General features: G+C 49.8%; 186 protein-coding genes and 6 tRNA genes (2 of these 192 only partly in view). 115 read left to right on the top strand and 77 right to left on the bottom strand.

Translation table 11 applies throughout. The features are described 5' to 3' along the window. The 3 genes from LMG33818_RS02535 to LMG33818_RS02525 form a co-directional block, all read left to right on the top strand. A protein-coding gene (locus LMG33818_RS02535; protein WP_442321779.1) for an amino acid permease crosses the window boundary here: on the top strand, window positions 1-746 show its 3' portion. It extends 628 nt beyond the left edge of the window; only the last 746 of its 1,374 coding nucleotides appear in the window; the start codon falls outside the window, past its left edge; its stop codon occupies window positions 744-746. 252 nt (window positions 747-998) lie between these two features. Further along, a complete protein-coding gene (locus LMG33818_RS02530; RefSeq protein WP_442321778.1) occupies window positions 999-1,472 on the top strand; it encodes an NfeD family protein in 474 nt (157 codons plus the stop codon). A 56-nt stretch (window positions 1,473-1,528) separates the two neighbouring features. Further along, the gene (locus tag LMG33818_RS02525; protein ID WP_442321777.1) at window positions 1,529-2,455 is read left to right on the top strand and encodes an SPFH domain-containing protein; all 927 of its coding nucleotides are present in this window, start codon (window positions 1,529-1,531) and stop codon (window positions 2,453-2,455) included. A gap of 97 nt (window positions 2,456-2,552) precedes the next feature. On the opposite strand, the gene LMG33818_RS02520 is transcribed toward LMG33818_RS02525, so the two are convergent. After that, window positions 2,553-3,536: an aliphatic sulfonate ABC transporter substrate-binding protein gene (locus LMG33818_RS02520; protein WP_442321776.1), complete on the bottom strand. Its 984-nt coding sequence runs from the start codon at window positions 3,534-3,536 to the stop codon at window positions 2,553-2,555. A gap of 256 nt (window positions 3,537-3,792) precedes the next feature. Between LMG33818_RS02520 and LMG33818_RS02515 the strand changes: the two genes are divergently transcribed. Then, a complete protein-coding gene (locus tag LMG33818_RS02515; RefSeq protein ID WP_442321775.1) occupies window positions 3,793-3,972 on the top strand; it encodes a hypothetical protein in 180 nt (59 codons plus the stop codon). On the opposite strand, the gene LMG33818_RS02510 is transcribed toward LMG33818_RS02515, so the two are convergent. Continuing rightward, a complete protein-coding gene (locus LMG33818_RS02510) occupies window positions 3,962-5,200 on the bottom strand; it encodes an SMP-30/gluconolactonase/LRE family protein (protein WP_442321774.1) in 1,239 nt (412 codons plus the stop codon). The two genes, LMG33818_RS02515 and LMG33818_RS02510, sit on opposite strands and share 11 nt — an antisense overlap. A 508-nt stretch (window positions 5,201-5,708) precedes the next feature. Between LMG33818_RS02510 and LMG33818_RS02505 the strand changes: the two genes are divergently transcribed. Continuing rightward, the gene (locus tag LMG33818_RS02505; protein WP_442321773.1) at window positions 5,709-7,088 is read left to right on the top strand and encodes a class II fumarate hydratase; all 1,380 of its coding nucleotides are present in this window, start codon (window positions 5,709-5,711) and stop codon (window positions 7,086-7,088) included. A 119-nt stretch (window positions 7,089-7,207) separates the two neighbouring features. On the opposite strand, the gene glpD is transcribed toward LMG33818_RS02505, so the two are convergent. Continuing rightward, complete coding sequence (gene glpD, locus LMG33818_RS02500) at window positions 7,208-8,776, bottom strand: glycerol-3-phosphate dehydrogenase (protein ID WP_442321772.1); 1,569 nt, start codon at window positions 8,774-8,776, stop codon at window positions 7,208-7,210. Window positions 8,777-8,962: 186 nt separating this feature from the next. After that, the gene (locus tag LMG33818_RS02495; protein WP_442321771.1) at window positions 8,963-9,745 is read right to left on the bottom strand and encodes a DeoR/GlpR family transcriptional regulator; all 783 of its coding nucleotides are present in this window, start codon (window positions 9,743-9,745) and stop codon (window positions 8,963-8,965) included. Between the two features lie 682 nt (window positions 9,746-10,427). Between LMG33818_RS02495 and LMG33818_RS02490 the strand changes: the two genes are divergently transcribed. The 4 genes from LMG33818_RS02490 to LMG33818_RS02475 all read left to right on the top strand — a co-directional run bounded on the left by LMG33818_RS02490 (window position 10,428) and on the right by LMG33818_RS02475 (window position 13,469). Continuing rightward, the gene (locus tag LMG33818_RS02490) at window positions 10,428-11,315 is read left to right on the top strand and encodes an MIP/aquaporin family protein (protein WP_442321770.1); all 888 of its coding nucleotides are present in this window, start codon (window positions 10,428-10,430) and stop codon (window positions 11,313-11,315) included. Further along, entirely contained in the window at window positions 11,312-12,847 is a 1,536-nt protein-coding gene (glpK, locus tag LMG33818_RS02485) for a glycerol kinase GlpK (RefSeq protein ID WP_442321769.1), read from the top strand. The genes LMG33818_RS02490 and glpK overlap by 4 nt, the downstream gene beginning before the upstream one ends. Window positions 12,848-13,125: 278 nt before the next feature. Next, a tRNA-Val gene (locus LMG33818_RS02480) sits at window positions 13,126-13,202 on the top strand. Window positions 13,203-13,392: 190 nt separating this feature from the next. Further along, a tRNA-Val gene (locus LMG33818_RS02475) sits at window positions 13,393-13,469 on the top strand. 258 nt (window positions 13,470-13,727) lie between these two features. On the opposite strand, the gene msrC is transcribed toward LMG33818_RS02475, so the two are convergent. From msrC to LMG33818_RS02455, 4 genes are all read right to left on the bottom strand, one after another. Then, on the bottom strand, window positions 13,728-14,180 hold the full coding sequence (gene msrC, locus LMG33818_RS02470; RefSeq protein ID WP_442321768.1) for a free L-methionine (R)-S-oxide reductase MsrC: 453 nt from the start codon (window positions 14,178-14,180) through the stop codon (window positions 13,728-13,730). Between the two features lie 134 nt (window positions 14,181-14,314). Then, window positions 14,315-15,127, bottom strand: a complete 813-nt coding sequence (locus tag LMG33818_RS02465) for a MetQ/NlpA family ABC transporter substrate-binding protein (protein ID WP_442321767.1) — start codon at window positions 15,125-15,127, stop codon at window positions 14,315-14,317. A gap of 72 nt (window positions 15,128-15,199) precedes the next feature. After that, on the bottom strand, window positions 15,200-15,862 hold the full coding sequence (locus LMG33818_RS02460) for a methionine ABC transporter permease (RefSeq protein WP_442321766.1): 663 nt from the start codon (window positions 15,860-15,862) through the stop codon (window positions 15,200-15,202). Then, on the bottom strand, window positions 15,852-16,916 hold the full coding sequence (locus LMG33818_RS02455; RefSeq protein WP_442321765.1) for a methionine ABC transporter ATP-binding protein: 1,065 nt from the start codon (window positions 16,914-16,916) through the stop codon (window positions 15,852-15,854). The genes LMG33818_RS02460 and LMG33818_RS02455 overlap by 11 nt, the downstream gene beginning before the upstream one ends. A gap of 956 nt (window positions 16,917-17,872) precedes the next feature. On the opposite strand from LMG33818_RS02455, the gene LMG33818_RS02450 reads away from it, so the two are divergent. The 11 genes from LMG33818_RS02450 to moaA all read left to right on the top strand — a co-directional run bounded on the left by LMG33818_RS02450 (window position 17,873) and on the right by moaA (window position 26,715). Beyond that, window positions 17,873-18,481 carry a riboflavin synthase subunit alpha gene (locus LMG33818_RS02450; protein WP_442321764.1) on the top strand — a complete coding sequence of 203 codons (609 nt, stop codon included), beginning with the start codon at window positions 17,873-17,875 and terminating at the stop codon, window positions 18,479-18,481. Between the two features lie 136 nt (window positions 18,482-18,617). Next, window positions 18,618-19,175 (top strand): adenine phosphoribosyltransferase, encoded by a 558-nt coding sequence (locus LMG33818_RS02445; protein ID WP_442321763.1) that lies wholly within the window; start codon window positions 18,618-18,620, stop codon window positions 19,173-19,175. A 6-nt stretch (window positions 19,176-19,181) separates the two neighbouring features. After that, a complete protein-coding gene (gene gpt, locus LMG33818_RS02440) occupies window positions 19,182-19,679 on the top strand; it encodes a xanthine phosphoribosyltransferase (protein ID WP_442321762.1) in 498 nt (165 codons plus the stop codon). A 137-nt stretch (window positions 19,680-19,816) separates the two neighbouring features. Further along, a complete protein-coding gene (gene ung / locus LMG33818_RS02435) occupies window positions 19,817-20,512 on the top strand; it encodes a uracil-DNA glycosylase (RefSeq protein ID WP_442321761.1) in 696 nt (231 codons plus the stop codon). Between the two features lie 102 nt (window positions 20,513-20,614). After that, window positions 20,615-21,244: a uracil phosphoribosyltransferase gene (gene upp / locus LMG33818_RS02430; RefSeq protein WP_442321760.1), complete on the top strand. Its 630-nt coding sequence runs from the start codon at window positions 20,615-20,617 to the stop codon at window positions 21,242-21,244. Then, window positions 21,219-21,989 (top strand): molybdenum cofactor guanylyltransferase, encoded by a 771-nt coding sequence (mobA, locus tag LMG33818_RS02425; RefSeq protein WP_442321759.1) that lies wholly within the window; start codon window positions 21,219-21,221, stop codon window positions 21,987-21,989. The genes upp and mobA overlap by 26 nt, the downstream gene beginning before the upstream one ends. 242 nt (window positions 21,990-22,231) lie before the next feature. Further along, a complete protein-coding gene (gene mobB / locus LMG33818_RS02420; protein ID WP_442321758.1) occupies window positions 22,232-22,990 on the top strand; it encodes a molybdopterin-guanine dinucleotide biosynthesis protein B in 759 nt (252 codons plus the stop codon). Further along, window positions 22,987-24,327, top strand: a complete 1,341-nt coding sequence (locus LMG33818_RS02415; protein ID WP_442321757.1) for a molybdopterin molybdotransferase MoeA — start codon at window positions 22,987-22,989, stop codon at window positions 24,325-24,327. The genes mobB and LMG33818_RS02415 overlap by 4 nt, the downstream gene beginning before the upstream one ends. Before the next feature lie 4 nt (window positions 24,328-24,331). Continuing rightward, window positions 24,332-25,210, top strand: a complete 879-nt coding sequence (gene moaC / locus LMG33818_RS02410; protein WP_442321756.1) for a cyclic pyranopterin monophosphate synthase MoaC — start codon at window positions 24,332-24,334, stop codon at window positions 25,208-25,210. Then, window positions 25,207-25,662 carry a molybdenum cofactor biosynthesis protein MoaE gene (locus tag LMG33818_RS02405; protein ID WP_442321755.1) on the top strand — a complete coding sequence of 152 codons (456 nt, stop codon included), beginning with the start codon at window positions 25,207-25,209 and terminating at the stop codon, window positions 25,660-25,662. Before moaC ends, LMG33818_RS02405 begins: the two co-directional genes overlap by 4 nt. Window positions 25,663-25,701: 39 nt before the next feature. Further along, a complete protein-coding gene (moaA, locus tag LMG33818_RS02400; protein WP_442321754.1) occupies window positions 25,702-26,715 on the top strand; it encodes a GTP 3',8-cyclase MoaA in 1,014 nt (337 codons plus the stop codon). Between the two features lie 195 nt (window positions 26,716-26,910). On the opposite strand, the gene LMG33818_RS02395 is transcribed toward moaA, so the two are convergent. Continuing rightward, window positions 26,911-28,539 (bottom strand): ribonuclease J, encoded by a 1,629-nt coding sequence (locus LMG33818_RS02395; RefSeq protein WP_442321753.1) that lies wholly within the window; start codon window positions 28,537-28,539, stop codon window positions 26,911-26,913. A 147-nt stretch (window positions 28,540-28,686) separates the two neighbouring features. Continuing rightward, window positions 28,687-29,754, bottom strand: coding sequence for a DNA polymerase IV (dinB, locus tag LMG33818_RS02390; RefSeq protein WP_442321752.1), 1,068 nt, complete (start codon window positions 29,752-29,754; stop codon window positions 28,687-28,689). 461 nt (window positions 29,755-30,215) lie between these two features. On the opposite strand from dinB, the gene LMG33818_RS02385 reads away from it, so the two are divergent. Further along, complete coding sequence (locus tag LMG33818_RS02385; RefSeq protein ID WP_442321751.1) at window positions 30,216-30,599, top strand: histone-like nucleoid-structuring protein, MvaT/MvaU family; 384 nt, start codon at window positions 30,216-30,218, stop codon at window positions 30,597-30,599. A gap of 58 nt (window positions 30,600-30,657) precedes the next feature. Then, entirely contained in the window at window positions 30,658-31,542 is an 885-nt protein-coding gene (gene cysQ / locus LMG33818_RS02380) for a 3'(2'),5'-bisphosphate nucleotidase CysQ (RefSeq protein WP_442321750.1), read from the top strand. Window positions 31,543-31,698: 156 nt separating this feature from the next. On the opposite strand, the gene LMG33818_RS02375 is transcribed toward cysQ, so the two are convergent. The 3 genes from LMG33818_RS02375 to LMG33818_RS02365 all read right to left on the bottom strand — a co-directional run bounded on the left by LMG33818_RS02375 (window position 31,699) and on the right by LMG33818_RS02365 (window position 34,301). Continuing rightward, on the bottom strand, window positions 31,699-32,247 hold the full coding sequence (locus LMG33818_RS02375) for a FlhC family transcriptional regulator (protein WP_442321749.1): 549 nt from the start codon (window positions 32,245-32,247) through the stop codon (window positions 31,699-31,701). Beyond that, the gene (locus LMG33818_RS02370; protein ID WP_442321748.1) at window positions 32,244-32,597 is read right to left on the bottom strand and encodes a flagellar transcriptional regulator FlhD; all 354 of its coding nucleotides are present in this window, start codon (window positions 32,595-32,597) and stop codon (window positions 32,244-32,246) included. Before LMG33818_RS02370 ends, LMG33818_RS02375 begins: the two co-directional genes overlap by 4 nt. A gap of 408 nt (window positions 32,598-33,005) precedes the next feature. Further along, on the bottom strand, window positions 33,006-34,301 hold the full coding sequence (locus LMG33818_RS02365) for an MFS transporter (RefSeq protein ID WP_442321747.1): 1,296 nt from the start codon (window positions 34,299-34,301) through the stop codon (window positions 33,006-33,008). 195 nt (window positions 34,302-34,496) lie between these two features. Between LMG33818_RS02365 and LMG33818_RS02360 the strand changes: the two genes are divergently transcribed. Both LMG33818_RS02360 and LMG33818_RS02355 read left to right on the top strand, forming a co-directional pair. Beyond that, window positions 34,497-35,237: a histidine phosphatase family protein gene (locus tag LMG33818_RS02360; RefSeq protein ID WP_442321746.1), complete on the top strand. Its 741-nt coding sequence runs from the start codon at window positions 34,497-34,499 to the stop codon at window positions 35,235-35,237. A 288-nt stretch (window positions 35,238-35,525) separates the two neighbouring features. Continuing rightward, the gene (locus LMG33818_RS02355) at window positions 35,526-35,954 is read left to right on the top strand and encodes an OsmC family protein (protein WP_442321745.1); all 429 of its coding nucleotides are present in this window, start codon (window positions 35,526-35,528) and stop codon (window positions 35,952-35,954) included. A gap of 204 nt (window positions 35,955-36,158) precedes the next feature. Here the strand turns inward: LMG33818_RS02355 and argE are convergent, their stop codons facing one another. Beyond that, entirely contained in the window at window positions 36,159-37,367 is a 1,209-nt protein-coding gene (argE, locus tag LMG33818_RS02350; RefSeq protein WP_442321744.1) for an acetylornithine deacetylase, read from the bottom strand. A gap of 290 nt (window positions 37,368-37,657) precedes the next feature. On the opposite strand from argE, the gene recC reads away from it, so the two are divergent. The 7 genes from recC to LMG33818_RS02315 all read left to right on the top strand — a co-directional run bounded on the left by recC (window position 37,658) and on the right by LMG33818_RS02315 (window position 50,704). Further along, window positions 37,658-41,227, top strand: coding sequence for an exodeoxyribonuclease V subunit gamma (gene recC / locus LMG33818_RS02345; RefSeq protein ID WP_442321743.1), 3,570 nt, complete (start codon window positions 37,658-37,660; stop codon window positions 41,225-41,227). Between the two features lie 45 nt (window positions 41,228-41,272). After that, window positions 41,273-41,890: a UbiX family flavin prenyltransferase gene (locus LMG33818_RS02340; protein ID WP_442321742.1), complete on the top strand. Its 618-nt coding sequence runs from the start codon at window positions 41,273-41,275 to the stop codon at window positions 41,888-41,890. A 57-nt stretch (window positions 41,891-41,947) separates the two neighbouring features. Then, window positions 41,948-45,820: an exodeoxyribonuclease V subunit beta gene (gene recB, locus LMG33818_RS02335; protein WP_442321741.1), complete on the top strand. Its 3,873-nt coding sequence runs from the start codon at window positions 41,948-41,950 to the stop codon at window positions 45,818-45,820. Further along, entirely contained in the window at window positions 45,820-47,880 is a 2,061-nt protein-coding gene (gene recD / locus LMG33818_RS02330) for an exodeoxyribonuclease V subunit alpha (protein ID WP_442321740.1), read from the top strand. Before recB ends, recD begins: the two co-directional genes overlap by 1 nt. 472 nt (window positions 47,881-48,352) lie before the next feature. Then, the gene (dusA, locus tag LMG33818_RS02325; protein ID WP_442321739.1) at window positions 48,353-49,333 is read left to right on the top strand and encodes a tRNA dihydrouridine(20/20a) synthase DusA; all 981 of its coding nucleotides are present in this window, start codon (window positions 48,353-48,355) and stop codon (window positions 49,331-49,333) included. A gap of 196 nt (window positions 49,334-49,529) precedes the next feature. Continuing rightward, window positions 49,530-49,742, top strand: coding sequence for a hypothetical protein (locus tag LMG33818_RS02320; RefSeq protein ID WP_442321738.1), 213 nt, complete (start codon window positions 49,530-49,532; stop codon window positions 49,740-49,742). Window positions 49,743-49,984: 242 nt separating this feature from the next. Further along, window positions 49,985-50,704, top strand: coding sequence for a class I SAM-dependent methyltransferase (locus LMG33818_RS02315; RefSeq protein ID WP_442321737.1), 720 nt, complete (start codon window positions 49,985-49,987; stop codon window positions 50,702-50,704). Between the two features lie 377 nt (window positions 50,705-51,081). On the opposite strand, the gene LMG33818_RS02310 is transcribed toward LMG33818_RS02315, so the two are convergent. The 4 genes from LMG33818_RS02310 to acnB form a co-directional block, all read right to left on the bottom strand. Continuing rightward, entirely contained in the window at window positions 51,082-52,287 is a 1,206-nt protein-coding gene (locus LMG33818_RS02310; protein WP_442321736.1) for a NupC/NupG family nucleoside CNT transporter, read from the bottom strand. 95 nt (window positions 52,288-52,382) lie between these two features. After that, on the bottom strand, window positions 52,383-52,805 hold the full coding sequence (locus tag LMG33818_RS02305) for a cytidine deaminase (RefSeq protein WP_442321735.1): 423 nt from the start codon (window positions 52,803-52,805) through the stop codon (window positions 52,383-52,385). Between the two features lie 517 nt (window positions 52,806-53,322). Next, the gene (locus LMG33818_RS02300) at window positions 53,323-53,841 is read right to left on the bottom strand and encodes an outer membrane beta-barrel protein (protein WP_442321734.1); all 519 of its coding nucleotides are present in this window, start codon (window positions 53,839-53,841) and stop codon (window positions 53,323-53,325) included. 317 nt (window positions 53,842-54,158) lie between these two features. Continuing rightward, complete coding sequence (acnB, locus tag LMG33818_RS02295; RefSeq protein ID WP_442321733.1) at window positions 54,159-56,756, bottom strand: bifunctional aconitate hydratase 2/2-methylisocitrate dehydratase; 2,598 nt, start codon at window positions 56,754-56,756, stop codon at window positions 54,159-54,161. Window positions 56,757-57,007: 251 nt separating this feature from the next. On the opposite strand from acnB, the gene LMG33818_RS02290 reads away from it, so the two are divergent. Then, window positions 57,008-57,619 carry a MiaE family protein gene (locus LMG33818_RS02290; RefSeq protein WP_442322170.1) on the top strand — a complete coding sequence of 204 codons (612 nt, stop codon included), beginning with the start codon at window positions 57,008-57,010 and terminating at the stop codon, window positions 57,617-57,619. Between the two features lie 259 nt (window positions 57,620-57,878). Beyond that, the gene (locus LMG33818_RS02285) at window positions 57,879-58,262 is read left to right on the top strand and encodes a hypothetical protein (RefSeq protein WP_442321732.1); all 384 of its coding nucleotides are present in this window, start codon (window positions 57,879-57,881) and stop codon (window positions 58,260-58,262) included. 117 nt (window positions 58,263-58,379) lie between these two features. Here the strand turns inward: LMG33818_RS02285 and LMG33818_RS02280 are convergent, their stop codons facing one another. Together LMG33818_RS02280 and LMG33818_RS02275 are read right to left on the bottom strand one after the other, a co-directional pair. Then, window positions 58,380-59,141: a UDP-2,3-diacylglucosamine diphosphatase gene (locus LMG33818_RS02280; RefSeq protein ID WP_442321731.1), complete on the bottom strand. Its 762-nt coding sequence runs from the start codon at window positions 59,139-59,141 to the stop codon at window positions 58,380-58,382. Between the two features lie 99 nt (window positions 59,142-59,240). Then, complete coding sequence (locus tag LMG33818_RS02275; protein ID WP_442321730.1) at window positions 59,241-59,744, bottom strand: peptidylprolyl isomerase; 504 nt, start codon at window positions 59,742-59,744, stop codon at window positions 59,241-59,243. A gap of 534 nt (window positions 59,745-60,278) precedes the next feature. Between LMG33818_RS02275 and LMG33818_RS02270 the strand changes: the two genes are divergently transcribed. The 4 genes from LMG33818_RS02270 to LMG33818_RS02255 all read left to right on the top strand — a co-directional run bounded on the left by LMG33818_RS02270 (window position 60,279) and on the right by LMG33818_RS02255 (window position 65,122). Continuing rightward, on the top strand, window positions 60,279-61,952 hold the full coding sequence (locus tag LMG33818_RS02270) for a glutamine--tRNA ligase/YqeY domain fusion protein (protein ID WP_442321729.1): 1,674 nt from the start codon (window positions 60,279-60,281) through the stop codon (window positions 61,950-61,952). Between the two features lie 10 nt (window positions 61,953-61,962). Then, window positions 61,963-63,351 (top strand): cysteine--tRNA ligase, encoded by a 1,389-nt coding sequence (gene cysS, locus LMG33818_RS02265; protein ID WP_442322169.1) that lies wholly within the window; start codon window positions 61,963-61,965, stop codon window positions 63,349-63,351. A 225-nt stretch (window positions 63,352-63,576) separates the two neighbouring features. Then, window positions 63,577-63,942 carry a copper resistance CopC family protein gene (locus tag LMG33818_RS02260; RefSeq protein WP_442321728.1) on the top strand — a complete coding sequence of 122 codons (366 nt, stop codon included), beginning with the start codon at window positions 63,577-63,579 and terminating at the stop codon, window positions 63,940-63,942. A 253-nt stretch (window positions 63,943-64,195) separates the two neighbouring features. Beyond that, on the top strand, window positions 64,196-65,122 hold the full coding sequence (locus LMG33818_RS02255; RefSeq protein ID WP_442321727.1) for a CopD family protein: 927 nt from the start codon (window positions 64,196-64,198) through the stop codon (window positions 65,120-65,122). A gap of 250 nt (window positions 65,123-65,372) precedes the next feature. Here the strand turns inward: LMG33818_RS02255 and LMG33818_RS02250 are convergent, their stop codons facing one another. The 3 genes from LMG33818_RS02250 to folD form a co-directional block, all read right to left on the bottom strand. Next, complete coding sequence (locus tag LMG33818_RS02250) at window positions 65,373-66,089, bottom strand: 5'-methylthioadenosine/adenosylhomocysteine nucleosidase (protein WP_442321726.1); 717 nt, start codon at window positions 66,087-66,089, stop codon at window positions 65,373-65,375. Beyond that, entirely contained in the window at window positions 66,089-66,562 is a 474-nt protein-coding gene (locus LMG33818_RS02245; protein ID WP_442321725.1) for an S-ribosylhomocysteine lyase, read from the bottom strand. The genes LMG33818_RS02250 and LMG33818_RS02245 overlap by 1 nt, the downstream gene beginning before the upstream one ends. A 286-nt stretch (window positions 66,563-66,848) precedes the next feature. Then, a complete protein-coding gene (gene folD, locus LMG33818_RS02240; protein WP_442321724.1) occupies window positions 66,849-67,712 on the bottom strand; it encodes a bifunctional methylenetetrahydrofolate dehydrogenase/methenyltetrahydrofolate cyclohydrolase FolD in 864 nt (287 codons plus the stop codon). A gap of 336 nt (window positions 67,713-68,048) precedes the next feature. Here folD and LMG33818_RS02235 point away from each other — a divergent pair. The 12 genes from LMG33818_RS02235 (at window position 68,049) to LMG33818_RS02180 (ending at window position 79,792) form a co-directional block, all read left to right on the top strand. Continuing rightward, window positions 68,049-68,125 (top strand) — tRNA-Pro (locus LMG33818_RS02235). Between the two features lie 66 nt (window positions 68,126-68,191). Further along, window positions 68,192-68,268 (top strand) — tRNA-Arg (locus tag LMG33818_RS02230). 38 nt (window positions 68,269-68,306) lie between these two features. After that, window positions 68,307-68,381: transfer RNA gene (locus LMG33818_RS02225), tRNA-His, on the top strand. Between the two features lie 738 nt (window positions 68,382-69,119). Then, window positions 69,120-70,487: a trigger factor gene (tig, locus tag LMG33818_RS02220; protein WP_442321723.1), complete on the top strand. Its 1,368-nt coding sequence runs from the start codon at window positions 69,120-69,122 to the stop codon at window positions 70,485-70,487. Between the two features lie 8 nt (window positions 70,488-70,495). Continuing rightward, complete coding sequence (locus LMG33818_RS02215; RefSeq protein ID WP_442321722.1) at window positions 70,496-70,636, top strand: hypothetical protein; 141 nt, start codon at window positions 70,496-70,498, stop codon at window positions 70,634-70,636. Window positions 70,637-70,812: 176 nt separating this feature from the next. Next, window positions 70,813-71,433, top strand: coding sequence for an ATP-dependent Clp endopeptidase proteolytic subunit ClpP (gene clpP / locus LMG33818_RS02210; protein WP_442321721.1), 621 nt, complete (start codon window positions 70,813-70,815; stop codon window positions 71,431-71,433). Between the two features lie 90 nt (window positions 71,434-71,523). Continuing rightward, on the top strand, window positions 71,524-72,810 hold the full coding sequence (gene clpX / locus LMG33818_RS02205; protein WP_442321720.1) for an ATP-dependent Clp protease ATP-binding subunit ClpX: 1,287 nt from the start codon (window positions 71,524-71,526) through the stop codon (window positions 72,808-72,810). 314 nt (window positions 72,811-73,124) lie between these two features. Further along, complete coding sequence (gene lon, locus LMG33818_RS02200) at window positions 73,125-75,545, top strand: endopeptidase La (RefSeq protein ID WP_442321719.1); 2,421 nt, start codon at window positions 73,125-73,127, stop codon at window positions 75,543-75,545. 176 nt (window positions 75,546-75,721) lie between these two features. Further along, complete coding sequence (hupB, locus tag LMG33818_RS02195; protein WP_442321718.1) at window positions 75,722-75,994, top strand: nucleoid-associated protein HU-beta; 273 nt, start codon at window positions 75,722-75,724, stop codon at window positions 75,992-75,994. A gap of 408 nt (window positions 75,995-76,402) precedes the next feature. Then, complete coding sequence (locus LMG33818_RS02190) at window positions 76,403-78,223, top strand: SurA N-terminal domain-containing protein (protein ID WP_442321717.1); 1,821 nt, start codon at window positions 76,403-76,405, stop codon at window positions 78,221-78,223. 105 nt (window positions 78,224-78,328) lie between these two features. After that, entirely contained in the window at window positions 78,329-79,171 is an 843-nt protein-coding gene (locus tag LMG33818_RS02185) for a PhzF family phenazine biosynthesis protein (RefSeq protein ID WP_442321716.1), read from the top strand. A gap of 126 nt (window positions 79,172-79,297) precedes the next feature. Continuing rightward, window positions 79,298-79,792, top strand: coding sequence for a GNAT family N-acetyltransferase (locus tag LMG33818_RS02180; RefSeq protein WP_442321715.1), 495 nt, complete (start codon window positions 79,298-79,300; stop codon window positions 79,790-79,792). Between the two features lie 116 nt (window positions 79,793-79,908). On the opposite strand, the gene LMG33818_RS02175 is transcribed toward LMG33818_RS02180, so the two are convergent. The 4 genes from LMG33818_RS02175 to queC are packed head-to-tail and all read right to left on the bottom strand — an operon-like array spanning window position 79,909 to window position 82,500. After that, window positions 79,909-80,220, bottom strand: coding sequence for a YkgJ family cysteine cluster protein (locus tag LMG33818_RS02175; RefSeq protein WP_442321714.1), 312 nt, complete (start codon window positions 80,218-80,220; stop codon window positions 79,909-79,911). Between the two features lie 5 nt (window positions 80,221-80,225). Then, window positions 80,226-81,065, bottom strand: coding sequence for a 6-pyruvoyl trahydropterin synthase family protein (locus LMG33818_RS02170; protein WP_442321713.1), 840 nt, complete (start codon window positions 81,063-81,065; stop codon window positions 80,226-80,228). Then, window positions 81,065-81,709 (bottom strand): 7-carboxy-7-deazaguanine synthase, encoded by a 645-nt coding sequence (queE, locus tag LMG33818_RS02165; RefSeq protein ID WP_442321712.1) that lies wholly within the window; start codon window positions 81,707-81,709, stop codon window positions 81,065-81,067. Before queE ends, LMG33818_RS02170 begins: the two co-directional genes overlap by 1 nt. Further along, window positions 81,709-82,500: a 7-cyano-7-deazaguanine synthase QueC gene (gene queC, locus LMG33818_RS02160; protein WP_442321711.1), complete on the bottom strand. Its 792-nt coding sequence runs from the start codon at window positions 82,498-82,500 to the stop codon at window positions 81,709-81,711. Before queC ends, queE begins: the two co-directional genes overlap by 1 nt. A gap of 753 nt (window positions 82,501-83,253) precedes the next feature. On the opposite strand from queC, the gene LMG33818_RS02155 reads away from it, so the two are divergent. From LMG33818_RS02155 to LMG33818_RS02140, 4 genes are all read left to right on the top strand, one after another. Further along, window positions 83,254-85,788: a GcvT family protein gene (locus tag LMG33818_RS02155; RefSeq protein ID WP_442321710.1), complete on the top strand. Its 2,535-nt coding sequence runs from the start codon at window positions 83,254-83,256 to the stop codon at window positions 85,786-85,788. A 218-nt stretch (window positions 85,789-86,006) separates the two neighbouring features. Further along, the gene (gene solA / locus LMG33818_RS02150) at window positions 86,007-87,185 is read left to right on the top strand and encodes an N-methyl-L-tryptophan oxidase (RefSeq protein ID WP_442321709.1); all 1,179 of its coding nucleotides are present in this window, start codon (window positions 86,007-86,009) and stop codon (window positions 87,183-87,185) included. A gap of 433 nt (window positions 87,186-87,618) precedes the next feature. Further along, window positions 87,619-88,137, top strand: coding sequence for a lactoylglutathione lyase (gene gloA / locus LMG33818_RS02145; RefSeq protein WP_442321708.1), 519 nt, complete (start codon window positions 87,619-87,621; stop codon window positions 88,135-88,137). Window positions 88,138-88,160: 23 nt separating this feature from the next. Beyond that, complete coding sequence (locus tag LMG33818_RS02140) at window positions 88,161-88,964, top strand: YaaW family protein (RefSeq protein WP_442321707.1); 804 nt, start codon at window positions 88,161-88,163, stop codon at window positions 88,962-88,964. 51 nt (window positions 88,965-89,015) lie between these two features. Here LMG33818_RS02140 and LMG33818_RS02135 read toward each other — a convergent pair whose 3' ends face one another. After that, on the bottom strand, window positions 89,016-89,549 hold the full coding sequence (locus LMG33818_RS02135) for a GrpB family protein (protein ID WP_442321706.1): 534 nt from the start codon (window positions 89,547-89,549) through the stop codon (window positions 89,016-89,018). 131 nt (window positions 89,550-89,680) lie between these two features. Further along, entirely contained in the window at window positions 89,681-90,181 is a 501-nt protein-coding gene (locus LMG33818_RS02130) for a GNAT family N-acetyltransferase (protein ID WP_442321705.1), read from the bottom strand. Window positions 90,182-90,405: 224 nt separating this feature from the next. Here LMG33818_RS02130 and LMG33818_RS02125 point away from each other — a divergent pair, with 224 nt between their 5' ends. Continuing rightward, window positions 90,406-91,206 (top strand): sulfite exporter TauE/SafE family protein, encoded by an 801-nt coding sequence (locus tag LMG33818_RS02125; RefSeq protein ID WP_442321704.1) that lies wholly within the window; start codon window positions 90,406-90,408, stop codon window positions 91,204-91,206. Window positions 91,207-91,310: 104 nt separating this feature from the next. Here the strand turns inward: LMG33818_RS02125 and LMG33818_RS02120 are convergent, their stop codons facing one another. From LMG33818_RS02120 to bioB, 8 genes are all read right to left on the bottom strand, one after another. Further along, on the bottom strand, window positions 91,311-93,053 hold the full coding sequence (locus tag LMG33818_RS02120; RefSeq protein ID WP_442321703.1) for an NADPH-dependent assimilatory sulfite reductase hemoprotein subunit: 1,743 nt from the start codon (window positions 93,051-93,053) through the stop codon (window positions 91,311-91,313). Continuing rightward, window positions 93,053-94,888 (bottom strand): assimilatory sulfite reductase (NADPH) flavoprotein subunit, encoded by a 1,836-nt coding sequence (locus LMG33818_RS02115; protein WP_442321702.1) that lies wholly within the window; start codon window positions 94,886-94,888, stop codon window positions 93,053-93,055. Before LMG33818_RS02115 ends, LMG33818_RS02120 begins: the two co-directional genes overlap by 1 nt. 369 nt (window positions 94,889-95,257) lie before the next feature. Further along, window positions 95,258-96,739 carry an adenosylmethionine--8-amino-7-oxononanoate transaminase gene (locus LMG33818_RS02110; RefSeq protein WP_442321701.1) on the bottom strand — a complete coding sequence of 494 codons (1,482 nt, stop codon included), beginning with the start codon at window positions 96,737-96,739 and terminating at the stop codon, window positions 95,258-95,260. Window positions 96,740-96,945: 206 nt separating this feature from the next. Next, on the bottom strand, window positions 96,946-97,740 hold the full coding sequence (gene bioD / locus LMG33818_RS02105; RefSeq protein WP_442321700.1) for a dethiobiotin synthase: 795 nt from the start codon (window positions 97,738-97,740) through the stop codon (window positions 96,946-96,948). Beyond that, complete coding sequence (locus LMG33818_RS02100) at window positions 97,740-98,681, bottom strand: methyltransferase domain-containing protein (RefSeq protein WP_442321699.1); 942 nt, start codon at window positions 98,679-98,681, stop codon at window positions 97,740-97,742. Before LMG33818_RS02100 ends, bioD begins: the two co-directional genes overlap by 1 nt. A gap of 12 nt (window positions 98,682-98,693) precedes the next feature. Further along, window positions 98,694-100,013, bottom strand: coding sequence for an alpha/beta fold hydrolase (locus LMG33818_RS02095; RefSeq protein WP_442321698.1), 1,320 nt, complete (start codon window positions 100,011-100,013; stop codon window positions 98,694-98,696). Between the two features lie 67 nt (window positions 100,014-100,080). Next, window positions 100,081-101,265, bottom strand: a complete 1,185-nt coding sequence (gene bioF / locus LMG33818_RS02090; protein WP_442321697.1) for an 8-amino-7-oxononanoate synthase — start codon at window positions 101,263-101,265, stop codon at window positions 100,081-100,083. 83 nt (window positions 101,266-101,348) lie between these two features. Beyond that, complete coding sequence (gene bioB, locus LMG33818_RS02085) at window positions 101,349-102,401, bottom strand: biotin synthase BioB (protein ID WP_442321696.1); 1,053 nt, start codon at window positions 102,399-102,401, stop codon at window positions 101,349-101,351. Window positions 102,402-102,741: 340 nt separating this feature from the next. On the opposite strand from bioB, the gene yegS reads away from it, so the two are divergent. From yegS to LMG33818_RS02065, 4 genes are all read left to right on the top strand, one after another. Then, window positions 102,742-103,698, top strand: coding sequence for a lipid kinase YegS (gene yegS / locus LMG33818_RS02080; protein WP_442321695.1), 957 nt, complete (start codon window positions 102,742-102,744; stop codon window positions 103,696-103,698). A gap of 345 nt (window positions 103,699-104,043) precedes the next feature. Next, a complete protein-coding gene (locus LMG33818_RS02075) occupies window positions 104,044-104,574 on the top strand; it encodes a hypothetical protein (protein ID WP_442321694.1) in 531 nt (176 codons plus the stop codon). 341 nt (window positions 104,575-104,915) lie between these two features. Then, window positions 104,916-105,407 carry a GNAT family N-acetyltransferase gene (locus LMG33818_RS02070; protein ID WP_442321693.1) on the top strand — a complete coding sequence of 164 codons (492 nt, stop codon included), beginning with the start codon at window positions 104,916-104,918 and terminating at the stop codon, window positions 105,405-105,407. Between the two features lie 421 nt (window positions 105,408-105,828). Beyond that, entirely contained in the window at window positions 105,829-106,251 is a 423-nt protein-coding gene (locus LMG33818_RS02065) for an NINE protein (protein WP_442321692.1), read from the top strand. Window positions 106,252-106,492: 241 nt separating this feature from the next. Here LMG33818_RS02065 and LMG33818_RS02060 read toward each other — a convergent pair whose 3' ends face one another. Beyond that, window positions 106,493-108,487 (bottom strand): transglycosylase SLT domain-containing protein, encoded by a 1,995-nt coding sequence (locus tag LMG33818_RS02060; protein ID WP_442321691.1) that lies wholly within the window; start codon window positions 108,485-108,487, stop codon window positions 106,493-106,495. Between the two features lie 688 nt (window positions 108,488-109,175). On the opposite strand from LMG33818_RS02060, the gene htpG reads away from it, so the two are divergent. Further along, on the top strand, window positions 109,176-111,137 hold the full coding sequence (htpG, locus tag LMG33818_RS02055) for a molecular chaperone HtpG (protein ID WP_442321690.1): 1,962 nt from the start codon (window positions 109,176-109,178) through the stop codon (window positions 111,135-111,137). A gap of 212 nt (window positions 111,138-111,349) precedes the next feature. Here the strand turns inward: htpG and LMG33818_RS02050 are convergent, their stop codons facing one another. Both LMG33818_RS02050 and LMG33818_RS02045 read right to left on the bottom strand, forming a co-directional pair. Beyond that, window positions 111,350-112,801 (bottom strand): ATP-binding protein, encoded by a 1,452-nt coding sequence (locus LMG33818_RS02050; RefSeq protein WP_442321689.1) that lies wholly within the window; start codon window positions 112,799-112,801, stop codon window positions 111,350-111,352. Between the two features lie 300 nt (window positions 112,802-113,101). Then, a complete protein-coding gene (locus LMG33818_RS02045; protein ID WP_442321688.1) occupies window positions 113,102-113,764 on the bottom strand; it encodes a response regulator in 663 nt (220 codons plus the stop codon). A gap of 833 nt (window positions 113,765-114,597) precedes the next feature. Here LMG33818_RS02045 and LMG33818_RS02040 point away from each other — a divergent pair. The 4 genes from LMG33818_RS02040 to LMG33818_RS02025 all read left to right on the top strand — a co-directional run bounded on the left by LMG33818_RS02040 (window position 114,598) and on the right by LMG33818_RS02025 (window position 118,777). After that, complete coding sequence (locus tag LMG33818_RS02040) at window positions 114,598-116,070, top strand: protein adenylyltransferase SelO (RefSeq protein WP_442321687.1); 1,473 nt, start codon at window positions 114,598-114,600, stop codon at window positions 116,068-116,070. 163 nt (window positions 116,071-116,233) lie between these two features. Further along, window positions 116,234-116,602, top strand: a complete 369-nt coding sequence (locus LMG33818_RS02035; RefSeq protein ID WP_442321686.1) for a histone-like nucleoid-structuring protein, MvaT/MvaU family — start codon at window positions 116,234-116,236, stop codon at window positions 116,600-116,602. Window positions 116,603-117,132: 530 nt separating this feature from the next. Then, window positions 117,133-118,188, top strand: coding sequence for an NAD(P)H-dependent glycerol-3-phosphate dehydrogenase (locus LMG33818_RS02030; protein ID WP_442321685.1), 1,056 nt, complete (start codon window positions 117,133-117,135; stop codon window positions 118,186-118,188). 94 nt (window positions 118,189-118,282) lie between these two features. Continuing rightward, a complete protein-coding gene (locus LMG33818_RS02025) occupies window positions 118,283-118,777 on the top strand; it encodes a SixA phosphatase family protein (protein ID WP_442321684.1) in 495 nt (164 codons plus the stop codon). Between the two features lie 84 nt (window positions 118,778-118,861). Here LMG33818_RS02025 and LMG33818_RS02020 read toward each other — a convergent pair whose 3' ends face one another. Further along, window positions 118,862-119,806, bottom strand: coding sequence for an AEC family transporter (locus LMG33818_RS02020; RefSeq protein ID WP_442321683.1), 945 nt, complete (start codon window positions 119,804-119,806; stop codon window positions 118,862-118,864). Window positions 119,807-119,874: 68 nt separating this feature from the next. Next, window positions 119,875-120,486 (bottom strand): Smr/MutS family protein, encoded by a 612-nt coding sequence (locus LMG33818_RS02015; protein ID WP_442321682.1) that lies wholly within the window; start codon window positions 120,484-120,486, stop codon window positions 119,875-119,877. Window positions 120,487-121,123: 637 nt separating this feature from the next. Here LMG33818_RS02015 and prmB point away from each other — a divergent pair. Further along, window positions 121,124-122,122: a 50S ribosomal protein L3 N(5)-glutamine methyltransferase gene (prmB, locus tag LMG33818_RS02010; RefSeq protein WP_442321681.1), complete on the top strand. Its 999-nt coding sequence runs from the start codon at window positions 121,124-121,126 to the stop codon at window positions 122,120-122,122. 13 nt (window positions 122,123-122,135) lie between these two features. Then, on the top strand, window positions 122,136-123,221 hold the full coding sequence (gene aroC, locus LMG33818_RS02005; RefSeq protein ID WP_442321680.1) for a chorismate synthase: 1,086 nt from the start codon (window positions 122,136-122,138) through the stop codon (window positions 123,219-123,221). A 170-nt stretch (window positions 123,222-123,391) separates the two neighbouring features. On the opposite strand, the gene LMG33818_RS02000 is transcribed toward aroC, so the two are convergent. Further along, window positions 123,392-124,297: a LysR family transcriptional regulator gene (locus LMG33818_RS02000; RefSeq protein ID WP_442321679.1), complete on the bottom strand. Its 906-nt coding sequence runs from the start codon at window positions 124,295-124,297 to the stop codon at window positions 123,392-123,394. Window positions 124,298-124,711: 414 nt separating this feature from the next. On the opposite strand from LMG33818_RS02000, the gene leuC reads away from it, so the two are divergent. The 12 genes from leuC to LMG33818_RS01940 all read left to right on the top strand — a co-directional run bounded on the left by leuC (window position 124,712) and on the right by LMG33818_RS01940 (window position 138,575). Beyond that, window positions 124,712-126,163 (top strand): 3-isopropylmalate dehydratase large subunit, encoded by a 1,452-nt coding sequence (gene leuC / locus LMG33818_RS01995; RefSeq protein WP_442321678.1) that lies wholly within the window; start codon window positions 124,712-124,714, stop codon window positions 126,161-126,163. 74 nt (window positions 126,164-126,237) lie between these two features. After that, entirely contained in the window at window positions 126,238-126,882 is a 645-nt protein-coding gene (gene leuD / locus LMG33818_RS01990) for a 3-isopropylmalate dehydratase small subunit (RefSeq protein ID WP_442321677.1), read from the top strand. A gap of 142 nt (window positions 126,883-127,024) precedes the next feature. Next, window positions 127,025-128,116 (top strand): 3-isopropylmalate dehydrogenase, encoded by a 1,092-nt coding sequence (leuB, locus tag LMG33818_RS01985; RefSeq protein ID WP_442321676.1) that lies wholly within the window; start codon window positions 127,025-127,027, stop codon window positions 128,114-128,116. A 172-nt stretch (window positions 128,117-128,288) separates the two neighbouring features. Then, window positions 128,289-129,413, top strand: coding sequence for an aspartate-semialdehyde dehydrogenase (asd, locus tag LMG33818_RS01980; protein WP_442321675.1), 1,125 nt, complete (start codon window positions 128,289-128,291; stop codon window positions 129,411-129,413). A 231-nt stretch (window positions 129,414-129,644) separates the two neighbouring features. Beyond that, the gene (truA, locus tag LMG33818_RS01975) at window positions 129,645-130,568 is read left to right on the top strand and encodes a tRNA pseudouridine(38-40) synthase TruA (RefSeq protein ID WP_442321674.1); all 924 of its coding nucleotides are present in this window, start codon (window positions 129,645-129,647) and stop codon (window positions 130,566-130,568) included. Window positions 130,569-130,774: 206 nt separating this feature from the next. Next, window positions 130,775-131,476, top strand: coding sequence for a phosphoribosylanthranilate isomerase (locus LMG33818_RS01970; protein ID WP_442321673.1), 702 nt, complete (start codon window positions 130,775-130,777; stop codon window positions 131,474-131,476). A gap of 223 nt (window positions 131,477-131,699) precedes the next feature. Then, the gene (gene accD, locus LMG33818_RS01965; protein ID WP_442321672.1) at window positions 131,700-132,689 is read left to right on the top strand and encodes an acetyl-CoA carboxylase, carboxyltransferase subunit beta; all 990 of its coding nucleotides are present in this window, start codon (window positions 131,700-131,702) and stop codon (window positions 132,687-132,689) included. A gap of 6 nt (window positions 132,690-132,695) precedes the next feature. Then, window positions 132,696-134,033, top strand: coding sequence for a bifunctional tetrahydrofolate synthase/dihydrofolate synthase (folC, locus tag LMG33818_RS01960; protein ID WP_442321671.1), 1,338 nt, complete (start codon window positions 132,696-132,698; stop codon window positions 134,031-134,033). 17 nt (window positions 134,034-134,050) lie between these two features. After that, window positions 134,051-135,046: an SPOR domain-containing protein gene (locus LMG33818_RS01955; RefSeq protein WP_442321670.1), complete on the top strand. Its 996-nt coding sequence runs from the start codon at window positions 134,051-134,053 to the stop codon at window positions 135,044-135,046. After that, on the top strand, window positions 135,043-135,699 hold the full coding sequence (locus LMG33818_RS01950; protein WP_442321669.1) for a CvpA family protein: 657 nt from the start codon (window positions 135,043-135,045) through the stop codon (window positions 135,697-135,699). The genes LMG33818_RS01955 and LMG33818_RS01950 overlap by 4 nt, the downstream gene beginning before the upstream one ends. Window positions 135,700-135,711: 12 nt before the next feature. Next, entirely contained in the window at window positions 135,712-137,223 is a 1,512-nt protein-coding gene (gene purF / locus LMG33818_RS01945; protein WP_442321668.1) for an amidophosphoribosyltransferase, read from the top strand. 155 nt (window positions 137,224-137,378) lie between these two features. Next, entirely contained in the window at window positions 137,379-138,575 is a 1,197-nt protein-coding gene (locus LMG33818_RS01940; RefSeq protein WP_442321667.1) for an O-succinylhomoserine sulfhydrylase, read from the top strand. Window positions 138,576-139,059: 484 nt separating this feature from the next. Here the strand turns inward: LMG33818_RS01940 and LMG33818_RS01935 are convergent, their stop codons facing one another. From LMG33818_RS01935 to cfa, 3 genes are all read right to left on the bottom strand, one after another. Next, entirely contained in the window at window positions 139,060-140,070 is a 1,011-nt protein-coding gene (locus LMG33818_RS01935; protein WP_442321666.1) for a LysR family transcriptional regulator, read from the bottom strand. Window positions 140,071-140,108: 38 nt separating this feature from the next. Continuing rightward, a complete protein-coding gene (locus LMG33818_RS01930; RefSeq protein WP_442322168.1) occupies window positions 140,109-141,302 on the bottom strand; it encodes an amino acid aminotransferase in 1,194 nt (397 codons plus the stop codon). A 788-nt stretch (window positions 141,303-142,090) separates the two neighbouring features. Further along, window positions 142,091-143,242 (bottom strand): cyclopropane fatty acyl phospholipid synthase, encoded by a 1,152-nt coding sequence (gene cfa, locus LMG33818_RS01925; RefSeq protein ID WP_442321665.1) that lies wholly within the window; start codon window positions 143,240-143,242, stop codon window positions 142,091-142,093. Between the two features lie 555 nt (window positions 143,243-143,797). Here cfa and LMG33818_RS01920 point away from each other — a divergent pair. Continuing rightward, window positions 143,798-144,109: an MTH1187 family thiamine-binding protein gene (locus LMG33818_RS01920; RefSeq protein WP_442321664.1), complete on the top strand. Its 312-nt coding sequence runs from the start codon at window positions 143,798-143,800 to the stop codon at window positions 144,107-144,109. Between the two features lie 185 nt (window positions 144,110-144,294). Here the strand turns inward: LMG33818_RS01920 and cobO are convergent, their stop codons facing one another. Then, on the bottom strand, window positions 144,295-144,897 hold the full coding sequence (gene cobO, locus LMG33818_RS01915; protein WP_442321663.1) for a cob(I)yrinic acid a,c-diamide adenosyltransferase: 603 nt from the start codon (window positions 144,895-144,897) through the stop codon (window positions 144,295-144,297). 632 nt (window positions 144,898-145,529) lie between these two features. Between cobO and serS the strand changes: the two genes are divergently transcribed. Then, on the top strand, window positions 145,530-146,813 hold the full coding sequence (serS, locus tag LMG33818_RS01910) for a serine--tRNA ligase (RefSeq protein WP_442321662.1): 1,284 nt from the start codon (window positions 145,530-145,532) through the stop codon (window positions 146,811-146,813). Between the two features lie 27 nt (window positions 146,814-146,840). Further along, the gene (cobA, locus tag LMG33818_RS01905; RefSeq protein WP_442321661.1) at window positions 146,841-147,998 is read left to right on the top strand and encodes a uroporphyrinogen-III C-methyltransferase; all 1,158 of its coding nucleotides are present in this window, start codon (window positions 146,841-146,843) and stop codon (window positions 147,996-147,998) included. Window positions 147,999-148,420: 422 nt separating this feature from the next. On the opposite strand, the gene LMG33818_RS01900 is transcribed toward cobA, so the two are convergent. From LMG33818_RS01900 to tauA, 5 genes are all read right to left on the bottom strand, one after another. Then, window positions 148,421-149,107, bottom strand: a complete 687-nt coding sequence (locus LMG33818_RS01900) for a metallophosphoesterase (RefSeq protein ID WP_442321660.1) — start codon at window positions 149,105-149,107, stop codon at window positions 148,421-148,423. Window positions 149,108-149,169: 62 nt separating this feature from the next. Next, window positions 149,170-150,450 carry an alpha/beta fold hydrolase gene (locus LMG33818_RS01895; protein ID WP_442321659.1) on the bottom strand — a complete coding sequence of 427 codons (1,281 nt, stop codon included), beginning with the start codon at window positions 150,448-150,450 and terminating at the stop codon, window positions 149,170-149,172. Between the two features lie 451 nt (window positions 150,451-150,901). Beyond that, a complete protein-coding gene (locus LMG33818_RS01890; RefSeq protein WP_442321658.1) occupies window positions 150,902-151,723 on the bottom strand; it encodes an ABC transporter permease subunit in 822 nt (273 codons plus the stop codon). Next, complete coding sequence (locus LMG33818_RS01885; RefSeq protein ID WP_442321657.1) at window positions 151,710-152,624, bottom strand: taurine ABC transporter ATP-binding protein; 915 nt, start codon at window positions 152,622-152,624, stop codon at window positions 151,710-151,712. Before LMG33818_RS01885 ends, LMG33818_RS01890 begins: the two co-directional genes overlap by 14 nt. Further along, window positions 152,621-153,799, bottom strand: a complete 1,179-nt coding sequence (tauA, locus tag LMG33818_RS01880; RefSeq protein ID WP_442321656.1) for a taurine ABC transporter substrate-binding protein — start codon at window positions 153,797-153,799, stop codon at window positions 152,621-152,623. Before tauA ends, LMG33818_RS01885 begins: the two co-directional genes overlap by 4 nt. Window positions 153,800-154,150: 351 nt before the next feature. Between tauA and LMG33818_RS01875 the strand changes: the two genes are divergently transcribed. Next, the gene (locus LMG33818_RS01875; protein WP_442321655.1) at window positions 154,151-155,470 is read left to right on the top strand and encodes an MFS transporter; all 1,320 of its coding nucleotides are present in this window, start codon (window positions 154,151-154,153) and stop codon (window positions 155,468-155,470) included. A 248-nt stretch (window positions 155,471-155,718) separates the two neighbouring features. Here LMG33818_RS01875 and LMG33818_RS01870 read toward each other — a convergent pair whose 3' ends face one another. The 8 genes from LMG33818_RS01870 to LMG33818_RS01835 form a co-directional block, all read right to left on the bottom strand. Next, a complete protein-coding gene (locus tag LMG33818_RS01870) occupies window positions 155,719-156,990 on the bottom strand; it encodes a D-mannose isomerase (protein WP_442321654.1) in 1,272 nt (423 codons plus the stop codon). A gap of 107 nt (window positions 156,991-157,097) precedes the next feature. Beyond that, a complete protein-coding gene (locus tag LMG33818_RS01865; protein WP_442321653.1) occupies window positions 157,098-157,961 on the bottom strand; it encodes an SDR family oxidoreductase in 864 nt (287 codons plus the stop codon). A gap of 101 nt (window positions 157,962-158,062) precedes the next feature. Then, complete coding sequence (locus LMG33818_RS01860) at window positions 158,063-159,982, bottom strand: ABC transporter ATP-binding protein (RefSeq protein ID WP_442321652.1); 1,920 nt, start codon at window positions 159,980-159,982, stop codon at window positions 158,063-158,065. Beyond that, window positions 159,979-160,950 (bottom strand): ABC transporter permease, encoded by a 972-nt coding sequence (locus tag LMG33818_RS01855; RefSeq protein WP_442321651.1) that lies wholly within the window; start codon window positions 160,948-160,950, stop codon window positions 159,979-159,981. The genes LMG33818_RS01860 and LMG33818_RS01855 overlap by 4 nt, the downstream gene beginning before the upstream one ends. Further along, the gene (locus LMG33818_RS01850; RefSeq protein ID WP_442321650.1) at window positions 160,950-161,993 is read right to left on the bottom strand and encodes an ABC transporter permease; all 1,044 of its coding nucleotides are present in this window, start codon (window positions 161,991-161,993) and stop codon (window positions 160,950-160,952) included. The genes LMG33818_RS01855 and LMG33818_RS01850 overlap by 1 nt, the downstream gene beginning before the upstream one ends. A 4-nt stretch (window positions 161,994-161,997) precedes the next feature. After that, window positions 161,998-163,725 carry an ABC transporter substrate-binding protein gene (locus LMG33818_RS01845; RefSeq protein WP_442322167.1) on the bottom strand — a complete coding sequence of 576 codons (1,728 nt, stop codon included), beginning with the start codon at window positions 163,723-163,725 and terminating at the stop codon, window positions 161,998-162,000. A 359-nt stretch (window positions 163,726-164,084) separates the two neighbouring features. Beyond that, window positions 164,085-165,446, bottom strand: coding sequence for an MFS transporter (locus tag LMG33818_RS01840; RefSeq protein WP_442321649.1), 1,362 nt, complete (start codon window positions 165,444-165,446; stop codon window positions 164,085-164,087). A gap of 26 nt (window positions 165,447-165,472) precedes the next feature. Then, window positions 165,473-167,752: a glycoside hydrolase family 3 C-terminal domain-containing protein gene (locus LMG33818_RS01835; RefSeq protein ID WP_442321648.1), complete on the bottom strand. Its 2,280-nt coding sequence runs from the start codon at window positions 167,750-167,752 to the stop codon at window positions 165,473-165,475. Between the two features lie 1,357 nt (window positions 167,753-169,109). On the opposite strand from LMG33818_RS01835, the gene LMG33818_RS01830 reads away from it, so the two are divergent. Further along, a complete protein-coding gene (locus tag LMG33818_RS01830; RefSeq protein ID WP_442321647.1) occupies window positions 169,110-170,513 on the top strand; it encodes an APC family permease in 1,404 nt (467 codons plus the stop codon). A gap of 1 nt (window position 170,514) precedes the next feature. Next, window positions 170,515-171,474, top strand: a complete 960-nt coding sequence (locus tag LMG33818_RS01825) for an ROK family protein (RefSeq protein WP_442321646.1) — start codon at window positions 170,515-170,517, stop codon at window positions 171,472-171,474. A 159-nt stretch (window positions 171,475-171,633) separates the two neighbouring features. On the opposite strand, the gene LMG33818_RS01820 is transcribed toward LMG33818_RS01825, so the two are convergent. After that, window positions 171,634-171,718, bottom strand: a tRNA-Leu gene (locus LMG33818_RS01820). A gap of 429 nt (window positions 171,719-172,147) precedes the next feature. Between LMG33818_RS01820 and LMG33818_RS01815 the strand changes: the two genes are divergently transcribed. Further along, window positions 172,148-172,666, top strand: coding sequence for a ComF family protein (locus LMG33818_RS01815; RefSeq protein WP_442321645.1), 519 nt, complete (start codon window positions 172,148-172,150; stop codon window positions 172,664-172,666). Here LMG33818_RS01815 and LMG33818_RS01810 read toward each other — a convergent pair. After that, window positions 172,663-172,863, bottom strand: coding sequence for a hypothetical protein (locus LMG33818_RS01810; RefSeq protein WP_442321644.1), 201 nt, complete (start codon window positions 172,861-172,863; stop codon window positions 172,663-172,665). The genes LMG33818_RS01815 and LMG33818_RS01810 overlap by 4 nt on opposite strands. A gap of 305 nt (window positions 172,864-173,168) precedes the next feature. Here LMG33818_RS01810 and LMG33818_RS01805 point away from each other — a divergent pair, with 305 nt between their 5' ends. From LMG33818_RS01805 to folE, 3 genes are all read left to right on the top strand, one after another. Continuing rightward, a complete protein-coding gene (locus LMG33818_RS01805) occupies window positions 173,169-173,426 on the top strand; it encodes a hypothetical protein (protein ID WP_442321643.1) in 258 nt (85 codons plus the stop codon). 237 nt (window positions 173,427-173,663) lie between these two features. Further along, the gene (locus tag LMG33818_RS01800) at window positions 173,664-174,668 is read left to right on the top strand and encodes a serine/threonine protein kinase (RefSeq protein WP_442321642.1); all 1,005 of its coding nucleotides are present in this window, start codon (window positions 173,664-173,666) and stop codon (window positions 174,666-174,668) included. A 216-nt stretch (window positions 174,669-174,884) separates the two neighbouring features. Beyond that, entirely contained in the window at window positions 174,885-175,442 is a 558-nt protein-coding gene (gene folE, locus LMG33818_RS01795) for a GTP cyclohydrolase I FolE (protein ID WP_442321641.1), read from the top strand. 145 nt (window positions 175,443-175,587) lie between these two features. On the opposite strand, the gene purH is transcribed toward folE, so the two are convergent. The 4 genes from purH to prmA all read right to left on the bottom strand — a co-directional run bounded on the left by purH (window position 175,588) and on the right by prmA (window position 179,637). Continuing rightward, the gene (purH, locus tag LMG33818_RS01790; protein ID WP_442321640.1) at window positions 175,588-177,168 is read right to left on the bottom strand and encodes a bifunctional phosphoribosylaminoimidazolecarboxamide formyltransferase/IMP cyclohydrolase; all 1,581 of its coding nucleotides are present in this window, start codon (window positions 177,166-177,168) and stop codon (window positions 175,588-175,590) included. 53 nt (window positions 177,169-177,221) lie between these two features. Then, complete coding sequence (gene fis / locus LMG33818_RS01785) at window positions 177,222-177,536, bottom strand: DNA-binding transcriptional regulator Fis (RefSeq protein WP_442321639.1); 315 nt, start codon at window positions 177,534-177,536, stop codon at window positions 177,222-177,224. Then, window positions 177,536-178,555, bottom strand: coding sequence for a tRNA dihydrouridine synthase DusB (gene dusB / locus LMG33818_RS01780; RefSeq protein ID WP_442321638.1), 1,020 nt, complete (start codon window positions 178,553-178,555; stop codon window positions 177,536-177,538). The genes fis and dusB overlap by 1 nt, the downstream gene beginning before the upstream one ends. A gap of 164 nt (window positions 178,556-178,719) precedes the next feature. Next, window positions 178,720-179,637 (bottom strand): 50S ribosomal protein L11 methyltransferase, encoded by a 918-nt coding sequence (prmA, locus tag LMG33818_RS01775; protein ID WP_442321637.1) that lies wholly within the window; start codon window positions 179,635-179,637, stop codon window positions 178,720-178,722. Between the two features lie 45 nt (window positions 179,638-179,682). Between prmA and LMG33818_RS01770 the strand changes: the two genes are divergently transcribed. Next, window positions 179,683-179,907, top strand: coding sequence for a hypothetical protein (locus LMG33818_RS01770; protein WP_442321636.1), 225 nt, complete (start codon window positions 179,683-179,685; stop codon window positions 179,905-179,907). Between the two features lie 17 nt (window positions 179,908-179,924). Here LMG33818_RS01770 and accC read toward each other — a convergent pair whose 3' ends face one another. From accC to ppa, 4 genes are all read right to left on the bottom strand, one after another. Further along, a complete protein-coding gene (gene accC, locus LMG33818_RS01765) occupies window positions 179,925-181,268 on the bottom strand; it encodes an acetyl-CoA carboxylase biotin carboxylase subunit (RefSeq protein ID WP_442321635.1) in 1,344 nt (447 codons plus the stop codon). 32 nt (window positions 181,269-181,300) lie between these two features. Then, window positions 181,301-181,768, bottom strand: a complete 468-nt coding sequence (gene accB, locus LMG33818_RS01760) for an acetyl-CoA carboxylase biotin carboxyl carrier protein (protein WP_442321634.1) — start codon at window positions 181,766-181,768, stop codon at window positions 181,301-181,303. 332 nt (window positions 181,769-182,100) lie between these two features. Beyond that, window positions 182,101-184,092 (bottom strand): protein-disulfide reductase DsbD, encoded by a 1,992-nt coding sequence (dsbD, locus tag LMG33818_RS01755; protein WP_442321633.1) that lies wholly within the window; start codon window positions 184,090-184,092, stop codon window positions 182,101-182,103. A 371-nt stretch (window positions 184,093-184,463) separates the two neighbouring features. Continuing rightward, window positions 184,464-185,003, bottom strand: a complete 540-nt coding sequence (gene ppa, locus LMG33818_RS01750; RefSeq protein WP_442321632.1) for an inorganic diphosphatase — start codon at window positions 185,001-185,003, stop codon at window positions 184,464-184,466. 264 nt (window positions 185,004-185,267) lie between these two features. Between ppa and mpl the strand changes: the two genes are divergently transcribed. Then, window positions 185,268-186,641 carry a UDP-N-acetylmuramate:L-alanyl-gamma-D-glutamyl-meso-diaminopimelate ligase gene (mpl, locus tag LMG33818_RS01745; RefSeq protein ID WP_442321631.1) on the top strand — a complete coding sequence of 458 codons (1,374 nt, stop codon included), beginning with the start codon at window positions 185,268-185,270 and terminating at the stop codon, window positions 186,639-186,641. Between the two features lie 263 nt (window positions 186,642-186,904). On the opposite strand, the gene LMG33818_RS01740 is transcribed toward mpl, so the two are convergent. Further along, complete coding sequence (locus LMG33818_RS01740) at window positions 186,905-188,317, bottom strand: bifunctional DedA family/phosphatase PAP2 family protein (RefSeq protein WP_442321630.1); 1,413 nt, start codon at window positions 188,315-188,317, stop codon at window positions 186,905-186,907. A 753-nt stretch (window positions 188,318-189,070) separates the two neighbouring features. Between LMG33818_RS01740 and LMG33818_RS01735 the strand changes: the two genes are divergently transcribed. The 12 genes from LMG33818_RS01735 (at window position 189,071) to lipA (ending at window position 202,813) form a co-directional block, all read left to right on the top strand. Continuing rightward, on the top strand, window positions 189,071-190,312 hold the full coding sequence (locus LMG33818_RS01735; RefSeq protein ID WP_442322166.1) for a glutamate-5-semialdehyde dehydrogenase: 1,242 nt from the start codon (window positions 189,071-189,073) through the stop codon (window positions 190,310-190,312). Window positions 190,313-190,362: 50 nt separating this feature from the next. Then, window positions 190,363-191,052, top strand: a complete 690-nt coding sequence (gene nadD, locus LMG33818_RS01730) for a nicotinate-nucleotide adenylyltransferase (RefSeq protein WP_442321629.1) — start codon at window positions 190,363-190,365, stop codon at window positions 191,050-191,052. 430 nt (window positions 191,053-191,482) lie between these two features. Continuing rightward, window positions 191,483-191,833, top strand: coding sequence for a ribosome silencing factor (gene rsfS / locus LMG33818_RS01725; protein ID WP_442321628.1), 351 nt, complete (start codon window positions 191,483-191,485; stop codon window positions 191,831-191,833). After that, on the top strand, window positions 191,830-192,297 hold the full coding sequence (gene rlmH / locus LMG33818_RS01720) for a 23S rRNA (pseudouridine(1915)-N(3))-methyltransferase RlmH (RefSeq protein WP_442321627.1): 468 nt from the start codon (window positions 191,830-191,832) through the stop codon (window positions 192,295-192,297). Before rsfS ends, rlmH begins: the two co-directional genes overlap by 4 nt. Window positions 192,298-192,435: 138 nt before the next feature. After that, complete coding sequence (gene mrdA, locus LMG33818_RS01715) at window positions 192,436-194,394, top strand: penicillin-binding protein 2 (RefSeq protein ID WP_442321626.1); 1,959 nt, start codon at window positions 192,436-192,438, stop codon at window positions 194,392-194,394. A gap of 6 nt (window positions 194,395-194,400) precedes the next feature. Continuing rightward, window positions 194,401-195,537, top strand: coding sequence for a rod shape-determining protein RodA (rodA, locus tag LMG33818_RS01710; protein WP_442321625.1), 1,137 nt, complete (start codon window positions 194,401-194,403; stop codon window positions 195,535-195,537). Between the two features lie 93 nt (window positions 195,538-195,630). Beyond that, entirely contained in the window at window positions 195,631-196,758 is a 1,128-nt protein-coding gene (gene mltB / locus LMG33818_RS01705; RefSeq protein ID WP_442321624.1) for a lytic murein transglycosylase B, read from the top strand. Next, the gene (locus LMG33818_RS01700; RefSeq protein ID WP_442321623.1) at window positions 196,758-198,002 is read left to right on the top strand and encodes a septal ring lytic transglycosylase RlpA family protein; all 1,245 of its coding nucleotides are present in this window, start codon (window positions 196,758-196,760) and stop codon (window positions 198,000-198,002) included. Before mltB ends, LMG33818_RS01700 begins: the two co-directional genes overlap by 1 nt. Window positions 198,003-198,589: 587 nt before the next feature. After that, entirely contained in the window at window positions 198,590-199,783 is a 1,194-nt protein-coding gene (locus tag LMG33818_RS01695; RefSeq protein ID WP_442321622.1) for a D-alanyl-D-alanine carboxypeptidase family protein, read from the top strand. Between the two features lie 525 nt (window positions 199,784-200,308). After that, complete coding sequence (locus LMG33818_RS01690) at window positions 200,309-200,641, top strand: HP0495 family protein (protein WP_442321621.1); 333 nt, start codon at window positions 200,309-200,311, stop codon at window positions 200,639-200,641. Between the two features lie 63 nt (window positions 200,642-200,704). Further along, window positions 200,705-201,454 carry a lipoyl(octanoyl) transferase LipB gene (lipB, locus tag LMG33818_RS01685; protein ID WP_442322165.1) on the top strand — a complete coding sequence of 250 codons (750 nt, stop codon included), beginning with the start codon at window positions 200,705-200,707 and terminating at the stop codon, window positions 201,452-201,454. Between the two features lie 369 nt (window positions 201,455-201,823). Further along, window positions 201,824-202,813 carry a lipoyl synthase gene (gene lipA / locus LMG33818_RS01680; protein WP_442321620.1) on the top strand — a complete coding sequence of 330 codons (990 nt, stop codon included), beginning with the start codon at window positions 201,824-201,826 and terminating at the stop codon, window positions 202,811-202,813. Between the two features lie 308 nt (window positions 202,814-203,121). Here lipA and LMG33818_RS01675 read toward each other — a convergent pair whose 3' ends face one another. Then, entirely contained in the window at window positions 203,122-203,493 is a 372-nt protein-coding gene (locus tag LMG33818_RS01675) for a HopJ type III effector protein (RefSeq protein ID WP_442321619.1), read from the bottom strand. Window positions 203,494-203,635: 142 nt separating this feature from the next. Next, a complete protein-coding gene (locus LMG33818_RS01670) occupies window positions 203,636-204,715 on the bottom strand; it encodes a zinc-binding alcohol dehydrogenase family protein (protein WP_442321618.1) in 1,080 nt (359 codons plus the stop codon). Window positions 204,716-205,036: 321 nt separating this feature from the next. Between LMG33818_RS01670 and LMG33818_RS01665 the strand changes: the two genes are divergently transcribed. Then, the gene (locus tag LMG33818_RS01665) at window positions 205,037-205,678 is read left to right on the top strand and encodes an NUDIX hydrolase (protein ID WP_442321617.1); all 642 of its coding nucleotides are present in this window, start codon (window positions 205,037-205,039) and stop codon (window positions 205,676-205,678) included. A 320-nt stretch (window positions 205,679-205,998) separates the two neighbouring features. Beyond that, complete coding sequence (locus LMG33818_RS01660; protein WP_442321616.1) at window positions 205,999-206,580, top strand: DUF4232 domain-containing protein; 582 nt, start codon at window positions 205,999-206,001, stop codon at window positions 206,578-206,580. Window positions 206,581-206,951: 371 nt separating this feature from the next. On the opposite strand, the gene pyk is transcribed toward LMG33818_RS01660, so the two are convergent. Beyond that, on the bottom strand, window positions 206,952-208,421 hold the full coding sequence (pyk, locus tag LMG33818_RS01655) for a pyruvate kinase (protein WP_442321615.1): 1,470 nt from the start codon (window positions 208,419-208,421) through the stop codon (window positions 206,952-206,954). A gap of 1,138 nt (window positions 208,422-209,559) precedes the next feature. On the opposite strand from pyk, the gene topA reads away from it, so the two are divergent. The 3 genes from topA to LMG33818_RS01640 all read left to right on the top strand — a co-directional run bounded on the left by topA (window position 209,560) and on the right by LMG33818_RS01640 (window position 213,348). After that, window positions 209,560-212,190 carry a type I DNA topoisomerase gene (gene topA, locus LMG33818_RS01650; protein ID WP_442321614.1) on the top strand — a complete coding sequence of 877 codons (2,631 nt, stop codon included), beginning with the start codon at window positions 209,560-209,562 and terminating at the stop codon, window positions 212,188-212,190. 210 nt (window positions 212,191-212,400) lie between these two features. Beyond that, window positions 212,401-212,850, top strand: a complete 450-nt coding sequence (locus LMG33818_RS01645; protein ID WP_442321613.1) for a DUF6586 family protein — start codon at window positions 212,401-212,403, stop codon at window positions 212,848-212,850. A gap of 255 nt (window positions 212,851-213,105) precedes the next feature. Then, window positions 213,106-213,348: a hypothetical protein gene (locus tag LMG33818_RS01640; protein ID WP_442321612.1), complete on the top strand. Its 243-nt coding sequence runs from the start codon at window positions 213,106-213,108 to the stop codon at window positions 213,346-213,348. A 587-nt stretch (window positions 213,349-213,935) separates the two neighbouring features. Here LMG33818_RS01640 and lexA read toward each other — a convergent pair. Continuing rightward, window positions 213,936-214,694 (bottom strand): transcriptional repressor LexA, encoded by a 759-nt coding sequence (gene lexA / locus LMG33818_RS01635; RefSeq protein ID WP_442321611.1) that lies wholly within the window; start codon window positions 214,692-214,694, stop codon window positions 213,936-213,938. Window positions 214,695-215,031: 337 nt separating this feature from the next. Between lexA and nagZ the strand changes: the two genes are divergently transcribed. The 3 genes from nagZ to LMG33818_RS01620 all read left to right on the top strand — a co-directional run bounded on the left by nagZ (window position 215,032) and on the right by LMG33818_RS01620 (window position 219,427). Continuing rightward, entirely contained in the window at window positions 215,032-216,072 is a 1,041-nt protein-coding gene (gene nagZ / locus LMG33818_RS01630; RefSeq protein ID WP_442321610.1) for a beta-N-acetylhexosaminidase, read from the top strand. A gap of 165 nt (window positions 216,073-216,237) precedes the next feature. Then, the gene (locus tag LMG33818_RS01625) at window positions 216,238-216,774 is read left to right on the top strand and encodes a hypoxanthine-guanine phosphoribosyltransferase (protein WP_442322164.1); all 537 of its coding nucleotides are present in this window, start codon (window positions 216,238-216,240) and stop codon (window positions 216,772-216,774) included. 76 nt (window positions 216,775-216,850) lie between these two features. Then, window positions 216,851-219,427, top strand: a complete 2,577-nt coding sequence (locus LMG33818_RS01620) for a phosphatidylglycerol lysyltransferase domain-containing protein (RefSeq protein ID WP_442321609.1) — start codon at window positions 216,851-216,853, stop codon at window positions 219,425-219,427. Window positions 219,428-219,648: 221 nt separating this feature from the next. On the opposite strand, the gene mfd is transcribed toward LMG33818_RS01620, so the two are convergent. After that, window positions 219,649-223,134 (bottom strand): transcription-repair coupling factor, encoded by a 3,486-nt coding sequence (mfd, locus tag LMG33818_RS01615; RefSeq protein WP_442321608.1) that lies wholly within the window; start codon window positions 223,132-223,134, stop codon window positions 219,649-219,651. Window positions 223,135-223,405: 271 nt separating this feature from the next. Between mfd and LMG33818_RS01610 the strand changes: the two genes are divergently transcribed. After that, window positions 223,406-223,588, top strand: coding sequence for a hypothetical protein (locus tag LMG33818_RS01610; protein WP_442321607.1), 183 nt, complete (start codon window positions 223,406-223,408; stop codon window positions 223,586-223,588). 411 nt (window positions 223,589-223,999) lie between these two features. Next, entirely contained in the window at window positions 224,000-224,923 is a 924-nt protein-coding gene (locus LMG33818_RS01605; RefSeq protein ID WP_442321606.1) for an FAD:protein FMN transferase, read from the top strand. A gap of 219 nt (window positions 224,924-225,142) precedes the next feature. On the opposite strand, the gene LMG33818_RS01600 is transcribed toward LMG33818_RS01605, so the two are convergent. Next, complete coding sequence (locus LMG33818_RS01600) at window positions 225,143-226,045, bottom strand: DNA replication terminus site-binding protein (protein WP_442321605.1); 903 nt, start codon at window positions 226,043-226,045, stop codon at window positions 225,143-225,145. Window positions 226,046-226,591: 546 nt separating this feature from the next. Between LMG33818_RS01600 and LMG33818_RS01595 the strand changes: the two genes are divergently transcribed. The 4 genes from LMG33818_RS01595 to LMG33818_RS01580 form a co-directional block, all read left to right on the top strand. Beyond that, window positions 226,592-227,566, top strand: a complete 975-nt coding sequence (locus LMG33818_RS01595; RefSeq protein ID WP_442321604.1) for a putative oxygenase MesX — start codon at window positions 226,592-226,594, stop codon at window positions 227,564-227,566. 78 nt (window positions 227,567-227,644) lie between these two features. Further along, window positions 227,645-228,682 carry a methionine synthase gene (locus tag LMG33818_RS01590; RefSeq protein ID WP_442321603.1) on the top strand — a complete coding sequence of 346 codons (1,038 nt, stop codon included), beginning with the start codon at window positions 227,645-227,647 and terminating at the stop codon, window positions 228,680-228,682. A gap of 323 nt (window positions 228,683-229,005) precedes the next feature. Further along, a complete protein-coding gene (locus LMG33818_RS01585; RefSeq protein WP_442321602.1) occupies window positions 229,006-230,250 on the top strand; it encodes a lipoprotein-releasing ABC transporter permease subunit in 1,245 nt (414 codons plus the stop codon). Next, window positions 230,243-230,686 carry the 5' portion of an ABC transporter ATP-binding protein gene (locus LMG33818_RS01580; protein ID WP_442321601.1) on the top strand. It continues 237 nt past the right edge of the window, so the window shows 444 of its 681 coding nt (coding positions 1-444); it begins with the start codon at window positions 230,243-230,245; its stop codon lies off the right edge, out of view. Before LMG33818_RS01585 ends, LMG33818_RS01580 begins: the two co-directional genes overlap by 8 nt.

Below are 230,686 nucleotides of genomic sequence, written 5' to 3'. Positions count from 1 at the left end.
CCATCATCATGTTTTCCTTTGGCGGCATGGAGCTGGTAGGCATCGCAGCGGCTGAAACGGATAACCCCAGCCATACCATACCTCGCGCAACGAATCAGGTCGTCTTGCGCATACTGATCTTCTACATTGGCTCGCAAGCAATTCTGTTATCACTCTACCCGTGGAGCAAGGTGGTGCAGGGGGGGAGTCCTTTTGTTCTGATCTTTGCTGCGCTGCATTCTCCCTGGGTCGCAACAGCACTCAATGCCGTGGTGTTGATTGCAGCGTTGTCCGTGTATAACAGTGCCACCTATTCCACGAGTCGTATGCTCATGGGGCTGGCTTTACAAGGGAATGCCCCTCGGCGTTTTTCGCGCCTGAATATGCGGGGCGTCCCCGTCAATGCACAGGCTCTCTCTGCGTTGGTGACGGCCGTATGTGTGTTGCTGAATTACCTGATGCCACAGCAGGCTTTCACACTGCTGATGCTATTAGTGGTGGCCGCGTTGGTCCTCAACTGGATCATGATTACGCTGACGCACCTTCATTTCAGACGTTATCAGATCTCACATCGGCATTGTTCCCGCTTTCCCAGCCCTTTGCAGCCTTTCACCGATTGGCTGTGTTTGGCCTTTTTACTGGGTATTCTGCTTATTATGTTGCTAACGCCGGGGATGAGAGGAGCCGTTATAATTCTTCCCATATGGCTGGTCGCCATTGTGGGGTGTTATCGATTGAAGCGTTCTGGGGAAAGTGCGGCGGCTTGATGAGTAGCCATGGTTTCGCCTTTGTATTGGTGGTTGGTCGCCGTCAGAGGAAGAGGCAAATATACCTTTGATATGAGAGGCTTATATAAGGAGCGCATAAGAGAGGATTACATGAAAACCTCATATGAAAGATGTATTGCGCGAAGTTGTCGGCTATGTCATTTTTGATAAGCGTATGGTTTTATTCATAGTGGTAATGCGCGATTAAAATACCTCCTGCTGAAATAACGATACCGATAAAAGAGAGGTGCCATGGAATATATGAATTTTGCCTGGGTAGGGTGGCTCATTATTACAGGTATTGCCGTTCTCATTGAGCTTTTCACGCTTACTTATTTTTTCGGCTTTATTGCGATTACCAGTGCATTGGTCACAGTTCTGGCCTTATGTTTTCCATCCTCTGCTATCGTCATTCAGATACTGGTCTGGATTATTGCAAGCGTTTGTTCGGTGTTTGTGTGGAAACGACTTTTTCCGCCGGAATCCAATCAATGGCAGGAAGATCCCATTGGTCAGGAAGGGTTTGTGGTGGCCGTCAATGGGCGACAGATCAAGGCCATTTTCCAAAAGCCTATCCATGGAGAGACAGACTGGTGGGTACATGCAACAGAACAGAGTCCAGTATTGTCACTGGAAGACCGTGTCAAAATTGTTCGCGTTACCCATACAAATACAAAAAACTCCCCTGAGCTATGGGTCGAAAAAATGGCTCGACGCGAGTATTAAGCCATTACGCATTATCTTGAATAAATAATAAAAACATCTTTTTAAAAGGGGCTCTTATGGAATTTCTGTATGGCGTAGTTATTCTGGCCGTCATTATCGGTTTTGTTTTATTTAAAACAATTCGTATTGTGCCTCAGTCGGAAATATGGATTGTCGAGCGTTTGGGAAAATTCAAGGCAGAGATTCGTTCTGGTTTGCATATTCTTCTTCCCTTTATTGATGTCGTGCGTTATCGGTTCAACAGTAAAGATCAATTAATCAATATTCCTGTACAGGAAGTTATTACCCGCGATAACGCGATTTGCAAGGTCAGTGCCCTTATTTATGTGAAAGTGACAGATGCCTCCAAAGCAGCTTATGGTGTCGATAATTACGTACGCGGTGTAGTAGGAACAGCAGGCCCTTTACTTAGAAATATTATTGGTGAAATGGATCTGAATGAGTGCTTGTCCTCCCGTGAGCTCATCAAGGGTAAATTCAAGGAGAGTCTTGAAACACAAATGGGGGATTGGGGCGTCAATATTCGTTCGGTAGAAATTCAGGATATTTTACCGAGTGAGAGCATGGCCCGTGCGATGGAAGAACAGGCAGCGGCTTCACGCAGTCGTGTCGCGATGGAAACTCGCGCTGAAGGGGAGAAAACCGCGGCTATTCGCAAGGCAGAAGGGGTGAAACAAAGTCAGGTGTTACAGGCAGAAGCACGTAGGGACAGCGCGGTGCTGGATGCCGAAGCGTTGATCACCTCCGCCAACGCTACCCGGGATGCCACCCAAACGATTGCCAATGGCGCCAGCCACGAAGGTGGTTTGCAGGCACTGGGCTATCAGCTCGGGAGTCAGTATATCGAGTCGCTGACCAAACTGTCAGCCAGTGATAATGCCAAGTTCGTCATGTTGCCGGCCGATGTCGCTAAGTCTGTGGCTCCTTTCATGATGGCCGGGCAATCTTTTGGTTTTACCGATAAAGAGGCGAAACATAATTAACCCTATCTATCTCTGAACCCAAAACCGGCGCTATAGAAACAGAGAGGGAATCTCTGATAGCGCCGGTTTAGCAGGTATTACCTTTGTCAGCTGTTCGTCAGTGCTGGCTCAAGGCTTGTTTATCGGCAGCCCACACGGCGCTGCGCACATTCACTTTCACCGGAATCAACCTGGCTTGGGTGAAGGTGTCGGCAAGGGACTGCTGGGCATTGTAGATCTGGTTGGTCATACGTTCTGCGCCAAATGGCATGCGTTTTAACGCGATAGACCAGATATCCTGACTCAACCCTGTTGCCTGAGAGAGCAGCTGCGCGGTTTGTTGCTGATGCGTATTGCTCCACTTGCTGGTCGCTTCCAGTTGTTGGATAACTTCTTCAGCCACTTTCGGGTATTTATCGGCAAACTGACGTGTCGCCAGATAGAAAGTGTAGTGAGGCACCAACCCCTGTGCTGTCGTAATTTCACGCGCATGTTCCTGACTCTGCGCAAAGGCGAGGTAAGGGTCCCAAATTGCCCAGGCATCAATATCACCACTACGGAAAGCGGCCAGTGCATCATCTGGAGTCAGATACTCTGGCTGTATGTCATTATAGGAAAGTCCATTTTTCTGCAACGCTTTGACCAGCAGATAATTAACGTCCGAGCCTTTGTTCAAGGCTACTCGTTTCCCTTTCAGGTCGGCAACAGTCTTGATGGGCGAGTTGGCGGGTACAATGATCGCTTCAGTTTGTGGATTGGCGGGGGAATGACCAAGGTAAACCAGATTTGCCTGTGCTGCCTGAGCAAAGGCCGGTGGGGCATCCCCTGTCGCCGCCAGATCAATACTGCCGACATTCAGACCTTCAAGCATCTGAGGCCCTGCCGGGAATTGAATCCAGTTGACATGAATGCCTTCTTTTTCCAACGCTTTATCCAACGTTCCTCTGGCTTTGAGCAGTGAAAAGATATTGGCTTTCTGATACCCCACATTCAACTGATGAAGGCTATCTGCATAAGCCTGGGACAGCGTACTGCCAACCAAGAGGGCACCCAGAGCCCAATAACGCGTATATTTGATGAGCCGTGATGTTATTGTATTCATTTCATTCTCCTTGGGTCATTTCCTCTTGAGTGACAAAGTGCCTTTTTAATGCAGCCATATGACAAGACCGTCACTCTACATGCACACGCATTTTGCGAGGATCCGTGTTTTGTGAGAACCACCGCACATGGAAAACCGTGGTTCACTGGAAACCGCAACTTTCAGAAAACCATGCCTTTGCAACACCTGGCTTTTGAAGACATGGCGCTTGGAAAATCTGGCTCCAGATAAATGGTGACTTCTGGAAAATGACGGTTTGTCGAAAGTCATAGCTTGGCGAGAACAGCGCAAGACAGGAAATATCAAAACGGCGCTACGTTATTCCGTATGGTTGTATAAAGGGGTGTCTCCGGAAGTGGGTGTGTCCGGAGATAAAGCACCCCGCAGCATTTCGCCATCCGCTTTGATGCTAGTCACGGACGCGATCAAGCAATAGCGGTCCCTAACGGAATATTCTTCAATTGCGTCGGCAATTTCATTTTGAAGGTATAGAAGGGGAGGTGAAAACCGGTTTTCCCGTGATTCATGCCGGCGGTGTATTGTACTTGTCCGCAGGGTATGTAGAGATTGCGTTGAGGATCGATAAAAAGTGCATCCGGGGAGATCAGTCGAGGATCAGTCACCAGTGTTTCCCGTTGTCCGTGAGGATCAATAACAATCACACTGTTGCTTACCGCATCGCTGACAAACAGATTTCCCCTTGAATCCATCGCCGTCCCATTGGTGCTCGGAATCGGGAAGGTAAGTATTACCCGTTTTGCCAGTGCGTCATCATCCAAACGCGTATCCAGTAGATCCCTTACTCGTACTTTGCGCAAAGGCCCCACCAGCGGGGTGAAATAGAGCCAGGTGCCACTGGGATCTACCTCGATCTGATTACTGTGGGAAATGGGCAGTTCGCCCTTGGCATTGCGAAGAAGGTGTCCGCCACTGCCGCGTAGAGGGTGTTGGTGATCATTGCTCATGATCGGTTGTTGCGAGAGCCGGCGGATGGCTGTACCTGTCTGTTGATCATGGATCACAATTCCCCCGAGTCCGCTGTCAGTGAAAAAGATATAGCGGCCATGAATTCGCAAGTCGTTCAATTGGGCGCCCTTGGGTAATATTTCAGATGAAAAACGCAGTACCTGAAGCACTTTTCCTGTGCGACTGTCCAGTTGTACCACCTTTTGTGCACCGGGAGCCGGTATCTTACCTCCCACTGAGCCCTGATCGACCACCCATAAGGTGTCATCGCCGAAAATGTGGATCGCATTTACCGCAACGAAAGAGTGTCGCGGATCACTCCCCGCACCGCGGCGATTCCATTCGTTATCCGGAAATGGGGTGACCTTGCCGTGCTTGTCGAGTCGGGCAACCGAGTATTCAGCCTGTTGCCCTCCGAAGCGTGGAAAGGCCAGAAATACATTCTTTCCATCGGCAGTGACAGCAACGCCATTACAATCAATGTTCGAAGAATAAAGCGTCTTTAACAGTGGGGAATAGTCTGTCGGCGTGCCGGCGACACGCGGGGAAAAGGCTGTTCCCCCATGGCCTGTTACTTGACCTTGAGGCGTGGCTGCCAGAGCTTCAGGTAGTTGACTGGCGATCAGCGCGGCCCCAGAGAGTTTCAAAAGTGTGCGACGATTGGCAATAAACTGAGGTGTTCTGTCCATCTTTTTCATTGAATGAAGCTCCCTGCAGATAGGTTGATGGCGATAGCGACTTCCTGCCCAATAGTATTGCTGCTTCATCATGAAACAGGTAAATACAAAAATGAATCCTCCATAAGGACAGTGATTCTGTCTTTAACGGGTGAAATAAAGCGAGCAGACGCGGGAAAACCATTTATTAAAGGTGTAAGATAATGGCGAGTGGAAGCCCGCCATTCGCCTTGAATATATGCTTGCGAGCCATGAGTAAAGTCACTTCCATCATTGGCGTAAACATTGATGTACGCGTATTGCCCATGATCATGAAGCTCGGTTGGCTATAAGGGCTTGATAGCGAATAGAGGCGATGGCCGGGTCCGCTAGTATGCATCCTGATAATGCAAGACCACATAATACCTGTCGTGCCTTTTTGTCATGTGGACCGTAATGATGAGATTGTTCGGCTCCCTTTTACAAAAGGGTATGCGTGCCAGATCAGGGTGTGAAAAAGACAACCCGTTCCGTTGTGGAGATTATCCAAATGAGTGGTACTCGCATTGAGCGTGATAGTATGGGGGAACTGGAAGTTCCTGAATCGGCCTTGTATGGTGCGCAAACTCAACGTGCCATCGAGAACTTCCCGATTAGCGGTGAATCATTGCCGGCGCCTTTCATTCATGCAGTTGCTCGTATCAAATGGGCAGCGGCGGTCGTCAATCATGATTTGAATCTCCTCGACAAGGAACGCGCTGACAGTATCGTCAAGGCTGCCAAGACTCTGGTTGACGGTGCCCATGCGGATCAGTTTCCCATTGATGTTTTCCAGACCGGTTCCGGCACATCGACCAATATGAATGTCAATGAGGTCATTGCTCACCTTGCGTCTACGACATCCCTGACTGTTCAACCCAATGACCACGTTAATATGGGCCAGAGCAGTAACGATACTATCCCCAGTGCCATTCATATTTCCGCAGCGCTCGAAATTCAGAATAAACTCCTTCCAGCACTCGAACATCTGCATGAGGCATTGATCAAAAAAGCCCGCAGTGTAAGTGATGTGGTGAAAACCGGACGCACGCACCTGATGGATGCGATGCCAGTACGTCTTGAACAGGAAATCGAGGGATGGGCCGATCAGATTGCGCAGGCGATTGCGCGTATCAAGGATGGTCAGCGTCGCCTGTTACGTCTGGCGCAAGGGGGCACGGCGGTGGGTACCGGTATCAATGCTCACCCTGAGTTTGCCGAGCGTTTTGCGAAAGAGATGAAAGCCCAAACGGGGCTGGATTTTGTGCCCAGCGACAGCTTTTTCTCTGCGTTATCTTCCCAGGACGCTTCGGTCGAGATGTCCGGGCATCTGAAAGCGCTTGCGTGTGCTGTTCTCAAAATATCCAACGACCTTCGCTGGATGAACTCTGGCCCCTTGGCCGGATTGGGAGAAATCGAATTGAAAGCCTTGCAACCCGGCAGCTCTATTATGCCCGGCAAGGTCAATCCTGTGATTCCCGAGGCTGCCGCACAGGTGGCAGCACAGGTCATCGGCAACGATGCTGCTATTACCATTGGTGGGCAATCCGGTAATTTCCAATTGAATGTGATGTTGCCCATGATCGCCTACAACCTGTTGTCATCGATCAAATTGCTGTCCAATGCTCTGGTGCTATTGGCCGATCAGGCGATCGCATCTTTTAATGTGCGTCGTGAACACATTGAAGAACCATTGGCGAAAAACCCCATTTTGGTGACAGCTCTGAATCCGGTCATTGGTTATCTGAAAGCAGCAGAAATTGCCAAGAAAGCATATAAAGAAGGGCGGCCGATCCTCGATGTGGCGAAAGAAAATACCGATCTCTCTGAAGAGGAACTAAAACGGTATCTGGACCCTACCAAGCTGACACAGGGTGGTATTCAAGAGTAATTTATTGACTTCTTGTCACGCCTTCCCGAATGTGTGGTCAAGCGTAGAAAGGGCGCCCGTGTGAAAATACAGGCGCCCTTTTGGATGATCGTTGCAGCACAAGCATGTTACAGCGGCGGTTATTTTGCATGCGCCAGATCGCGTTCTCCTTCATGAAGTGATTCAGGACGATTCGCTGTCCGTTTACCCACATAATCCGCGATACGTGCCTGTTGCTGATCTGTCAGGTGCAATTTCATTTTTGTTCGACGCCAAATGACGTCCTCCTTCTCCCGCGCCCATTCGTGATCGATCAGATAATCGATTTCAGCAGCCGTCATTCCAGCGCCAAAGGCTTCGCCCATCTCTTCCCGGGTGGGTTTGAGGAATTTTTCACACAGTCGGCCATAGCTGGTGGCAAAGCGCGTGGCAGTAATGTCATCCAACCATGGCGCGCGTTGCTTGAGCTGACGTATATAGGTGTCACGATCAGGAATATCTCCCCCAGGCATCACGGCTTCAGCTGTCCAGGCCGGACCCATGTGCGGGAAGAAGGGGGCCAGTTTGCTCATGGCAGACTCAGCCAATTTACGGAAAGTAGTGATCTTGCCCCCATACACAGCCAGTAGAGGTGGATGAGTGGTGTCACCATCCAGATCCAACGTGTAATCGCGCGTCATGGCTGAAGGGTCCGCAGATTCATCATCGCAAAGTGGGCGTACGCCAGAGTAAGTGGTAATGATCTGGTCTTTACTGAATGTTTGCTTGAAGTGCTCATTCAGTACATTGATCAGGTAATCAACTTCTTCGTCATTGATGGTCAGAACTGAAGGATCCCCTTTATAGGCGAGGTCAGTCGTGCCCACAATGCTGTATTCACGTTGATAGGGAAGTACGAAGACAATGCGTTTGTCACTGTTTTGCAGGATGTAGGCACGGTCATCCGTGTTGATACGAGGCATGATCAAGTGACTTCCCTTGATCATTTTGATGCCTAGACGCGGAGTGCGTGAAGAGTGCTGGCGGATAAAGGTTTCTACCCACGCACCCGCCGCGTTGGCAATCGCCTTTGCACGGCGCTCGAAGCGCTCTCCCGTAATGGTATCTTCCAGATAGAGGTGCCATTGACCGTCTTCTTCCTGTGCATCAAGACAACGGGTACGGGCCAGAATTTCCGCCCCTTTTTCCTGAGCTTGCAAAACGTTCAAGACCACCATGCGGGCGTCATCTACCCAGCAGTCCGAGTACTCAAATCCCTTGGTAATACTCGGCACCAGAGGATTATGTTTGCCATGATCAAATTCATTCTTGAAATGCAGGGTTTTACTGGCAGGAAGGGTAGCGCGTGAGCTCAAGTGATCATAGAGGAACAAGCCGGCACGCAACATCCAGGCGGGACGCAAGTGCGCCTGATGCGGAAGAATAAAGCGCATCGGCCATACAATATGGGGGGCTTTCCTGAGCAATACTTCCCGTTCATGCAGTGCTTCTTTTACTAATCTGAATTCTTTGTACTCCAGATAGCGAAGCCCGCCATGAATCAGCTTGCTTGAGGCTGAGGAGGTGTGTGCAGCGAAGTCATCCTGTTCACACAAGGCCACCTTGAGGCCTCGGCCAGCAGCATCATTGGCAATACCTGCGCCGTTGATCCCGCCACCGATGACAAATAGATCCAGCAAGGGAGCCTCTGAAGTAGCTGAATGCGACATGATTCACCTCCATTGAACGACTGAACCGGAAAGCTCAAGCCCGTAATGTTCGATTGCGATTAATTCACTGTTCGAAAACGAACATACCCCATATTGAATTTCTCGGCAAGGGAGGGCAACTAAAGTTTTAAACCGCAAGAAAGGTCATGAAAGGGCTGCTTCTATAGAAAACAAGTGGGGGGCTAATCAGGTAATGACATGAAGTGTGACATCGTGGCTTTCCATCAGATCAACAAGTGTCTGATTGGGCCGTTGATTGGTATAAATTGCATCCAGTTGTGTAATATTACCTTGCCGGACCAGCGCACGACGGCCGAATTTAGAGCTGTCTGCCACTAATAGCCGCCTACGGGAATTATGAATAATGGCCTGGGCAACCCTGACTTCCTGATAGTCATACTCAAGAAGAGCACCATCCTCATTATCAATTCCGCTAATCCCGATGATGCCGTAATCGACCTTGAATTGATTGATAAAATCGATCGTCGCTTCACCAATGATACCGCCGTCATGGCTACGCACAGTGCCTCCTGCCACGATGACGGTAAAATCCTCTTTGGGTTGGAGAATAGCGGCAACATTGAGGTTGTTGGTGATTATTTCCAGTCCTGTATGATTCATGAGCGCGCGTGCAACCATTTCGGTACTGGTGCCAATATTGATAAACAATGAACAGTCATTCGGGATGTTAGCCGCCACTTGTCGGGCGATACGCTGTTTGGCCTCTGCATTGTGTGCCTGTCGAGAGGAATACGGCTGGTTGGTTGTACTCGATTCCACCCGCCCTGCGCCCCCGTGTACCCGACGAAGTAATTGCTGGTCGCTCAGATGATTAAGATCGCGTCTTAATGTTTGCGGAGTGACGGCAAAATGTTCACTCAACTCCTCAATGGTGACGTATCCCTGCTCGTTCACCAGTTCAATAATATTCTGGTGGCGAGGTGATAGGTGCGTCTCACGCTTCGACATGATCTCTTTACCTTTCGTGGTTACCAATTCACTGGGGTGTTAACGCCGCGTTGTGCTTAATAGTGGTGACACTTTTTCTGATGGCAAAGCATTGGACGTAAATGGACCTGCGCCCTTCTTGCACTCACTACTCACTGCTCACTACTCACTACTCACTACTTTCACTCATACCCCTTATTCAAGTCTATCGGTTATCGAAGTATGACGTATAGGCGATCGTTGTTTTCTGTTCAATTGGCGACGTGTGTCGTGCTCACTTATCTAAACATGGCGCATTTTTACCCTACTAAAGGCCAATATTTTGGTGCGTAGAGGTGAGACTTTAGCCTATTTGTAGACCAAAGTAGCTCCAAAATACCTTGTTTGCACATTGTATCAGTCCTGTGAGTGATATAGGTTTCGATAACGAACATTTTGGTGTTTGAGTGTTGCCAGACGAAAATCCGTATGACTGAGTCGCTTGAATATTTCAGTTGAACTCTTACCTTTTTTACTGCTGAAAAGTGGTGCCTGTAAGAACATACGTCATTCAACATCATCATTTACAGATACGACTGGCAGGAAGGGCGGACAGGCAGTGGTAGAAAATGACATTCAATATGAGTGTCATCTTCCGGAGCTGCTTCTCCATGACGAAAACCGTTAAACGGTGCACGCTTTCAACAGTGGTTGAGGTGTTCTAATGAAAAAGCATTTTTTGGGTGAATTGATTTCGGAAGCCATTGCGGTGTTTATCATTATCGCTTTCGGCGACTCTGTCGCTGCCATGTTGATCCTCTATGATCCAAGCCCATACCTGAACTCCTATTGGGGAGTGGCGATGTGTTGGGGGTTGGGAGTCACGATGGCGATTTATGCCACTGGTTCCGTGACGGGTACGCATGCCAATCCTGCGGTAACACTAGCCTTGGCGCTCTTCCGACATTTTTCATGGAAGAAAGTGGTACCCTATTGGGTTGCTCAGGTTATTGGTGGTGCGATAGGGGCTTTGGTGGTTTATTTACTGTTTCAACCTGTCATCGATCATTTTAATGAAGTACATAATTTGACGCGTGATGCGGGTGGTGCGGCTGGTGTATTTTTCACATCTCCCGGGTTATCCATCACCCCCATGCATGCGTTTATGGATGAAATCATTTTAACGGCGCTATTGGTTTCCGGTATCTTCGCCATTACCGAGCATTTCAATGAAGTGGCGCCCTCCGCCAATATGGGCGCACTCATGATCGGCCTGTTGGTCGCCTTGATTGGTGCATCCATGGGGTATCTGGAAGGGTGGGCGATCAACCCGGCGCGTGATCTTGGTCCACGTATTTTTGCCTTCCTCGGGGGGTGGGGAAGTGCTGCATTCCCTGGTGTTGACAACTACTGGTGGGTCCCCATAGCGGGTCCGTTGCTAGGGGGTGTTGTAGGGTCTGCTGTTTATCAATGGTTGGTATTCCCGTTTTTGCCTGCCCGTGAGCGTGAATTGAAAAAAACATTACAAAAGAAAGCCAGTGAAACGTCTGTCAATCAGTTGGATGACATTCAGAACATTGCAAAGGCTGATGAACTGGGAGCCATAAAATGAATAATGAAAATGCCGAGCCACTCAAAGAGAGCTGCAAATATATCCTGGCCATTGATCAGGGAACGACAAGTTCCAGGGCAATGCTCTTTGATCACTCGGGTCAGGTGGTGGGTTCTGCTCAGCGTGAGTTTACTCAGATTTTTCCGCGTCCCGGCTGGGTGGAGCATAACCCGCGCGAGATCATGACGAGTGTGTATACCACAATCACCGAAGTCCTCAACAATGCTGAAGTCAGACGAGGAGATCTGGCAGCCATCGGTATAACCAATCAGCGCGAAACGACAGTAGTGTGGGAAAAATCGACAGGGCAACCGATCTATAACGCGATCGTCTGGCAATCTCGCCAAACAAGTGACATCTGTGAAGAGCTGAAATCCCAGGGGTACGAGGAGACAGTTCGCGCAAAAACCGGCTTGTTAATCGATCCTTATTTTGCCGGTACCAAAATCAAGTGGATTCTCGATCATGTCGATGGTGCTCGTGAAAAAGCCGAGAACGGTGAGTTGCTGTTCGGCACTATCGATAGTTGGCTGGTATGGAATTTGACCAATGGTAAATCCCACGTCACCGATTATTCGAATGCCAGCCGTACATTGCTTTACAACATTCATGAGCTTGATTGGGATGAAGAGCTGCTGGAGATACTGCAGGTTCCCCGTTCCATGTTGCCGGAAGTTCACAATTCCAGCGAAGTACTGGGGCGTACCCAGGGCAAGTATTTCTATGGGGAAGAATTACCCATTGCAGGGATTGCCGGGGATCAGCATGCGGCCCTGTTTGGTCAAGCATGCTATTCACCCGGTATGGCCAAGAATACGTACGGCACAGGCTGTTTCATGATGATGAATACGGGTGATACACCAGTGGCGTCAAAAAATGGCCTGCTCACTACCATTGCCTGGGGATTGAACGGCAAGGTTGAATATGTACTGGAAGGGTCGATTTTTGTGGCCGGCTCGGTAGTGCAGTGGATGCGTGATGGAATGCGTATGCTGGGGCGTGCCAGTGATAGCGAAGAGTATGCGATCCGGGCACAAACCAATGACGGCGTTTATATGGTGCCGGCATTTGTTGGATTGGGCGCACCTCATTGGCGCAGCGATGTGCGTGGCGCCATCTTTGGCTTAACACGTGGGACCTCCAAGGAGCAATTCATACGTGCCGGGCTGGAATCCATGGCGTATCAGACCCGCGACGTACTGGATGCCATGTTGAGTGACTCAGCCTTATCCCTGAAAGAGTTGCGTGTGGACGGTGGGGCGATCAATAACAACTTCCTCGGTCAGTTTCAAAGTGACATTCTCGATGTGGATGTTATTCGCCCCAAAATTTCGGAAACAACAGCATTGGGCGCAGCTTATTTGGCAGGGCTCGCGGTTGGATTCTGGAAGGATCAGGCTGAAATCCAGCGCCTATGGGTTGAAGACAAAGTATTCAAACCTGAAATGGATGGAAAAACCCGTGATGCGCTTTATGGCGGGTGGAAACGCGCGGTGGAGGCAACCAAGGCTTTTACGGTTGAACCGTCATGAGGCTTATGCAAGTTAGCAGCATGACAACGACACCCCTTGAAGCAGATATTCGCATGATAAAAAGTAGCGTAGCGTACTACGCAAGGTAGCTTGTAGAGACAAGTGTGCAGGATGATTCAGGCTGGCCGTCAGGTCAGCCTCTTTTATTTACCGCATTTTTAATGCTACAAGTCATTGCATTTGAAGAAAAAATGGGTAAAATACTGCACCACTTGAGAAGGCGGCATTAGTTCGCTACTCAATATTTGCTATTTCAGAAATTCGCTATTCCGTAAAGCAGGACCATAGCTCAGTTGGTTAGAGCGCCACGTTGACATCGTGGAGGTCAGCGGTTCAAATCCGCTTGGTCCTACCAGTTTCACGATTTTTGGAAGCAGCACTGCTGGCCGTTTTTATTTATCGGTTCATCTCATGCAGCTTGCCGTTATGCTATTTGGGTTTTGAGCAACTAGCTCTCATTGGCTGGTTAAGCAGTAGTAGATAATACTAGTAGCAGTAGATATAAGTAGTAGCTAACACTAGTAATAGCAGATAACAGAAATTACAGGACCATAGCTCAGTTGGTTAGAGCGCCACGTTGACATCGTGGAGGTCAGCGGTTCAAATCCGCTTGGTCCTACCATATTTCAAGGGTACGAGCTTACACGCTTGGCCTCTAAAAAAGCCTCGCCGCCCAAGGGTGCGAGGCTTTTTTCATATAAGGTTTTTTCATATAAGGTATGTGGCCAGAACATATGTTCATGCCTTGCTTAAGAGCCTCTTTCAGAGCGTCCTCCGTGAATAGGGGGATGGGCCCGCTGATTGGGTGCGTATCAAGGTTGCACTTCTGAGCTTCACCTTTCCCTTTGCCCCCATATTCATTACATTCCTGCCGTTCGATTTAATCGAATTCACTGGCCTCAATAAAAATCTGGCACAGTTGCTCGATGGTGGACTGATCTTCCTTGCTAAATCTGTTTGGAACAGGACTATCAATATCCAATACCCCCCAAACGTCACCTTCGATGATTATGGGGATAACCAATTCAGAACGTGAGGCCGCATCACAGGCGATATGGCCGGGGAAGGCATGTACATCGTCTACACGTTGTGTCTGACGGGAAGTAGCTGCTGCACCACATACTCCCTTTTCAAAGGAAATCGGGTTACATGCAGGCTTACCCTGGAAGGGCCCCAGCGTAAGCCAACTGGGGGATGTTTGTAGATAAAATCCCACCCAATTCAGTTGCTCCACACTTTGCTGAATAAAAGCGACTGTTTGTGCCGCATTGGTTAGCCAATCCGTAGTATCAAGCAAGGACTTCAATTGCTGTTGAAGCATGTCATTGGACATAGGGTTCTCTCTTTGCAGGGGCCTCTTTTCAGGAGCCTCTCGTTTAAAGGAGGCTCGACGCATATAGTCATGCGTGCAAGCCTCTTGTCTCTTGTTTCCAACTTCTTTTGTGACAGGCTTCCAGCTCCAGGTGGTTATTTCCAGCCCGGGATAGCGCCACCATGGAATAATTGCTGGGCACGTTCTGCTACAGCATCGGTTTGGAAAGCTTCAACCAAATGATGGATTTTCTCTTCGTTCTGATCGCCCTGACGTACTACAAACAAATTGACATAAGGTGAATCTGCGCCTTCACGAATCAGGGCATCGTCAAGAGTAAGCCCTGCCGGCTGGGCATAGGTATTGGTGATAAAGGCAAGATCAACATCACTCAGCGCGCGTGGAAGTTGGGCAGCATCCAGTTCATCAAAATGGAAGTTGTGCGGGTTATCCGTAATATCACTCAGTGAGGCGGTTGGGCTGTCAGGATCACTGAGCTTGATCAGGCCAGCTTTTGCTAGAATCAGCAACGAGCGGGCTTCGTTGGAGGGATCATTTGGAACCCCGATGGTAGCGCCATCCGGCAGTTGGCTCATGGATTTATAGCGACTGGAAAATCCACCGATGGGGTAAATAAAGGTTTTACCTACGGGGACAAAATGATAGCCGCGTGATTGCTCCATGGCCTTCAGATAGGGCAGGTGTTGATAGGCGTTGCTATCGATACTGCCGTCGGCCAGTGCAGAGTTGGGTGACACATAATCATTGAACTGAATGATTTTTACATTCAGGTGATAACGCTGCATGGCGACCTGCTTTGCGACTTCCATGAGCTGTTCTTCAGGGCCGGCCATCACGCCCACGCTAACCGTGTTGGGGTCTTCCCTGTGACTGCTGCAAGCACTCAGCAGGCTTCCTGCCACTAGCATACCTGCGCCCAGCAAGAGTGCCTTTTTTCTATTTTTCATGTGCGATTCCCTGTTCCAAAAATGTGCGTGTTACCACAATCATCCCATCTCTCTTTACATGAAGAAGAGATATTAGTGACGTGTTCTTTTCACCAGATAATCACCCAATGATTGAATGATCTGCACCAATACCACCGTAATCACGACGGTGATAACCATAATCGTCGTATCATACCGATTGTAGCCGTAGTTGATACCAATTGCGCCGAGTCCACCTGCGCCTACAGCGCCCGCCATTGCGGAATAGCTGATAAGTGTGATCAGGGTAATGGTGGTCGAGGTAATAATGCCACTTTTGGCTTCCGGCAGAAGTACCTTTCCAATAATCTGCATGGGGGTGGCGCCCATGGATTGCGCTGTCTCTATCAATCCGGGGGAAACCTCATTCAGAGCACCCTCAATCAGGCGGGCGACGAACGGAATGGCTGCCACTGTTAAGGGGACAATAGCCGCCCCTAAACCGATGGATGTTCCCATGATCAGTCGGGTGAAGGGGACAATAGCCAGCATTAAAATGATGAACGGGATGGATCGGCCAATGTTGACGATTAATCCCAGTACACGATGAAGAATGGGTTTGGCAAGAAAACGGTCTGGATGCGTTACGTAGAGGGCGACGCCCAGCAAAATGCCTACCCCAATGGAAATGATGCCGCTCAAGGCCACCATGATGATGGTGTCCAGGGTGGCTTGCCATAGGTTCTGGATCATCCAGCTATTCAGTTCAGAGAACATGACCAAGAACCTCCACATGCATGTTACGTTCTTTCAATTGAGTAATCACCTTATCGGTTTTGGATGAATCACCCATCAGCTCTGCAATCATCAGGCCCAGCGTGTGGGTCTGAATTGATTCGACGCGCGCTTCAATGATGCTGATATCCAGATCGTGTTCACGTGCCAATTGTGATATCAGTGGTGCAGTGACGTTGTCACTCGAGAACGTCAGACGAACGACCGGGTGAGCTGCCCTTGTGGAGGCCGTGTGATCAGAGGCAGACAGCTGATCGGACGGGAGCAGGCGTGCGGATAAAGAGGCTGGAATAGCGAGCTCAAGTTGATCCGAAATAAAATGCCGCCCGGCCGGGGTTTCCGGATGGGTAAAAAATGCGCCAATGGGTGCTGTTTCAACCAATTCTCCACCCTCGATCAGGGACACCTGGTCACAAATGGCCTTCACGACGTCCATCTCGTGGGTGATTAGTAGGATAGTCAGGCCCAGCTGTTGGTTGATCTCTTTCAGCAGCTCCAGAATGGAGCGTGTCGTATGAGGGTCAAGCGCAGAGGTCGCTTCATCACACAGCAGCACTTTTGGCTCACTGGCCAGTGCGCGCGCAATGGCTACACGTTGCTTTTGCCCGCCCGAGAGTTGGCTGGGGTAACGTTCACCCATTCCGCTCAATCCTGTAAGTGTCAACAGAGCATCTACGCGGTTTCGTATACTGTTTTTGTCACGCTTCATCAGCTCCAGTGGCAGCGCAATATTGGCCGCAACGGTACGGGATTCAAGCAGATTGAAGTGTTGAAAAATCATTCCAATACCGTGGCGCGCCTTACGCAGTCCTGATGCATCCAATTGCGTGAGGTCTGTTCCATCTATTGTTACCTTGCCCGAGGTTGGGCGTTCAAGCAGATTGACGCAGCGGATGAGTGTGCTTTTACCTGCACCGGAAAGCCCAATAACGCCGCTGATGCTGCCTTTGGCGACATGCAAATTGACATCCTTCAGTGCTTCTACGCTGGAGGCGCCTTGACCATAAACTTTGGTGATGTGTTCTAGGGTAATCATTGATAAGCAAACATTTGGTTGTCTCGTGCCAATTTGGCTTGATGGCTAACGTTTTGTCGCCAATATCGTGACAAGTGTGGGGCAGTATATTTTGCCAGGTTGGAAAGACGCCGATCGGATATCGAGCAAATTACGTCACTCATCACGATGGAAGTTACCATGCTTTGAACTCTATAAAATTTCTATAGGGCAGGTTCAGATAATCATGGTCGACGAAAGAGCACGGGCAGGAGAAAAAACGGGGAAGTCCTTTGATCGAAAGAGGCAGTCTACAACGAATGATGTGTTGAGACATATTCTATTTAGCCGTGTTTTTTATGGCGCCCGCAAGCTGAATCAAATCAGCGCCTTCAGCAATTTGAAGAGATTCTAAGAGTCCCTCTGATAAGCGTCAATTAACTCAGGCTAAATTTTTTCTATTGACCTTATAACCATAACGTCTATAGAGGATAGGGTAAGACAGTAGCATTTTATGTCGAAGGGGGGCCTTGCAAGAGAGTTTTCTGTTTTTAATATTCGAAAAATGGGGGATAGGTGCCCGGCCAGCGGAGATTGTTTACTGTCTTTTTCTTAGTGCCAGGCATCCATGCCAAGCAATGCCCGGATTGGAAATTCCGCAATGACGTGCAGCTTTGTTAGTATGTCCTTTTTCCAGCCCCTTGCCATACACCTTCACGGACATGACACATCCATTGTCATGGATCGTTTATTTTCCGACTACCTCTTGTCGGTGGTCTGAGTATCATCCACCAATAGCATGAGATAACAGGGAACAGGGGCGATAGAGGGTGCAGGGCTTTAGAAAGCCAGTCTATAGGTAGTCAGCAGGGGCTATAGATAGGCAGTAGAGCCTGCAGATAGTACGAGTTTATGATGACACAAGGTTACAGGTCATAAGAGACTATCGACAATAGAATCTATGCAGCATTAGGCGAACCAATCGTCAGGAGCACACCATGTTTACAGGTATTGTTCAGGGCACTGCAGAAGTCATTGCCATTAATCACGATGTACAGTTTTCACACTTGACCGTGCTGTTGCCCGAAGGGTTGGAAGCAGGTCTTGAAACAGGTGCTTCCGTAGCACATAACGGTTGCTGCCTCACGGTGACCGCGTTCAACGGGCGACAGGCCGAGTTCGACATCATTGCGCAAACCCTGGCGATGACCAATCTCGGTGCTCTGGTCGTAGGGGATCATGTCAATATCGAGCGAGCTGCCCGTTTTGGTGATGAAATTGGTGGTCATCTGATGTCTGGGCATATTTCCGGGCAAGCGGTCATTGAAGAGATCAACGATGCTGAAAACAATCGACGCTTATGGTTCAGGTTACCGCCCGAGCTGGTTCCTTTTGTGATGGATAAGGGGTTTATCGGCGTTGAAGGGGCTAGCCTGACGGTCAGTGGTTTGCGCGAAGGTGGTTTTAGTGTTGACCTGATCCCCGAGACATTGTCACGAACAATCATCGGAAAACGACGGATTGGTGACAGCGTCAATATTGAAATTGACCCTCAAACTCAGGCGATCGTAACTACGGTCGAACGAATTTTGGCGAGTAAAGGTTAAGTCGCGGAATAATTTGGATTAAAATAGGAAAATTATCCGTTCAACCCTTTTTTCAAACATCACGCACACGCATGCTTCGTTCATTCGAGGCATAACAACTCCACCAATGATGGGTGGGTGGTAGCAGGAGACTCCGTTGGAAAACTCAAAAAGCGTCTATGGCGATTATATAAAATCGGTCATTCGTACTGTTCGTGACTGGCCGGAGCCAGGCGTTAACTTCCGTGACATTACCCCGGTACTGCAAAACAGTTCGGCATTTCGCAAACTGATCGATAGTTTTGTTCACCGCTATCAGGATCTTCAAATCGACGCCATCGCAGCGATAGATGCGCGCGGTTTTATTATTGGTGCGCCACTGGCCTATGAGCTGGGATGCAGCTTTGTACCGGTGCGTAAAAAAGGCAAGCTGCCCTTCAAGACCATCAGTGAGACCTATAGCCTTGAATATGGGAAATCGACGGTGGAGCTGCATTCTGACGCCTTCAAGCCGGATGATCGCATTTTGCTGATGGATGACCTGATTGCAACCGGCGGTACCATGTTGGCTGCTGCCAAACTGATCGAGCGTACTGGAGGTGTGGTGGTTGAAACGGCCGGTATTATTGATCTGCCCGAACTGGGGGGCTCCAAGCGTATCCGTGAGGAGGGCCTGAGCGTCTTCACCGTATGTAGTTTCACCGAGTCGGAGTAAAAGTCCATGGCTTCCAGTAACCGCTACCATCGTTATTTTACCGTCTCGTGGGACCGTCTACATCGCGATGTCCGTGAGCTTTGCGAGCCTCTGCTTGATCACGATTTCAAGGGGATCATTGCTGTCACTCGTGGGGGACTCATACCTGCAGGGCTATTCGCCCGTGAGCTGGACATTCGTTTGGTCGATACCATTTCAGTAAAAAGCTACGATAAAATGGAACAGCAGGAAGGTGTACAAGTGCTCAAGGGTATTGACCACGACGGCGAAGGCTGGTTGTTGGTAGATGACCTTGTGGACACCGGTAAAACTGCCAAGGCCGTTCGCGAGATGCTACCCAAAGCCTTGTTCGTAACGGTTTATGCCAAGCCGGAAGGGCGCTCTCTGGTTGATCGTTTTCACTCGGAAGTAGAGCAGGATACCTGGATTCAGTTTCCATGGGATACCGCCATGGCCTATATCGAACCGCTGGCTGAGCGATACAGGGATGATGAACGCGGTTAGCAATACTGCTGTGATAGGTGAGATCAGAAGCCATTCAAGGGGTGGGGTAGAAGCCTTCGGGAAAAAAGCGGCGGCTGTTTGCGCGTTAGAGGCTATTGCCTTGCCAGTGATCACGTTACTTTCGTCAGGAGAACTCCATGGCCCTTGAGCATGCCGGTGATTGGCAACCTGTGCTGGGTGGTGAATTCAATGCCCCTTATATGCAGGCCCTTAAAGGCTTCCTCCAGCAACGCAAGGCGGCACACAAGGTCATTTATCCACATTCCCATGACTGGTTTCGAGCCTTCGAACTGACGCCGCTTAGCCAGGTCAAGGTAGTAATGCTCGGGCAGGACCCTTACCACGGTCCCGGGCAAGCGCACGGGCTTTGCTTCTCTGTGCGTCCCGAGGTGGCTATCCCACCTTCACTTGGTAATATCTACAAAGAGTTACTGGCTGATGAGGTGGGGTTCGAACGGGTAAATCACGGCTTTCTTGAAAGCTGGGCCAGGCAGGGTGTCATGATGCTGAACAGCGTTCTTACGGTTGAGCAGGGGAACGCAGGCTCACATCGTAACAAGGGGTGGGAAACATTCACCGATAAAGCTGTCGAGTTGATCAATACCCATTGTGAACATGTTGTTTTCCTGTTGTGGGGAAGCTACGCGCAGAAAAAGGCCGATTTTGTTGATCGTGAGCGGCATCTGGTTTTGCATTCACCGCATCCTTCGCCTCTGTCGGCGCACCGGGGTTTTTTTGGTAATCACCATTTTTCCCGCGCGAACGCTTTCCTTGAACAACACGGTATTACACCCATCGATTGGCGCCTTCCCGCCAATGTGAATGAAGAATAACGCACGTCAAAAAATACATGCATAAAGATTGCTGGCGCTCATAAGCCACGGCCTCGGGGCGCTGGCATACCCTAAAGTAAAGAATTATTTTGGAACATTACCATGAACGTACATGAGATCCAGCACCCTCTGGTTAAACACAAACTCGGTTTGATGCGCGCTGAAGGTATCAGCACCAAGCAGTTTCGTGAACTTGCCAGTGAGGTTGCCGAATTGCTGACCTATGAGGCGACCCAATATATGGAGCTGGAGCCTCGCATGATTAAGGGATGGTCAGGCGAGTCATTCGAAGTCGAGAAGATCAAGGGAAAAAAGGTAACCATCGTGCCTATCCTGCGTGCTGGACTCGGCATGATGGATGGTGTGACCAATCTTATCCCCAGTGCCCGTATCAGTGTCGTGGGCCTTTATCGCAACGAAGATACCCTGGAACCCGTTCCCTATTTTGAGAAATTTGTTTCCGACCTGAACGAACGTACCGCCCTCGTAATTGATCCCATGCTGGCTACAGGGGGATCGATGGTTGCAACCCTTGATATGCTAAAGGCGCGGCATTGCCAATCCATTAAAGTGATTGTACTGGTGGCCGCACCGGAAGGCATCAAGCGAGTGCAGGAAGCACACCCTGATGTCGAGATCTATACTGCTTCCGTTGACGAAAAGCTGGATGAAAACGGTTATATCGTCCCGGGGCTGGGAGATGCGGGTGATAAAATCTTTGGTACCCGTTAATCCCCCCCACCCTCAGGTTGCCGCTCTTGTTCTCTGCGGGGGGGAAGGGCGGCGAATGGGAGCGGGTGAAAAAGGCTTGCAGCCGTTGGGTAGCAAGCCTTTAGTGACCCATGTTATCAATCGGTTGGCACCGCAGGTGGCGGTGCTTTCACTTTGCTGTAACCGGGCTATCGAGCAGTACCGTAGTGTGTTTGAGGGGCCTATTATAGGTGATGCACCTGCCCTTGAAGGGACTGGCCCCCTGGCTGGCATGATCGCCGGATTGGCTTTTTATCGGGCGTTTGATCAAGTGAAATTCGGTAACGGAGCGCACGCTTTAGCTATCGGTACTCAGCCCTGCGGTTTTCGCGTTCATCACTTACCATCGTCGTTGACAATGCCTTCCAAGGTGCAGGTGAGCGCAGGCACCTCATCTATCGAGTGGTTAATGGTGGTACCCTGTGATACCCCATTGATTCCACATGATCTCGTCAGTCGAATGCTCCAGGCGGCAACACCGGAAAATGATATCGTAGTCGCTGCTGATGCTGAGCACATACACTACACCCATGTATTGCTGCGTATACATGTGTTACCGCGTTTCCTTGAATACCGGCAGTCACATCAGTACTCGAAACAACAGCGTTTGAAACATCTTTATGAAATGTTCAGTGTGGGTACCGTTCGGTTTGAACATTCAACTGAATTTGCCAATATCAATACACACGAAGCGTTGAATGCGCTGGAAGCACGCTACTTCACATGATAGGACGCACATGGACCGCCCATTCCCGGTATTATAATTAAAAACGCATGTGTCGCCCTTAACGTATAACAATTAATATTAGTGGGGTTATTGACCTCTCTTTGGGCGTTCAGGCGAAGCTCAAATACTCTTGACACGCCTATATCAAGATCGCACGTTGTGTGGTGGGGCATTCATTAATACGCTTTGCTGAATGAGACAAGGGGACTTCTTTTCATTCAGCAGTCAGCAGTGTGGTCAACATGCGTGCTGATTCAACCCAAATGGTCACTATGTCGCCTATCGGTTATATCAGCCGCTGCGCCAGTCATTACATCAGTAAAGGGAACCGTATGTCATCGGAGATAAGCCGCACCACAGATGCTGCAGGTATCAGGGCTACGGGCGCTATAGGGATGAATAATTTGCCACGAGTATTGGGTGTTGTGGGTTGGAGTGGTGCGGGTAAAACCACCTTGATCGAGGCCTTGTTGCCCCTTTTACAGGCTCGCGGTATTCAGTGCGCTGTCATCAAGCATGCCCACCATGCAGTTGATATCGATTCGCCAGGAAAAGACAGTTATCGCTTTAGAGAGGCGGGCGCCGTGCCTGTACTTCTGGCATCGTCCAAACGTTGGGCAATGATGGTCGAAACACCACAACAACAAGAGCCTGAGCTAAAGACGCTATTAGCCCAGGTCGCTACATTGCAACCGGATCTGGTGCTGGTAGAAGGCTTTAAACATGAGTCCATGCCCAAGTTGGAAGTATATCGTTACAAGAACGGTAAGCCTTTGCTTGCTCCCCATGATGCATCTGTGCATGCGATTGCGACGCCCCAGGCTGAGTTACCTGAATCGGCGTTAATGGAACACACTCGCCTCAAGGACGTTACGCTTCTGGATTTATCAGAGCCTGAAAATGTCGCAGGTTGGATTGAGGACGTTTATCAGCATCCTGAAGGAGAATGGCCGGAACGATGTGTGAACCGACATTCACCCGATGCGAGTGATGAACCATGATGGTGACACGGCTCTCTGTAGAAGAGGCCCAAACTGTATGGCTACGTTGGCTGGCGTCGCGTATCAAGCCCTTTTCTGCTTCTTGTGTCCCCCTTTCAGGTGCGGTGGGAAAAAGACTGGCGGAGGACTTGTGCTCGCCGGGAGATCTTCCTCCACGAAGTGTCTCGGCCATGGATGGTTATGCTTTTGATAGCCGTTCTGTTGTTTCCTCATCACCTCCGTTACAACTTGCCTGCATAGGGCACAGCATGGCAGGGGAGCCGTTCAAGGGGACAGTGGAAATAGGGGAGTGTGTTCAGATTGCTACAGGCGCCGATATCCCGGCGGGATGCGATACGGTGGTAGTAATCGAACGTTGTCGAGTAGAAGGCGATGGTCAGTCGGCTGCCGTTTTCCCCTATATTACTGATTCGAAACAGACAAATGAAAACGCTAGGCACCCGCCGTTTCCCTCTCGCAATGAGGTGGTGGGCGCCAATATTCGCCAACAGGGAGAAGTCATCAAAACAGGTGACCTTTTGTTGAAAGCAGGGCAACGGCTGGATTTTCGCCATGTTGCATTATTGGCGGCATTGGGGGTTGAAGCTGTCTGTGTGAAGCGGCTACCTCGTGTTGCAGTGTTTTCTACCGGCGATGAATTACAAGAGGAGGCGAAAAGTACGCTTCATGATTCGAACCGTCCGATGCTCATTGCCCTGTTAACGGCCTATGGTGCTGAAGTTCACGATGGAGGGACGTTACCGGATGATCAAAAGGCAATTGCTCAGGCTCTTTCCAAAGTATGCGGCGATGTGGACCTGATCATGACCAGTGGTGGTGTCTCTATGGGGCCGCGTGATCATCTGCGTCATGTTTTGGAAGAGCAGCATGGCGTCGCATTATGGAAAATGGCCGTTCGTCCGGGAAAATCGGTGCTCTGTGGTGAGTGGAAGGGTACGCCGTTGCTGGGATTACCCGGTAATCCACTCGCGGCCTTTGCCATGTATTCCCTTTTGGGGATACCCGCGCTGGAGAGCCTGCAGGGGGCTACACAGCGTTATGGTTCTGTCAGGGCAACGCTCACCGAACATGTAAAAGGCCAACGTGGGCGCGTAGACTTGTTGTTGGGGGTGCATAAGTGGAATAATGAAGGAAACCTTAAGGGTGGCTTTGAGGTCAGTCCACTGCCATCCCAACAATCCCATCGGATTGATATGTTGAGCTGCGCTACCTGCTTTATTCTTCTCGATACTGAGCAGGCCGTAGTGGACGCGCACCAGTGGGTTCGCATTGTGATGTTTGATGACCTTTTGGGCTATTCCCTTATGGGCACAACCGCCTTGTATCAGCAGGAATGACGGCATGAATCAACGTTTATCGCATTTGAATGCGCGCGGTGAAGCACACATGGTCGATGTCGGTGACAAATCTGTTACGCATCGGGAAGCTACCGCCAGTGGTGCCATTAGAATGGCTCCGTCCACACTCCGATTGTTGGTAGAGGGCCAGCTCCCCAAAGGGGATGTATTGGCAACGGCGCGTATTGCCGGCATACAGGCAGCCAAAAAAACTTCTGATCTGATCCCGCTTTGTCACCCATTATCGTTGTCATCGGTGAAAATTGACTTTCAGGTTGATGAAACCTTGCCGGGGATCCTGATCAGCGCGACATGCCGTGTCTCCGGTAAAACCGGCGTTGAAATGGAGGCGTTGACAGCTGTTTCTGTTGCCGGGCTAACACTCTACGACATGTGCAAGGCCGTGGATAAATACATGTTGATAGGAGCGATCCAGGTTGAATCAAAGACGGGAGGGAAGTCGGGCGATTGGGTGCGTCCCTCGAATGCCGATGAACTTTACGACGCTTCATTGAATGATACGGCTGAAAATTTCGTGTCTGATGAAGAAAGGCAGGCGACCTATGCTCCGACGTTTTCATCAAGTGATTCAGTAACGACAGCTTCTGACGCTGCAACTGCCGTTTCCACACCGACGGTCACGTTACTGTTCTTCGCGGCACTGCGTGAAAAACTGGGTATTGATCGCCTGATGTTACCGCTGGATACGTCTGTTCGAACTATCAATGACATCAAGCAGGTACTGATGAAGCAGGATGAGCGCTTTCGTTTGTTACAGGAAGATAAAGTACTGTGCGCTGTTAATCAGAAGATGACGCAAATGGATCAGGTATTGTCGAATGGCGATGAAATCGGTTTCTTTCCTCCGGTGACAGGCGGATGAATATCGTCGGTATCCAGTCAGAGCCATTTGACCTTGCTGAATTACGTAGCCAATACGCTGATAATTTTGGTATTGGTGCGGAAGTTCTCTTTGTTGGCAGAGTCCGGGAGTTCAGTGAACGCAGTGGTGTGACGGCATTAACGCTCGAACATTATCCGGGAATGACGGAAAGCGTGCTCGAGACGCTCGCTGAGGAGGCCTGTACCCGCTGGACGCTTGAAGGAGTGGTCATTATCCATCGTGTCGGCTACTTGCAGGCGGGTGATGATATTGTGTTGGTCATGGCTTTTTCGACGCACAGAGCCGTTGCCTTCGAGGCGTGCCAATACCTGATGGATCGGCTCAAAACGGATGTCCCCTTGTGGAAAAAAGAGCACTTCGAGGAAGGGCAGCGCTGGGTAGACGAGCGTCTATCGGATCAGTTGGCCAGTGCACAGTGGAACGAGGGGTAATGTGTTGCTTCCGACGCTCATGATGAAGCAGGAGACTCTATGACAATACAGCATTCACCCGCTCAGCTGGTCGATAACTATGGCCGGCAAATTCGGTACCTTCGTATTTCAGTGACTGATCGATGCGATTTTCGCTGTGTCTACTGCATGAGCGAAGAGATGACATTCCTTCCGCGGACACAGATTCTCTCTCTGGAAGAGTTGGCGTTGTTGGCTGACCGCTTTGTTGCGTTAGGGGTCGAAAAAATACGTATCACTGGGGGAGAACCGTTAGTCCGTCAGGGTATTGATAAGCTGATGCAGGCCCTTGGGGCTCTTAAGCAAAAAGGGCTGAAAGAACTCACTATGACAACCAATGGTTCTCAGCTTCACCGCTATGCGCCGATGCTTAAAGCATGTGGTATGGATCGGCTGAATATTAGTCTGGACTCACTGGATGCCCAGCGCTTCAAGCGCTTGACGCGCACGGGAGATTTAGGCCGTGTACTCCAGGGAATTCAGGCAGCCAAGGCCGCCGGTATCCATGATATCAAGCTGAATGCTGTCATTCTAAAAGGTCGTAACGAAGACGAAGTGTTGGCGTTGGTCGATTTTGCGCGCCGCGAACAATTGGATCTTACCTTTATTGAAGAGATGCCCTTGGGAGATGTATCCGATCATGGTCGTGAAGAGACGTTCTACTCCAGTGATGAAGTGATTGAACAGATTGAATCTGTCTATCCACTGACGGCCAGTAATGCCTCAAGTCTTGGACCTGCGCGTTATTTCAACATGGCAGACTCATCCACGCGGATCGGGTTGATCTCTCCCCATTCCCATAACTTCTGCAGTACATGCAACCGAGTACGTGTTACCGCGGAAGGGCGATTACTACTCTGTTTGGGGAATGAACATTCGGTAGATTTACGCGCTATTATGCGAGAAAGTCCGAATGATGTAGAACGGTTGGATAATGCGTTGATTGACGCCATGCAGATAAAACCGTATCGCCACCATTTTACTACGGACGGCGATGTACAGATTGTCCGTATGATGAACATGACCGGCGGTTAATTCAACGCAGCCATTCAACGCCACCCGCGCGTAGTCCTGTGCAGCATCCTGAGCATTCAGTATACGGATGGCGCATTTAAACGGCGCGCTCACTTACCGCAACGTCATCGCTGAATGTCTTCTTATCAAATCATTATTTGAAACCGTGGACTATTCATAATGAACCGTCATGAATAACAGGGCGTCATGAGTGACTTAAGCTGACATGTCGACCAGATCCAGATAAAGCTGGCTACCTCTGATGCCTTGTGCCTGTAGTTGACGCTTGATTTCATTCAGTAGTGGGGTATGCAGCGCCTTGATGCTATCAGCCTGCAAGGTAGGTAGTGTTTCATCCAACCAGTCTGCAAAGGATGTTTCATCAATGGCAATACCCGGGGGTGGATCGATAATCAGCCGAGAGACACGTGTCCAGCCTTCGGCATCCCCTACCACGGGCACGACCACACGTAACCCCGGGCGATTGGCTTTACGGGGCTCGCGTTGCTGGTCGATCAAACGAGGAGTGAGCGTGAGTGTTTTATGCGCGAGCAGGGCTTCCCCGTTCCACTTGAGCCAATCGCCATCCTTGGGCAGTACTTCTCCGGCTATGCCGAGAGCATGAGCTAGCCCAAGGTGTGCTGTCTGATGTACGGGTGTGCCATGTACGGGCACAAGATAGCCCGGCTTGACCCAGTGATACAGGGTCTTCAATTCTTCTTGTGCGGGGTGGCCTGAGGTGTGCAGTTTTGGATGATCATGTTCATCCATGACAGTGATATTTCTTTGCCTGAATGCTCGGACCAGCCCGGCAATGGGGGCTTCGTTCCCGGGAATGACGCGGGATGAGAAAATAACAGTGTCACCTGCTTCCAATTCCATATCATGCATACGACCATTGGCAATACGCGACAACGCTGCACCAGGCTCGCCCTGACTGCCTGTGGCAATCAGCAGGACTTCTTCCCGGGGTAGATAACCGGCATCACGCAGGGGAACAACGGGGGGCAAGTCTTTCAGGTAGCCACAGCTTTTGGCAATGTGCACCATACGTTCCATGGCACGCCCCGCCAGAATCAGCCGGCGCCCGGTTTTTTTGGCGACGATACCCGCCGCCTTGATACGTGCCACATTACTGGCAAAACAACTGATCACAACGCGGTGGGGGCATTGGCTAACGGCTTCCTGTAGATGTTCCAGTACATTGGCCTCGCTCTCGGAGTGGCCCGGTACCGGCGCATTTGTTGAGTCACCGAGTAATAGATCAATCTTGCCCAACGATCTGAAACGTGGTTCGTTGAAGCCCTCACCAATAAGCGGTGCCGGATCTATTTTCCAGTCACCGGTATGCAGCACGCGGTGCTTCCCAACAGTGATCAGCAGCGCACAGCTCTCCGGAATGGAGTGAGTCACGGGGAGTGTTCGGATGCCAAATGGGCCTTGCTCAAAGGCTTCATCCGGCTGAAAGACGTTGATCTGCTGGGTATCCAGGCCGTGTTGGGCAAACCGGTGCTGAAGCATGGCTGCCACCAGCGGAGAAGCCCAGATAGGACACCCCCAGCGCGGCCACAGCCACACGATAGCACCAATATGGTCTTCATGGCCGTGGGTCACCACCAATGCCGATGGACGAATACTTTCTCGTGCCAGGGCCTCTGCATCAGGAATCTGTATCGGCGAACCGGGCAGTTGTTGGCGGATGCTCATGCCACAGTCGACGGCAATCCAGTCATCCTCGAACCCATACAAAGTCAGGTTCATTCCTATTTCACCACAACCTCCCAAAAAGATGAGGTCCAGAGGGGTTCTGGGGCGAGGGCGAATGGATACCTGATGTCGGCTCATGGCTTGCCTTCTTAACGTCAATAACTGAATCGGTTTTTAGTTACTATACGCAACAACGCTTCCCAGCAACAGGGTGATGATTGATAAAGGTCGCTTGCAGATATGGGTGAGGGACTCTCGTGTCTTCGGAATTGTACAGTATGGCTCTTATGCTGAAGTGGAAAGATCGTCATCGAAGAGGATCAATTGACGGTTATCCTCTGGCGCCATAAGGCGAATCCCTACGCCCATCAGACGCATGGGGCGGGAATGCCGTAACCAGGCCTGATCAAACAGCATTGAATAGTTTTCCATGGTGGGTGCCATTCCGCTGCATTCGAGAGTCGTACTGGTGAAGTCATCAAAGCGGATCTTGACGAAAATCTTGTTGGAAAGCGGGTTGCCATGGCGCTGAATACGTTCATCCAGTTTGAGTACAAGCTCTTCCAAAGGGCCTTGTCTTGCCTGTTCGAGCGTAATGTCATGGTCAAAGGTGTTTTCAACACTGATGGATTTTCGTTCCCGCTCCACTTTTACTTCACGGGTATCTATACCTCTGGCTAACTGGTACAAACGGTGGCCAAACTTGCCGAATCGTTCGATGAGGTCAGGTAATTCACAGGCTTTTAATGCCTCGCCATTGTGTACGTTCATCTGTTTCAGGCGTTGGGCGGTAGCAGGTCCTACGCCCGGCAGTTTTTCGATCTTGAGTTCGGCGATGAAAGATTCGGCATCCTGGGGGGGGATAACAAACAGGCCATCCGGCTTTTCCCAGTCACTGGCGATCTTTGCCAGAAATTTGTTGGGGGCAACGCCTACAGAAATGGTAATGCCTGTCTGCCGATAGACTTCCTCTTTCAGCCATTGCGCCATCCAGGTACCACTTCCCTGAAAATGCGTGGCTTCTGTGATATCCAGATAGGCTTCGTCCAGTGAAAGTGGCTCGATCAATGGAGTGAGCTGTTGGAAGATGCGCATGATATCAGCCGATACACTACGATAACGCTCGAAATCGGGGCGTATCAGATGCAGGTGGGGACATAGTCGTAGCGCATGCGCACTGGACATTGCCGAGTGTATACCGAACTTTCTGGCCGGGTAGTTGCACGTGGCTATAACGCCCCGTTGTTCAGGGCGCCCACCTACTGCGATAGGAATATGCCTCAGTGAAGGCTGATCTCGCATTTCTACCGCAGCGTAAAAACAGTCACAGTCAGCGTGCATGATTTTTTGCATGACATTATCATGCCTTTTTGGTGGATGCATGTCCAGTATATGGTGTGTATTATTACCCCGTACTAATGCCAGAAAAGTGGGAAAGATCAAATGCTCTGAGGTGTTGAGAGCGTGCTTTTATTCGATAATGCTTGAAATGCATGAATAAACGAGCGCATTCCCATCGCTGCCTGTGACGAAATTAGGTATTCTTGGGCCTGAATAACGTATCCGGTATTACCATGATCAGGTTCTATCCGAAATGACAGTCCGTAAGTAAGACAGGTACTTTGGTGGACTGTATGCTCGCTTGTTATGAACGTGCGGCTGTTATGAACGTAAGGTAATTGCGAACGTGTGACGGCAGTATTCACAAGGTTTCCGAATGCCACACAGGCCATCGACTGGCCGTTAAAGGTGGGCTGGGCGGTGAATGTCAGGATACGTTATAAGTAGAGAGATTGAACGAGGAAAGGCAGTCAATGTCAGGTTTGAAGGAATATAAACAGCTGGAAATTCGTGCTCGTGAGTTAGAAGAGACGATAGCACAACTTTCACAGGATGAACGCCTCAAGAAAGAAATGGCGTTCTCTTCTCATTTGCGAGCGCTAATGGAAGAGTTTGATAAGTCTACCGACGACGTTTTGGCATTATTCGAGGTGCCCGATACGGTTGCAACTGAGACCTCAGCAGCCACTTCCGATGAGGAAAAAAGCACCTCCAGACAACGCAAGAAGCGTAAGCTCAAAACCTACAAAAATCCCCATACGGGTGAAGTTATTGAAACGCGTGGCGGTAATCACACGGTGTTGAAGGCGTGGAAAAAAGAGTATGGCAACGAGACGGTTGAAACATGGTTGCAGTAATGACTGACAGCTATCCTGCGCGTTGAACTCTCTCTGCCCCCTGTTTTCTGGAGGAGTAATGAATATATCTGCTGTCTCATCAGGTAAGGTCTCATTGACGCCACTCCAGCAGGGGGTGATTGCGATTGCCCATCAGGCCAGTCGAGCGATCATGGCTGTCTATGAAGAGTCTGATACCCCTTTGGAGGTCATGAGCAAAGCCGATGATTCACCACTCACACGTGCGGATATTGCCGCACACAAGGTGATCACCGAAGGATTGGCACAATTGACACCTGCATGGCCAGTGTTGTCGGAAGAAAGCTCAAAAGCATCCATTTTACACCGTCGCGAGTGGGAAACCTTCTGGTTGGTTGACCCCCTGGATGGCACACGTGATTTCATCCGCCATAATGGTGAATTCAGCGTTAATATCGCGCTTGTGGAGCAGGGCGTTGTTACGTTGGCGGTGATTGAAGCGCCTGCCCGAAACGAAGGCTATGTGGCTGGCAAGGGTGGGGCTGCCTATGCCTACCGAATGTCAGAGCATCCTCCCTTTTATCAGGATTTACATATTATTCAGGTGTCTGATTGGCAACCTGATGAGGCACTGGTTCTTTTCGGAAGCCGTTCACATGGCAGAAACCGCCCCGCTGACTGGTATGCGTCGCTTCCGCCCCATGAACAGCGCCTGATGGGAAGCTCTCTCAAGTTTTGTGAGATTGCCAAAGGGCAGGCACATCTTTATGTCCGACAAGGCGCCACCAGTGAATGGGATACAGCGGCAGGCCAGTTGGTGCTCGAATGTGCCGGTGGTGTCGTGGTATCGCTGACTGCGCAGGGAGTGGGGCAACCCCTCCGTTATAATCAGCGGGATACCTTGATCAACCCCGGCTTTTTGGCATGTGCGCGCAGTGTACTTCCCACGGTTCAAGAGGCCATGGTCCAACATGCCTTGGTTTAATATGTCATGGTTTAACATGCCTGAAAAAACGCTGCGCTCCAGAGTGTCTATCGGGTTTATCGCCTTCGCATTTGCCTATTGACTTGCTCACGCTTTTTGCCTTTCTTATAACAGGCTGTCTATCTTGCAGCCGGAAAGGCTTTTCCGCCACATTGGTCACTGTTCTACAGCATCCATTTTTTGACTCCCAGCCCTTGAGGGTGGCATGCATAGCCCGCAGACATAGTTATGCTGTGGTGAATTGGCATGATCGATGAATAGCTGCCCACACTTTTTGCAACTTGATGTTTGCAGTAGTTGCCCCTCCAGGTAGCGCAATAGTATCCATGCCCGTGTGATGGAGAGCAGAGGATGCTTGTGGTTTACCCCCTGTTTTCTAAACCCCTGTTGCCAGTCCAGATAGAAGCGATAGCTTTTGATCAGCAAAACCGCGGGTTTGAGTGAAAGCTCTGCTTCCAGTTTGCGGTAGATGGCATGAAACAGAGACGAGTGAATATTGGGACGCCACCGCAGGAACCAATCCTCGGCATAGGGGATGGCTCCCTTGGGTAATGATTCACCGGTCTTCTCCCGATATAACCGCGCAAGGCGCCCGTAGGGGATATCCAGACTATGTTGCATAACAACAGGGCGAGCACCCAATTCGATCATTTCCATGGCGAGAGAGTGCTGGTACATCTGTTGTATTAACGGTGATGACTTCATTTCTTTGTATGACGTGATGATCGCTTGCTCTTTGGACGAACCGGGTTAATCAGGTGTAGGGCGCGTTGTGCCTTGATAATGTCATCAAACGGGGCAGGCCGTTGGTGCCATTCCAGTAGCTCGCTCCTGTTCAATGCAAAGGTACATAAAAGCTGGCTGACGTGAGAGAGTTCGATAATGTGAGGAATGGGCATCTCCAGTAGAAGCTGTGCAATCTCCTTTTCAATACCCAGTTGTAAAATCCCAAGGGTGAAATCGTGCCGCAATAGCTCCCTGGCCAGCATCAGGTAGGCCATATTGTGGTCATGAATATGTTCTTTCAAAGAAGTATTTAGTGTTGAGGTTGGCATGATGTCATCGATAAGTCAGAAACCGTGAGCAAGGATCAAGTATTTGGTAACTAACATAATCGGATAATACGGCGGGAATTGAAGTTTTCAGTAAGATTCGGTTAAGCCTGATTTAAATTCTTTTCTGCAAGTCAGTGAGTGAAATCCCCCTGTAGTGCCCGTGGCTGAACGCTACAGCCCTGTTTGCGGCCTCTGTTGAAACAGGTTTTATGTTCTTCAAAAACATATCCAATCAATGTGTTTTTGTTTGCTCAGGTTAAGCCTTCAATTGGGAAAATATGCTTGATGATCTTCTATCCCGCATACTCTGGTTGAGTACACTACCCCGTCCCTGATTTCAATGTCTTCTTTTGATACTTCCCTTCAGGATAGAAATACCGTCATGCAGAAGCGATGCTTGCGCGGGTTTTAAGCGTCATGATCGGTGTTGGCCATGAGTATTTCACTCTTGGCCAGACGTTTATGAAGCCCGTATACGAGGACACCTCCCAATACGAGAAGGCAGGCTGAACATACTAGCGCTATTCGGTATTTGTTGTCGGTGGCCGTGGGTATCCAGTGATTGATCTGAGCCAGAAGCGCACTGGAGAAGAACAGGTAGAAGGTGCTGATGATGGCGTTCGCCTGACTGAATATCGGTGAGATTTTTCCCATATGTTGATTGGGGATCGTGTTTTGAAGTTCTGGCCCCAGTGATGTCAGCACCAAAGTAAACACTGCACCCATGAGCATCATGTAGAGATACACATCGACGGCATTGGAGAGTGCGAACGCCAGTTTGATACCTCCCAACACGATCAATGAGCCGACAAAAACGCGTAAACTTCCCCAACGATGCAGTATTCGCGTATTTACCAGCATTATGAGCACACCGCCCAATGGAAAACAGAAGGAGAGTTCTCCGTAGGCTTCTGGTGACAGGTGCAATGTGGTGAGGGGAAATTGTGAAATCAAGGGGCTATCTACCCCCTGTGAGATTGCGTAGCAAAGAGAGCCCAGGAAAATAACGCGTAGGGAGGGATGGTGAAAAATAAAAAGTAGGGCGAATTCCATTTCTTTCCACATGGACTGCCGCTTATCGCTTGCCTTGTGTTCCACTGTCAGTTGACCGGTGTTGGCAATACACAAAAACGACAGTACAAAGCTGATCATGTTCACCATGACGGCATAACGGATACCGAACAGCCCATACATGACAGGCCCCAGAAACGAGGTGATCAACGCGACGCCTTGACTGGAAAAGGTTGAAAGGCTAGCGGCTTGTATGCGCTTTTCCCTTGGTGTGACTTGCTGCATGACGATGGCGCGTGCGGGCGTAAAGAAAAGGGAAAAAAGCTCGCCGATTGTCATCAGGGTGATGACTACGCAAAGGCTTGTCCATGGAGATGCCCACTTTTCGCCCAGAGCAAAAAACAGTAGCAGATAAAGACATGCTCGAGCGCCGTCTGCACCCAGCATACATTTCTTTGGGGAATGATGGTCAACCCAGGTGCCAATAGAGGTCGATAAAAGAATGGATGGAATTCTGGGGATACCGAGGATCAAGCCCACCGCCAGAGGTAAATCGGGCGAACCGTGAAACAACGTGACAGTGACCCACACCGAGATAGCCGAGATCATCGAAAACTCACCCAATGTGGAGAGTACTTGTCCAATCCATAACCAGGTGAATGGTTTATTGATATACAGTGCCGAAAGCGCCATGGAACCTGCCCTGTTTTTGCATGCTTATTATTATCGAATTGAGTATAACCGGTACCCGCACGGCTGTCTGATCTGAGGTTTATTCAATGGCTGCTTTAACCGCGAGGTTTCTTCGACAGGACGCCGCCGCTTTTTCAAGGGTGGATGAGCAGCGTGCGAAAGAGAGAGGGAGGATAACCAGAGATATGGAGTGGCATGCCTGCCATTCAAAAAAGCGACCATTTTCGTATGGCTAACAGAACATCGTCGCGGTATGGTGGAGAATTATTATTTGCTGTTCGAGAGGCTCTTTTCTTGTCATTGAGTAAGAATACAACCACGTCGGATGCCTGTGCGTCGGATACTTCATTTGTAACGGCGGAATCACCTGTTTCCTCGCACCCCGCGCTGGTGCCGAAACCGTTTCTCTTTGTCCGACATGGTGAAACCTTTCACAACCGTGCCCGTATTATCGCAGGTAGTCAGGATGTTGTTTTAACGTCGAAGGGGAAGCAGCAAGCCATCGATGCGGGAACGTTACTGCGCAATTGGCAAGGGGATATTGTTGTATCAAGCAGTCAGCTTAGAGCACGCCAAACGGCAACGCTGGCGCTCCCCGATCATCGAGTGATGCCGTTGAACGGATTGCGTGAACGTTGTTGGGGCGCTTTGGAACAAGGGCCCATTATTCATCCCATGCCGTATCTGAATCCCCCGAATGATGCTGAACCGTGGGATGAGTTCGTGGCCCGCATAGTTGAAACTCTGAATAGTGTGTTGATGCGATATGATAATCCTGTGGTGTTTGCCCATTCGGGCGTGTTCCGGGCTATTCGCTATTTGACCCTGGGAACACATGAAGGGCCCAGTGCGGTAAACGCACAGCCCATGCAGGTGATTCCACCAGACGATGAGTATTCCCTATGGCAATTGGTGCCATTGGCTCAGTCCGAATAAAGCAATGATATCGGATTAAATACACGATATGCCTTGAAGTTGATGGGGATCATCCCTACATAATGAACAGGACAACGGAAATTTCAGCTCGGGACTGAATATTTTGTTATTGGAATCTCTGAAATTTCCTTGAAGGCGACTGTTTACGCGGTTGCCATACAACAGCCATATTTGGAATAACTCAGGTGTTTTCACCATTAACGTTGTTTTCGCACGTTCGCGAAGCACGTATGAGTGTTCGCAATGTTGGCTTTTTTGCACGATTACCCTGTCATACTGGAGGGCAACATGAGCATCAAGAAATCAGGTTCTGCACACTGGACTGGTACGATCAAGGAAGGCAAAGGAACCGTTTCTACTGAAAGCGGTGCATTGAAACAGAATCCCTATGGTTTCAATACTCGTTTCGAAGGCGCGCCCGGTACCAACCCCGAAGAACTTCTGGGGGCGGCGCATGCGTCATGTTTTTCCATGGCACTTTCACTGATTCTTGGCAACAATGGTTTCACGGCTGACAGTATTGATACCAAGGCCACGGTATCTCTGGATCAGGATGGCGACGGTTTCTCTGTCTCTTCCGTGCATCTGGACACTACGGTTGCTGTTCCCGGGCTGGAACAAGGCAAGTTCGACGAGCTGGTGAATGAAGCCAAGACAGGGTGTCCGGTATCCAAACTGTTCGATACCAACATTACACTGGATGCCAAACTGGCCTGATACTGTGCGCGTAATGTTTTGCCGGCTGCGGTGTTCAGGTAAAACCGAGCCTTGCAGAAGCTGATTTCGTTATTCTCCGCTTATCTGCTGGGTTGAATGCTTCGCCGGCGCAAAATAAAGAGTGTGGTGAATTGTTCACCACACTCTTTTTTATTGTGGGGGATACTGAATAATCGGCTCATATAGGGTGCATTTACCCATGCGTTAGACTGATTCAGGACGTGTCAGTTGTTCACCGATTTTGCTCATCAATACATCTACTTTGTTTAATTGTTCAATACTGACGAACTCATCGGCCTTATGTGCCTGTGCTATATCACCGGGGCCACAGATAACGGCTGCATAACCTCCCTGCTGGAATTGCCCAGCCTCCGTCGCGAAAGCGACAGCCCCCGAGTGTTGGTCTTCCAGTAGAGGTTTGAGAAAACGCACTGCTGGATCGTCTTCCGTCGCATTAAGCCCCGGTACAGAATCGACAGCCAAGTGTGTGGTGATAGAGGCCATCGGAGAAGTTTGCTTTATCTCCTGTTCCAGCGCCTTGGCGTAACGTTCGTATTTCTCGTAGATCGCATGAAAACCGATTTCAGGTAGATCCCTGATCTCCCAATGAAATGTACATTCGCCTGCCATGATATTAACGGCGGTGCCCCCCTGAATGGTGCCCACGTGCAGCGTCGAGTAGGGGACGTTATAGGCAGCATTACAGCAATCCGCTTGCTGCTTCATTTCAAGCATGATGTTTTCAATATGATTGACCAAACGAGCTGCCACATGAATGGCAGATACACCATCGGGTATTTGACTGGAATGGGCTTCCACCCCGCGGACAGTGGTATACAGGTCCGAGATCCCTTTCTGCTGTGTAATCGGTTTCATCATGGTGGGTTCACCAATAATGACGAGCTCAGGATGGATGGCACTGGCATTCATGTGCTCAATCAGGTGGGGGGCGCCTACGCAGCCGACCTCTTCATCATAGGAAAGCGCAACATAGAGAGGGCGTTTGAGATCCAGTGTTCGCCATTCGGGGATATGTGAGAGCGCGGCAGCAATAAAGCCTTTCATGTCACAACTGCCTCGACCATAAAGCTTCCCTTCGCGTTCTTCGAGTGTGAACGGATCGCTATGCCAGGGTTGCCCATCCACGGGCACTACATCGGTATGACCGGAAAGTGCGACACCTCCTTCAACGGCCGGCCCAATGCGAATCAGCAGATTACTTTTATCGCCGGCTGCGTTTTCAATGCGTTCTGCACGAACAGGCTGGCCTTCAGTATCCGAGAGCAGGGCCAATTGTGATTCGATGTACTCGATCAATGAGAGATTACTGTTGCGAGACACAGTATCAAAACTGATCAACTGCGACAGCCACGTGCGGGTTGAGGTTGCGTATTCCTGTTCGCTAAAACTCATGGCATTTCCTGCTAAAGTATGGAATGGATTGGCCGATATAACAGAAGCATTTTCAGGTTGGCGATATAGATAGTGTTTATCAGTACTGTATTTACCAGGACCGTGTTTATCAGGACTGTGTTTATTAGAATAGTGTAGTCAGCAGAGTATAGGTGGGGTCAAGTCCGTGTCATGCCTGCCAGCGACATTTTCAATAAGAAGGTGTCGATATTCTGATTGCCAGGCATATTGTCCAGAGTATTGCTCAGGTAAAATGTCATCTTTCAAATCAAACGGGTAGCGCTGCTTTCATGTTTAACGTTGTTCATGCCAACCATATTGAAGACTTGCGCGACCTCGCGCTGGGTTTGATGGCTCGGTATCCCTTGGCGCCGCTGGAAAAAGAAACTTTTCTGGTGCAGTCCTCCGGAATGGGGCAGTGGTTACAGCTCGCAATTGCTGAACAACAGGGTATTGCAGCATCGCTGGAATTTACTTTGCCGGCGGCCTTTGTTTGGCAGGCATTTCGTTCGGTACTCGGGGATAGCGTACCGGTCGAGTCTCCCTTTGATCGTCGGGCATTGGCATGGCGATTAATGGCGATCCTGCCCGATGTGTTGGATGAACCCGCTTATGTCCCCCTGCGTGATTACCTCTACCGTGAAGTAGACCAGGATGGTGAGCCCTCTGCATACCATTGCTTCCAGTTGGCTGACCGGCTGGCGGCTCTGTATGACCAGTATCTGGTTTACCGGCCTGACTGGATTGATGCCTGGGGTGAAGGCCGTGAACCGGAGGATCTCAAACTAACGGCGGACCAACAATGGCAGCCGCGGTTGTGGCGTGAGATACTGGCGCGCACCGCACCTGAACAACGCCATTTGCACCGCGCGTATCTTCAGCGGGAATTTTTGGATCGCTTGAATGACATGGATGCATTGCCTACTGGGTTTCCACGTCGCCTTTTTGTTTTTGGTATTTCCTCGCTACCCCTCGCATTGATTGAGGCACTCCATGCGCTTAGCCGGCATATGGACGTCATCCTGTTGGTGAATAACCCCTCACGCTTCTATTGGGGCGATATTGTGAGCGAGCGTGAGGCCTTGTGGCGCATTGAGCGGCCCCGCCCACCGTTACCGCAGAAGCAGGCACTGCATGGGCTTGATCCGGTGTCATTACATTTGAGTACTAACCCGTTATTGTCTTCGTGGGGCGCGCAAGGCAGAGATTTCATTCAGGCGCTTTATGGGTTTGAACAGTCACTTCCGTTTGATACCGAAGCCGATATCTTTATCGACCCCGCGAAGAATGAATCAGCAACACTATTGCAGCAGCTTCAACAAGAGGTGCTTGATCTTGTCCATCCTGCGGAGCGCGTGAAAGAGGAGGGGCACAAACGTATTTTGGCAGCTGGTGACGACTCTTTGCGCCTGATTGCGTGTCACTCGGCATTACGTGAAGTTGAAGTGCTGTATGACACCCTGCTGGATGCTTTTGAACGAACACCCGACCTCAAGCCACGCGACATCATTGTTCAGGTGCCGGATATTGACCGCTATACGCCCTTTATAGAGGCCGTGTTTGCGCGTTATGAACCTGCCGATCCGCGCTATATTCCGTTTTCGATTGCGGATCAGAAAGCGAGTCAGGCAAGCCCACTGCTGGCCACTGCGCTCGAATTGCTTGCTGCTCCCGAGCAACGGTTAACGGTCAGTGAAGTGATTGACTGGCTGGATATACCGGCATTTCGGCGACGCTTTGGTCTTTCCGAAAATGATATGACATTGCTGACCCAATGGATCGAACAAAGTGGAATCCGTTGGGGAATTTCAGGCGAACAGCGTGCGCGTTTGGACTTGCCTGCGCTGGAGCTCAACACCTGGCGTTTTGGTCTAAAGCGAATGATGCTTGGCTATGCGATGGGAGACATGCTGCCTTCACCGGATACGAGACTGAGCGATATTGAGCCATTTGACGAAGTTCAGGGGCTGGATGCCGCCCTGATAGGGCATCTGATTGACATGATCGATCAGTTGACAGTTTGGTGCGATACACTGGCGGAACCTTGTGATCCGGCAGCGTGGGAACTACGTATCAATCAACTGTTGGAAGATTTTTTTGATCCACAGGAGGTTGATGAATTCGACGTGCTGACGCGTTTGTCGAATGCTGTTGCAACTTGGCTGGCTTCCTGCGAAAGCGCTGAATTTTCACGCCCACTGCCTTTGGATGTGGTGCGTACAGCGGTGACGGATTATCTGGATGAAGGGGGGCTCTCTCCACGCTTTCTGGCAGGTCGCGTCAATTTCGCCACGCTGATGCCGATGCGTGCGATTCCGTTCCGCCACGTCTACCTGTTGGGGATGAATGATGGCGAATATCCACGTGCCCGTATGGCGCAGGATTTCGACCTGATGGCAGAGCATCCCCGAAGTGGAGACCGTTCTCGTCGTGATGATGATCGTTATTTGATGCTTGAAGCACTGCTGGCGGCCCGTGAACAATTAACCATTAGCTGGATTGGATTTGAGCAACGAAGTAATCAGCCACGCCCTTATTCGATACTGGTCAGTGAATTGCTGGATGCGGTAGCCAAGGGATGGCAGGTGCCGGTGAAACCCGATCGAGCGCCGATGAGCGATCAGCAAAGCAGTACAAAAGGAAGTGATGAAAGTGATGAAAAAGAAGGTGACAAAGTAGAAAATAGTGAAGAAGAAAATCGGAGACGGCTGGATCAGCGGTTGATCCAGTATCACCCTTTACAGCCTTTTTCACGACGCTATTTTTCTGCGGCAGGCGTTTCTTCGGATGGTGAGAGGACACAGGTTTACTCGTGGCCGGCTCTCTATAGCTACGATGAACAGTGGCGGGTCCAGCGAACACTGGCACTTCCTGAGCCCGTACAGGAAACGTTACCAACGACGATTGCGCTGCAATCGCTGGTGACACTCTTACGGCAGCCTGCGGATGTTTGCCTGCAAACACATTTTGGCATTTTCTACACTCAACCGGATGAAGTACTGGAAGAGACCGAGCCCTTTGCGCTAAAAGGAATTGACCGGTATCAGCTAAAACGTGAATTATTGGATGGACTGCTGGCGGGAATTTCCCTCGATGAGAGCAGGCAACATCTGGTCCGTGCGGGAAGGCTTCCTGCCCTTGGTTTTGGCGATGCTGTTATGGATGAACAGCTTAATATCCTAACGACACAATGGGAGCTCTGGGATAACGCCGTACGGTGGCTAACTCCTCTGCCAGAGCGAACGCTGCAATGGCAGTCTGAAGGGCTTCTGGTGGAGGAGCGCCTGGGTGGTAGTTATCAAACCGCTGAAGGGTTGGCGCTTTGGCGGCTGGAAGCAGGTGCCTATGGTGATATCAAATGCGACAAGAGTGGGCGATTGATCAAACCCGGGAAACCACACCGCCTTTTGCGATTGTATTGTGAGCAGTTGTTATGGGCTTCTGCCCAGAATGAGCCTGTGACTGCCCATGCGGTTTTCGAAGACCGCATTTTGCATTTCCCTTTGGTGACACCCGAGGACGCACAATCGCTCATGAATCATTACCTCCGCTTGTGGAAGACAGCATGGCAGGCTCCGTATCCCGCTATCCTTGCCCTGTCGTTAGCGTATGCAGGTATGGTTGGCGCTGAAGAGGAGCAGGCGGATGCAGAACGCTCCGATGTTCGCCCGGCCTTGCGGGCTGCTTATGAAGAAGGTGACTTCTTCAATCCGGCCCTGCGTGATGCCCAACCTGTATTACGCGATTTATGGCCCGATTATACGGCATTGGAAGAAGCAGGCTTCGTTACTGCCAGTGATATTCTCTATGGCGCTTTCTATCAAACGCTACAAGGTATTGCTCAGGGGAAGGTTAGGTAGTTTCTACTGGTTTTATATTTCTACATCATTGTGAAGGATTTTCTTTTGACTCATTCCAAGAGCACCCCGACCTTACCCCAGCGTTTGATTATCGGTATTTCAGGGGCTTCAGGCGTTATTTATGGGGTACGCCTGCTTGAATTACTAAAACCGACAGATATAGAAACGCATGTGGTGATTTCATCATCAGCCAGGTTGACACTCTCGCTTGAGACGGACTACACCCTGAATGATGTCCATGAGTTGGCCGATTACGTTTATCCAAGCAAGGATATCGGTGCCGCGATCTCAAGTGGTTCCTTCAGGACGATGGGAATGATTGTGGCTCCTTGCTCGATTCGCTCCATGTCGGAAATTGCGTCTGGTATGACGACCTCCCTGTTAACACGTGCGGCTGATGTTGTACTGAAAGAACGACGCCGACTGGTGTTGATGTTACGGGAAACCCCCCTGCATTTGGGCCATTTGAAGCACATGACTGAAGTCACCGAAGCGGGGGCCGTTATTGCTCCCCCCGTGCCTGCCTTTTATGCACGACCGACGTCATTGGATGACATGATCAATCATTCATTGGGCCGTGTGCTAGACCTGTTTGATATTGAAGTGAATGCAGTCCGCCGTTGGCGTGAAGCATCCCAGCAGAATGATCGCCCTGAAGATTAAATATCTTCAGTGCTTCACCGTTTTTAGTCTCACGTTATTGGTTATTGAGTACCCTCTATGGATCAGCGACTAGATATTCTTACCTTGCCTCTTCATGGTCGCAGGCTGATTGAAGCCAGTGCCGGTACGGGTAAGACATTCACGATTGCCGCGCTTTATGTCCGATTGATCCTTGGACTGGGTGACGATGCCGCTTTCAATCGGCCCTTGATGCCTAATGAAATACTGGTCGTAACCTTTACCAATGCCGCTACTGAAGAGCTGCGCGAACGTATCCGCATTCGTTTGCGGGAAGCGCGTGATGTCTTATTGGGTTTGTCTTCTCCCGATACGACATTGGCTGACCTATTGGCAGTGCTCCCCTCTGAAAATCATGCAGCCTGTGCCCAGCAGCTCGATAATGCCATCCGAATGATGGACGATGCGGCAATCTTCACTATTCATGGTTTTTGTCAGCGCATGTTGAAACGACATGCGTTTGATAGTGGGGCACGTTTTGATGTAGAGCTGACCAGTGACGGTTCAATGATCTTCGATCAGGCCGTGGAAGACTATTGGCGGCGACATTACTATCCGCTCAAGCCTACCTTGCAGCATTTTGTGGCCGGCCTTTTCCATGATCCGGATGCGCTCGCTGACGCTATTCGTATTCCCTTGCTGGCCGATGTAGAGCAGCGCTTATTAAAGGACGATAGGCTCATTCAGGCGCCGGCGACGGTTGCGGACATTCTTTCACCTTATGAACGCCATCTTGAAGCGATGGCCGTGCTCGCTACCTACATTCGTCAGCAATTGGACATCGACCGGATGCGGGACGCACTGGAAGACCTGCTCCGGCAGGGGGCTTTCAAAGCCAACATGATCAAGGCAGAGAATCTGCAAAGCCGTTTGGAGGACCTGGCGCAATGGCAGGCAGCAGACACTCCGCTCCTCCCACCTGCGCTGGTTGATCTTGACAAGGAAATTTGCCGCTTGGGGAGTGCCTATCTCAAGAAAGCCATGAAGAAGGGGTATGATGGGCCTGAAGGCACGCTCTACGATGCGTTGGATCAGCTGACAGAACAACAGGCAGCATTGCCCGATCCTTCTCCTGAATTGATGGCGCATGCCCTGAAGGTAGTGGAAACGAATATCGAGGCGGTAAAAAAACGTCAGGGTATTCTGGATTTCAATGATCTGCTGATGGTATTGGATGAAGCACTTGAAGGCCCCATGGGGGCGCGTTTAGCGGCGAGCATCCGGCGGGAATTACCGGTGGCCCTGATAGACGAGTTTCAGGATACAGATGCACGGCAATATCGTATTTTCGACCATATCTACCCTAGTGTGTCGCCAGACGCTACTACCGATAGTCGTACTCATGCATCTCCCCACGAATACGCATTATTATTGATTGGTGACCCGAAACAGGCGATTTACGCGTTCCGTAATGCGGATCTTTTCACCTATCTTCTAGCCCGTGGTAGTGTTGAAGGACGCTATAGCCTGAGTAAAAATTTCCGCTCTACACAGGCTGTGGTAAGTGCGGTAAATGCCTTGTTCAGTACTCAGGATAACGCTTTCATTGAAGATGGGCTGAACTTCGTAAAAAATGAGGCCAATGGGCGTGATGATGCGTTACTAATGAACGATACGCCTGCGCCTGCGATCACTTGGTGGTTGCCTGAATCGCCTGAAAGCATGGGAAGTGATGACTATATCCATGTGATGAGTGAGGCGACGCGTGCCGATATTCAGTATCTTCTTGAAGGCGCACGGGCGGGCAACATTGGGTTTGGTCAACATGGGCAAGCTATTACGCCATTGCGAGCCTCTGATATTGCCATTCTGGTACGAACGGGGGCTGAAGCTGTCGCCGTACGTGAAGCGCTGGAGCGGGGAGGCATCAAGAGTGTGTATCTCAGCCAGAAAGCCTCTGTTTTTAATGCCCATGAGGCCTTTTGGATATTGCAGTTGTTAGAAGCCGTGGCTCAACCGCGACAGGATCGCCTGCTGCGCGCGGCACTGTCAACACGACTGTTGAGTGATAGCCTGGATGCCGTGGCTGCACTGGTGAGTAATGAACGCTACTGGGAAACACTGGTCGAGCGATTTGAAGGATATCACCGTGATTGGCAGTATCGGGGAGTCCTTGCCATGTTGCGTCGGGTGATGCAGGACTTCAATGTAGCCTCACGCCTGCTTGCACGTGAAAATGGTGAGCGCAGCCTGACAGATTTACTGCATTTGGGGGAACTTCTACAGTCTGCCAGTCAGGTGCTGGAAGGTGAACAAGCTCTGTTACGCTGGCTGCATCGGGCGATGCAAGGCAGCTTTGATCGTTGGGTTGATCCTGAAAGCCTGATACAGCGGCTTGAAAATGATGAGTCGTTGGTGCGAGTCGTCACCATTCATGGTTCCAAGGGGCTTGAATATCCGGTCGTTTATTTGCCCTTTATCTGTAACTATCGTGAAGTACGCCCAACGACATCTCCCATGGTGATTCGTCATCCTGAGCATGGGCGTGTGGCCTCCTTATCACCCGATAAAGAGCAGCTTGCGATGGCAGATAAAGCTCGACTGGCGGAAGATATCAGGCTTCTTTACGTTGCGTTTACGCGCGCCCGGTATGCGTGTCGAGCCGGCGTAGTCCCCCTTTATAAAGGGCGGAGAAACAGTAAAACACCTGATGATGCAACGACGCTTCACCTTTCAGCGCTCGGATATTTACTGGCGGGAGGGGAGCCCATCAGTGGACATGCCCTTCGTGGATTATTGGCGTCCCTGGATTCACAGCATCAGTTATCGTTCCGTGAAGAGAGCGGTACTGGTGCGGAGCAGATTCAAGTTATCCAAACGCCGCCTGTAAGGGGAGAGACTCCCTACAGCGAGCAGGGCAATGTGGAAAGTGAACGTGTGCCACGATGCTTTACAGGGGCGATTGATCGCAGTTGGTGGATTGCTTCGTACACTACTCTCACTGAAAATGCGCGTCGTCGTGTCAGTGATACCATCGCAGAGCCGTTGGCATCGACGCAAATGGACATGGAGGTGGTGCAGGAAAATACGCCCATACCGCCCCCACCTCCGGGAGATATCAATAATTTTCCACGTGGACCCCATGCCGGTACCTTTTTGCATGGATTGCTTGAGATGGTCGATTTTGGTCGCGTGCAAGAGTCTGCCTATCATGCAGAGCTCTTCCGTTTGATTGAACGGCGACTGACGCGGAGCCGTTTTGATATCCACTGGCTGGATACCCTCTATCGTTGGCTGTTGGATTTTTTGCAGGCCCGGTTCACTGTTCAAGGGCATTCTGCTCATCATGGTGCGGAAGGTCACTCTTCTTCCAACCTATCCATTTCACTGGAAAAGCTGGATCATTGGCGTACTGAGCTGGAATTCTGGCTCTCTATTGCCCCTGCCTATGCTCAGCAGATTGATCAGCTGATTCGTCAATATGAGCCTTTGGGCGTACCGGCTGAGTATCCCGCATTAGCCCCCCGTCACCTCAATGGCATGTTACGTGGGTTCATTGACATGGTGGCGGAAGTGGATGGCCGTTGGTATCTGCTAGACTGGAAATCCAACTATCTGGGCGATGAGCCCCATGCCTATGATCAAGCGCATATGGCACAGGCCATGGTGGCACACCGTTATGATGTCCAGTACGTCATTTATACGCTGGCGCTCCATCGTCTCCTAAGGTTGCGTTTGCCTGATTACGATTATGACCGCGATATGGGCGGTGTTTTCTATATCTTTTTACGCGGTGTTGGTCCCGGGCGTGAAGGGCAAGGCATTTTTCATCGGTTGCCTGAGCGTGAACTCATTGAGTCGCTGGATGCCTTGTTTACGTTGGACACACAGTTGACATTGGGTACAACCTCTACGTCGAATACCTATTCGTCGCTGGCAGCCGGCACTGATACGCCGGAGGGTAATTCCTGATGAGCCGATCAAATTCACGCAATGATATTCAACCGGGGCTTTTCGACGATCTGCCTGTTGAAGATGACCAGCAGGCTGCTTCAGACAGCATCAATAGCGCAACGAATGCAGCACAGTTCACCGACGAAAGCGGCCCGTTCTCTTTCAATGATTGGCTGAAACGCTGGGTAGCGTTGGGCTGGTTGCGCCCGCTGGACTATCACTTTTCGAGCTTTATCGAGTCCGACGATGAGGCGGTGCGTTTAGCCGCGGCCTTGACCAGCCATCAGCTGGGGCGTGGGCATATCTGTCTGGATATCAAACGGTTGCTGGATGAAGGTGCCGTGGTTCTTTCGCTACCTCCTCAGGAGGGGCCTCAACCGGAAGATACCCTTAATGCTCAGCAACTTTTGGCCTCTACGGGGGTCGTTGATGCTGACCAATGGATTGAACGGCTTGCGGCATCGCCTTTCGTTGCTGTGGTTGATCCGACTGATGAAGCGGACACCCAATCGGCGCCACTGGTACTGGATGGCACTCGCCTTTATTTGTACCGATTATGGCGTGCCGAAGGGCAGGTAGCGAACATCCTGCAGCGATGGATTCACACGCCACTGCGCCACGATGCTGAGTTGGCCGAACAGCTCAGGATACTTTTCCCAGAGGCACCGTCGATGCCTCCCGATTGGCAAAAAATTGCATGTGCGTTGGCTGCCCTGCAACGTTTGGCCATTATCTCCGGAGGCCCGGGGACAGGTAAAACCACGACAGTCGTCAAGGTACTGGCCGCCTTGCAGCATCAGGCCCTGTCACGTACAGGTAAACCACTGACCATTCGCCTTGCGGCACCTACCGGAAAGGCGGCTGCACGTTTGGCAGAATCGATCAGTGGGGCCATTGATAAAGCCATTCCGTCTGCGGCGGATAGAGCCTTGATTACACGTGAGTCCTCCACATTGCATCGTTTGCTGGGTTCACGTCCGAATACGCGGCATTTCGTGCATGATGAACACAATCCGCTGCCACTTGATGTACTGGTGATCGACGAAGCTTCCATGATCGATCTTGAGCTGATGCATGCCACCTTATCTGCCTTGCCGCCCTCGGCGCGTCTTATCCTGTTGGGAGACAGGGACCAGCTTGCTTCTGTAGAGGCCGGTGCTGTGTTGGGAGAGTTATGCAGTCACTCGGATGGTTTTACTCTACCGGTCGAAAAGGCACTACATGTGTTGACCACAGAGTCTCTGCCAAATGAAGTGCCGCAATCGCCATTGGCCGATAACGTCGTGACACTTCGCCATAGCTATCGCTTCAATAGTAATAGTGGCATTGGCGCACTGGCGCGTGCTGTTAACGCCGGTGACGCTGGGGCTCTGCGAGCCTGTTGGACACATGGATACAAGGATATTGAGCGTCTGATTCTTCGTAATGAAGAAGATCCAGCGATGATTGATGCTGCCGTAAAGGGATATCAACATTACCTTACGACGTTGTCACAGTGTTCGCCACAAGAGGCCTTGCAACGACTTGGCCATTTTCAGCTGCTATGTGCATTAAGAAAAGGACCCTGGGGTGTTGAAGGGTTGAATAACGCGGTTCAGCGGGCGCTGGCACGCAAGCAACTGATTGATCCAACCTCAGAATGGTATGAAGGGCGCCCTGTGATGGTCAATCGTAATGACCATCAGCTTGGGCTTTACAACGGTGATGTTGGGTTAACAATGAAAGATCCCGACGATCCAACACGCCTGAAAGTCTTCTTTGCTCAGCAATCTGGTGTACGTGGCGTTAGCCCCGGCCGGCTGAGCGCTGTCGAAACGGCATTTGCCATGACCGTGCATAAATCTCAGGGGTCTGAATTCCGCCAGGTCTTGTTGGTCTTGCCGGATGCTCCTGGGCCTATATTAACGCGCGAGCTCCTCTATACTGGGATCACTCGTGCTCGTGAAGCCTGTATCGTGGCAACGGCTTCCCCCGGGTTATTGGAGTATGCCTGTCAGCACCGTATCTGGCGTGATGCGAATTTACGTGAGCGCATTCAACGTCCAACGGCTGAAGTTCAATCGAATACCAGTTTCTAGCGTTTATTCTCTATCGCGGAAAATATAAAAACCTGCTATTTGCTTTGCTCCTGTGAATACTATAGGGCATAAGAGGCAGCACGGTCCCTTTTTTGCTGGGTTATTCAGGTATATCAACGTATGGCACTCTTACGGATAGTATGTAGGGAGTAGGTGGCGAGTGTGCAGGCCAGCACATTACTCGCATCGTAAGTGGTGCCTGCCTGGATAATTCTGGGGTGGATAGATATCAGGGGTGATGGGTACTGGAGGCGGTAATGGACAGTATCAGGGATATATTGATAGAACGGGTATTGTGAGGGGGTAGGGTATCCGGGCGAATATTGTTAACGCGAATGTGGGTAGGGGAGCATTCGCAGAGTCTGGTATCATAAGATCATCGTATCGATCAGGTACATGTGTTGTGTAAAGCACATATACCGCGTACACCGCTCAAACAGACATCCTAACGTACACAGCAAGCAGTGACAGAATGACAATCGAACTGGATAGACGCTTTTCCGTGGCGCCGATGATGGAATGGACGACACGTGATTACCGCGTTTTCGCACGTTGCCTCACCAAACGCGCGCTTCTTTACACCGAAATGGTGACCACAGGGGCATTACTTTATGGCAGCCCCCGTGAACGATTTATCGGTCATGATGAGGTAGAGATGCCGCTGGCCTTGCAGTTGGGTGGGAGTGATCCGGCAGCATTGGCCGAATGCGCGCAAATCGCGGAGGCGTGGGGCTTCAACGAAGTCAACCTGAACGTGGGTTGCCCGAGCGATCGTGTCCAGAACAATCGTATTGGCGCCTGCCTGATGGCTGACCCTGCATTGGTTGCACAGTGCGTTGATCAGATGCAGCAAGCGGTCCATATTCCCATTACTGTGAAATGTCGTATCGGTATTGATGATCAGGACGCAGAGCGTGATCTGGACACCTTTATTGACCGTGTCGCCGATGAAAGCGGGTGTCGAATCTTTATCGTACACGCCAGGAAAGCCTGGTTACAGGGGCTTTCGCCCAAGGAGAACCGGGATGTGCCCCCATTGGACTATGATCGCGTACATCGCCTCAAGCAGCGCCGACCAGAACTGAATATCTCGATCAATGGCGGTATCGTGGATATGGACACTACACGTCAGCAATTAACGCAGGTGGATGGCGTGATGGTCGGGCGCCAAGCCTATCATCATCCTTACATGTTGGCAGAGGTTGATCAGCAGATTTATGGTGAAGATTCACCCATAGTGACTCGACACGAAGCGCTTCAGGCTTTCCGGCCTTATGTAGAACGTCGTTTGGAAGAGGGAGTACGGCTTAACCATCTCACACGTCATATTCTTGGGCTCTTTGCAGGTGAACGGGGTGGTCGTGCTTTTCGTCGTTTTCTCTCGGAAAATGCGCATCGCCCCGGTGCCTCACTAGACATCTTTGATCAGGCAGTGCGTTGCGTTACTGAATAATGGGCTTGAAAAATTCAGCTTGTCTGAGTGGAAAATACGGAGCCTGTCTTGCAAGCTTCCATTCGATTGGCATCAGGTGATACGCGTTGTCGATTTCCAACGATTGAAGCCAAGAGATACTTGCCTGTAGTGATGCAGCACTTTTTTGTAATATTCAGACGACCTACTTAACCTCCAATACAGAAAGGAGCAATGCATGATTTTGCTGATTCCCCTGATTATTGTGATCGGACTCTATTTCGGAGTACATGAACTTCAGGAGCATATTCATGCGGATGCGGCACGCCAACATAACGAACAATCGCTCGAACCCTCGGATGGGGCATCGAAAAAAGCGACAGAAACCGATAGCGACGAAGGGCAGGGGGCTAATGCCTCGACATCTTCTACTGAAAATAATAACGAGTAATGGCTTTATAATCAGCGTTGTTACTCGATCAGCGTTAGGTTACTGGTTTTCCATGATTGAGAGAGGGGATAAACAGAGAAGTAACCTCCAGCCATTATATGCGGTTAATTACTCAATGCTCTCAACGTAGATACTCTGCGACATTAATGTATTTATAACGTTAAGCCGATATCAACCGTTGATTAATGAGTTGGTTTTCTTCCCAATCCACACATTAGCGTAATTAAGTTAATTGGATAAAAATGGCCGATTTACATTATGAGCACGCTCAGTTGGCTCTCCTTTATGATCTTGAAAACAGATGGGGGGTCAGTGATGACTTTTATTTGGCTTTAGCTGAAAAATGTAAGGGATACATCCTTGATATGGGGTGTGGAACAGGTCTTTTGAGCAATGCTATGGCTGCATTAGGATGTAAGGTCACTGCAGTCGACCCGGCTTTGGCAATGATCGAAATCGGTAAGGCGAGGGAGTTTGCTCCCGTTATTGAATGGGTTTCTGCCAGCGTAGATTCTTTCCAAAGTGACAAGCGATATGCGCTTACCATTATGGCAGGCAATGTATTTCAAGTATTTGTAAATGATATTGAACGCCTTTCAGCCCTGCGTAATTTACATAAATATATGGTCTTCGAAGGGATCATTGCATTTGAATGCCGTAACCCTGATGTGGATTGGGCTACTCGCTGGGAAACTTCAGCAGTTCCCATTGCTCAGAATATAAGTAGATCTCGACACATACTTGCTGCATCGGATTCCCAAATCACATTTGAAACGCATTATTACATTGATGATAAAGAGTTGATTTCAACCAGTACTCTCGGGTTCGTTACTCGACAACAACTTGAAAAACTGATGGTTCAATCTTCCTTTCGAATAAAAACAGTTTTTGGAAATTGGGATGGCTCACCCTTTGAGCCGGAACATTCAGACGTCATGATAGTCATTGCTGAAGCAATATGAAATTACATATAACAACATGCCCATGTAACAATTTAATTGTCTTCGATTTTTATGTACATAGGATGATAGTGAATGTTTCTTACGGCTCCATCCTGTCTCTCCCCAATATTAATTCTGAACTATCTGCTCATGAGGTATTCGTTCTCACCCCATATTCTTTAGCAATAAATTCTGCGGTGCAAAAACGAGCTCATAATTAAAGAACCATTCTGAACCAGGGTTGATAATATAATTTTATTAATCATATTAACCTGTCAAGTTGATCCACATTGGAGCTCGTTTCCGCAAATTACAATCAGCTCTTGCGCCAAACAGACATATTTTCATCCAGGTGAAGCATATAAAGCCAATTCGTTTATCTCGGCTTCATTAATTAACTAGTGAATAAACAGCCCGGCTATTGTCCCTGATAACAGACTCACGAGCGTAGCACCGTATAAAAGCCTGAGTCCCAAACGGGCAGCTACACGCCCTTGTTCAGCATTCAGTGCATTAATGGCACCCGTCACAATACCAATGGATGAGAAGTTCGCAAAAGACACCAAAAAGACCGAAAGAATACCGATGGAACGTTCGCTCATCCCCTTATAGTGCGGGAGTTCAGTCATGGCAACGAATTCATTACTAAATAGCTTTGTAGCCATCAGACTGCCTACATGGATGGAGTCTCCAGGTGCAACGCCCATCAGGATGGCAAAAGGTGCAAAGAAGTAACCGGCCAACGTCTGAAAATCAACAGTGAAGGCGCCGTGGAAGGCAAACCCGGTCAGCTTGAGGAAGATAGCGTTCACCAGTGCGATCAGCGCAATGTAGCCAATCAGCATGGCGCCCACAATGATCGCTACCTTGAAACCATCCAGAATATATTCGCCCAACATTTCGAAGAAGTTTTGACGACGGGGGTTCTCCAATACCAGCAGGTCGTTTTCGGGGTCTACCTTATAGGGGTTGATGATTGACGAAATCATGAATCCCCCGAACAGGTTGAGTACCAACGCCGTTACGACATAGCGGGGTTGCAATAGGTGCATATAGGAGCCGACGATCGACATTGACACCGTGGACATCGACGATGCACAGAGGGTGTAAAGCCGTGGTGGAGTGAGTTGCCCCAATTGCTTTTTAAGGGAAATAAAGACTTCGGATTGCCCGAAAATCAGTGTAGCCAATCCATTGTAGGATTCGAGACGTCCCATACCGCTTACTTTACTAAGCACCCATCCCACACCTCGAATGATCAGCCCCAGAATACCGATATATTCCAGTATGCCGATAATCGCCGATACGAAGACAATGGGCATCAATACATCAAAGAAGAATACAAATGAGCCTTTCTGTACCAGATTGCCGAATACGAAGGTGGTACCGATACTGGCGAAATCCAATAATTGCGCAAAGGTGTTGGCAAATCCTCCAATCAACGTACTACCCACACTTGTATTAAGAAAAATGAAGGCAAATACGATCTGAATAAGCAACATGCTTATGAGCCATTTGTGCTGGATATTACGTTTGTTATTGGAGACTACAAAAGCCAGAAGATAGATGACTATCAGGCTGAGCAGGAGAATGAGATACTTCATGAACGTTTCCTGTCGGTCGTCTTCGACGACACTCGGTTACATTGGGCTGATGGCCTCCAGCAAGAGGCCACTGTGCGTGGTTTCTTTTTATCGTTTTAGCCGTGAGTGGAATCGTAGCTCATGTCATCTGCAGCGAAAGCACCGGGGAGCAACTGATCGATAGTGCAGCGCTGTACATTCCCTTTCAGGTTAGTCAGGTAAATGATCGTCTCTTTTGTGCAGAACTCAGCCAACACTTGTCGGCATGCACCACAAGGGGAGATTGGCTCTTCCGTATCGGCGACTACAGCGACGGCTGAAAAATGATTTTGCTGTTCTGAAACGGCCTTGAAGATAGCAGTACGTTCAGCACAATTGGTGAGTCCAAACGAGGCATTTTCAATATTACAACCTGAGTAAATATCGCCATTCGCTGTCAAAATGGCTGCGCCTACAGGAAATGCCGAGTACGGAACATAAGCATTCTTTCTGGCGTTTTTTGCATGTTCAATCAGGTGCTTTACCTGCTGTTCATCCATTTATTTGAGTCCTTGTCGAATGATGTGTGCGTATAAGGTGATGCCGGCGTCAGTCATCGGCCATGAATCCCTTGCATATTGGATGCCATCCTGCCAGAAAAAGTGAATAGACTGAATACTGTGATGAAATGTAACTGACATGATAGCTGTATATTTTGGAATAGGCAGGAAAAATTAAAATGCAGCCTCATGAACTTTAAGTGTTGTGGCGTGTCTCTATTAGTAAGACAACGCAATTTTTCAAAGTAAATAATCCGGTCTTTGGTGAAAAAGGGGCAGGGTGTAATGGCCTAATATTGTTGGCAATACTTTGGCCTTCTCCGAGCAAGCCTTGAACTGTGATCGAACACCGTGGAGCCACGCGCAGGCAAAATGTGCGCCTGATTCTGTATATTTTTGGCTAGAAGAGCATGTTGTTAAATATGACATGAATGTACTGCAGAATTCAGGCATAAAAAAACGCGAGGCCGAAGCCCCGCGTCATTATCAGAATTCACTTCAAGAGTGAACGCTAATCTTAGAACTGAACGCCAACAGAAAGTTTGGTGCTGTCCAGTTTGAAGTGATGGTTCACGAATACGCGATCATACTCTACACGTGCGAAGACAGGCACGGTAGTGGAAGGCTGGTAGCTGATACCAGCGCCGGCAACCGGAGCCCAATGACGCAGGTGCAGGTCGCTCTGAACGTAGTCATAACCACCACGAGCGAAGACAGAAACACCACCACCCAGAGGCAGCTGAGGAATCAGGCTCAGGCCGTAGGTTTTGGTACGAGTGTAGTGTTTGTTCGGATAACGGAAGTGACCGTAATCGTCATAAGTCAGCTCGGTAGCGAACCAGGGAGCATATTTGTAACCAACAAATGCACCAACACCGGTTTTGCGGTGATTGCTTGCACCGGACTTGTGAACGATGTTGTTTGAAACGTTAACACCGCTGTACAGGCCAGAGTTTTCGTCTGCGTTTGCAGTGCCGATTGCCAGCATGGAAGAGGCAACGATAACCGGTACTGCCATGAAAGTTGCTAATTTCATCGTCTTGCTCCTTATCAAAGGGTAGACACGACATTTAACGTGTCATTTCAATCAGGTTGTTCGATTCATTGCCGAACAGTGTTTTTTAATATGCTTCAGACGCAAAACAAAATCAAGATATTTTTTGATCTCTGTGTTTCTTTTGCGTTAAGCATCTACGCTCTTAACGTAAACTGAACATACCCATTATACATGATTTGAAAACGGTGTTCGCAAGTAAAAAGTAGCCTAACGCGAAAAAATTTTCCTGACATTGCGACCAAGGTCGTATAAAAAGGCCCAAAATCCACTGATTAAAGTGGTTTGGGCCTACTGCATTATACTTCGGCAACAGGAATAGAGGCAGCTGCCTTTTGGTACTCGGCTATTTCGTTGAAGCTCATGTAGCGATAGATTTCGCTCGCCATCGCATTAAATTCACCCATATAGGTGTGATATTCCTCGACACTGGGCAGGCGCCCCAATACCGCCGCGATGGAGGCCAGTTCGGCCGAGGCCAGATATACATTGGCACCATCCCCGAGGCGGTTGGGGAAGTTGCGTGTTGAGGTGGAAACTACCGTTGCCTTGTCCGCAACACGTGCCTGGTTACCCATACAGAGTGAGCATCCCGGCATTTCGAGACGTGCACCGGCTGTCTCGTAGATGGTGTAGTAGCCTTCCTGCGTCAACTGGTGTTTGTCCATCTTGGTGGGTGGTGCCAACCAGAGATGGGTTTTCAGCGAGTGGGGTGGTTGTTTCTCCAATAGCTTGCCGGCCGCACGGAAGTGCCCAATGTTGGTCATGCAGGAACCGATGAATACTTCATCGATTTTCTCCCCGGCGACATCCGAAAGCAGGCGGGCATCGTCAGGATCATTCGGGGCACAGAGGATCGGTTGATCAATTTCACCCATGTCGATTTCGATGACTTCAGCATACTGCGCATCCGGATCTGCGCGGAGCAGTGATGGATTCTCCAGCCACTCTTCCATTCCTTTGATGCGGCGTTCAATCGTGCGACGTTCGCCATAGCCATTGCTGATCATCCACTTCAGCAGGGTAATATTGGATTGGAGGTACTCTTTAACACTGTTTTCAGACAGCGTAATGGTACAACCGGCCGCACTGCGTTCCGCTGAAGCATCGGAGAGCTCGAACGCCTGCTCAACAGTAAGATCTTCCAGTCCTTCTATTTCAAGGATACGTCCGGAGAATGCATTTTTCTTGCCGGATTTTTCAACCGTCAGCAGGCCGTTCTTGATGCCGTAATAAGGAATGGCATGTACCAGATCCCTTAACGTTACGCCGGGGCGGCGTTTTCCTTTGAAACGCACCAGAATGGATTCAGGCATATCGAGGGGCATTACACCGGTGGCTGCTGCGAAAGCCACCAGCCCTGAGCCCGCCGGGAAGGAGATCCCCATCGGGAAACGGGTGTGTGAATCGCCACCGGTGCCTACCGTATCGGGCAATAGCATACGGTTGAGCCAGGAGTGGATAATACCGTCACCCGGGCGGAGGGATACACCGCCACGATTCATGATGAAATCGGGCAATGTGTGTTGCATTTCGATATCCACCGGTTTTGGATAGGCGGCCGTGTGGCAGAACGACTGCATTACCAGATCCGACTGGAAACCAAGGCAAGCGAGGTCTTTGAGCTCATCACGTGTCATCGGGCCGGTCGTATCCTGTGAACCCACTGTTGTCATGCGGGGTTCGCAATACATGCCCGGGCGCACACCTTCCAGATTGCAGGCACGTCCAACCATTTTCTGTGCCAGTGTATAGCCGTAATCGACGCCTTTCGGCGCTTCAGGTGTGGCAAACACGTCGCTTGGAGGTAGCCCAAGAAATTCGCGCGCACGATGCGTCAGGCCACGACCAATGATCAGCGGAATACGACCACCTGCACGTACTTCATCCAACAGGACACGGGTTTTCAGTGAAAAGGTGGAGATCACCTCATCGGATTGATAACGCGTCACTTTGCCTTCATAGGGGTAGACGTCAATAATGTCACCCATATTCATGGCAGAAACATCCATTTCGATGGGGAGGGCGCCTGCATCTTCCATGGTATTAAAGAAGATGGGGGCTATTTTTCCACCAAAACAGAAGCCGCCACTGCGTTTGTTGGGGACGTACGGGATATCGTGGCCGAAGAACCACAATACTGAATTCGTGGCCGATTTACGCGACGAGCCGGTACCGACGACATCGCCCACATAAACGACGGGGAACCCCTGGTTACGTACTTCTTCTATTTGTGCCAGTGGGCCTACTTTACCCGGTACTACGGGCTCGATACCCTCACGTGGATTTTTCAGCATGGCATTGGCATGCAAGGGAATATCGGGACGTGACCACGCATCCGGAGCAGGGGAGAGATCATCCGTATTGGTTTCTCCCGGAACCTTGAACACGCTCAGGGTGATTTTTTCGGCCAGTTTGGGTTTGCGCTTGAACCACTCGGCTTCGGCCCACGACTCAATGAGTTCCCGTGCATATTTGTTACCCGCATTGGCGCGGTCAGCTACATCATGGAACGAGTCAAACATCAGCAGCGTATGTTTTAGCTGCCTCATGGCTTCTTCTGCCAGCTCATCGTGATCAAGAAGCTCAACCAGCGTGGTGATATTATAGCCACCCTGCATGGTGCCCAGTAACTTTACGGCATGGACTTTATCTACCAGTGGGCTGCTGATTTCGCCACGCGTAATAGCGGAGAGGAACCCCGCCTTAACATAGGCCGCCTCATCCACACCGGGAGGGACCCGGTCAGTCAGCAGTTTGAGCAGAAATTCTTCTTCACCCTTCGGTGGATTCTTCAGCAATTCAACCAGCTGAGCGGTCATTTCTGCATTGAGAGCCTTGGGTGGAATACCTTCTTCGGCTCGGCTTGCCACTTCTTTTCTATAATCATCAAGCACGGGACTTTCCTCATCGAGTGAAAGGATAACTAAATGTTAACGTTGAATGTCGACAATGTTAAGTCCTTGCTCTTATCTAATAGTCGTGTTTGGTTGAACGTTATTCCTCATGACTCGATCAGGTGTTTACTTAATTCCCCCTTTCCGGCACATCGTAAGGCGCTTTTCGTGGTACATTCACGTGTTTTTAGTCAATCAATAGGGAGAAAGTCAGCGTGCCAACTCATCTTGAAGAAGAAAGCTACACGCATATGCTGCCGCAGGAGCTATTGGATTTCCTTCCGTGTCTAACGCCGGATGAATGGGTAAATGCTGCGTTGGGGAATGAGCGCCTGTTGATGATTGACCACGCGCAGTGTGAAAAGAAAGCAGCCTCGACAGCGATGAATCTTATGTTTCGTTACGTAGATCGTCCTGAATTGTTGACAAAAATGTCCCAATTGGCGAGGGAAGAGCTTCTTCACTTCGAGCAGGTCGTCACTTTAATGCAGGAACGTGGCATCGAATATGAACATATTACCGCTTCACGTTATGCGGAGGGCTTGCGGGCGCATGTGCGTACCAGTGAACCGGGGCGCCTCATTGATATTCTGATTGTGGGCGGTTTGATTGAGGCACGTTCCTGTGAACGGTTTGCAGCGCTGATTCCTCATCTGGATGACACCTTGGCGAAGTTCTATCGTGCGTTGGTTCGTTCCGAAGGGCGTCATTTTGAAGACTACATTGAGCTGGCTGAACAGTATGCGGCTGAGTATGGCATGAAGGATATCCAGGCGCGCATCGATTTCTTTCGTCATGAAGAACAAAAACTGATTGAAAGCCCTGATCCTGAATTCCGCTTTCATAGCGGTATACCGGCCTGAGCTCTGGGGAGCAACATGTCGTACTTGTCAGCAGCCTGAACCAACGGAGGGTCTGCTATCAGGGCGGTGTTATTTACATAACCGTAGACAACCGCTGAGACATATTGGATAAAGGAAGGGAGAAAGGCTTTTTCATGAAATGATCCTGCAGTTTGTATGAAGGATCATTGTTCTAGCTTACTTTCAGGAGATCCAGATGGACAGGCAGCGATGCAGGGCGTTGGGTTTAAAGAAGCTGAGTATGGGAGCTTTTGCATTTATGACCGCCATGACATTGGCGGGGTGCGCGGCATCTCCTCCTGAAACAGGCCCCGATGCGGTGTGCGCGAATGTCTTTTCTCTGGGGAAATGGCTAGTGGCGCAGCGTCCACAAAGCAGTCCATGGAGCCAACAGAAGTTACTTTCACAATTGAAAAACGTGCGGGGTAGTCAAGCGCTCAGGCAAATGGTGAATGGTGCCTATGATGTAACGCTTGATGACGATGATCCTGTATCATGGCGTCAACTTCAGACGACGACCTTTGCCCAACAATGGCAGTCCCAATGCCTGAAATCACGTGGTGAAGGTTTCCAGCCGCAAGTCTGGCCGGCATTATGGCGTAAAAGTTTCATCGACAATAAAGTGACTATGCCATTCTATTGATGCTTGGCTCCGGTATGTTCTCGCATCTTCGTTAAATCCGCCTTGTGGGTTCCGATAGCATAAAAAAAGCAGACGCCGCTGAAGCAGGTCTGCTTTTTTACCTTTTATTCACGCCGATTATTCGTATGCCAGTTCGCTCAAATGGAACTCTTCCAAAGTGAGGGCAAGGCCATCATGGCGAACCTCCCATCCACTATCGATGTCATGTTCATGGTCGATACGCCAATCACCCAACACGTAACGTCTCATCGTGCCGTCGGCAACATCGAACTCATGCACATCCGGGCGATGGGTATGCCCTTGAATCATGGTACGTACCTGATATTTCTGCATCAATTTCACGACCGCATCATGATTGACGTCCATGATCTCTCTAGGCTTGTCAATATTGGATGCCTGTGATTTTTCACGCATCTGCTGGGCCACTTTTTTGCGTTGTGAAAGCGGCATCGCCAACGCCATCTTTTGCCATAGGGGGTTGCGAACCATCTTTCTGAACTTCATGTACTTTTTATCATCAGTACACAGCATATCGCCGTGCGTAATCAGGACGGGGATATCGCCCAGCATGATGAGTGAAGGATCATCCAGAATCGTCAGGTGAGCGCGCTGGGCAAAGTGGTTTCCCATCAGGAAATCACGATTGCCATGCATGAGGAAAACTTCCTTTCCCTTTGCGGCATACTCGGCAATCTTGTCGGCCACGCTGTTTTCAAAATCACCCATGGCATCATCGCCGATCCAGGCATCAAAGAGATCACCGAGTATATACAGAGTGTCCGCCTCGATTGCACGATAATCCAGGTAGTTGAAAAAAGCTTCAGTAAGCTCCGTCCTTTCCTCGGAAAGGTGTATGTCAGCAATAAAAAGGGTAGTCATGATATCTCTTCAATGTGTGCTCTACCTACAGCATACCTGCTATGAACAGGCATGCAACAGCGATTGCCGGGTAACCCTGCCTTCACGCGGTAAAAAAGCTCACGCCTGGTCTTCAATCACTTCCGCGTGTTCGATAACAACATCGTCGACCGGCACATCAGCATGCATACCGCGGCGACCGGTTTTAACGCCCTCGATCGCTTCCACAATATCCATGCCTTCTACCACTTCACCGAAAACGCAATATCCCCAACCCTGGGGTGTAGGCGCGGTATGGTTCAGGAAGGTATTATCGGCCACATTAATGAAAAATTGAGCGCTGGCCGAATGCGGATCAGGCGTACGAGCCATGGCAAGTGTGCCCCGTTTGTTGCTCAAGCCATTGTCTGCTTCATTTTTGATGGTGGCGCCGGTCTCTTTCTGACTGAAGGTTTTATCGAAACCGCCGGCCTGCACCATAAAACCGGGGATGACACGGTGGAAAAGGGTGCCATCATAGAAACCATCCCTGACGTACTCTTCAAAATTTTTGGCAGTAATCGGGGCTTTATCGTAAAACAGGCGCAGTTTGATTGGGCCCTTGGAAGTGCTTAATTGAATCATGTCGTATCCTCAAGGATAAATGTAATGTGCCGATATAATACCGGCTATTACCGAAATCAGGAACCCGCAACGTTCATCAGCAAGCCGTGCGACCATTTTTTCCTCTGTTGCGGTCGGGTTATGTGTGAGTCATGAGATGTTTGTGTTGTCTTGAGTATTATGCCGATGCATGGGGGTGTTTATACTCAAGTGGTTGTTTAGTAGTATTAACGTTTTAGAGATACACCGCGTTCCTCCGTCCCCTTGTGGCACTAAAACAATGGCGCCCAGGTGATTTTTCTATTGATAGAACGCTTTTTATAAGAACACATGGTTTTTATGAGAACATGCAGGTTCTACAAGAAGATCCAGCTTTTTTAGAAGCTTGTGAAAGATCATTCAAAGGGGGAAGCTGGAAATTTCAGCATGCCGGATTGTCTCCAGTCCGTTACACATTCATATGTGTTGCGGGCGGATAACTAACGTATTATTTCCTTTCATTCCAGGTTGGGACGCGCCCGTTCGCGCCAATCATTAACGAGGTTTAGCCGCGCCATGAGTGTTGAGAGCACCAATGCCCCGAATTTCCTAGCCAATCAGATTCGTGAAGAGCTCGATAGCGGCCAAACATCCTCTATTGTGACTCGCTTTCCACCGGAGCCCAATGGTTATCTGCATATTGGTCATGCCAAATCGATATGGGTCAATTTCGGATTGGCTGAGCAATTCAACGGGCGCTGTAACCTGCGCTTCGATGATACCAACCCGGCAAAAGAGGAAGCCGAGTTTGTTCGTTCCATTGAGGAAGATATCCGGTGGCTTGGATACCAATGGAGTGGCGATATCCATTATGCGTCCCAGTATTTCGAACAGCTTTACAAATGGGCCGTTATTCTGGTGGAGAAAGGGCTGGCGTATGTCGATGACCTTTCTGCTGAAGAGATGCGTGAATATCGCGGTACATTGACTGAGCCGGGTAAGCCGAGCCCACACCGTGATCGTTCTGTTGAGGAAAATCTGGATTTGCTCGAACGCATGCGTAAAGGCGAATTTGATGAAGGGGCGCATGTTTTGCGTGCCAAAATAGATATGGCTTCGCCCAATATCAATATGCGAGATCCAGTGCTGTATCGAATCCGCAACAGTACTCACCACCAGACGGGGGACAGCTGGAAAATCTACCCCTCCTACGACTTCGCCCACGGCCAGTCGGATGCGATTGAAGGGGTAACACACTCGCTGTGTTCCCTCGAATTTGAAGATCACCGCCCGTTATACAATTGGCTGCTTGAGCATCTTCCCGTGCCGTCCCATCCGCGTCAGATCGAGTTCGCGCGAATGAACGTCAGTTATACGGTGACCTCCAAGCGCAAGCTCAAGCTGTTGGTGGATGAAGGGATCGTGAACGGCTGGGATGATCCTCGCATGCCGACGGTGGCAGGGTTGCGCCGTCGAGGGTACACCCCGGCGTCCTTGCGTAAGTTTTGTGACATGACCGGTATTTCACGTTCAGCCAATGTGGTTGATATTGCGATGCTGTATCACGCAATTCGTTCAGATCTGGAAGAGAACGCGCGTCGTGCCATGTGTGTGCTCAAGCCATTGAAGGTCGTATTGACCAATCTGGAAAAAGAGCAAGTGATCGAGGTGCCCGGACATCCTGCCCGTGATGATATGGGGACCCGGCAATTGCCATTGACACGTGAATTGTACATTGATGCCGACGATTTCATGGAAGAACCGCCGAAGAAGTTCTTCCGTCTTGCACCGGGCAAGGAAGTGCGTTTGCGTAATGCCTATGTCATTCGTTGTGATGAAGTGATCAAGGATGATGCCGGTAATGTGGTTGAGCTGCGTTGCAGTGTAGACCACGCTACTCTGGGTGCTAACCCGGAAGGGCGTAAAGTGAAAGGGGTTATCCATTGGGTGAGTGTTGAGCACGGTGTGCCGGTTGAAGTCCGTAACTATGACAACCTGTTTAACGTTGAGGCACCGGATCAATTCAAGGACGGCGAGTTCCTTGAGAACCTGAATCCTGACTCCTTGACGATTGTGCAGGGTGTGGCCGAGCCTTCACTGGCAGAAGCGCAACCTGAAGATCACTTCCAGTTCGAGCGTGTAGGCTATTTCTGTGCTGACCTCATGGACCATGGCAAGGATGGCAAACTGGTATTTAACCGAACGGTCAGCTTGAAGGATGGCTGGGCCAAAGCGCAGAAAAAAGGATAACCGGATGAGTGTGCAGATTCACAATACCATGACGCGGCGCAAGGCGCCGTTTGAGCCTATTGTCCCGGGGCAGGTACGTATGTACGTGTGTGGTATTACCGTATACGACTATTGCCACCTGGGGCATGGGCGCGTCATGGTGGCTTTTGATGTGATTACGCGTTATCTGCGCCAACAAGGCTACGATGTCCGGCTCGTCCGCAATATCACCGATGTAGACGATAAAATCATTGCACGTGCCCATAACAATAATGAGCCTATCTCCTCGCTGACCGCCCGCATGATTGATGCCATGCATGAAGATGAGCACTCGTTGGGCATTCGTCCTCCTGATGAAGAACCTCGCGCCACGGCTTATATTGGTGAAATTCTGGCCATGGTCGAGCGTTTGGTCGAGCAGGGGCATGCCTACCCCGCGGCTAATGGAGACGTTTACTATCGTGTTCGCAGCTTCGCCGATTATGGCAAATTAAGTAATCGAAAGCCCGATGATATGCGCGCTGGGGCGCGTATTGAAGTAGATGAGGCCAAGGAAGATCCGCTCGATTTCGTTTTGTGGAAAGCGGCCAAACCTGGCGAACAGAGTTGGCCATCTCCATGGGGACCCGGGCGTCCGGGGTGGCATATTGAATGTTCGGCCATGTCCAAATGCTGCCTGGGGGATAATTTCGATATTCATGGGGGGGGGCCGGATCTCATCTTTCCTCATCATGAAAACGAAATTGCACAGAGTGAAGCGGCTAATGAAGAGCCCTTTGCCAATGTCTGGATGCATGTAGGTGCCCTGCGTTTGGGTAGTGAAAAGATGTCCAAGTCATTGGGCAACTTCTTTTATTTGCGTGACATACTGAAAGACAATGACCCGGAAGTAGTGCGCTATTACTTGCTTTCCAGTCATTATCGTAGCCCATTGCAGTACGTTGATGATTCGCTGGAAGAGGCACGCCGCTCGCTCATTCGCTTCTATACAGCGTTGGATGGAGTAGTGGCGTCAGAAGGCGATGTCTCTGGCGAATACGCCGAGCGCTTCTTTGATGCGATGGATGATGATTTTAATACGCCGGTTGCGCTGGCTGCCTTGTTTGATCTGGCCCGTGAACTTAATCGGGCCAAGAGCGACCAGCCTGAGTTAGCACCGGCATTGGCCTATGAATTGCGTCGTCTTGCGGGCATTCTGGGGCTGCTTCAGCGTGATTCGAATGATTTCCTGCAGGCAAGGGGCGAATCCAACTTGCCTCTTCCTGCTGATGAAATCGAAGCGCGGATTGCAGCTCGTGCCGAGGCGAAAAGGAGTAAGGATTTCGCCCAGGCAGATGCCATTCGTGCGGAATTGGAATCATTGGGCATTGTGCTGAAGGATAGTCGTGAAGGCACAAGCTGGGTGTTCGATAAACGTTAATGGTGTAATGCCGCATTCATTCCCATAGCCTGAAATGGGCTCCCCGGTTAACTGCAGGTTTCGATTACATATGAACCGTGTTGCCGAGGGGGCCTTTTTTCATATTTATTTCTCCCCTTTAAATGTCTGGCACACGCGCTAAAACTTTTCTCAATCTTAAGTGATATGGTTGTAATAATGTTTAGGGAGTAGAGTAGGGCAACTCCTGTCTATAGGTATCTCATCATGTTGAAATTCTTTGTTGTCCTGGTTGGCCTGGTATTCTCCCCTTTGGCTCTGGCTCATGCCCACCTTGTGGCCAGTACTCCCGCCAATAATGCGACTTTTTCGCAGGCGCCTACATCCCTTGAGCTGACCTTCAGCGAAGGTGTCGAAGTAGCATTGAGTCAGCTGACGCTTGTCGACTCGCACGGGCATTCCATTGCGCTGGGTCAGTTAAAGGCGAATTCTGCCGTTAAAGAGGCCGGCGACCACCGCAGTTATACGGTGGGATTACCCGCGTTGAAGACAGGAGAGTACAGCGTTCAGATGAATATCACTTCTATTGATACTCATCGTGTTACCGATACACTCAAGTTCAGTATCAAATGATTCAATATCATTCCGTGTCAAATAAAGTATAAAGGCCTGAAAGATAGTACGCTCGTTACCGCTTGTTTTTTGTTTGATTAGTGTTCAAGCCTGTGAATGTCAGAACGCTTGGTGATTATTACTTCAGGCCGTGAATGCTTTCATCCTTGATTGGTCCTTTGGGATGTAACGGGTCTCATGATAGTGAAGTCGCAATAGCTCCTCGGTCATATTCTTCACAACCAGTGCCTTAAATCAGGCTATTTATTGTTCTATGGTGGCTATGACGGCTCTACTTCCTGATATCCCTTCAGTCTGGGTTCTTGATGTGCTATTGCCTTTGACTCATACGCTGTTCATTGGCGGATTGGCATGGGTAGTAGGGTGTGCTGTGCTGACAAAATGGTGCATGCCTGTATCTTCGGATGGAATTTTTGTCCGAAGAATATTGGGACGATGGAGGGCGGCTGGTTTGATCTTTTCGCTCTTTTTCGGACTGCTATGGTGGCCCTTCATAAGTGTAGAAATGACAGGTGCCCCATCCTTCCAGCATGCCATCCCCATGATGAATATCGTCTTATGGCACACTCATTTTGGTAGCGAGCTAAGGCATTGTCTTGTGCTTCTTCTGCTTGCCCTGGGATGCGAGTCGCTTCTTGGAGTTCATCGGTTTTCCTGTATACATAATGGCTTGCGCAATTTTCAGATTGTGTTGCTTGCGCTAGTCCTCATCCTGCAACCGCTTATAGGCCATGGTACGCTGGTTTCGATCGGTGTGTTGTTGTTACTTGAGTTACATGTCATGGCCGCATGTGTGTGGCTAGGTTGTCTCCCCGGGCTGTTTTTGATCTGCTACCGTTTTCCCTTATTGGCTCAGGTGTCGCTGGGACGATTCTCACGATTGGGTGTGGGGTGTGTTCTTATCGTTGCTGTAACAGGTGTTGTGCAGTCGTTGAGTATGGTGGGAAGTTGGAATGGAATATATCTGACCCGTTATGGTCAGTACGTATTGCTTAAATGCCTGTTGTTTGCCCTGATGTTGTTATTGGCAGCTTTAAATCGATTTCACTGGACACCCAAAGCCAAACAACAGCCGACCGGTATTTTTATTACATTAGGTATTGAAACCGGTGTAGGGGGATTTTTACTCTTCATTGCTGCCCTCTTGAGTAGTCAAGCTCCACCCGGTTTGATGAGTTGAAACAGGCGTTATCTGTAGTTTGTGCTAATGAAGGTTTATGCCATTGAAGATAGTTTGTGCCATTGAAGTGCTCAACATGCGGGCTTGTCTCGTGACAATCATGCCGTTTTGCCAAGATATAAAAAATGGCTCACCGAAGTGAGCCATCCTGTTCCCGAAGTTATTATTGATTATATACAGGGTGAATATCATAAAGGTGCCTGATACTCATCATGTTATCAATTATCAGGCAAATACCTGATGCGTTTCATTAGTGATATGCTTCGAGTATTTTAACGACCATTTCTGCAGAGTTTTCAGCTGCCTTGGGCAGGAACGTTTCAAAATCAACGTTGTTACCCTCTTTTTCGGGAAGATCCGAAATGGCGCGAGTCACCACGAATGGGCAGTGGAAACGTTCACAGGTTTGAGCAATGGCTGCAGCTTCCATTTCGGCCGCAATCAAGGTCGGGAACCGTTTGCGTAGGCTGGCTACGGCGTCCTTACCTGCGACGAAGACATCCCCCGAACCAATCGCGCCTTCATGGGCACTGATGCCTGAAAGGGACTCAATGGCCTTGCGAGTCAGGTCCACCAATTGAGTATCGGCCTTGTAATTGGCTGGCATACCCGGAATCTGCCCCGGTTCATAGCCAAAGGCAGTCACATCCACGTCGTGATGGAACACATGTGAGGATACGACAACATCACCGATATTAAGGCCTTCTCCCAGGCCACCGGCAGAACCGATATTGATAACGGCCTTGGGCGAAAATCGCTCAAAGGTGATGGTGGTTGCTACAGCAGCATTCACCTTGCCAATACCGGATTCCAGTAAGACGACATGCTTGCCGCACAAAGTGCCTCGATGAAAAATCGAACCACCATGCTCGCTACGCTCTGCTGTTCCCTCGAAACGCTGGAGGAGAGCATCTACCTCCTGAGCCATGGCACCAATCAAGGCAATATCGACTGAATCAGAAGCCATTAGGCGAATACCTGTGTCCATTCATCACGTTTGGCCAGTAGGCCGCGTGCCAGTTCCTGCGCACCTTCGAGGCTGTGGCTTGCAGCCCAACCGCATTGAACAGCGTTACATGCAGGGACTTCCTTGGCTTCAAGAACATCTTTCAAAGTCTGTTCGATGATATTCAATACGTCTTCGTAGTCATCGTGATTGATCAGGGCTACGTAGAAACCGGTCTGGCACCCCATGGGGCTGATATCAACGATTTTGTCACTGTGGTTACGTGACAGTTCAGCCATCAGGTGCTCCAGAGAGTGCAGCGCAGGCATCTCCATATGCTCCTTGTTGGGCTGGCTGATACGCAGGTCATACTTGTGAATACGATCCCCATTGACGCCTTCCTTGATACCGGCCAGACGGACGTAGGGTGCTTTAACCTTGGTATGATCCAGGTTGAAGCTTTCGACATTCATTTTTTTCTGCTCTTCGCTCATCGTGCATTCCTCCATGGGAGAGAGTGTTTCGTGTTGCTATCTACGTTAACTCTGTCAATCTGACTGTTGTCATGTATCTGGCGGTATATCGGTGGAACTGTAAACCTGGCTTCTCGCCAGGTTATTTACGCTGTAGCCAAATGCTACTCTTCATGCAGGCAGATTTTGGCACGGCATAGCCCAATAGATACTTTAACAGTGTAAAACCTGCGCTGTATTCTACAGCATTTGCCAGAGATTGCGCCCATTCCGATAAAACGCTTCCGTACAGTGCGTGCATCACACACTACTGATCATTTTGATCGTGTATCTTGGCAGCCTGAAGCGTATTTTCAAGTAATGATGCGACTGTCATCGGGCCTACGCCGCCGGGCACCGGGGTAATCCAGCTGGCACGTTCGGCAGCTGGGGCAAATTCTATATCACCCGTCAGTTTTCCGTCGGCCTGCCGATTAATGCCCACGTCGATTACGATAGCCCCTTCCTTGATCCATTCCCCTTTGACCAAACCGGGCTTGCCTACAGCGACAACGAGTAGATCTGCCTGACGTACTTTCTGCTCAAGATTACGTGTAAAGCGATGGCATACGGTGGTTGTCGCGCCCGCCAACAGAAGTTCGAGAGACATGGGGCGTCCAACAATATTGCTGGCACCGACAATGGTAGCATCCAGCCCTCGGACGGGAAGGTTGTAATACTCCAGCAGCGTCATGACACCCTTGGGGGTGCAGGGGCGAAGGGTAGGGAGGCGCTGCGCCAATCGACCCAGATTGTAGGGATGAAATCCATCGACATCCTTGTTTGGAAGAATACGCTCAAGTATCGGGCGCTCATCCAGATGTCGCGGAAGAGGAAGCTGTACCAGAATGCCATCGACCTGAGGGTCGGCATTCAGGGTATCCACTAACGCTTCGAGCGTTTGCTGATCAGTATCATTCGGCAAGCGATGCATGAAGGAGCGGATTCCCGCCTCCTTGCAGGCGCGTTCCTTGCTACCTACGTACACCTCCGAGGCTGGATCATCGCCTACCAGTACGACGGCGAGTCCTGGTGTGCGTAATCCATCGCGATGACGTTGGGCGACGGCTTCAGCAACATGGGCACGAACAGTTTGTGCGACCAATTTGCCATCGATTAATTGCGCGGCCATCGTTCGGGTATCCTTTATTTACATGATGTTAAATGAGGCAAACCTTCAAGGAAGATATAACCTTCAAGGCAGATAAAATCTTTGAGGCAGACAGTATAACAGGCCTTGGGCATGCTGTAGCTATTCTCTTTCATGTATTCGCATGATTGTCTTCATCAATAATCGTGCTCTTTTTAAAAGAAAAAAATTTTTCATCACATAAGTAAAGACGCGGCCTGGCGGGGCGTTTTTCATGTATTCTCAGTGACTTGGGGATCATGGATGTGAAATTCATGCTTGACCCAGAAAATAAATTCAGTAGAATGCGCACCGCATCGACGAGATCGGCGCCTGTATCGGGATATAGCGCAGTCTGGTAGCGCGCCTGCTTTGGGAGCAGGATGTCGGGGGTTCGAATCCCTCTATCCCGACCAACTCATTGTTTTTGAAAAGATTTTTCAAAAATGTGAATTGACAAGTAAGGCTCTCTCGACTACCATGCGCCTATAGCTCAACCGGATAGAGCAACGGCCTTCTAAGCCGTAGGTTGCAGGTTCGAGTCCTGCTGGGCGTGCCAATATGGCATTTCTGGTTGATGATTAAAATTCGGTTATGGTGGATGTAGCTCAGTGGTAGAGCCCCGGATTGTGGCTCCGGTGGTCGTGGGTTCGATCCCCATCATCCACCCCATTCCGAATACCTTCCTTTCGATTGCTTCCTTATTATCCCCTCCCTCTTTTTTTAGTTTTCTCATTCATCCTGTTTGTCGTTTTTGTAGTGTTACCTGCCTTGTTTATTATTTCATGCTATGTCTTAAGCTAACTGTAAGAAGCGCGGTGAATCCGTCGTCAGGCTAAACCAATCGTAAGTCTAAACAGTGTGTGTAGCGTTTGAAAAACGTTTACACATGGTGTCACTGCCTGCATGAAAGCGTTAAAGCACACGGTTCCCAGTGCAATTGGGATATTTTTTGCATCGAATGTGTCGAATCCCTGACTTGTAGGAACTTTAGGTGTATTAAATCTCTTGATTTATCGGAGTTCCAGGCATGTTGGAACGAAACATGCGTTCCATAACGTTTTTCGTGTTACTGTCTGACGTCTCTTTGTAATGTCGTTGTCTGGTATAGGGGCAAAGGCAAAAGAGAGAGGTGGGGTGTGGATGAGCTTGTTATAAGCCGCCTTTTTCTGTCTTTTATCTGATTCTGACCAGAATTCGTGACTTTTTTGGCTCTTCCTCTTGAATAATATGCTAAAAGTCTCCACCTATCGCTATATGCCACTTGCCAGCAGGTGGTAGGGTTTTTAGAATTACCGCCCTTGAGAATATTTAAATTAACCATGGTTCCCGTGGTGTCGATTCTGTTGGATCGTTCTTTTCACGTGAACCCAATACGTAATTCCCCGTTTGACGGGTAGAGGACCATTCATGCAAGTGTCTGTCGAAACGACTTCCCCGATCGGGCGCCGCCTGACCATCAAGGTACCTGCCGAGCAGGTTGATCAGGCCGCTGATGCACGTCTGCAGCAAACCGCCAGAAACGTAAAACTCAATGGCTTCCGTCCTGGCAAGGTTCCGTTCAAGGTGGTTCGTAGCCGTTTCGGCGCGGACGCTCGTAATGAGGCCGTAGGCGAAATCATCCGTGAAAACTATGTAACGGCGTTGACTGAGGAATCACTGAACCCTGCCGGTTATCCCGAAATTGAAACGGTTGTTAACGAGCCGGGCAAGGATCTGGAATTCGTTGCCAACATTGAGGTATACCCTCAGATCGAGCTGAATGATATCGCAGGCAAGGAGATTGATCGTCCCAAAGCCGAGATCACTGATGCTGACGTTGATAATGCTATTGAAGAACTGCGTAAGCAGGGTGCTGACTGGGCGGTCGTCGAACGCGCTGCTGAAGATGGTGACCAGGTCAAGATCGACTTTGAAGGTTTCCTCGGCGACGAACCCTTCGAAGGTGGCAAGGCCGAAGGATATGATCTCGTACTGGGTTCCAATAGTCTGATTCCTGGCTTCGAAGAGCAGTTGATCGGCGCCAAGGCTGGGGATGAGCCGGTAGTAACCGTCACCTTCCCGGAAGACTATCAGGCAGAAAACCTGAAAGGTCAGGAAGCTACATTTAAAACCCGTGTTCATGAAGTCAAGGCACAGACGCTGCCTGAAATCGACGCTGAGTTTACCTCACGCTTTGGGGTTGAGAGCGGTAATGTTGACGAACTCAAGACTGAAGTTCGTAAAAACATGGAAAACCAGCTCGAAACTTCGGTTGAAAACGCTGTGAAGCAGCAGGTTATCGAAGCGCTGAAATCTGCTAACCCCATCGAAGTACCTCGTGCGCTTGTCCAGCAGGAAATTGATACCCTCAAGCAACAGGCTGCCCAGCAATTTGGTCTGGGAGAAGATTTCGATTTGAGCCAGCTGCCCAGCGAGCTTTTTGAAGAACAGGGCCGTTCTCGCGTGCAGGTAGGTCTGTTGTTGGCAGAAGTTATCAGCCATAACAAGCTGGAAGCGTCCGACGACGAAATGCGTGCATTCGCAAAAGACGTTGCAGAGCAGTACCAGCAGCCTGAAGAAGTGGTTGAGCAGTACATGAGCAACGACCAGATGAAAACTCAGCTGCGTTCAGCTGTTCTGGAAAACAAGGCGGTTGAAAAACTGCTTGAGAGCGCCAATGTTGTTGATAAGGACATGTCCTATCAGCAGGCACTCGAGTTTGCACAACAAGCCGGTCAGGCTCAGGAAGATACCGATACCGCTGAAACCGAGCAGGAAGAAAAACCGGAATCCTGAGCAGGCAAGTGACCATTACGCATGCGTGGCATCAAGAGCGTGAATGGCTAGTGAGTGTGAATGGTGAATGGATATTAAGTGCCATAGCCAATGTAAGTGAGGTAGTACATGGCCCGGCTTCGGTCGGGTTGTGTGCGTTATGGGGTTAACTGACTTTTTTCATCCTTGCCTGCCACTTGTGCATGACGCGCGCTCGGGTTTATGGTTTGATTACATATAGAGTTCATTGTTTGACTGTTGAGGGTAGGCCTTGAGATTTTGCTGATGAGGCCATATTGATATCCTCTTCATGACTATTTTCTACATGACTAAGGGTTAGGTCACTATGCGCAGCGAGTTTGAAATCAGTAATGCCGGCGGACTGGTACCCATGGTCGTGGAGCAAAGTGCTCGCGGCGAGCGTTCTTACGACATTTACTCCCGTCTTCTTAAGGAAAGGGTTATCTTTCTGGTAGGGCCGGTTGAGGATTACATGGCTAATCTTGTCGTCGCTCAGTTGTTGTTCCTGGAGTCTGAAAATCCGGACAAGGATATTCATCTCTACATCAACTCTCCGGGTGGTTCTGTCACGGCAGGCATGTCCATTTACGACACCATGCAATTTATCAAGCCGGATGTGTCCACTTTGTGCATTGGACAGGCTGCCAGTATGGGTGCCTTGTTATTGACAGGTGGGGCCAAGGGAAAACGTTTTGCCTTGCCGCACTCGCGCATGATGATTCACCAGCCACTGGGTGGTTTTCAGGGGCCGGCTTCGGATATCGAGATTCATACTCAGGAAATTCTCACTATCCGTCAGGAACTTAACCGTATCATGCAGAAACATACGGGACAGGACCTTGAGACCATCGAACGCGATACGGATCGTGATAACTTCATGAATAGTCATCGTGCTGCTGAATATGGTCTGATTGATGCCGTGCTGGATAAACGGCCAGGCGCTTGATCCCTGATCTCTGCTCCCTGCATGGGGCGCATGAGTAGAATCCGCAAGAGTAGTGGCCTTTGTGCCACTACGTAAAGATGAGGTACATGCATGGCCGACGAAAAAGATAGGGATGATAACGGTAAGCTTCTGTACTGTTCATTCTGTGGTAAAAACCAGAATGAAGTACGAAAGCTGATTGCCGGCCCTTCCGTCTATATTTGTGACGAGTGCGTTGATCTCTGTAATGACATCATTCGTGAAGAAGTGCTTGAATCGGCATCGGAAGATGACGATCAGGAGCGTTTACCAACGCCTCATGAAATCAGTCACACGCTGGACGAATATGTTATCGGACAGGAACGTGCCAAAACGGTGCTTTCCGTAGCGGTCTATAACCACTACAAACGTCTCAAGGTAGGCAACAAGGACGACGTTGAGCTCGGCAAAAGTAATATTTTGCTGATCGGTCCTACAGGTAGTGGGAAAACGCTGCTGGCCCAAACCATGGCCCGTTTGTTGAATGTTCCCTTTACCATTGCTGATGCGACTACGCTGACCGAAGCCGGGTATGTGGGCGAGGATGTTGAAAATATCATCCAGAAGCTTCTGCAAGCCTGTGATTACGATGTCGAGAAAGCTCAGCGCGGTATTGTTTACATTGACGAGATCGACAAGATTTCACGCAAGTCCGAAAATCCTTCCATCACTCGTGATGTATCCGGAGAAGGCGTTCAACAGGCCTTGTTGAAATTGATTGAAGGGACGACTGCCTCCGTTCCCCCTCAAGGGGGGCGTAAACATCCGCAGCAGGAGTTTTTGCAGGTAGATACCAGCAACATCCTGTTTATCGTGGGTGGGGCATTTGCTGGCCTGGACAAGGTCATCCGTGATCGTGAAGAGAAAGGCGGTATCGGTTTCAACGCGAGTGTCAAAAGCAAGGAAAGCACCCGAGGTGTTGGGGATATTCTGGCTGATGTTGAGCCGGATGATTTGGTCAAGTTTGGCCTGATCCCTGAGTTTGTCGGACGTCTTCCTGTTGTAGCCACATTGCACGAACTGGATGAAGCCGCACTGGTACGTATCCTGACTGAGCCGAAGAATTCTTTGGTTCGTCAGTACGAACGACTCTTCGAAATGGAAAATGTCGAACTCGACTTCCGTGAAGAAGCGCTTAAGGCTGTCGCCAACAAGGCCATGGAACGCGGCACAGGTGCTCGTGGCTTGCGCTCGATTCTGGAAGGTGTCCTGTTGGATACCATGTACGATATCCCCTCCGAGAGTAACGTCTCCAAGGTGGTGGTGGATGCCAACGTGATCAACGGTGTCAGTGAACCGCTTAAAATCTACTCACAGGATGAGGAAGATTCCAAGCGAACGGCCAATCACGACGCCTAAGCCATTGATGTACTGATGGGTAAACGCACTCTTTATGCGTGAACCCGCTTATGCTTGAATCGACGAGGGAGTCCCTTCTACAGGGCTCCCTTGTTTTTTTGAGCGTAATCCCATTGATCAGGTTATTACGAATGACTTGCAATCCCTCCCAGTTGCCCCCATAACTAGAGTCATTCCGGTAGAGGCCGAGTCTGCTTATCGCTCGATGTATTGGTCATCAGCGGTACATTGGATGCAGGCCTTTGATGTTGCGCCTATCACGAATTATGCTGCCGCTATCAGCCTCTACCCTCATTTTATAAGGAAAGTCTGCGATGGCGAACACTCCCGAACAGACGCAAACACTCCCGCTGCTTCCCTTGCGTGATGTTGTTGTCTACCCACACATGGTCATTCCTCTTTTCGTTGGGCGTGAGCGCTCCATCAACGCGCTTGAAACCGCGATGCAAGAGAACAAGCAGATACTGCTTGTTGCCCAGCGTGAAGCGGGGCAGGATCAGCCTGATATCGAGGATCTCTTTTCGGTAGGAACAGTCGCCGAAATCATGCAGCTCCTCAAGTTGCCCGACGGTACGGTCAAAGTGCTGATTGAAGGGCGTGAAAGGGTTGAAGTGACAGCCGTTGAGGAGGGTGAGGCCTTCTCCACAGCACAGTATGTAGCGCGTGAAAGTCAGCCACTGAACGAACGAGAGCAGGAAGCCCTGGTTCGTGTCCTGATGGATCAATTCGAGCAATACGTCAAAAAATCCAAGAAAGTACCTGGTGAGGCCCTGACAGCACTCCAAAGTATTGATGATCCGGCGCGTCTGGTAGATACCATCACTACTCATATGGCTCTGGGCGTTGAAGACAAGCAATCCCTGCTCGAAATGGACAGGGTCCGTGATCGAATTGAGCACTTGTTGTCTCTGATCGAGTCAGAACTGGATCTTCTTCAGATCGAAAAACGCATTCGCTCCCGTGTGAAAGAGCAAATGGAGAAATCCCAGCGTGAGTATTATCTGAACGAGCAAATGAAAGCCATCCAGAAAGAGATGGGTGAGCTTGAAAATGCGCCTAATGAAATCGAGCAGTATGAGCAGCGTATTGCCGAAAGCGGTATGACGCAGGAAGCACGTGACAAAGCCTTGCAAGAGCTCAACAAGCTGAAGCTCATGGCACAGAACTCTGCTGAAGCCACCGTGGTTCGTACCTATCTTGACTGGCTGCTGGCCGTGCCGTGGAAAAAGCGTACACGCGTCAAACACGATATAGCGCGTGCTGCTGCCATTCTTGATGAAGACCATTATGGTCTTGATGAAGTGAAGGAACGTATTCTTGAATATCTTGCCGTTCAAAAACGCGTTAAAAAGCTGAAGGGGTCAGTACTTTGCCTTGTTGGACCGCCCGGAGTCGGTAAAACCTCGCTGGGCCAGTCCATTGCGCGTGCGACCAATCGCAAGTTTGCACGGCTTTCACTGGGCGGTGTGCGTGATGAATCCGAGATACGCGGGCATCGTCGTACCTACATTGGTTCGATGCCGGGTAAACTTTTGCAGAGAATGGCGCGTGCCGAGGTGAAGAATCCGCTTTTCCTGCTGGATGAAATCGATAAGCTTGGCAGTGACCATCGTGGCGATCCTGCTTCTGCGTTACTGGAAGTACTGGATCCTGAACAGAATGACAAGTTCAATGACCACTATTTTGAGCTGGATTACGACTTGTCGGATGTCATGTTCATCTGCACAGCGAACTCCATGAACATTCCTGAACCGTTGCTGGATCGTATGGAAATCATTCGTATCCCCGGTTACACGGAAGACGAGAAACTGGCCATTGCCCGTCGTTATCTGGTGCCCAAGCAACTCAAGGCCAATGGTCTGAAAGCGGATGAACTTGCCTTTGATGATGCAGCGCTACTGGAATTGATCCGTTATTACACCCGTGAAGCGGGTGTGCGTGAACTTGAGCGTCAAATTGCCAAAGTCGCGCGTAAAGTGGTGCTACAGCATGTAGAACAGGAAAATGGCAAGAAAGGGCAGAAAAAGGCCGACCCTGAAACCCGTATTCTAGGGCAGGACGAAATCGAAGCCTATGCCGGTGTGCGCCGTTATAGCTATGGTATTGCTGATCAGGATGATCAGGTTGGGCGTGTGACTGGCCTGGCGTGGACCTCTGTCGGCGGTGAGTTGCTCTCGATTGAATCGGTGATCACTCCCGGCAAGGGCAAACTGGAGAAAACCGGTTCTCTTGGCGATGTCATGAAAGAGTCCGTCAGCGCGGCATTGACTGTTGTCAGAGCACGCGCAACAGCACTGGGTATTGATAAAGCGCAATTCGAGGAAAATGATCTCCATATTCACGTTCCCGAAGGGGCTACTCCCAAGGATGGCCCCAGTGCGGGTGCAGCAATGGTTACGGCTATTGTGTCTGCCTACACCAATCGTGTCGTGCATGCCGATGTTGCCATGACGGGTGAAATCAACCTGCGTGGTGAAGTAATGCCCATTGGCGGTTTGAAGGAGAAACTGCTGGCGGCCCGTAGGGGAGGCATCAAACACGTTTTGATCCCTGAAGAAAACCGCCGTGACCTTAAGGAAGTATCTGATTCCATTAAGGAAGCGTTGGATATCATTCCTGTCAAATGGATTGATCAGGTACTCGAAGTTGCTTTGGGTGATGAAATTACAGTTGAAAAGGACAAGGCAATAGGTGATAAAATGAGCGTTGAACGGTCTGCGATCAATACCCATTGACTGTACTAAAACGTTATACTTTTGCCTAAAGTGCTGTCTGGCGCGGCTTGTTGGGTGTTTAATGCTTGACCCCCACTATAGCCGTTGCTATACAATATTGGTCGATGCATAACAATTCTTCGCATTGATCGACGCGCATTAGCCAAGTAATTATTTTTGATCCCAAGGGGTAAATAGTGAATAAATCTGAACTGATCGAAGCCATTGCTGCTTCTGCGGACATCTCAAAAGCGGCAGCTTCCCGTGCACTTGACGCGATGATCGATTCGGTCACTGATAGCCTCAAGAAAGGCGATTCTGTTGCACTGGTTGGATTTGGAACATTCAGCGTCAAGGAACGCGCTGCACGTACTGGCCGTAATCCTCAGACGGGCAAGCCCATCAAGATTGCTGCAGCCAAGGTTCCTGGTTTCAAGGCAGGTAAAGCTCTTAAGGATTCAGTTAACTAAACTGTATGCGGCACTTTACAGTGCTACATGTGCTGCTTGGCATATCCGATTCCATTGGTTGAGTTGTCGGAGTGACGGTTTTCACGATTCATCCCATGAGCTACATATAAATAAAGCGCATCCATTTGGGTGCGCTTTTTTTATGATACATAAACGGATATTCAAGATTTTTACGAAGACTACGCTTGCGAATCATGATAATTGGAATCTTCTCCCCCTGTTGATGCGTGATGAAACGATTTGTTCCGTCAAACCACATGGTCAGATTGTGGCGCACATGCGTATAATGGTGGAACCTATCAAGCAGATGTCCTCTATGGGTGTGAGTCATATATCAGTAGTGCCACTGAGGATGATCAACAATACAACTGTGCTACCTGAGAATGTCAGTGATGAATCGAGGTTCGAATGCTGCAACAAATTAGAGACCGTTCTTCCGGTTGGGTGACCAAGGTCATCGTGGGGGTTGTCGTCGTCATCTTTGCCCTGTTCGGTCTTGAGCGTTTGGGAGACATGTTTGGAAGCTCTTCCAGTGATGACGCTGCGACCGTTAACGGTGAAGGAATTTCCACTCAAAGCCTCAACCAGCAGGTGCTCCGTATGATTCAGTCTGGTCAGATCCAGCCGGATCAACAGCAGAGCGCACGGGGCCAACTTCTGGAGCAAATGATCCAACAGGCATTGTTGATTCAATATGCACACAAAGGGCATATGACATTCAGCAATGACCAGATTGACCAGATTATTCTCAGCCTTCCTGACTTCCATGATAATCAGGGGCGCTTTTCATCACAGATTTTTGTGCAAAAACTGAGTCAGGTGGGGTATACCCCTGAGTCATTCCGCGCCTATCTGGCTCGGCAGATGACGCTGCACCAGTTGCAGGACGGCCTCAATCTGGGCACCTTTGTGACGCCTGCAGAGCAGGACAAACTGACAGCGTTGACCAACCAGACGCGTACTTTCCGTTATGCAACCCTGACACCCTCGGATTTGACATCCTCTATTCAGGTTTCTGATAGTGAATTGCAGTCCTGGTATCAGCAACACAAATCCGACTATGTTCGTCCGGCACAGGTCAAGCTGGACTACATTGTGTTGGATAAAAGCAAGCTTGCCAGCACTATTCATATCAGTAACGACGAACTTCAGAAGGAATATCAGAATCGCGCGTCCTCGGCGGATAAGCAGGTTTCCGATATCATTCTGAATATCAACGCCAATCAAACGTTGCAGGATGCTCAAAAGCAGATGAGCCATATTCAGGACTTGCTGAAGCAGGGGCACAGCTTTGCCTCATTGGCGCGTCAGTATTCCAATGACAAGGCATCGGCCAGCAATGGTGGCAGTCTGGGGAATGTCACCACTGGTATTTTTGGCGAGCCCTTCGATTCAGTGGTCAAGAGCCTGCAACCGGGGCAGGATTCCAAGCCTTTCCAATTTGATGGTGCCCTTCATCTGGTACGTGTTACGGGGATTGCCTTACCGTCCTTTGATCAGCTGAAAGGGCAGATGACTCAGCAATTGCAGATGCAGAAGGTCGATTCGGCTTACACCAATCTTTCACAGGAACTAAATGACAAAAGCTTCTCCGCCAGTGATCTGAAAAGTGTGGCCGATGCGACGAAACTGCCTTTACAGCATAGTGATTGGCTTTCTCGTAACGCTTCTGGTGATATTTTCGGCCACTCTGGGGTTATGTCGGCCGCATTCTCTGATCAGGTGCTGAATCAGGGCTATAACAGTGATGTCATTGATCTTGGGAACAATCGTCAGATCGTCCTTCGGGTTGATAGCCATCGTCCCGAGCAGCAATTGACTTTCGATCAGATCAAGGATCAGGTCAAGCAGACGGTTCTGGCAAACAAGACTCGTCAGGCACTTGCTGCACTTGCCGGTACGGATATTGCCAATCTGCAAAAAGGTCAAAATATTCCACTGCAATGGCATCAGGTTTCGAATGTTCAGCGTGATACCCATTCAGTGGATTCTGCCATTGTCGAAGGTGCTTTTGGTATTGCGCGTCCTCAGACAGGTCAATCAGGTTATGGTCGTGTGACATTGTCCAATGGCAATGAAGCCGTGATTGAGCTTCAATCCGTGGGGCAGACCGACGATCAGGGTACCTCGGGTCAGGTTGCCAACAAGCTTCAGACGCAAATGACAGAGACGGCCGCGCAGGGCTTGATTGATGAGTTGACGGCGAAAGCGAAAATCGTACGTCACTGATCATGAATTAATGTGGAAAAATATTTTCACGTTGAAATGAAGACGCCCCGAACCTGTGTTCGGGGCTTTTTTTTATAATTCATTCGAATTTGGTCAGGGAGCGTCATGTCTTATCCCATTCAGTATGTTGATGTATTTGGCAGTGAAAGTTTCTCGGGTAATCCGCTGGCGGTCATCACGGCAGATGACACACTGACTACTCAGCAAATGCAGCGCATCAGCCATTGGCTCAACCTGTCTGAAACGACGTTCTTGTTGCCCGCTACACAGCCGGAAGCTGATTATCGGGTGCGTATATTCACGCCGGAACAGGAACTGCCTTTTGCAGGGCATCCTACATTGGGCAGTTGCCATGCCTGGCTTGCAGCAGGGCATACGTCTAAACAAAACGGCGTTGTGGTTCAGGAGAGTGCGATAGGGTGCGTCTCTATCCGTCGGTATTCAGACATGCTGTCGTTTTCAGCACCGCCCCTGTTACGTTCAGGCCCATTAAGTGAAGATGAGCTTGAATCGGTATCTGCATTCCTGAAGATAAACCCGGAAGAAATAGTAGATGCCGCGTGGATTGATAATGGTCCGGGGTGGATGGGTGTCAGGCTGGCCAGTGCTGAACAGGTATTGGCCATTCAACCTGATGTTGGCTGGTCGACTTCTTTAAGCGTTGGAGTTGTTGGGTCACACGATACAGCCGCAGATGCTCAATTTGAGGTGAGGGCCTTCTATAAAGCAGAGAAAGGTGCTTTGATTGAAGATCCTGTCACAGGGAGTCTCAATGCTTCGCTAGGGCAGTGGCTCTATAACGCAGGCATCGTCGAAGGTGATTATATCGCAGCACAGGGGACGGCTATCGGACGTAAAGGTCGAGTTTTCGTGCATCAGGATGAAACCGGTCAGGTGTGGGTCGGTGGGCAGACTCATACTCGAATTCATGGGGTGCTGGCGTTATAGGCATTGTTCCTGAAAAAGGTATTGTTCCTGAAAAGGATTGAACGTGTAAATTCCAGGGCCTGCTGATCGTTACTTGATCGGCTAGAGCATATTTTTCGTCTTTCTTTTGAACTGGTAACTCTATTAGTGGACGACATTCTCATAAGAGCCGGTGAACCAAAGGACGCAGCGGATTTACGTGATATATACGCTGCACCTGAAAATTATTCGGCGACCTTACAGTTGCCTTATCCTGATTTGACGACGTGGGAAAAGCGCACGGATTTATCGAATCCACCTACGTTGCGTTTGGTGGCTGAAGTAGAGCATAAAGTGGTGGGTGATATATGCCTAATGCAGCTGCAGACAGTCAGAATGGCACATGTTGCTCGCCTTGGTATGGCTGTACATGTGGAGTTCCAGCATCGTGGAATCGGTCAGCGATTACTGAAGGAAGCCATCGACTATGCTTTTCTGTGGCTTAATATCGAGCGCATAGAGCTGGAGGTCTATCCTGATAATACGGCGGCTATCGCGCTTTATAAAAAGATGGGATTCGAGCAGGAGGGTGTTAAGCGGCGGGCAGTATTTAGGGCAGGGCGATACGTCGATGTCAACATCATGGCATTATTGCGTGAATGAGTTGTTGTGATCATGAATTGTTGCAATCAAACCCGGTTGTAACCACACATGGTTGGAAACGTGAAATGATGTTGTTCCAATGAGTACACATTCACATAGGTGCACGTTATTGATAATTAACCTGTTATCTGCTCCAACCATGTAATGGTATCGATTGCCTGCTGACGCGTGCTTCCACAAATATCATGATCATAATCAAATTTCAGACATACCTGTGGGCGCTCAGGCTTGCCAAACAATTGGCATAGATTGTGTTCATCCAGTTGAACGCAGCGGACACCTGCCGGTTTACCCATCGGCATACCGGGAATGGGTGAGGTAATGGACGGCGCAATACAACAGGCACCGCACCCAGCCCGGCAGCCGGTGGGTGCGTTATTCACGTGGAGAGTATCTGTTTGTATGAGGCCGCTGCGTGCATCTTCCATGGTCGTTATGCTTCGACTTCTGCCGTCGCACCCTTGCCAATGCCTTCGAAGGCCTGAACGCGGATACGACCGCCCTGAACCAGGCTGATTTCTGTCGCCAACCAATGCGCAATGTGCTCTACCGTGGTCGAGGTAGGCATTACAATAACGCGTTCACGGGGTAGCTGAATGCGAAAATGCCCTTGTTTGGCCTGATAGGCAAAACGGAGGGTATCGTCCTCTTCATTTCCGACGAGATCCTCTTCATCTGCCAGATAGATATTGGCAAGACGTTGACACCAGTACCGGATCAGGGCTTCATCCAGCTCACCATCTTTCCAGATACCCAGGCGTGAACGGTGTCCATGTGCAATGCGCTGGCAGTTGCCGGCATGCTTTTTCAATCCATGTGAATACCCATAGCCATATCCCTCGGCGATATTCTCCTGCCGCAATGTGATCCGGATATCCGTGATATTGTGTGGTGGACGCTTCATCAGTTGCTCAGCGATATACTGGCCCAGACGCTCAGGATCAATGTCTGTCCAAGGTAAAAGTGTGAAAGCCTGTCGTGGTGCACGAACTTCCATGGGGTAGGGCAACTGCGTACGGATACACAGCCCTTCGACACACTCCTGTACCGAGACGCCCGGCATTTGGGTCGGCACCAGTAATGTGTGATCCAGCGTGTTGTCAATGTGTTCCTTGATCCACGGTTTTACTTCACCGAAATCGAACAGCATGCCGTCTTCGCCCAGCTCGCCATCCAGTTCGATATCGACCTGCCAGCTGGCGCCAACCAAACCCTGTTCAGCGCTCCAGTAGGAAGCATCCAACGCGGTGAGTGAATGAACAAACAAACTCATTAGTCGATACCTGCAATTTTGTGCATTTGAATGGATAACTGCCAGCGTGGGTGCTCAAGGCAATAGGCGAGAGCATCCTGCAAGGTATTACCTTTGCCACCGCTGGGCTCAAGATCCATCCCCTGCAAATAGAAATGATCGAAGTCCAGATGCTCAAACGTGTCGGGCAATGCATGCACCTGGGGGTACACCAGTTTTATTTCGTTACCGCCACTGACCGCCAATGCATTACTACCCTTGGGGCTGACGCATACCCAGTCGATGCCGTCCGGCGGCATGATTGTACCATTGGTTTCAACCGCTATTTCGAACTGACGTGCATGCATGGCCTCAATCAACGCTGTATCGAGCTGAAGCAGAGGCTCCCCCCCGGTGAAGACAACATAGGGGGTGATGCCTTCTCCCCGTTCCGGCCACAAGGCATCCAGATGTTCGGCAAGGTCGTCTGCCGTTTTGAACTTTCCGCCGTTCTGCCCATCCGTACCGATAAAGTCCGTATCGCAGAACTGGCAAAGCGCACGACTCCGGTCTTTCTCACGACCTGACCATAGATTGCAGCCAGTAAAACGACAGAAAACAGCGGCACGGCCACTGCGAGCACCTTCTCCCTGCAAGGTGTAGAAGGCTTCCTTGACTGAATACATTAGCGTACACCTTTCACGTAGGGAATCGGATCTTCAAGCCCCTGGTTGGCAAAGGCTTCGAGCCGCTCGCGACAGCTACCACATTCACCGCAGGCTTTTTCCTGCCCCAGGTAACAGGTCCAGGTATCACTGTAGTCAAGCCCCATTGCCAACCCATCCGCTAAAATATCGGTTTTGTCCTTGTGCAGGTAAGGTACGCACAATTCGACTGGCTGGTAGTTGGCAATGGCAGCTACATCGTTCATGCGTGCTACAAACTCCGGGCGGCAGTCGGGGTAGATCGCATGGTCACCACCGTGTGCGCCATAGAAGCAGTAGGGGGCTTCGATATTGACGGCATAACCAATGGCGAGTGAAAGCAGAATCATGTTGCGGTTGGGTACGACAGTGCTTTTCATGTTATCGCTGTCGTAGTTGCCTGTGGGCATTTCCTGCGACGTATCGGTGAGGGCAGAGTTGCCGATCAAACCATGGATGGCCGTGATGTCCACAATCTTGTGTTCGATCCCCAGTTGGGTGGTGACACGTTTGGCTGCATCCAGCTCGCGCCGATGGCGTTGCCCGTAATCGAAGGAGAGGGCGGCCACTTCGTATCCCTCGCGAATAGCGCGGTGAAGTACGGTAAAGGAGTCCATTCCACCGGAGTAGATCACCACAGCGCGTTTGCGCGATGGGGTATCAGATGCGGTAGTTTCTGATGCGATAGTTTCTGATGTGGTGTTATCAGTAACATTGGACGAAATGTTGGCCGATGCTTTCTCAGCATCTGACCTGGAGGATAAGTCAGACATGACGGAGAATTTTCCCGTATAGCGGGCCCGGGGTCCGGTCCGGGGCATGAATGGAAAGGCTACAATGGCCCGTTTGATTAACCGACCATTATACCTTTTTCCTGTCACAAGAACCACTCTTTATCACTGATAAACGGCTTGTTAGTGAAGGGTGATCTTTAACTAGAAGGTGGCTGATGTTGCTCACTCCCAGTGTGTACCGTCAGCGTTGCTCTTCCGCTTTAGTTCATTGGCTGGATTAACTATCTGAGCAAGGGTTGCCAGAACCGACGCCCTCATTTTCCCGTGCTTTGCTTGTGACACCTTCGGTATTTTTCTCGCCACTCGGCTGATCACTCTCCTCACGGCATCCTAATCATCTTCTTGTCTTTTTGTGAATACTGCATTTGATAGTGTTGCCCTTCCTCGGAGGGAGGTGATCCCTACACGCGCAGCCCAACCTCTTCATCCAGCCACTCTTTTTGATCTAGCAAACCTTCTTGCTATAGAGGCTGCCATTTTGCATTCAGAGCTTCCACGCGGCATTCACATGTGAATACACGACCTCCCGTGCTGTCGGTGATTGATGTCCTGAGCCAGCCGCCGTAATTTTCACTTTATAGCGTTATCAAGACCTGATGTGGGTCATTCAAGCTCGCATCAGTGGATATGGCACAGCGAGTGTTTCTTATACAAATGTTGCATTTGTACGAGTGTTGAAGATTGAGCATGAACACTGAATACAGCACACCACCGGCACGAAGGAGATCAACAATGACAATGGAAAAGGCAAGGGCAAGTGCACACAAGGATCAGCCGCGCATTGTTATTATTGGCCTGGGAGTCGTCGGGGCAGCCCTGGCGGATGAGCTGACGCAGAGGGGGATGCAGCATGTTAGCGTGTTTGAGCAGGGGCCTTTGTATGAAACCGGTGGCTCTTCTTCACACGCACCGGGGTTTGTCTTTCAAACGACCGCCAACAAGACCATGACGGAGTTGGCGACTCGTACCCTCGATAAGTTGGATGGAAAATCCCTTGATGGCAAGTTTCTTGCCAAACGCATTGGTGGGCTGGAATTGGCGACTACGCCGGCCCGCTGGGCAGAACTGAAACGCCGCCATGGCCTGGCCACCGCCTGGGGCGTGCCTTCACGTTTGATTACGGCGGAGGAGTGTGCCGAGCTGTGGCCCGGTCTCAATACAGAGGTCGTATTGGGTGGATTTCTCACGCCGAATGATGCCATCGTCAAAGGTGTACGAGCGGTTGAATGGCAGGCACGTCGGGCAGAAGAGCATGGGGCTGTTATTCAAGGGCACACAGAAATCGTCGATATTCTCCGCAACGAAACAGGCAAGGTGACAGGGGTGAAAATTCGCCCTACGCCGACAGGGCCTGATGATGCGGTGAGTGAAGAAGTCACCACGGTGGATGCCGATATCGTTATCGCTTGTGCCGGACTATGGGGGCCCGGTGTTGCCAAGCGTTTTCTCGGCTTCGAATTGCCCATGTTGCCGATCGAGCACTGTTTTGGCTACAGCCATCAGGTTCCTTCACTTGAAGGCGTTAATGATGAGATTGATGAGGCCAAGCGGCCCATGCTACGCCATCAGGATTTCGCCATGTACCTGCGTGAATTCAATGATGTGATCGGTATTGGCGCCTATGAGCACCGTTCGATCGGGCTGGAACAGGATCAGATCAGTAGCCCTGAAGAATTCGCCAAATCCGGGGTGCATCCCGCCATGCATACGCTTACCTGGCCGGATTTCGAGCCGACATGGAAAGAAGCCCAGAAACTATTGCCCGAATTGACGGACGTCGGCTTTGATCACGGCTTCAACGGTATTTTCTCCTTCACGCCGGATGGCGGCCCGTTGATGGGCCCTGTCGAAGGGTCGGAAGGGCTATGGATGGCGCAGGCGGTCTGGGTTACCCAATCGGCAGGTGTCGCACAGGTGATGGCGGACTGGATTGTGACCGGCGACCCTGGCATTGATACCCATGGATTGGACTATACGCGTTTCGATCCCCATATCGTGACTCATGCTTATACCGTTGGGCGCGGTGAAGAAGCCTACGACGAAGTTTACGACATTCGCCACCCGCACCAATCGACCCAAATTTTGCGCGGTAGCCGAACCTCTCCTTTTTATTTACGTCACGAAGCTCTGGGCGCTGTTTTCGGTGAAGCCAATGGCTGGGAGCGTCCATTATGGTTTGAATCCAACCGTGCGCTTCTGGATAGCCTTGATAACTTGCCAGAACGCGATGACTGGGCCGCGACCGATTGGTCACCCATTGCGGCAGCAGAAGCCAAGGCAACGCGTGAAGGGGTCGCCCTGTATGACATGAGTTCACTCATGCGATTGGAAGTGGAAGGGCCGGGTGTAGTTGAGTTCTTGCAGGGGCTCATGTCAAACAAGATGGACAAATCCATCGGATCGGTCACCTATTCCCTGATGCTGGATGAAGCAGGCGGTATTCTGTCGGATGTGACAGTCACACGCATGTCAGAAGAGTGCTATCAGCTCGGTGTTAACGGGCACATGGATGAAGCGTATCTGAAAGCACGTCTGCCCAAGGACTCTTCCATCCGTATTCGTGACCTTACCCCCGGTACTTGTGGGATTGGCTTATGGGGGCCCCATGCACGTGATGTATTGGGCAAGCTCACCCGTGATGATATCTCACACACAGGCCTGAAATATTTTCGTGCCGCTGAAATCGAGGTCGCGGGCGTCAAGGTACTGGCGCTGCGCGTCAGCTATGTCGGCGAGCTGGGGTGGGAGCTCTACTGTACCGCTGATAATGGCTTGTACTTGTGGGATCAACTCTGGGCCGCGGGCCAACCCTTCAACATCATTGCTGCAGGGCGCCGAGCCTTTAACAGCTTGCGGTTGGAAAAAGGGTATCGTTCCTTTGGCACGGACATGACGAGAGAGCATTCGCCTGAAGAAGCGGGTATTGGCTTTGCCGTGCGTTTTGACAGCGGTGATTTCGTCGGGCGTGAAGCACTGGAAAAACGCGAGGTTGTTCGGCGCCTGAGCTGCCTGACATTGGACGACGCAACCGCGGTGGTTTTGGGCAATGAGCCGGTATTCGATGTTGGAGGTACTGAAGCCATCGGTTATGTCACCAGCGCGGATCAAAGTTATACCCTGGGCGTGACAATTGCCTACGCATGGTTGCCTGCTGACCGCGCTGTGCCTGATGAAAAAGTCGAGATCGAGTATTTTGGCGATCGTTACGTGGCAACTGTGCGTAGCGAGCCGCTGTTCGACCCTGACATGACACATATCCGACGCTAGCGGCTGTTTTTTCTCATAGGGCGTTTCATATCCGCATGGCGACTCATGGGGCAAGGTCTTGAGAAGAAAGGCCCTTGTCTGAGAAATGAAACGCTCTACTGTCCCGCGAGACATTGCTCAAAAGAGAGGGGGCAGGGGGACAGTGTTCAAGAAAGGACGGCGCTCACGCGAATAGAGACACGTACTGAATATCGCAGCATTATGATGAGGGGGCAATCATGGCAGAGCATTATGAAGTCATCATTATCGGCGCTGGGTCAATGGGCGGGGCTGCCGCCAATGTACTGGCAGAGCGCGGTGTCAAGGTCCTGGCCCTGGAGACTTTTTGGCCCGGTCACGATCAGGGTTCAGCACATGGTGGTACCCGCATCATCCGACAGGCCTACTTCGAAAGCCCTGACTATGTTCCCTTGTTGAAACGTGCCTATGAAGGTTGGCGAAAGCTCGAAAAAGAGTCCGGCCGCGATATCCTTAAACTGTGCGGCAATATCAACATTGGTCACCCCGAAAGCCTGACGTTCAAAGGAAGTCTGGAAGCTGCACAGGAACATGGATTGGAGTATGAGATCCTCACGGCTGAAGAGATTCGCGAACGTTTTCCCACCATGAATCCCAAGGACCACGCGTTGGGCCTGTACGAGCCCAATGCAGGCTATGTTCGTCCTGAAGAGACGACCATGGCCAATGCGGAAGTCGCTCAACGTAAAGGGGCGGATATTCACTTTGGCGAGCCCGTCACTCATTGGTCCACCTTACCCGATGGTCAGGTTCAGGTGGTCACCAGTAAAGGGATGTATACAGGAGATAAACTGATAGTGACGCCGGGTGCCTGGGCACCACAATTACTGCCCGAGCTGAATTTTCCGATTAGCGTTGAACGCATGGTATTCCACTGGTTCACCCCTGATTATTCGAAGGTGCCTTATGAAAAATATGCGGATGATCAGCACCCCGTCTATGTCGAACAGACGGATGACAATGATCAGATTTATGGTTTTCCGATGACCGATGGCCCGGACGGTGGGCTTAAATTCGGCTTTTTCCGTGTCGGGTCACCGACGACACCGCAAACCATTGATCGAAATGTGTATCCGGAAGAGATCGCGACAATGCATAAAAGAGGGTTGGAGTTGTTCCCTCATTTGACGCCAAATGTGGTGCAGGCTAAAACGTGCCTGTATTCGGTAACTCCGGATGAGCACTTTATCGTTGGCCTCCACCCCGAGAAACCGCAGGTGGTGATAGGGTGTGGTTTTTCCGGTCATGGTTTCAAATTCGTACCCGTCATTGGCGAAATACTGGCAGATTTAGCCATGTATGGAAAAACCGAAATGAATATTGCCCTGTTTGATCCGCAGCGTGAGGCGTTACGTCAGCCTCTACCTACGGCGGTATGACTGACCCCGGGCACGCGTTATCCCAAACATTGAATTGTCAGTAGGGAGCAAGCGTTGCGTTGTGAAGCAATTCCGCATACAGCGCGCGCTTGGTTGGATCTTGATCCATGCAGCTCGACATTGCCGCTGTATCGCTCGGCATCGTGTTTTTTTCCACCTGCTTTCTTCTCCTTATTTTTGTTCTCCTATTGAATAATGCCGATATCGGCCCGATCTCTTGAGTATGAGATGCTCGGAGAAGGGGTGTAGTAGTGTTTTTTATCCGTAGGATAAATCACTAACGGTTCTTCTTTTTAACTCGTCGTTTGCTTGGGGGGCGGCGTTTGTTGGTGTAATCAATGGAGAATTTTCGCCGCCTCAGGCCTGTTTCCGAGCGATTATTGAAATTTTCATTCAACTATTCATTTCAACTTCAGGATGAACGGAGCGAACCATGTCATTATCAGATATCCGCCAACAGCATAGCGAACTCAAACAACCCACGAGCGAGACTCACGGTTTTGTGTTCAACCACACCATGTTGCGCGTTAAAGATATCGAAAAGTCTCTGGCATTCTATAATAAGGTACTGGGGTTTTCTTTGGTTGATCAGCGCGATTTTCCTGAAAACGAATTCAGCCTGTATTTCCTGGCGTATGTAAACGAGAGCGCTCAGGTACCCGAGGAAGATGAAGAACGTCGCTTGTGGTTGGCTGGTCAACCAGGAGTACTCGAATTGACGCATAATTATGGCACCGAGAAAGAAGCAGGGCAGGTGTACCATAATGGCAATGATGATCCACAGGGATTCGGCCATATTTGCGTTTCCGTCCCGGATATAGAAGCTGCTTGCGCTCGTTTTGAAGAATTGGGTGTTGATTTCAAAAAACGTTTGACCGATGGCCGGATGAAGAACATTGCCTTCATCCGTGATCCTGATGGCTATTGGATCGAAATTATTGCCAACCATTGATCAGTTGATGTGAGAAGGGTGATATGAGCGCGATAACACATGTATTGAAAGAAGACATGCCATTGGTCGATTTGCTGGAAAGAGCCAGTGATGATGATCTGGTCACATTGGTCAATTACTTGACCAATTTTGGTCGCGTGCGAGTCACCATGGCAGCAGACGCGAAAAGGCAATTGCTGGCCGCGCGTGATAATCATTCCTTCTCGCGTGATGACCTTCTGGTACTGGTCCACGAACTCGAACACTATGGTGGTAATAGTGTTATCAACCGGTTGAGGCGGCAAGGTGTGCCTTATCGCACGATAGTCCATGACGTCGCGGCCTATCTTGAGGTTGATTCAAAACAGCTGAACCAGCCCACTGAGGTGTTGGAAAAGCTGATTCTGGAAAAGATGCTTGAAGAACACTGGAAGCGTTTGCCGGATGGTGAAAAGTCGCGCTTCGGTGAATTGTTAGCGGGAGTTACGGCTGGGCGGGTGTATGATCCGCGTAAACTTCGCGAGGCTGTTTCCTTCGATAAACTCAATTGGAGTCGTTTGGGCGGCCTGGTGTCGGATTATATCGTGCCAGGAATTCGCAAGAACGGCTTTAGTTATTTTCGATCCATTCGCTCAATTGGTAGTAAGGTATTGGGTGCACGTGCACTCGGCTCCAAGGCAATGGCAAGTCGTTTGCTGCCGGTGTCATTACCCGTGGCGGTAGCAGGGGGCGCTGCCTACGGTGCCTATCGACTATCACGTGAAAGTTACCGGATTACCGTTCCCTGTGTGGTACAGATTGCGACTATCCGCCAGAAAGCAATGAGCTTGCCGGGGAGTGCGAGTTGATCATGTGCTTTATTGATAAGGCAGGGCACGGCATGATCGCATTGGGTGCTCTCAAAGGCGCTCTGATGCACTCGGATTGGTGGATTCCTTTAGCGCCAACGTGGTGTGATACTGAATGAAATCATGCTTGGCTGCGGAGTATTGTGCAGAGTCGTTATGACATGCACGAGCAATCTGCTGTTTCAATGCCGCGTATCTGGTAGCAATATCTGCATGTTTTCTCAGATAATCCCGGAATGCCAAATGTTTATGAATTTCCGGATGGCCCCGTTCGAATACGTGCAGATGATGGGTACGTATACCATTCCCTTTTTGAAAATAACGGCGACCGAATATCCCGTTTTCCCCTCTCGCTTTATATCCAGCGCCTTTCATTTTGTCATTTAGATTATCCACCCGAAGAATATCCATTACCTCCAGAAGAATATCAATGACGGGTTTGGCCATAAGCCCAGGTACACTAGTGCTCCCAATATGATGAATATTGGCCAGCATCGGCGAGAAGATGGACGCAAGTAGTTCTGCTTCAACCCGATATTGTTTGGGCCAATTCGAATCATACTCAAGAAGACTAATTTGACGCATTGAAACCTTCTATCCTAAAAGCAGAGTCATTATTGAAAACAGGAATAAATGTGTCAGGCTTCAACTACCCTGTTTTACAGTAGTGTGATTGTCAATTAGTACACAAACGATCAAGCAGAAGATGTGTGTAGTTATGTCAACGCTAACCCCCAAAACTCTGTCGTAGCGTGTTTGGGGTTAGGGCTTAAATAATACCAGCCTTTCTTCTTGTAAAAACGCATGGCCCGTTCATTCATTGTGCTTACGGAAAGCACAACTCGCTTGCAGCCCTCTCTTGTAAGGGTCGTTGTTATGAGATCATGTACTTCATTAACTACACCACTTCCCCTGTATTCAGGCGCTATATAAATCAGGTATAGATAGCCGGTTTTCTCTTTTTTCCATCCCAGCGAATGCATTAGATCGCCTTCCCAGCAGGAACGAAATTCAAGTTGGCCTATAATCCGACCTTTATCCCACACATGGTAATAATAAAAACGTGAATCGTTCAGGCGTGCTTCCACTCTTTCCCGATAACCAGAGAGGATTTTTTCTACGCCAGACAACGTGCCAAAACTGCAAAGGTAGGCATCCTTTCGGGCGGAGATACACTGATTAAAATCCCGCACCAGATCGATTTTACGTACTATCATAGTCGATCTTTCCCTTTTTATATTTCTAATTGAAAATCAGGTTGTCCTCATTAATAGATTAAATCTTGCTTACATTAAAATTAAAACGTTGTTTTTAAGCTAATATATGGATCAGTTCTGACATTTTTAATGGCGTGATGGGTAATGGGAATATAAGTTCATCGTGGTTTTTAATTCCTGATATTATCGCTTATACGATAATAACTTATTTAAGGGGATGGAGTGTGCTGATTTGTGCGGCCATTGTATTGGCATTTTTGGGCAGTATACTGGCAGGGCTTTTTGGTGGAGGTGCGGGGTTGATTGTCACACCATCCATTTATATGTTGCTTAATTATAGCAATGCACAGGCCACGGGTCTGATGCAAACCAGTATCACTACCATGATCGGCTCACTGATGTTGGCGGGTGCCATTGGTATCTATAAACATGCCACATATGATCATATCGAGTGGTCAGTCGTGAAAAAGTCAGCGCCGTGGGTAATGGTGGGTGCTGCCTTGGGTTGCCTTGCCATGTCACACATTTCAAATCGAGCCATGGTGCTGATTTTCGCAATAGCAACGCTCGTATTGGCTATACGCTCCACGCTACAATTGCTGGGAAAGAATTCTTCTCCGAATGTGGGGATGTCACATTCTTCATATAGCCCCGGTTTAATGTACGGTGGGGGCCTTTTGTTGGGTATTGTGTCCACCTTATCGGGAGCCGCTTCCTTTGCTGTCCCTTACTATGAATATTTAGGGTTAACCATCAAAAAAGCGATTGGTACCACTACCGTTATCGTTTGGCTGTATTCGATCGTCGTCTTGATCTTTATGGTGTCGTCTGGTTGGCATGTTCATCATCTACCTGCTCATAATATGGGTTATCTCAATTATTACTACCTCATACTGTTCCTGCTACCGACCATTCCGGGAACATTATTGGGTGCCCGTTGGGCACGCGTCCTTCCGACCTATTATTTGAAACTCTTTTTTACGCTGTTGTTATATGTGATCGGTATCAGCATGCTGGTCTTTTAATGATCAATCAGTGTTATAAATATCATGTAAGCACAATAAAAACGGCATCCTCTTATTCACGTTGAGGATGCCGTTTTCATTGATATTAACGTGTCTATCACTCTTTACTGGTCGTGAAAATCCAGGCCGTTCCCGGTTGCCTTGATCACACCCGCACGAATCACGAAATCACCGAAGCATTCACCGTTGTGGCGCTCCTGTGCATAACGGTAGAGCAGGGGAGTGAGTTCCTTGAGAATTTCAGCTTCGTCGATATTTTCACGATACATTTTATTCAGGCGAGTACCGATAAAGTTACCGCCCAAATAAAGGTTATAACGACCGATCGCTTTACCCACCAGTCCGATTTCCGCCATGAAAGGTCGGCCACAGCCATTGGGGCAGCCCGTCATGCGAATAATAATCGGATCATTGGCAAGGCCTGCATCGCGCATGATGTTGTCAAGCTTATCCAGCAATGTGGGCAAATAGCGCTCACTCTCGGCCATTGCCAACCCGCAGGTGGGAAGTGCCACACATGCGATGGAGTGCTGACGCAAGGGGGTTGCGCTCTTCAACATGTGATACTGATTCAGCAGGTCATCAATGACCGTTTTGTGTGTTTCCGGTACATTGCTGATGATGATGTTCTGATTACAGCTCATGACAATATCACCATCGAAGGATTCGGCGATGGCACGCAACCCACTTTTTAGTAGCATCCCTGCATGGATCGGGGCATCGGTCGGATAATCCTTGATACGACCATTTTCGATGAATAGCCCGTAGTGCCATAAGCCATCTTCACCTTGATACCAGCCAAGGATATCGCCGGTCGTCTCAAAGTGATACTCACGGGCCGCTTCCAGGTCATAGCCGAGATACTTCTGCAACTCGCTCTTGAAACCCTCGACGCCCATGGTATCGACCGTATACTTCAGGCGCGCGTGCTTACGATTCTTGCGGTCTCCATTGTCACGCTGTACCAGCATGACCTTTTCGGCCACATCAATTAGCTTGTCGTAGGGGGCATAGCCAATTACGGTCGAGATACGGGGATAGGTCTCCGGTTCACCGTGAGTAGAGCCCATACCACCCCCCACAGCAATATTGGCGCCGACAATTTCACCATTTTCAACAATCGCGATAAAGCCAAGATCATTGGTATGAATATCGATTTCATTGTCAGGTGGCAGCGCTAACCCAATCTTGAATTTACGCGGCAGGTAATACTGGGTATAAAGCGGTTCCACCACTTCATCTGGCCCACCAAAAACACGTTCCTCACCCAGGAATATCTCGTGGTATGCACGGGTATGCGGCAGCAGGTGGTCACTGATTTGAGCGCCGAGTTCGTAGAGGCGATAGTGCAGTTTTGAACGGCTCGGGTTGGCGGTTGAGGTCACGTTACGGTTAACATCGCCACAGGCGGCAATGGTATCCACCATCACGTTATTGATCTCTTTCAGATGCGCACGCAGGTTCCGCTTGTAAATCCCGTGATACTGAAGTGTCTGGCGGGTCGTAATACGTAGCGTATTATTGGCGTAATGCGTGGCAACGTCATCGATCGTACGCCATTGCTCAGCACTCAACCGGCCGCCGGGAATGCGGCAACGCACCATGAAGGCGTAAAGTGGTTCGAGCTTTTGCTGGCGGCGCTCACTGCGCAGGTCACGGTCATCCTGCAGGTAAAAACCGTGGAATTTGGTCAGCTGTAGATCAGCATCCGAGACAGCACCGGTGGCGATGTCTGCCATATCAGCTTCCAGCTGCCCGCGCAGATAGTCGCTTTCGACTTTGAGGCGCTCGTTGGCGGAGTATTCGGAAAGGTCTGCGTCACGGAGTTTGGCAATAATATCGGTCATTAGTATACGTCCCGCTGGTAGCGTTTGGCCTGCTGAAGCTCGCGGAGCCAAGCGGTGGCTGACTCTTCGTCCAGTCCACCCTGTTGCTGGATAATGTCGATCAGGGTCGCATGTACATCACTCGCCATGCGGTCGCCATCACCACAGACATAGAAATGCGCGCCATTCTCAAGCCATTCGAACACTTCCTTACCGTGTTCACGCAGGCGGTCCTGAACGTAGACTTTCTCTTCCTGATCACGTGAAAAGGCGACATCCAGATGAGTGAGTAGCCCATCCGCACGCATTTTCAGCCACTCTGCCTGATAAAGGAAGTCGGTTTCGAAGTGCTGATCCCCGAAGAACAGCCAGTTCTTGCCGTGGGCTCCTTCTTCTTCACGCTGTTGAAGAAACGCACGGAAAGGCGCTATGCCAGTACCGGGGCCCACCATGATCATCGGTGTCGTCGGATCATCAGGCAGCTTGAAGTTTTTGTTGTGATCGATGTAGATCGGAACGGTGTCGCCCGGCTTTACACGATCAGCCAGCCACGTACTTGTAACCCCATTACGTGCACGACCATGGGCTTCGTAGCGTACAATCCCGACCGTCAGGTGCACTTCGTCCGGATTGGCTTCCAGTGAAGACGCAATAGAGTACAAGCGTGGCGGTAGCTTACGCAGGGCGCTCACGAAATCCTGTGGGCTAAGCCCCTTGACCGGGTAGTCACGTAGCATATCGATGATCTGGCGGCCATAAAGCCATTCTCGCAGCTCTTCACGATTATCTTCATGCAGTAGGCGTTTCAGTTCATCGGAATCACTGATTTCAGCCCAGTGTTTGACCAGCGGGCGCGTAAGCGTCGTCACTTCCAGCTCGCTTAGCAGGGCATCACGTAGCAGGCGCCCATCGCCCAGATCATGATCTGCTTCAGCTTCCAAAAGCTGCATGACTTCATCGACATAATCGGGATCATTCTGGGGAACGATACCCACAGCATCCCCTGGTTTGTACTCAAGCCCTGAGCCTTCCAGTGAAAGTTCGATATGATGCGTGTTTTTAGCAGAACCACGACCATTCAATTGAATGGAATCAAGGACCTCTGCCTGAAACGGATTTTTGCGCGAATAGGTGGGCTTGTTGGCAGTACTTGTTGCTGTAGTGGCAGCCTCCGTACTGGTATTCGCTTCAGCGGCGCCACCCTGACGTGCTTTGTACGCAGCCAGTGCCTGTTCTGTCCACTGCTCTGCGGTCTCTTCGTAATCGACGTCGGCATCGGCACGCTCGTAAATACGTTCGGCACCCAATTCAGCAAAACGCTTGTCGGTGCGTTTACCCATTTCACAGAAGTATTCGTAACTGGAATCACCCAGTCCCAATACCGTGAATGTTGACCCTTCGAGTTTGGGTGCCTTGCGGCCATCAAGCAGCTCGTAAAAACCTTCCGCGGTATCCGGTGGCTCGCCTTCACCCTGTGTGCTGACAACGATCAGGAAATGGCCGGGATCCTTGAAATCCTTCTTGCTGGCATTTGCCATATCCAGCAATTTGACCGTAAAACCTTGTGCCTTTGCTTTTGCGGCGACTTCTTCGGCCACATGTTCAGCGTTACCCGTCTGCGAGCCGAATAGCACGGTGAGCGGTAATGAGACCGCTGATGCGCCTGACGCTGTACCTGCCGCTATATTTTCGGCCGCGCCGGCAGTGGCGCCATTGGCATTGAAGGCCAGCGCTGACACGTAGCCCGAAAGCCAGGTCAGCTGGTGAGAATTCAGCCCTTCAAGTGCCTGATTCAGACGCGCAGCCTGTTCCGCATTGAGTGGACTGTTGGTATCAAAGAGTGGGCCATTCGACATGCACTTTCCCCATTATTGTCAGCATAATGCGCACAGCATGCTAGCGAGACTAACGTAGAAATAAAAAGTATTAAAAGAAATCTGCTTAGACTCGATAAGTATAAAAGAATGGATGATGGTGCTGGGTCTTTATAGAGAGACAACATGTCTTCTCTTTATTAGTAGGGTTCCGTCACGGGTCATTCGTTCGAGTCATTATTTATTTATGATAGCGCTATACATCTTCAGTAAATATTAAAGGCTTTTTATTAAAACATTAAATATTATTTAGTGTTTTCGAGAATATTCAGTGATTGGATTGGGAGGTACTTTCAGGAAAAGTGCTGAACGCTGAAAGTACCCCCTCGGGAGCTGACTGGAGTCACAGGTTTATCGCGTTGCTACTTCGACACACTCTGCGGTGACTTCCCCCAACCATGCGATTTCGTCTTCATTGATCACATAAGGGGGCATCCAGTAGATGACATTGCCCAATGGGCGCAATAAGACACCACGTGAATAGGCATGTTGGTACACCTGTGTATTACGGCGTTCCTGCCAAGGGTAGGGGGTGAGCGTTTCCTTGTCCTTGACCAGCTCAATTGCAACGACCATACCGGTCTGCCGGACATCGCCGACGTGGGGGTGATCCCGTAGCGGAGCGGCTGCCTTTGCCATGGCTGCGCTTTTGGCTTTATTGGTCTCGATGATATTGTCGCGCTCGATGATATCCAGTGTCGCCAGCGCTGCAGTACAGGCAAGAGGGTTACCGGTGTAGCTGTGTGAGTGCAAAAAACCTCTAAGAGATTCGTAATCATCATAGAAGGCGGCGTAGATATCATCGGTGGTCAGTACCACTGAAAGCGGTAGATATCCCCCTGTCAGCGCTTTGGAGAGGCAGAGGTAGTCCGGGCTGACATCGGCCTGTTCAGCAGCGAAGAGGGTGCCTGTTCTGCCAAAGCCTACGGCTATTTCGTCAAAGATCAGCTGTACATTGTAGCGGTCACAGGCTTCACGCAGCCGTTTGAGATAGGAGGGCGGGTACATGCGCATTCCCCCCGCGCACTGGATCAACGGTTCGAGAATCACCGCTGCCAGCTCGTGGGCATGACGTTCCAGAGTGGCTTCCATCTGTTTGAACATGGCACTGGCGTGGGCATCCCATTCATCCCTTGGTAGCCCAAAGCAATCCGGTGAGGGTACTTTGATGACGTCCAGCATCAGGGCATTGTAGGTAGCGGTGTAGAGGCCTACGTCACTGACGGAAAGTGCACCAAGGGTTTCCCCGTGATAGCCATTGGTGATGGACAGGAAGCGTCGTTTTTCAGGATGACCGCTGTTTTTCCAGTAATGGAAGCTCATTTTGAGCGCAATTTCGATCGCGGCTGATCCACTATCAGCGTAAAAGCAGTGGCCCAGCCCTTCCGGGGTGAGGCGTGTCAGGCGTTCGGAGAGCTCAATCACCGGCTGATGCGTGAAGCCCGCCAGAATAATGTGTTCCAGCTCATCCATCTGCTCTTTGATACGCGCGTTTATCTCGGGATTCGCATGCCCCAGTGCATTGACCCACCATGAACTGACCACATCCAGATAACGCTTACCTTCAAAATCTTCTACCCACGCGCCTTTCCCCCGTTTGATTGGGATCATGGGGAGTGTTTCGTGATCCTTCATCTGTGTACAAGGGTGCCATACGGAGGCCAGATCCCGTTCTTTCCACTGTGTGTTTAGTGATGTTTCCCCCTGTCCATTGGCCTGATGCGTTTGTGCTGCATGAGGTGTTGATGAGGTCGTGGACGAGGAATGTGACGGAGAAGTTGAGGCTGAAGAAACGGATGCAGAAGAAGACTGATGTGATGAATCGGTGGCCATAATGGTCTCGTGTTTCCTGTGAATAAGCACGCATCCATGAGGATGTCGTCGCTGAAAAGTGGGGTGAGCACATGTTGATTGTGGTGACTTTTTATGCCTGACCGTATGTACGTTTTGCTGTACGTGTGACTACTTGGCTTTATGACAGCGAAAAGGCCAATGGGCCCGTGTATACCCCCAACTGCTGGTGTTTGATGTCTCGGTTTTTAATGACTGGTCAGCAGCAGGTCGATATCCAGATAGGATGAAACGGCTTCTGGTGTGGCATCTTCCAGATGGGGAACGATGCCAAGACACGGCGCTGGTAACATGGCCGACAGGGTAGCCAGATTTTCATCCAGACGGCTTGCATGTGGGTGTTCTGCCATCTCTTTATCAGAAAGATTAGCGACCCAACCGGCCACTTCCAGGCCATCATGACGTATGGCATCGAGTGTCAGACAAGCGTGATTGATGGCGCCCAGTTTTATGCCAACAACCACAATCACCGGCAATGCCAATGCTTTGGCGAGGTCGGCCAGTGTTTCATGATGGTTGATCGGAACACGCCATCCACCCGCGCCTTCGATCAATGTAAAGTCGGCGTTATAGGCTAACAATGCCTGCATGGGCGTGCTTAATACCTGCAGAGTAAGCTCCACGCCGGCTTCCGCGGCCGCAATATGGGGCGCAATGGCCGGTTCGAAAACAAAGGGATTGACGGTTGAATATTCCAGCGGTGGTTGGCACTCCCTTTGCAGAGCCAACGCATCACTGTTACGCCAGGCAATATCGCTCTGACGAGAAGAATCGCAAGCCTGAGTAGCTGGGGCGTGTTCATATGTCGAATGCGGGGGCTGTGTCACGTCACCCGTGTTGACTGCTTCTGCACCCGAAGCAACCGGTTTCCCTGCAGCGGTTGTGAGCCCTTTGTCGCGGGCAAGGTATAGCAATGCCGTTGTTATCGTCGTTTTACCGACTTCGGTATCAGTACCAGTGACGAAAAATGCGGCCGGTTTCATTATTTGCCATCCTTGTAGGAAATGAGTGTGTTATCAGGTTTTTGAAGGACGACAAGATAAGTGTCGTAGCGCGCAGGAATCCCTTCGGGATACAGCGCCTTTGATTGCGCACGCAGTTGCTGCCATTTTTTTCGACCACTCAAGCCGGATTGTTGCGCTTGGCGGCAATGGTGGGCGCCCAACTGTTTAAGCGCACGCGAAAGGGTGACGGCATCATCGTAAAAATACAGGTAAGGTTGGCGTACTGATAACAACGTAGTGAAGGGTGCTCGCTTTATACTGTTCGCCAATTGTTGCGGAAGTAACGTGGGGTTGACGGTATTTTTCAATCCTGCCCTCTCACGTACCCGAGTGAGTTCTTTCAAGGTGTCTGGTCCGAGGGTTGAGAAAGCCAATATCCCCCCTGGGGTCATAACGCGATAGGCTTCTGACAGGAAAATATCCAGTGAATCAAGCCATTGCACTGCCAGATTCGACGTTATCAGCGGGAAATGATCATGGCCGAACGGTAATGCCTCTATGTCGCCCTGAATCCAGCGAGCCTGTGGGCGAAGGTGACTGGCGGCTTGCAACATGCCAGCGGAAAGGTCCAATCCATACTCTTCTTCAATATCAATATGCTGACACTTGGCCTGACGAAAAACGTAGCCCGTGCCGCATCCGACATCCAAAGCCCGATTAAATGTGTGGGAAGCGCTGAGCTCGGCCACTTTCTGGAGGAGATCCACAGCAATCCACTGTTGTAGAAACGAGGCTGCATCATAGGTGACTGATGCATGCCCAAAGTTACGGGCAATCTCATGCTTAAGCGGGGCGGAATTCATTGGCATTGACTGTTTCCCATCAAGGCATGGGCGTAATTGCCTCTCCAGTTCAGGTGCGCGCGAGATGCAAAAACCAGCCCTTTTGGGCATGCCGTAATCGCTGCGAGTGATGACCATGACGACTCCCATTCACTGTGCACAGAGGCTTTTAAGGTGAATGTTGTGGTGTTGATTGGAGTGATGTTGAGTGCAAAACTGCTGAATGGAGCGATGCCGGATGAAATGGAGAACCACTGAAGCTGACTCTTCGGCAGTATTCATCGGAAAACTGTGTGCTCCCTGCACCACAGCACATTCTGCGTAATGGTTGAGACGTATCAGGGCCTTGATATCCTCTGCCGCTGATACGGGAACCAACATATCTCCCCCTGCAAACAGATGGAACTGGGGGCATTTCATACCCACAAGCGCGTCGCGATTGTCCAACTGACCGAGAAGATCAAGCCCTTTCAACAGCGCGGAGTGAGTCGATGATGTATCAAGCGACGCCAGCATACTTTCCTCCAATAATCGTGCTGATTCCTGCGGCGTCTGCCCTGGTTTTATTGAGACTTCTAGTGAGGATAAGGACTCAGGCTGCTTTGCTGACGTTGATGTGTCCTGATCCACGACCCTATCCTGCGGTTTAGACTCGCCATCGGATTGAGTTGATCCCATGCCGATATCGTTACTGTCATTGTTATGGTTGTTGTTATTTTTAGCGGCATGGTCATGGTTAACGCGTGGTTCGGTGTTCAATGATGTACAGAGAAATGCAAAGCGTTTCAGCGTACGTTGCGGTGAACGCTGAAAACGTTGGTAAAACTGCTCGAAGGTGGCTCGGGGCATGGCATTGGGCCAATCTATCTGAGTAGAAAAGCAGGCATTGGCGCCCAATGTGACCACACCCGTTACCATCGCTGGATAACGGTGGGCCAAAGCGACGGCCAACATACCGCCCAGTGACCAACCAACCAGCCAACGCTCTTTTGGCCCGTCTGATCCAGTGATTTTGTCGCCTTGGTTGCTTTCGGTTAATCCAAGTACTGCAGCTGCGTACTCCAGGATTTGTTCAACCCCGGTGCATGTATTACATGTCAGGCTATTGGTTATTTCAGACGAGTTCTCTTTTCGAGGCTCATGGGTCAGTGAGATGGCCGATGCTATCAACGTTTGTATATCCCATTCTTCTACTCTAAATTCGCCCTTATTGAATTGTTCACCGCATTGACGAAGCGTCTGCGCGAAGGGCGCCAAGATACGGGTGGGCATCGCCCATCCTGAAAGCACCTTTATGTCAACACTCGCTACGGATTCATTCGCACGATCATTCACGGCCATACCCCCGGGCGTGGTGAGCAGTTGACCACTTTGCGTATCCTGATTGTCATTGTGCGTTTCATGAATATGTCGGGCTTCTTCATTCTGAATATGAGCAGGATTGAGTGTTTCATTCGATATGGGTATCACTGTTTATATCCATGGCAGTCATTTGGCGCTGACAACCGAGTGTGTAAGAGCAGAGCCACGCGGGTAGTTAATGCTCTTGAATTTCTTTCGCCAGGCTATCGACAAGCCTGTCTATCTGTTGCCGGGTATGCGTGGCATTGAGGGTAATGCGCAGGCGAGATTTCCCGATAGGCACCGTTGGCGGACGTATCGCACCTACATACAATTGCTGTGCTTTCAGAGATTCTGCAATGGCGAGCGTGCGTGTTTCATCCCCTGTCACTATGGCTTGAATGGGGGTACGACTCGGTAATAGAGGAAGGCTCTCAGCTTCTGCCGCGGCACGAAAATAATGGATGACATCATGCAGCTGGTGGCGACGCTCAGGTTCATCGCGGCAAAGGTGAACGGCGGCTTCCGCTGCGCAGGCTTGTGCAGGCGCTAGCCCTGTTGAAAAAACATAAGGGCGCGCAAGTTGAACCAATGTATCAATCAATGCCTGGCTGCCTGCCACGAATGCCCCTTGCCCGCCCAATGCTTTACTCAGCGTGCCAATCATAATGGGGACGTCTTCATGCGAAAGGGAAGCCTCTACGCAGGCACCGCCGCCATCCTTTCCCAATACCCCTACGCCATGGGCATCATCGATGACTAACCAGGCGGCATGCTGCCGGGCAACGGCGGCCAGTTCTGGAAGGGGAGCTATATCACCTTCCATACTGAATACAGCATCGCTGATTACCACTTTCTGCAGCACACTCTGACGTGCAGATACAGCCGTCATCCGCTTGTCCAGATGAATCATGTCCAAATGATGATAACGCTCGCTTTTGGCACCACTCAGGCGTGTGCCATCCAATAACGAGGCATGGTTGAGGCGGTCATGAAAACAGTGGCTGGCGCGGTGTGTCAGTGCATCCAGCACCCCTAGATTGGCCTGAAAACCAGTGGGAAAGAGGAGTGCTGCCGGGCGCTGAGTCCATTCGGCAAGCAGGGCTTCCAGGCGTTGATGGACGTCAAAATATCCGCCGACCAGTGGTGATGCCGTGGCACTGGCGCCATAGCGTTTGGCACCTTCTGACAGTGCTTCACACACTTGAGGTGCCTTGCTCAGCCCCAGATAATCATTGCCGGAAAAATCCACCGCTGATCCTTCATGCCAAGCGGGTTCAGCGGGTGATGGAAATGAATTCAGCCACCGTGTTCGATACCGGTGCTGGGCTTTTCGTGTGTCCAGCTGTGCCGATAGCCACTGATCAAGCAAATGTGTCATGACAATGTGATGTAAGTATCCTGGCCATTAAAGCTGGCCATTAAAGAGAGTTGTGGGTGACCGATTACGACTGAACCATTGGTTCAGTGGGTGGAAGATGCCATGGCATCCACGGCCAGTTCTGACGCTCGATTGGCCTGAAGGCTGGCATCCAGTGCCTGCGTGAGCGTGCTGTCATCGAACTCTTCGCGACGCTCCGTTTTCAGCCCCAGCCGTTGGAACAGTTGATGGTCGTGATCCTCTTCAGGATTGGGCGTGGTAAGCAATCGTTTTCCGTAGAAGATAGAATTGGCACCGGCCATAAAGGTGAGTGCTTGTAGTTCGTCACTCATCTGTTCGCGCCCCGCAGCTAAGCGGACACGTGAATGGGGCATTAGAATACGGGCAACAGCGACGGTTCGAACGAACTCGAAAGGGTCCAGATCCTCGGCGTTTGCCAGTGGTGTCCCTTCAACACGGACCAGCATGTTGATGGGGACGCTTTCGGGATGAACAGGCAGGTTGGCCAGCTGTTGTAATAGGCCGGCGCGATCCCTGACCGATTCGCCCATACCGACAATGCCGCCTGCACAGATTTTCATCCCGGCGTCTCTTACGTGACTCAGTGTTTCGAGCCGTTCACTATAGGTACGCGTTGTGATGATGTTGGCGTAGAATTCAGGCGAGGTATCCAGATTGTGGTTGTAATAATCGAGCCCCGCATCAGCCAAAGCTTCTGCCTGTGATTGACTGAGTCGTCCTAACGTCATACAGGTTTCCATACCCAACGCCCGTACCCCTTTAACCATTTCCAGCACATAGGGCATGTCTTTCACGCTCGGGTGTTTCCATGCGGCTCCCATACAAAAACGGGTCGCCCCGATCTCTTTGGCTGCTTGCGCTTCCTGTAATACGCGTTCGACCTGCATGAGTTTTTCTTTCTCCAATGAGGTGTTGTAGTGCCCGGATTGGGGGCAATACTTGCAGTCTTCCGGGCATGCACCTGTTTTGATGGAGAGCAGCGTCGACACCTGAATGGCGGTGGGGTCGAAATGTTGGCGATGTGTCTGTTGTGCGCGAAATAGAAGCTCTGTAAAAGGGAGTGTTAATAATGTTTCGATTTCACTGCGTTGCCAGTCATGTCGTAAAGCGGTCATTGGTTATCTTTACCTGAATATCAAGAGCTAATGGTTGTTGGCCTGATTGCAAGAGCGTAAGTGGTCTGAATGGTGGTGCGATACGTGCCGCGCCTTCTGATACCCAGTTGAAAAGCCGTAGCGTTCATCCCTTCAGGGACGGCTTGTTACCACGTCACTCGAAGATGCTGTAAGGAATAGTGTCCGGATTTTATGATGCATATGTCAACCTAATTGTATTATAAGGTTTACAGTGATGAAATTTTTGCAATTTTTTGTCTATGCACTATTGATTGAACGAGAAAACCGCTACTCTCTCATGTAATAGCTTTATTTCAGTGTTGGTCCTTAAGGAGCTCCCTTGAGCAGCATACGATTGATTCTTAATGGCAAGTCTTCGGATCAGCCCAAGTTACGCAAGATGGTAAACCGACTGCGCAAGCAGGGAATCGGTGTAGACGTACGTGTAACGTGGGAAGGGAGTGATATAGAAGATTTTATCCATCAGGCAAGTGCCAACGGGGTTGAGCGCGTGATTGTGGGAGGTGGGGACGGAACTCTGCATGGCGCAGCCAATGCTCTGATGAAACTACCTGAAGAATACCGCCCTTCGCTGGGCATTATTCCATTGGGGACTGCCAATGACTTTGCGCGTGCGGCTGGCATACCTCTTAATCCGCCGGAAGCATTTGCCTTCGCCGTCAGGGAGGATGCCCAGCCGATTGACCTTGGTAAAGTCGCTGACACTTATTTCATCAATGTTGTCTCGGGTGGCTTCGGTGCTTCCGTTACCGCCAGTACCCCGGTCATGTTGAAACGTATGCTTGGTGGTGGGGCCTATTCACTGGTAGGTGCCGTACGTATCCTCAGTTTTTCTCCCTATCAGGGGAAATTACGTATGCCTGGCTTCGAAAGTGATGCCTCCATGGTCGTAGTTGCAGTGGGCAATGGGCGTCAGGCAGGTGGAGCGCAGGAGCTCACCACCAAGGCTTTTGTCGACGATGGGCTGTTGGATGTACTGGTGATCGAAGGCTTTGGTTTGCGCAAGGTGCCGAAGTTACTGAGAGAGCTTGAACATCTTTCCCCTGAGGGTGATTTGGTCCGTTATTTTCGCGTTCCCTGGGTTGAAATCGAAAGTGACAAGCCCATCCCGATGACCCTCGACGGCGAGATGCAGGAATATACACACGCCCGTTTTGAGGTTGTCTCCCAGGCCATTGAGGTTGTCATTCCTGAAAATAGCAAGTTGCTGGAACGCAATAAGCATCGTCCTCGCAAAAGCACAGCAGGGTATGATGATGCAGACGACGATGATTGACGTCTGGTAGTATTTGCCGGCGCCGTAACAGCGACATGGTCAATATAAATCACTCATTTCAGTCGTGGATGGAAATAGCCGATAGGGGTGGCAGGAAAAGGCGTTCCAGGGCGGAATCCGGTTTACTGACCAGCCTGAGTATGCGGCGTCTTTTTCCGTTTGTTGCAAGGGTTAGCCGAAGTGCTTTCAGGTGAATGATAGTGGTTTTTCAATACCAACCGTTGATAACGGGAGTCGTGGTTGTTTCTTCGAACATCTATGCAATCACGATCAAGATGGTAATGAACTCTCATCTTTTTATAATGTCTTAATGAAGTATACAGTTTCAGGTAGGGAGCATCGGTTGTGAGTAAGAAATTAGCCATTTTTAGTGGGTTGGCACTATTGACAGCGTTAGGGCTGGCCGGGTGTGATCATCCCGAGCAGGACAAGGCCGCTTCACATCCTGCGAATAATCTGGCTCCCCAAAATAATAGTGCTTCAGCACCCGATCAGCAGTCGGGCGATACATCCGATCAGGATCAGGATGATACGGATGCCAATTCGGATAACCAGAACAACATGCTGGATTCTGACAGTGACGATAGCGGGAGCGATGACAACAACGCCACTACTGGAGATAATTCAGGGCAGTCCAGTAATGCAGGTAATGCCTCTGATGGCGGCTCAGGCAATGATGTTCCCAGCAACCCCCAATCGGGTACACTGGAAGGTGGGGCCCCTGAAGGAGCCTCAGGTCCCAATAATTCAGGTGATTCGGGCAACAGTAACGATGGCAACGCGCTGAATAGTAGCAACGCTGCCAATGCCAACAGTACTTCGTCAAGTAATAGTGCTCAGGATACTCATACGGGCTCTGTCAGAGGCAACGGCTAATAGGTGGCTATGACTAATAGGTGACTTTGACTAACAGATGACTTTGGCCAAGAGGTGTCAATAGCCGCCAATTGCCAGTAGCCAATGACCAATACCAATAGCCATTGATCAATAATAGTAGGCAATGCATGTTGAGCTGTTAATGGTGGTCTATTTAGCTGTTCTTTCCAGTATTGTAATTTGAGCTGTTTTGGTTTGCCTTGTTATACATTATCTGTTTTCTCTAATACATAGGGGAACAGAACAGGGCGGTATGCTGGCATTCATGTAAAGTATTTCTCCGTATCCTCGCCATGGTTTTTCCAGGGTGAACAACTTTTCAGGGTAGAGGTTTTCACTGAATGACTGAGTCAACCGAAAAGGTCCTCAATCAGTGCTCTTATCCCGGTTTCCCGCCCGAGTGGCGGGATGCTGTCGGTCCCAGTCATGCTCGATTTGCCTGCGCGCTAGTCGCCTATACTATGCTTCCCTATTGGCACCGTCGTCATATGCGGTTCAGTCATGAGATGTTCATGAGCCAGTGGTATGATTTCGATGCGCTATTGCGTTTCGATAACGGGAAACCGACCGGGGTGATTGCCTGGAGTATTCTGGATGAAGAACATTGCCATCTGCGTGAATTGCACCTGGATGATGGCCTTCGAGGGCAGGGGAAAGGCAGTGAAGTGTTAAATGCCTGGGTTGAATATTGTCGATCCCTTCAGATCAAGCGTCTCACTCTCAAGGTATTTGCCGAAAATCCGGCCAGAAGGCTTTATGAACGATTGGGTTTCGAAACATTTGCTGAAGAAGAACATGTCGCTAATCTTTTAAAGATGCAGCGGTATCTTTGAGGCTTACTGGTTCGACTTTACCCTTTTGGCTCCGTGGTCAAACATTATATGCTCGTTCATTTGGTCAATGAGTGTTGATGAGCCATATTCACATCTGGCGATGCCCTTGAATGTGATGTTTTCACGTTATATTCATGGGTACAAGGCCCGTAACTTTCCTGAGCTTATGACAATCACGCCGTTTGACCGGCAAAGCGATTCCTTCTCTACACTGAAAGTGTTACCCGAGTGTATTGCATAGCAGTTATATTGTTTTGTCCTTTCTTTCTTAAAATGATAATTGTGTAAAATTGACGGGTTTCCTTGTGATTCACCCTACTCACCTTCATTAAAAGTGATAGAGTCAGTTCACAGGCCTGCGGTATGGAAATCATGCAGGGATGTTATCGTTTGCATATTATTTCAAGGAGTTACGCACATCATGGGCGCAGAAGCCTCTCAGCAGAAAACACACAGCGTGGCCATTGGTTATTTGCTGTGGATCTTTGGTTTTACCGGTGCTCACCGTTTCTATTATGGAAAACCTGCTACGGGAACGCTATGGTTTTTGACCGGCGGACTTTTTTTGATTGGTTGGGCGATTGACGTTTTTCTCATTCCAAGTATGAGTCGGCATGCAGATTTACGCTTCCGCCTGGGGGGAATCGATTATTCGATTGCCTGGATACTTCTGACATTCCTGGGTATTTTTGGTTTGCACAGAATGTACATGGGGAAATGGATTTCGGGTATTGTTTACTTCCTGACAGGAGGAATCTTTCTGTTGGGTGTTCTGTACGACTTCTGGACGTTGAATGATCAGGTTTCAATACGCAATATTGAAATGAACCGCAACCACAATTGATGCGTTGGCAGGGAATATTTCCCCGCGATTTGCATTCCAGATATTCTTGCTTACCTGTCACTCAACGCATGAGTTTCTTATGTGGCAATGAAATTGACGGGTATCATCGTTTGATAACATGCTTATGAAAAACCCCGAATCAGCCTCAGTACGAGTGCTGGTTCGGGGTTTTTTATTGCCCTGACATCGTGACACATTACATGGCGCAATGTTTCGTTCGATCATTCATGTATCTTTAATATCAATTCAGGCTGATCAGACCGGGACCATAATCTGCATTCCGCTGTTCATTCGTTAGCATATGCACACCGACACTCGTGCCCTTGGCCATACTGGCCAGAATGGTGCGATAGCTCATAACAGCTTGTACATAGGCACGAGTTTCCCTGAATGGAATGCTTTCGACAAAGAGATCAAACGGTTGATCGTTCGCCGACAACCATTGATCCACCCGGCCGGGCCCCGCATTATACGCGGCGGTAGCGGCGATAGGGTTGCCGCTATAGCGATCCAGCATTGAGCTGATATAAGCAGAGCCCAACATGATATTGGTCTCTGGATCATTCAAATCAGCAGGACCTGAATAAGGTAACCCATTGCGACGTGCGGTTAATCTGGCCGTTGCCGGCATCAGCTGCATCAATCCGCGTGCCCCTACAGGGGAATAGGCCGCTTGATTGAAGGCGCTTTCACGCCGTGCAATAGCCATCAGCAAATAGGGGTCCACCTGATTTTCACGTCCCCAGTGAATAAACTGATCCTGATAGGCAGGGGGGAATCGCCACGAGAGGGCATCCCAATCCTTCGCGGTAATGGAGGCTGTTACGGCCAATCCAAACCAGCGTTGCTGAATAGCGTAGGCGGCCATCACCGTTTTGGTGAACTTGTTGGAGTGGGCCAGTTTGTAGGTCCATTCACTGTACGCTAGCCCTGGTTCATCAATTCGGTAAAGCTCTGCCACGCGTTGAATGGCAGGGACCTGACCCATGGCACGGATACTTTCAGGTGATACCGGCTGCGTACTGTCATTCATCGCATACGGGCGGTGAATATGATCTGCCGCCGCAAAGGCATAGAAGTCCCGACCATTGGCGGCTACTTCATACGCATGCAAGGCGACACGGTTCTGCCCCAGTTGACCTGCTGCGCGAGCATACCAGTACTCCCAGCGTGGGTCTGCACGCAAATTGGCAGGCATGTTGGGAACCAAACGATAAACACCGGCCCAATCACGGCTGGCAAGGGCCGTGCGGATTCTTAATTCATACAGGGCATTGTCATTTAGTCCGGGAAGCACTCTATCTACCCAGGGCAAACTGTTACTGACCTGATTGACCATCACATTAAATGCAATGGTATGCTCAATCGCCTTCTGCTGGGTAGAGGACAACTGACCATTATTGCGGCTGGATTGCCAGGCCTGTAAAGCCGTTTGCGGATAGGCTTTAGCCAATGCTGTATAGGCCGCTACCATAAGCTTTCCGCTTGCAGAAGCATCTGGTCCGAGTCGCTGGGGGATACTGCTCACCAGAGAGGGATCGGCATAGACGCGGTCAAAAGCGGCTAATGCATCGGACCACTGCGGTTCATCCATATTACGGCGAACAAATGTCACCAGACTGGGGTTACCTGACTCCCAGGCGAGCATCAGCCGAGTCCAGTCGTTACTGGCTGTGAGGGCACCACGTGCGCGTAGCGCGTCAAAGAGGGTATCGCACTGTGATGGCTGAGAGTGCCCGACCTCCCAGAGCTTGACGCCGCCTCTGGCAGCCTCCGCCGGACGGGTGCCGAGCAAAGCGGTGTAGTAGTAGCATTGACGTACTGTGCCTTTGGGGACGCCATTACTGACCGCCAACAGGGCCGAATAGTTGCCACTTTGCCCATAGGCATTTTGTGCCTGTCCACGCATCCATTCAGAGATGGGGGAATCACTGTAGCGCCTGATAAAGGCGTTGACAGTTGCCGGGGAGGCATCAGGGAGTTCCTGACGCAATTGGTGATAGGCGAGGTATCCGAAGAGTGGATCCTGTTGGATGGGCCCCGTCTCATTGACCATATCCCAGTTTCCCTGGCGTGCATTGGCCAGCGCGGTCTGCATGGCAGCGTCATCCGGTGCTGCCTGTGCCATCGACACGGTCGAGAGGGAAAGAAAAAGGCCGGCGCCGACACTCAGACCACAACGTGCAGGCTGCGCGAGAAGTCTACGATAGAAGGAAGTACCCGTTTTCTTCAACACATCAAATCCTCTATAAAGTAGACGATAGTAACAAGGGTATAAAAGGCATTATCGAGTGTATAAAGAATGATTTATGAGTGGTCATCCGAATATGCCGTTGTCCGTGTAAGGTCGGATTCTGTCAGCACAAGATCATGTTTGAATTGTGCATGTGTGATCACAATGCTTGAGTTGTGACGAGTAGTAAAGTGCCTGATGCCAGATTTCGACGTTTTTCTACGCCCTCATGCAGCTATCCATACCTTATGGTTATAGAGTCTAGACGCTTGTAGATCGATAGCAACACACCGCTGATACAATATCCTTTTTTCTCGTCTCTCATCCCATGCAAAAAATGTTGTTCTCACTGACATAGGTTATCCATTCGTCGATTAAAAGCGCTGTTCTTTGATTCTTCTTGTTATTGCTCTCCTGAAATCAAAACTGCAGTAGGCCAAAATCGAGGTTATAAGCAAAATCAGGGTTGCTTAAAAGGTAAGGTCGCAAGTAAAGACGTGCTCGGCAGCAAAAACAGGCTTGAAAAAAGCAAGCGTGAACCACATATATATTCTCATCTGAAAATGATTTTCCAGTGTGTCCATAAAAGCTGTCTTTTTTGGTTGCACTCTCATTTATACCGTTATCCTTTGTGTAGTCAGCGCAGACAAACAGCTGCCTTGCCTACCATTTATCAGGAGAATATCTGTCCATGGCCGAAGATAATACACACGCTTCCAACACGCCTGATGCTGATACTGTAAACACTGATCAATCAGGGAGTGAGCAAAAGGAAACACTTGGCTTTAAAACCGAAGTCAAACAGCTTCTACACCTGATGATTCACTCGCTGTATTCCAACCGCGAAATATTTTTGCGTGAGCTTATCTCGAATGCAGCGGATGCGTGTGACAAATTGCGCTACAAAGCATTAAGTAACGATGCACTGTATGAAGGTGACAGTTACCTTCATGTTGATATCACGTTCGATTCCGATGCTCATACGCTCACCATCCGCGACAACGGCATTGGTATGAGCCGCGATGATGTCATCAGCAATCTGGGGACAATTGCTCGCTCTGGCACCGCTGAGTTCATCAAGCAGATGAGCGGCGAGCAGAAAAAGGATGCGGCTCTTATTGGTCAATTCGGTGTTGGCTTCTATTCTGCCTTTATTGTTGCAGATAAAGTACGCGTTCGTACCCGTTTGGCGGGTGATACGCCTGAGAGCGGCACAGAGTGGACATCCCAGGGGGAAGGCGAGTTCACCATTGAGCCCATTACGCGTGAACATCATGGGACGGAAATTCTGTTGCACTTGCGTAACGATGCCCATGAGTTTGCCAATGACTACCGTTTGCGTTCACTGGTCAGAAAATACTCTGATCACATCGATCTACCTGTTCGCATGGAAAAAGTGAACGAAGAAGAAGGTGAAGACGGTGAAAAGGTAGTGTCTACCGAGTGGGAAACTGTGAACCAGGCGCAGGCCCTTTGGACACGCCCGAAAAGTGAAATTACCGATGACGAATACAAAGAGTTCTATAAGCATTTGACTGGTGATTACTCTGATCCGTTAGCCTGGAGCCATAACAAGGTAGAAGGCAAGCTTGAGTATACCAGTCTCCTTTATGTGCCTTCTCAGGCTCCCTTTGATCTCTATCAGCGTGAAGGTGTCAGAGGTCTGAAATTGTATGTACAACGCGTTTTCATCATGGATGATGCGGAACAGTTCCTGCCGTTGTACTTGCGTTTCATTAAAGGTGTTATCGACACCCGTGACTTGTCATTGAACGTTTCACGTGAACTTCTTCAGAAAGATCCTCAGGTTGAAAAACTTAAAGGCGCACTCACAAAACGTGTGCTGGATATGCTGAGCAAGCTGACGAAAGATTCCGAAAAATACCAAACGTTCTGGAATCAATTCGGTTCTGTCCTCAAGGAGGGGCCGGCAGAAGATTATAGTCATCGTGAAAAAATCGCTGGGTTGCTGCGGTTTGCTTCGACTCACACGGATTCGTCTGTTCAGGATGTTTCCTTGAGTGACTATGTTGAACGCATGAAGGAAGGGCAGCAAAAAATCTATTATTTGCTGGCTGAAAGCTACAATGCTGCACGGCATAGTCCTCACCTTGAGATTTTCCGCAAGAAAGGGATTGAAGTACTGTTGTTGACCGATCGTGTTGATGAGTGGTTAATGTCTCATTTGACCGAGTTCGACGGTAAGTCGTTGGTCGATGTTGCCAAAGGCAACCTGGATTTGGGCGGTGTGGAAGACGAAGCCGAAAAACAGGCTCAGGAAGAGAGCGCCAAGGCGAAGGAAGCGTTGGTCGAACGACTCAAAAATGACCTTGGTGAGCGTGTGTCTGAAGTGCGCGTTACTCATCGTCTGACGGATTCGCCTGCATGTGTAGTGTTGGACGAAAATGACATGGGTGCCCAAATGCGCAAGCTGATGGAAGCAGCAGGGCAGCCCGTGCCTGAGTCCAAGCCAATTCTGGAGATCAATCCGGAACACCCGCTGGTGAATCGTCTTGATGGCTTGAAAGGTGAAGGATTTGATGATTTGGCTAATGTCATCCTTGACCAGGCCATTATTGCTGAAGGAGGGCAACTGGATGATCCTGCCGCCTACGTAAAACGGTTGAATACGTTGCTCGTCCACCAGGAGTGATGACTGCCACCGCATGCAATTGCTGGCCTCTACATTAACGCTTTACGCGTTGAAGGGGCCAGCGACCGATTGTGCTGTATCTCCTGTCACGAATTGCAGGCTGGAAACGGTCATTCAACGTAAGTGTCAAGGGGTGTTTTTTAATACAGGCACCCCATGTTTGGGCTCAAGCCTATAATCCCCTGAGGACGTTGCATTGCCTCGGGGGATTTTTATTGGGCTGTATTATTCCATACGACTTTGGCTTTCAAACCACCTGTGGAAATATTGATCAGGCTCAGTGTTGCTTTCTGGCTTTTCAGGAGGCCACTCACAATAGATAGCCCCAAACCACTACCGCTTGCCATATCCGGATTACTGCCGCGACGAAAACGGTCAGTAACATGGTCAATCAGCTCGGGAGCAATACCTGGCCCATCATCAATGACACTAACGCTGGGGTCTCCATTGGGTTCTTCCGCCAAATGTATTTCGACTGTGCCGCCTTCGGGGGTATAACGCAACGCATTATCCAGCAAATTCCTTAGCAGGATACCTGTTTCCGTAGCGTTGGCCCTGATGGTGACTTGCCGAAGTCCAGTGATGCTTAATTGCTGGTCGCGTTTTTCTGCAATGGGAAGCATTTCGCCTGCAAGCTGTGCGGCGATCGGATAGAGGTCGATCAACGATTTTTCAGTGGGCGTATGACGGTCCACATGAGCAAGGGTAAGTAGCTGATCTATGACACGTTGAAGTCTCTCGATACCCAAGCGGATTTTTTCCAGCGATAGCGCGGCCTTTTCGGGTGGCGCGTGGCGGATATTGTCAAGGTGGATTTTGAGTGCGGCAAGGGGAGTACGCAGCTCATGTGCAGCGTCTGCGGTAAATCGACGTTCCTGTTCGATGGCTTTGTTGAGACGTTCCATAAAGTCATTGAGCGATGTCTTCAGTCCATCCAGTTCGATGGGCACTTCTTTTTTGACAGGAGAAAGATCCTGTTCATCTCTTCGTTTTAGTTGTTTCGACAGCATGTTGATAGGACGAATGGCACGATGAATGACGTTATAGATCAAGAGAGCGGCCAAAACGACACTGAGGGCATCCGCTGTCCATTCTGCCAATACCATGCGGCTTGAGAGCTGTACAAGGACATCTCGTCTAAGGCCTATCATGATCCAGTTATGACTGTCGCTATCAAAACGGCAATAAACGCGCCATGTGACACCGTGATAATTTTCCCACCAGAAACCCGCGTGTCCCGGAAAAGAGATAGGTTTTACTCGTTCTCTCAACCACGTATGGCTGACAATGCGAGGCTGTCCTTGTTCGGACCAGATTGCGATGGCAAACGCTGATTTGGTGTTGTCATTTGAAGGAAAAGGGCTCACCGGCTTTTTCCGCAATACCTCAGTTTCAGGCCCATCAATGATAGGGTGATTGATACGATAGAAATGCGTCTCCATCGTTTGCAAGCTGAGCTGTTCGGCAATATTTTTCAACTGATCATCAGTGGTGGTATTACTAATGATACCGGAGACAACCCCGCTCACCGTTGCCAGCTGAGTATCATAGACAGCGCGCATCTCTCCACGAAATAGAACATAGGAAGCCGCCACGGAAGCCACACTACTCGCCACAAGAATCAGCAGAATTGCCTGAGTCAAATAGCCATGAATAGAGGGCATGGGGTTTTTTGAAAAGGAGCGTAGTTTCACTTTCAAGAGATTCTACCGCGTGAATTGAGCCAAATATGCATTATTAAAGTTTTGCCATTCCAGACGCTAATAACGAATATGACTGTTTTGTAATGGATTTGCTTCAGTGAGCATTTTCTTTTGGAAAACAACAGGCTAAAGGCCATGTCCGTATGGATGTTGGTGACCCGTGCCGAGAGCATGGAAATAGGGGCTCGGCAATAAAAGCCATGGGCCTTGCTGTGCCCATGGCTTTGTTCCGTGCTTGCATGCAGTCTGAATACGCCTGGATTATTCGATTTCTTCAACCATCCGGTAACCAATGCCACGCAAGGTCACGATCAGTTTTGGTGACAGTTTTTTACGCAAATGGTGAATATGCACTTCGAGCGCATTCGATTCGACTTCATCATCACAGCCGTACAACAATTGTTCGAGATGTGGACGCGTCAGCACTTCACCCGGGTGATTGGCCAGTTCCAGTAGAAGCGCGAACTCACGGCGTCCCAGTTTGATGATGTCATCATGCCAGCGAACTTCACGGCGGTTTTCATCAATGATGAGATTGCCCACAGTGATCAACTGGGCTACGCGGCCCGTTGAACGGCGAATGACCATGCGTAACCGTGCCAGCAATTCATCCAGCTCAAATGGCTTGAGGATATAATCGTCAGCGCCTGCATCCAGTCCTGACACACGATCATCCACGGCATCTCGAGCGGTAAGAATAACAACAGGTAGATTATCGGACTGGCGTAATTCTTCCAGCACATCCATGCCATCAATGCCGGGAAGGCTTAAATCAAGCAGGACCGCAGAAAATTCTTCAGTCTTGAGGGCGTCCAGCGCTTCTTCACCACTTTTTACCCAATTTACCTCGTATCCATCATGGGTCAGTGCCGTTTCTACGCCATCACCCAGCAAAGGATCATCTTCTACCAGCAATATCCTCATACGTACCCCAAGTCTTTACAGTTCTAATGTTTAATATGTGCGTTGACTGGTGCGCCTTTCGTCAGGCACTTGCAGTTTATCAGTCAGTGTTGGGCACACTTAAAGTGCCATTGGTTTTCAATGTTTTTTACGGGCGTTAGAGATAACGAATGATGTACATGTATATGGACACACATTGTTTTTCATTTCACCGGTTTCTTCCATGTAACATCGATATTGTGTTGGGCTTTAACAGTCATGGTGTATAAAATAATGCCTGTTTCACACATTTATCGCCATAACAATGCCTGTCGTCTCATGATCAGCACGGCTTCTTATCAGGATCATTTGCATTATAGCGCCAACCTGACCGTTACATGAAGACACCTGTAAGCGTAGTCAGTTCGGTATTATATGGCGATTTTTTATTTCCATCGATTCTCTTTTAAAGGGGCTTCTCAAAGCCTCACTTCATTCACTTAAGCAGTGCGCTAGCGTTGGATATTCACTTAAAAACCGCTAACTTATACCCAAGGGCGAAAAATGCAGCATTTGAATGCACTGTGTTAGTCAAGAGAAGAAGTGATCAACCGCTCATCAAATACCTGGTGTCATGTGCGTATGCCACTTCGGTATAGGAATAATTCCGGAAATATAATTACACTTTAATGATGAATATGTGAACGATTATCTATTTTGTCAGTCTGATCAGGACAGATAACGTTCGATAAAGCTGGATTTCAATTTGCTCTTTAATTCCTGGTGATGTTGGGTGACGCTTTTTAATGACGGATTATTCACGGCTTGTTTTTTCACAACCGAACAGTAGACGGGTCTTATCGAACGATGATGCATTGAATCGTTTTGATAACAGGTACGTATCCTTTCCGCCTTCCTTTTATAGCAGGCAATTACCCGCCCCCCGTCATGGCACACGTTTGATTGATATCAGTGAGCAATGCTGTGAGTTGCTTGAAATTACACCTTCATCGACCATAAAAGCATCATTGGAGTCATTGCTTGCAGGGCGGCATATGTTCCCCGGCATGCAGCCATTGGCACAGAAATATACGGGCCACCAGTTTGGCTATTACAATCCCGATTTGGGCGACGGTCGTGGGCTTCTTCTGGGAGAGTGGCGGACGGCATCCGGGCAGCATTTCGATTGGCATTTAAAAGGGGCGGGTAGAACACCTTATTCTCGTCAGGGCGACGGAAATGCCGTACTTCGTTCTACAGTACGTGAGTATCTGGTGAGCGAAGCCATGGCTGCATTGAATATTCCGACTAGCCGTGCTTTGGCGATGGCCGTTCATGATGAAAGAGTCAGGCGTGAAGAGTGGGAGCCTGCGGCCAGCATGATCCGAGTAGCGCCGAGCCACATTCGATTCGGGCACTTTGAGTGGCTGGCACATCAGGGGGAATGGCATTCACTGAGGCTACTGGCAGATTTTACATGCCGACACTTCTTTCCTGAGTGCGCGGAAAAGGTGAGCCCAACCCTGGCCATGTTTGGTGAGATTGCCAAAGCAACGGCAGACATGATTGCAGCGTGGCAGGCAATGGGATTCGTTCATGGCGTAATGAATACGGATAATATGTCTATATTAGGGATTACCTTTGATTATGGACCCTATGCTTTTCAGGAAAAATTTCACCCCGATTTCAATCCCAATCATAGCGATACACATAACCGTTACGGATTTTCCCAACAACCTTCCATAGGTATGTGGAATTTGGGATGCCTTGCTTCTGCGTGTATCCCTCTTGTCAGTGAGGAATTGGGGGATGAGGGTACCGCGCGGGATGCCTTGAGCCATCAGCTTGACAAGTATGGGGAGCGGCTGAATCAGTCTTACGGTGAACGTATGCGCGCTCGCCTGGGGTTGGTAACTGAGCATGAGGATGATCCCCGCTTGGTTGGTGACTTTTTATCACTCCTCATGCGTGAAGGACACGATTATCACCGTGCATTCCGAGTCTTGTCATCGTGGGATGATACTGGCCCAGACCCTGTCATATTCGAAGAACTGGGGCATTCAGCGGTACTTGATCAGTGGCTGATGCGCTATCGTGAGCGTTTGTTGCTTGAACCTCGTTCTCACATTGAGCGTAAATTTCATATGGAGCGTGTGAACCCCCTCTATATTTTACGGACTCATTTGTTACAGGAAGCGATCACATTATTGCAGGAGAATAATGATGATTCTGTTTTCAAATGTTTAAAATCATTAATCAGTGACCCGTTCACGCCTCAACCCAATGCTGAATATTATGAAAGACCCTCTGAAGTATCAGGGTTTATTTGTCTCTCATGTTCTTCTTGATAGCTATATCAAGTGATATCATTCAAAAATGTGGCTTGATGAAAAAATTAACGTTTTTTTGTCGTCAATGACGATATTAACTATAGCGTAGCGTCTATATTCTATATAGAATGTACTTAAGCAGTGAATAACCTGCACTCTTCTGTTCGATGGATTTTTTATTATGGCAAAGATAACCGAATATTATGCTTTGAAGCAGGAATTGGAAAATATCCAAAATCAATTGGCCAAGATGGCAAATGATGAGCGCTTCAAGCAGGAAATTGAATTCAAGGAAAAACTTGAAAAGCTGATCAATTCATACGGTAAATCCAATAAGGAAGTGATTGAACTTCTGGATCCGAAATCAGCTGCTGCTCCTGTTACGACTTCAGCAAATTCAGGTCGTAAAAAGCGCGCTCTGAAGGTATATGTTAACCCTCACACCAATGAAACTATTGAGACTCGTGGTGGTAATCATAAGCAGTTGAAAGAGTGGAAGGCCGAATATGGCAACGATACTGTAGAAGGGTGGCTTCAGTCATCCGAATAAGGCATAACAGATGGGATTTTTTATTTTCCTCATCTGATATTAAAAAGGGGCTTCGGCCCCTTTTTAATATTCTGGGTTTTTCATGGCATCTGTCAGAAAATTCGTATTGTCAGACTATGGATAGACAATTTTGATATCGTTTTCAGTGGTCATTTCGTGAAAAATTAATGCTTTTTCATGTCTAAAGAGATGAATTTGATATATAAGACAATCAATACCATGGTGTTGCATCTGTTTTCATACTGATGTCGTTAACTTTAATATGTTTTATGGTTTTCATATTGCCCGTTATTTTAGATAGCTATATTTAATGTAATATTTGATACTTATTGATTGGGTAGATGTTGTCAATTTTTTTTGAATATTGAGTCATAAATAGTTTCATTCCCTCCTCATATTTATTGCCTTTCCTTAATAATACTGTCTACGTGTTAATTTAATAATGCTTTTCGAAGATGGGCGCGGAGATTAAAATAGTGCCGAATAGCCCTTCCTATGAAGGACATAGCTTCTAGAAGTGAGAGTTGATAATGGACGTAAGTCTGCCACGCGTGGCTGTAATGGGGGGAGGCAGTTTTGGTACTGCCCTGGCGAGCATAGCCGCATCAGGAGGAGCCTCGGTCAGGCAATGGATGAGAGATCCAGCGCTTGTCGAGAGCATTAATACGCGCCACCGCAATTCTGTATACCTGCCTGATTATCCTATCAGTGAAGCGGTGGTGGCTTCCACGGATATGGCTTGGGTCCTTGATTCGGCGACTCTGGTACTTGTTGCCATACCCTCCAAGGCATTTCGTGGCGTCGTCAAGGCATTTGCTCCCTACATTAAAGAGACCACTATTGTCGTGAGTACGACAAAAGGCATAGAGGCCGAACATTTCACACTAATGAGTGAGATTTTGGCTGAAGAGACGGTCAGCCAGCATATTGGTGCACTATCGGGGCCGAACCTGGCGGCCGAAGTGGCACAGTATCAGTTGACCGGTACCGTTATTGCCAGTGACGATGAATATACCCGTACTCTGGTTCAGCGGACGCTAACCTGTGATTATTTTCGTGTATATGCCAGTAATGATCGTTATGGGGTTGAGCTCGCCGGATCTTTGAAAAATATTTATGCCATTGCTTCGGGTATCGCACATGCCAAGGGGATGGGAGAGAACACGCAGAGTATGCTGATCACGCGTGCCCTGGCTGAAATGAGTCGTTTCGCGGTCAGTTTGGGTGCTAACCCGATGACATTTCTGGGCTTGGCCGGTGTCGGAGATCTTATCGTGACGTGCTCCTCATCGCTCTCCCGAAATTATCGCGTAGGTGTAGCATTGGGGAATGGCTTGACACTCAATGAGGCCGTTTCATCGCTGGGGCAAGTCGCGGAAGGGGTCAATACATTGAGACTGATTCACCAACGTGCGGAGCAGGACGGAATCGATATGCCTTTGGCATCCGGGCTATATCGTATTGTTTTCGACAATGCACCCGTGAGTGAGCTTACCGATGCTTTCCTTAAAAGCAATCATGCCAGCGACGTCGAATTTACATTGCCCGAAGCCGATATTATGGAATCTCACGAACGTTTTCGGTGATGGCGCTCTTTTTCACTGATCGTGGCATTTAAGATGCCTTCCTTCTGAATATCACCTATCGTGATTATTCGTCTGAACGCCCGGGAAATAATTCATGCAGCTTTGTATTATGCGCCATGGTGATGCCATGGCAGGCACTCCGGATAGCCAACGAGGGCTCAGTGAACTCGGTACGCGTGAGTGTCGTTTGGCGGGTGGTCAGGTGCTTCAATGGCTTAATGGTCATTATTACTCTGAACCGCGGACACCTATCGTCATCTATTCCAGTCCTTATCGGCGTGCACAGCAAAGTGCCGGCCTCTTGAGCGATGTACTGGAGCAGTCAGGATGGGTCATAGAGCATCGAACATGTGCCGAGTGTGCGCCGGATGCCAATCCAAATCTTCTGGTTGAGCAATGGTGTGGGGAAGAGTGGCAAGGTTTGCGCATACTGGTGAGTCACATGCCTCTAGTCAGTAACATCTGTGCGCTTTGGGTGGAGGGGAATACCCGCTCGGCAACAGCCATGCAAACCAGTGAATGGAAGTTGTTGGAAGCTGATGTATGGGCGTCCGGTTGCGCAATGGTGCTTCACCATTACTATGGCTAGCTCGTTGACGTTCAGCATCGATTTATTTCTACAACCAAACAGATGATGGAACGTTTTAGTGGGCAGTGAAGCCCCTTGAGTTTCCTAAAACGAAGAGTACTGGATCAGGCAAAGTCCGATACTTACCGTAACCATCGCTATTAGTGTTGAAAGGGCAATAATGCCAGCCGTCAATTCCCTGTTGGCTCCCATCGCTACGGCCATGACAAATGCCGAAGTAGCGGTGGGACTGGCAAAATAGATAAACAGCGTGCCCAATTCAGCCCCTCTATAGCCCACAAGCAATGCGGTCAAGGTCAACAGGATGGGCAACAAAAGTGTTTTAAGTGCAACGGCTTCAAAGAGCGAGCGACTTGTCTCTTTTAATCCCTTGAAAGAGAGCGCACCCCCAATGCACAGGAGTGCCAGAGGAAGTGTGAGGGAAGCAAGATCATGGCCCGTACGTGCCAGCCATTCAGGCATCGGAATGTGAAGGGTTCGCCAAATTACAGCGGCAATCACACTCAGGATCAGCGGATTCTTCACGATACCGGTCAGAATTTTCAGCACATTAATTCCCTGACCATTTTGTTGATATACAGCAAGCACGATAACCGACAATATGTTGTAGACGGGAATGAGCACGGCGACTAACAAGGCTGCGAGGCTAACCCCTGTTGCACCATACATTCCACTGGAGAAGGCGATCCCGAGTATGGAGCCATTGCCGCGAAAGGCCCCTTGAACGAAGGCGCCACGATCCTGAATGGGAATTCTGAATCGGGCCCACATCCAACTGAAAAGGAAGGATGCTACTGTAGCCACCGCAAAAAAAATCAGTAGTCGTGGATTCAGGTGCGCAACGCTGGCATTCAATACTGCAAAGAAAATCAGGGTGGGCATCGAGGCCCGGAAAACCAGAGTTGTTCCCCTTTGAATGAAGTCATCATTGATCCATTGTTTGTGCTTCAACAAGGCACCCAGAAGGATCAGGGCACAGATGGGTATAGTGACATTCAACGCCTGAGCGAGGCTGGCAAAAAGGTTCATGAAGGTCTCGTGATCAGCGGGAGCGAGTCGTTATAATACCCATTAATCTTGAAGTTTGTCTTAAGTTTTCATTCGCCACGATAGCGCTTCATGAGCACATATACTGCACCTGTTCCACCATCTTCCGGGGTGGCTGATGAAAAGGCGATCACCGTCGGCCATTCTCTCAACCAGGCATTCACGTGACTTTTGATAACGGGAAAACCGGAAGCCATGGACCACGCCTTTCCGTGAACAATCAGGACACACCGCCAGTGCTGGCTTTCCGCATCCCTCAGGAAACTTTCTACCTGCACTCGTGCTTCTTCTACGGTATACCCATGAAGATCCAACCCTTCCTGCCATTCGATCTCGCCACGTTTCAAGCGCGCGATCAAACGTTGATCTATATCATTCAACGCAAACAGAAGCGATTGAGAAGGGCTCACCGGTTCGACACGTCCATCGCTGGTGCGAGATTTTCCCTGAAGAGATTGTATTGGTGTGGCAGCTGCCTTTCGCCGGGTTTCCAAAACCTCTTTATGAAAGCGAGCCTGCCTGGTTGAGCGAACATTGGCGAGGTTCTTGTGTCTGGGCTTGAGATGCTGTACCCCCTGCATATCCAGCAAGTCCTGAAAAGCGTCATCACCCTTACCGGGCGCTTCCTGCTCATCTGGTGGGCGAGTACGGTTGTCAGCCATTCTGAATCCTGTTGCTATACGTCCAACCTGAAGAAGGCATCAAGCTTTGTAATGAACGTCAAGAGGTAAAGAGTTTGCGTTTCAGCCCACTGTAATGAACGGCTGATTAATACGACGGAGAATTTCAATCAAATTTAAGTATGAATGCATATACTAGCAGCGGATGATGAAGTGTAATAGGAGCAGATAGTACTGGAAGAGCAGATAGTACTGGAAGAGCAGATAGTACTGGAAGAGCAGATAGTACTGGAAGAGCAGATAGTACTGGAAGAGCAAATAGTACTGGAAGAGCAAATAGTACTGGAAGAGCAAATAGTACTGGAAAAGCAAATCATCACGGTGTAATGAGGCTTACCGTGAAAATTGGATTTTCCCTGAAAGAGTGTATTTCTTGCCTGAAAGAGGGTCTTTCTTGTAAAGAAGAGAGTCAGATTAATGAATTGATCATCGATGAGCGGGGGTAATCCACCCTAATGTCACTCGTTTGTTTGGGGGTGTTTGTCAGTTGCAAGCCTGAAAAGGCTGGACGCCCATGTCTATCCCATGCACACTCTCGTTTTAAACGCTTGTGCTGCTGATACCGACTGTAGTTTGCTCGCTACAAGTATTGATACATTCATGTAAAGAATCGTATAACATGACTAAAGATGCTCCTGTTGCTCCTCTTCCGCCATTAGATCCTCTCGCTATCGATGCCTTGACGCTTAATGAGACCTTGCTAACGATACGCGACTGGCTGCGTTTTTGTGCGTCCTGTTTCGAGTATGGTAACCGCGGTGAAGCAATCTACCTTGGACATGGAACGATTAGTGCATGGGATGAAAGCGTTGCCCTTGTTCTGGGGGCCTTGCATTTGCCCCCGGACAGCGGTGCCGAAGTACTGGATGCCAGGCTGCTGCCTGACGAGCGTGAGCAGATTTACACCCTGATCAAGCGTCGTGTACACGAGCGCATTCCGCTACCTTATCTGTTGGGTGAAGCCTATTTCGCCGGGCATCTCTTCAAGGTTGATTCGCGGGTATTGATTCCGCGTTCTCCCATCGGTGAATTGATTAGCGACGGCTTTGCAGCATGGTTTCCCGAGCGTGACCCGGCTAATCTATTGGATTTATGCACGGGGTCTGGTTGTATTGGTATTGCTTCAGCATTGGCCTTGCCGACTACAGAAGTCACACTGGCCGACATCAGTCAGGATGCGTTGGCGGTTGCTGAGGAAAATATTCGCCGTTTCGATCTTGGAAGTCGTGTACACACTGTGCGGGGGGATATGTTTGAGGCCCTTCCCGGGATCTCCGATGGCTTCGCCGGTTATGACCTTATTGTATGTAACCCTCCCTATGTGGATACACGTGACATTGCCAATATGCCGGAAGAGTTCCGCCATGAACCTGAGCTGGCTTTGGCCTCGGGTGCCGATGGTCTGGACTTTACTCGTAAGTTATTGAATGAAGCCGCTGACTATCTTGCACCGGATGGTATACTGATTGTAGAAGTTGGAAATTCCGAGCGTCAGCTGTGTGAGGCATATCCAGAATTGCCTTTCGTATGGCTTGAGTTCGAACAGGGTGGTCACGGTGTTTTTGCGCTGACGCGGGAAGATTTACTGATGGCGTCATCTGGCACCTCTTATTCGTAGCAGGAAATAGATCATGTCTGGCAATACCTTCGGTAAGCTGTTTACCGTAACAACAGCAGGAGAGAGCCATGGTGCAGGCCTTGTCGCCATTGTCGATGGTTGCCCTCCTGGCCTTGATATAAGTGAAAGCGATCTGCAGGTTGATCTCGATCGCCGCCGCCCCGGTAGCTCGAAGTTTACAACGCAACGCCGTGAAGGTGACCAGGTGCGCATCCTTTCCGGAGTGTTTGAAGGTAAGACGACAGGGACGCCCATTGCGCTGCTGATTGAAAATACTGATCAGCGCTCCAGGGATTACTCGGCTATCAAGGATCTGTTTCGTCCTGCGCATGCGGATTACACCTATCATCACAAGTATGGCTTCCGCGATTATCGTGGTGGTGGGCGCTCCAGCGCGCGCGAGACCGCAATGCGTGTGGCTGCGGGAGCCATCGCTAAAAAACTGTTGGCCGCGAAGGGCATTCAGGTGCGTGGTTTCCTGAGTCAGGTCGGTAATATCAAGCTGCCTTTTGTGAGCTGGAATGGTGTGAATGATAATCCCTTCTTCTGTGCTGATCCGGATAAAATACCTGAGCTTGAATCATTCATGGATCAGTTGCGCCGTGACCAGGACTCTATTGGTGCCGAAGTAACAGTCGTGGCTGACGGCGTACCCCCGGGCTGGGGCGAACCTGTTTTTGATCGCCTGGATGCTGATTTGGCACACGCTTTGATGGGTATCAATGCGGTGAAAGGTGTTGAGTTTGGTGCTGGCTTTGACGCTGTTACCCAGCGCGGTAGTGAACATCGTGATGAGTTACTGCCGGAAGGTTTTGCCTCCAATAATGCGGGAGGGGTGTTGGGCGGAATATCCAGTGGGCAAACCATCGTTGCACGCATGGCAATGAAACCGACATCCTCTATTACTATTCCCGGGCGTACCATTGATGTGGCAGGTAATCCGACAGAAATGGTGACCAAAGGTCGTCATGATCCCTGTGTGGGTATTCGTGCTACGCCGATTGCTGAAGCCATGATGGCATTGACACTGGTGGATCATTGGATGAGACATCGTGCGCAAAACGCCGATGTGCATGTGGCTACGCCTGTGTTGAGGTAGCTCTTGGCTTAGGCATGTATTGATTTCACTAAAGTACTAGTGGGTGAGGATTTGACCATGAGAGGCAGCCCTTGCCCATAAGTAGCCGTGGTGATTGTTTTACGGGAGAGATAGAGATATCAACACCAATTAAGCTGCCTGATCGCTATACGGCCTCTTCTGTCTCTTCTTTACATTGCATTATTTAACGCTTTACTTCCGTTTGCTGCATGCACTTCATCCAACAATTCCTTCATGCGAAGGGTAGCATTGGACAGCGTTCTTCCCGTATGAAAAAGATAGCCTAAAGGGCGCTCCGGTACAGGGCTGTCTATAGGCAACAAATGAACAGAATCGTCCACTACCGTATCAGGCAATAAACTCCATCCCAGCCCGATACTGGTTAGCATTTTGAGTGTTTCAAGATAATTGGTCGACATTGCAATGCGAGGGACCAATCCCTGTTCGGAAAAATGGCGCGCGACAATACCTCGGGTAAAGGTATGCGGGTCCGGTAGGACGGCTTCGTATTCAGACAGCGTTTCCAGTGAGACATGAGGTATAAAGGCTAATGGGTGGTCGTTTCCGCAGATATAACGAAGATGATCAATCCAGACCGTCTGAACATGAAGTTGATGGAAAAACTGCGGCGAGAGGGTGACGACTGCCATTTCGATATCGCCTTCAATAACGCCCTGATAGGCTTGCTCCGAATCCAGAAAGGTAAGGTCGATCTGTACCTGTGGATGCTGAGTAGCAAATCTTTTCAACACGGGGGGGAGTCGATGAAGACCTACATGGTGACTGGTTGCCAGCCGCAATGTACCGGTTAGATCTGTGGCTGACTCGGATAGCGCATGTCGGGTATCCTCCACCATTGCAATAATCTGCCGTGCTCGTGGTAATAATCGCCGGCCACTTTCTGTCAGGCGTGCGCGCCGATTGATACGATCGAACAAGCGCTGCTCCAACCGTTCTTCAAGCGCGGCAATACGTTTGCTGACCGCCGGTTGGGTCAAGTACAAACGTTCAGCGGCGCGTGAGAATGAGCCATTATCGGCTACTGCAATGAACGCCCTGAGCTCTTGCGTATCCATTCTGTCCTCCCATTCAGCAGTCTGTTCTGCTATGCCGTGTTCGCGCAGCCTCGTATCCTGATTACGTTATCCGCATGTTACTTCTGACCGAATCATTGTTTCCCACAGATATCGACAATTAGTCATTGATAATACTGACTTTCCAGTATTTGAGCATATGGTAGTTAAAAAGCATAACCAATAGGAATGGTTTGTATGAAAAAGATGAATTGTATTTATTAAAATCCGGGTAGTAAGATAGCTGTATATGCTTTTATTTGACGTTTGCTGGGTATTTAATTGCTTTATTTGAGAAAAAATTTGATTTAATATTTCATTTTTGTGTAGAAATAAGGCGTTTAGTTTTTATGGTCTGTTCTGGTGGCCTGGATTTATCCAGCAGGACTTAAAGCAAACCCATCCGAGGAGTAGAAAATGGCGGGGCAAACACTTTATGACAAGTTGTGGCAGTCGCATTTGGTAAGCGCGCGAGACGATGGTACCTCGCTGCTTTACATCGACCGTCATTTGTTGCACGAGGTGACTTCTGCCCAACCATTCGAGGGTCTGCGTCTGGCGCATCGGAAGCCCTGGCGTGTCAATACCAATCTGGCAACCGTGGATCACAATGTACCAACGACCTCTTCGGAACGTCGCGCAGGTGCATCGGGTATTGCTGATGATGTCTCTCGTATTCAGGTCACTACATTGGATGAAAATTGTGATGATTTCGGTATTACATTATTTTCCATGAACGATGACCGACAGGGGATCGTACATGTAGTAGGGCCCGAGCAGGGGGCAACTCTTCCCGGTATGACGATTGTGTGTGGTGATTCTCATACATCCACACATGGTGCTTTTGCAGCGTTGGCCCATGGTATCGGTACGTCTGAAGTTGAACATGTGCTCGCGACGCAATGTCTGTTGCAGCGCAAGATGAAAAACATGCAGGTACGTGTCGAAGGGACGCTGGGGCGAGGGGTCACGGCGAAGGATATTGCACTGGCGATGATCGGTGAAATTGGCACGGCTGCTGGTACTGGATATGCCATCGAGTACGCCGGTTCTACTATCGAAGGGTTGTCCATGGAAGGGCGCATGACCCTGTGCAATATGGCTATAGAAGCGGGCGCCCGTGTCGGTTTGGTTGCAGTGGATCAAACTACCATCGATTATATTCGGCATCGTCCGTATGCGCCTGCTGATGATCAGTGGGAAGCCGCGCAAGCTTATTGGCGCACACTGGTATCTGATGATGATGCAAAATTTGATCGTGTCGTTACTATTGATGCGTCGACTATCGTGCCACAGGTGACGTGGGGAACCAGTCCGGAAATGGTCGCACCCGTAACGGGACACGTACCTGCACCGGCAAGCTTTGAGGATGCTTCCAAACAGCAGAGTGCTGAACGGGCACTTGAATATATGGGCTTGCAGCCTGATCAGCCGATGGAAGAGATCATGCTGGATCGTGTTTTTATTGGCTCTTGCACCAATTCGCGCATTGAAGATTTACGGGAAGCTGCTGAAGTGGTGAAGGGGCGGCATGTAGCCTCCACACTTCGTCAGGCAATGGTCGTTCCCGGTTCCGGTTTGGTTAAAAAACAGGCTGAAAAAGAAGGGTTGGACAAGATTTTCAAAGCGGCAGGTTTTGAGTGGCGTGAACCGGGCTGTTCAATGTGTTTGGCGATGAATGCGGATCGTTTGGAGCAGGGGGAACGTTGTGCCTCTACCTCCAACCGCAATTTTGAAGGGCGTCAGGGATATGGTGGACGCACGCATCTGGTGAGCCCTGCCATGGCAGCCGCTGCAGCGATTGCAGGGCACTTCACTGATGTTCGTCAGCATGATTATTATGCACAACCGCAGATGATCAGTGCCTGAATAGAACACAATCGTATTGTTTTAGCCCCGTTGCTTTTGCCCCCTATTCCCCGGCGCGTAGACAAGGAGTGACCATGCAGCCGTTTCAGCATCAGTCCGGTATCGTCATGCCATTGGATCGTTCCAATGTCGATACAGACATGATTATCCCAAAACAGTTTTTAAAATCCATCAAACGCACGGGGTTCGGCCCTTATCTGTTTGATGAATTACGTTATCTGGATCAGGGGTATGTGGGTAAGGATTGCAGCCAGCGTCCGCTAAATCCTGATTTCGTGCTTAATCAGCCTCGTTATCAAGGGGCATCTATATTGCTGACACGGCAGAACTTTGGATGCGGCAGTTCGCGCGAGCATGCGCCGTGGGCATTGGAGAACTTTGGTTTCCGTGTGCTGATTGCGCCCAGTTTCGCTGATATCTTCTTTAATAATGCCTTCAAGAATGGCTTGCTCTTGATCACGTTGGATGAAGAAACCGTGGACCAACTGTTTTCGGAAGTGGAACGTCAGGAAGGCTATCGTCTGGGCGTGGATCTCGAGCGTCAGGAAATTACGACGCCTTCTGGTCGGACAATCCGTTTTGAGGTTGATCCTTTTCGTAAGCACTGTTTGTTGGAAGGTCTGGATGACATTGCGATTACGCTGGAGCAGGCGGATACCATTCGTCAATTCGAAACCACGCATAAAGAGAAACAGCCCTGGCTCTTTAATCAAGTGTGAAATACCGGCTCATCCAGAAGATTCTTTTGAATTTAGCATGTTCAAGCGCACTGAAAGCCATTTTTTGCGTCCTTTTAAATACACTTGAGCATGCCTATTTTACTTTAATTTACTGATATAAATTGATAAGTGGTTATCGCTCATGAGTGACAAGATCCTGGTATTACCCGGGGATGGCATCGGCCCCGAGATTACTGCCGAAGCTGTAAAAGTGCTGGAAGCCTGCCGTCAACAAGGTCTGAATGTTGAGCTTGAGTTCGGCAAGGTAGGCGGTGATGCCATTGATGCCGAAGGTCATCCCTTGCCAGAGGCCACTCTAAATGCGGCTCGTGAGGCGAAGGCTATCCTGTTGGGAGCAGTCGGGGGGCCAAAATGGGACTCGCTGGAAGATATCTCCCTTCGTCCTGAAAAGGGCCTGTTGGGTATTCGCAAGGCGCTCAATCTCTTTGGTAACTTACGCCCGGCATTGTTATATCCTCAGCTGGCCTCTGCTTCTACCCTTAAACCGGAAGTGGTTTCCGGTTTGGATATCCTGATTGTTCGAGAGTTAACCGGCGGTATCTATTTTGGTCAGCCCCGCGGGTTTGGCGAAAAAGAGGACGGTACCCGGTATGGCTATAACACCTATATTTACGACGAAACCGAAGTGCGTCGTATTGCCCATGTTGCTTTTCAGATGGCACGTAAACGTCAGGGGCGCTTATGCTCTGTCGATAAAGCCAATGTTCTGGAAGCCACTATGTTGTGGCGTGAAATTGTCAAGGATGTGTCATCCGAATATCCGGATGTCGAGCTGACCCACATGTATGTCGATAATGCAGCCATGCAGCTGATTCGTGCACCTCGTCAGTTTGATGTGATTGTCACTGGGAACATGTTCGGCGACATTCTGTCGGATGCTGCCTCCATGCTGACAGGGTCAATTGGCATGTTACCCTCGGCTTCACTTAATGATATTGGTCAGGGCATGTACGAGCCTATCCACGGCAGTGCACCGGATATTGCAGGTAAAGGATTGGCCAATCCATTGGCGACGATTCTTTCAGTACCCATGATGCTGCGTTACTCCTTTAATCAACCTGAACTGGCGCAGCGGGTTGAAGATGCGGTCGGCAAGGTACTGGATGAGGGATGGCGCACCGCGGATATAGCAGGCCCTGATGTTACGCCGATTTCGACCAGTGAAATGGGCGATGCCGTGGTTGAGGCTTTCAACACATTAGGCGCTGAATAAATCAGACGTTGAATAAATTAATAGCATGATACTGTTCAGGTCGTCGATATGACTTTTATGGTTGAGGCTGCGAGGCTTTCAACGAATGTAGAGGTATTAAGCGTCGTCTGGGCTTGCCCACTGAGGCTTCAAGGGTCCAAGTGTCTGCTCCTGATTAAGTGATGAGTTAACTATGTTAAAAGTCGGCTTTGTGGGTTGGCGCGGTATGGTGGGGTCTGTACTGCTGCAACGCATGCTTGAAGAAAACGATTTCCAGTCTATCGACCCTGTCTTTTTTACAACCTCTCAGAAGGGGGGGAAGCCACCAGCCGTGGGTGTGAATGCGCCTGCATTACAGGATGCCTATGATCTGGATGTGCTCCGGGAAATGGATGTCATCGTAACCTGTCAGGGGGGTGACTATACCAAGGCCGTTTATGAGGATTTGAGAAAAACGGGATATCAGGGTTACTGGATTGATGCCGCCAGCACCTTGCGCATGGCCGAGGATGCCCTGATTGTTCTGGACCCTGTGAATCGCAAATTGATTGATCAAGGGTTGAACGACGGGGTAAAAACGTTTGTTGGGGGCAATTGTACTGTCAGCCTTGCGCTCATGGGATTGGGGGGGCTGTTTGAAGCAGGCGAAGTCGAGTGGGTGAGTTCCATGACCTATCAGGCCGCCTCTGGTGCTGGCGCAAAAAACATGCGTGAGTTATTGCTTCAGATGAAAACCCTGGGAAATTCAGCCGGTGCTCTTTTGGATGATCCTGCCAGCAATATCCTGGATATTGATCGTCAGGTGACTGCGACACAGCGCAGTTCATCCTTTCCGACGGATAATTTCGGTGCGCCGCTAGCCGGATCTCTTCTTCCATGGATTGATGCTCAACTTGAGAATGGTCAGAGCAAGGAAGAGTGGAAAGGCGGGGCGGAAACCAATCGCATTCTGGGATATGCGCCTAATACCATTCCTGTTGATGGTTTGTGCGTGCGTGTAGGTTCCTTGCGCTGCCATGCACAGGCATTTACGCTCAAGTTGAAGCATGATCTTCCCATGACTGAGATTGAATCCCTGATTGGTCACTACAATGAGTGGGTAGACGTGGTTCCCAATGAGAAAGAGGCGTCCCTTGACCGGCTGACGCCCACTGCGGTCGCAGGTACGTTGACTGTACCGGTAGGGCGATTGCGTAAAATGAGCATGGGAGGAGAATATCTCAGCGCATTTTCTGTCGGCGACCAGCTGTTATGGGGGGCGGCCGAGCCGTTACGGCGAATGCTCAGCATTCTACAGGAACCTGCTATCTCAGCGTGAGGCCGAGATCCGATTGAACCTGATGCTGGCCTGCGCGATAATAGTGCGATCAAGAAGGGGCGAAGCCTGTATTCGCCCTTTTTTAGTGTCAGGTAAGTGTTGATGTTATTCGATGTCGTGACCCACCATCTTCGGTCTTATGGATCATTTCCTGCCAATACTGAAATTCGGCAGATATCCGATGCATACATGATCCCTGATATGAATGTCCCGTTTGAGCACTGAACCCCCATGTCCCTGTTTCCCTATTTTGATGAGCGTGCTCCGCTGAAAGGGCGGATTGCTCTTGGCATCGAGTATGATGGTAGCGCCTATTGTGGGTGGCAGCGCCTGCGTCATGCCCCTTCCGTACAGGAGTCGCTCGAAACGGCCTTGGGCAAGATAGCACGTGCCCCTGTTGAGCTTGTAGCCAGTGGTCGTACAGATAGCGGTGTCCATGCCAGTAGGCAGGTGGCCCATTTTGATACATCCGCGCAGCGTACACAGAAAGCCTGGGTGATGGGGGTAAACTCCAAATTGCCGCGGGATATCCGTGTGCATTGGGCTGTTTCTGTGCCTGATCACTTCCATGCACGGGCAAGCGCCATTGCGCGCCGTTATCGTTACGTGATTTACAATGGTGCGTTACCGCCGGCATTGGCTCATCAGCAGGTAGCATGGCATCGTGCTCCTCTGGATGAAGCACGTATGCATCGTGCTGCTCAAGTGCTGGTGGGTGAGCATGATTTTTCTGCGTTTCGGGCAGCCAAATGTCAATCCAGCACCCCATGGCGGCATCTTCATTTTATTGAAGTGAAGCGCTATGGAGGGTTGGTTGTTATCGATGTACAGGCCAATGCTTTCCTGTATCACATGATTCGTAACATTGCCGGTACACTGATGGCTATCGGAGATGGTCGATATCCCGAGGAGTGGTGCGAGGCTTTGCTACAGGGTAAGGCAAGGGAAGAGGCTGGCGTCACAGCACCGGCACATGGCCTTCATTTTGTTGATTCCCGATATGCGCAACAGGAAACCTTGCCCGCTACGCCTTTGGGACCTTTGCCGCTTGCCTTTTTAGGCGAGTGGAGCGGAGAGCGTGAAGTGCCTATCGGTGAGTATCTTCGTAGAAGACGAAAAGCATTCGAGTTGCAATTCAGTGATCCACACCTCTAATCCGGCTGTTGACGCGATTGAATACATCAAAGCTCTACGGATAAATATCAGGCGTGTCTGGCTTTAGTAGAGTTTAAATTCAAGGCTTAATATGGCTGTTTATACATGGGCAAGTAGCATATGTCCTCTATTACCATGTAAAATATAGACTCTTGTTTTTGTACTGTAAGTTTCATCGCCTGGGTATCGTTCGTTATTTGTTTGCCATGAAATCACCTTTTCTGAATAGGGTCAGTGAGCCTGATGCCAACGTGCATGCTCGGACACACATCAAGTTCTGTGGCATGTCTCGTGAACAGGATATTGAGGCTGCTGTTAATGCGGGGGCAGATGCTCTGGGCTTTGTGCTATGGAGTAATAGTAAACGTGCCATTACGCTTGCGCAGCTAAGTGCCTTATCGAAACGGGTGCCTGAGACGGTGTCCCGAGTGGGGCTTTTCGTCAACCCGACTGCCCGTGAAGTGGCTGATGCTGCTCCCTATCTTGACCTGGTACAATTTCATGGCGATGAGTCTCCCGAGTTTTGCAATACCTGTCCGATTCCATGGATCAAAGCATTACGTATGCACCCCGATCTTGTCGTGGAAAAAGAGGTGGCGCGTTATACACAGGCGAGTGGTATTTTGCTGGATGCCTACCATCCCGAAATGCCGGGTGGGACAGGCCAGCGGTTTGATTGGGCTCGTGTGCCGCAACAGCTTGCTTTACCGATTATTCTGGCAGGTGGGTTGAGTGCGGATAATGTCGCTAAGGCCATCACCCTCACGGCTCCCTATGCTGTTGATGTCTCTGGAGGAGTCGAGAGCGAACCCGGCAAAAAAAGCAGCGCAAAAATGAATGAATTTGCCCTGGCTGTTAAAGAGGCTGATGCCAAGCGAGGCATGGAGACAAAAAAGGCCACTACATAGTAGGGTCGATACAAAATAGTAGGGTCGGTACAAAGTAGGGTCAGTACAAGGATAGGATTAGTAGAAAGATAGGTGGTCGTCAGGACTACCACTTTAGTGTCTGACCCAGTTACACTATGCGCATGCACTTACATCTGTATTGAAAAACATGTAGGCTGCGCTTCATTTCATGTGCTTCGTTGATATACGAAGCCTACACCGTTTTCAAGGATATCCACAGTTCATGAGCTGGCTGGACAGAATAGTACCTACCATCGGTCGTACACGACGCGATGATCGCCGTCAGAGCATCCCTGATGGCCTTTGGATCAAGTGCCCGAAGTGTGAGGCTGTACTCTACAAGCCTGATCTTGAGAGTCACGACAACGTTTGCCCTAAATGCGGTCACCATATGCGAATGGGCGCGCGTGCCCGCCTTGAATGGTTCCTCGATGAGGACGGGCGCGAGGAGTTGCAGGCTGATCTGATGCCTGTTGATCGCCTTAAATTCAAGGACTCCAAGCGTTACAAGGATCGCCTTTCTGCGGCTCAGAAGAGCACGGGTGAAAATGACGCGCTTATCTCCATGCGCGGACGCCTTAATGGGCTGGATATTGTTGCCGTTGCCTTTGAGTTCAATTTCATTGGCGGTTCCATGGGGAGTGTGGTTGGCGAGAAATTTGCTCATGCAGCCGAGGTAGCACTTGAAAATCGTATTCCTCTGGTGTGCTTCTCTGCCAGTGGTGGTGCCCGTATGCAGGAAGCCCTGTTCTCCCTGATGCAGATGGCCAAGACTTCTGCCGCATTGGAAAGGCTCAAGCTTGCGGGTGTTCCCTACGTCTCTGTACTGACTGATCCTGTGTTTGGTGGTGTATCGGCTTCACTGGCCATGTTGGGCGACATTAACGTAGCTGAGCCCAATGCCCTGATCGGGTTTGCTGGCCCTCGTGTTATCGAGCAGACTGTGCGAGAAAAACTCCCGGAGGGTTTCCAGCGTAGTGAATACCTGCTTGAGCACGGCACGATCGACATGATCATTAAACGTGGCGAGATGAAAGGCACTCTGGATCGTATTTTGCGCAAGATGACGCATCAGCCATCTGTCGAGCCCGCCGATACTGACAGTGAATGGTCTGGCGAAGTGCTATTGGAGGAGGTGTCTCCCAGTGATACGGACATCGCCCAGTCGAATACGCCTTCTACAAACAGTACTCATACCCAAGGTGGGGAATAATCCCTGATGTCGACCAATGACTTGTCACCGGGAACGTTGGAAGATTGGCTTGATCGTCTTTCCGCACAGCACCCTGTGGTCATTGATTTAGGGCTTGATCGTTTGACTCTCGTAGCTGAGCGTCTTGGCTTGCTTGCCGAGCGCTTGGCTCCACGAGTTGTCACGGTCGCAGGTACCAATGGCAAAGGATCAACAGTTGCCATGATAGACGCATGTGCACGAGCACATGGGCTTAGTAGTGTGACTTACACGTCACCGCACCTTCTTCGCTATAACGAACGTGTTCGCATTAATGGGGAAGAAGCCAGCGACAAACAGTTGATTGATGCCTTTGAGATCATCGAAAAGGCGCGTTTGGAGGCTCCGGCTGTCAGCCTTAGTTATTTTGAGGTGGGTACTCTCGCAGCCGCGCTTTTGATCCGTCAAGCTGCCCCTGATATTGCCATTATGGAAGTTGGTTTGGGTGGGCGCCTGGATGCCGTCAATCTGTTCGATGCCGATGTCTCAGTGGTAACCACCATTGGTTTGGATCACGCAGAATATCTAGGCTCTGATCTTTCTGTGATCGGACGCGAGAAAGCCGGTATCATGCGAGCGAGTGGTTGCGCCGTACTGGGCAGTCGTGAGCTACCAGCCAGTGTTCGTGCGCATGCAGAAGCGCTGGGTGTTCAGTCTGTTGCCGAGTTGGGTGTCGAGTTTGATTATCGCGTTGATACGCCCTCACATGCGGCTCGCAACTGGTCATGGCAGGGTATCTCAGCATCATCCAAAGTGTTGGAGCTCATTTCGTTGGCTCAACCCGGCTTACCGTTGGATAATGCGGCTTCGGCCCTGCAGGCATTGAGTTTTCTCGATATTGATCTTGAAGCTGATACGGTATCTCGTGCCTTTGCTGAAATTTCGCTCCCGGGGCGCCTGCAGCGTATCGATCGATGGATTCTCGATGTTGCACATAACCCTCATGCAGCCCACTATATAGCAACGCAACTGAAATCCGATGTTTTAGCGCCACAAAGCCAATCCCCTGTTGAACGCATTGCTGTGTTGGCTATGCTGGGCGACAAGGATGCTGAAGGCGTCGTTGCCGAACTAAATGATGTAATCCAGGGTTGGTACTGTGCCGGTGTAAAGGGCCCTCGTGCGCGTAGCGGCGAGGATCTGGCCAAACTGGTAAAGGCACAAGGTGGTAAAGTCATTGGCGTGAGTGAAAGTGTCTCTAAAGCGCTGGATGACATTCAAGAAATGCCTGAATGGGCAGATACGGATATTCTAGTATGCGGTTCTTTTCTGACCGTGACCGCAGCATTGGAGTGGCTCGAAGCGCGTGAAATATCGCCTTCTTAAAAGCAAGGAGTAAGCGGATGAAATATGGTACGCGGGAAAAGATCATTGGCGCAGTCATTTTGATTGCACTGGCCATCATTATCGTGCCGATGTTTTTTGGTTCTCACAAGAAAGGGGGGCAAGCTCCCCAGATGACAATCAACCAACAGCCTATAAATGTACCTGATCAGAACACCCAGGGTGCTCAGTCAGGTCAGCAAGGGGCTGAAGGTAATGGTAGCCAGCCGACTGAGAACTCCGGTTCCAATGGCAATTCATCCAATGGCTCTGGCGTGAATGCAAATGGAACCAATGACGGTTCCGTCAGCAATCCGAATAATGGTAGTTCGGACAGTACCTCTGTTTCCCAGTACAACCAATTGTTGCCGGGCTCAAAAGGCCCCCAGCCGATTAATCAGTCAGCGGGCGATTCTCAGGGGAATGCATCCCAGTCAGGCAGCTATAATCAATACAGTGGACAGTCGAATTCTGCCCCCCAGCAGACAGTCACCCAGGCTCCCCAGCCCGCGCCGGTGATTCAGCATCATTCCAACCCGGCGCCGGTGCATCATCAGGCACCAGTTCAGACAGCACCTCGTCCTGCGCCACAGCATTCGTCCAATACGAGTCGTGCGACGACTTCCACTCCGTCCGGCAATCACACGCCCGCACCTGCGCATAAAGCTCCGCAGCCAGCCCATACCAGTTCTGCATCGTCTCAGGACCCGATCATGGCAGCCGCTGATCGCTATGGACATTCGAGCTCATCTGCACATGCAAGTGCTCCGACTCATGCAAGTGGTTCAGCTCAATGGTCTGTTCAGGTGGGTAGTTTTCAGGATCGTGACAATGCGGTGCGCCTGACGGCTCGTCTGCGTGCAATGGGTTTCAGTGCCTACCAGATTTCACGTGGTGCCAATAAAGTTGTCATGGTTGGGCCTTTCAGTAGTTCAGCGGCGGGTGAAAGTGCTCGTCAGCAACTTCAACAAAAAGCCAACACCAATGGCTTTGTTGTACGTGGAACCAGTGAATGACATTGACGTGGCTTGATTGGATCTTTGTTGCCATTCTAGCTCTGTGCGTATTGATGGGAATGGTACGTGGTCTGATTCGCGAAGGCCTTGGGTTGGTTGTGTGGATTATCGCACTCCTGGTTGCTCGGGCCTTCTGCGTGCAAGTCGGCGAGTTTTTTCATGACAGCATAACGAACCCCGTCATCCGTATGGTGGTTGGGTTCGTTATTGTGGCTTTCGTGGTCTTTATCCTCGGCGGGTTTTGTATCAAGTTGCTTAATGCGCTTGTCAGTTGGGTTGGTATGGGAAGCTTCAACCGTCTGCTCGGTGGTGTGTTTGGTGCCATAAAGGGATTGGTTGTACTGGCTATTGTGGGCATCGTGATACCAGCCACCCCCTTTTCCAGCATACCCGCCTGGCAGCAGTCCGTATTTCGCCCGAGTGTCATGTCATTACAGAGTGTGTTATATCAGCAATACCGTCAGCTCGAACAGGCAGGGGGAGTAGCACTGCCTGCACAAAGTGGTCAGGAACCGCTAGTTCCAGAACAATCAAAACAAGACCTTTTCGAGCAACAGCAATCTTCAATGACACGTTTCCAATCGCAGGGGAGCTCTTCTCAAGCGGGCTCATCTGCACCTGTCGAGTCGATCGACGCCTCTTCCCAACAGTGAGGAAATAATACGATGTGCGGTATCGTAGGGTTGGTAGCCCATTCCATGGTAAACCAGGTGCTATATGACGCCTTGACTGTGCTTCAACACCGTGGGCAGGACGCCGCTGGCATGGTGACTCTGGATGAAGGTCATTTCATCTTGCGCAAGGGAAATGGCATGGTGCGCGACGTGATTCGTACAAGACACATGAAGCATCTGACCGGCAACATTGGCATTGGGCATGTACGTTACCCTACCGCGGGTTCGTCTTCCGAAGCAGAGTCACAGCCATTTTACGTCAATTCACCCTTGGGTATCGCATTGGTCCACAATGGTAACCTGACCAACGTTGCTGACTTACAGGAACAACTCTTCCGTGCGGATCAACGCCACATTAATACCAGTTCGGATTCTGAAGTGCTGGTAAACGTGCTGGCGCACGAGCTAAGCAAGGAAGGCCACATGCCGGGGCCAAATGAAGTTTTTTCTGCCATGTCGCGTGTTTACCAGCGATGTGAGGGTGGATATGCCGCCGTTGCCCTGATTAATGGGCTAGGGATGTTGGCGTTCCGTGATCCCAATGGCATTCGCCCCGTCGTCTTTGGCAAACGCGACACTCCCCAGGGGCCTGAATACATGATTGCGTCAGAATCCGTGGCACTGGATGTTGCCGGTTTTGAGCTTATTCGGGATATAGGGCCGGGTGAGGCTATCCTGATCGATGAAGAATCCAATCTTCATGCACAAACTTGTGTTGATAATCCCGTCTTTACGCCTTGTATCTTTGAATATGTGTATCTTGCTCGCCCTGATTCCATTATTGATGGTGCCAGTGTCTACAGAACACGTATGCGTATGGGGTTAAAGCTGGCTGAAAAAATCCAGCGTGAATGGGCGGATAATGACATCGATGTTGTCATTCCTATCCCCGATACTAGCCGTACCTCTGCGCTTGAGCTTGCCCAACATCTGGGTGTGACGTATCGTGAAGGCTTTATCAAGAATCGCTATATCGGTCGCACATTCATCATGCCCGGGCAAACAATGCGCAAAAAATCCGTGCGTCAAAAGCTCAACACCGCCGACATCGAGTTCGAAGGCAAAAACGTGTTATTGGTGGATGACTCCATCGTCCGCGGTACAACCTGCAACGAGATCATTCAGATGGCGCGTGAAGCCGGTGCAAAAAAGGTTTACTTTGCTTCCGCGGCGCCTGCTGTACGTTACCCTAACGTATATGGTATTGATATGCCTGTTGCGATGGAATTGATCGGACATGGCCGTACTGAGGACGAAGTAGGTGAACTCATTGGGGCGGATCGTCTGGTTTATCAGGATCTGGATGATTTAAAGGCTGCCTGTATGGAAGTCAATCCTGAGTTGACAGCCTTCGATTGTTCCGTTTTTGACGGCAAATACGTTACAGGCGACATTGACGCGGATTATCTGGCTGTATTGGAAGCCTCGCGAAGTGATTCGGCAAAAAGCCATCGTGAAGGTGGCGCCGTACTTGAGTTGCATAACGACGGCTCGGATGAGTAGCGAGCACCACCTGGCTCATTCACAAGCATTTTTGTAGTGAAATATGCATGTTCGGGTGCTGATGTATTGGTATGAGCACCCGTTTCCTTTCTAGTGATCCAATCTCCATGACCGGTTAACACGATCGTCATGGCAAGAAGCAAGAGGCAAATAGAATGGGTATTCAATTTCCTGAAGATGAAGAGTTCGGCCCGGCGACATTAGGCGTTAGGGCAGGGCAGTATCGTACTGATGAGCAAGAGCATAATGACGCCATCTTCATGACTTCTAGCTTCGTCTACGAAAGTGCAGCTGAAGCCGCACGGAAGTTTTCCGGTGAAGAAGCAGGGAACGTTTACTCTCGTTTCAGCAATCCTACCATTCAAACATTTGAACGTCGCTTGGCAGCACTCGAAGGGGGTAAGCGAGCTGTAGCCACTGGATCGGGCATGGGTGCCATTCTCAGCCTGGGCCTTGCTGTACTTGAAGCTGGTGATGAAATCGTTGCTTCACGGTCTTTATTTGGTTCAACGATCAGTCTATTGAGCAAGTATTTCGGAAAATTCGGCATCACTACGCGTTATGTCGAGCTGTCCGATCTTGGTCAATGGGAAGCCGCCATTACGCCCAAAACCAGGTTGTTTTTTGCGGAAACCCCCTCTAATCCGCTTTCCGAACTGGTTGATATAACTGCCTTGTCCGAGTTGGCACACAAGCATGATATCAAGGTTGTTATCGATAATTGTTTCCTGACACCTATCTTGCAGCGTCCGCTTGATTTTGGTGCCGATTTTGTTATCCATTCGGCTACTAAATACATTGATGGGCAAGGTCGTGCTGTTGGTGGCGCTGTGGTGGGAAATGATGAGACTTTAATGAATGAAGTCTTCGGTGTTGTCAGAACCTGTGGTACCAGCATCAGTCCGTTCAACGCCTGGATATTCCTGAAAGGGTTGGAAACATTGAGTTTGCGCATGAAGGCACACTGCCAAAATGCTGATGAACTTGCCCAATGGCTGGAGCAACAGCCGGCCGTCGAAAAGGTATTCTACAGTGGGCTTGAAAGCCATCCCCAGCATGCCTTGGCTGTTAAGCAACAAAAAGGCTATGGAGCAGTGTTGGGCTTTGTGGTCAAGGGTGGTCAGGAAGGTGCGTGGAAAGTGATCGATTCCACCAAAATTTTGTCCATTACAGGCAATCTCGGGGATGCTAAAACGACTATCACCCAGCCTGCGACAACGACACATGGGAAGTTGTCTGACGAGCAGAAAGAGGCTGCAGGTATCGCTCCGGGCTTGATTCGTCTCGCTGTAGGTCTGGAGGATGTCGAAGATATCAAAAAAGACCTATCAAGGGGACTCTCACAACTCTGAGCCAGCCCTGCCTTAATGCTCTTCGATGCTACCGAAGAGTGTATGTGCTCGGAGTGTATGTGCTTGGGGGATGATGGATAAGTAGAGTTACGGCTAAGTACAGTTATTATTGCGGAGGTATCTCTGCTTAGCGCTTATCTATCCTCCTCCCTTCTCTGTACGGTGCCCATCTCCATATGGATCATCCGTTTCAGATCTTCAGTTCTGATTGAATACTCTTCTCATTTAATTTTTATCATTGACACGTTCAACGTATGAATTGGCGTGTTTCTTTTCTTTTCTTTTCTTTTCTATCTATTCCACATCCTATTACGTCTCTTTCACCATTCCCTGGTAACAAAGACGCTACTTCAACTGTGAACTCTTGAAAGCATCATTGGATTCAAACAAATAAACAGTGCCCCTTAATAGGGGGGATGAAGCGGCAGCCGACCCTGCTAAAATCCAGCAAATCAGTTAGTCGGACAGGTATTCATGGTAACGATTAAAGAGGGGAGTGCTCACCGAGTGTAATCGGATTTTCAGGAAATGCCGGCGGTTCACCCTGCGTATAGCCATACATGTTTTCGAACCCGGCGATATCGCGTTCCCAAATGGGCGGATTGTTGTCAATAACACGTTTGACACACTCAATAAAACCACGGGTTTTTTGAGCAAGGAATTGGCGGTGAGGGTAGACGATATGAATGTCAGGGCGATGAACCAGATGAAGATCAGGGAGCAAAGGGACCAGCTGACCGTTTCGCACAGCTTCACCGACACTAAACGCGGGCATCAGTGCAAAACATAACCCTTCCAATACCGATGCCAGCAAAATTTCCGGGTCATTAGCGCGTAGCCTGGAATTCAGCTCAGCTTTATGCAAAATGCCATCGCTGCCAATATAGTCGATACTATCCCGCTGGAGCCCTTCACGGACATACATTACTGAGGGTTTCGTTACCAGCTCATTAATGTCATTGGGCAATCCATAGCGTTCGATGAAGCGTGGTGCTGCAACCAAAAGAGTACGGTTTCTGGCTACCGGGCGAGCAATCAGGGAAGAATCCCGTGGCTGAGTAATTCGTATCGCCAAATCATATCCGCCGCCAATCAAGTCTACCAAATGATCTTCCAACCTAAGGTCCACACGCACCTTGGGGAATTTCCTCAGATACTCATTTACGATCTGTGGCAGTATGTGGTGACCAAAGTTGGTAGGCGTCGATATCTTCAATGTACCCCGTGGTTCACTTTGACTCACCTGTGCCACTTCTTCCACTGTTTCCAGTGACTCACGCATTTTAAGTGCATGCGTATACAAGGTTTGTCCGATCTCTGTCAGGGAAACACTTCGCGTTGAACGATTGAATAAACGCACGTTCAGCTCTTCTTCCAATTGACTGATCTGTTTGGAGATAACCGAACGATTGACGTTGCGATGGTCTGCAGCACGCGTGAAGCTGCCTGCTTCCACGACTTCGGCGAAGAGTAGTAGCCGTGAGGCCTTGTCCATCGCAAGTCTCCTGTTGATATTGATAGGTGGGCGTATAATCAACCCTTGATTACATTCGCAAAGGCCTCAGCAACGTATGCCAGCTGATCGGTATTCAACCCTGCAATATTGGCACGCCCAGAGCTGACCATATAAATGCCGAAGTCATCTCTCAGCTGCTCTACCTGCTCGGGTGTCAGGCCTGTATAGGAGAACATGCCACGCTGATCCTGAATAAAGTTGAAGCGCTCTTTGAGCCCATGGGGTTCAAAAGCATCCACAAAGTTTTTACGTAGGGTGGCAATGCGATCACGCATGGCATTCACTTCATCAATCCATTGTGCCTTGAGGGCAGGATCGTTGAGAATTTCAGCCACAACGGCGCCGCCATGGGCGGGCGGATTCGAGTAATTCTCACGCGCCGTAATGGCGGCCTGTGAACGTACGTTCTCCATTTGCTCTTCATCCTTGGCGACCAGAATGAATGCCCCGGTACGCTCACGATAGATACCAAAATTCTTGGAGCAGGAGCTTGTCACAATAAGTTCATCCAGCGTTTCAGCAAACAAACGCACGCCATAGGCATCCTCTTCCAGCCCATCACCGAAACCCTGGTAAGCAAAATCGATCAGCGGAAGTAGCTTTTTACGCTGTACCAACTTCAGTAGGGTTTGCCACTGATCATTGGTTAAATCAAAGCCCGTCGGGTTATGGCAGCAGGCGTGCAACAATACCACATCGCCTTCCTTTGCATGTTCCAGAGAAGCCAACATGCCATTGAAATCGAGTCGGTTATCTTCATTCACATAGGTATAGCGATGAATATTGATACCTGCCGCTTCAAAAATACCGATGTGGTTGGGCCAGGTCGGGTCTGATAGCCAGATGGCCCGACCCGGTAAATTGACATGAATAAAATCGGCAGCTAATCGCAAGGCACCCGTCCCTCCGGGGGATTGAGTTGCGCTTGCACGATTATCCTTCAGGACAGGAGAATCCTTGCCGAATACCAGTTCGAGAACAGCATGGGTATATTCGGGTGCTCCGTGTGAACCAATGTAGGTTTTGGTGGTTTCACTTTTCAGCAGACGTGCTTCAGCGGCCTTGACGCTTTCAAGAATGGGAGTATGACCACTGCTGTCACGGTAGACCCCGACACCCAGATCAACCTTATTGGGATTGGTATCCTGCCTATAAGCATCAATAAGACCGAGAATGGCATCCCCTGGTACTCGGGAGATCTTTTCGAACATGATGAAATGCTGCCCTTTGTGGAATTTCATTAAATGCATGACACATATCATGCACACTAAAACGTGGAGCTATACTATGCCACTGGATGGGCTGACTCGCCACTGTCAAATGCATTAAATCAGCGGTATTTGGCCTCATGCATAGCCTGTTAAACGACTCTTTTATACAGGTTAACCATTTAAGCACCCAAGAGATTCATACAGGCATATATGGCTATTTTCATACGAAGTGTACAGCGCATGAAACCATATAAAAACGCGTATGAGCTTTTATGAAGCTGAAGCCTGTAAGCATCCGAGTTTCAACGCATGTATTATACGAATGTGCCTTTGATGACACGGACCTGGAGGAAAAGAACAATTACTTGTACTGCAGTAACAATGCATTGAATAGCTACCGTTCATTGAATAGTTACGGTTCATTGAATAGCAACAGTACGATGAACATCTGCATCCATTAACGAAGGGGCGATATTTTATCTGTTAGCGTTATCACAGCATGACGCATCTCATTTCAAGCAGGAAGAGATAGGACGAAAAGGAGATAGGACGAAAAGGGCGGTAGGTACTTGATAGTGGCCGTCAAAAGGGGAAAACCACAGCGGCACCAGGCAGTGAATATCAAGTATTAAATATTGGCCGAGGAGTCATTCTGGCAAATGCGCAGAGCGCAATCCGCGTTCGATATCATGAGCCGTGAGTTTGATTATCCCAATAAAAACGGCAATGAAGCGTCGCTTTTGGCGTACTTCATCACCGTATTATAGCTCAATTGCTCGTCCAATCAGTTAACGCGCTGCGTCATAGCGTCCCAGACGATGATTGGAGAATACAACCTGCCAAAGTTGAATATCCCGTGCACGGAAAGCGCCCGCACAGATCAACAGGTAATAGCGGAACATACGATAGGTACGTTCATTATAATTTTGTGCGACTTCAGGCCATGCCTTTTCGAAATTGGCATGCCATGCCATCAGAGTACGGTCATAGTCGGCACCAAAGTTTTGCCAATCTTCCATGACAAACAGATTTTCTGTAGGACGTACCAACTGCACGATAGAAGGCAATACCCCATTGGGGAAAATATATTTATTGATCCAGGGATCAGCGCCTACACTGGTGCTGTTACTGCCGATGGTATGAAGTACAAACAATCCATCATCTTTCAATAGTTTTTTTACTGACTTGAAATATGTGGGGTAATTTTTATGCCCAACATGTTCGAACATACCAATTGAAACGATACGGTCGAACTTGCCATTCAGATCACGGTAATCCTCGAGGATGATATCCACGGGAAGATCCTTGCAGCGTTCCTTGGCGTAGGCTGCCTGTTCCTTGGAGATAGTAATACCCGTGACTTCACAACCATATTTAGTGGCAGCATGGTAGGCAAAACTTCCCCAACCGCAACCGATATCAAGCACTTTCATGCCTGGCTTCAGGCCTAGCTTGCGTGCAGCCAGATCCAGTTTATTTAATTGTGCCTGATGCAGATCGTCAGTCCCTTTCCAGTAACCACATGAATAACACATGGTGGAATCCAGCATACGTTCGAACAGGTCATTCCCCAGATCATAGTGCTGTTCACCTACGATAAAAGCACGTGTTTTGCTTTGGAGATTGAAAAGGCCTGACTGAAGTTTATAAAGCGCGCGATTCAATGCCGAATCGGCACGGTTTCCCAGACCATGGCGAAGAATTCGGAAGATCATTTCATCGATCTGCTCGCAGTCCCATTGACCATCCATGTAGCTTTCACCAAGGGCCAGGGAACCACCACGCAGAACCCGAGAAAAAAAAGCGGGATCATGCACCTGGATATCCCAGGGATTGTTTCCATTGAAGGAAACACCAGAGCCCTGAAGTAGTGACTCTGCAAAACGTTTACTGCGTGAGTCGGGCAGCTCCCCCGAATTCTTGTCCGAATTACTAGCCATGTCCTTTCCTATTATATGATCCGCCGTACTGGTGAGGCGCTGACTTCTGACTGTGTCATCTGTCGGAAAAGGAATACGCAACGTCTGGTATTCCTGGATCCGTTACCCTGACCGTATTCTTAAATATGCGGCTATCTTAAAACAGACAGCCCCGCTTGGGAAATGCCCTGATAGTTTGCCGGGCGCCTTTCCAAACGGGTTTTACCCTTGAAGCTTTGTAAAACCTGTGTGCAGTTTGTTGGATGTTTGTATAGAAAAGTCGCCATTATACGCGTTTTCATTACATATTTCGTTGTCATTGAATGTGTAGGCATCATGGCGCAGGATAGTCGAAAGAATTAAAAATATAATTAAAAAGAAAGTCGAAACCGGTTTTATTGCATAACGGGGCGTCGAATCCGGCCTCAAGGAATAAAACGCACAGAATATCGTCTACAGGATGCGGCAGGAGTGGTTATTTACAGGTATTGATTATTAACATTGATACAATACTGACCTTCGCGCTCCTGAATTGGTCAAAATCTCACGATAAATTTTGAATAACAGGAGGGTAGTATGAACGTGATTATCGATTTATGTGTTATCCCCATGGGAGTGGGGCTTTCGGTTTCACCCTATGTGGCAGCCTGTCAGAAAGTACTGGAAGAGGCTGGGTTGGAACATCGCATGCACGCTTACGGTACCAATGTTGAAGGGGAGTGGGATGCTGTTTTCGCGGCAGTAAAAAGATGTCATGAAGTGGTCCATGCGATGGGGGCGGCCCGAATCAACTCGACCCTCAAGATCGGGACTCGAATTGACCGTGAGCAAACCATGCAGGATAAAATCGATAGTGTCGAACGTAAACTGGGTGATGAAAACGCGTGATTTCAGCGACTACTTGAATAGTTGAGTGGTTAGGCCGCTACCCGCACATTTAGCGGCAGATAATGGTCTAGCAACGGCGGAGAAAAAGCTGTAAAGAGGTTGAGAAATAAGTGCGTAAAGTAAATGTGCGCATATCAATCAGGGGATCGTAAATCAATGTGCTGAAGCGCTAGATTCGGGGGCATTCAGTAATCGATGCCTCGACGCGCTTTTAACCCTTGATTGAAACCGTGTTTGACTTCCGTCATTTCGGTGACGGTATCAGCCATCTCAAGTAACGTTCGGTGTGCATTGCGGCCTGTAATAATCACCGTTTGCTCTGCAGGGCGTGCATTCAATGCATCCACTACAGGGGCTATATCCAGATAACCGAACTTCAGCATATAGGTGATTTCATCCAGTACAACCAAATAGCGCTGCGGGTCGGCGAGCATGGTTTTAGCAGCCGACCAGGTTTTTTCACATGCCTGCTTATCACTTTCCCGGTTTTGGGTATCCCAAGTGAATCCTGTGCTCATGGTAGCGATTTCAAGGCACTCGTCATTTTCCAACTCCAGACGTTCACCGCACTCCCATTCACCTTTAATGAATTGCACAACGCCCACTTTGTAGCCATAGCCTAATGAACGCGCTACGGTGCCCCAGGCCGCTGTGGTTTTACCCTTGCCATTTCCTGTGAAAACCAGTAACTGGCCGCGATCCTCCTCTGCCGCGGCCACTTTGGCATCGACATGTTCCTTGAGTTTTTGCATGGCTTTTTTATGTCGGGCGTTGCGGTCAGAGGTCATGGGTGGCTACTCATACAAGTGTATATAAAGGTATATATCAATAGGCGTAAGTGAACAGGTGTGTCAGCATGCTGGAAGATAAAGACGCAATCAATAGAATGATGCTCTCTTTTCTCTTTTCTCTTTTCCCTGTTTCGATGGGAGGAGGGTAAATGGGTGGCAGAGAATAATAAGGCAATGCCTATCTTCCAGTGCTTCCTGAATAACTACGTCCATAACTACGTCAAGGAAAGGCCGTGGATTGGAAAGGCTGAATGGAGAACAAAATCATCATAAATGTTGTTAAATAGACGTGGTGAGTCGCGATGCTTTTCCTTACAATATCAATTACCTGCCTTCATGAGGGTATGTTGTGCTATAGGAGTGTGATCCGCTGGGCACATTGATTCACGAATAATGTGTCTTGCCACACGCGCTCAAAATGGCTTTTTGTGTCATTGGCATTGCGAACAACCTCGCCGATAGTGCAGGCTATTTATAGTGTATCGCACCCTCATGCTGTGAAGTCATGTGGCTTGAAGGGAGGTGCCATACCCTATAGAACGTCATGTATGTGATTAATGTCATACCGATGGAACATGCATACACATGGCGCATTGTATAAATTAACTTTAACCCCTGGATTATCAGACATGCTCGACCCAAAATTGTTGAGAACCGAACCGGATACTGTTGCTGAACGTCTCGCCAAACGTGGTTTCACCTTTGATGCAGAAGCTTTTTCATCATTGGAGTCCCGTCGCCGTGAGCTGCAAACCCGGTCGGAAGAGCTCCAGGGGCAACGTAACTCGCTCTCCAAAGCCATTGGTCAGGCCAAAAGCAAGGGTGAAGATGCCAGTGAATTGATGGCGCAGGTTGAAGCCATTAAAACCTCACTGGCCACGTGTCAGGAAGATCTGGAAAAGGCACAGGCTCAGGTAAATGAAATCGCATTGGGCTTACCCAATTTGCCTGATGACAGCGTCCCTGCGGGTAAGGATGAAAATGATAACGTTGAAGTAGACCGGTGGGGGGAACCTCGCGCGTTTGACTTTGAGGTACGCGATCACACGGACGTAGGTGAACTTCACGGTGAATTGAATTTCGAACTGGCAGCCAAACTGACCGGTTCCCGTTTTGTCGTCATGCGTGGTGAAATGGCACGCCTGCATCGGGCACTGGCGCAATTCATGCTGGATGTGCAAACCCAGGAACATGGCTACATGGAACATTACGTTCCCTACATGGTGAATCACGACTCGCTGCAAGGAACGGGTCAATTGCCCAAGTTCGGTGAGGATCTGTTTGCCGTGAATGTTGAGCAGGACTATCGCCTTATTCCTACTGCTGAAGTACCTCTGACCAATCTGGTACGGGGGGAGATCCTTCCGCGTGAAGAGCTGCCACTTCGTTTCACTGCACATACCCCCTGTTTCCGTAAGGAAGCGGGCGCTTATGGGCGAGACACCCGTGGGATGATTCGTCAGCACCAGTTCGACAAGGTCGAAATGGTACAGATCGTAGACCCTGAAAAATCCTACGAAGCGTTGGAAGAGATGCGTGGACATGCTGAGGCCATCCTGCGCAAGCTTGAGCTACCCTACCGTGTGATGCAGTTGTGCGCGGGTGACATGTCGGCCACCTCGGCAAAAACCTACGACCTGGAAGTCTGGTTGCCGAGCCAAAACACTTATCGGGAAATATCTTCCATCTCCAACTGTGAAGACTATCAGGCGCGTCGCATGCAGGCGCGTACCCGTGGCGGCGACAGCAAGAAACCTCAGCTGGTTCATACGCTGAATGGTTCCGGTCTGGCTGTTGGACGTTGTCTGGTCGCGATCCTTGAGAACTATCAGCAGGCCGATGGCTCTGTGGTGGTGCCGGAAGCCCTGCGCAACTACATGGGCGGCATCAGTGTGATCAATCAGGGCAAATAATGTCGCAATTCAGCAGTGGAAAAGCGGATGACGGTGGATGTAACGGGCAAACTGGGCTTTTTTGAACTTCATCTGTTCGGTGAGGGGAAGGAGGCCTTGACACTGGCTCAGCGTTTAAAGGATGCCGTGCCTCATCTTGCCTTGCACGGGGCCGTCATTGCGGAACCCTTGAGCAGGCTTGCTTCGCAGCAAGGTTGGATTATTGAACATGCACTGCCGGAGGCGAAAATCGGGCAGTGTTGGCTTATTGCTACCTCTGCTGACGCCACTGATCTGCCATTGATTGAGCGGGCAGAAAAGGCCGGGATTGCGATTTTCGCTCCCGGCCATCCCGAGCGAAGTAATGTTTACTTGTCGGCTGAAACTGCGCCGCAGCCCACTGCCCATTCATCCGATAATACTGGTTTTGTTAGCCTGGTGGGCGCTGGCCCCGGAGATCCCTCTCTACTCACCCTTAAGGCGCTGGAACGCCTGCAACAGGCTGATATTCTGGTATATGACCGTTTGGTGAGTCAGGAAGTACTCGCATTGGCATCTCCCACTGCCAAGCGGCTCTATGTGGGGAAAGCACGCTCCAATCATTCCGTGCCGCAGTCCGATATCAACCAGACTCTCGTGGATTGGGCGCGTCAGGGATATCGTGTTGTCCGCTTGAAAGGGGGGGACTCTTTTATTTTCGGACGCGGTGGTGAAGAGCTCGAACTACTTGCGCAGGAGCAGATCCCGTTCGAAGTTGTGCCAGGTATTACAGCCGCATTGGGCGTTTCTTCCTATGCCGGTATTCCGCTCACTCATCGTAATCATGCGCAATCCGTACGATTTGTCACGGGTCATTTGAAAAATGGCAGTGTTGATCTGGATTGGACGACGCTTGCCGCACCCGGGCAGACGCTTGTTTTTTACATGGGTCTGGGCAGCCTGAAAGAGATCACGCACCAATTGATTGCGCACGGGGTAAATACGTCCATGCCGATTGCCTTGGTAGAGCAGGGTACCACCGCACGACAACAGGTTCATACCGGTACTTTGTCAACGATAGAAGAGGTATTGTCTGGTGTGACTATTGCGCCGCCAACGTTGATTATTGTAGGGGGTGTGGTGGGCTTGCATCCGCAGCTACAATGGTTTGACCAACATGCAGCCAATAGTTTGGGCTGGCAACACGGTAAACATCCCTCGCCCTAACACAGGGGGCTTGTCCCGTTGGATTCTTTCCCGCCTGTCATTCCCTTCCTTTGTCTCGCCGGTAGTGGAGTGGCTTTAACATATTAATGGGAGCCGATGTTAATGAAAGCCAATATAGCTCAATAGCGGAGAGAGTGAGTTTTGTAATTTCATCACGATCAGACAAAGCCCAATAGGGGTCAACGCTATGCACGTGATCAGGACATACCACTGAATTTCTTCCTCGACCACAATACTCCGATACAGTGGATCCTTGACATGATGACGATGCCTCAAGTGCCAGAGTCGCCTTCTTAATCGGATGAATGATCTAATGGGATGAAGCAGCATGGAATGCCTGTGAGTTGAAACTGTGTGGGTTAATAATACGACACCCTTGGAAATGTTACCAATTCTTCTGCCCAGTCTAGCGTGTTACCGCATCAATCCAGAGGTATCGGTACCTTCTCGAAGGGAAGCTGCTCGACCAGCTGGTTCAGTGGTGCGACGAAAAGCGCTCCCGTTTCATAACAGCCGGTATCTATCCAATGGACATTGCCGAGTGAACCAGCGGCATGCACAGGCGTGTGCCCCACAAGGACATGATCGATACCTGATACAGGCGTTGCATTTTTCTGATAAATACGCTCACGACGCCACACCAGCGTTTCGGTGTCTGCACAGGCCATGTGCTGCCAATCCGAAGTAGGCTCTGCATGGACAATCCCTATCCGTTTCCCTTTCACGGTTACTTCAATAGCCCATGGCATTCGTGCTACGGCAGATTGAATAAAGATAGAAATGGCCTCTTCCGACTCTTGTAAAAACCATTCGCCCCCTTGGGAAATCCAGTTGTCGAAAGAACGTCCACGCACCCCTTTTGCAGCATGCAAGGCTTCCATTTCGTGGTTACCACGACAGGCGATTACCCATGGTTCAAACACCAGTGCGAGTGTTTCCCGTGAATGCGGCCCTCGGTCAATCAAATCACCCACCATTAACAGACGGTCTTTAGTCGTGTCGAATTGCCAGCGTGAGAGCTCTGCTTTTAATGTGTCGAGATGACCGTGGACATCCCCACAGACAAAATCTCTACCCTTTGTATTTTCTTCCAGATGAAATACTGTCATGTTTTTTATCTTTTACATACCCGCTACTCAAACACATACCCATCACAGGTTAACGCAATCCTTCAACGTCCTTGTAGAAGATTGAAGAGTCGCTTGAATACGCGATCATCTGTACGCAGCCCATCGTGCTCATACTCATTGGTCAGCCAGTAGTGGAGATGAGGAATGTGGCGAGCGGTGGCAAGGGAAAGCTCCCGATCGACATACAAGTCTTCGTCGTAGATAGCCGCAGCGATGGGGACGGTATTCTCTGCAAGTATCGCCTTGTCATATAGGGGCTTGCGTCCGGGAGTACGTGCCAGCTGATGCACAGCGTCTCTGAATGGGCGAAGCGCCTGTATCTCGTCGAACATCCACGGGTAGACCATTTCACCTGTAAGACATAAGGGGCGAGCGTGCTCATCGAATTGGGGCCGTTCATTGCGCAGGCGCTGAGCAGACCAATTCGTCACACGAGCTGGATCCGCATAGATATTTTCCTGTAGCGCTGCATACAGGGGCGCACCATCCATGCCTGTTGCTATCTGTACTTGCAGAATGAAATAAGGGTCGAGCTCGCTACATGTTTCGTCCGTGAAGGGGGCTTCCAATAACCAATGCAGCTGATCACTCGCGGCTTGCATGCCCAACATCATGCCCAGTGTCTGAAAGCGTCGCACGGTGAAGGGGTCGCCATTCGGAAAGCAAACATAATTGTCGCGCAGAAAGTCGGCGATCTGATTGATTTGGGCTTCATCCCCGGGAAAACGCTGGTAGTAATCGGCGAGTTTTTGTTCAACACGCGGATATGTTCGGCGATAGAGCTCGTCCGGATCTGGATCTATACTGGGCAGCCCGCCGGTGATATAGCACCGAAGCAGTGCCTCAGGGGCAAAGGAGAGGTAACTCAAGGTTAGAAAACCGCCATAACTCTGCCCTAAAGTAGCCCAACGTTGACCGTCGTAATGGCGTTTCCGAATGACTTCGAAATCATCAATGATCGCACGGGCATCGAAGAGTGCAAGGTAACGGCTGGCTTCTTCACTGTTTTCGAAGCGGCTGATGGTCTTTGATGAAATCCTTGAAGATCGACCTGTGCCGCGTTGGTCAGGCAGAATGACACGATAATGTTGGATGGCCTCGTTAACCCAGCCCATTCCCCAGCGATTCAAACGCGGTGAGCTCCCCCCCGGGCCTCCCTGTAGGAAGATCAGCAGTGGAAGATCACTGTCACGGTGGGAAACATGACACACTTCACGATAGAAAACCTGAATCGTCCCTTTTTCAGGGTGATCATGATCCAGTGGAACATCGATCGAATGATCCGTTAACAGCATATCTCCCATGCGCGTGGGCTGAGGCATGAAGGGCTCCCAAAATGGTGCGCACCCTGTGTATCAGGTGAATTGATAACAATGATGCATGGATAACAAGGTATAGCGATGAGACTATTTTGCAGAGAGGGTGTTCTGATAATCAAGTGCTCTTTCAGATATAACAAACGCTTTTCAGGTATGGATTACTGTTCATGACTGTGCATGTCGTTGGGGAGGGCAGGGCGTGGGCAGAACAGATAAATGCATTGCTTCCTGGTCAATACGTTTACCTGCATTATTCAGCCCGCCCTGATGCCTCAATAGGTGACACAACGCTGCGTTGGAAGCTGATGTTGTGCTTTCGAGCGATTATCACCGCTAGAGAGCCCCTCTTTATAGTCTGCAAGAGCTTATAGTCTGCAAGAACTTATAGTCTACAAGAGCTCTCTTCCTGTTTTTATATCGCTTGACATCATTAGCATTGACGCTTGATGCGCTTTTACCAATTGGCAAAATGTTTTTGGATGCTGCGTAGGCCGAACTCCATGACCAGCGCAATCAGCGCGATAATGATAATGCCCACCATGACAACATCGGTTGATAGATACTGTGCCGCTGACTGTACCATGAAGCCGAGACCACTATCCGCGGCGATCAGTTCTGCAGCCACGAGGGTGGACCAGCCCACCCCCAGCGCGATGCGAAGCCCGGTAATCACTTCAGGCAGAATACTGGGAATGATGATATAAACCAGTGTTTGCCAGCGTGATGCGCCAAGGCTTCTGGCCGCTTGCAACCGTGTCGGGTCGACACGAAGTACACCACTGACGGTACTGATCAACAAGGGGGCAAACAGCGCCAGATAGATCAGTAGCACCTTGGAGAGTTCTCCGATGCCACACCAGATCACGATCAATGGCAAATAAGCCAGTGGTGGAATCGGGCGATAAAACTCGATAAGTGGGTCGAGGGCAGCACGGATCAGTGGGCGTGTGCCCATCAACACACCCAGCGGAAGGGCGGTGATAACAGCAAATCCCAGAGCGGTCAGTACCCGCGCCAGACTCGTCCAGACATGTTGCCAGAGGGGGACGCCCATATAGCCCTGTTTCAGCAGCGTAATAAAGGTGCTGACCAAATGCCCCGGGCCCGGTAGAAATAACGGATTTACCCAGCCCAGTACTGACGCTAGCCACCAGATCACTATAAGTGCAATGATTGTGATGCCACCAATGACTTTGGGAAGAAAAAGGGCAATCCGTTGTCTTTCACCCTTTATTTCAGGTGTTTTCAACGGCGGAAATTGTTCAAATTGAGCCATGGCGTGCGCCCTCTGCAATGGTACCTTCGAAAGGAGCATCGGCTGTCTCATACTGACTGGACAGGGAGGTTGTTGTCGCACTTGCCTTCTGCTGATTAGTCGCAGATAGCGGGCTTTCTTCCCGTGGATGAAGCAAGGCATTGACTTCCTGCCGTAGCATTTCAAAGCGAGGATCACGGCGTAATGCCTCTGGCGTCTCCCCATCAATGAATCGTTCTGCGAAGCCGGGCTTCAAATGGCGGATGATTCGCCCCGGTGGACCCGCCATCACTAACAGATCAGTCGACAGCAGCAGGGCTTCATCAATACTATGAGTAATCAGAAAAATACCCTTGCGCGTTTTTCGCCAAAGTGTCAGTAGTAACCCTTGCATTCGTTCACGGGTCAATGCATCCAGCGCACCAAAAGGTTCATCCAGAAAAAGGAAATCCGGCTCTACGGCTAAAGCGCGCGCCAATCCCAGTCGTTGTCGTTGTCCACCAGAGAGCGCTGTGGGGCGTTGTTCAGCAAAGTCACTTAATCCTACCCACCCAAGGACCTCATGGGCCCGGGCTTTCTGTTCCCGTTGGGAGGCGCCCTTGAATTTTAGACCCAATGCGACGTTTTTCCATGCATTCAGCCAGGGCATCAACGCATCATCCTGAAACACTACACTTCGGTTACCCCCCGGGCCGTGGAGCGTCTGGTGATCAATACTGACGCTGCCATGATCGGGTGTCTGGAAGCCGGCAAGTACATTGAGTAGCGTTGACTTGCCACAACCTGATGGCCCCACAACTACCACGGATTCACCTTTGCTCATGCTGAGCGAGAGCGGTTCCAGAATTTGCTTGCGTCCACGTTTTCCCTTATCGGCAAAGGGATAGCTGACACTGATTGCATCTGCCTTCAATTCACTCATTGGCCCGACGTTTCCCCATGATCACTTGACGTAGCGGTGGCGTTTTTCACGTACTGAGCATCTACATAGTCAGCATAATTATCCAGTACCTGGGGAATACTTTTCTGTTCATACAGGAATTGGGAAGTCGCTTTGATGGCACGCGCTGTCCCACCGCCAAGATAGTGTGAGGAGAGTTGTTGCTCCCGATCGGGGAAGGTGGTGCCTTTCAACAAAGCGGGGATGTCCGCCGGGGAGGCGCCGGTCAGGCGTGCTATATCCGCGACTTGAGGCGATGAAGCATTCCATGCGGCAGGATCATGGTTGTAATTGGCAAAAGCATTCAGGCTCACTTGAGCGAGTTCCTGTAACACTTCCGGATGCGCTTTGGCATAATCCTTGCGTGCGACCCAGACTTCAAAAGTGGGGGCTCCCCATTGTGCGACCTGTGAAGAGTCCGTTAACACCTTGCCGGTTTTCTCAATCTGCCCCAGCGCCGGTGCCCAGACATAAGCTCCATCAATCACTCCTCGACGCCATGCGGCTGCGATTTCAGCCGGTTGCAGGTTTACAATGTGAACCTTTTGCTGATCAACGCCCCAATGTTTCAATGCTGCCAGTAAGCTGTAATGACTGGTCGATACAAAGGGGGTTGCGATGGTTTTTCCTTCAAGCTGTTTGGGATCGGTAACACCGCTACCGTCACGTACAACCAATGCTTCGGCGCTGCCGATTTGGCCTACCACCAAAAACGTGACCAGAGGGAGTCCTCGTGAATCTGCCGCCGCCAATGGGCTTGATCCCAAATCGGCTACCTGTAGGGAGCCTGAAGCCAATGCAGCAACAACACTGGGGCCACTACTGAACTTTTTCCATACGATGTGTTGGCCCGTTGCTTTCTCATATTCACCATTTGCCTGCGGTACCTTGGTGGGGTCAACGCCCGTTTGATAACCAAATGTGAGTGTATCGGCAGCCATGGCATCCGTCGTGAGTCCACTTTGGAGGCATAAGGCAGCGGTTATCAATCCCAGGGCACTGGCGCTTTTGACCGCTTTTCGTTTGAGAGTGGCTTTTACGCTATAAGCGTTCTTTGCTGTAGGAGTGCTTATTGGAGTCTGCAAAAAAGGCAGAGTATTAGTGAAATGTGTCGGATGAGATAGCGTGTCGAAAGTAGAGCGTAAGTGCCGGCGCATTGTTATTTCCTTGCGTGAATATCGGACCTGTCAAGCGATCCTGTTATAAAAGGTGCTGTATCAAGTATGCGTCGGCTTATCGGTAGCGAAAAATATCGAAATGTTCTATTTAGATGCGTGCAGATGTTATTTTTATATTCTGTTAATGAATATCTACAAAATCAGGGAACTGGCCTTTTATAGTGTTTAAAAATATTTTTTACCTGTTTTTTTAAAGGGTTAGCAGGGAAGTAGAGGCAATTTTTCTTCACGGAATCAGGAATATGTGGTAAAGGTAGTGGCGTTTATTTTTATTCCGCTTTCTCATGTTTATGAACAATTCATCATAATAATTTAATAAGTCAGGTCTGAATGAATCATTCATCCCCAACATCACAAGTAGCAGAAGTCTCCGATCTCAGGCGCTCTGTTTCCAATACCCTGAAAGGGTCTGCCGGCAACCTGATCGAATGGTATGACGTTTATGTCTATTCAGCCTTTGCGGGCTACTTCGAGTCACAGTTCTTTTCGTCAGCCGACAAGAATTCGGCTATTTATGTTTGGGCGATATTTGCCGCGACTTTTCTAATGCGTCCTTTGGGGGCCTGGTATTTCGGGCGCTATGCGGATCGTTTCGGCCGACGGAGCGCCTTGACATTTTCGGTCAGTATCATGGCGCTCTGCTCATTCGTCATCGCGCTCACGCCGACCGTTTCCTCCATTGGGATAGGAGCCTCGATCATTCTGTTGATCGCACGCCTGTTGCAGGGTTTTGCCACCGGCGGTGAATATGGGACCAGTGCGACTTACATGTCGGAATCCGCACTGAAAGGATGGCGTGGTTTCATGTCATCCTTCAACTATGTCACCCTGATCGGTGGGCAGGTTGTCGCACAGTTGGTTCTCCTGATTTTACTTTTGCTGTTCGATCATCATCAGGTTTCTGTATGGGGATGGCGCGTGGCCTTTGGTTTGGGTGGAGTCGCCGCGATTGGCGTTTACTTCATGCGTAAGACCATGGATGAATCCCTCAAAAAGACAGATCTTGATAAGGGCAAGGATGGCAAGAATCATCAGGGCTCCATGATTGAGCTGCTGACCCATTACTGGAAACCCCTGTTGGTATGTCTGTTGGTCACCGCCGGCGGTACCATCGCGTTCTACACCTATTCAGTGACGGCACCTCGTATCATTCAGTCCACCTTTGTGGGGCACGATATTATTATAGGCAGTGTGATCAATCTGATCATGCTGGGCTTCTTAATGGTGCTTCAGCCCATTGGCGGTGCGCTCTCTGATATCTGGGGAAGGAAACCTCTGCTGGTCTTCTTCGGCATGGGTGGTGTTCTCTATACAGGCTTCATGTTGAAAGCACTTCCAACCCAGACATCATGGCTGCCTGCAGCGCTGATTCTAGGAGTAGGTTTCATCATTCTTACAGGATATACCTCGATTAATGCCGTGGTAAAAGCCGAGCTTTTTCCTTCTCATGTGCGTGCGTTGGGTGTGGGATTTGGTTATGCCGTTGCCAACTCACTCTTTGGTGGCACTGCGCCATTACTGTATCAGGCGTCACTTGCCACTCAGCATATGACGTTGTTTATCGGCTATATCACTATTGTGATTGGCATCTCCCTACTCACCTATATTTTTGGAATCAAGAACAGAAAAGAGAGTCTGCTTGATAGCTAGGGTCTGATAGGCAATAAAAGATAGCTGTTAATGGCGAGATGTTAAAAGACAACTGCTAAGCGGCAGGCGATGATTAGCGGGTTCTGGCAGGTATATCGTGATCGTGTATCTGCCGGGTTTGCAAACATTTCTCGCCCACCTTTAATCACCTTTCAAGTGGCACCCCTGCGGACGCTTCAACGACAGCATTACTGCCGTTAATGAGAGTCATCAATAGATCAGGGGCACCCTCGACTTATCACTATTCCCTAGAGGGCATCCTTCCCTTCTGAAATCGCTTTCACAATCGTTGGAAATAAAGGCAGGCGTGGAATCAGAGTGGCTTGATAGGCATGATAAAGATCCGCTTTTCCTTGCCATATCTCTGACGAAGGTTGATTCTTTTCATCCAATTCCTGCCACCAACTGCCTTTTTCACGATCAATCAGATAGCCATCAATATAATCCCAGAAAGTCTTGTACCATTCTTCGTAGTCAGGATTACCCGTCCGCTTGAAGAGGGCATAGGCGGCCTCCGTGGCTTCCGCGAGTGTCCAGTGCATACGTTTTCGGATGATCGGTTTGTTGTCCCAATCGTGGCTATAAATCAGCCCCGGTTCACCGTCTACATTCCAGCCAACCTCGATCGCTTTATGGAATAACCCTTCAGCGTCTTCAAGCAGCCAATGAGGCGTATCTTCGCCGTGTGCCAATAATCCGGCTTCCAAATGCAGGATCAGCCTGGCCCATTCAAAAGAGTGTCCCGGAGTAGCGCCATAAGGGCGAAAAGGATCGGCAGGGGACTCTTTGTTGTAATCAGGCCACTCATTCCACGATTCATCAAAATGCTCCACGACCCTATATCCTTGCTTGCGGGCATGTTGGTGAATAATGAATGTGACGATGGAAAGTGCTCGTTCCCGCCAATGGGGCTCGTTCAAAACATCAGCCAGCTCAAGAAAAGCCTCGGTGGTATGCATGTTACTGTTACCACCGCGGTAAGCTTCCTCTTTCGACCAATCTCGCGAGAAGCTTTCATGTACCAATCCCTCTTTTTCTGACCAAAAGTGAGTATTGATTACATTGATGGCATCATCCAGCACCTCTCGAGCCCCTGCGATACCAGCCTGCCATGCACTCGCTGCACTCAATGTGATGAAGGCGTGAATATAGGCAAGCTTGGTACTGTTGGCTTTCTTGTTGATGGGAAGGGCGCCATACCAGCCGCCGTATTTGTCATCCCTGAGTACACCTTTCAAGGCATCGATCCCATGTTGTGCCAATGGTTTGGCACCGGGTTCTCCCCTTAGTGATGCCAGGGAAAAGCAGTGCGTCATCCTCGCTGTCTGCATGGTATCGGGGTGTGCATTTTTGGGAAGATGCCCATCGTTATCAAGTGCGGCGAAGCCTCCTTTTGGGTGACGTGAGGCACGGTAGAAGACCAACAGACGTTCGCCTTCTGCTTCCAGCCAATATCGATGAGAAATACGTTCCAGCCAGGGGACTGGGAGCACAACTGCAGGTTCATGTGGATCTGACACGGATATTACTCCATTGAGACACGACGGACTCTTGGTAACCACTAGCAGTTAAAGAAGCCCTTTATATGGGAGCATAAAGGGCTGAGGAAGAGGGCTGAGACTTGGGATTAACCATTTACGACTGTGCCCCCATTGGGGTGTAAGGTTTGCCCACTGATGAATGAAGAATCAAGCGAGGCTAAAAAGACGTAGCATGGTCCTAATTCAGAGGGTTGCCCGGCACGTCCCATGGGAGTGTTACTTCCAAAATCTTCCAGCATCTCCGGATCATGGGCACCTAAAGTAGCGGGTTGTAAGGGCGTCCAGACCGGGCCCGGTGCTACACAATTTACTCGAATGCCTTTGCCGACTACTTGATTGGAGAGCGCACGTGTGAAGCTGACGATCGCGCCTTTGGTGGCACTGTAATCGATCAGTATCTCGGGCCCAACGTAAGCATTGATCGATGTGGTATTGATAATCGTATCGTCTTCACCCAGATGGGGAAGTGCTGCTTTTGAAATGTAAAATATGCTATTGATGTTGGTGTCGAAAGTGGTTTGCCACTGTTCATCGCTCAACGTGGTGAGGTCGGTCGAGACAAACTGAACGCCCGCATTATTGACGACTGTATTGAGTTTGCCAAAGGTATCGACCACCTTCTTGACGACCTCGTGACAGAAATCACTACTGCGTAGATCTCCACGAATCAGCAGGCATTGTTGGCCTTCGGCCTCCACCAGGCGTTTGGTTTCCCTGGCATCATCATCTTCACTCAGGTAAGAGACAGCAACATCCGCGCCCTCGCGTGCGAAATGAATAGCCACTGAGCGTCCGATACCGCTGTCCGCGCCTGTAATCAGGGCTACTTTCCCCTTTAACTTGTCGCTTCCCTTATAGTCAGGGCGAATCATCTCCGCAGCCGGTTTGAGTAAAGACTCTTCGCCGGGAAGTGTCTGCTGTTGGGCATGAATGGTAGTCTTTTTGACCATTGATTCCTCCTGGAATGAAAAAAAAAGAGGTGCTCCAGGAGCACCTCTGTACAAGATAGCTGAATACAGGTAATTAGCCAGCATTCGAGCGGGGTATGAGACTAATGAGTGGATTGCATCAGCCAGTGACCTGGTGAAGCTTCTCTATATTTCCGTTTTGGTGGTTGATAGGAAAGTTCATGGATGGGGGTTTTCAATTCATGAACTTCCTGATGGCGCTTACTGTGTCGCCGTGCGGGATCAGGCAACGCGACTGAGCCAATCAAACGCTGTGTATAGGGGTGCAGCGGTTCTTCAATAATGTTGGCACGAGGGCCAATTTCAACAATTTCGCCCAGATACATAACAGCAATGCGGTGGCTTATGCGTTCCACGACGGCAATATCGTGTGAAATAAACAGCAGGGCGATACCCGTTTCCTCCTGTATATCCATCAATAGATTGACGACCTGTGCCTTGACCGAAACATCCAGTGCGGATACTGACTCATCTGCAATAATGACTTTGGGATCGAGCATAAGTGCCCGGGCAATGCACACGCGTTGACGTTGTCCACCAGAAAACTCGTGTGGATAACGGTTAAGCATTTCGGCAGCCAAGCCAACCTGATCCATCAGTTTTTTGGCTTTGGCGATACCTTCCTTGCGGGTTCCCATCGCGTGTTGCATGAAGGGTTCAAGTAACGCATTCATGATCGTTATACGTGGATTCAAGCTGGCCAGAGGATCTTGAGGAATCATCTGGATCTCGCGTCTCATGGTGCGCATGTCAGTGGAGGATAGCTCGGTGAGTTCTACTCCTCCAAGACGAATGGAGCCGGTACGCACCCCTTCATTCAAGCGAATAATGGATTTCCCCGTGGTTGATTTGCCACAGCCGGATTCCCCTACAATAGAGAGTGTTTCACCGGGATAGAGCTTGAACGAAACATCTTCCACGGCATGCACGCGAGCGATTTTTCGCTGGAAAAGCCCACCGCGCACATCGAAGCGCGTTGTCAGCGCAGAGACTTCGAGAATGGGCTCACGTAAATCCGGTGTTCGTTTTAAGGGTTGAGGGGCTTGTATATCGCCGCTTTGCATATCTATGGATGGAAAACGGAGTGGTGCGCTCGTTCCCTTCATGCTTCCCGGAGTGGGAACGCTGGCCAGCAACGCACGTGTATAGGGTTGCTGCGGATGAGAAAATATCTCGGTAGTAGGACCTTGCTCGACCATGTGTCCACGCAGCATGACTACGGTTCTATCTGCCACTTCGGCGACCACCCCCATATCGTGTGTGATGAACAGGATAGCCATGCCGGTTTCTTCCTGGAGCTGTTTTAGCAGATCCAGAATTTCTCCCTGTACCGTGACATCCAGCGCCGTGGTGGGTTCATCTGCGATAAGAAGATCAGGTGAGGAAGCCAGTGCCATGGCGATCATGACACGCTGCCGCATTCCCCCCGAAAAGGCGTGTGGGTAATCGTGCATGCGCGAACGTGCATTGGGAATACGTACCCGTTCCAATAAGGCAACAGCGTCTTCGAAGGCCTCCTTTTTGCTCAATCGCTTGTGGGCGGTCAACGCTTCCATGAGCTGATCACCCACTTTATAAATGGGATGAAGGCTAGTCATCGGCTCCTGAAAAATCATCGCGGCTTTCTGGCCACGTATACGCTCAGCCATTTGATCACGGCTCAGTGCCAGCGTCTCCGTATCATTGAGCTTGATAGTGCCTGTGATACGGCTGTTTTCAGGGTCCAACAAGCGCATGATAGCCAACGAGGTGACACTTTTTCCAGACCCTGATTCACCGACCAAAGCAACGGTTTCACCAGCGCGAATATCAAAATCAAGGCCCTCGACAACGGTATTCCACTGCTTTCGTCCACGACGGAAGGCGATGCCCAGATTTCTGACAGAAAGAACTGTTTTCCGGTCGCAATCGGTGGCTTTCCGGTTTTCAACTGATGAGGGATGATCCGGGCCTGTTTGTCGTGATGACAACTGCTGTGATGACAAGGTTCGCACGTCACTCATTTTCGTCTCATCCTCGGATCAATCAAAATACATAACAGATCAACAACTGCATTGGCGAATACGACAAAGAATGATGCATAGAGCACTGTTGCCATAATCATCGGTAAATCCAGCACCTGCATGGCCTGATAGGTCAAGCGGCCCACACCATTGATGTTGAAGACCACCTCTGTCAATACGGCAGCGCCCCCCACCAGCGCGCCAAAATCCATACCGAACATAATGACAATAGGGATAATCGCAGCCCGGGTGGCGTGCTTGATCAGGACTTTACGCGAGCTCAAGCCCTTGGCGAGTGCTGTCCGGATATAATCTTCCTGATAGGTTTCAATGATACCGCTACGCAGCATACGTCCATACAGGCCTACATACAGCAGTGCCAGGCAAATCCAGGGAAAGAGAAGCGAGAGAAACCAGCGTGCAGGACTTTGAGAAAAAGGAATATATCCCAGTGGCGGTACCCATGAAAACATCCAGGTATCGTGCAGCGCACTTTGCGTAACAAGATTGATCATTTCTCCCAGCCAGAAGACAGGGATAGAGACCAGCATGATTGAAATGCCCATGAGCAACCGATCCGGGAGCCGATTCTTGAAAGCGGCTGACACCATACCAATGAGCACACTGAGCACCATCCATAGCAGTGCACCACCTGCCACAAGTGAAAGTGTTGCTGGCGCTGCATGCATGATGGTTGGCACGATTTGCTCACCGCGGTTCACGAAAGAGGTCAAGTCCTGCTTAATGAACAGGTGATCCATCATGACGCCATACTGAACATAGATAGGCTTGTCGAGCCCAAATTCATGACGTACCGCTGCCAGGGTCTGAGGTGAGGCATTTCTCCCGGCAATCTGTGCGGCAGGGTCAACGCCCGGTGTAGCGAAAAACAGGGCGAAGGTTACCACGCTGATTCCGAACATCACGATCACCATGCGGATCAGGCGTGTCGATATTGCAGCAAACATTAGCGCCCCCTGCCTGATTTCGGATCAAGGATGTCACTCAGTACATCGCCAAAGAGGTTCAGTAGCAGCACTGTGATCATTATGGCGATCCCCGGCGCCATTGAGACAGCAGGGCGGCTATAGAGCAGATTTTGGCCATCCTGCAGGATTGTTCCCCAACTGGCATTGGGTGGCTGGACGCCCACAGAGAGAAAGGACAACGCGCTCTCGGTCACAATATTGAGGGCCATTAGCATCGGTGCAAAAACGATTAACGTCGATATAATGTTTGGCAGAATATGGGCGAACAAAATGCGTGAGCGTTTAATGCCAAGTCCTCGAGCAGACTGGATAAATTCGCTGTTTTTAATGGAAAGAACTTTTCCTCGGATAGGGCGCGAAACATAAGGCACATAGACCACGCCGATAATCATGATGGGAATAAACAGACTTCCCGAAGAAACATGGAAGGGGCCGATATCAAAGGTTTTTCCAATCATTAGAATGGAAAGGGTAATGGCTAGCAAATACACCGGGAAGGCCCACATGATATCGACCAGATTAGAAAGTACTCCATCTGTAATCCCACCGAAATAACCTGCCACGATGCCTACAATGGATGCGAGTATAAGGCAGATAACGGTGGCCGCGGCGGCTATCAATAGTGAATTCTGCCCGCCGTACAGCAACCTCGCCATTACATCGCGCCCTTGTGAATCAGCACCCAGTAAATACTGCCCGTGCCAGGTTGGACCGATGGGGGTAACACCCAATCCGAGGCCTTGGGTGGATTGCTGCATAACAGGGATGCTCTTGCCATTAATTTCGATATGCTGACTAAAACCGGGCTCGAATGGATTCGTTTTCGACACATAATGCGCATACAGCGGTGCCATCAGGACGGCCACAACCAGCAGAATGAGGCCGAGGCCGGAAATGATTCCTGTTGGGCTGGAGAGAATCCCCCGCCACAATTTTCGCCAGGGCCCACTGGGGGCCCTGTAGGAATCTTTTACTGACTCTTCTTGAGGAGAAGGTGTAACGGATTGGTTGGTTAAAGACATTTGCTTACTGCACCCATACTTTTGACAACAACATTTGATACATACCAGAGGAGGTGTAGTTGCCCAAACGTTTGGATACCAGATCTACCTGTTTCGGATTGAATAACGGAACAATAGGTGCCTGTTCCATGATCGAGCGGTCGATTTTGCTCCATTGATCTTCTGCACTTTTCTGATCGGAGGTATTCATCGCTGTTTGCATTTGCTTATCGATTGATGGCTGACAGAAACCAGCGATATTGATCGAACTATCTGAATTCTTGCGATAGGAAGCACAACTGAAGAGCACATTCAGGAAATCTGAAGGCTCAGGATAGTCAGAGAGCCAATCGGTGACTGACAATTGCACGTGGTTGCTGGTGTTCTGGATATAGGTGAACTGAATAGCGTTGGATAGCGTTTGTACTGATGCATTGTATCCAAGGTTATTCAGTACCGACTGAATGTAAGTGGCAATCCCCACACTTTCCTGATTTTCATTGGAGACAATGGTAATTTTCTGGCCTTTGGTACCGCTTTCATCCACCAGTGCCTGTGCTTTCTTCATGTCAGGCGCACTCCACTTTTCACCGGGGTTCGCAGTGTACTGGCAGAAGGGCTTGTAGCCCGGCATTCCGGGGGGAAGAATCTGGCAGGTTGGAGATGCCAATACTGAGCCACCACCTATTGCGACCAGGGCATTACGATCTACAGCATAATTCAATGCCTGTCGTACCTTCAGATTATTGAAAGGTGCCTGATGATTATTCATGGCAAGATAATAGGTCTCATTCAGCACGTTCAGATGTAACTGTGATGGGGCGTTTGTACTGAGTTCCGAGAGCCTGTCCACTGGGGGATTGCCATACATCCAGTCCGCTTGCCCATTCATGATCGCGTTTACCGATGCTTCCTGCGTATTACCAAAGCTATAGTCGATCTCATCTACATAACCTTTGGGCTGGGCTTCGGCACTCCATTGTTTGAAGTGAGGATTGCGTACAAGCACAAGCCCTGAGTTGGGATCATAGCTCTTGAACATGTAACTTCCGGTCCCCGCTACCGGTGTGTTACCTACATCATGATCGGGAGTGCTGGCCGGCAGGATAGAGGCATGGGGAGCGGCAAGTTTGTAAAGAAAGTCCGGGTCAGAGTGTACAAGATGGAAGGTGACTGTATTTTTCGCACTGTCGGTCGTAATGCCTCCTTTCAATGTACAACTTGCAGGTGTGCTCAAACACTGGGAAGCTCCGACGATATTATTATAAAAAGTACCCGAGGTTGGGCTCAGGACTTTAAAGATGCGCTGAAACGAGGCGACAACATCCTTGAGAGTGACGGGCTGCCCATTGGAGAATTCAATCCCCTTGCGAAGCGTAAAGGTATAGGTTTTTCCATTATCGGATACCTGAGGCAGACTGGTGGCCAAATCGGGGACGATTTTATCGCCCGCCTTCCCACCCGCTTTGTTGAATGCCACCAGACCATCATACACGGAGGCATAAAGCTGCCAATATTCGGCTTCGTAATTGACCATTGGGTCAATAGTGCCTGCAGAAGCCTGTGCCTGCAGGTTCAGTGTGCCGCCGTAGTGTGCGCTGTCATCTGCATGTACCAAGGGAGAAGCAATCAGCGAAAGTGCCAGCGTGGCTACTGGAAAGAGTGTCTTTCGGTTTACATGTAGGGAATGAGTCGAGAGTATTCGAGAGGAGGTGACGGCCATCTTCGCAAGTTCCTTGTTATAATGAAGCATATGCTGCACGGGCTTTTCCGGATAAGTAACTGGCTCAGCATAAATGACTTTGCTGTTCACATACAGTTACACGAAATAGCCAATCTAAAAGGCGAAAGAAGATTCCGTCAAGAACTAACATGTAATTGGAATTATTATTTTGGCGCGTGTAAGTAAACTATTTCCCTCATTAAATGGAATGCCCGGCTAAAACCGAGCCTAGACTCACGGGCCGGGTGCCTTCGAGTAAATGAACTCCTGATAAGCCACCCTGTACTCCCGTGATTCATGGTAATTTTCCCGAAGTCATGCCCTCAAAAACCCGAATCTCCATGCCCTTCCAACATGACTGTCTTCCAACCCTTATCTTCACTGATTGATTAACGTACACCTTTCACTTTCAAAATGGCCAACGCACCTCCCAGAGCAATAATGGCTGCTGCACAAAAGAGAGCGGTGTAGTTACCACCTCCGGCAATGGCCAAAAATAAGGGTGCCAGTGCAGGTGCAACGGATTGAGGAAGAGCATTGGCAATATTCATCACCCCCATGTTCCTGGCTGCATTTTTTCCGCGATCAGGAAGAATATCGACCACAAGCGCCTGGTCGACAGCAAGATAGATCCCCAAGCCCGTAGATGAAACAAAAATAGAAACGATAAACATCCCGAAGGAGTGAGCAAAAATCAGAATCGCCAATCCAATCGCGTAGATAACGCCAGCGGTGATAACATAGGCTTTCCTTTTTCCCGAACGGTCAGACAACCATCCAGAGACCAGGGATGCTACGATAATACATCCACCCATCACTGACGTAGAGATGAATATTCCGAAACTGACCTGGTGGTGAAGAAGTCCCATCACGTCGATCAAATAATAAGCCTGATAGGTCACCAACGTGGCCCAGCCATATTGAATCATGAAACGGCTGAGCCATGCCCATGCAAAGTCAGGGTGTTGGCGTGGATTAAGCCAAAAGCTTTGTATTAGCTCAATGGGGCGGAAGGGGGCTGGCGCGGGGAGTTCTGCAACTTCGGGCTCTGGATAGAAAAGGGTGAAGAAAGCGACGCATACAAAGCCAATGACTCCCGGTACCAGGAACATTAACAGTGTTTGTGTGCCAACGAGATTGATAATGGCAGCCCCGGCAAATACGGCAACATTTGATGACATGCCATAAAAAGCAGAAAGTTTGCCGCGCTGATGCTCGGGTACTCGGTCTGGCAAAATGGCTACCAGTGATGCCAGCGCGGCGTTGGTGCTCGCTTGCGTCACCCACCAGGCAATGCCAATCACCATCAGGGACTGAGTAGTGCCGATCACAGCAAGGCTGCCAACCGAGACCAACAATCCACCAATCAACCATGGGCGCCTGCGGCCCAGTCGCGTGCGGGTGCGGTCTGACAATACGCCAAAAATTGGATTGGATAGCATTGCCGCCAGCGCACCCCCTCCCATGATCCATCCTAACGTGGAGGATTTGTCGGTGGGATTCAATTCAGCGACACGTAGAGCAAGAGTGATGGTCACCGGTGTCAACAAGCCCAGAAAGAGGCCTACAACGGCCATTGAGTAACGTATAATGAACCAGACACTTACATCCGGGGTGGATGTAATACGTAGGTGCTCGTCCTCTGTTGCGGTATGGGTATCCTGTTGCTGCATAGTCAATGGCCTATGTAAAGGGCCAAAGGGTTTGCTACTACCGATTCCTTTACCTGACTGAATAAATCGTGAGTCCATGATCGGTTCCTCGAAAAACGGTCGGTTTAATGACGATTGGCGTGATTCAACGATGCCAGTAATGACGTCAGGTCATCTTCGGTAAATGCACCATAACTGAACGAAACCAATGCTCTGAGCGGGAGGTATTTACCCATTGCCTCCAACATGTCATCCCCCGTTTCTCCTCCGACCATGAGAGCCAGTTTAGGACGTGCTTCAATTGCCTTGGCAAGTGACCGCTGAAGCACAGCAATTAATGAAGGGACTTTCGCAAGATCGCCAATGAGTGTATTGCGGTGGATCGGGACAACTATCGCATCTCCTTCAACCTTGAGTGTTTTTTCCAATCGAATATCACGCGAAGATGCGCCTATTCGAATCACGAATTTCCCGTTAGGCACTCGCCAGTCATTCAGATCGGGATGGAAATAGGCAAAATCTCTGCGCGTAAGCTTTATTTCTACCGTTGTGGTTTTACCTGGCGCGAGCGCTACCTTGTCAAATCCGCGTAGTTGCTTTTCAGGAACATTAATCTCGCCGCTATGATCGGACAGATACACCTGCACGATCTCCTTGCCAAAACGCTGCCCGATATTGGTGATATCAACCTTGATCGTGAGCGACTCTTGTTGGCCTAAAGTGGTGTGCGATATATTCAGGTTGTCATAGCGGAATCGGGTGTATGAAAGTCCAAAACCGAAGGGGAAGAGGGGGGCAATATGACGTGCATCATAATGTCGGTACCCAATGAGTAGATTTTCTCCGTAATTCACGACATCCGTATCATTTGGCTGATCGGGTGAAGGAAACTCAACATAGGCAGGCGTGTCCGAAAGGTTTATCGGATAGGTTTCGGCAAGTTTTGCACTTGGCGTTTCGTGACCAAACAGGATGGAATACAGGGCTCCGCCTATGGCTTGCCCGCCCAAATGCCCTGTGATCACTGCATTCGCATGTTTTAGCCAGGGCATATCAATAGGCGCACCATTTGCCAGTACGACGACGAGTGCCGTCTCAGTGTGGGCCAATGCCTCCATGAGTACCAATTGGTTTTGCGGGATATGCAGATGGTGTCGGTCATAGCCTTCCGATTCGTAATGATCGGGTAAGCCCAGGAAGACAAGCGTCACCGGATGCTTGCCGGCCAGTTTGACGGCTTCTTTGATCAATTCTTCGTCAGGGGTATCCTCTTGCGCATTGAATCCTCTGGCGAAGGTATAGGCCTGCCCATTGTCTTTAAGGGCATCAATAAAGGATTCTACTCGGGTAGGGTTAACGTGAGAGCTCCCGCCGCCCTGGAAGCGTGGATGTTGGGCAAAATCACCGACAACAGCTATGCTTTTTTCCGATAAAAGTGGCAATACATTGGCATCATTTTTAAGTAATACAATGCTTTCAGTAGCCAGGGTTCTCGCCAGAGCATGGTGCTCCTTGTAGGAGACTTCAATGGGTTCGAGCCCTTGGCGTGTTTTCTCGTGGAGTGTCAGTAAGCGATCAACGGCCTGATCCAGTACTGACTCCGCCAGGGTGCCCTGCTGCACAGCTTCAATAATGAGCTGGTCACGTGTATTTCCCCCTGGCATTTCGAGGTCCAGCCCGGCAGACAAGGCATCTACGCGCTCATTAATGGCGCCCCAATCAGACATGACCACACCCTCAAACCCCCAGCGGTGACGAAGTATGTCAGTAAGCAGCCATGTATTTTCACTGGTATAGGTACCGTTGAGTTTGTTGTAGGAACACATGACTGTCCATGGATGCGCTTTTTTGACAACACGTTCGAATGCTGCGAGGTAGAGCTCATGCAAAGTCCGCGGCTCTATCAGTGCATCGACCGACATGCGCCGGTGTTCCTGATTATTGGCAGCGAAGTGTTTAAGCGATGTGCCAATGTGGAGCGATTGCATACCCGTCACATAAGCACTCGCCAGTTCACCGGCCAGTAAAGGATCTTCAGACAGGTACTCGAAATTACGACCTCCCAACGGCGAGCGTTTCATATTGATACCCGGCCCAAGGACGATTGCCAATTGGCTGGCACGCGCTTCACGCGCAAGCGCTTTTCCCAGTTGTTCCATTAGGGAACGATCCCAGCTACAGGCCAATGCCGATGCGGTTGGAAAACATGTTGCGGGGTTACTTTCACTGACCCCAAGGTGATCCGCTTCTTTGGGTTGTTGACGTAACCCATGTGGGCCATCGGCCATCATGTAGGATTTAATGGATAATCGTTTGATTGGTTTGGTACGCCAGAAATCCAGACCAGAGCATAGTTGCGCTTTTTCTTCCAGTGTCATGTCATGACGTAATTTCCGAGTATCCATTCTGATATTCCTGATAATGGTTAAGTCTACATTCAAAAAATTATGGAGCTGAAGAAATAAATAAGTGAGTGGGATCATTATCTATATTATTTATTAAAGCCAATAAACTTTAGTTTAGTAGTTTCAAGTCGTCTATAAAGGAGGTTAAAAAATAGTAAACTTTATAAAATAAGGAATGGGAAGATGATTTTTAATATCTTCCTTTAAAGGCTCGATGGACGGCAGTGGCAAATCTTAATCACCTGTATCAAAATGAATATTTTTCTTATATTTGGTTAACTATCTGTTTTGTATTGATTTTATTTCAATATTTTATATTGATAGAATGGGTAGTGTGATGGCGGATAAAAATGTCCAATACTACAAAATGTTAAATCCCCAATTTTTATTATCCTATGGTTGTAAATGATATGTTGGAAAGGTGGTAATTATTCATACATCATACTTAATGATTAAATGTTTAAAAGCACTGATGGAGTACTTTAGGAAGATAGATGTGGATATTCAAATGATATGGAAATGTTATTAGAGGATAAGGAGAGGTTATGCATCCTCTGTTAATAGATATCCCACGAAATACTCATTGCATATTGATAGGTTATTCATCTTCTTTGAAGGTAAACCCCGATCTATTTCATCTATACATTCACACTCTTTTGACGACAAGGTTTTACGACAAGAATTTGGATTCGCACCATAAGAACGGCCCTTCACCTCACTTGTATCAGGCTTCATCGTTGAGGGTGCCGGTATTCGATCGCAAAAATAGCAGGGTTATGCCGGAAATGGTGAGGAAGGAAAACGGTGAGCAAAAGGGCCTGATGATGGAATGAAAGGGGCTTAGGTGCAGTGCAATCAGCTGCATCACCATAGGATTAGCACAATGTGTATACACCGCTACCAGCTATAGAGCCCACCCAATGAAAAGGGGATCAGTAACCAGATGACTAGGATGAGGACGAAAGCGCTTAATAACAACCACCTGACCAAGGCGTACCTCTCTCTGCATTTTGCATAATTAATAATTTTTTAAGTTATAGTGTTCAAATGATACAAGAGATACCCCGCAATTTCCGGTCAAAATAATCGTAAGGAAAGATTAAAAATTTCTTATGAAAAACCGAGTATCTTTTATAATTGCCCAAGGGCAGTCCGCAGGGTGCTTTAAGTGCCCGTCATGCATGCTTGCCACGGCTTTGGTTACCTCATACACCTATAAAATAGCCATCTCCCCCCGGTATTTTGGATGTCGCACGTTTAACCTCTCCTGTGTTGAAAATTCTTTTTCAACACAGGAGTCTTTTTCTAAAATGGTATTTCACTTGTGGTCACCTCAATAAAAACAAGGAAAGAGAGCATGGATACTCCCCATTCAGTCGGGTTACGCAAACGCATCGGACTTTGGCGTGCTGTGGCTCTCAATATGGTGCAGATGTGTGGTGTAGGTCCTTTTATAACCATTCCCGCGATGGTGGCCATGTTCCATGGGCCTCAAGCGGTGATGGGGTGGGTAGCCGGTGCTCTTCTTGCGCTATGTGATGGGCTGGTCTGGGCTGAATTGGGAGCCGCCATGCCTGGTTCGGGAGGGACCTACATATACTTGCGTGAGGCTTTTCGCGACCGTACTGGTAACTGGATGCCTTTTCTGTTTGTGTGGACCGCTATTCTTTTTGTACCACTTATCATGTCGACCGGTGTAGTAGGATTTGTTCAATATTTATCGTTTTTTATTCCCGACCTGTCCCTGGTGGTACAGGTCATATTAGGGCTTGTACTTATCCTTTTATCGTGGCTTTTCTTATGGCATCGCGTAGAAACCATTAGCCGTTGGGTAGTGGGCCTCTGGGGAGTGATGATTATTGCATTGCTGATGGTTATCCTCGCCAGTTTTTCCCGCTTCAATCTACATCATGTTATCGATTATCCTGCGGGAGCCTTTGCGCTCAACCACAGTTCGTTCTGGTTTGCTTTTGCAGGTGGGCTAACCATCGGCGTCTACGATTACCTTGGTTACAACACGACGGCGTATATGGGGGCAGAAGTTGAAAACCCGGGGAGGATCATTCCCTTGTCAATTACGCTCTCGATTATCGGTATCATGATTGTTTATTTGCTGATGCAGGTCGGAATGCTTGGGGTGATTCCCTGGCAGCAAATGATTGAACCGGGAACCCTGGCCAATCAGGCACTGGCCTCGGCTGTTCTGATGGCTACTTGGGGAAAGTGGGCCGCTTATATAGGCACTGCTCTGATTTTGTTGATTGCTTTCACCTCTTTTACAGTGGGAATGCTGTCAGGTTCACGTATTCCCTATGAGGCAGCTCGTGATGGCGTGTTTTTTAAAAGATTTGCGACCTTGCACAAGACCAGAGCTTTTCCTGTCTATGGTGTGATTGTCATGGTGGTCATGACCATGATGGGATTTGTATTGGGAGAACTGACCAATTTGTCGGCTTTGATTCAACTATTAACGACCGTCATGATCATTGTACAAAGCCTAGGGCAAATTGCGGCTTTTATTGTACTCCGGCGGCGACGCCCTGAGATGGACAGGCCTTATCGCATGTGGCTGTATCCATTGCCGTTGATCATTGCTTTGGCCGGTTGGGTAGGTATCTACCTGATGTCAGATTCAGCTGCACCGGGACTTCATCCCATCGAGCTTTCTCTGGCATGGGTGGCAATGGGGAGTATTATTTTCCTGATGTGGGCGCGATGGCATCATCTGTGGCCTTTTGCAATTGAAGAAAAGAGCGAATGACATGACCAAAGCACAAGGGCTTGCCATCGATATTGGCGGGACGAAAATGGCGATTGCCGTTTTTGATGAGTCAGGCAGGATATTAGCTTTTAAACGCGTTCCCATGGATACGTTGGACAGAAATAATCCGGTCAAGGATATTACTCGTTTTCTACAGCGCTGGTGTGTTGAGCATCAGTGGCAGGCGGTAACATCCATTTCTGTGGCGGCACCCGGGCACCCGGAAGATTCGGGAGAGTTTTCGCCCAATAATCCCAACTGGAGTTTTCAGCATATGCTGAAGGCGCTCACTGAAGCATGGCCAGCAGCGAATGTGGCAGGTATAAATGATGTAAAAGCTGCCTGCTATGCGGAGTATAAATCAGGCAGATGGCATGCAGAATCCCTCCTGCATTTCAATTTGGGTACAGGCTTTTCCGCAGGGGCCGTTATTGAAGGGCGCCTACTGCAAGGGGCACATAAAATGGCGATGGAGTTGGGATATTTATTGCCTTCGCTTTATCCTCTGCATGGAAAGTACTCCAAAGGCGCGTGTTCTGGTGTAGCACCGCTAGAAGATCGTGTTTCGGGTGCAGGCATGCGGGCACAACTCAATCATAGTGGCTTTCCCCATCTTCAGGCTGCCGAAATACTGACAGCTCAAGAAGGTGACGCATTATGGTCAATGCATGAAGAGTTCGTCGACGAATTCAGTCGTGTGGTCTGCAATACGGCGATTACGCTTGACCCTGATGTGATCACCCTGGGTGGGGGATTGGCCCCTTTTTGCCAGGTATTTTTGCCGATGCTCCAAGCACATATCGATGAATTTTTGCCCTGCCCGGTGGCTATTCACATTTCACAGATAGCAAATCATGGCGCTTTGCTGGGGGCTATTGCTTTAGGCTGGGAAGCCATGACAGGGACCGAAGAACACCTGCCTGATTCGTTGATTCAAAGCGTCATGAAATTCAAGGCCTGATTGAAAGGCCTGCACTGGTGTGGAAACACGGTTGCTTGTATGGCATCAATAAGCATGGGGAGTATGCCTCTTCACAGGCCAACCATTCCAGTTCTTGAATCATTTTCTCCAGCAAAAAGAAAACCCCTTGTATTGTTTGAAAATACAAGGGGTTAAATCTGGTACCGGACAGGGGACTCGAACCCCCACACCTTACGGCACTAGAACCTAAATCTAGCGTGTCTACCAATTCCACCAATCCGGCGCGGTGCGCATTATGCACAATACATTCTTGATATTCAATAGAAAGCACTAAATTTATTCGAGAATCGGCCGATAATACTATTGCTGCCCTTCGATGAAGGTATTTTATTCACTTTCATGATGGCTCTAGGGAATTTGAATCCGTGTGGATTGCTGCATGATGGGGTGTGATGTGACGCTTTATACATGGCTGGAACGTCAGCTTTTTGTATTGCTTCCCGGGTATTGTCCACTTTGTTTGGGAATGCCCCAAAAACGGTTGCCCTGGTGCAAACCCTGTTGGCAGGCACTCCCACTGAATGATGCTGCCTGTTCGCTGTGTGCTGAGCCTATCACCTGCCGAATAAGGCGCAGGGTATGTAATGAAGATTTAGACAGCCTTGGAATGCATGAGCCAATGCTTTGTCAGCAGTGCAGGGATACTCCTCCCATGTTGCATTACTGTCTGGCACCTTACGTCTATCAGAGAGAAATTGCCCGACTCATGTGTCGTTACAAACAGCATGGTGATTTACTGTCGGGGAGGTTACTGTTCGAACTGGTCTGGTATCGGATTGCAGGAATGTTCTTATTTGAAGGTGGTAAGCGTGTTCAAACATTATTGGCGGTCCCCCCCGATTGCAAACGTACACGTAGCAGAGGGTTTGACCCTGTGTACGTATGGGCCAAGCGTTTATCCAGACTGACAGGGCTGCCTTTATTGACAGCGTCACGTAAAGAGGGGTTGGCGCCTCAAAAAACATTGAACAGACGTGAACGGCGAGCAAACATGAAAGACGTATTTGAATTGGAGGGGCGTGTACCTGAACGTATACTGATATTGGATGATGTCGCCACTACAGGGGCGACATTGGATAGCCTGGCAGCCACCTGCTTTGTACATGGGGCCGAATGGGTGGGTGCGCTGGCATTTGCTCGAACGCCTACAAAAAGGGGTAACAGCTGCTAACGACTTCCCTTGTGCAATTTTCGGCGGTTCCGTTTCAGTCGACGCTCCCGTGAAGGAAACAACCATACCTTGCTGACGATAAACAGGCTGACCAGTAAAATCAGTATGATCCCGAGGATGTAAGGAAGCATGCTGACCAGCCACTGCAAAGGGGCATCTGACGTTGCTGGCAGAAAAAGATGTTGCTGAAAATCCATGGTGCTCTGCTTTTTGGTAATCAATCGTGGGAATCGGCACGACGCCAGTGCGGCATTTTACGCATATTCAGTCATGATACCGAATATTTTTGCCGTTATTGTTATAGTTTGTTGTTATTCCCATGTGAGTTGTGAATAGCTGAATCATTATGGTGTGTCGAGGCTCGATGTGTGAAGAAGTGCTACAAGGGAAAACGTTGTAAAGAAAAAGGCGCGAATAATGGCATGTAATAGCCACAAACTTTTTTCAAAACATTGTTTACCGCGTAGAAGAACAGGCCTTGACTGAAAACAGGTTATACAACGTGAATTATATTATCAATCCTGATGAAGTGATGCCAATGATGGAAAAAGTGGCTTGTATCAATGTGATCGTGTTGTTTCTCGCACTCATCGCCATTTTGTATGTATGGATAAGATGGGCTCGGCGTACTCAGCGTAGATGGCCCGATTCCCGTTTTCAGGAAGAAAAAATCGACTTTTCAATGAAGGTCAAGCGTCCGACATTTTACATTTTGGCCATTGCGGTCCTGGTGATTATCGGCGTACAGCATTATGGATAGTGGAATCAGCTCTAAAGGTAGATGTCCCTATCGTGAAATATTGTTTTTTGTAAATAGGACGGTCTACAAGCATACCTACGGTGTGTATATGTTGACCTGCCCCCTGTGGCATGAATTCAGCAAACAGGAATCGAATGTCCCTCTATTGGCAAATGGGCAATCCTGTGTGGTCAATGCTGTTTTTTATAAAATCAAACTGTAGATGAGTGCGAGAACGCGCTTTAGAAGATATTCAATATGACAAACACTTTAACCCATCACAGTACTTCGCAATTACCCTTTGCGACACTGGACCCAGGCAGTATTGTGCGTGCTATTGAGTCATTGACTTTTCGGGTCGAAGGCGAGCCTTTTGCCCTGAATAGTTACGAAAATCGTGTCTATTCATTCAGGGATGACGAAGGGCATCGTTGGATTGCCAAGTTTTATCGACCCGGGCGCTGGAGTGATGAGGCGATTCTGGAAGAGCATCGGCTTCTGACGCACTTGCATGAAAAGGGCGTGCCTGTAGGCAATGTGTGGCGGGATGCAGAGGGTAAAAGCCTGTTCCATATTGAAGGACAAAGGTTGGCTATTTTCCCGCATGTTGTTGGCCGTTCTCCGATGCTGGAAGACCCTGACGAGTTATTTGCGCTGGGGCAGCTGATCGGGCAAATGCATGCAGCAGCCTCGACCGTGAGCTTATATCATCGTCCGACTTTCGACCCGCTTAGGGTATGTCAGGAAAGTCGTGAAACAGTGCTGAACAGTGGGCAGCTCTCAAGCCAAAATCGTGCCGATTATGATGTTGTCAGCAAAGGGATCATTAAAGCCATTGATTCGTTGAAGCTACCACAGGTAAAGCCTATCGTAGTCCATAATGATTGCCACCCGGGTAACGTGTTAGGTCATGATGGGCATTATACACTGGTCGACTTTGACGATTGTGGTTATGCCCCTGCCATTCAGGACTTATGGATGTTTTTGAGTGACCCGAATGAACAGGGCTGGCGTACTCAATTGTCCGAGTTGATAGAGGGCTATGAAGAGTTCAAGGAGTTTGATCGACGTGAAATTCAATGGATCGAAGTGCTTCGGACAGTTCGTGTTATGCGGCATAGCGCCTGGATTCTTGATCGATGGGCTGACCCTGCCTTTCCCCAGGCATTTCCATGGGTAAATGATGAGGGGTATTGGAACAGTCATATCCGTGAATTGGAAGCGCAACGTGTAGCCATAACGCCACAGCGGTGGATGGCTTAACATGCAGGCGTTACGTTGTGCCGCATGATACATTTGGTATTCGCCATCATTCACATAAATGATTGGGTCAAGGAAGCGGCATAGCCTTGTCGTGTTTTGTGCCCTTGGGCTAGACATCAGGCTGTTGCAAGACAGCAATGCTTATCAGCGCATTTAAGTGTACACTTCGCGCATCATTTATTTGTTTTCACAGATCAGGAAAGACTGGATTACTCCATGACCGATGCTTCATTAGAAAGTCACTACCGCGCGATTCTTGAGCAGTTGGGTGAAGATCCTACGCGTGAAGGGTTGGTGGATACACCCAAACGTGCTGCCAAGGCCATGCAGTTTTTAACCCGTGGTTATCATCAGACCCTGGATGAAATTGTGAACGGAGCTGTATTCAGCTCGACCAATGATGAGCTGGTGATCGTCAAGGACATCGAGTTGTATTCGCTCTGTGAACACCATATGTTGCCTTTCATTGGTCGGTGTCATATCGGCTATCTACCGGGGGGCAAGGTGTTGGGCCTCTCCAAGTTTGCACGCATCGTTGATATGTATGCGCGGCGCTTGCAGATTCAGGAAGAGCTGACTCATCAGATAGCCGATGCGGTCCAGAAAGTGACGGGGGCATCGGGAGTAGGTGTCATTATTGAAGCGCGTCACATGTGCATGATGATGCGTGGTGTAGAAAAACAGAATTCCAGCATGAAAACGTCTGTGATGTTGGGCAGATTGCGTGAAAGTGCCAATACGCGTCAGGAGTTTCTGAACCTGTTGAGGAATTGATGCGCTCTGACGTGACAAGGTGAACTTTCAATCTCCCTCGGAAGTAATCATCTTCAGCGGCAATAAAAAACGGTGGTCCTGTTAAATGCAGGCCACCGTTTTTATTAGGCCGGTCTATAAAGAGATCGACTTTTTGTGCCCATGATCAATGACGGAAGTGACGCATACCCGTGAAGACCATGGCTATATTCGCCTCATTTGCAGCGGCAATGATTTCATCATCGCGAATTGAACCGCCGGGCTGGATAATGGCTGTAATACCAGCCTCAGCCGCATTGTCGATACCGTCACGGAAGGGGAAAAAGGCGTCACTGGCCATGACGGAGCCCGGTACTTCCAGTCCCGCTTTTTCTGCCTTGATGCCGGCGATACGCGCTGAGTTGACTCGGCTCATTTGACCAGCGCCTACACCAATAGTCTGCTCGTTTTTCGCATATACAATCGCGTTGGACTTGACGAATTTGGCTACGCGCCAGGCAAACAGCATGTCATTGATTTCTTGCTCTGTAGGGGCCCGTTTGGTCACAATTTGCAGGTCATCTGCGGTAATCATGCCGTTGTCCCGGCTTTGTACCAATAGCCCACCATTTACGCGTTTGTAATCCCAGTAGAAAGAACGTTGCGGTCCCCATGTGCCAGACGCCAAAAGACGAACATTTTTCTTCGCTGAAATTGCCTGAATAGCGTCTTCACTGATGGTAGGGGCAATAATGACTTCGACGAACTGGCGCTCCACAATGGCAGACGCCGTTTTGGCATCCAGCTCACGGTTGAATGCAATAATTCCGCCAAATGCAGATTCAGGATCAGTGGCAAAGGCGTGCTGATACGCTTCGAAAATGCCTCCCTTGCCTTCGGGAACCTCGGCAACACCACAAGGGTTGGCATGTTTGACGATTACGCAGGCCGGTTGTGTAAAGGATTTTACACACTCCAATGCAGCATCTGTATCAGCCACGTTATTGTAGGAAAGTGCCTTGCCTTGCAATTGTTTTGCAGTGGAAACAGAACCTTCGCCTGCCGTGGTATCCACATAAAAGGCGGCTTGCTGATGCGGGTTTTCACCATAGCGCATGTCTTCCCGCTTGTTAAAGCGCTCACCCCAGGTTCTGGGGAAGGGGGTCTGTTCTTTTTCCACCTTGCGCCCAAGGTAAGCAGCAATAGCGCTATCGTAAGCAGCGGTATGTTCGAATGCTTTTACTGCAAGATCAAATCGAGTGGTGTCATCGACGCTATTCCCATGAGCATCCATAGCCTCAATAACACGTGAATAATCACCGCTATCGACCACAATGGTAGTATATGCATGATTTTTGGCGCATGAACGAACCATGGTCGGGCCGCCGATATCAATATTCTCGATAGCCTCTTCGAGTGTACACTCAGGATTGGCTACGGTTTTTTCAAAGGGATAGAGGTTAACCACAACCATATCAATAGGACCAATCTCATGGGCTTCCATGACACTGTCATCCTGCCCACGACGCCCCAAAATCCCCCCATGGATTTTAGGGTGTAATGTCTTGACCCGACCATCCATGATTTCAGGAAAACCAGTGTAGTCAGAGACTTCACGTACACGAATACCTTCCTTGTTCAGTAGCGCGAAGGTGCCTCCAGTGGAAAGAATCTCGACATCTCTTTCATCCAGAGCACGGGCGAGCTCTACGATACCGGTCTTGTCCGAAACACTGATCAGCGCGCGACGTATGGGAGTGGTTGTCATCTTGATGCTAAATCCGAAGTAGGGGGTGAGTTTGTTGGTTATGTGTTAGTGCGTTATAGAAGACCGTACTGCTTCAGTTTTTTTCTCAACGTGCCACGGTTCAGCCCAAGCATCTGTGCGGCTGTCGTTTGATTGCCTCTGACATATTTCATGACGCTTTCAAGCAGGGGAGCTTCCACTTCACTCAGTACCATTTGGTATAGGTCGGAGACATTTTCCCCTTCAAGATGATTGAAATAGCGTGTCATCGTCAGTGCCACTGTTTCACGTAGCGTCAGACATTCGCAGTTCTCGGCTGAGCTTACAGTGTTGGCGAGTGAGGCATCATGTTGTGTTTCGTTGGATAGCGAAGAGTTATGTTGATTCATTATACGTGTATTCCGTCGAGCGCTGTGTTGCTCGAAGTGTTGTCAAAAAACTGTTCCAGGCAGGCAAGTTGATCATCGCAGCTTTCAAGGGAATTAAAACGCTTGCGTGCTTCCTGTCCATCCTTCAGGGTCGCCAGATACCAGGCGATATGTTTGCGTGCCACGCGTACTCCCATGTATTCACCATAATGCTCATATAGCGCATTCAAGTGTGCCCGCATGGTACGGCGACGTTCTTCCAGTGTAGGAGGAGCCAGCTGCTCTCCATAGGTCAGAAAATGCTGAATCTGAGCGAAAATCCATGGATTACCCTGGGCTGCACGGCCAATCATCAGCCCATCCGCTTTTGTATAGGCAAGGACTTGCGCTGCCTTTTCCGCCGAGTCAATATCGCCATTGGCGATAACGGGGATGGAGACTGACGCTTTGATGGCTCGCATGGTGTCGTATTCAGCTTCCCCATTAAATTTTTGTTCACGGGTTCTGCCATGTACTGAAATGGCTTGTATTCCCAATGACTCCGCCAGCTGCGCAATACGAATGCCATTACGTTGGTCATCGCTCCAACCGGTTCTTATCTTGAGTGTCACGGGGATATCAACAGCCCCGACTACAGCCTCAAGAATTTCACCTACCAACGGTTCATCCCTTAGCAATGCAGAGCCTGCTGCCTTGTTACACACCTTTTTTGCCGGGCACCCCATGTTGATATCGATGATTTCGGCACCGTGTTCGACATTGGCTTTGGCGGCGTCAGCCAATAGCTGGGCGTCTCCACCAGCGATCTGAACAATACGAGGGCCTGATTCACCGCGATGATCCATCCGAAGACGCGACTTGGGTGTATGCCACAAGGTTCGGTCAGCGGTCAGCATTTCGGCAACGGCCATCCCTGCTCCGAGTTGGCGACACAGTTGCCGGAACGGTCGGTCTGTTACTCCCGCCATGGGGGCGAGAACAAGCCGGTTTTCGAAGTGGTGATGACCAATGCGCAAGGGAGAATCGTTAATTACGTGCATGGGCCCGATTTGTCAGACTGAAAGGAGGCTAATGATAGCCTCCTTGAGGTGTGAGTTGAAGTCGAAAAGTTTAAATTGATCGAAAATTGTACAATTCGTGATAAGTCGGGCAAAGTCTTGTTACACATTCATGCCTATTGAGTATCGTGCTCATCGTGAAAATATCATGTGCGATGACCGTTAATGCGTACCCAGCCATCCAGGGTTTCGACATGATCAATGTTAAGGCCCTGAGCCTGATACGCCTCTTCGAGGCCTTCTGCCTGATTGGCCAGAATGCCCGAGAGGGCAAATTGGCCGCCTGGGGGAATGTACGAAGCGAGTAGGGGAGCCAGTTCAACCAAGGGGCCCGCAAGAATATTGGCAACCACAATGTCATAATCCGTGCGAGTGGGTGCCTGTGCCTGCTCAGCCAGGGCGAGGGTTAACCGATCCTCACTGATGCCGTTTCGCTCTGCGTTGTCACGGCTGGCGAGCAGGGCCTGAGGGTCGATATCGACACCATGCGCAACGCTTGCACCCAGCTTGAGTGCTGCAATGGCCAGAATACCTGAACCACATCCATAATCGAGCACGCGTGTGTTATCGAGATGCCCCTCAACAGATAGTGTATCCAGCCATTGCAGGCAGAGCGCTGTGGTAGGATGAGTGCCTGTACCAAAAGCGAGCCCCGGATCAAGCATCAGATTGACGGCCTCGGGTTCAGGGGCGTCTGTCCAGCTCGGCACGATCCAGAGTTTTTGGCCCATTTTCAGCGGTTCAAAACCGTCCATCCACTCACGGCTCCAGTCTCGATCCTGCAGGATTTCGTACTCGATTTCCGGACATGGCGTTTCGGTTTCGACGGATGCCCATTCGGCACGAACACGTTCGAGCATACTTTCAATACCTTCCAGGTCATCGTACAAACCAGTCAGAATGGTTTCTGCCCACAAGGGGGTGGTACCAATATCCGGCTCATACAAGGGGCGATCTTCGGCATCTTCCAGCGTGATGGCTTGAGCGCCCTGATCCAAAAGAAGCGATTCCAGCAGTTCAGCCTGAGAAGGGGCAATGCGCGCTTTAAGCTGTAACCATGCCATGCCTGGGCTCTCCATATGAATGCAATAAAGTAAAGTGTGTGTGGGATGAGCGAGTCCAGCTATCGAAATGATAGCCTGCCTCTCTTTCCGGAAAAGCTCATCAGGGATGGGCCTTTCATACAGAAAAATGGATTTCGTTGGCGGTTACGCCATACCTTTAAAAGAAAAGGGACTCGAATGATCGAATCCCTTATTGCCAATAATACCGATGCTCGTAATGGGGCGGCTCTCATAATGGCTTTCTCAAAAGCTCACAAGAGCCTGATTTAACCGAGATTGAATAAAACTCAGTTAATCCCCAGTTTATGTTCGAGGTAGTGGATATTGACGCCTCCCTTGGAGAAGGCTTCATCACGAACCAGATCCTGCTGAAGTTCGATATTGGTCTTGATACCTTCGACCAGTAGCTCATCCAACGCGTTACGCATACGCATAAGGGCGCTGTCACGATCTTCACCATGAGTGATCAGCTTGCCAATCAATGAATCATAGTTCGGTGGAACGGTATAGCCCGTGTAAAGATGCGAATCCATACGTACACCGATACCGCCGGGTGCATGATAGAAGTCAATTTTACCGGGTGATGGCATGAAGGTACGCGCATCTTCCGCATTGATACGACACTCGAAAGAGTGGCCGTTCAATTGAACATCTTCCTGCGTGATGGACAGGGGCAGGCCGGAAGCAATACGCAACTGCTCCTTGACGATATCCACACCGGTGACCATTTCGGTAACAGGGTGTTCTACCTGTACACGTGTATTCATCTCGATGAAGAAGTATTCACCATTTTCGTACAGGAATTCGAATGTCCCCGCGCCACGATAGCCGATTTCAATACAGGCATCGACGCATGACTTCAATACAGCTGCACGTGCTTCTTCATTCAGATGCGGCGCAGGTGCTTCTTCGAGTACTTTCTGATGGCGACGCTGAAGTGAGCAGTCACGGTCATAAAGATGCACCGCGTGGCCCTGACCATCAGCCAATACCTGAACTTCCACGTGGCGTGGGCGTTCAAGGAATTTCTCCATGTAAACCACACCGGAACCGAATGCTGCATTGGCTTCCGTTTTGGTGATGGCCACGGCATCATTGAGCTCTTTGGCAGAATGAACGACGCGCATGCCGCGTCCACCGCCACCCGCTGCTGCCTTGATGATAACCGGATAGCCAATACGCTCGGCAATTGCCAGCTGGGTTTCTTCATCATCGGGCAGTGGGCCATCGGAACCGGGAACAGTGGGGACACCGGCTTTCTTCATGGCTTCAATGGCAGAGACTTTGTCACCCATCAGGCGGATAACGTCTGCGGTTGGTCCCACAAAGGTGAAGCCTGAGCGTTCAACCTGTTCGGCAAAGTCAGCGTTCTCGGACAGGAAGCCGTAACCCGGGTGAATGGCCTGGGCATCGGTGACCTCAGCAGCTGAGATAAGTGCCGGAATGTTCAGATAGGATGCAGGCGATGGCGCAGGGCCAATGCAGACAGCTTCATCAGCAAGGCGCACGTGAATCAGATCACGGTCTGCCTTGGAGTGAGCCGCTACGGTTTTGATACCCAGCTCTTTGCAGGCTCGAAGAATACGTAATGCTATTTCGCCGCGGTTGGCGATCAACACCTTTTGTAACATGAGGGTTCTCGTTGGCAAAGTGAGAAGAAGAATTAACCGATAATAACCAGAGGCTGGTCATATTCGACCGGTTCACCGTCTTCCACCAGAATGGCTTCGATGACACCATCCTTGTCGGCTTCAATCTGGTTCATCATCTTCATTGCTTCAACGATGCAGACCGTATCGCCTTTCTTCACGGTTTGACCGACTTCGGCAAACACTTTGGCGCCTGGTGCAGGTGCGCGGTAGAAGGTACCTACCATGGGAGAAGTAACCTGATGTCCGGCAGGTGCATCGGGCGCCTTGGGTGCTTCGGCAGGTTCACCAGCAGCAGGTGTCGGTGCCTGAGGAATGCCACCTGCGTAGTAAGTGGCTGGGGCCATGGGCGCTTGTGCAGCCTGACCGCTGGTGAAGTTACGACTGATGCGGACAGACTCTTCGCCTTCCTGGATCTCGATTTCGCTAATGTTGGATTCTTCAAGAAGCTCAATCAGTTTTTTTACTTTGCGAATATCCATGGAATTCCTGTGAAGTAATACCAATAAAGAGGGCTGGAAAGATAAAAACGCTTTACTACGCCTCCATATCATCAGGAGAAGTGAAAAACGTGATCCAGCGCATTGAAAAAATGGGCAGAAATTGAGCAGACGTTGATAACGGTTATGAAAAACGCTGTTAACCGGTAGAGAATCTAACAGGATACCAGCACGTTGCTGGACGTTTGCTTAAATTGCCACTGTCGGCGCAGTTTGCCGAAAAAAAAGACAGCTGTCCAGTGTCAGGCATGTATAAATCGCGTATAAACCATGAAAGGTGGAAGCTTTATGTGTCTAAAAACGCGTTATTGACGCTAACTACCTTGTTGCATGCCATTTTGGACCCGGGTTAACACCGAAAGAAATTGTTGCGATGAAGGTTCACCTTGCAATCTCAAGGAGGGGAGTTCATTGCCATCTACAAAAAAGAGAATGCTGGGAGGTCCAAAAAGGTGATATTGCATTAAAAGTGAACGTGCATCGGTATTGTTTCGAGTCATGTCAAAACGCACCAGAGTGAATCGTGCAAGTTGTTTGGCGATGATGTCCTTCGGAAATAACTCGGCTTCCATACGCTTGCAACTGACACACCAATCTGCATAGAGATCGAGCATCAGGGGGCGATGTTGTTCCCTGGCCTGCTTTTGCAGCTCATGCAATTCAGCAAGTGTCGTAATTGTGGTGAAATGCGGTGCCTGTGGCAGAGTGTTCTGTTCCGTTGCCACGGAAGCCGATGTTGGCATAGCGTTGTCATGAGTAGGTAACGTTGACGTTTCCTGTAACGAAGGGGCAGGGTGTGACGTAAGCGCTAGGGGCCTCACCGCTGTCCCTTTTCCTGTTGCCAGCCCAATCACGCAGGTGCTTCCCCAGATAATCAATATGAGCGCGGCCGCCCGAAGTGCCATCGGGGCCGAAGATTGGAAGGCGCCCAGCATAAGGCCGGCCATTAGCGCCAGCCAGCCTTCCAGAAGGAGGACCAGTTGATTGGGCAGCCAGGCGCTGACGAGCCAGAGTGCAACACCTAACAGAATGACAGCACTTAGATGACGGACTCGTTCCATCCAGGCGCCCCTCTGCGGAAGAATGCCGGAACCGAACACACACACGAGTATCAGCGGGATTCCCATACCGAGCGCAAGGACGAAGAGAGAGAGCCCGCCTGCAACTGCATTGCCAGTCGTTGATATATAGGTGAGTACTCCAGCCAGTGGTGCTGACAGGCACGGGCTGATAATCAATGTCGATAATGCACCGGCAATTACCAGACCTAATGGCCCCAATTGCCTGAATTTTTCCTCTAACCTACCGGCTTTTTGTCCTATGCCTAGAGTCGGTAAACGAATCCATTCCAGCGTGAAAAAGGCCAAAAGGACAAACAGACCTGCGAAGGGTACGACAACCCATGGGGATTGCAGACGTGCCTGCAGGTTAAGACCGGCGCCTACCAGGCCGATAACCATCCCCACCAGTGTATACATGACAACCATGCCGCCGACATAACAAAGCGATAACCAAAGCGAGCGGCGCATGGTATTGGATTGACCAACGACCAACGCTGCAACAATGGGAAGCATGGGCAGTACACAAGGGGTGAATACCAGCCCGATGCCCGCGATGAAAAGAATACCCAATTGCCAGACGGTAACCGTTGCCCTGTCACCTGATTGAATTGCGGGTGAGGGTTGAGTGGGGGCTGTTAGAGGTGAATCGATGCTCTCCCTGGAGTGAGTAGTATCATCCGATGGTGCCTGTTGGAGGGGCAGTGCCGCCTCGTGAGACAACGTATTCTGTTGAACTTCCAGAGTCTTGTGCTCAGGGGGATAGCACAACCCCGCATCTGCACACCCCTGATAGGCAAGAACAATATGAGGGGCTGTAGATCGTGATTGGGTCTGAATAATAGGTACACTGAATAGTAGACGATGACGATAGACCTGTACCTTTCCCATAAAACGATCCTGTTTGATGATGCCCTGGGGAAGTGTCAGTGCGCCTAAGGTGAGTTTGTTGTCAGGGCTACTCACTTGGATACGATGGCGGTACAGGTAATAGCCCGGGTGTATGTTGATAAGAACCCAAACCCGATCTTTTTCCTGCCAGACATGGGGTTGAAAAGCCGTGTCTACTGGAAGGAAATGATGTTGCTGAGTATCCATGAAAAGAGATGACTGAGATGCGCCCTGCGGCGACACATAGTTCATGTTTCCCTGAACAGGATGTTCCTGCTGAAACGTGAAGGACCATGCTGTCGAGCACAATGTGATGAGGGTAGTTAATAACAGCGCAAGGAAAATAGGATAACGCATGAATGGCTCTCATCTACCTGTGGTCATCGCCTGCTGGGAGCAGCGCATGGGGACCACTCGCTGAATATATCAGCTAACATGATTTCCCCGGCGAAAATCACTCTTTTTGCAAGACTGGCTCTGTGGCTGAATATTCAACCGTCAGCGTCCGAGATTGATGCTTTCATACAAGGACGATGAAAGGAATCAGTATATATGAATAACGCCCGAAGATTGGACTCTTCAGGCGTTAAAGGGTTCACAGCTAAATGGGTTTTGCTGCCACTTCATGCTTTATGGATAGGATGATTGAGCACTTTGCCTCATCAACAACGTAAAACGATGAAGTAAGGTGTGAACCCATAGGACTAATACCTGATTTATGTCAGTAATCAGTCCTGATTTTCACTTTTATAAGCAGCCACTGCCTTGCTGATGATCTGGTGGGCTTCATCAATATCCCCCCAACCTTCAACCTTGACCCATTTGCCTTTTTCAAGATCCTTGTAGTTCTCGAAGAAGTGAGCAATCTGTTGACGAAGCAGTTCAGGGAGGTCACTGATTTTCTGTACGTCATCATATTGCTTGGTGAGTTTGGTATGAGGTACACACACCAGTTTGGCATCATCGCCTGCTTCATCGCTCATGCGTAGAACGCCTACGGGGCGTGCACGAATGACGCTACCGGGTTCAACCGGATAAGGGGTAACTACCAATGCATCCGCAGGGTCACCATCATCAGCCAGTGTCTGCGAGATGTAGCCGTAGTTGGCCGGGTAGAACATGGGGGTGGATAAAAAGCGATCCACCATCAGGCAGTCAAATTCCTTGTCAACTTCGTATTTGATAGGTGAATGATTGGCAGGAATTTCAATGACTACATAAATATCTTCAGGAACGTTCTTCCCGGCAACAATACTATTAAAGCTCATGTTAGGGCCTTGAATCGTTAACTTTATCGAGGTTTGTAGAGTATACGAAGTCAAGTGGGTTTTTAACAACTGTTCATTCTGTTTTCGTCATAATTTTATTGCGATGCACACCTCTCCCTTTCAATTAATCCGATGAGTCAAGCTATTGTCTGCTTGATTTTTATTCTCAAAGGCATCCTGAGGCAGCGCCTTATTGAAGAGTCATGTTACCCTTGCAGCATTGGAAACAGGATTTGAAACCATCGTTTATTCAGGGCGCATTACATGCACATTCATGTTGTTGGCATTTGTGGTACTTTCATGGGCAGCCTGGCCTTGCTGGTGCGGGCTCAAGGGCACAGGGTGACTGGTTCGGATGCCAATGTGTATCCGCCCATGAGTACTTTGTTGGAAGAACAGGGCATTGCGTTGATGGATGGCTTCAGCGCTGAGAATCTCCAGCCGACTCCTGATCTCGTCGTGATCGGTAATGCCATGAAGCGTGGCAATCCTGAAGTGGAAGCGGTGTTGAATCAACGCCTCCGCTATATCAGTGGCCCCCAGTTGTTACGTGAAACAGTATTGGGAAAACGCACGGTTCTGGCCGTTGCAGGAACGCATGGAAAAACCACGACCGTCAGTATGCTCTCGTGGATACTTGAGTATGCAGGCCTCAACCCCGGTTTCCTGATCGGTGGTGTACCGGGTAACTTCGATGTGTCGGCTAGATTGGGAGATGAAACTGCGCCTTTTGTTGTTGAAGCCGATGAATACGATAGCGCTTTCTTCGATAAGCGCTCCAAATTTGTTCATTACCGGCCCGATGTTGCTGTGTTGAATAATCTTGAGTTTGATCATGCGGATATCTTCGATAATCTGGCAGCGATTGAGCGTCAATTCCATCATATGGTACGTACAATTCCTCAACAGGGAAATGTGTTGGTGGCCTCTGGTGTTCCTTCCCTAAAGCGTGTTATCGAAATGGGTGTCTGGACGCCGGTTGCCTATTTTGGTTCGGATGAAGGCGCAGATTGGCGCGTTATTCCTCAGAGTCATGATGGCCGTCGCTTTCAATTGATGTCTCCCAAGGGTGAGTCTGTCGACATCCAGTGGGAATTAAGTGGCCGCCATAATCAACACAATGCATTGGCCGCAGCGGCTGCCGCCCATGCGGTAGGGGTTCCTCTGGTGACGGTGGGTGAGGCATTGGAGCGCTTCAAAACGCCTCGGCGTCGGCAGGAAATTCGTGGGGTCGTCAATCGGATTACTGTTATTGACGATTTTGCACATCATCCCACTGCGATTACTCAAACGCTCGAGGGGCTTCGTGCGCAAGATGACAATGGGCGTTTACTGGCTGTAATCGAGCCTCGCTCCAATACAATGAAGCTGGGTACCATGCAGGCCACTTTGGCTGTTTCTGTTGAAAGTGCCGACCTTGCATACTGGTATCAACCACAAGGGCTGGATTGGTCTATTGCGCAGGCCGTTGAGCAAGGGAATACCCCTTCTCAGGTGTTTGATTCAATCGATGCGCTGGTGAATACATTGGTGGATACGGCTGTACCCGAAGATCGTATTGTCGTAATGAGTAATGGTAGTTTTGAGGGAATTCACGAGCGGTTGATCCAGGCATTGCAAGCTAAATATGGCGCCTAGCGGTTTGAGGTTCAGTCCACCTCAGTATGTTTCAGGCTGATTTTTCGGCTTTTTCACGTATTTTGTCCTGGCCTGATCTCTATCGGATTCCATGGCAGTACACAAGGCAACGGTGCCGAGCATTATACCGCTGCCTTGCCCTTCTTGATCCTTTGAGTGTATGACCGTTCCAGATATTTCAGTTTTTTTCTGCTGGGCAACGTCGTTATGGATCTCGTTATAAATTCAGTTATGAGAGTGCCTGACAGTGAAACAGAAGGGATTCAATGAATAGGTAAAAAGATGACGCGTAGTGCGCAAACAAGAATCGACAGCACCAGCAAGATGCGCCAATGTGCCCATGAAACGCGTTGTCGTGTGAAGAATGGATAGCTGACACGTACACCTGCACACATTATGATCCCCAAAAGGGCGCCGCCAATCAGGTCGCTAGCCCAATGAACACCAAAAGCGAGGCGTGAAAGGGCGACCAGCATGCAAAGGAGCGTGGCTGCCCAGTAAGGCCAGTTTCGATAACGAATGGGGATACGGTCAGCCACACAACTGGCGGCCAAGCCAAATACCAGTACTGAAATGGACGTGTGTGCGCTGGGGTAAGACCATGAGTGCTGTAGCCAGGTGGTATCGTTCGGACGTGCTCGTGCCACCAGATGTTTGATGCCTGTGTTGAAGATAAACAACAATACAACCGCACTGACCCAGTGGATAAACAGGGCGTAGTAACGTTTATACAACCACCATACCAGCCAGGGTAACATCAATGCAGCCATGCCCCACCTGTCGGCGATTTTGTCCACAATGGCACCGTAGATATGGGGCCAGTGGTAAGCCGCTAGTTCCGAGAACAGGTTCTGGCTTCTAATATCAATTGGCAGCGGATGTTGTTTGTGGGCTTCTACAATCAGCGTCCAGATGATAAATACCGCAATGCTGATGAAAAATAGAATGAAAGGGCCTACAGGTGGATGCCGGTGATTGGAAATCTTTTGCATGCGTCGCCACCAGCGCCGGCTACAGGGGTGTTGCTTCATCCACTTGAGAATGCCCCGATAGCCAGCGCCACCACGTGCGAATATAGAGCGTAGCCACGAAAAAGTGAGTAGGGCAAGCAGGGCGATGAAGGTAAATTCTATCAGCCACATGACGGTGCCCTGCGAAAGCTTATAGCTCTCTTTCCAGGCTTGCCCCAGGTAGTAACCGGGCAATACATATAACAGTGCCCAACCCACTGCCGAGATGATATTGACGATGGTGAAGCGCCGAGCCGGCATGGCCATCATTCCGGCTATCATCGGTACCAACGGTCGGACCGGGCCCACGAAACGACCTAAAAGAACGGAAAGCGCACCATGTTTACTGAAGAAGGTTTGCCCGCGTTCAAGCCAGTCAGGGTGTTTGCTTAAAGGCCACAAATTGGGGATTTTGTTGGATTGGCTTTTTCCCAACCAATAGCTGAGGCCATCACCCAGTATGGCACCCAGCGAGGCGAAGGTAATGACCAACGGTACGGAGAGCTGGATTGTGCCGGCGAGTGACGCGACCATGGCCATCATGACTGTGCCGGGCATGAAAAGCCCGATGACTGCAATGGACTCCAGGGCTGCAAACAGACAGGTTACTGCCAGCAGGACCCATGGATATTGGGTCAGGATGTCTGTCCAGCTTGCCAAATTCATCTAACCACTACTCCTTAACCTACCTTGCTCCATTGCTTCATTGCCAAGTAGCCACATTTCAAGAGAATGTATCATGGCTTGCTATTATCTACACTATTCATTGCAAACTGGATGACTATTGCTGGGAGGATGATCTCCCGGCGCTGACACGAAGGGCGCCTTTGGCATTGAGGTCCTCGGTTCTGTTAAAAGGCAAAACCGATAGCCACTTTTCCTCGCAAGGTAGCTTTTCTGCCCAACGTAGCTTTTCTGCCCAACATAGCTTTTTTGCCCAACGTACCTTTTCTATCCCAAGCACATGGCAGTGGGGTGGTATCCCGCGAGGTACGGATGATGTTCGTGGGCTCTTCATTTTCCTTTACCCTGATTCCCCTGATTTTCCTGGTTCTCCATTATGCCTGATACCTTATTCCCTCTTTATAAAAGTGCCAGACAAAATAATAATGCTGGCGTGTGAAGGTACTCTTTTTCAAGGGGTAGGTATAGTTAGGGCTATAATACTCGTTGACAGGTTGGAGGGGACCACAATGCCATTTACTATATGTATAAAGGATCCATGTATAAAGGATCGGCATTGTAACGTCTTGAACGCGTAGCGTCCTTCATTATTGAGGACATTCACTCTATTATGCACGATTCTACGCAGGTTTGATCAAGAGCCACAGATTCAATTCAGGCAAAGCAAACTCAGTGGAAACAAGTTCAGTAAAATAAAGGTAGATACCGGTGGATAAAACTGCAATCGCTGAGTACATGCAGAGTGTCGGGCGCCAGGCTCGGCAAGCTTCCCGTGTGTTGGCCACCGCGACGAGTGAACAGAAAAACAGGGCATTAGCATGCATTGCTGCCCAGCTGGAGCGTTCACGAACACGCTTGCTCGAGGCCAATCAACTGGATATGGGCGCAGCCAGGGGACGCGGTCTTGATGACGCCATGACGGACAGGCTTGCATTAACTGATGAGCGCATCACTAAAATGATCAATGGCTTGGAAACCGTGGCTCAGCTTCCCGATCCTGTGGGCGAAATTTCACGCATGAGCCAACGGACCAATGGTCTCAAGATCGGTAAAATGCGCGTTCCTATCGGGGTCATCGGGATTATTTTCGAATCACGCCCGAACGTCACTATCGATGCGGCAGCCCTCTGTTTGAAAGCGGGAAACGCCTGTATATTACGTGGTGGTTCCGAGGCACATCATTCAATCCGTGTCATTGGAGAATGTATTGCCGCCGGGCTTGAAGAGGCGGGATTGCCCATACATGCCGTTCAGATTGTTGCGACCACTGATCGTGCGGCGGTGGGTGTCATGGTGACGATGAGTGACTGGATTGATTTGATCATCCCACGAGGGGGTCGTTCACTGATCGAACGCGTTAGTGCTGAGGCCCGCATTCCTGTACTGAAACATCTGGATGGGAATTGCCACATTTTTGTCGACCGTGACGCGGATCTGGCTATGGCGAGTAGCGCTGTGGTGAATGCCAAAACGTATCGTTACGGTATCTGTGGTGCGTTGGAATCCCTGTTGGTTGATCGTGCGATTGCGGCAAAATGGTTGCCCACGATTGCTAATCAGCTGGCGGTACGAGGGGTTGAGCTACGTGGCTGTGAAGAAGCGCTGAAATGGATGCCTGAGGCTGTTCCGGCCACACATGAAGACTGGCAAACCGAATATCTGGGGCCCATTCTTTCAGTACGTGTTGTCGAAGGCGTTGATGAGGCGATTGCCCATATCAATGAATATGGTTCTCATCATACCGACAGTATCATGACGGAACATCTTGGACACGCGCAGAAATTTCTGGCCACGGTGGATTCCAGCTCTGTTATGGTCAATGCCCCCACTTGTTTTGCGGATGGCGCAGAATATGGGTTAGGCGCCGAAATTGGCATTTCCACGGATAAACTGCATGCACGAGGCCCGGTAGGCCTGGAAGGATTGACCACAGAAAAGTATATCGTTCTGGGGAATGGGCAATTACGAGGTGATTAGCGTCGGCCCAGATGATGATTTATATACACTATTAATGGGGCAAATCAGGGATGATACGTAACACGGGGTGTTCGTCACTGAGCGAACCTTCCCGGGAAATAAAGACAGTGGCCATGGTGGGAGGCACCTTTGATCCTATTCATATCGGGCATCTACGCTCGGCGATAGAGCTACGTGAAATGCTCTCGCTGGATACTGTCCACATGGTGGTGAATCGTATGCCTCCGCATCGTCAGGCTCCGGGGGTAACACCGGAGGATCGTCTTGCCATGGTGCAGGCGGCTGTCGCCTCGCTTGAGGGGGTTATTACTGATGAACAGGAGATTCAACGCAGCGGGCCGTCCTACTCAGTACTGACGCTTGAATCACTGCGCGACCAGTATGGGCCAGAGGCCCGTCTGGTGATGGCTCTGGGTATGGATGCCTTTGAGCATCTTGCAGAATGGTATGAAGCTGAACGTATTTTCGAGCTTGCCCATGTCGTTGTGATGAACCGCCCGGGCGCTGATCTGACATGGACGCCCAGGTTGGCATCGTTGATTGCTCACCGCGAGGTCGAGGATATAACAACTCTGATGCAGCAGCCCTACGGTTCGCTTGCCTTTGTGTCACTTCCATGTCCGATTGAAATATCGGCCACGGAGCTGCGTAACAGGATTAAAGAGGATCTGAGTATCCGTTTTTTGGTGCCCACCAGTGTTGAGGAGATTATCAGAGAGAGGAAACTCTACAAGGAGTAGGGAGTAGGGAGTAGGGAGTAGGGAGTAGGGAGTAGGGAGTAGGGAGTAGGGAGTAGGGAGTAGGCAGGAACTTGTTTCGGAATTGGAACAAAGCATACATAAGGGGGCCGTGGCTTATTCCTGCCTTAATCGTGTTCCTCTTGAATTACTGCAGGTTTCCCAGCGAATGCCGAGCATGTCATAGTGTGCTGTAATTACTTACAAAAGCATTCTGACCAGCCCATGCTAGTTGGTTTATCATTGTGTTACACTATGCGACATTCACTCTCTGTTTGGCTCATTCAGAGCCGGGGGCCTTTCCGGCACATTACTGCGTTTGTCGGCATGTCGGGCCATGTATGTGCAGCCGTGGTTTTGAATGACTCTTTTTTCACCCTGACAGGCATTGGTCTGTCCCGGGTATTGATATCAGGAAAGTTATAAACGCATTATGCAGACCAACTTAGTTCTCCCTTTAGTGATTGATGCTCTTGAAGAGCTCAAGGCTCAGGACATTGTTCAACTGGATGTGGCTGAATTGACCAGCGTTACTGATGTAATGGTGGTTGCCAGCGGTACTTCCAGCCGACACGTTAATGCTGTGGCCAATAACGTGGTAGAAAAGCTCAAGGGCTCTGGTATTCAGCCACTGGGTGTCGAAGGGCGTGATGGTTCGGAATGGGTGCTTGTCGATGCAGGCGATGTTGTCGTGCACATCATGATTCCGGAAACCCGGAAATTGTATGACCTCGAAAAACTCTGGAGTGATCTTCCGGTCGATCGGGGGCAGCGCCAGTCGTGAAGCTCCGTATGTTGGCCGTTGGCAACAAGATGCCTGGCTGGGTGAATACCGGGGTGGAAGAGTATCGCAAGCGGATGCCGCGTGAGTGTTCTCTTGAGATCGAAGAAATCACTCCCGGCGCCCGGGGCAAAAATGCGGATATCTCGCGGGCTATTACTACCGAAGGGGACCGTATGTTGGCACGCCTGGAAGGCGATGTCGAAATCGTTGCCCTTGAGGTGAATGGCCGCAACTGGAGTACGCCTGATTTATCGAGCCAGTTGGAAGCGTGGCAACTGGGAGGGCGTGATGTTGCATTCCTGATTGGTGGCCCCGACGGGCTTGATCCGCGCTGTACTGCCAGAGCCAACAAAAAATGGTCGTTGTCCGCACTGACGTTGCCGCATCCTTTGGTTCGCATCGTACTGGCTGAGCAGCTTTACCGTGCATGGACGTTGACTATTGGTCATCCTTACCATCGCTGAGCAGTGCGCTGGCATGGTTGGATATCATGAACCTTATGTGAGAAGGGATGTTGACTTCCTGTCTCATTTATAAAGATATTGACGAGATGTAAATGGCACAAATGCAATACCTCTGTGCTAACGCAGACGCAGGCCTTCATGTTTAAGGAAGCGATCAAACGTTGCTTTGGGCGTGGTCCCAAACCGCCGCAAATCAAGGACTCGGCTGCGGAGGTCTCGTTATTCCGTCGGCGTTGTCTGGCGGCAGCTGTGTTGGTTGTCGTCCTGGGCGGTTCGCTCGTCGGTAGAATGGTATATCTGCAGATTTTTCAGTTTCAGCTTTATAATACGCAGGCTGAAAATAACCGTATTCGTGTTGAGCCGCTGGCACCGGCGCGAGGCTTGATTTATGACCGCCTCGGAAATTTGCTGGCGGAAAACCGGCCTACTTACAATCTGACGATTACCCGTGAGCAATCGGGTAATCCGACAGAAATCATCGATCGTATCATTTCCCTCCTTCAGCTACCGCCGGATATGCGTAAAACGCTCATCGAGCGTTCCGAACAGCGTCAGCGGCCCTATGAAGCAGCCCTCTTGTTGAGTGATCTGACGGAATGGCAGATTGCACGTCTTGCGCTCAATCGTTTTCAATTACCCGGGGTTGAAGTCGAGCCTCAACTCATTCGTTTCTACCCGGACAGTATTGCGATGTCTCATGTTGTTGGATATGTGGGGCGTATCAGTGTGGGTAACCTGAAAGGGTTGGACACCAATAATTATGCGGGTACGCATTTTATCGGCAAGATGGGGATCGAAAGCCAGTACGAGAATATTTTGCATGGCAAGGTGGGTATGCGTCGTGTAGAAACCAATGTACACGGGCGTATTTTAGGGGTCGTGGATCGTACAGCACCTGTCAAGGGGCAGGATATCACGCTGACATTGAGCTCAAAATTGCAGGATCTGGGCATGCACCTGCTCAAAGGCAAGCGTGGGGCCATTGTCGCCATTCAGCCTCAAACCGGTGCTATCCTGGCGATGGTTTCTGCCCCCGGATTTGATACAAATGAATTTGTGCGTGGCATTAGTACGCAGGATTATGAGGCCTTGCAAAACGACAAGAACCTGCCTCTTTACTCACGCGCCACGCGTGGTGAATATCCACCCGCCTCGACCATCAAGCCCTACATGGCTTTGGCGGGGCTAAATGATGACGTGATCACTCCCCAATACACCATTTTTGACCCGGGCTATTACCGGCTGCCGGGTAATCCTCACAAATTCCGCAACGTGGACCCCTATGGCAGTGGACGCGTTGATTTGCATAAAGCGATTGCGATTTCCAACGATACCTACTTTTTCAATCTGGCCCATATGATGGGTATCGACCGCATTGATAATTTCGTCGATAAATTCGGCTTCGGGTCACGGACAGCCCTCGATGTTTGGGGCGCTCGCCCCGGTTTATTGCCGAGTCGGGAATGGAAAGAGAAACGCTATCGGCAAAGCTGGTATTGGGGAGATACGGTATCGATTGGTATCGGGCAGGGGTATTTCCTGGCTACCCCCTTGCAGTTGGCGACGGCGCTTTCGGTGCTAGCCAATCGTGGTAAATGGGTAACGCCTCATTTGTTGGCTGCTGTGGGAAGCAACCTGACAAACCCTCCATATGCCCATACGCCTCCCGACGTTGTGCTGAAAAATCCTGATTACTGGAATGTGGTGATTAGTGGGATGGAAGCCGTCGCTAACAATAACCCTATGTTAAGAGCGGGACGAAACTACACCATGGCCGCCAAAACGGGGACAGCTCAGGTCTTTACTGTAGGGCAGAATCAGCACTATACAGCGGCCGACGTGGCTGAACGTTTGCGTGACCACTCGCTTTTTGTTGCGTTTGCGCCGGTCAAGGATCCACAAATTGCGATTGCCGTTGTTGTCGAAAATGGCGGCTACGGGATCAAGACAGCTGCACCTATTGCACGAAAAATAATGGATACATGGCTAAATCCGGGAACTAATCATGCTCTCCATGTTCCCAATCAGCAGGAACGCGACCAATCATTCAATTCGGAAGCCACACAGGCTCCCTCGGATAATCTGGGGGCCTGGTAATTCATCATGATTCAATCCTTTGCTCGCTCAATGCGACGGCGCCATAACGGGCGGCTCATGCCCACATGGGACGCCATCAACATTGATCCCTGGCTGGTGGGTGCGCTCATCGTCACCATGCTGGGGGGGCTGGTGGTGCTCTATAGTGCATCTGGTGAAAATATCGGCATGGTTGAAGGGCAGGCCGTGCGCTTTATTGGGGCACTGGCACTCATGATATTCCTGGCTCAGGTCCCTTTGGTCAAAATCGCGCGGTGGGTGCCATTAGCCTATGTGCTCGTGTTGCTGATGTTGCTGGCCGTTGGGGTACTGGGATATCACGCCATGGGGGCACAGCGTTGGCTGGTTCTGCCGGGAATAGGGCGTTTCCAGCCATCTGAATTCATGAAAATCGTACTTCCCCTGACACTTGCGACCTATCTTTCACGGCGCCCGTTACCTCTCTCCTGGCGTGATCTTTTCGTCTGTTTGATCATCATGGCGATACCGGTATTGCTTATTTTGAAGCAGCCCGATCTGGGAACGGCCATGCTGGTGTTCTGCAGTGGCATTTTTGTCATTCTTTTTGCTGGATTGTCATGGCGACTTATCCTCATTTGTCTATTGGCGATCATGGCGATACTGCCCTTGCTCTGGTTCCACATGCACGGGTACCAGCGGCAACGCATACTGACCTTCCTGAATCCTGAAAGTGACCCCCTGGGCGCCGGTTGGAACATTATTCAATCGAAGACGGCCATCGGGTCGGGCGGATTGTTCGGACAAGGCTGGATGGAAGGCTCTCAATCCCAATTGCAGTTCTTGCCCGAGAGTCATACCGATTTTATTGTGGCTGTATTGGCGGAAGAGTTCGGCCTTGTGGGCATGTGTGTTTTGATTGGCTGCTATCTGTTTATTGTCGGGCGTGCACTGATTCTGGCGCTGAGGGCAAACGATACCTTTGGTCGGTTGGCGGGCGGAAGTCTGGCTCTGATCTTTTTCATCTATGTCGTTATTAATATTGGTATGGTGAGCGGTCTGTTGCCTGTAGTAGGGGTGCCATTGCCTTTGGTGAGCTATGGGGGGACTGCCAGTGTCACCCTATTGGCAGGTTTTGGTATCCTGATGGGTATTGGCACGCAACGCCGACTTGTTTGGCATTGAAAGGGTTTACTTTGCCGAAGAGGTATTCCGCCAGCGAATTTCAGTTTTTATTTTAGCTCCGTCAGGGATGTGATAATGATCAAAAGGAATGTCATGACAATGATTGTCAGGGAAGGCAATGTCATGAAGAGCAACGTCATGAAAAGCAATGTCATGAAACGCGAGGCCTCTGCAGGCAAGCACGTTTTCAAGAGAAATGTGAAGGGGATGTCACGTCGCTGGGGAGTCACGTTGTGTTTGGCAGGGCTGCCCCTGTGGGGAATGTTGACTGCTGCCCCTTCACAGGCGGCTGATTATGATCCTGAGCAAAATCCAACGGTGGCTACATTGCTGGGGACCTTATCCGAGCAGGATAACCTTCCTCTGGATGAGCTTCAGTCAACCATGCGTCAGGCACACCGCTTGCCTGATGTTCTGGCCGCGATGTCACATCCGGCCGAGAAAACACTGCGGTGGGATCAATATCAGCGCATTTTTATTACACAAGCGCGTATTGATCAGGGTGTACAGTTCATCAAGGCGCATCAGCGTGATTTCCAACGGGCGGAGCAAGAATACGGTGTCCCGCGTGAAATCATTGCGGCCATTATTGGCGTTGAAACATCCTATGGGCGTAATGTAGGGAAATATCGTGTTATTGATTCTCTCTCGACGCTGGCTTTTGATTACCCGCCCAGAGCCAAGTTTTTCCGACGTGAACTGGCTTCATACTTGTTGATGACCTACAAGGAACACCTCGACCCCCTGGATATGAAGGGGTCCTATGCGGGTGCCATGGGCTACCCACAATTCATGCCCTCCAGTTACATAGCTTACGCGGTTGATTTCAATCACGATGGGAAGGCAGATCTTCAGCACGAACCCAGTGATGCCATTGGAAGTGTTGCCAATTATTTTGCGAAAAATGGTTGGATCAAGGGCGTGCCGGTCGTCTTCCCGGCAACGGGACCAGCCACACCGCCCGCAAATATAGGTGTCAATGAGGTAGCAGCTCCCCATTTCACGGTGGCACAGCTTGAAAACACGGGCATTCACCCATCAACATCGCTGAATCCCAATGACAAGCTGATGCCGATTGCGCTGAATTATGCGGATGGGCACTATACCTATTGGTTGGGCACCCAGAACTTCCACGTCATCACACGTTACAATACCAGCCCCATGTATGCGATGGCCGTGACCGAATTGGCGCAACGTATCCGGGAGGCCATGCAACCGTAATGAAAGGTTTCCACTCGTTCAAGACAGGTCTTGTTATTGCCTCGGCGGCCATAGTGCTCACAGGGTGTGCCACGAGTGGTCATCGTTACTCGGAAGCAAATGACGGCTATCCCAGTGATGCCCCCAATTTGTCGAATGTGCCGGATGCAGTTCCCAGAAATGAGCCTCATGCCTCAATGGGTAATGCACCGACGTATGAGGTTTTGGGTAAGGTGTATCATGTTCTTCCGTCTTCAGAGGGGTATGACCGAGTAGGTATTGCCTCATTTTATGGTACCAAGTTCAATGGCTACCATACGTCGGATGGCGAGATATACAATATGTATGCGATGACGGCAGCCAGTAAGGTCCTGCCATTACCTACCTATGTCAAAGTGACCAACCTTGAAAATGGGCGGAGTGTCATCGTTCGTGTCAATGACCGCGGGCCGTTCAATTCAAGGATCATGGATCTTTCCTACGCGGCAGCCACCAAGTTGGGCTATGTTCGTCAGGGAACAGCCCGTGTGCGTGTTCAGGCTATTAATCCGGCGACCTGGCACGCGTCTTCCGAGTCCAGTGGGCAAACAGCTTTGGCTTCCTCGTCACCAGCACACTCGACTGAGACGACAGTGGCGGGCAATGGTACAAACAGTGCTATTAGTAGCAGTGGAAGTAGTGGAGACATACCTGCAGTTATATCCTCGGAGCATGGTGCTGTGTCTTCAAGCACTGGGTCTTCAAGTGCTGTGTCTTCAAGTGCTGGGTCTTCAGGTTTTTCATCCGGTGAACAGGCGAGCGATGAACACTTGACCTCCGATTCTGCAGGTCAACTGATGGCAAGCACTGCCGGTGCCAGCCCTCATCCACGTTCCGAAAATGACCATGCAACAGCAGGAGCGGTCTCGAATGTCGAGCAGGGAACTGCTGCCGATACATCGAATGGCACATCGGCGGATTTGTCATCCAGTACGGCCAGCCAGTTAATGAGCTCATCTGCCAGTCAGACTGCGCCTTCGACGGTGAATAATGATGATGCGTCTGCCGCTGCCGGTGTCTATCTTCAGGCGATTGCAGTCACGGACGAAACTCAGGCTGAACAGATTCGCCAACGTTTGTCTCAGGCAATGGGCGTGGCCGGCAGAATTGTTCCTTTCCATCAATATTTCAGGGTGCAAATGGGGCCATTCAGTGAAAGTGGCGTTTCACAAGCACGTGCTGAATTGGCCGCACAGGGATATCCGGGGGCCATACTAATTCGCTAGACGGCATCTGTTTACAGATAGGTAAAGGCCTGTAACATTGTGATTTATATCATGATCGTACATTACGCACTGGTGGTTTTGCTCGGTTTATCATAGTGTTTCATGGTGTATTCCTGACGGGCATTTGTCAGGTTGCATGGAATGTTCAATTCATGTGAACAAACCGTGAAATTGGTAATCATGAATTGCCTGCTACCCCCTATATTTAACAGAATCTTAAAAACGGAATGTTTGGTAGTATTCATGTGTGTGAAGAGCCGACTCTGATGCTCATTGGACAGGTTCGTCAAAAAGTACTTTCGTTGGTCCATAGGATGGGCCAACATCTTGGCGAATGAACGAGTCGGCTTATAATTCGAGGTATCGGTGGCTTCTTTCGATGGCGATGATAAAGCCAAGGCACGAGATGGTGGCTTTGGCTGCACCCCTGAGAATCGGGAAAGGGGCGTTCACCATGCGGTTCCTGTGGTGATACCTGCTTATCCTTATTTTAGTCTTAAACAAAAAGCGTCCACTGGCGCAGCACCAAAACGAGTAACAAGATGACTATTCACGCTTTATTTGCAAGACGCTGGGGAGCAGTTGTCATGTCAGCTGCCCTTACAGCCACTTCCATGAGTGCTTTCGTCGCTCCTGATTCGGCATGGGCTCAATCTGCGCCGACGCCCAAGCCGGACTCTCAGCAGCCTAGCCTCAATCCACAGAATTTCATCCCTGATCCTCCCTCTATTGCTGCCAAGGCGTGGGTTCTAATGGATGCCAGGACAGGCAATATCATCTATCAGCATGATGAGAACGAACATTTACCGCCTGCCAGTCTGACCAAGCTGATGACAGCCTATACGACGGAGTATGAACTGGCAGCAGGGCGCCTCCATCCTGATGATACGGCTACGGTTAGTACCAATGCGTGGCATACGGGCGGTTCGCGCATGTTCCTCAAGCCTAACACGCAAGTACCTATCAGCGAGCTGCTTCGTGGTCTGATCGTTGTTTCCGGTAATGATGCGGCCGTGACACTGGCCGAGCATATTGCGGGAAGTGAGGGGGCTTTTGCTCAGCTAATGAACGAGCATGCTCAAATGATGGGCCTCAAGGATACGCATTACATGAATCCGACGGGTCTGCCAACGCCGGATCATTATACCTCGGCACATGATCTGGCGGTGTTGGCTCGTCATATCATTTATGATTTTCCCCAGTATTATTCCACGTACAAGGAAAAGTACTTTACATACAACAACATCAAGCAGCCTAACCGAGTGTTGCTTCTGTGGCGTGACCCTCGCGTGGATGGCTTGAAAACAGGCTTCACCGATGCGGCAGGCTACTGTATGTTGACCTCTGGTGTTCAGGGAAATACCCGCTTGATTGCCGTAGTGCTGGGGACTGCTTCCGAAGCAGCCCGTGCACAACAGTCCGAAACCCTGCTGAATTACGGTTTCCGTTATTACCATACACAACAATTGTTCCCGGCGAATCATGTCGTAAGCACGCCACGTGTATGGGGTGGGGCTGATACGCACGTGAAAGTGGGCTTTGATAAACCTCTGCTGGTGACTCTTCCAGTGGCACAGGGCAATCTGACACAACAGGTTCAGCTGCCCAATAGCATTAACGCGCCGATCAAGAAAGGTCAGCAGTTGGGCACACTGACAGTGTTGCGGAATGGCAAGGAAATTACTTCCCAGCCGATTATCGCCTTGTCTGATGACCCGGAAGGCGGACTGTTCCGTCGTCTGTCAGACTCTATCGTTCGTACGGTGAGCGGTTGGTTCTAAGTTTTTAATGAGCTTTTGATGAGCTTTTGAGGGTAGGGCAGTGATCACTGCTCTCCTCTCATTCTCGCCATCACTTTCCGGAATGGATTTCACAAGTCTCCTCCTTCTTTGGGGACACCCCCCTTTTCCGTCCTCAATATTATTTCTTCAGTGCCTTTTGTGGATAATCACTTGTCCCGGATTATTTCCAGTGACTTGAATTTTGTGCCGATATCCCCCATATAGTCTTGCAAGAGTTCATAAGCAATCGTGCTTTGTGTCGAAGTGTGACTTTGCATCCACGAAAAATATGTTCATACGTTTGCTATCGATAGTGATGGTTAGTGATGAATCGCGATGGGAAATGATGAATAACGGATTGGCAAAATAGCAGCCACCGGTATCTGTCGTGAACCATGATGTGGCTTTACGCGCCTTTTCAAGATGTGTTGCACCATGAGACATGTGTATTCGATTAGCGTTATGTTAGACCCGATCCGAAGAGTGTTTTGTGGATCGATCCATTGATATTCAACAGGAGAGACTATGACCACCGATAAAAAAGATGTTGAACAGTTGCCCGACGTTGAAGGCGATGTACTTCCGGCAACAGGTGATCAACCTGCTCCCAAAATCGAATTCCCGACTGAGTATCCGATCAAGATTGTCGGTGATAAAGATGATAATTTTTGCAAGGATATGCTGGATATCGTGCAAAAATATGATGCCAAAGTCGATCGTGAAAAAGTGAGCTATCAGGATAGTCGCAATGGGCGTTTTCGCTCCCTGCGCGTCACTATCTGGGCGACTGGTGAAGACCAGCTGAAATCACTCTTCCAGGAACTTAAAGCAACTGGTCGAGTTCATATGGTCATTTGATCATAGGGTCGTGCATAGTAGTGGGCATTGAGTATCGAGTTTGAACAGGCGACTATCATTTCCATGAGCAATCTTTCTTCGTGTAAAGAGCCTACGGTTCATTCCATTGATATTTATTCGCTTGGCACTATCGCCTACGAAAAGGCGCTCACTGCCATGCACGCCTTCACAGACAGGCGTGATGCTTCTACCCGTGACCAGGTCTGGCTATGTGAACATCCTCCTGTCTTTACACAAGGGCAGGCAGGGCGTCCCGAACATCTGCTGGATATAGGTGATATTCCGCTTGTTCAGTCTGACCGGGGAGGGCAGGTGACCTATCATGGCCCCGGGCAATTGGTCGCTTATGTTCTATTGGATCTAAAACGATTGAACGTCAAGGTAAGGGGACTTGTATCAACGCTGGAAGAATCCATTGTTGAAGCCCTGGCGACCCATTCAATACATGGCTATGCATTGCCAGATGCACCGGGCGTATACCTCAAAGATGAACAGGGGCAGCAGATGAAAATTGCCTCGCTCGGTTTACGTGTGCGTCGTGGATGCAGTTTCCACGGTGTGGCCTATAATGTTGATATGGATCTGTCTCCATTCCTGCGGATTGATCCTTGTGGCTATGCAGGGCAAATAATGACTCAGCTCAGTCGCTGGACTGAATATCCCGTGACCACCGAAAGTGAGTCTGATGTCTGGTTAAAGGCCTTTTCAACTTCTCTGATGCAGCATATTCCTTACCAACGTCCACTGTTCCTGAGTCACAAAGAGGGCATGCCTGCTATCTTTGAAGATTTGCCTGTGAGTTCCCACCGTTAAAGTAGTTCGGAATTTGGCCATTTTCTTTTGCGGTTAAAATTATCTCTTTGAAAATGACGTTTGTGACGCCGTTTTCAGCGCCTGTTTTCTTTTTCTGATTCACTTTGGACAGAATGTACGTTTATCAACTCCCGCCTCATGATTAACGCGAGTGTCTGAATTTATCGATGAACCCTCCACGTAGAAAATGATTTACTCCAGTAAATATGGAGATGATGATTCTTGTCATGTGCCAGGAAACACAAAACCTCAATGCATTGTGGAGAACCGGGTACGGTGTGGGATGTTTTCAAGTACTATTGTTTTCAAGTGCTATTGCTTTCAAGTACTATGAGAGCTTTTAAAGAGATGTAGCCAATAGGATCTCTCATGAGTGAGACAACTGCCAAACCGGGAGTGAATCGGCCACGTGCGCAACGAGTTGAACGTGGCGTGAAATTGCGTGGTGCAGACAAAATGGCACGTATTCCGGTCAAGGTCATTCCGACTGAAACCTTGCCGAAAAAGCCTGACTGGCTAAAAGTGCGTATGCCAATCTCGCCTGAAGTCACTCGTATCAAGCAGACTTTGCGTCAGCATGGGCTGCACTCTGTGTGTGAAGAGGCCTCGTGTCCCAATTTGGGAGAGTGTTTCAGTAATGGTACGGCCACCTTCATGATCATGGGGGATATCTGTACGCGCCGTTGTCCGTTCTGTGACGTTGCCCATGGCCGTCCCAATGCACTGAATGAAAATGAGCCTCGCGAGCTGGCGGAAGCCATTGCCGATATGCGATTGCGCTATGTAGTCATCACCTCGGTTGACCGTGATGATTTACGTGATGGTGGCGCCAACCATTTCGTGGAGTGTATCCGTGAAATTCGCCAGCGCTGCCCGGACATTGAAATCGAAACCCTCGTGCCTGATTTTCGCGGTCGCATGGATGTGGCTCTGGATACCCTGGTGACCGAGCCACCCGATGTCTTCAACCATAACCTTGAAACGGTTCCTGCGTTGTATCGTAAGGTTCGCCCGGGCGCAGATTATCAATGGTCGCTGGATTTGCTCAAACGTTTCAAGGAAGCCCGTCCCGATATCCTGACCAAATCCGGTTTGATGGTGGGCGTTGGTGAAACTGATGAGCAAATTCTTGAGGTCATGCGTGATCTTCGAGCGCATAACGTGGATATGTTGACAATCGGGCAATACATGCAGCCTTCACGCAGTCATTTGCCGATTGACCGTTGGGTCAGGCCTGAAACGTTTGACTGGTATGCTGAAAAGGCTTATGAAATGGGCTTCGTACATGTTGCTTCCGGCCCGCTGGTCCGCTCAAGCTACCATGCTGACAAACAGGCACATGGTGATAAAGTCCGCTGATAATGTGGTAGTTCAGTGTAACTTCCAACGGCAAGTGGGTTGTTTATGGATAATGCTATTGTGATTTAACAGCGTGACCTATAAACGCCTACATACATGGGTCTCCTGATTATGTATTGAAGTGTATCTGCTTGATCACCCATAGTTTGAACAAGGAAGTGCCGCTTGTGCCATCGAATGGTGCAGGCGGCTTTTTGATATGGGCTTTTATGAAAACGTGTTTTTTGGATTGAATCACGCGGTCGCTGGTTAATATGGCGAAGCATGAATCTATACCACTGAAAAAGTGTCGTGATCCTATAGAGTAACTATTCGACGGAATCACTCATGGATATGGCCTCTTGCTTGACTACGAGTGGAAAGTGTTCGAAAGAAACCGAATCAAGCCCGTATTCCATCAGTGTTCGGATGTTGGCGTGGTCATTGCCGTGAGGATCGCTTCTAACGTGCCGATAGTGTTCACCAAAGGCCAGCAAGGCTTCTTCATCCGAGAAATCCGCGTATTTGGCTAACGCGATAATTCGACACGATCCCTGATTCTCATCCGCCTGATTCATCAGCATATGGTTGGTAAATGCCGTTGGTGTGAACTCAAAATACGCTTCTATAAAGGCGAGCGTATCCGAGAATCTGGGTTTGGCCTGTAACGTTTGTCTGAAGTGTGCCAAAGCATCTTTCATCACTGCAATCCGTAGTCGTTGGAAGTAGCCTTAAGGTTTATGCATATATAAAGGCTATTCGAGTATTACTGTTATTAGCGAGTTTCGAAGGTATTGGAAAGGTTTAAGCTTGCTGAAAATTCTTGACGTCACGAGAGATAAGTCAAAGTGTTCCATGCGTTGGAGTCATGGGAAGTACCAGCTTGCCCACTACCGTCCCTTTCTCCAGCCGACGATGTGCTTCTTGAACGGATTCTACAGAGAATCGGCCAATAACCTCACTCAAGGTGCTGACCAGATCGCCTGAATCCATCCACTGAGCGACACGTGAAAGTATCGCACCCTGATGTTCAGGGTGTTCATTGTAGATGGCACGGCTGAACATGAACTCCCACGCGAAGCTGGCCGCTTTTTGTTGTAGGTCATTGATATTGACCTCTTTTTCAGTTTCGGCAATGGCAACAATGCTGCCAAAGGGACGGATCAGCTGCACCATGTTTTCCCAATGATCGGCTATATCATGGCAACAGAAAATGTAGTCTACCTCTTTAATACCAGCGGTATTGAGCTCTTCGACCAGATGATAATGGTTCACGACCAGATCGGCGCCCAACTCTTCGCTCCATAAACGTGAAAGTGAGCGAGATGCGGTTGTAATGACCTTCAGCGAAGTCAATTGTTTGGCTAGCTGAGTCACCATGGAGCCCACACCGCCTGCACCATTGATAACCAGCAGTGTTTTTGGCTCATTGTGTATCGAAGGTGTTGAGGTGGCCTTGGACGATGGGTCGTCGTCACTCTCATCCTGATAAATAGAAGACGGTGGGTGTGGTGTGAGGGGCAATCGGTCAAACAATCCTTCCCAGGCCGTTAATGTGGTGAGCGGTAGCGCTGCGATCTCTTCAATTTCAAGGTTAACGGGGGCTTTTGCGACCAGCCGGGCATCTACTCGCTGATATTCGGCATAGCAGCCCGGCCGTTGGATATCCCCTGCATAGTAGACACGGTCCCCCCGGGTAAAGCCGGTGACACCATCACCTGTTGCTTCAACAATGCCTACCGCATCCCAGCCGATAATATCCTGCATACTTCCTGCTTTACGAATCTTGGTATCCACCGGATTGATCGAGATTGCCTCCACCTTGACCAACACATCATGTTCAGTCGGCGTAGGGATATCACGCTCAGCCCACTCGAAGGCATCGTCTATTTCTGGTCGTCCGGTCAGGCGAATCGCTTTCATGAAATTATCCTTGGAAATGCAACAGGCTCATGGATGTTTTGTCTATATGGAGGGAAGGGTACACCTTCACAAAATAGCATTGAAATCACAATGTGCAATGCTTCGATCCATTTAATACTTCTATGAAATTAATGCTTCGATGAAATTTATGCCAGGAGGCCTTCAATCTCTTGACGAATGTCATGTTGTTTTGAACTTTTTAGAGTCGTGTTTACTCTTTTGGAATAGCCTGCCTGGGTGAATTCAAGCCCATCAGGGTTTCCCTCCCGGGAAGATAAACTCTACACTGCGAGTATGATCAATAGGACAGGATAGGTACACATGGCTCAGGATTGGGTAGATTTTGCGCGTCGCTTGCAGGCAATAGCACAAACAGGGCAAACCTATACCGAGAACCACTTTGAGTTGGAGCGTTATGAAACGCTCGAAAAAATGGCTCATGAAATGTTTGCTGCATTGGCTGATACACCCGTTGAACGGGTAGAAAACCTCTTTATTCCCGATAAAGGATATGCCACACCCAAAGTGGATGTACGAGGCGCTGTTTTTCGCGATAACAAAGTGTTATTGGTTAGAGAAAAGCGAGATGGTTGTTGGACGCTTCCGGGCGGCTGGGCAGATGTTGCAGAGGCACCGGGCATTGGCGCTATCCGTGAAATAGAAGAAGAGGCTGGATTCAAAGCGACTGACCCCAAGCTGGCTTTGTTGCGAGACAGAAACCTCCATCCCTACAAGCATCAGTCACCGGCTCATATCTACAAACTGTTTTATCTCTGCGAAGAAGTGCCAGGGCAGGAAGGGTATCCGGCAGATGCTTTCAAAGCCAATAATGAAACTGATGGGGCAGACTTTTTCTCTGTTGACGATCTACCACCCCTTTCAACACCACGCACGCTCGAAAAGGATATTATTCATTTGCTTGCGTTTGCGCGAGGTGAAATCAATCACGTTGAATCCGACTGATATGAAAAGGCCCAAAGGAAGGGGCAGGTGTGTTTGCAACTAAAGAATGCATGGCTTTACGGCAGGATCGGACTACATTTAGATAAAAGAAAGCCATCGTGCGTGCGCGTCGTGTATTTGGCATGTCTCAAGTGCTTGATGAACGACACTCTTGCTGAGATGAAACAGCCTCGGCCGGATTGAAAAATCCTGCTGACTCAGAAAAAGGGCGAGCAGTCCATATAGCGTCAACGCATCAATTTCTGAGTGGGCTCTTGTTTCTTTCTGCAATGAATGGGCTTTCTTGATGTAGACACGTGATCAAATAACAAGGGGCCAGTATGAATAATAAATGGATAGCCATTGCCGCCTGTGGGTTGTTACCGATATTCAGTGGATGTTCGGGCGCACAGGGTCATGGTCAAACAACTGCCAGCACAGATCCTCTTCCCTGTGCCTTGCATGATATAACTGGCAAATTGGCAGGTGAATATACTGCCTCCGGGCACTTGCATAGTAGCTATTCACTGACCAATACCAGCCAGCGGAGCTGCCTGATCGAAAAGCCCGTTGCCTTTCGCAGTGTAGGACAGAACGATGACCAGTCCCCGGAAACAGTGATCTCTTCCTCTGATCAAAAGCCTGATAACCAGGGAAAACCGGGGCTTGCTTATCCGGTCACCCTTGCGCCAGGCGCTTCAGTGTACTTTGAGGTGTATCGGGCCTCTGCGATCAATTCGGACACGCTGGGCCTTAATTGCCATGTCGAGAAACTGACCGGGTTGAATATATATATTAATCACAGTCAGGTGCCTGTGTTTGTGAAGAATACCAATGGGAATGCATGTCTGGATTCAACACATGATATTTTCTCGACAAGTGTCCTGTCACACGCTGATCCGTTGGGACATCGAACATCCTGAGCCTGTGTGAAAGAATCGTTGGGTGAGAGTGGAAGTATAAGCTATTATACCGTTATCACTTTCTGTTGATGCGTTATGATCCCGCTTCCATTCTCATACTATTATCCTTACCAAATGCAATCCATACCTGGTTTCATACTATTTTTTCATATTTGGTTTAATACTTCGCTGCACTGACGTGTTGTCCCAATATGTTAAACCAATATAAAGATGCTATGCATTCTGTTCTTACTGAAGCATTATGATGCCGAAAAAAAAGAGCAGGTCTTTTCAGAGCCTGCTCTTTTGCTATCGCGGTATTTCCATATCCCCACACCCCGATCATATGAATTTTCAGGGTAGGGGATTGAAGATAATCAACGGTAGATTACTTACCCGATATCATCACCGACCTGAACGATTTTCATCGCATTTGTACCACTCTGAGCATCCAGGTGATCACCGCGGGTCAGGATAACGAAGTTGCCATCTGCTGCCAGTGATTTCTCTTTCAACAGTTCTACCACCTTACCGTTCACCTCTGTACTGGGTAGGTCGCTGGCATTGAACTCCAATGGAATAACGCCGCGGAAAAGCGCCATTTTGCGCAGTGTTTCCGGATGGCTCGATAGGCCAATAATGGGCAGCCCTGACCGAATACGCGAAGCAATCAAGGGCGTATGACCGGTTTCTGTCAGGCAGCCAATGGCAGCAACGCCTTCCAGGTGATTTGCTGCATACATGGCTGAAAGCGCTACGGCTTCATCAATCCGATGGAAGGTATCTTTCATGCGATGACCCGATTCCTGTGCCTCGCGTTCACGCTCGGCGCCCAGGCAACAGCGATCCATCGCTTCAATGGTTTCAACGGGATACTTGCCCGCCGCTGTTTCAGCAGAACACATGACCGCATCCGTGCCGTCCAATACAGCGTTAGCGACGTCAAAAACCTCGGCACGCGTGGGCAGCGGGTTGGAAATCATGGATTCCATCATCTGTGTCGCTGTGATGACCAAACGATCCAACGTACGTGCACGTGAAATCATGCGTTTTTGTACACCGATCAGTTGTGCATCACCGATCTCGACGCCAAGGTCGCCACGGGCCACCATGACTGCATCCGAGGCAATGATGATATCATCCAGTGTCTCATCATTGGCTACGGCTTCTGCACGTTCAACTTTGGCTACCAGGCCGATACGTTCCGCGGCATCGCCAAGCAGGTCACGCGCATAGCGCATGTCTTCACCACTGCGGGGGAAGGAGACAGCAAGGTAATCCACTTCCAGCGCGATAGCTGTTTTCATGTCTGCCTTGTCTTTTTCAGTCAAGGCTGAAGCAGACAGTCCGCCACCCTGTTTGTTGATACCTTTATTGTTGGAGAGTTTGCCTCCCACTTTAACCTTGCAATGAATACGCGGAGGCTCAACCTTGGTCACATCGAAGACAACACGACCGTCATCCAGTAGAAGAACATCACCGCTGACAAGGTCATCTGCCAGCTCAGCATAATCGCATCCTACGTGATGTTCGTCGCCGGCATTCTGGTCCAGCGACACGTCAATGACGAAATCGGCACCTTCATTGAGTTCGACAGAACCATTCTGGAAACGGGCTATACGGATCTTTGGACCCTGCAGATCCCCAAGTACCGCCACGGTGCGATTATGTTTTGCCGCGGCAGCACGAACAGCTTCTACTCGATTGCGATGATCATCGGCACTTCCGTGCGAAAAGTTGAGTCTGACGACATCGACACCTGCCTTGACCATGGCATCAATGACGCCCGGTTTATCACTGGAGGGACCCAGTGTGGCAACGATCTTTGTGCGGCGGATCGGAGGGTGCTGGCTGTTTGTCATCAAGGGACTCCTTGGCCATGTAACGTTTTGAAAAAAGATTGGAATAGGTTTTTACCTAACGCCGCCTAATGTAACCGAAAATTTTGCAGGGTGGCTATTGGAATATGCATATGTTTGTAGGGAGCACAAGAATTTTTTTTCGACTATTAGACCTTTGTTGAGACTTCTTTTGATACAAGGCAAAAAATTGATACTCAGGAGGGGGTGTCAAGATTGAACAAAGGTTCTACAGTGAAAAGGTTCTATGGTGATAAGGTACTACGGTAAAAAGGTGCTCTGGTTAAAAAGGTGATCTGGTTAAAAAATACTCTGGTCAAAAAGTACTATAGTGAAAGCTGTTTCATATACTCACTTGGGATGGGATAAGTTGTACTTCCACCAGTCCTTAACCGTCTCCAGCCCTTTACTACTGAGGTTGTAGGTGTAAAAAACGCCATCATTTAGCCGACATAGTGAATGGCGTGAAACCAGCCTTTTATTCGATGTTGCTTGTGCCATGGCTTTGCTTGACGCTTGAATATAGCTGATGCCACTGGAGGTTTTAGTAGGGTCACGCGTGGAGTGTTTTGCTCTGCGCAAAGCGTTTGTCCTTTTGATCTTTCCGATGTGGGGCTTCCCCATGGCGCACAGTGACTCAACTGGTCTTTAATGCATAGAGCCGTGTTGGCATGAACTCGACGCTACCGATTCCTGGACAGACAAAAGCAGATGTATGAAAGCAGGCGTACAAGAATCAGTAGAAGGCTTGTTTTTCTTCTTTTGCTTTTCTTCCTTCAAAAAAGATTATTATATTCTTTTTTAAACAAGCCTCCACGAATGGTATTGCGCTTTAGTGCAGGGTGAAGAACATGGCTCCACTTGATAAAAATGAGCTGCGCCTTTGGGGTGAAGACCATTTTGATGGTTCGATACCATGGCTAAAACTCAAATTTAAGTGTGTTTCAGTAGCGAATATGTTTTCCCTCATGTAGGGTAAGCGCAATTTTGAAAAAATTTTCTTTATTTGTATTCCTTTTGTTCATATTGAGGGACGATCACCTTAACGGTTTCAAATGGGTATCGGACCTCACAGGTCAAATTTCATCCAGGGCAAGGACATAGTCTGCCGCTGAATGCGTCATAACGGAATTGGAGATCCATGGGTAAGTCACTCGTGATTGTGGAGTCGCCTGCCAAGGCAAAGACCATCAACAAGTATCTGGGTAAAGACTTCATCGTAAAATCCAGCGTTGGTCATATTCGTGACCTGCCCACCTCGGGGAGTGCCAAATCAACCAGCACTCCAGCTGAGCGTGCCAAGCAGGCGGCGGCTACACGCAAGATGAGCCCCGAGGAAAAAGCACGCTATAAGCGCAAGAAGGCGCATGATCAATTGATCCGCCGTATGGGTGTCGATCCAGATCATGATTGGAAAGCGCATTATGTGACGCTCCCCGGTAAAGAAAAAGTGGTCGAGGAACTTAAACGTCTGGCAGAGAAAGCCGACACCATTTACCTCGCAACGGATTTGGACCGTGAAGGGGAGGCGATCGCCTGGCACCTTCGCGAGACCATTGGTGGCGATGATTCGCGTTATAAACGCGTGGTCTTTAACGAAATTACCAAAAATGCGATTCAGCAGGCGTTCAAGCACCCGAGCACCCTGCAGATGGACCGCGTTTATGCACAACAGGCTCGACGTTTTCTGGACCGTGTGGTCGGATATATGGTCTCGCCGTTGTTGTGGGCCAAAGTGGCCAGAGGTTTGTCGGCGGGTCGTGTGCAATCTGTTGCGGTGCGTTTGATTGCGGACCGGGAGCGTGAAATCCGTGCCTTCGTGCCTGAAGAATTCTGGGATGTGCATGCGGATCTTGTCACCGAAGAAGGGGAGGTCGTTCGCTTCGAGCTGGCTCGCAAGGATGACAAGGTATTCCGTCCCAATAGCGAAGAAGAGACGCACACGGCCATAGCGCCGTTGAAAACGGCTGAACTGAAATTGTCGGATCGTGAAGACAAACCGACTTCCAGCAAGCCGGGGGCACCCTTTATTACGTCTACGCTTCAGCAGGCCGCCAGCGGTCGCCTGGGCTTTTCCGTGCGCAAGACCATGACGCTTGCTCAACGCCTCTATGAGGCTGGTTACATCACCTACATGCGTACGGATTCGACGAATTTATCAACTGATGCTGTGGAGGCCGCACGTCATTATATTGATGAACATTATGGCAAATCCTATCTGCCGGATGCGCCGGTTCGTTATGCGTCCAAAGAGAATGCTCAGGAAGCCCACGAGGCTATTCGACCCAGTAATGTCAATTTGTCGGCAACGCAGCTAGATGGAATGGAGCGTGATGCCGAACGATTGTATGATCTGATCTGGCGCCAGTTCGTGGCGTGTCAGATGGTGCCTGCGCGTTACCTGTCCACCACACTTACGGTAAAGGCCGCTGGATTCGACATGCGTGCCAAGGGGCGCGTGCTCAAGTTTGATGGTTATACGCGTGTGGCAGCCTCTTCCAGTCGCAATGAAGATCAGGCGGTTCCCGATCTGGCGAAAGGGAGTTCCTTTACGCTGGAAAAACTGGACCCGCAGCAGCACTTCACTAAACCCAGCGCACGCTACACTGAAGCGAGCCTGGTGCGTGAGCTTGAGAAACGTGGTATTGGCCGCCCATCTACCTACGCCTCTATCATTTCCACCATTCAGGAGCGCGGATATGTTGTACTTGATAGTCGTCGTTTCTATGCCAACATTCTGGGTGAGTTGGTCACGGATCGCCTGATTGGGTCATTCAAGGACTTGATGGATTACGGCTTCACTGCCCGTATGGAAGATGAACTTGACCTTATCGCGGCGGGTGATACTCCCTGGCTTGATGTCCTGAATGATTTCTATGCCGGCTTTAGCAAAAACCTGAGCCATGCAGAAGGTGAAGATGGGATGCGGCCCAATACGCCCATTCCCACGGATATCGAGTGTCCGCGCTGTGGTCGACCTATGCAGATTCGCATTGGTTCGACCGGCGTCTTTTTGGGATGTTCGGGCTATAATCTACCGCCGAGTGAGCGCTGCAAGGAAACCATCGACCTGATTCCCGGTGATGAAGTGGTGCCTGCGGACGCCGACGATGACGCTGAAACTGATGCGCTACGCGCCAAGCGTCGTAATCCCAGGACAGGAAACGCCATGGATAGTTTCCTGATTGATGAGCATCGCAAGTTGTACCTCAGCAATGATGATGACGGGTATTACGAAATCGAAAAGGGCCATTTCAAGCTCAAGGGGTATGATGGTCCTACGCTGGAGTGTGACAAATGTGGATCAGAAATGCAGTTGCGCTCGGGCCGTTTCGGCAAGTATTTCGCTTGTACCAATGAGGCTTGTGGTAATACCCGTAAACTGTTGAAGAATGGACAGCCAGCTCCACCCAAGATGGATCCGATCGATATGCCAGAGCTGGCGTGTCAAAAGGTCGAAGATCACTATGTGCTGCGTGATGGCGCCAGTGGCCTGTTCCTTGCTGCCAGTGGATTCCCGAAAAATCGCGAGACACGTGCCCCTCTGGTGAAAGAGCTGATTCCCCACAAGGATCAATTGCCTGAAAAGTATCATTTCCTGCTGGAAGCACCACAGCAGGACCCGGATAAACTGCCCACGCAGATTCGCTTTTCGCGCAAGAACAAGGCGCAATTCATCATGACCGAGCGTGATGGTAAGGCAACCGGCTGGCGTGCAACTTACAGCGAGGGTAAATGGCACGTTGAGGATAAACGTAAGCCAAAGAAATAACGGTCACCCATAGAAATAATCGGAATTGATGATCTTTTTTCTGGGGCCTCCCCATTTGATTGAATAATTCATCATGCGGTAGAGGCTTCTCCTGTAAGTATCATGTCGCAAGTTGATGGTGGGCACATCAATTGCTGCTCGGCGTAAGATCCATGCATCTGAGTGAGCAGTACTTGCCAGTCGCTTCGACGAAGTATCGGGGATTTTCCAATGGAAACCGCGCGTCAAACCAATCGCTGGTTTTACCATGCTGAAAGTTTGCTGAAAGAGGCTGATCAGCAGCGTTCCGGAGCGTCTGTCGGGCCATTGCCTGACGCGTTGGAAGAGGGTGCTGCGGCATTGATTGAACGGGGGATTGCCTCTCTGATTGCTGAATTTATCAAACCCAGCGAACATGTTGGCACTGATTGGCGCCAGTTTCTCTCCCGCTATTATTCGGAAGGGGGGGATCTTCATCGTCTGTACTCTGCATTGCTGACGCCGCAAGGCGAGCTGCATGTATTGGATTCACGCCTTGGGCGGCTGTTGCGCCTCTCCACTGCTCAACCTGTCAACTCAGGCATGATCCAAAGCGATGTCAATGCGGTCCCCCTCCAGGCACTACTGAAGCACTTGAAGGCATTGACCAGTGAACTTCGGCAAGGTGCTGAAGAGTGGTAATGTCATCTGACCTTTGTCGTTTGTCGACGGACAATGTTATTATCAGGTTATCTGGCTTGCCGTTTATCCATTCCTTTTCCTTGTACGCTCTGTGTTTGCCTTCTCGCTGATGATTATCTGTGCGAGTGGATATCAAGTGTCATGAGTACGAAAAGAGAGCATTTTTATAAACGCTGTGAAGTCGAAACTGCACGCGAGTTGAGGTGCCGACGCTTTTTTGTGTCAGAATGGCTCAACTTATCGAAGAGGTGAAAAATGTCTGAAACTGCGATTCTTGAGATCGTTGAACTGCCTGATGGCGAGGTGGTTTTGCGTCCCTCCGAGGGGGAAGGTGAAGCGCTGGTCAGTGTGCGCTTTTCCAAGGATGCACTGGAATTACTACGTGATTCGCGTTTTCAGGTGGCGCGTGAAATGATCGATCATGCCATTACCCGCACAAAACTGTGGGAAGAGGGTGAAGTGGTCGAGGAGTTAAGTGATAACGTCACAGTGCATTGATCATGATTGTTGGCAGTGAATCATCCTGAATGATTCACTGCATATTGGCTTCTCCGTTTCTCCGCTTCTCCGCTTCTACGCTTCTCCGCTTCTCCGCTTCTACGCTTCTACGCTTCTACGCTTCTCCGCTTCTACGCTTCTACGCTTCTACGCTTCTACGCTTCTACGCTTCATTGTTAGCATATTCCGTTAATGTGATGTCAAGTCATTCACGGCTTTCTCAAGAATTTTGCTACACAGGTTAACTCGGCATGATACCGATGAAGGTGATTATTTCATCCGTAATGATTGCTTGATATCTCCCTTTCATGATCACAATGGCTGGTCAATGTATATGTATATATAGCGACCAGCCTACAATGAGTCGCAGAGGTTATGAATAAGGAGTGGTATGAAAAAATATTGGGAAAATTGTCTGCGGGGCCAGTAACGTGAAGCTGTATTCAAGAGAGCTTTAGGGGGGGGCGGTAGAGGGGGAATAGTGGGTAATCATTGAAGCACCCCCAGGCACACGGCCAGGGAGTGTTGGGCCTGCACTTATAGTGAGTGAAACCGGTAACTAGTAGTGAAACCGATAATGCCTCGTTTTAGTGTAAGCCGCTGCCTTGATCTCCTCGAATAACACCTACACCAATGCCTTCTATTTCGAAGCCCTGGCTTGGATCTACCTCAATAGGAGCAAAGTCAGCGTTTTCAGCCAACAGACGTATTTTACTGCCTTTACGCTCAAAGCGTTTGACGGTGACGTCTTCGCCAATACGAGCAACCACAATCTGTCCATTGCGAACATCACTGGTACGATGGACAGCGAGCAAGTCGCCATCCAAAATCCCGATATCCTGCATGGAGAGCCCTTTGACCCGAAGAAGATAGTCTGCCTTCGGTGAGAAAAAGGTCGGCGGAAGTGGGCAATAGCGATCTACATGCTCCTGTGCCAATACCGGGCTACCGGCAGCTACCTGCCCTATGATGGCAAGCCCCTCGGCAGCCGGAGCATCAGATGCATTGGCAGCCTCCTGCTGGGGAGTTACAAATTTTGCGGTGGTATGTTGCGAAGAGGGTGCGCCTTTTTTATCGGTACTTCTTTTATCAGCATTTTTTTCATCCCCGCCTTGCGTTTTTGCAAGATGGGATGATACGACCCTGATACCACGGGAAGCCCCCGGTATCATCTCGATAACACCTTTACGTTTTAGCGCTTTCAAATGTTCTTCTGCAGCATTGGCCGAACGAAAACCGAGAGATCGGGCAATTTCTGCACGAGTGGGGGGATACCCGTGGGTCGCCACCGTTTCGGTGATGAGGTCAAGAACTTCCTGTTGGCGGCGCGTAAGGGGTCGGGTCATTGCCATTAACCTATGCTGTATCAATAATAGCTGTAATTGTATCCAGTATTGCTGACAGTGCAAGTCCAATTGCTGTTATAGAACTTAATCCCCGAATGTTTTGTTGTTTTCCCGGATTGCCTGTAGTCATTTCGAGGTGACACTCCCCAAGCCTATCAGATTTAATTTCTACGTGTACCTTCCTTCATGAAACGCTAGAATAGCGCTCCATTATCTTTTGTGTTTATCGTACGTCTTCCTCGGGCTATGGTGAGTTCAGACATTCTGCGCATACCAATGTGTGCCATGGCATAGTCATAAACAGGGAAAATCGGTACACCTTGACAAGGAGCGTTTCATGCGTGCTGCACCGGGTCCAATCATGATTGATGTCGGTTCTACCTCATTGGATGAGGGGGATCGGCAGATTTTGCGCCATCCTTCTGTCGGTGCAATCATCCTGTTTGCCCGTAACATGACTTCACCCGAGCAAACCAGAGCACTCTGTGATGATATTCGTGCGGTACGCCCTGATATCCTGATTGCGGTAGATCATGAGGGAGGGCGCGTTCAACGGCTGCGTGAAGGGCTTACGCATATACCCCCCATGTGTTCGTTTGAATCACTGTATATAGAGACCCCTGATAAAACGCTGTCTCTTGTCAGGGATACCGGTTGGCTGATGTCTCAGGAACTGGCCGCCTGTGGGTTTGATTTTACGTTCGCTCCGGTGCTGGATGTGGATGACAATCGTAGCAAGGTCATTGGGGAGCGCTCATTCTCATCCAATCCAGAGCATGTTGTTACGTTGGCTGGTGCGTTGATTACCGGCTTGAATGAAGGGGGGATGCCCGGGATTGGCAAGCATTATCCCGGCCATGGAGGCGTGGTGGCTGATTCACATCTGGAGATGCCGGTTGATCCTCGTCCTTTTACAACCCTTGAAAGGCATGATTTGATTCCCTTTGCGCGTTTGGCAACACGTTTGTCAGGTGTCATGCCGGCACATGTACGCTATCCTGACTTCTCTGAGGAACCGGCAGGGTTTTCCAGCAAATGGTTAACGTATTTACGCGAAGCACTGAATTTCGATGGGGCCATCCTTTCGGATGACATGAGTATGCAAGGGGCTCATTTTGCCGGTGGCCCGGTGTCCCGTGCAGAAAAGGCATTGGCAGCAGGGTGTGACATGGTGCTGATGTGCAATGATCGACCTGCAGCAGAGGCCGTACTGGAAGCTACTGCCACGGCGGGTATCCAGCCGCATGGAAGCATGCAACGGTTGAACGCATTGCGATATACCCGGGAGAGACCTGCGCTGTCTGCGCTCGCGAATAATGCGCGCTGGTTGGAGGCGCACCATACATTGAATAAAACAGCCAGTGAATATGGCTATTAGTTTTTCTTATAATCCACGGGGTTGATAAAATCACCTCTTTTTACAGGCTCTACAGGTGTCAGCATCACCCCGTTCGCCTGTATGCCACTTATGCTAAACAAAACACAGTCATTACGTATTATGCCCACATCCGAATCGATTGATACCGCTACAATTTCCACGCAAATGAAGCAGCTGATGGACGAAGCTGATTGTCTGGTGTCCCTGCAACGCATCGAACAGGCACTGGATACCATGGCAGAGAAACTGACTCGCCAATTCCACGATAAATTGCCCATCTTTTATAGCGTCATGAACGGTGGACTGATTACAGCGGGCCACCTGCTGACACGTCTGGAATTTCCCCTTGAGATCGATTACCTGCATGCAACCCGGTATCGTAACGAGCTTCGTGGAGGGCAGTTGTTCTGGCGTGTGTCTCCTGAGAGTCCTGCAGCTGGGCGTCATGTCGTTATTGTGGATGATATCCTTGATGAAGGTGCGACGTTAGCGGCGATTATCGAGCACTTCAAAAAGGCCGGAGCAGCGAGTGTTTCGACGGCCGTCCTGCTGGACAAGGCTCACGATAGAAAAGCGGTAGAAGGTCTCAAGCCAGACTATTGTGAATTGACCGTGGAAGACCGTTACGTGTTTGGTTTTGGCATGGATTACAAAGGGTATTGGCGAAATGCGCCCGGTATCTTTGCGCCCAAAGGGCTCTAAGTATTGACTGCGGCCATGATTTCGTACAGAACGGCTAATGTTTTTATTATTTCTATAGAATACCGGTTTGATTGTCATGTCTGATAGTCCATTCACACGAGTACGCGGCCTTGTTGCGCGTTATCGTCATGCGCTGGGAATAGCGGTGACGCTAGTGGTGTTTGGTCTGGCGGTTACTGTCTGTTGGCGACTGTTGCATGAAGTCAACCCCCATCTTTTAAAGCATGCCTTCTTGAATGTCTCTGTACTGGAAGTGGCTGGGGCCATGGGTGCCGCCATGTTCAGTTATCTTATGCTGGTGGGGTACGAGTGGTCGGCGCTGCGTTATGCCGGGGTTAAAGGGCTTCCCTCGACTGTGATGGTCATGGGCGGGACCTGTGCCTCGGCCATTGGCAATGCCATTGGGTTATCCATGCTTTCCGGTGGTGCCGTACGATGTCGGCTCTACTTTCGACATGGCCTGGCTGGCCCGGATGTGGCGCGTATTTCTGTTTTTGTGAGTCTTGCGCTGGGGTTGACACTGCCAGTGCTTGCGGCCGTAGCGGCCCTTATCGATGTGGAGACTGCGGCTGATGCATTGCGGATACCCACTCCCCTTGTGGTATGGATTGCTTCTTCGGTGCTCGGCATTTATGCCGTGGCGCTGGTCATATTGCTTTTACGTCGTCAGGATGAAAAACCGTCCGAGGATTCTCGCCTTTATGCATTGGGCAACTGGGCGTGGCGATTGCCCAGCCTGCGTATATCCCTATTGCAGCTGCTGATTACCCTCGGCGATGTAGTTGGCTCTGCAACAGTTCTTTATCTCCTCCTTCCGCACCACCCGCCATTCAGCACTTTTCTGCTGATTTATCTGTTGGCACTTGCGGCAGGCGTACTTAGCCATGTGCCCGGTGGTATCGGTGTATTTGAAGCGATCATGCTGTCTTCGTTCTCCCATATTGTGGGGGCGGCACCCTTGACCGCGGCGCTGGTACTGTATCGGGCCATATATATCGTTCTTCCATTGTTGCTGTCCTGCCTGACATTACTGATCAGTGAAGGGCGTCGTATGATTCAGCGACGGCAGGATGTGCAGCTTAATGCCGGATTGGCTCCGGGCGTCCTCTCGCTGATCCTGTTCTTTTGCGGACTCCTCCTCGAACTCTCCAATGTCATGCCGGAATACGGTTTTCGTATGGCCCTGTTGCTACGTTGGGTGCCACCCGCCGTCCTCGAACTCTCGCATTTTTGTGTCGGACTGTTGGGGCTTTTGTGCCTGCTGATGGCGAGAGGATTACGTCGGCGCCTGGCTCGTGCCTGGGGGTGGAGCGTCTGTATTCTGCTACTGGCCTCTATCGGCTCATTACTGAAGGGACTGGATATTCCGCAGGCTATTCTTCTCTTTGTTGCAGCCATTGCATTGATCGTATTCAAGCGGGCTTTTTACCGCACATCATCACTCAAGCATCATCTGCTTTCTGCTTCTGTACTGTGGATGAGTGCGGGGTGTGTTGCGGTTTCATTATGGCTGACGCTCTATATTTATCAGGATGTGCCATATCGCAGCCTGCTCTGGTGGCAGTTCGCCCCCTTTGCGGATATGTCTCGTGCTCTTCGGAGTGTACTGGGTAGTGGTGTTTTACTCTGTATAATCGTGGCGTTGTGGCAAATGCGTTCACACGTGAAGCCCTTGTCACCGGCCAGTGATCGCGTTAGGCAGCATGCCTTCGACATTGCCGAGCATTCAGACCAGCCCGAAAGTATCATGTCCTCGACGCTATCTACGCATTTTCTGTTTAATCAGGATTTTTCAGCATTCATTGGCTATAAAGTGGTGGGTGAGTATCTATTGGCGTTGGGCGGACCTACAGGGTCCATGCAGGATCAGGCGTCTCTGCGCTGGGATTTTCGTGATCTGAGTGATGAACATCATCATATTCCGCTTTTCTATCCTGTATCGGGTGAAGACATGCCCCTTTACCAGGACATTGGGCTCTATCCGGTGCGTGTTGCTGAGGAGGCTCTGATCGAGCTGGCGTATTTTAATGAAGAAGCCTTGCCTCCGGTGGCTTTGGATGTGGCATCACGGCTCTCTTTTGAATTGATTCCGTCCCGCGAGGTGGATATCGATACGCTGCAGGCCCTTTGTCTACAGTGGAGCCAACAACCGCTCAGTCGTGTGGAAGTCAGCACTAGCGAACCCACCTCGGAATTCGTTCATACACATATTGCGATCGTGCGTGAAAAAGGACGTGATGGGGGAGAGATAGTCGCCTTTGTCTGTGTTCTCGAAACACCGCAGGCAGATACCCGTGTTCTGGACACGCTGCATTATATGCCTGATTCTGCCCACAGTGACAGTTATGCGCAATGGTTGATAGCCAGTTTGGCGAAGGAATCGCAACGCGAGAAGCTTGTTCGCCTGAGTCTGGGCAGTATGCCCGTCCTCCCTGTACGGTTGGGGCATCTTGGTGTATTGACGCTGGCATTGAATGCGACGACGTGTCACTTGGGTGGAAAAGGGGAAACACGATTACGTCAGTTTGTTCGTCGCTTTAATCCTGTTTGGAAGCCGCGTTATCTGCTTCTACCTCATGGGGCCGATGCTACACGTGCATTGGCAACACTAAGTGGGCAACGGAAAGCTGCACTGGCACCGGCTGACGGGTAGTGGCATATACGGTGTCAGCCTGAAGCGCAGGATGAATATGAGAAACAAGCTTGAGGATAGGCTTGGTGTACCGCTGGAATGACTTTACAGTCATTGCCAAGGTTCCATGCCATCGACTCAATGAAAAAGAGGGCGCCGCCTGAAGCGGCGCCCTCTTTTTATATAAACAAACCAAAAGGAAGGATGATTGCTGCTGACTCAAACAAGCATGCAGCGTTCACTTATCCATCACGTTCAATCCGGTTTTTATGCAAATGGTCCAGCAATTTTTCAACTGTGGTAAAACGGTCTTCCGGTGCTGACATTTCCCCGTTAAAACGTAGCGTTTGCGCTCCATCCAGGCGGTAATGGGCTGGATCTTTCTGAATCAGTTTGACCAGTGACATGGGATCGATAGCAGGGCGATCACCAAAGATAATACGCCCACGTTCTTCTCCTGCCTCAATTCGTGTAATGCCCAGGCGTTCTGCAATGGGCCGAAGTTTTGCCTGCCGAAACAGGTTTTTGACAGAATCGGGCAGGAGGCCAAATCGATCGATCATTTCAACCTGAAGCTCACGCAACCCGGCATCTGATTTGGCACTGCTAATCCGCTTGTACATCACTAAACGCTGTTGTACGTCCGGCATATAGTCGTCAGGAATCAACGCTGGCAAGCCCAGACCAATTTCAACGCCTTCGCTAATCGGAGCTTCAAGATTGGGTGTTTTACCACTGCGAATAGCCTTCACCGCACGGTCAAGCATCTCCATATAAAGCCCATATCCGATGGACTCGATCTGGCCACTTTGCTCTTCACCCAACAATTCACCCGCACCACGGATTTCAAGATCGTGGCTTGCCAGATTAAAGCCTGCGCCCAGTGTATCGGATTGCGTAAGGGCTTCGAGACGCTTGCGGGCGTCACTGGTGATTTGTTTGGGGGGCGGTGTCAACAGATACGCATAGGCCTGATGGTGCGAACGACCCACGCGCCCACGTAGCTGATGCAACTGTGCCAAACCGAACTTATCGGCGCGTTCAATAATAATCGTGTTGGCACTCGGAACGTCGATACCGGTTTCGATGATGGTCGAACATACCAACAGATTAAAGCGCTTGTGATAGAAATCACTCATGACCCGTTCAAGGGAGCGTTCGGCCAGCTGCCCGTGCGCAACACCCACACGTGCATCGGGAACGAGCTCCTGAATACGCTCTGCCGCCGCCTGAATATTCTTTACTTCATTGTGAAGGTAGTAGACCTGCCCACCACGCAAAATTTCACGCAAAATGGCTTCCTGAAGAATGCCATCGTTGCGCTGCTGAACAAACGTTTTTACCGCTAGACGCTTGGCCGGGGGAGTGGCAATTATAGAGAGATCCCGCATGCCGCTCATCGCCATCGAGAGCGTACGGGGAATGGGAGTCGCCGTCATTGTGAGGATATCCACCTCAGCACGCATGGCCTTCAGGCGCTCTTTCTGATTGACGCCAAAGCGGTGCTCTTCATCAATAATCACAAGACCCAGGTTGCCGAACTCAATTGAGCGGCCCAACAACTTGTGAGTACCAATAACAATATCCGTTTTACCTTCCCGAATACGCTCAATGGCCTGTTCCTGCGATTTACCGGTGTTGAAACGCGAGAGCAGGTCGATATTGATCGCGCTGTCAGCAAAGCGGTCCTTGAAGTTATCGTAATGCTGTTGTGCGAGCAGCGTTGTTGGCACCAGCACAGCCACCTGACGCCCTGAATTGACGGCAAGAAATGCGGCACGCATGGCCACTTCGGTTTTACCAAAGCCGACATCCCCGCACACGACGCGGTCCATTGGGCGAGGCGAAGTCATATCCTCGATCACGGCGGTAATGGCGAGCTGCTGGTCGGGCGTTTCTTCAAACGGGAACGCGGCCGCAAAGCGCTGATAGTGCTCATCCGGGGGCAAACAGGCAAAGCCTTCGCGCGCTTCACGGCGTGCATACACATCCAGCAATTCTGCGGCGGTATCGCGAATTCGCTCGGCGGCCTTCTTGCGCGATTTTTCCCACTGGTCACTGCCGAGTTTGTTTAATGGTGCATGTTCATCCGATGCGCCGTTATAACGTGAAATCTGATCCAGTGAGTCGATGGGGACATAGAGTTTTGCATTATTGGCGTATTCAAGTGCGAGGAACTCGGCCTTCTGGCCACCCGCTTCGATCATTTCAAGCCCGAGATAACGGCCAACACCATGCGCCTGATGAACGACCGGTGCACCCTCCCTTAACTCGGAAAGGTCACGAATCATCATCTCATTATCGTCAGTCGGTTTGGTCTGACGACGGCGTTGACGCACGACATCCCCGAAGAGCTCATTTTCCGTGATGACCATGATGTGGTCATTGGGTAGCTTCATCCCTTCGGCCAAGGGCCCTGCACAAATCATGACGCTCGCATCCGCTTTCAGGAATGCCGCCCAATCCTCCGCCGGTATCAGGGGGACTTGCAGTGGTGTCAGCGTCTCTTCCAGAGACTCGCGCCGGCCACGTGTTTCTGCCATGAATAACAGGCGATAGTCGTGTTGGAGAGTTTCCTCAACTACCTGTCCCAACTGACGCAGTGGCTGATCACTGCGCCCATTGATAATCACTTGCGGCAGTTTGTCAGTTGCAAAGTGGGTTTGATGGCTACGTTCTTCACGATCAATCTGAACCCGGGGGAATTGTTTTACAGCGGCAAAAAGCTCGGCGACAGGAACGAATGCTTTGTGAGGTGGAAGCAAAGGACGGGTTGGATCAACGCCCAGATTCTCATAACGTGATGTAATGGATATCCAATGGCGTTCTGCATTTTCATGGACATCTGCCCCCAATACCACGCGTAATGATGATGAAAAATAGTCGAACAGGGTCGATGTCTCTTCAAAAAAGAGAGGCAGATACTGTTCCAGCCCCGGGGACGGTATCCCCGCCAAAGCATCGATGTAAAGAGGGGAGCGACGTGGGTCAACGTCAAAGGTGGTCTCGAATGACTCCCTGAAGCGTGCGATGGCATCCGGTGTTAGCGGATATTCATGGGCGGGTAACAACTCGATTTCATTCACCTTGTCCTGTGAACGCTGGGTTTCAGGATCGAAGGTACGTAAGGTATCGATTTCGTCGTCAAACAGATCAATGCGTAATGGCTGCGGGCTTCCCATTGGGAACAGATCGATCAGCGCTCCGCGGAACGCATATTCCCCCGGCTCGATGACAGTCTCGACGGCTCGATAGCCGCTGCGCGCGAGCTGTTCACGAAAGCGCTCGCGGTCCAATTGATCTCCCAGTCCCAATCGTAGAGCATGGATAGCCACGTAATCCGGTGGCGGCAAGCGCTGCATCAGGGTATTTACGGGAACCAATACAATGGCGTTTTCCTGCTGCTGCAAGTTGCGCAGGATCCTCAAACGTGTCGAGACAATGTCGCGGTGAGGCGAAAAGCTGTCGTAGGGGAGTGTTTCCCAATCGGGGAAGGCGAAAACCTCTTGCCCCTCATGCGCAAAAACCTTGAGTTCGGCTTCGAGTCGCTGGGCTGTGGAGGAGTCCGGCGTGATTACTAGAAGGCTGCTTTTCTGATAGGCAGCCAGATTGACCAGTGCGAGGGCCTCACTACTGCCGATGGGCTGTTGCCAGTAACACACCTGATCCGCATTGGATGCAGCCGTGGGGGTAAACGGGGATGTCCTGTTGGATCTGGTCTCTGACATGGGGCTCATGATTACAATTGAATTCTGTGAAACTCAGGCCACAAAGTTGAAAAGAGATGTTCCTTGTAATGCCTGAGGGTGACGAAACCTTACGAGATTGAGTACCATTTTATTAAGAGAAGCATGGGGTGCATACTTTTATTTGCGTGTTGCGTTGCAGCAAGTACGTCCGCTATTGCCATGCGGCTTGTGGTTGACACGCTACCGGGCTGGGGGTGATGCGTCAGGGGCGTGTGCAGAAATATATCAATGACATCTGTGGTTTCAGTGCTTGAGTTCTAATGGGGCCGAGTGCGCCGGGTTTCAAGTCATTGCTCAGGACCGCATAAGCAAGCACCATAGCCGTGATCAACTGATAGCGTATCGTGCTGCAGTATTGCGTCGTTTGGTTGAACACGGTCACCGTTACCGTATTGCCACATTTACCGTATTGCTACATTGCCGGAGCGAATAGCAGGGTACTGACGGAAATAGTGTACCTTGTCTTTCAGTCTCATGCCCGGATAGAAGCGTATCGGGCCCTGATCACTCTCTGATAATGTCACGGCAGCCTGTTATTTCAATGTTCATGGCTACCCCTGATTCCCTGAACAAATGTGTGGGATACAGGTTTACGGATAGGTAATGAGTGGTCTGCTGGATGCTATTGACTGAAATTAAACTTAAGGGTTCTGTAATTATTTGTGACGATGAAGAATAATAGCGGTGGCGATCGTGCCTGAATCGGTACGATATCCTGCGGGTCTGTATCATAAGGATAATCAAATGCGTAGGTACTCGATGTTGTTCTTTTTTCGAACAAGCGCTCAATACACCTGATAGAAGGGCATGAACAAATGGTCAGGCAGCTTATAAGGGCATCGTTGTGGCAGTAGCACCCGCAGGTAAAACATTCGTTGGTCTGTGTCTCTCCAACCTTGTGGTTGGATGTGCGCTGCTGGCAGGCGTGCAATGGTCCTCACCGGGCTCTGTTGATCACTACCTGGCTGGCGTGACGGACGATACTGGTTATCATGTATCATTGGGAAAGTCCCATGCCTCTTCCCGGCTGGATGCGCTCGGCAAAATGATCAGCGAACGCCTTGATTCGCTGGATCAACAGCTCTCACCCTTGCGGCCTGACAGTGACGTCAGTCGGCTGTCGCATGCGCCCTTGTTGTCATCTGTTGCTATTCCATCTGCACTTTCACACGTGTTGTGTCAATTGATGAAAGCACAACGTCTTTCACAAGGCGCATTTACGCCCTATTTGCGACCGGAAACGGCACCCTTATTGCCCTCGTGGACCCTGCAAACTTCTGGTAGCGCCAAGATGGTACTCTCTTCACAGGCTGTCCCCACAAATGTTGATCTCCATCGCCAATCAGTACGTCACATGTCTGCGCTTCCGCCTGCGCATGCCTTGCTCTATCTGGGAAATCACGCCATTCCCCTTGCGCCATTTCGTTTGAATCTGGTTGCTGCTGTTAATGGATTGCGAGCTGATACACTGGTTCATCTGCTGGAGTCTCAAGGCATATCGCACTTTTGGCTGGAAATTGGCGGAATCATTATGGTGGGGAATCAATCGCGGACGTTCACTCTCGGAAATGGTGATAGGCTGACATTGCAGAATCAGGCGCTTCTTCATGGTGAAAACGTGAGTGGTGACCATTTCTGGATAGTCAGTATGTCGGGCGAAGCGGGTGCGTTGCAGCAAGAAGTTCTTTCCCGGCTTGCTACTTCAGCAGGGCGCAAGCTCGCCCTTGCGCGTGGATGGCAGGTCCGCTGGGCAAACGGTTCTCAGTAAGTTTCTTCATGCGTCTGCGCACGTTGCCAATACCCTTTCTGACGTTTGCGCCTCTCAAGTCATGGTCTTCAATTGTTGAGAGCTAAGATTTTGCGGTTCCAGCAAAGCATTTTATGTGCTTTTCATGAGTTTTTCATGCATTACCCTTTCATTCGCAAAACCTTTCCATTCGCAAAACCTTTCCAGAGTCACCTATAAGTACAGGACATGGCTTGATGTTTAATTTTCAGAGGGGAGCCGACGGTAACGATGTATACGCAGGCTTGGGATGATGGGATCATCCTCGATTTGTGCATCGCTGCGCTGAGCACGTGTCCGCTTTGGTTTGGGTGCTGTTGGGGGGAGGTTGCATTGGGGCAATACTATTCCTTTGGAAGAGTGACGTGCCGGTACAAACAGCGGTAACGATACATTCATAGCCTGCCGGGTTCGTCCATCCTCAAGGGGGTCTGTATAAAACAGGTTGGCGCGCATGAGCGGTGCCTGTGCCTGAATTTGTGCCAGGGGTTCATCGGTGGGTAAAGAGGCGAGCGTTTGGCGTTGTATTCGAATATGTGAAGCATCTGCATCGAAAGCGGACAGCATTTCATCTACCTCTGCCACGTTGAGTTTTTTGATTGAACGACCACTGGTGTACCAGGCGAAGCGAACTCGATCCACCGGTGCGGGCGCGACAGGGATATGGCGCCAACACTGTTTCAAATGCAAACGGGCAAGTCCGGCGCCCATCATATGATCATGTAGTAATGGATGCCTGAAAGGGAGCGTCGCCTTTATTTCACTCATTCTCGAAGGATGGTGTTCGCGTATTTGACTAATCACGGAAGATAGCGCCTTTTTATGTTGGTTGACCTCCCTTACGCGTGCCATGAGTGTTTCATCTCCCGCGATCAATCCGATGTAAGGGCGAGTGGTACGGCCATCCTGTCCGTCCTGATACCAATAGTCCGTCAGTGCCTGCATTAACCATTCTTTGGCCATTGCGGGGTCTATCATGCCCTGATCACGTAACGTCCATAAAGGGAAGCGCGTTGGATCGTACGCGTCAACCAGCGCAAGACTGGCTTCAACGACATGGTCAAATGCATGTTCCATGGCGGCGAGCAGCTGATATTCAGACATGGTGGCTTCCTGCGAGAAAAGTGATGATATGTATGTACTGATTTAATATACAGTACCTTATGTATTAAAGTATACCGTTATCGTGTTAAAGCTGCCATTGGCTCTATCCCCCTGTTATTCAATTTCCCACCACAGTCTCAGCAGTAGCTATCCAAGGATCCGACGCGTTTTTAGCACTTCACACCATGATCATGCGCTCCATGCATTTGCATGAGTTAAATTCATTTTCAAATCAATAAAAATGAGTTTTACACATATTTTGTATGCCCTGATAATCATTTGATACCTGAGCGTCTCCCAATTCTCTGGAAAAGACATTATTAAAGTTCTGCCAGCCAATTGATCGTCATGATCACGCCGGGATCTATTACCAAAACCACTCATCGTGGTTGGTACTGACGGGTATTACTGCGCGCGGCCATTCATACGACCCTATATGGATGCGATCGATATTTGGAGATTTATTCAGTGATGGAAGGGGGCGCTTCAATCAATATCACTGGTCTCAGCCCTCAATTCAACTTTCTGTCAGGAGGGTATACACCCATGAATGATGAGTTTTCCTTTTCGATAAAACGTATTCGTTTCGATGAGCATTATCAGCCTTCTGCAAGTACACGGCTCACTACCAACTTCGCGAATCTGGCGAGGGGAGATCAGCGTCAGGAGAACCTGCGAAACACATTGCAGATGATCAATCGCCGGTTTAATGCGCTGGCCCATTGGGATAACCCGCTGGGAACACGCTATTCAGTTGAGCTGGACATTATTTCGGCTGAACTGAAACTGGGCGACAAACACAATGATGTGCCGATTCCTTTGATTGAAATCCTGAATACCACCATTGTTGACTATGAAAAAGGTCGGCACATTGAAGGTGTAACAGGGAACAGTTTTTCTTCCTATGTACGCGATTACGATTTCAGTATTCGATTGCATGAGCATCATCTTGGTGACGCGGGGAGCACAGTGCCTGAGGGTTTTGGTGACCTTCACGGGAAGCTTTTTCAACATTTCATTCATTCGCCCGCTTACACCTCCAATTTCAGCAAACCGCCCATTATTTGCATTAGTGTTTCGAGCAATAAAACATATCGTGGGACGAATACGTATCATCCCGTATTGGGTACTGAGTATATTCAGGATGACTATTCACTGACGGATGAATATTTCCACAGGATGGGATTATCCGTACGTTATTTCATGCCGCCGGAGAGTAGGGCCCCGCTTGCCTTTTATCATGAGGGTGATCTACTGAATGATTACTCCCTATTGGAGCTGATCAGCACCATTAGCACCATGGATACTTTCCAGAAAATTTATCGTCCTGAAATCTACAATGCCAATTCCAGCGCTCCCAGGATATTCAAGCCGAGATTGAATCTGACCGATTACTCACTGACCCGCATTATTTATGATCGGGAAGAACGGGATCGATTGGGCGTCGAACAAGGAAGGTTTGTCGATGAGCACTTTATTACGCCTTACAGGCATGTTCTTGATGAATGGATGTCCAGGTAACGGCCAATGGCTATGAGTAGTAACCCACAAGCCATGGTTATTTATTCATGCTGATCAAATAAACCAATAGGGGATGTCATGGAACACACATTATTACCTACCTCTACCGCGGGTAGTCTGCCAAAGCCATCGTGGCTGGCTGAACCTGAGCAGCTATGGTCGCCATGGAAACTGAAGGGTGATTCCCTTGTAGAGGGCGTTCATGATGCATTGCGGTTGTCACTACATGAACAGCAATGGGCCGGTTTGGATATTGTGAGTGACGGTGAGCAATCAAGACAGCATTTCGTGACCACCTTCATCGAACATCTCGAAGGTGTTGATTTCGAGAAACGCGAAACAGTCAAAATCCGTAATCGTTATGACGCCAGTGTGCCTTCTGTCCTGGGCGAAGTGCGTCGCCAGCATCCTGTTTTTGTAGATGACGCGCGCTTCTTGCGCCAACAAACACGACAACCCATTAAATGGGCACTCCCCGGGCCGATGACGATGGTTGATACCTTGTATGATGGCTATTATAAAAGTCGTGAAAAGCTGGCCTGGGAGTTCGCCCGTATCCTTAATGAAGAAGCCCGCGAATTGGAAGCGGCAGGCGTTGATATCATCCAATTTGATGAACCGGCCTATAACGTGTTTTTCGATGAGGTCAATGATTGGGGAATCGCCACACTGGAGAGAGCCATCGAAGGGCTTCGTTGTGAAACCGCTATTCATATCTGTTATGGCTACGGAATCAAAGCCAATACGGATTGGAAAAAAACATTGGGTGGGGAGTGGCGTCAGTATGAATCGGTATTTCCCAAATTGAGGGAATCCAACATCGGTATTGTGTCACTCGAGTGTCAAAACTCGCATGTGCCCATGGAGTTGATCGAACTCATTCGTGGTAAAAAAGTTATGGTGGGCGCTATTGATGTTGCCACGCACGAAATAGAGCAACCTGAAGAAGTGGCTGAGACGCTGCGTAAAGCGCTTGAATTTGTAGATGCCGACAAGCTCTATCCCTCTACCAATTGTGGCATGGCTCCCTTGCCACGCAATGTGGCTCGTCGAAAACTGGAAGCGCTCTGTGAAGGCGCAGCTATTATTCGGGATGAACTCGTGTCCAATGCCTAACGGCGAAGCTTGCCGGGCTGTAATTTTCCGCTCTTTTCCCTTATGAATAGCTGAAAATTACTATGTTTGGGTATTTAAGGCTGCAGGGAAGCATAAAAATACGTACCATGTGGAGGGTCTTTACGGCGCCCCCATCCTGATGCGCGGTCTTCATGATGGCACTTGAGGTGGCGGTATGGTTGCGTGATGCATCATCACAGCGGAACCGACGCCTCTTGAGGGTGTCTTTAAGAGTGTCACTGAATCAGTTGATGATATCCGTTTGACCCATTCACGAGCCTTCGGTAGTCGGCTTGAAATATCCCTTGCAGGAAAAGACACGCATGCTGGATCGCATTCCGTTTTTGATAGGGCTTCGCTACACAAGGGCGAAGCGGCGAAATCACTTCATTTCATTCATCTCCATGACATCCATGCTCGGGTTGACACTCGGGGTTGCCGTTCTGATTCTTGTGCTTTCAGTCATGAATGGTTTTGATCACGAGCTGCAGCACCGTATCCTCGGGATGGTGCCCCATGCGCAAATCCAGCAGGAAGATGGTGATGGTATTGCTGATTGGCAGCATTTCTCCAGTGAACTTGAAAAGTATCCCCATGTTGTTGCCACCGCGCCTTATGTGCAACAACAGGGCATGTTGGCGGCGTCCGGTTCCAGCGCAGGGGTACAGGTAACCGGTATTGACCCTTCTCTTGAAGATAAGGTGTCGATTATTGGTCAACACATGGTAGCCGGTTCGCTCAAGGATCTGACTCCCCATAGTTGGAATATTGTATTGGGTGGAGAGTTGGCCCGTAATCTCAATGTGGGCATCGGCTCGAAGGTAACGTTGCTGGTGCCGCAGGCGTCCGTTACACCGGGTGGGGTATTCCCACGGATGCGCACCTTCACGGTATCAGGCATCTTCAGTGTAGGGGCTCAGCTGGATGGTTCACTGGCCTACGGTAACCTGAAGGACATGGAAGCCATGGCGCAGCTCCACCATCCGCAGGGCATTCGCCTGAAACTGGACAATCTGTTTCTTGCCCATCAGGTCATGGCCAATATCATTAACCATCTGCCTGATAACTATTACGGTACGGATTGGACGTATACCCAGGGCAATCTCTTTCAGGCGATCCAGATGGAAAAAAACATGATGGGCCTGTTGCTGACGGTGATTGTGGCCGTGGCAGCATTCAACATCGTGTCTACACTGGTCATGGTGGTAACAGACAAGCGTGCTGATATTGCAATCCTGCGCACGTTGGGTGCGACGCCCCGAACGATCATGGGCATCTTCATGGTGCAGGGGATTGCCATAGGGCTGATCGGTATCCTGTTGGGTGTCATTATCGGTGTCATCCTGGCCCTGTCGATCTCTGATATCATCAACTGGATTCAGGCGGTATTTGGCATCCAGTTCCTCAACCCCAATGTTTACTTCATTGATTATCTACCCTCGCGTCTGGAAGGTTCGGATTTGATCACCATTATTGCAACGGCCTTTGTGCTGAGTTTCCTCTCCACCCTCTATCCGGCATGGCGCGCTTCGCGTGTACGTCCGGCGGAGGTGCTGCGTTATGAGTGATATCATGCTGGAGTGCCGCGGTATCTCGCGGGTATACAAGGAAGGCCCGGTTAACCTGACGGTACTGGATGATCTCGAACTCCGCGTATGTGCGGGAGAACGTGTTGCCATCATCGGCAGCTCGGGTTCGGGTAAAACCACCTTGTTGAACTTGCTGGGTGGGCTGGATGCGCCGACATCCGGTGAGGTCATTGTTGCCAACACCACGCTGGCGAAGCTGAATGAGGCCAAACTTGGCCGTTTTCGCAACGAACATATTGGTTTTGTTTACCAGTTTCACCACCTGCTGGCCGAATTCACTGCGCAGGAGAATGTGGCCATGCCTCTGATTATTCGAGGGCAGACACGGCAGGAAGCCGGGAAGAAAGCCGCAAGATTGCTCGAACAGGTCGGTATGGCAGAGCGAGGTGCGCATAAGCCAGGTGAACTCTCAGGG

Origin of the sequence: Cernens ardua (assembly GCF_051251085.1) — a bacterium.
Classification (GTDB): domain Bacteria; phylum Pseudomonadota; class Gammaproteobacteria; order Pseudomonadales; family Halomonadaceae; genus Cernens; species Cernens ardua.
The sequence above is the reverse complement of the archived record's forward strand: the minus strand, read 5'-3'. Positions and strand labels throughout refer to the sequence as shown.

Bases quoted from the DNA above. Each gene is read 5' to 3' on its own strand.
- LMG33818_RS02530 (WP_442321778.1), top strand. From the start codon at position 999: ATGGAATATATGAATTTTGCCTGGGTAGGGTGGCTCATTATTACAGGT.
- LMG33818_RS02525 (WP_442321777.1), top strand. From the start codon at position 1,529: ATGGAATTTCTGTATGGCGTAGTTATTCTGGCCGTCATTATCGGTTTT.
- LMG33818_RS02520 (WP_442321776.1), bottom strand. From the start codon at position 3,536: ATGAATACAATAACATCACGGCTCATCAAATATACGCGTTATTGGGCT.
- LMG33818_RS02510 (WP_442321774.1), bottom strand. From the start codon at position 5,200: ATGAAAAAGATGGACAGAACACCTCAGTTTATTGCCAATCGTCGCACA.
- LMG33818_RS02505 (WP_442321773.1), top strand. From the start codon at position 5,709: ATGAGTGGTACTCGCATTGAGCGTGATAGTATGGGGGAACTGGAAGTT.
- glpD (WP_442321772.1), bottom strand. From the start codon at position 8,776: ATGTCGCATTCAGCTACTTCAGAGGCTCCCTTGCTGGATCTATTTGTC.
- LMG33818_RS02495 (WP_442321771.1), bottom strand. From the start codon at position 9,745: ATGTCGAAGCGTGAGACGCACCTATCACCTCGCCACCAGAATATTATT.
- LMG33818_RS02490 (WP_442321770.1), top strand. From the start codon at position 10,428: ATGAAAAAGCATTTTTTGGGTGAATTGATTTCGGAAGCCATTGCGGTG.
- glpK (WP_442321769.1), top strand. From the start codon at position 11,312: ATGAATAATGAAAATGCCGAGCCACTCAAAGAGAGCTGCAAATATATC.
- msrC (WP_442321768.1), bottom strand. From the start codon at position 14,180: ATGTCCAATGACATGCTTCAACAGCAATTGAAGTCCTTGCTTGATACT.
- LMG33818_RS02465 (WP_442321767.1), bottom strand. From the start codon at position 15,127: ATGAAAAATAGAAAAAAGGCACTCTTGCTGGGCGCAGGTATGCTAGTG.
- LMG33818_RS02460 (WP_442321766.1), bottom strand. From the start codon at position 15,862: ATGTTCTCTGAACTGAATAGCTGGATGATCCAGAACCTATGGCAAGCC.
- LMG33818_RS02455 (WP_442321765.1), bottom strand. From the start codon at position 16,916: ATGATTACCCTAGAACACATCACCAAAGTTTATGGTCAAGGCGCCTCC.
- LMG33818_RS02450 (WP_442321764.1), top strand. From the start codon at position 17,873: ATGTTTACAGGTATTGTTCAGGGCACTGCAGAAGTCATTGCCATTAAT.
- gpt (WP_442321762.1), top strand. From the start codon at position 19,182: ATGGCTTCCAGTAACCGCTACCATCGTTATTTTACCGTCTCGTGGGAC.
- ung (WP_442321761.1), top strand. From the start codon at position 19,817: ATGGCCCTTGAGCATGCCGGTGATTGGCAACCTGTGCTGGGTGGTGAA.
- upp (WP_442321760.1), top strand. From the start codon at position 20,615: ATGAACGTACATGAGATCCAGCACCCTCTGGTTAAACACAAACTCGGT.
- mobB (WP_442321758.1), top strand. From the start codon at position 22,232: ATGCGTGCTGATTCAACCCAAATGGTCACTATGTCGCCTATCGGTTAT.
- LMG33818_RS02415 (WP_442321757.1), top strand. From the start codon at position 22,987: ATGATGGTGACACGGCTCTCTGTAGAAGAGGCCCAAACTGTATGGCTA.
- moaC (WP_442321756.1), top strand. From the start codon at position 24,332: ATGAATCAACGTTTATCGCATTTGAATGCGCGCGGTGAAGCACACATG.
- LMG33818_RS02405 (WP_442321755.1), top strand. From the start codon at position 25,207: ATGAATATCGTCGGTATCCAGTCAGAGCCATTTGACCTTGCTGAATTA.
- moaA (WP_442321754.1), top strand. From the start codon at position 25,702: ATGACAATACAGCATTCACCCGCTCAGCTGGTCGATAACTATGGCCGG.
- LMG33818_RS02395 (WP_442321753.1), bottom strand. From the start codon at position 28,539: ATGAGCCGACATCAGGTATCCATTCGCCCTCGCCCCAGAACCCCTCTG.
- dinB (WP_442321752.1), bottom strand. From the start codon at position 29,754: ATGCAAAAAATCATGCACGCTGACTGTGACTGTTTTTACGCTGCGGTA.
- LMG33818_RS02385 (WP_442321751.1), top strand. From the start codon at position 30,216: ATGTCAGGTTTGAAGGAATATAAACAGCTGGAAATTCGTGCTCGTGAG.
- cysQ (WP_442321750.1), top strand. From the start codon at position 30,658: ATGAATATATCTGCTGTCTCATCAGGTAAGGTCTCATTGACGCCACTC.
- LMG33818_RS02375 (WP_442321749.1), bottom strand. From the start codon at position 32,247: ATGAAGTCATCACCGTTAATACAACAGATGTACCAGCACTCTCTCGCC.
- LMG33818_RS02370 (WP_442321748.1), bottom strand. From the start codon at position 32,597: ATGCCAACCTCAACACTAAATACTTCTTTGAAAGAACATATTCATGAC.
- LMG33818_RS02365 (WP_442321747.1), bottom strand. From the start codon at position 34,301: ATGGCGCTTTCGGCACTGTATATCAATAAACCATTCACCTGGTTATGG.
- LMG33818_RS02360 (WP_442321746.1), top strand. From the start codon at position 34,497: ATGCCTGCCATTCAAAAAAGCGACCATTTTCGTATGGCTAACAGAACA.
- LMG33818_RS02355 (WP_442321745.1), top strand. From the start codon at position 35,526: ATGAGCATCAAGAAATCAGGTTCTGCACACTGGACTGGTACGATCAAG.
- argE (WP_442321744.1), bottom strand. From the start codon at position 37,367: ATGAGTTTTAGCGAACAGGAATACGCAACCTCAACCCGCACGTGGCTG.
- recC (WP_442321743.1), top strand. From the start codon at position 37,658: ATGTTTAACGTTGTTCATGCCAACCATATTGAAGACTTGCGCGACCTC.
- recB (WP_442321741.1), top strand. From the start codon at position 41,948: ATGGATCAGCGACTAGATATTCTTACCTTGCCTCTTCATGGTCGCAGG.
- recD (WP_442321740.1), top strand. From the start codon at position 45,820: ATGAGCCGATCAAATTCACGCAATGATATTCAACCGGGGCTTTTCGAC.
- dusA (WP_442321739.1), top strand. From the start codon at position 48,353: ATGACAATCGAACTGGATAGACGCTTTTCCGTGGCGCCGATGATGGAA.
- LMG33818_RS02320 (WP_442321738.1), top strand. From the start codon at position 49,530: ATGATTTTGCTGATTCCCCTGATTATTGTGATCGGACTCTATTTCGGA.
- LMG33818_RS02315 (WP_442321737.1), top strand. From the start codon at position 49,985: ATGGCCGATTTACATTATGAGCACGCTCAGTTGGCTCTCCTTTATGAT.
- LMG33818_RS02310 (WP_442321736.1), bottom strand. From the start codon at position 52,287: ATGAAGTATCTCATTCTCCTGCTCAGCCTGATAGTCATCTATCTTCTG.
- LMG33818_RS02305 (WP_442321735.1), bottom strand. From the start codon at position 52,805: ATGGATGAACAGCAGGTAAAGCACCTGATTGAACATGCAAAAAACGCC.
- LMG33818_RS02300 (WP_442321734.1), bottom strand. From the start codon at position 53,841: ATGAAATTAGCAACTTTCATGGCAGTACCGGTTATCGTTGCCTCTTCC.
- LMG33818_RS02290 (WP_442322170.1), top strand. From the start codon at position 57,008: ATGCTGCCGCAGGAGCTATTGGATTTCCTTCCGTGTCTAACGCCGGAT.
- LMG33818_RS02285 (WP_442321732.1), top strand. From the start codon at position 57,879: ATGACCGCCATGACATTGGCGGGGTGCGCGGCATCTCCTCCTGAAACA.
- LMG33818_RS02280 (WP_442321731.1), bottom strand. From the start codon at position 59,141: ATGACTACCCTTTTTATTGCTGACATACACCTTTCCGAGGAAAGGACG.
- LMG33818_RS02275 (WP_442321730.1), bottom strand. From the start codon at position 59,744: ATGATTCAATTAAGCACTTCCAAGGGCCCAATCAAACTGCGCCTGTTT.
- LMG33818_RS02270 (WP_442321729.1), top strand. From the start codon at position 60,279: ATGAGTGTTGAGAGCACCAATGCCCCGAATTTCCTAGCCAATCAGATT.
- LMG33818_RS02260 (WP_442321728.1), top strand. From the start codon at position 63,577: ATGTTGAAATTCTTTGTTGTCCTGGTTGGCCTGGTATTCTCCCCTTTG.
- LMG33818_RS02255 (WP_442321727.1), top strand. From the start codon at position 64,196: ATGGTGGCTATGACGGCTCTACTTCCTGATATCCCTTCAGTCTGGGTT.
- LMG33818_RS02250 (WP_442321726.1), bottom strand. From the start codon at position 66,089: ATGGCTTCTGATTCAGTCGATATTGCCTTGATTGGTGCCATGGCTCAG.
- LMG33818_RS02245 (WP_442321725.1), bottom strand. From the start codon at position 66,562: ATGAGCGAAGAGCAGAAAAAAATGAATGTCGAAAGCTTCAACCTGGAT.
- folD (WP_442321724.1), bottom strand. From the start codon at position 67,712: ATGGCCGCGCAATTAATCGATGGCAAATTGGTCGCACAAACTGTTCGT.
- tig (WP_442321723.1), top strand. From the start codon at position 69,120: ATGCAAGTGTCTGTCGAAACGACTTCCCCGATCGGGCGCCGCCTGACC.
- clpP (WP_442321721.1), top strand. From the start codon at position 70,813: ATGCGCAGCGAGTTTGAAATCAGTAATGCCGGCGGACTGGTACCCATG.
- clpX (WP_442321720.1), top strand. From the start codon at position 71,524: ATGGCCGACGAAAAAGATAGGGATGATAACGGTAAGCTTCTGTACTGT.
- lon (WP_442321719.1), top strand. From the start codon at position 73,125: ATGGCGAACACTCCCGAACAGACGCAAACACTCCCGCTGCTTCCCTTG.
- LMG33818_RS02190 (WP_442321717.1), top strand. From the start codon at position 76,403: ATGCTGCAACAAATTAGAGACCGTTCTTCCGGTTGGGTGACCAAGGTC.
- LMG33818_RS02185 (WP_442321716.1), top strand. From the start codon at position 78,329: ATGTCTTATCCCATTCAGTATGTTGATGTATTTGGCAGTGAAAGTTTC.
- LMG33818_RS02175 (WP_442321714.1), bottom strand. From the start codon at position 80,220: ATGGAAGATGCACGCAGCGGCCTCATACAAACAGATACTCTCCACGTG.
- LMG33818_RS02170 (WP_442321713.1), bottom strand. From the start codon at position 81,065: ATGAGTTTGTTTGTTCATTCACTCACCGCGTTGGATGCTTCCTACTGG.
- queE (WP_442321712.1), bottom strand. From the start codon at position 81,709: ATGTATTCAGTCAAGGAAGCCTTCTACACCTTGCAGGGAGAAGGTGCT.
- queC (WP_442321711.1), bottom strand. From the start codon at position 82,500: ATGTCTGACTTATCCTCCAGGTCAGATGCTGAGAAAGCATCGGCCAAC.
- LMG33818_RS02155 (WP_442321710.1), top strand. From the start codon at position 83,254: ATGACAATGGAAAAGGCAAGGGCAAGTGCACACAAGGATCAGCCGCGC.
- solA (WP_442321709.1), top strand. From the start codon at position 86,007: ATGGCAGAGCATTATGAAGTCATCATTATCGGCGCTGGGTCAATGGGC.
- gloA (WP_442321708.1), top strand. From the start codon at position 87,619: ATGTCATTATCAGATATCCGCCAACAGCATAGCGAACTCAAACAACCC.
- LMG33818_RS02140 (WP_442321707.1), top strand. From the start codon at position 88,161: ATGAGCGCGATAACACATGTATTGAAAGAAGACATGCCATTGGTCGAT.
- LMG33818_RS02135 (WP_442321706.1), bottom strand. From the start codon at position 89,549: ATGCGTCAAATTAGTCTTCTTGAGTATGATTCGAATTGGCCCAAACAA.
- LMG33818_RS02130 (WP_442321705.1), bottom strand. From the start codon at position 90,181: ATGATAGTACGTAAAATCGATCTGGTGCGGGATTTTAATCAGTGTATC.
- LMG33818_RS02120 (WP_442321703.1), bottom strand. From the start codon at position 93,053: ATGACCGATATTATTGCCAAACTCCGTGACGCAGACCTTTCCGAATAC.
- LMG33818_RS02115 (WP_442321702.1), bottom strand. From the start codon at position 94,888: ATGTCGAATGGCCCACTCTTTGATACCAACAGTCCACTCAATGCGGAA.
- LMG33818_RS02110 (WP_442321701.1), bottom strand. From the start codon at position 96,739: ATGGCCACCGATTCATCACATCAGTCTTCTTCTGCATCCGTTTCTTCA.
- bioD (WP_442321700.1), bottom strand. From the start codon at position 97,740: ATGAAACCGGCCGCATTTTTCGTCACTGGTACTGATACCGAAGTCGGT.
- LMG33818_RS02100 (WP_442321699.1), bottom strand. From the start codon at position 98,681: ATGGTCATCACTCGCAGCGATTACGGCATGCCCAAAAGGGCTGGTTTT.
- bioF (WP_442321697.1), bottom strand. From the start codon at position 101,265: ATGACACATTTGCTTGATCAGTGGCTATCGGCACAGCTGGACACACGA.
- bioB (WP_442321696.1), bottom strand. From the start codon at position 102,401: ATGACCGCTTTACGACATGACTGGCAACGCAGTGAAATCGAAACATTA.
- LMG33818_RS02070 (WP_442321693.1), top strand. From the start codon at position 104,916: ATGACTGAGTCAACCGAAAAGGTCCTCAATCAGTGCTCTTATCCCGGT.
- LMG33818_RS02065 (WP_442321692.1), top strand. From the start codon at position 105,829: ATGGGCGCAGAAGCCTCTCAGCAGAAAACACACAGCGTGGCCATTGGT.
- htpG (WP_442321690.1), top strand. From the start codon at position 109,176: ATGGCCGAAGATAATACACACGCTTCCAACACGCCTGATGCTGATACT.
- LMG33818_RS02050 (WP_442321689.1), bottom strand. From the start codon at position 112,801: ATGCCCTCTATTCATGGCTATTTGACTCAGGCAATTCTGCTGATTCTT.
- LMG33818_RS02045 (WP_442321688.1), bottom strand. From the start codon at position 113,764: ATGAGGATATTGCTGGTAGAAGATGATCCTTTGCTGGGTGATGGCGTA.
- LMG33818_RS02035 (WP_442321686.1), top strand. From the start codon at position 116,234: ATGGCAAAGATAACCGAATATTATGCTTTGAAGCAGGAATTGGAAAAT.
- LMG33818_RS02030 (WP_442321685.1), top strand. From the start codon at position 117,133: ATGGACGTAAGTCTGCCACGCGTGGCTGTAATGGGGGGAGGCAGTTTT.
- LMG33818_RS02025 (WP_442321684.1), top strand. From the start codon at position 118,283: ATGCAGCTTTGTATTATGCGCCATGGTGATGCCATGGCAGGCACTCCG.
- LMG33818_RS02020 (WP_442321683.1), bottom strand. From the start codon at position 119,806: ATGAACCTTTTTGCCAGCCTCGCTCAGGCGTTGAATGTCACTATACCC.
- LMG33818_RS02015 (WP_442321682.1), bottom strand. From the start codon at position 120,486: ATGGCTGACAACCGTACTCGCCCACCAGATGAGCAGGAAGCGCCCGGT.
- prmB (WP_442321681.1), top strand. From the start codon at position 121,124: ATGACTAAAGATGCTCCTGTTGCTCCTCTTCCGCCATTAGATCCTCTC.
- aroC (WP_442321680.1), top strand. From the start codon at position 122,136: ATGTCTGGCAATACCTTCGGTAAGCTGTTTACCGTAACAACAGCAGGA.
- LMG33818_RS02000 (WP_442321679.1), bottom strand. From the start codon at position 124,297: ATGGATACGCAAGAGCTCAGGGCGTTCATTGCAGTAGCCGATAATGGC.
- leuC (WP_442321678.1), top strand. From the start codon at position 124,712: ATGGCGGGGCAAACACTTTATGACAAGTTGTGGCAGTCGCATTTGGTA.
- leuD (WP_442321677.1), top strand. From the start codon at position 126,238: ATGCAGCCGTTTCAGCATCAGTCCGGTATCGTCATGCCATTGGATCGT.
- leuB (WP_442321676.1), top strand. From the start codon at position 127,025: ATGAGTGACAAGATCCTGGTATTACCCGGGGATGGCATCGGCCCCGAG.
- asd (WP_442321675.1), top strand. From the start codon at position 128,289: ATGTTAAAAGTCGGCTTTGTGGGTTGGCGCGGTATGGTGGGGTCTGTA.
- truA (WP_442321674.1), top strand. From the start codon at position 129,645: ATGTCCCTGTTTCCCTATTTTGATGAGCGTGCTCCGCTGAAAGGGCGG.
- LMG33818_RS01970 (WP_442321673.1), top strand. From the start codon at position 130,775: ATGAAATCACCTTTTCTGAATAGGGTCAGTGAGCCTGATGCCAACGTG.
- accD (WP_442321672.1), top strand. From the start codon at position 131,700: ATGAGCTGGCTGGACAGAATAGTACCTACCATCGGTCGTACACGACGC.
- folC (WP_442321671.1), top strand. From the start codon at position 132,696: ATGTCGACCAATGACTTGTCACCGGGAACGTTGGAAGATTGGCTTGAT.
- LMG33818_RS01955 (WP_442321670.1), top strand. From the start codon at position 134,051: ATGAAATATGGTACGCGGGAAAAGATCATTGGCGCAGTCATTTTGATT.
- LMG33818_RS01950 (WP_442321669.1), top strand. From the start codon at position 135,043: ATGACATTGACGTGGCTTGATTGGATCTTTGTTGCCATTCTAGCTCTG.
- purF (WP_442321668.1), top strand. From the start codon at position 135,712: ATGTGCGGTATCGTAGGGTTGGTAGCCCATTCCATGGTAAACCAGGTG.
- LMG33818_RS01940 (WP_442321667.1), top strand. From the start codon at position 137,379: ATGGGTATTCAATTTCCTGAAGATGAAGAGTTCGGCCCGGCGACATTA.
- LMG33818_RS01935 (WP_442321666.1), bottom strand. From the start codon at position 140,070: ATGGACAAGGCCTCACGGCTACTACTCTTCGCCGAAGTCGTGGAAGCA.
- LMG33818_RS01930 (WP_442322168.1), bottom strand. From the start codon at position 141,302: ATGTTCGAAAAGATCTCCCGAGTACCAGGGGATGCCATTCTCGGTCTT.
- cfa (WP_442321665.1), bottom strand. From the start codon at position 143,242: ATGGCTAGTAATTCGGACAAGAATTCGGGGGAGCTGCCCGACTCACGC.
- LMG33818_RS01920 (WP_442321664.1), top strand. From the start codon at position 143,798: ATGAACGTGATTATCGATTTATGTGTTATCCCCATGGGAGTGGGGCTT.
- cobO (WP_442321663.1), bottom strand. From the start codon at position 144,897: ATGACCTCTGACCGCAACGCCCGACATAAAAAAGCCATGCAAAAACTC.
- serS (WP_442321662.1), top strand. From the start codon at position 145,530: ATGCTCGACCCAAAATTGTTGAGAACCGAACCGGATACTGTTGCTGAA.
- cobA (WP_442321661.1), top strand. From the start codon at position 146,841: ATGACGGTGGATGTAACGGGCAAACTGGGCTTTTTTGAACTTCATCTG.
- LMG33818_RS01900 (WP_442321660.1), bottom strand. From the start codon at position 149,107: ATGACAGTATTTCATCTGGAAGAAAATACAAAGGGTAGAGATTTTGTC.
- LMG33818_RS01895 (WP_442321659.1), bottom strand. From the start codon at position 150,450: ATGCCTCAGCCCACGCGCATGGGAGATATGCTGTTAACGGATCATTCG.
- LMG33818_RS01890 (WP_442321658.1), bottom strand. From the start codon at position 151,723: ATGGCTCAATTTGAACAATTTCCGCCGTTGAAAACACCTGAAATAAAG.
- LMG33818_RS01885 (WP_442321657.1), bottom strand. From the start codon at position 152,624: ATGAGTGAATTGAAGGCAGATGCAATCAGTGTCAGCTATCCCTTTGCC.
- tauA (WP_442321656.1), bottom strand. From the start codon at position 153,799: ATGCGCCGGCACTTACGCTCTACTTTCGACACGCTATCTCATCCGACA.
- LMG33818_RS01875 (WP_442321655.1), top strand. From the start codon at position 154,151: ATGAATCATTCATCCCCAACATCACAAGTAGCAGAAGTCTCCGATCTC.
- LMG33818_RS01865 (WP_442321653.1), bottom strand. From the start codon at position 157,961: ATGGTCAAAAAGACTACCATTCATGCCCAACAGCAGACACTTCCCGGC.
- LMG33818_RS01860 (WP_442321652.1), bottom strand. From the start codon at position 159,982: ATGAGTGACGTGCGAACCTTGTCATCACAGCAGTTGTCATCACGACAA.
- LMG33818_RS01855 (WP_442321651.1), bottom strand. From the start codon at position 160,950: ATGTTTGCTGCAATATCGACACGCCTGATCCGCATGGTGATCGTGATG.
- LMG33818_RS01850 (WP_442321650.1), bottom strand. From the start codon at position 161,993: ATGTCTTTAACCAACCAATCCGTTACACCTTCTCCTCAAGAAGAGTCA.
- LMG33818_RS01845 (WP_442322167.1), bottom strand. From the start codon at position 163,725: ATGCTTCATTATAACAAGGAACTTGCGAAGATGGCCGTCACCTCCTCT.
- LMG33818_RS01840 (WP_442321649.1), bottom strand. From the start codon at position 165,446: ATGGACTCACGATTTATTCAGTCAGGTAAAGGAATCGGTAGTAGCAAA.
- LMG33818_RS01835 (WP_442321648.1), bottom strand. From the start codon at position 167,752: ATGGATACTCGGAAATTACGTCATGACATGACACTGGAAGAAAAAGCG.
- LMG33818_RS01830 (WP_442321647.1), top strand. From the start codon at position 169,110: ATGGATACTCCCCATTCAGTCGGGTTACGCAAACGCATCGGACTTTGG.
- LMG33818_RS01825 (WP_442321646.1), top strand. From the start codon at position 170,515: ATGACCAAAGCACAAGGGCTTGCCATCGATATTGGCGGGACGAAAATG.
- LMG33818_RS01815 (WP_442321645.1), top strand. From the start codon at position 172,148: ATGTTGCATTACTGTCTGGCACCTTACGTCTATCAGAGAGAAATTGCC.
- LMG33818_RS01810 (WP_442321644.1), bottom strand. From the start codon at position 172,863: ATGGATTTTCAGCAACATCTTTTTCTGCCAGCAACGTCAGATGCCCCT.
- LMG33818_RS01800 (WP_442321642.1), top strand. From the start codon at position 173,664: ATGACAAACACTTTAACCCATCACAGTACTTCGCAATTACCCTTTGCG.
- folE (WP_442321641.1), top strand. From the start codon at position 174,885: ATGACCGATGCTTCATTAGAAAGTCACTACCGCGCGATTCTTGAGCAG.
- purH (WP_442321640.1), bottom strand. From the start codon at position 177,168: ATGACAACCACTCCCATACGTCGCGCGCTGATCAGTGTTTCGGACAAG.
- fis (WP_442321639.1), bottom strand. From the start codon at position 177,536: ATGAATCAACATAACTCTTCGCTATCCAACGAAACACAACATGATGCC.
- dusB (WP_442321638.1), bottom strand. From the start codon at position 178,555: ATGCACGTAATTAACGATTCTCCCTTGCGCATTGGTCATCACCACTTC.
- prmA (WP_442321637.1), bottom strand. From the start codon at position 179,637: ATGGCATGGTTACAGCTTAAAGCGCGCATTGCCCCTTCTCAGGCTGAA.
- LMG33818_RS01770 (WP_442321636.1), top strand. From the start codon at position 179,683: ATGAGCGAGTCCAGCTATCGAAATGATAGCCTGCCTCTCTTTCCGGAA.
- accC (WP_442321635.1), bottom strand. From the start codon at position 181,268: ATGTTACAAAAGGTGTTGATCGCCAACCGCGGCGAAATAGCATTACGT.
- accB (WP_442321634.1), bottom strand. From the start codon at position 181,768: ATGGATATTCGCAAAGTAAAAAAACTGATTGAGCTTCTTGAAGAATCC.
- dsbD (WP_442321633.1), bottom strand. From the start codon at position 184,092: ATGCGTTATCCTATTTTCCTTGCGCTGTTATTAACTACCCTCATCACA.
- ppa (WP_442321632.1), bottom strand. From the start codon at position 185,003: ATGAGCTTTAATAGTATTGTTGCCGGGAAGAACGTTCCTGAAGATATT.
- mpl (WP_442321631.1), top strand. From the start codon at position 185,268: ATGCACATTCATGTTGTTGGCATTTGTGGTACTTTCATGGGCAGCCTG.
- LMG33818_RS01740 (WP_442321630.1), bottom strand. From the start codon at position 188,317: ATGAATTTGGCAAGCTGGACAGACATCCTGACCCAATATCCATGGGTC.
- LMG33818_RS01735 (WP_442322166.1), top strand. From the start codon at position 189,071: ATGCAGAGTGTCGGGCGCCAGGCTCGGCAAGCTTCCCGTGTGTTGGCC.
- nadD (WP_442321629.1), top strand. From the start codon at position 190,363: ATGATACGTAACACGGGGTGTTCGTCACTGAGCGAACCTTCCCGGGAA.
- rsfS (WP_442321628.1), top strand. From the start codon at position 191,483: ATGCAGACCAACTTAGTTCTCCCTTTAGTGATTGATGCTCTTGAAGAG.
- mrdA (WP_442321626.1), top strand. From the start codon at position 192,436: ATGTTTAAGGAAGCGATCAAACGTTGCTTTGGGCGTGGTCCCAAACCG.
- rodA (WP_442321625.1), top strand. From the start codon at position 194,401: ATGATTCAATCCTTTGCTCGCTCAATGCGACGGCGCCATAACGGGCGG.
- mltB (WP_442321624.1), top strand. From the start codon at position 195,631: ATGACAATGATTGTCAGGGAAGGCAATGTCATGAAGAGCAACGTCATG.
- LMG33818_RS01700 (WP_442321623.1), top strand. From the start codon at position 196,758: ATGAAAGGTTTCCACTCGTTCAAGACAGGTCTTGTTATTGCCTCGGCG.
- LMG33818_RS01695 (WP_442321622.1), top strand. From the start codon at position 198,590: ATGTCAGCTGCCCTTACAGCCACTTCCATGAGTGCTTTCGTCGCTCCT.
- LMG33818_RS01690 (WP_442321621.1), top strand. From the start codon at position 200,309: ATGACCACCGATAAAAAAGATGTTGAACAGTTGCCCGACGTTGAAGGC.
- lipB (WP_442322165.1), top strand. From the start codon at position 200,705: ATGAGCAATCTTTCTTCGTGTAAAGAGCCTACGGTTCATTCCATTGAT.
- lipA (WP_442321620.1), top strand. From the start codon at position 201,824: ATGAGTGAGACAACTGCCAAACCGGGAGTGAATCGGCCACGTGCGCAA.
- LMG33818_RS01675 (WP_442321619.1), bottom strand. From the start codon at position 203,493: ATGAAAGATGCTTTGGCACACTTCAGACAAACGTTACAGGCCAAACCC.
- LMG33818_RS01670 (WP_442321618.1), bottom strand. From the start codon at position 204,715: ATGAAAGCGATTCGCCTGACCGGACGACCAGAAATAGACGATGCCTTC.
- LMG33818_RS01665 (WP_442321617.1), top strand. From the start codon at position 205,037: ATGGCTCAGGATTGGGTAGATTTTGCGCGTCGCTTGCAGGCAATAGCA.
- LMG33818_RS01660 (WP_442321616.1), top strand. From the start codon at position 205,999: ATGAATAATAAATGGATAGCCATTGCCGCCTGTGGGTTGTTACCGATA.
- pyk (WP_442321615.1), bottom strand. From the start codon at position 208,421: ATGACAAACAGCCAGCACCCTCCGATCCGCCGCACAAAGATCGTTGCC.
- topA (WP_442321614.1), top strand. From the start codon at position 209,560: ATGGGTAAGTCACTCGTGATTGTGGAGTCGCCTGCCAAGGCAAAGACC.
- LMG33818_RS01645 (WP_442321613.1), top strand. From the start codon at position 212,401: ATGGAAACCGCGCGTCAAACCAATCGCTGGTTTTACCATGCTGAAAGT.
- LMG33818_RS01640 (WP_442321612.1), top strand. From the start codon at position 213,106: ATGTCTGAAACTGCGATTCTTGAGATCGTTGAACTGCCTGATGGCGAG.
- lexA (WP_442321611.1), bottom strand. From the start codon at position 214,694: ATGACCCGACCCCTTACGCGCCGCCAACAGGAAGTTCTTGACCTCATC.
- nagZ (WP_442321610.1), top strand. From the start codon at position 215,032: ATGCGTGCTGCACCGGGTCCAATCATGATTGATGTCGGTTCTACCTCA.
- LMG33818_RS01625 (WP_442322164.1), top strand. From the start codon at position 216,238: ATGAAGCAGCTGATGGACGAAGCTGATTGTCTGGTGTCCCTGCAACGC.
- LMG33818_RS01620 (WP_442321609.1), top strand. From the start codon at position 216,851: ATGTCTGATAGTCCATTCACACGAGTACGCGGCCTTGTTGCGCGTTAT.
- mfd (WP_442321608.1), bottom strand. From the start codon at position 223,134: ATGTCAGAGACCAGATCCAACAGGACATCCCCGTTTACCCCCACGGCT.
- LMG33818_RS01600 (WP_442321605.1), bottom strand. From the start codon at position 226,045: ATGTCTGAATATCAGCTGCTCGCCGCCATGGAACATGCATTTGACCAT.
- LMG33818_RS01595 (WP_442321604.1), top strand. From the start codon at position 226,592: ATGAATGATGAGTTTTCCTTTTCGATAAAACGTATTCGTTTCGATGAG.
- LMG33818_RS01590 (WP_442321603.1), top strand. From the start codon at position 227,645: ATGGAACACACATTATTACCTACCTCTACCGCGGGTAGTCTGCCAAAG.
- LMG33818_RS01585 (WP_442321602.1), top strand. From the start codon at position 229,006: ATGCTGGATCGCATTCCGTTTTTGATAGGGCTTCGCTACACAAGGGCG.